This is a genomic window from Nocardioides acrostichi (assembly GCF_015319165.1).
GTDB lineage: Bacteria > Actinomycetota > Actinomycetes > Propionibacteriales > Nocardioidaceae > Nocardioides > Nocardioides acrostichi.
In genome coordinates, this window is sequence record NZ_JADIVZ010000001.1 from 454,266 (window position 1) to 681,844 (window position 227,579).

The window sequence follows — 227,579 nt, forward strand, 5'->3', positions numbered from 1 at the left end:
CTCGGCGTGCCCACGGTCGCGATCTACCAGACCGACATGGTCGGGTTCGCCGAGCGGTATCGCATCGCCGGCGGCGCCCGGGCGATGACCCGACTCACCCAGCGCATCCACGGGCACTGCGACCTCACGCTGGCGCCGTCGTCGGCCAGCCTGCGCCAGCTCGAGTCGCTCGACGTGCCGCGGCTGGGCCTATGGCCCCGAGGCGTCGACCTCGAGGCGTTCCACCCCGCCCGGCGCGACGACGACCTGCGAGCGCGCCTCGCCCCCGACGGCCGCCTCCTGATCGGGTACGTCGGGCGCCTCGCGGCCGAGAAGGAGCTCGACCTGCTCACCCACCTGCACGGCGACCCGCGCTTCCGGCTCGTGGTCGTCGGCGGCGGGCCCGAGGAGCAGCGACTGCGCACCCTCCTGCCCGACGCCGCATTCCTCGGTCTCCTGCACGGTGAGGAGCTCGGCGCGGCCTATGCCTCACTCGACGTGTTCGTGCACACCGGCCGCTACGAGACCTACTGCCAGTCCGCCCAGGAGGCGCTCGCCTCCGGTGTGCCGGTGGTCGCGCCGCGCAGCGGAGGACCGCTCGACGTCGTGGACGACGGCCGCTCCGGCCTGCTCTACCGCGCGGGCGACCCCGAGGATCTCGTGAGGCACATCGATGCCCTGGTGGGTGACCCGGTCCTCCGGAGCCGGATGGCGCACCAGGCCCGGGCCAGCGTGCGCGACCGCTCGTGGGTGCGCGTCAACGAGATGCTGGTCGAGCACTACCGCGCCGTGATCGGCGAGTCGTTGGCGCTCCCGCTGGCTAGCTGAGGACCACCTCGGCGGCCTCCTCGAGGGAGTCGACGAGGTGCACGTGCTGTTCCATCGAACGGCCACGCGCCAGGGCCGAGAGCAGCGGCCAGGCCGGGAGCTGCGTCGTCCAGTGCTCGCGACCGACCAGCACCATGGGGGCGACCGCGCCGTCGTCGGCGTAGTAGTTCTCGCAGGCGTCCTGGAAGATCTCCTGCACGGTGCCGCCCGCACCGGGCAGGAACACGATGCCGGCGTCGCAGACCTCGAGCAGGATCGCCTCGCGGGTCGCGTTGCGGAAGTACTTCGCGATGGCGGTGGCGAACACGTTGGGCGGCTCGTGCCCGTAGTGCCAGGTGGGGATGCCGAGACTGTCGCGCGCGGCCTCGGGATGGGCGGCGCACACGTCGAGGGCGCTCATGGCCCAGGCGTCGATGGAGGGCCGGTACGAGGGCACGTGCGCCAGTCGGTCGAGTGCGGCGTCGAGGGCGTCGTCATGACCGGAGAGGCGGCCGCCCAGGTTGGCGGCCTCCATCGCACCGGGGCCTCCGCCCGTCGCGACCACGAGGTCGCGTCCGAGCAGGGCGCCGAGGCGGGCGGCGTCCGCGTAGCGGGGTTCGCCTCGCTGCAGCTGGTGCCCGCCCATGACGCCGACCAGGTGCCGGCCCTCCCGCCAGCGGGCGAGTGCCTCGTCGATGGCGTGGTCGTGCAGCGCCATCCCCAGTGACGCCTCGCTGCGGCGGGTTGGATCGTCCTCCTGCGACCAGGCGTAGGTGCGGCCGTCGAGCGAGTCGCCCCAGCGGGGGGCGTCGAAGAGTTCGGGGGCGGTGTACAGCTCGTGTCGGTAGATGTCCACCGGCGTGTCGGTCAGCCTCGGCAGCACGATGCCGCCCGCGCCGACCACGCGGTCGGCGTCCCCCTCGGCGAAGGTGCAGCCCAGGAACGTCGCACCCGACACGTCGGCTCGCTCGAGGGTGGCGCTGTGCTCGCTCAGGTCGAGGCCGCGCAGGTGCCAGCCGGAAAGGTTGCGCGCGCCCGACTCGACGCGCGCCCGGAGGTCGTCGGCGTCGGTGACGTCGACGATCCGGCCTCGTGTGCGTCGCACGGGGCCGGACCCTAGCCCACGTCCCGGCCCGTGCTCAGAACGCGTGGGCCAGTAGATCCCCGAACAGCGCGTGCTCGTCGACCTCCAGCCCACGGGCCCGGAACCAGGTGCACATGTTCGTGCAGTCGCGCAGGAGGAAGTCCATGCCGTTCACGTTGCCGACGAGGTCGACCACCTGCGGCAGATCGATGATCACGAGACGCTCGCCCGCGGCGAGCACGTTATAGGGCGAGAGGTCGCCGTGCACGAGACCGTCGGCCACCATCGCCGCGAGGGCCTCGCGCAGCTGCTCGAAGTACGACGCCAACAGCCTCGGTTCGGGACGGGTCTGTGCCAGCCTGGGTGCGGTGTCGGTGCCGTGGTCGGTCTCGACGGTGATCCACTCCATGAGCAGCTCGGTGCCGTCGATCTGTACCGGGTAGGGCACGGGCAAGCCGAGCAGCCAGCACCGCTTGAGGGCGTCCCACTCCGAGATCGCCCACTCGCCGGCGGCGACCTGCCGCCCCCAGGTGCTGTTGCGCTTGAGCGCTCGCTCGTCGCGGGACCGCTTCACACTGCGACCTTCTGTGTAGGTGGCGGCGCGATGGAACGTGCGGTGGTCGCTGCTGCGGTAGCGCTTGGCGACCAGCACCACCGACTCGCCCACGGCATCGGAGCCGGGCACCGCGCGCTCGAGCAGGAACGCGTCGGCCTCCTTGCCGGTCTTGAGGATGCCGAGCTCGGTGTCGAGCGCGGCCTGCGAGGTCACGACCCACTCGGGTCGTGGTTCCGGGCCGCGGCACAGCGGCTCGACGCTGCGCCAGGTGCTCCAGCGCTGTGCATCGTCGGGATCGTCGGAGGCGCGGAAGTCGGTGATGAACGCCGGGTCGATGCCGGCGAGCCGATCCTCCGGCGGCGCCTCGGGCAGGCGGACGAGGTGCTCGGAGGTGTACTGCTCAGGCTGGTCGTGCGGGTGGTGCTGGTGGTGTGCCAACGGAGGTGCTCCATCGAAGAGTGCGGGTGTGGTCTGCGAGCAGGCCGATGACAGTCATGGACATGTCAGCTCCCTTCGGGTGAGCCCGTGCCGGGACGGGGACGTCGCCACGCGGCGACCGCGCCAGGGTCGCCGACCGCGAGGGTCGGCGTCCAGCCATTTACCGCGGCTCAGCCGCGCAGGCGGACCGACAGACAGGTGACGCAGCCCTCGAGCTTCTCCAGCTCACCGATGTCGACGCGGACCACGCGCAGCCCGCGCCGCTCGAACAGCTCGGCGGTGCGGGGTGCGGCGCTCGACATGAGCACGGTGTCGGCGTCGAGGACCACCACGTGGCAGCCCGGCTCCTCGGGCACCTCGAGGTAGTGCGGCCACACCGAGGGGTCGTCGACCACGGGTGGCCAGCCGATCACGGTGCCGTCGGGCAGCGCGGTGACGGCCGACTTCAGGTGCAGCACCTTCGCCAGCGGCACTCCGACCACACGGGCGCCGAGCGGCGCCAGCAACCCGGCCAACTGCTCCACCGCGCCGGGCGTCGTCCGGCCGCCGAGGCCGACCCACACGGTGCCGTCGTGCTTGAGCACGTCGCCGCCGTCGAGGGTGTCGGGGGCCTCGATGTGGGCGATGCGGTAGCCGGCTTCGCGCAGGGCAGCCTCCGCGCCGGACGTCTCCGGACGCCGCGAGAGCGCGCCGGGCCGCGCGATGACGGCGAGGTCGCCGTAGGCGACGGCGGTGTCCTCGACGAACACGGCATCGGGGCAGTCGTCTGCGGGCGCGACCTCGATGGTCGTCCATCCGTGCGCGTGCAACGCGTCGACATAGCCCTCCCACTGCCGTAGCGCGAGGACGGCATCGACGGGGGAGCGCTCGACGTGGGTGACGATCCCCTCGGCGACCCGCGGGCCTGGACGTCGCACGAGGGCGAGCCGTCGGCTCATCGCACGCCCCAGGCGTAGGTCTGCTTGCGCAGGTGCAGGTAGGTGAAGGTCTCGGTGCCGACCACCCCGGGCACGGAGCGGATGCGCCCGAGCAGGGCGAGCAGGTGCTCGTCGCTCTCCGCGACGACCTCGACGAGCACGTCGAAGGAGCCGGCCGTGACCACGACGTAGTCGATCTCGTCGAGGTCGGCGAGCGCGTCGGCAACGGGCTCGAGCGGCCCGGTGCACCGCAGGCCGACCATGGCCTGGCGGGCGAAGCCCAGCTCGCGGGGGTCGGTGACGCCGACGATCTGCATGACGCCGGCGTCGAGCAGGCGCTGCACCCGCTGGCGGACGGCGGCCTCGGAGAGTCCGACCACCTTGCCGATGGCGGCGTACGAGCGGCGTCCGTCTTGTTGGAGCTGCTCGATGATGGCCTTCGAGACATCGTCGAGGTGGGTCGTGCCGCGATCGTGCTTCGTCATGGGCGCAAACTACCCGCCGCCCCGCCCGACATCAGGAATGTCGCGTTGAGTGACAACGGATTTCGTTGCAATCATGTTGCGCGGCAACGGTATCCCTTGCCGTACTCCGGTCTCCATGGCACGATCCGAGGAATCCCACATCCCCACGCCCACGGCGAGGAGCGCATGGCAGACCTCTCGGCAGCACCCCAGCCAGAACCGCCGGCGCGCCGCTCCACGCTCTCGCGGCGCGGTCTGCTCAAGGGCGGTGGAGCGCTCGCCGTCGGAGGGCTGAGCGTGGCCGCACTCAGGCTCCCGTTCTTCGAGGTCGCCGGCGCACAGCAGAACCCGGCCACGTGCAAGGCGACCGACCTCTCGGCGTCGGCGAAGCAGATGATCATCTCCAACTGGACCGGCTACATCGACCCGCGCCGCAACCCGAAGGGCACGTTTGCGGAGTTCCAGGAGAAGACCGGCATCCAGGTCACCTACAACGACGACGTCAACGACAACGCGGAGTTCTACGCCAAGGTCAAGAACCAGCTCGGCACCTGCGAGCCGATCGACCGTGACCTCATCGTCATGACCGACTGGATGGCCCAGCGGATGATCGATCTGGGATGGATCCAGCCGCTCAGCAAGGCGGCGGTGCCGAACCTGCACGCCAACCTCATCGACTCGCTGCGCGACAAGCCGTGGGATCCCGATCTGGAGTATCACGCCCCGTGGCAGTCGGGGCTGACCGGCATCGCCTACAACGCCGAGTACGTCAAGGAGGTCGGCTCGTTCGCCGACCTGATCACCCGTTCCGACCTCAAGGGCAAGATCTCGCTGCTCACCGAGATGCGCGACACCATGGGCTTCTTCCTGCTCGACGTCGGCGCCGACCCCGACGACTTCACCGAGGCGCAGTGGTACGACGCGCTGGATCTGCTGAAGAAGACCGTCGCCGACGGCCAATTGCTGAAGTTCGCGGGCAACAACTACCTCCAGCAGCTCACCAACGGCAACGTCGTGGCGTGCGAGGCGTGGTCGGGCGACGTCATCCAGGCGCAGTACGACAACCCGAAGATCAAGTTCGTGATCCCCGAGGAGGGGCCGTCGCTGTGGAGCGACAACATGCTCGTGCCCAACCTGGCCACGCACGAGTCCAACGCCGAGAAGTGGATCGACTACTACTACGAGCCCGAGGTCGCGGCCCGGCTGGCGGCCTGGGTGAACTACATCTGCCCCGTCCAGGGGGCGCAGGAGGCGATGGAGAAGATCGACCCCTCCCTCGTCGACAACCAGCTGATCTTCCCCGACCCTGCGAGCCTCAAGGACACCTGGGACTTCATGCCGCTCGACGACCGGCAGACGCAGCAGTACGAAGGAGACTGGACCGATGTCACTGTTGGCTGAGAACGGGCCTCAGAACGGGCCAGACAACGCGGCCGGAACGGACGCCGGCGGCGCGGCGTCCGCCGACGGGCTGAGGCTCGCGGGGCTCACCAAGCGCTACCCCAACGGCTTCACCGCGGTCCAGGGCCTCGACCTCGAGGTGCCGCGGGGCTCGTTCATCGCCCTGCTCGGCCCCTCGGGCTGCGGCAAGACCACGACCCTGCGCATGGTCGCCGGCCTCGAGCGCCCCACGGCCGGCACGATCACACTGGCCGGGAGCGACATCACGCACGCCAAGCCCCACCAGCGGCCGGTGAACACGGTGTTCCAGAACTACGCGCTCTTCCCGCACCTCGACATCTTCGAGAACGTCGCGTTCGGCCTGCGCCGCCGCAAGGTCAAGGACGTCGAGGCCCAGGTGCGCGACATGCTCGACCTCGTCGAGCTCGACACCCAGGCGCGCAAGCGTCCCGCTCAGCTCTCGGGTGGCCAGCAGCAGCGGGTCGCGCTGGCGCGGGCGCTGATCAACCAGCCCGAGGTGCTGCTCCTCGACGAGCCGCTGGGCGCGCTGGACCTGAAGCTGCGCCGCTCGATGCAGCTGGAGATCAAGCGCATCCAGATGGAGGTCGGCCTCACCTTCATGCACGTCACGCACGATCAGGAGGAGGCCATGACCATGGCCGACACCGTGGCCGTGATGAACGCCGGCGTGATCGAGCAGATGGGCGCGCCGAGCGAGCTGTACGAGAACCCGCGCTCGACGTTCGTGGCCAACTTCCTCGGCCAGTCGAACCTCATCGAGGGCACCGTGCTCTCCCGTGCGGCCGACGTCGTGACCGTCGACATGCACGGGGTGCAGGTCTCGGTGCCCACCGCCCGGGTGCACACCGACGGCGACCGCGGCTGGGTCGGCATCCGGCCCGAGAAGGTACTCATCGGCGGTGAGGGGGAGGCCCTCGACGCGCCCGGCAACACCATCCCCGGCGGTGTCGTCACCGACGTGTCGTTCGTCGGCGTCTCCACGCTCTACCAGGTGCGCATGCCGTGGGGCCAAGAGCTCGCGGTGTTCAGCCAGAACACCGGCCGCACCCGCATGTTCCGCACCGGCGAGCGGGTCGAGCTGTCGTGGCGCCCGGAGTACGCCTTCCTGCTCGACATCCACCAGAGCGCCGCGGCCGGCGTCGAGCAGGGGGACGACGACTGATGGCGGCAGGCGTCCGTCGTCGCGGCAAGGTCGGCTACCTGCTGATGGTGCCGGCCACGCTGTGGCTGCTCGTCTTCTTCGTGGTGCCGTTCTACTCGCTGGTCGCGACCAGCCTCTTCGACCCCTCGGGTTCGGACTTCCGCGGCTACGACATGACCTACCACTGGCAGAACTACGCCGACGTCCTCCAGGCCTACTGGCGGCCCTTCCTGCGCTCGATCTGGTACGCCGCGCTGGCGACGCTGATCTGTCTGGTGCTCGGCTACGTGCTCGCCTACGCGATCGCCTTCAAGGCCGGACGCTGGAAGAACCTGCTGCTGGTGCTGGTCATCGCGCCGTTCTTCACCAGCTTCTTGGTCCGCACGCTCTCGTGGCAGCTGATCCTCTCCGACCACGGCTGGGTGGTGCGCTCGTTGCAGTTCGTGCACCTGCTCGGCCCCGAGGACCGGCTGCTCGCCACGCCGGCGGCGATCGTCGCCGGCCTGGCCTACAACTTCCTGCCGTTCATGGTGCTGCCGCTGTTCGCCAGCATCGACAAGATCGACCCACGCCTGGTGGAGGCGTCCTCCGACCTCTACGCGAACCCCTTCGTCGGGTTCTTCAAGGTCACCTGGCCACTCTCGCTGCCGGGTGTCGTGTCGGGCACGCTGCTCACGTTCATCCCGGCCGCGGGCGACTACATCAACGCCGAGTTCCTCGGCTCCACCAACCAGAGGGTCATCGGCAACGTGATCCAGGGCCAGTTCGTCGACGCCAACAACGCGCCCGTCGCGGCGTCCCTCTCGGTGCTGCTGATGCTCATCATCGTGGCGATGGTGCTGGTCTACGTGCGCCGCGCCGGCACCGAGGAGCTGCTCTGATGCCGGCGGCGAGGTGGGTGCGCGAGCACCTGGTGCTGCTGCTCGGGCTGGCGGTGCTGGCCTACACGTTCGTGCCGATCGCCGTCGTGGTCTTGATGAGCTTCAACGACCCGGCCGCGCGCAACGTGTACTCCTTCGACGGGTTCACGCTGCACAACTGGGCCGACATCTGCGAGGACCCCTCGATGTGCAAGGCGCTCGGGCTGAGCTTCCGCATCGGGCTGCTCTCCACCTTGGTGGCCACCACCCTGGGCACGCTGGCCGCCTTCGCGCTGGTGCGGCACGACTTCATCGGGCGCTCGTCGGCGAACCTGCTGATCTTCTTGCCGATGGCCGCCCCCGAGATCGTCATGGGCTCCTCACTGCTCACGCTCTTCGTGGCCAGCGGCGCCTCGGGTCACCTGGGGTTCTGGACGATCTTCATCGCCCACGTCATGTTCTGCCTCTCCTTCGTCGTCGTCACGGTGAGATCCCGGCTCGCGGGCATGGACGACACCCTCGAGCAGGCTGCCGCCGACCTCTACGCCACGCCGTCCCAGACCTTCTGGCGGGTCACGTTCCCGCTGGTGTTCCCGGGCATCCTGGGGGCGGCACTGCTCAGCTTCTCGCTGTCGTTCGACGACTTCATCGTCACGAACCTGAACTCCGGCAACTCCACGACCTTCCCGATGTACGTGTGGGGTGCCTACCGGGTCGGTGTGCCGATGCAGGTCAACGTGATCGGCACGATCATGTTCGTGGTCTCGATCGCGATCGTGGTGATCGGCGAGCTGAACAGCCGGCGCCGCAGCCGCGCGCTCGCGTGAGGCCCACACACCCGGCGCTCGCCGACGCCGCGCAGCGCACGTACTGGCTCGACGACCCCGACCGGCCGGGCCCGCTGCCCTCGCTGGTGGGCGGGGTCGAGGCAGACCTCGTCGTCGTCGGCGGTGGCTACACGGGGCTCTGGACGGCGCTGCTGGCCCGCGAGCGACACCCCGGGCGGTCGGTGGTCCTCGTCGAGGCGGGGGAGTGCGGCGGCCAGGCGTCGGGGCGCAACGGCGGCTTCGCCGCGGCGTCCCTCACCCACGGGTTCGGCAACGGGCTGGAGCGCTGGCCCGACGAGCTCGACGTGCTCGAACGGCTGGGCGCCGCGAACCTCACCGGGTTGGGCGCCGATATCGAGCGGCTCGGTATCGACTGCGACTGGCAGATGTCGGGCGAGCTCACCGTCGCGACCGCACCGCACCACCTCGACGAGCTGCGCGAGCTGGCCGGGGTCATGGCCGAGCACGGTGCCGAGGTGGCGCTTCTGGGCGCCGACGAGACCCGCGCCTTGGTCGACTCGCCGACCTATCTGGGCGCACTGCACTCGCCGGGCGACACCGCGCTGGTCGAGCCGGCTCGGCTGGCCTGGGGCCTGCGAGCCGTGTGCCTCGCCGCGGGCGTCGTGATCCACGAGCGCACCCGGGCCACCGGTCTGCGGCGGTCGGGTGGCGGCGTCCGGCTCTCGACCGCGGGGCCGGAGGGCGCGGGGGCGGTGCGGGCGGGGCAGGTCGTGCTCGCGACCAACGCGTTCCCCTCCCTGCTGCGCAGGCTGCGGCTGATGACCGTACCCGTCTACGACCACGTGCTGATGACCGAGCCGCTGTCGGCGTCCCAACTCGCGTCGATCGGCTGGGGTGGCCGGCAGGGTGTGGGCGATGCCTCGAACCTCTTCCACTACTACCGGCTGACCCGCGACGACCGGATCCTCTGGGGTGGCTACGACGCCGTCTACCACTACGGCTCGCGCATCGACGCCTCGCTCGAGCAGCGCGACACCACCCACACGTTGCTCGCGCAGCACTTCTTCGAGACCTTCCCGCAGCTCGCGGGTCTGCGGTTCACGCACCGCTGGGGCGGCGTGATCGACACCTGCACCCGCTTCAACGCCTTCTACGGCACAGCGCTCTCCGGGCGGGTCGGCTACGCGCTGGGCTACACCGGGCTCGGCGTCGCCGCCACCCGCTTCGGCGCCCACGTCGTGCTCGACCTCCTCGAGGGAGCAGACAACGAGCGCACCCGGTTGCGCATGGTCCGGGAGCGACCGCTGCCCTTCCCGCCCGAGCCGTTGCGCGCGGCGGGCATCAACCTGACCCGCTGGAGCCTGGCCCGCTCGGACTCCCACATGGGCAGGCGCAACGCCTGGCTGCGCACCCTCGACGCGGCCGGCCTCGGGTTCGACTCCTGACGGTGACCCGTCACCAGTTTTCACGTGACCCGTCACGAGTTTTCACGTGACCTGCCACGAGTTTTCAGGTGAACCGAGTTATCCACAAGACGGCGCGAGGCCGGTGTCGCATTCGCCTGAAACGTCCCAGACTCCTCAGGCATGGCGATGATCTTCGACCTCGGACACTCGGTGCCCCGCGACCGACCCTTCACCCGGGCAGAGGCCCGTGACTGCGGACTGAAGGACCTCACGCTGCATCGCATGGTCGAGCACGGCTGGCTGCGACGTCCGTTGAAGGGTGTCTACGTCGTCGGCACGATGGCCGACACCCTCGACCTGCGGTGCGCGATGTTGCGGCTCGTCGTGCCCGACGACGCCTACGTGTGCGATCACACGGCCGCCTGGCTGCACCGAGGCGACGATGCGTTGCCGCCCAACGATCACCTCAAGACGCCCGATGTCTCCTGCTTCCGGCCGTCCGGCAAGCGCGTACGTCGAGGTGGTGTGCTGAGCGGGGAGCGAAAGATGACGACCGAGGACGTGATGGAGGTGGGCGGACTACGCGTCACGACACCGCTACGCACCGCGTGCGACGTCGGTCGGCTGGGCTTCAACAATGACATTCGCCTGCACGCCCTCGACATGATGCTGGCCACCGACACGTTCACCCGCGAGCGCCTGGCGCGTGAGACCTCGCGATTCAAGGGCATGCGCGGCGTCGTGGCGCTGCGAGCGCTCGCTGCTCTGGCGGACGGCGGGTCGGCGTCCTTCGGTGAGAGCGCGCTGCGCCTGCGGTGGCATCAGGCCGGACTGCCTCGCGCCACCACGCAGATCGAGGTCGAGCGATCCGGTGGTGGCGTCTATTACCTCGATCTCGGGCTTGCGCGTGAGCGGTTCGCTGCGGAGTACGACGGTCGGCAGTGGCACCGCGACCAGGAACAGCGAGAACATGACGCCGCGCGTCGTCGCGAACTACGTGAACTGGGATGGCGAGTCCAGGTGTTCGCCCGCGAGCACGTCTTCGGTCGCCAGCAGGATGCCGAGACGCGGCTGCGCACCGCCTGGAGCGATCACGGCGGCGGCCGGACTCCCGCGACGACCTGGCGCGGCGTCACGTAGGTGTCCCGTCCGAAAACTCGTGACGGGTCACGTGAAAACTCGTGACGGGTCACGTGAAAACTCGTGACGGGTCACGTGAAAACTCGTGGCAGGTCGGCCTCAGAGGAGGGAGCCGGCCTCGTCGAGAACCTTGCGCAGCACCTGCTCCATCTCGTCGAACTGCGTCTGGTCGCAGATCAGCGGGGGAGCCAGCTGCACGACCGGGTCGCCGCGGTCGTCGGCGCGGCAGTAGAGGCCCTCGGCGTAGAGCTTCTTGGAGACGAAGCCGTAGAGGATGCGCTCGCACTCCTCGGCGCTGAACGACTCCTTCGTGGTCTTGTCCTTGACCAGCTCGATGCCGTAGAAGAAGCCCTCGCCGCGCACGTCGCCGACGATGGGCAGGTCGAGCAGCCGTTCGAGCGTGGCGCGGAAGGCGCCCTCGTTGTCGCGCACGTGCTCGAGGATCTTCTCCTCCTCGAAGATCTGGAGGTTGCGCAGGCCGACCGCGGTGGAGACCGGGTGGCCGCCGAAGGTGTAGCCGTGGGCGAAGGAGTTGGCGCCGGAGAGGAACGGCTCCATGAGCCGGTCGCTGGCGATCATCGCGCCCAGGGGCGAGTAGCCCGAGGTGATGCCCTTGGCGCAGGTGATGATGTCGGGCTGGTAGTCGAAGCGCTCGGCGCCGAACATGTGACCCAGCCGCCCGAAGGCGCAGATGACCTCGTCGCTGACCAGCAAGACGTCGTAGGTGTCGCAGATCTCGCGCACCCGCTGCCAGTAGCTCGGCGGAGGCGGGAAGCAGCCACCGGCGTTCTGCACCGGCTCGAGGAAGACGGCGGCGACGGTCTCGGGGCCTTCGTTCTCGATGGCGACCGCGATCTGGTCGGCCGCCCAGCGGCCGAACTCCTCGAGGCTGCCGCCACCGAAGCCGGGGTGCTCCTCGGCACGGTAGTAGTTGGTGTTGGGCACCCGGAAGGTGGAGGGCACCAGCGGCTCGAACTGCTGCTTGAGCAGCGGCAGGCCGGTGATGGAGAGCGCACCCTGCGTGGTGCCGTGGTAGGCGATGGCCCGGCTGATGACCTTGTGCTTCATGGGCTTGCCGGTGAGCTTGAAGTAGTTCTTGGCCAGCTTCCAGGCCGACTCGACCGCCTCGCCGCCGCCGCTGGTGAAGAAGACCCGGTTGAGGTCTCCGGGCGCGTAGGAGGCCACCTTCTCGGCGAGCTCGATCGCGGTGGGGTGGGCGTAGGACCACAGCGGCATGAAGGCCAGCTCCTTGGCCTGCGCCGCCGCGGTCTCCGCGAGTTCGGTGCGCCCGTGGCCCAGCTGGCTCACGAACAGCCCGGCCAGGCCGTCGAGGTAGCGCTTGCCCTGGGCGTCGAAGAGATAGGCACCCTCACCTCGCACGATCACCGGTACGTCGGAGGTGGCGTACTGGCCGTGGCGCGTGAAGTGCATCCACAGGTGATCCTTGGCAGCCTGCTGCAGGTGGTCGTAGTCCGGGTGCATGTGCTCATGCTCCCCGCCACCGGAGCAGAACGCAAGCGAATCCGTCGCCCAGAGCCAAGATGTGTACGGATTTCGTTGAGCACGACGAGATAGTCGGACCTGATAGGAACCTCCCGTGACCTCTCCAGCCCCCGCCACCGTGTTCCGCAACGGCGCCCTCTTCGACGGGCACCGCCACCACGCGAACGCCGAGGTGTTGGTCGTCGAGGGGAGGGTGGCCCTGGTGGCGCTCGACGGCGCGCGTCTCGAGGCGGACGGCGCGAGCGAGGTCGACCTCGCCGGAGGCCTGCTCGCTCCCGGGTTCACCGACGCTCACGTGCACGTCGTGCAGGGTGGGGTCGAGCGCATCCGCTGCGACCTCACGGCGGCCGACACGCGAGAGGAGTACCTGGCGACGGTGGCTGCCTATGCCGAGCGGCACCGGGGTGCCTGGATCCTCGGTGGCGGCTGGTCGATGTCGGCCTTCCCCGGCGGCACGCCAGTGGCCACCGACCTCGATGACGTCGTGCCCGATCGACCGGTGTTCCTGCCCAATCGCGACCACCACGGCGCCTGGGTCAACTCCCGTGCCCTCGAGCTGGCCGGCATCACCCGCGAGACCCCCGACCCGCCCGACGGGCGCATCGAGCGCGACACCGCTGGACACCCCAGCGGCACCCTGCACGAGGGTGCGATGCACCTGGTCAGTCGATTGCTCCCGGCCACCACCGACGCCGAGCTCGACGCCGGCCTGCTCGCGGGGCAGGCCTACCTGCACTCGGTCGGCGTCACGAGTTGGCAGGACGCGATCATCGGCGACTACGCGGGCATGGACGACGCGGGGCCGGCGTACCTGCGGGCCGCGCGTGCGGGCACGCTGCGCAGCCACGTGGTCGGCGCCTTGTGGTGGCAGCGCGACCGGGGGCTGGAGCAGATCGCCGACCTGGTGGCCCGTCGAGCCGAGCTGACCCACGGTCGGTTCCGGGCCAGCACGGTCAAGGTGATGCAGGACGGCGTCGCCGAGAACTACACCGCAGCCCTGGGGGAGCCCTACCTCGACCGCTGCGGGCACGCCACAGCCAACGCCGGTCACTCCTTCGTCGACCCTTCCGTGCTGCGCGCTGCCGTGCCGGCGCTGGCGCGCGAGGGCTTCCAGGTGCACGTGCACGCCATCGGCGACCGCGGGGTGAGCGAGGCGTTGGATGCGTTCGCGGGTCTCGACGCCGCCGGCCGCGACTTGCGTCACCACATCGCGCACCTCCAGCTGGTGCGCCCCGACGACCTGCCCCGCTTCGCCGAGCTCGGTGTGACGGCGAACATCCAGGCGCTCTGGGCCTGCTACGACGAGCAGATGGTCGAGCTCACCTTGCCCTTCATCGGCGCGGATCGCGCCCGCTGGCAGTACCCCTTCGGTGGGCTCCACCGCGCCGGTGCCCGACTGGTCGCGGGCAGCGACTGGCCGGTGAGCAGCCCGGACCCGATGCTGGCGCTGCACACGGCCGTCACGCGGCGCGCTTGCGACGTGAGGGCGCCGGCGCGCGACGAGCCGTTCCTGCCCGAGCAGGCGCTCGACCTGGGCACGGCCTTCGCGGCGTACACCTCGGGCAGTGCGTGGGTGAACGGGCGAGACGACGCGGGCGTCGTCCGCGTCGGGGCCACCGCCGACCTGGTCGTCCTCGACCGGAACCCGTTCGTGGGCCACGAGCGCGAGATCGCCGACACGATGGTGCGCAGCACGTGGATCGACGGGCACTGCGTCTACGAACGATGAATCACCGCTGAAATTCGAACTTGGACAACTGAAATCGTAGATACAACGCACTTGAGCCTACCGAATCCGCAGCTGGGTCACTAGGCTCCCGGCATGGCCGACACCACCTTCAGCAACGTGATCAACGGCGAGCTCGTGCCCGCGGCGTCCGGGGCGACGTACGACGTCATCGACCCCACGACCGGCGAGGTCTACGCGCAGGCGCCCGCCTCGAGCAGCGAGGACGTCGACCGCGCCTACGCCGCAGCCGACGCCGCTTTCGAGGGCTGGGGCTGGCAGACGACCCCCCAGGATCGCGCTCGCGCCCTGCTCAAGCTGGCCGATGCCATCGAGAGCCGGGTCGAGGAGATCAACGCCGTCGAGTGCCGCGACACCGGCAAGCCGCTGGGGCTGACCCTGGAGGAGGAGATGCCCTACGCCAGCGACCACTTCCGGTTCTTCGCCGGTGCGGCGCGCGTGCTCGAGGGTCGCGCGGCGGGGGAGTACATGGCCGACCACACCTCCTGGGTGCGGCGCGAGCCGATCGGCGTCGTGGGCCAGGTGACGCCGTGGAACTACCCCTTGCTCATGATGATCTGGAAGATCGCCCCGGCGCTGGCCGCCGGCAACACCGTGGTGCTCAAGCCGAGCGACACCACGCCGGCGTCCTCGAGCCTGCTCGCCGAGATCGCACAGGAGTTCCTGCCGCCCGGGGTGCTCAACGTCGTGTGCGGCGACCGCGACACCGGTCGTGCGCTGGTCAGCCACCCGACGCCCCAGATGGTCGCCATCACCGGTTCGGTACGAGCCGGCATGGAGGTTGCCGGCTCCGCGGCCACGGATCTGAAGAAGGTGCACCTCGAGCTCGGCGGCAAGGCGCCGGTCATCGTGTTCGACGACGCCGACGTCGAGAAGGCCGCCGAGGGCATCGCCGGGGCCGGCCTCTTCAACGCCGGCCAGGACTGCACGGCTGCCACGCGCATCCTCGCCTCGCCCGGCATCCACGACGACCTCGTCGCCGCGCTCGCCGAGGCCGCGCAGGGCATGCCCACCGGGATGCCCGACGTCGAGGGGGTCTACTACGGGCCGCTCAACAACGCCAACCAGCTCGCGCACGTGACCGGCATGGTCGACCGCCTGCCCGACCACGCCCGGGTCGTGACCGGCGGCACCCGCCAGGGCAGCGCCGGCTACTTCTACGAGCCCACCGTGCTCTCGGGTCTGCAGCAGACCGACGAGCAGATCCAGACCGAGATCTTCGGGCCGGTCATGACCGTGCAGAAGTTCGACGACGAGGCGCAGGCGCTGGCCTGGGCCAACGACGTGAAGTACGGCCTGGCCTCCAGCGTGTGGACCGCCGACCATGGCCGAGCCATGCGGGTCTCGCGCCGCCTGGACTTCGGTGCGGTGTGGATCAACACCCACATCCCGTTCGTCTCGGAGATGCCGCACGGCGGCTTCAAGCACTCCGGCTACGGCAAGGATCTCTCGATGTACGGCCTCGAGGACTACACCCGGATCAAGCACGTCATGAGCTTCATCGGTGAGTGACATGAGGATCCTGCTGGTCGGCGCCGGCGGTGTCGGCGCGGCGTTCTGCGCCATCGCCGCGCGGCGCGACTTCTGCGAGACCATCGTGGTCACCGACTACTCCCTGGAGCGCGCCCAGAGGGCGGCCGCCCAGGACGAGCGCTTCGTCGCCGCGCAGGTCGACGCCTCGAGCGCCGAGGCGGTCGCAGCGTTGTGTCGCGAGCACGCCGTCACCCACGTGATGAACGCGGTCGATCCGGTCTTCGACATGCCGGTCTTCTCTGGTGCGTTCGAGGCAGGGGCCCACTACGTCGACATGGCGATGTCGCTCTCGCAGCCACACCCCGAGCGGCCCTACGAGACGCCGGGCGTGAAGCTCGGTGACGAGCAGTTCGCGGCGGCGTCCGACTGGGAGGACGCCGGACGGTTGGCGCTGGTGGGGATGGGTGTCGAGCCCGGGCTCTCGGACGTCTTCGCGCGCTATGCCGCTGACCACCTCTTCAGTGAGATCGACGAGCTGGGCACGCGCGACGGCGCCAACCTGGTGGTCACCGACGAGGCCGGCAACGAGGTCTTCGCGCCGTCGTTCTCGATGTGGACCACGATCGAGGAGTGCCTCAATCCACCGGTGGTCTGGCAGGACGGCGACTGGCACACCACCGCGCCGTTCAGTGAGCCGGAGGTGTTCGATTTCCCCGAAGGCATCGGGCCGGTCGAGTGCGTCAACGTCGAGCACGAGGAGGTGCTCCTCATGCCGCGGTGGGTCGACTGCCGCCGCGCGACGTTCAAGTACGGCCTCGGCGAGGAGATGATCGGCATCCTCAAGGTGCTGCACACCCTCGGACTGGACTCCACCGAGAAGGTCGGCGTCAAGGGCGTCGAGGTCAGCCCGCGCGACGTCGTGGCGGCGGTGCTGCCCGACCCGGCCACGATCGGTCCCCGGATGACCGGCAAGACGTGCGCCGGGCTGTGGGTGACGGGCACGGGTAAGGACGGCGCCCCGCGGTCGACGTACCTCTACCACGTGGTCGACAACGCCGAGACGATGGCAGAGTACGGACACCAGTGCGTGGTCTGGCAGACCGCGATCAACCCGGTGGTGGCCCTCGAGCTCCTGGCGACCGGGGTCTGGCAGGGGACTGGCGTGCTCGGACCGGAGGCCTTCGACGCCGTGCCGTTCCTCGACCTGCTCACGGCCTACGGCAGCCCGTGGGGTGTGCGAGAGTTGGACGCATGATCGAGCAGATTCGTCGTCTGGTGACCGATATCCCCGGACCTCGTTCGGTACAGATGGCCGAACGCAAGAAGTCTTGCGTTGCCAACGGCGTGGCGACGACCCTGCCGGTGTACGTCGAGCGGGCCGGCGGGGGAGTGCTCGTCGACGTCGACGGCAACCACCTCATCGACCTCGGGTCGGGCATCGCGGTCACCACCGTGGGCAACTCGGCACCGGCCGTCGCGCGGCGGGTGCACGAGCAGGTCGACGCCTTCACCCACACCTGCTTCATGGTCACGCCCTACGAGGGCTACGTGGAGGTCTGCGAGGCGCTGGCCGAGCTCACGCCCGGCGACCACGCCAAGAAGTCGGCCCTCTTCAACTCCGGCGCCGAGGCGGTCGAGAACGCGGTGAAGATCGCGCGCGTCGCCACCGGCAAGGACGCCGTCGCGGTGTTCGACCACGCCTACCACGGCCGCACGAACCTCACGATGGCCATGACGGCCAAGAACATGCCCTACAAGAACGGTTTCGGCCCCTTCGCCGGTGAGGTCTACCGGGCGCCCATGAGCTACCCGCTGCGCGACGGGCTCGACGGCGCCACGGCGGCAGCGCGCGCGATCGACGTGCTCGACAAGCAGGTCGGCGCCGCCAATCTCGCGTGCGTGGTGATCGAGCCGATCCAGGGCGAGGGCGGCTTCGTGGCGCCCGCGCCCGGGTTCCTGCCGGCGCTGGCACAGTGGTGCAGCGCGAACGACGTGGTCTTCGTCGCCGACGAGATCCAGACCGGCTTCTGCCGCACCGGCGACTGGTTCGCGTGCGATCACGAGGGCGTGGTGCCCGACCTGGTCACCACGGCCAAGGGCATCGCCGGCGGCCTGCCGCTGGCGGCCGTCACCGGGCGCGCCGAGCTGATGGACGCCGTCCACGCCGGAGGTCTGGGCGGCACCTACGGTGGCAACCCGATCGCGTGCGCCGCGGCGCTCGGCGCGATCGAGGAGATGCGCTCGGCCGACCTCGTCGGCCGGGCGCGCGAGGTCGGCGAGCTGATGCGGACGCGGCTGGAGAAGATCGCCGCCGAGCACCCGGTGGTCGCCGAGGTGCGCGGTCGTGGGGCGATGACGGCGATCGAGCTCTGCGAGCCCGGCACCACCACGCCGGACCCCGCCCGCGCGGCCGCCGTCTCCGCGCACTGCCACGCTCAGGGCGTCGTCACCTTGACCTGCGGCACCTGGGGCAACGTCTTCCGCTTCCTGCCGCCGCTGGCGATCTCCGACACCCTGCTCGAGGAGGCCTTCGACGTGGTCGCGGAGGCCTTCGCCGTCACCGCGTAACCCGCGAGGGGTCGCGAATTGCTGCCCCAGGGGTCGCAGATTGTGCCTCGAGTGGTCGCAGATTGTGCCTTGAGGGGTCAGCGGCGTCGGCCTCCCCACCAGGCCGATCCCGCCGCGAAGACGGTGAGGAGGGCCAGCTGCACGAAGCCCGTGAGGCCCTCCTCGGTCACCGCCGTGCTCGGTGTCGGCCAGCCGGCGAAGACGACCGTGAGAGCGATCAGCGGCGCCGGCAGAGCCAGCGCGAGACGCTGCTGCCACGGCGCCGAGCGCCACAGGGAGATCCACCACGACCAGGATCGGTCGGGTAGGTGGTCGGCGAGGGTGCGCCACAGGATCGCGGAACCGAGGACGAGCGCTGTCGCCGCGCCGACGCGTGGCAGCAGCGGGACGCGGGAGACGAGGAGCGCCGCCGAGACGAGGGCGGTCACCATGAGGAGCGACGACAGCCGAAGCGACGTGCGCGTGGCCACCAGCGCGAGCGTGCCTCGCAGCGCCTCCTCGCCCGGGTGGTTCGCGAGGGCGGAACGCACACGGTCGCTACTGCTCCGCAGTCGTCCGGACTCAGTGTCCAGACGCGCGAGATTCGCACTGGCCAGGGGATGCTGAGGGTCGAGCCTGAGCGCCTCCTCGTAGGCAGACCGCGCGTCGTCGAACCTGCGCAGGGCCTCGAGGCACGCGCCGGCCAGGTTGTGGCAGTGAGCGTTGTGCGGATCGAGGCGCAGACCGTTGTTGATGTCGGCCAGGGCGGCGGAGAGGTGTGGTCGAGGGCCGGTCATGAGTGCCCGGGCCCGGGTGTAGTAGGTGACCCAGGAATGCGGCGCGAGCCGCGCGACGGCTTCCGCCGCGTCGATGGCGCCCGCGGCGTCCTTCGCGTCGGCGCGCAGAGCGCTGAGGTGAGCCCAGGCCTCGGGATCGTCGGGGTCGCTGCGCAGCACGAGTCGGAGGGTGTGCTCAGCGTCGCGGGGCCGGTCCTGCTCCGCTTGGGCTCGGGCCAGCAGGCGCAGCAGGGCGGCGTCCTCCGGAGCAGCGGCGAGCAACGGCCCGATCAGCTGCTCGGCCTCCGCGGCGCGACCGAGGTCGAGGAGGATGGCGGCGCGTCGGACGCCCTCAGTGGCCGTCACGATGCGGCACGGCGCGCACGCCACAAGGAGTAGAGAGCTCCGAGACCCCACCACAACGCGACTCTGCCGAGCAGCTGGCGTAGTTCGGCACCGGGGACGGGGACGAGCCCTAGAACGAGGGCGCATCCGGCCAGAGGGCCTGCCGGGACGAGCAGCGCCAGTCGCCCTCGGAGGTCGAGGGCTCGCCATACGACGGTCATCAGTCGGCCTCGCGCTCGTGGGAGGCCGCGCATGCGTCGGTACCAGACCACGCTGACGAGCGCGAGCAGAGCCGCGGCGACCGGCGCGCGCACGGCGACCGACTGACCGAGGGCCACGAGCGCCAGCATCACGAGATCCGCTGCGAAGACCCAGGGCAGGGTCGTCAAGCCGGCCCGGACCACCAACGATCCGGCCAGCAACTGCAGGTCGTGATCGCCCGGGCTAGAGGCGAGCAGGGCCGTGGCCTCGCGTGCGCTGTCGCCGAGCCTCCCCTCGTCGGCGTCGAGTTCGATCAACGTCGCGCGGGCCGCCGTGTGTCCCGGGTCCAGCTGAAGGGTGCGCTCGTGCGCGCGGCGCGCTTGCGCGGAGTCGTCGAGGTCTCCGAGGGCAAGACCGGCGAGCTGGTGGGCACTCGCCGCGTGCGGATTCAGCTCGAGCGCCCGGTTGGCGCAGCGCAGGGATGCGCGAGGGTCGGGCGGAGGGCCGGTGCGGTGGGCGAGCCCGAGTGCGTAGTGCGCCGACCACGCCTGCGGGTGGCATGCCACGGCCTGGCTCGCGACCCCCACCGCGTCGGCACCGTCGTCCGCGGCTCGACGCAGGTCGACGAGTTGCAAGAGGGCCTGCAGATGAGTCGGATCGGTCCGCAACGCCGCGCGGACGGCGAGCTCGGCCTCGGCGAACTGGTGCAGATCCGCTCGGGCCTCGGCCAGCAGGACGAGGGCCTCGGTGTCGTCCGGATCGGAGACCAGGTGTGGCCCGAGCAACTCCGCGGCGCCGGCCGGTCGAGCGAGGTCGATGAAGTGGCGGGCGCGCTCGTGTACCTCCCAGCGCTGCACGTGGATACCTATCGACGGCCGCGCTTGCGGATGAACGTCGCGAGCTCGTCGTACTCGCCGTCGGTGTTGGCGAAGAGCGCGACGTTGCGCGCGGTCTCGATCCAGGGCCCGATGCTCGGCCGGATGTCCTTCAGGGCCCGCTCGAAGTCGTCGGTCCGGATCAAGCGAGCCTCGCCGCTGCGTACTGAGTCCATGAGCGCCACCTCGGCGGCGGACTCGCACACGTGGGCGAGGTCGGCGCCGCTGAAGCCGTCGGTGCGCTTGGCGATGGCTGCGACGTCGACTCGTTCCAGCGGCCTCCCGCGCAGGTGGGTGCGCAGGATCGCCTCGCGGGCTGCCCGATCGGGCGGCAACACCAGCACCGTGCGGTCCAGGCGCCCCGGGCGACGCAGGGCGGGGTCGACGTCCCAGGGATGGTTCGTGGCCGCGAGGACGAACACGCCCTCGTTGTCCGAGCCCACGCCGTCGAGCTCGGTGAGCAACTGGTTGACCGTGGTGCGCATGCCGCTGTTGCGCGTCAGCGAGCGCTTCTGACCGATCGCGTCGAGCTCGTCGAGGAAGAGCACGCAGGGTGCGGAGTCGCGAGCCGTGCGGAACAGCTCGGCCACGTTGCGCTCGCTGGAGCCGATGTACATGTCCAGCACGTCGGCCAAGGAGACGTGCAGGAAGCCGGCGCCGAGCTCGCCGGCCACGGCACGGGCCAAGAAGGTCTTGCCGCACCCCGGCGGGCCGTAGAGCAGCAGACCGCCGCGCAGCGACTTGCCGTACAGCGCGCGGAGCTCGGGGTTGCGCAGCGGGGCGAGGAAGCTGGCCTGCAGGCGCTCCTTGACGTCGTCGAGCCCGCCCACGTCGGCCAGAGTGAGCTGCTCGCGCTCGACGTCGAAGGCCCCGGCATCGGGCTCGCCCGGGCCGGTCGAGCCATCGGAGTACATCGGCGGCACGACGTCGCCGAGGTCGGCCTCGGCGGATTCCCAGTCGAACCCCGGCCGGCCCGATGCGGCGGGCTCCACGGGCTCCACGGGCTCCACGGGCTCCACGGGCTCGGCCGGGCCGCCCAGAGCACGTCCCATCAGCGCGCGTGCGTCGCGGGACGTGGGGTCGATGCCGAGGGCGGCGGCTGCCTGCGCGACCGCCTCCTCGGACCGGCCGGAGCGGAGCAGGAGGTCTCCCAGGTGCACGCGCAAGACGACGTCCGCCGGGTTGGCCTCGACGGCTCCGAGCAGGCTGTCGATCAGCGGGTCGCTCACAGCACGCGAGTGTAGGCGTGCTGGGTGGGTCTGCGGTCGGGATCGCGGATCGCGACGTCCTGTGCGTTCGCGACCCCTCGAGGGACGATTCACGACCTCTCGAGGGACGATTCACGACCCCTCGCGGGTGATGGGACACTGCGCCGGTGCAGCGACGTGACGTGGTGATCCTCGGCTCGACGGGATCGATCGGCACCCAGGCGCTCGACCTGGTGCGGGCCAACCCCGACCGGTTCCGGGTCGTGGGCCTGACGGCCGGGGGGGCCGACCCCGACCTGTTCGCCGAGCAGGTGGCCGAGTTCGCGCCCGCCGTGAGCGGGTTGGGGGAGGAGGCCTCGGTCGAGGCGGCCGCCCACCCCTGCGACGTGGTGCTCAACGGCATCACCGGCGCGGTCGGACTGCGACCGACCCTGGCCGCGCTCGAGGCCGGGACGACGCTCGCGCTCGCCAATAAGGAGTCGCTCATCATCGGCGGCCCGCTCGTGCGTGACGCCGCCGCTCCCGGCCAGATCGTGCCCGTGGACAGCGAGCACAGCGCCATCGCGCAGTCGCTGCGTGCCGGTTCGGCGGGGGAGGTGCGAAGACTCGTGCTCACCGCGAGCGGGGGTCCGTTCCGGGGCCGCATCCGTGCCGAGCTCGACGACGTGACGCCGGCCGAGGCGCTGGCCCACCCCAACTTCGCGATGGGCAGCGTCATCACCACCAACTCCGCGACCCTGGTCAACAAGGGACTGGAGGTGATCGAGGCGCACCTGCTCTTCGACGTGCCGTTCGAGCGTATCGATGTCGTGGTGCACCCGCAGCAGTACATCCACTCCATGGTCGAGTTCAGCGACGGCGCGGTCGTCGCGCAGCTCGGCCTGCCGACGATGCTCGTGCCGATCTCGCTCGGCTTGGGCTGGCCCGACCGGGTGCCCGACGCGGAGACCCCGATCGACTGGACCAAGGCGGCCGACTGGCGCTTCGAACCGCTGGACGACGACGCGTTCCCCGCCGTCCGGCTCGCACGGCGGGCGGGTGAGGCGGGGGGCACGGCACCTGCCGTCTACAACGCCGCGAACGAGGTGTGCGTGGCGGCCTTCCATGAGGGCAGGCTGAGGTTCCCCCAGATCGTCGACGTGATCGCGGACGTGCTCGCCGGGCACGACGTACGCTCGGGAGGTCACCTCACCGTCGACGACGTCCTCGCGGCCGACACCTGGGCGCGGGAGGCGGCCGTCCGCCTCATCGAAGGAACCCGATGACCGTCCTGCTGTACGTGCTCGGAGTCCTGGCCTTCGCGCTGGCACTCGTGATCTCGATCGGCCTGCACGAGCTCGGCCACATGATCCCGGCGAAGAAGTTCGGCGGCAAGGTCACGCAATACTTCGTGGGCTTCGGGCCGACGGTGTGGAGCACGCAACGCGGCGAGACCGAGTACGGCATCAAGGCGATCCCGCTCGGCGGCTACGTGAAGATCGTCGGCATGTTGCCGCCCGGCGGCGACGACCTCGCCGACGAGGTCACCACCGACGCCGACGGCAACACCGTCACGAAGGTGCGCAAGTCGAACACCGGCATGTTCGCCCAGCTGATCTCCGATGCGCGGGCGGCCGAGTGGGAGACCATCACCGCCGCCGACTCCGATCGGCTCTTCTACAAGATGCCGTGGTGGAAGAAGGTCATCGTGATGGCGGGCGGGCCGACGGTGAACCTCGTCATCGCCTTCGTGCTGTTCCTCCTCATCTTCGGCCTCTACGGGGTACGCAGCCAGGAGGTCGACGCCGGCCGACCGGTCGTCGACGAGGTCTCCACGTGTCTGTTGCCGTACGCCGAGAGCGGTCGGGCGTGCACCACGAGCGACAACAAGACCCCGGCGTACCTGGCCGGGCTCAAGCCGGGCGACACGATCACGGCGTTCGGCGGCCAGGAGATCACCAGTTGGAGCCAGTTGCGACGTCTCATCCGCAGCAACGGTGACGAGAAGACCGCCCTCACCTACGAGCGCGACGGCCAGAGCATCACCAAGCAGATCACCACGACCGTGCAGGCGCGGCCCACGTCGGCCAACGACGAGACCCTGACCCAGGTCGGGTTCCTCGGTATCTCGCCGGCCACCCACACCGTCGTCACCCACGGAGGACCGCTGTTCACCCTGGAGCAGATGGGCTACATGACCAAGGACTCCGTGGTCGCCCTGGCGCAGCTGCCCGTGAAGGTCTGGGGGGTGGGCAAGGCCATCGTGGGCGTCGAGCCGCGCGCGGCCGACAGCCCGATCTCGATCGTCGGCGGAGGCCGCATCGCCGGCGAGGTGTCGTCGCAGTCCGACTTCCCGGTGGCCGAGAAGCTCGCCTTCCTCGCCTCGCTGGCAGCGGGCTTCAACCTCTTCATCGGGCTCTTCAACTTCGTGCCGCTGCTGCCGCTCGACGGCGGCCACATCGCCTCGGCCCTCTGGGAGGCGCTGCGCCGCGGCTTCGCCCGCCTCTTCGGACGCCCCGATCCCGGTCACGTCGACGCTGCCAAGCTGCTGCCGGTCGCCTACGTCGTGGCATCCGCGCTGCTCGTGATGGGCGTCGTCCTCATCGTGGGCGACCTCGTGGTGCCGGTGCAGATGCCGGCTGGCTGAGCCACCTTCCGCAACGTCATACGGGCGGGACGTCCGTTGATCTCGTCTGGATGACATGGCGGCGCGGGCGCCCCGCGCGTCCACACGCCGACTTCGTGCGTGTGCTGTCCACAGCTGAGCGGTGATGGCCGACCTGGCGTGACGCCCCGGCTGACACTCAGCAACATGAGTGCTCGACTACCGCTCGACAGCCACGCGATCCGCCGGGCGCAGGCCGCCGCCGCGGAGCAGGGCGGCGTGTTGTCGAGGCCCCAGATCTACGCGTGCGGCGTTCCGCGATGGCTGGTGCGTCGCGAGGTGGTCATGGGGCGATGGGTAGCCCTGGACCGTCAGTCCATCGCGGTGCACAACGGGCCACTCGAGCCGCGAGGCTGGTGGTGGGCTGCCGTGTTCGCCGGTGGTCCTCGCGCCGTGCTGGACGGCGCCTCGGCACTGGTCGCTCACGGGCTGCAGCGCTACGACGTCGCGCGGGTCCGGGTGTCGATACCCCGTGGCGCCCGAGTGCGCCGCAGTTCGCGGTTCGACATCCGCCACACGCGACGGTTGGTGGCCGATGACCGCTGGCCCGGTGGGGGAGTACCCCGCACCAAGCCCGAGATCGCAGCCCTTCGAGGAGCATGGTGGGCCCGTACCGACAAAGAGGCGACCTACCTCGTGACGGTCGCCGTCCAGCAGGGGCTGACGCGGCCCGAAGACCTCGGCCGCGCGCTCTTGCGGGTTCGTCGCGACAAGCGGCGATCGCTTCTGCACGAACTGGTCAACGACCTCCTCGGCGGGGCAGGGTCGATGGGAGAACTCGATGTCCTTCGCCTGCTGCGGAGGCGGGGCCTACCCGAGCCGGTGCGTCAACAACTCCGCCGCGATTCGAGCGGGAGGTACTACCTCGATCTGTACTGGCCGGACTACCGGCTCGTGGTCGAGGTCGACGGCATCCACCACGCCTGGGCGGAGAACATCGTGGGCGACGCGCTGCGACAGAACACACTCACCCTGCACGGCGACGCTGTCCTACGGATCCCTCTCCTCGGACTCCGTCTCCAACCCGAGCGATTCCTCGATCAGGTCGAGGCGGGACTGCGCGCGGGCGGATACCGTCACGCCGCCTGACCGGCATCCCGGACGTCATACGGGCAGGACGTCCTTCGGTTCCAGCCGTATGACGTCCCCGGAGCCGAGTCAGCGCCCCGGCCAGTAGCCTGGCCACATGACCGAGATCAACCTGGGCATGCCCTCGGCACCGCCGCCGACGCTCGCCCCGCGCCGCCACACCCGTCAGATCCAGGTGGGCAAGGTGGGAGTGGGGTCCGATCACCCGATCTCGGTGCAGTCGATGACCACCACGCTCACCTCCGACGTCAACAGCACGCTCCAGCAGATCGCCGAGCTGACGGCCGCAGGCTGCGACATCGTGCGCATCGCGTGCCCGAGTCAGGACGACGCCGACGCGCTGCCGGCGATCGCGACCAAGGCGCAGATCCCGGTCATCGCCGACATCCACTTCCAGCCCAAGTACGTCTACGCCGCCATCGAGGCCGGCTGTGCCGCGGTGCGGGTGAACCCGGGCAACATCAGGGCGTTCGACGACCAGGTGAAGCAGATCGCGAAGGAGGCCGCCGACCACGGCACCTCGATCCGCATCGGCGTCAACGCGGGCAGCCTCGACAAGCGGCTGCTGGAGAAGTACGGCAAGGCCACCCCCGAGGCGCTGGTCGAGAGCGCGAAGTGGGAGGCCGGCTTGTTCGAGGAGCACGGCTTCCGTGACTTCAAGATCTCGGTGAAGCACAACGACCCCGTGGTCATGGTGCGTGCCTACGAGATGCTCGCCGCCGAGGGTGACTGGCCGCTGCACCTCGGCGTCACCGAGGCGGGGCCGGCCTTCCAGGGCACGATCAAGTCCGCCACCGCGTTCGGCGCGCTGCTGAGCCAAGGCATCGGCGACACCATCCGGGTCAGCCTCTCCGCACCGCCGGTCGAGGAGGTCAAGGTCGGAATCTCGATCCTGGAGAGCCTCAACCTCAAGCCGCGCCGCCTCGAGATCGTGAGCTGCCCCTCGTGCGGGCGCGCCCAGGTCGATGTGTACAAGCTCGCCGAGGAGGTCACCACCGGCCTCGACGGTCTGGAGGTGCCGCTGCGGGTGGCCGTCATGGGCTGCGTCGTGAACGGGCCGGGCGAGGCGCGCGAGGCCGACCTCGGCGTGGCCTCGGGCAACGGGAAGGGTCAGATCTTCGTCAAGGGCGAGGTCATCAAGACGGTGCCTGAGAGCCAGATCGTCGAGACCCTCATCGAGGAGGCCATGCGCATCGCCGAAGGCATGGACGTCGTCGACGGCGCGGGCGTCGAGGTCACGGCGGGCTGACGCCGGAGCTCCATCGGGTGAACCCTCGGCGCAGGTGCTGACGCCGGGATCGGTGCGCCGCATGACGCCTGGGTGGGCCCGGCCGCAGCGTGCCTGGCGTGACCACCAACAGGCCCGGCAACCACTACTCCCCGCTGGCGAGCAGCGAGGACACCTTCGGGCTCGACCGGATCGGGTACGCCGCAGAGCCCCGCGCCGGTCACGTTCGAGCGTGACGTCTTCGGAGCCGCCCGGCGCTAGGCTTCGCGGGTGCTGACCCTGCGCCACGGCGTCCGTGTGCTCGGTGCTGCGGACCTTCCCGCCTTCTTGGAGCTGACCGCCCAGGATCCGGTCGCGAACGTCTTCGCCGAGTACCGGGCCCGCACGACCAATCTCGAGCCGCGCTGGCTGGGGGGCGAGGTGTGGGGTCGCTTCGACGGCGGCGACTTGGTCGCGGCCGCTCATGTGGGCGCGAACCTGGTGCCGGTGCAGGCCGGTCCCGGCGACGTCGAGGCGTTCGCCGACCGCGCGCTGGGCCGTTCCCGCTCGGTCTCGACCATCGTCGGCCCGCACACGGCGGTGGAACCGCTCTGGGAACTGTTGCGCGAACGCTGGGCTCCGCCGCGCGAGATCCGCTGGCACCAGCCGCACCTCGTGCTCACCGGCGACGTGCAGGTCGAGCCCGATCCACTCGTGCGGCGTACCACGCGTGCCGACCTCGACCTGCTCTACCCGGCCTGCGTGGCGATGTACACCGAGGAGGTCGGCGTCTCGCCCGAGGCGGGCGGCGGGGGAGCGCTCTACCGCGCCCGCGTCATGCAGCTCGTGAGTCGCGGGTGGTCCTTCGCGCGGTTCGACTCCGGGCGTCTCGTCTTCAAGGCCGAGGTTGCGTGCACCTCTCCCCACGCGGCGCAGATCCAAGGCGTCTGGGTGCCGCCGGATCTGCGCGGGCGTGGCCTGGCCACGGCAGGCATGGCGGCGGTCGCGGCCGCGGTGCGCGCCGACATCGCGCCGGCGGTGTCGCTCTACGTCAACGACTGGAACACCGCGGCCCGGCGCAGCTACGAGCGGGTCGGTTTCGAGCAGACCTGCCTGTTCTCGACCGTCATGTTCTAGAACCCGCCCGGCCTCAGAGGTTCCGAACGCCCGGTGCCCGCGTCGAGGCGAGGCGAGGCGTGTCATCTCGTCGACCAGGGAGGGCGCCGACGTCGAGGAGAGGTCCGCGCCACTACAGTCGCGACATGTCACTGAGGTCGTCGAGCCCCGCGCGGCTCTCGCGCACCGCCAAGATCCTGGTGGGCGCCTACACGGTCAACGGCGTGCTGCACATCGTGAAGCCAGAGATGTTCGAGCCGCTCATGCCCGACTGGGTGCCGGCGCACCGCGAGGTCAACATCGCCGTCGGCGTGGTCGAGCTCGCCACCGCCGCCGGGCTGAGCCTCCCGGCCACCCGCAGGGCGGCGGGCCTGCTCAGCACGGCGGTCGTGGCGGGGGTGTTCCCGGGCAACGTGCAGATGGCGATCGGAGCCATGGCGGGCGACAACCGGGCCTATCAGGCTGCTGCTCTGGCCCGGCTGCCGCTGCAGTGGCCGATGCTCACCGCGTCGTGGCGGGCCTTCCGAGCGCGGTGAGACCTGGTCGCCCCTCGGGGGCGATCGCCTTCGGCGAGTAGGGGTCGCCCTTGCCGAGGTCGGAGGCGAGCTCGCACTGCTTGTGGGCGCATCGCACGATGCCCGAGGCCTTCTGGGTCCGCGCGTCGAACATCACGGTCGAGGCGTCCTCCCAGAACACGCTGCGGAAGTAGCCGTCACCGAGCTGGTAGCGCCCGGTCTGCTCGCCGCTCACCGTGCGCACGCGGAGGTTGGAAGGTCCGGGGCCATCGGCCAGGATGTAGTCGGTCGTCATGTGCGAGGCATCGGGGGAGAAGCCCGTCACGGCCTCGTCGGTCGAGACCCACAGCGCGGTGGCCGGATCGCTGATGCTCGTGACCCGCGTCTTGCCGCCGTCGTAGGGATCCTTGGTGAAGGCGGCCATCCGGTCGTGGGTGAGGTCGGCCTGGTAGCCGATCGTGCGCGTGAGCGTCGAGCGCGCACCGCTGGAGACGTCCCAGGAGACGGTGCGCTCCTTCTCGTACTTGGAGAAGAGCACGGTGCCCGCGGCGGCGTCCAACGGTTGGGCATAGCCCGGCACGCGGGTCCGCCCGAGCTTGTCGCCGGTGGTCACGTCGAAGGCCGTGAGGATCGAGACGCCGCGGTGGTAGCGGTACTTCTGCCGCACCAGCGTGGAGCCGTCGGAGCCGAGCACGGCGTAGTCGTTGTCGAGGGAGAGGAACTTCTCGTTGCCGCCGCCGGGGGTGACCAGGCGCACGCTGCTGCCGTCCTGGCCCCAGGTCGCGACGACGTAGTCGCCGTTGGTCGCCGTGCCCAGCAGCCAGGGGTGCTGCCCCCCGATGCGGGTGGCGTGGCCGTCGTCGATGACGCGGCGTCCCTTCAGATACGGCGCGGCGGAGTCGTCGCCGCGGTCGAGGTTCGAGAGATCGATCTTCGTGATGGCGGCGCGAGCATCGGGCTCGGTGGCGTTCGCGGGCGCCATCACGCCGAGGGCCAGGGCGGAGACGGCGCCGGCGGTGAGCGAGCGAGTGAGCAGGCGGGCCAGCGAGCGGGGGGTGGTGCGGGGGTGGGTGCTGGTCATGGTGGTGCCTTCCGTGGTGGGCGTTGCGCCTTGCGCGGCCGTCGAGGGGTTGGTCGAAGGAGAGACGCCGTCCGCGCGGGAATGGTTGCGGGCTGCTGCGTCGCCACCATGGAAGGAGCCGCCCGGGCGGCTTGCCCAGGCGGCTCCGAGGGCGGCTCCGAGAGATCTGGCGGCCCCACCACGTGTCGAGGTCGGCCCCGGTCCGGGGCCTGCGGCTAGCGACCTCTGACGAGCGCCAGCGGGTCGCCCCAGGGCCGAGCCGTGGCGCGGCGTCCGGCTGTGTCGTAGGAACCCGCGTACCCGTCGCCGAGGTCGGAGGCCAGCTCGCAGGCCTTCGCGGCGCATCGGACCACGCCCGAGGCGCGCTTGGTCCACGTGTCGAGCAGCAGGGTCGAGGCGTCCTCGAAGAGAGCATTGTCGAACAGCCCGCTGCGCAGCACGTAGCGACCGGTCTGGGTGCCGTCGAGGGCGCGCACTCGCACGTCCTGGGGGCCAGGACCATCCGTCGTGAACGGCACGGTCGCGAGGTGGGAACCATCGGTCGAGAAGGCCCCGACCAGTTCGTCGGGAGACGACCAGAGGGCCGAGCCGGGGTCTCCCACGGTGGACACGACGGAGGTGCCCTGGGAGGACGGGTCGCCCTTGAACGTGGCCAGGCGGTCCACGGCGAGGTTCGCGAGGTAGCCGATGCCGCGGGCCACCGTGCGGGTGGCTCCCTCGGCGGTGTCCCAGGCGAGGGTGCGCCGGGTCTGCCACTTGGAGTAGAGGACCGTCCCGTCGGCCGCGTCGAGGGGCTGCGCGAAGCCCGAGAGGGTCAGGCGAGCGGTCTTCTCGCCGGTGGTCACGTCGAACGTGGTCAGGGCCGAGGTGTTCTTGCGGTAGCGATACTTCTGACGCACCAGGGTGGTGTGGTCGGAGCCGAGGACGGCCCAGTCGTGGCCCAGCGAGAGCAGCTTCTCGCTGTCCCCGCCCGGGGTGACGACCCGGATCTCGTTGCCCCGCCTGGCGTACGTCATCACGACGTACTCACCCTCGGGGGTGGTACCGAGGAGCCAGGGGAAGCGACCACCTGCAGGCGTGGACTCCTCGCCCTCGACGATGCGGTTGCCCCGCACGTACGGGACGGCGGTGTCGGCGCCTCGGGTCAGCTGGCCGAGCTGGATGCGGGTGATGGCGGCTCGGGCGTCGGGCTCGCCGCCACGGGCATCGGCGCCGTGGGCGGGAGACACCATGCCCAGCGCGAGAGCAGGTGCAGCGCACAGGGCCAGGAAGCGGATGACCGCGGAGCGGCGTCCTCGCAGAGTAGTCGTCGTCATGGGTTCCCCTTCGGTGTGGTGGTGGTTCCGTGATCATCACTCCGCGCCTGGTGCCGCGGTTGTCCAGCACGGACGACCTGGCTCGGCGGTCTAGTCCAGGTCGCCACGCGAGGCGGTCCCGGCGGGCCCGCGGAACCCGATAACGGGTTGGTGGGCCGCGGAACGCGGGCCGTACCCTTGCGCGCATGAGTGGCCACGACGCCGGGGTAGCCCGGATCTCTCGCATGTCCAGCCTCTTCCTGCGCACCCTGCGCGAGGATCCGGCTGACGCGGAGGTGCCCAGCCACAAGCTGCTCGTGCGGGCCGGCTACATCCGCCGCGCCGCCCCCGGCATCTACACCTGGCTGCCGCTGGGGCTGAAGGTGCTGCGCCGTGTCGAGGCGATCGTCCGCGAGGAGATGGACGCCATCGGCGCCCAAGAGCTCTCCTTCCCCGCGCTGCTGCCTCGGGAGCCCTACGAGGCCTCCAACCGCTGGACCGAGTACGGCGACGGCATCTTCCGGCTCCACGACCGCAAGGGCGCCGACTACCTGCTCGGGCCTACGCACGAGGAGATGTTCACCCTCGCGGTGAAGGATCTCTACTCCTCCTACAAGGACCTGCCCCTCGCGATCTACCAGATCCAGAACAAGTACCGCGACGAGGCGAGGCCGCGCGCCGGGCTGCTGCGCGGGCGCGAGTTCATCATGAAGGACTCCTACTCCTTCGACATCGACGACGCCGGCCTCGACGCCAGCTACCAGAGGCATCGCGACGCCTACATCCGCATCTTCGACCGGCTCGGCTTCTCCTACGTCATCGTCTATGCGCACTCCGGTGCCATGGGCGGTTCGCGCTCCGAGGAGTTCCTCGCGCGGGTCGCCGTCGGCGAGGACACCTTCGTGCAGTGCACGGTCTGCGACTACGCCGCGAACGTGGAGGCCGTCGAGATCCCCGCCCCCGCTGCCGTCTCGTGGGACGACGCACCCGCCGCCCACGCCGAGCAGACGCCCGACACCCCCACCATCGACTCGCTGGTGGCCCACCTCGAGCAGGCGTTCCCCCGCGACGACCGGTCCTGGACCGGTGCCGACACCCTGAAGAACGTGCTGCTGGTGCTCGAGCACCCCGACGGCACCAGCGAGCCCCTGGCCATCGGGCTGCCCGGCGACCGCGAGGTCGACGAGAAGCGGCTCGAGGCCCACGTGTACCCGGCCGAGTTCCGGCCCTTCGGAGAGGCGGACTTCGCGGCCTACCCCGACCTCGCCAAGGGCTACATCGGCCCCGGCGCTCTCGGTGAGGAGAGCAAGACCGGCATCCGCTACCTCGTCGACCCCCGGGTCGTCGACGGCACCCGGTGGGTCACCGGCGCCGACATCGAGGGCTCCCACGTGCTCGACCTCGTCGCGGGCCGCGATTTCACCGCCGACGGCACGATCGAGGCGGCCGAGGTTCGCGCGGGCGACCCCTGCCCCCGGCTCGACGGGGGCGTCTTGGAGGCCGAGCGCGGCCTGGAGATGGGCCACGTGTTCCAGCTCGGCCGCAAGTTCGCCGAGGCGCTCGACCTCAAGGTGCTCGACGAGAACGGCAAGCTCGTGACGGTCACGATGGGCTCCTACGGGGTCGGTGTCACCCGCGCGGTGGCCGCGATCGCCGAGGGCACCCTCGACGACCTCGGCCTGTGCTGGCCGCGCAACGTCGCACCCGCCGACGTGCACCTCGTCGCCGCCGGCAAGGACGACGCGATCTTCGCCGCGGCCGATCGCATCGCCACCGAGCTCGCCCAGGCCGGCGTCGAGGTGCTCTACGACGACCGCACCGGCAAGGTCAGCCCCGGCGTGAAGTTCAAGGACGCCGAGCTCATCGGGGTGCCCACGATCGTCGTCGTCGGCCGCAACCTGGCCGAGTCCGGCACCGTCGAGGTGAAGGACCGTGCCTCGGGGGAGAAGACCGAGGTCGCCGCCGAGGCCGTCGTCGCCCACCTGCTCGACCTCGTGCGCCCGTGAAGGCCGCATCTCCCGCCGGGAGAAGTGGCATCGAGGCAGTCATCTTCGACTGGGGCGGCACACTGACGCCCTGGCACGACATCGACTTCGCCGCCGAGGCCCGAGCCTTGGCCGCGGCGGTGGCCCGAGTCGACGGCGCCGAGCACACCGAGGAGCAGACGGCCGCACACGCCGAGCGACTGGGCGCGGCGGGAAACACCGTCTGGGGCCGCAGCCGCGACGAGCAGGTGTCGGCCATGATCGCCGACCTCTTCACCGAGGCCGGTCTCGACCACGACGAGGAGCACCTGCACCATTACCGCGGCTTCTGGGAGCCGCACACGTTCACCGACCCGCAGGTCGAGCCGCTGTGGCGATGGCTACGCGAGCAGGGCATCGCGGTCGGCGTGCTGTCGAACACGATCTGGCCGCGAGAGTGGCACCGCGACTTCTTCGAGCGCGACGGCGTGCTGCACCTCATCGACGGCGACGTGTACTCCTCCGAGATCGCCTGGACCAAGCCGTCTCCGCATGCGTTCCGAGCCGCGATGGACGCCGTCGGCGCAGGCGACCCTGCCCGGTGCGTCTACGTCGGAGATCGGCTCTACGACGACGTCTGGGGCGCCCAGCAGGCCGGGCTGCGAGCCGTGCACATCCCGCACAGCGCCATCCCCGACGTGCAGCGCGGGCACACCGAGGGAACCCCCGACGCGGTGGCTCACGAGCTGGCCGATCTGCGCGACATCGTGGCTCGCTGGATGTGACGTCGCCTCGTCCGAGCGGGCGCTGGGCCGCGAGCAAGGCCGAGGTTCTTCGATGGCTGCGTGACCGGCTGCGACAGCCCCGACGCGGCTCAGCGGATGCGGCAGAGGTTCGCCCCACCGCGCGAAGGAGTCGGTGCCCCCGGGGGCACGTCTCTTTTGCACATTTCTGCATTGCACACAGATGAGGATGGACAGCTCTTCCGGCTGGGATCGCTCGATTGCATGATCGTGCATGTCGAACCGGAGCCGTCCCCATGTGCGGCACCGACCAACGACACGTGCGGGGTCTCCGTCCAGACCTCACGACTCCGGCCCTCGGGGAAGATCTCGGGACTTCCTTCGGGGGTCGGAGTCGTATCGCACCCTCTCCCGGTGGTCTCACTCAGTCGAGGTGGGGCAGGCCCGGCAGCGGCTCGGCGTCCTCGCCGGCGTCCAGCGCCGCCAGGGCGCACGCGGTGAGCGTCTCCCCGGCCCAGCGCCTCACGGTCGAGATGCTGGCCGAGACCAGGGCCGCGTAGGCCGCGCAGAGACGGGTCTCGAGGTCACCCAGGGCCGTCTCGACCCCTGCGGCGGACCCGAGGCCGCCGGGCAGGACGTAGGCGGCCTCGGCGCCCACCGGGTCGACGCCGAGCCGCTCGAGCTCGGCCACGAGGCGGTCACGCTGGTCACGATGCCGGTCGTAGGCGCTGGTGAGACGGGTGAAGAGCACGGGTGCGGCCGACTGCGAGGTACGACCCCCCAGCACGCCGACGACGTAGAGCGCGGCGTGCTCGGCGGCAAGCGCATCCTGCAGCGCCTCGGGCAGGGCGTCGGATCCGGCCATCAGCGCACCGCCAGTCGGCCCAGGAGGGCTTGCTGCTGCGCGGTGCCTGCCGCCGCGCTCGCGAGCAGGGCCGCCAACCGTCCACTCTGGGCCTGCACGGCCGCCCCGGTGAGCCGGCGACGCAGCGCGTCCTCGCGCTGGATCAGGTCTGCCACCGCGGCTTGGGTGCGGGCCGCAGCGGCAGCGGCCCCCGTCGGGTCGATCGACGGCAGCTCGCCGGTGAGCACGCGCAACTGCGTGGCATGCGCGCGCTGGACGCCGACCAACGGGCCGCGAAGCGGTGCGTGCCGGCGCCGGGTCCGGCGTACCACGACGAGGAGCCCGGCCAGCTCGGCGCGAGCCGCGTCGAGCAGGGCCAGATCGGGGTCGTCGGTGGAATCGCCCGCGCCGGCGGCCGGCCGCCCCACGGCGTCGTCCGGTCGTTCGCCGCAGCCTGCGAGACCGGCCATGACGAGCAGCCCCGGCCCCGCGAAGCCCCCGAGCACCACCCGACGACTCAGCGACGGCCGTGCGGCGGCGGTGGGGCGCGGAGCAGGCACGCGACGACGATAGGGCACCGTGCCGTGGCGAGCCGCTATGGTGGCGACACGGCGCGGCCTACTGGTTCCGCGGCGTGATGCAGGGTCGTCGCGGGGTCTCCCCGGTGGCGGCGGACAAGAGAACACGGAGGTCAGGTCGCCCATGAGCCATCAGTCCCAGGATCCCGGCCCGGACCGGGCGCGGGGCCGCGACCAGATCGACCGGCTGACGCAGGCTCTCACCGAACCGCTGACGACCCTCGGCCTCGACCTCGAGGCCGTCGAGCTCTCCTCCGCGGGCAAGCGATCCGTGCTGCGCGTCGCCGTCGACTCCGATGGCGGCCTGACGCTCGACGACATCGCCGACGCCACGCGAGTGGTGTCGAGCGTGCTCGACGACAGCGACGCGATGGGGGAGCGGCCCTACACCCTCGAGGTCACCTCGCGCGGTGTCGACCGACCGCTCACGCTGCCCCGCCATTGGCGGCGCAACGCCGATCGGCTGGTCAAGGTCACGACCGCGGAGGGCGAGACGCTGACCGGCAGGATCCTCGACTCCGACGACGAGCGTGCCACCCTCGACGTCTCCGGGCGCCGACGCCGGCTGTCGTTCGCCGACGTGCGCAAGGCGCTCGTGCAGGTCGAGTTCAACCGCCGACCCGGCAGCGAGTCGACTGCCGATTCGACGGCCGATCAGACTGCCGACGAAACCGACCAGGGAGGAGACGCCTGATGGACATCGACATGAGTGCGCTGCGGATGCTGGAGCGCGAGAAGGAGATCTCCTTCGACGTGCTCGTGCAGGCCATCGAGCAGGCCCTGCTCACCGCCTACCAGAAGACGCCGGGCGCCTACGAGCAGGCGCGTGTCGAGCTCGATCGCAAGAGCGGACACGTCACCGTGCTCGCCGCCGAGCTCGACGACGACGGCGAGCAGGTGGGGGAGTTCGAGGACACGCCGGAGGGCTTCGGCCGGATCGCCGCGATGACGGCCAAGCAGGTCATGCTGCAGCGACTGCGCGACGCCGAGGACGAGATCACGTTCGGCGAGTTCTCCGGCAAGGAGGGCGACATCGTCTCGGGCGTCATCCAACAGGGACGCAACCCCGACGACGTGATGGTCGACCTGGGTCGGCTGGAGGCCATGCTGCCGCCCGCCGAGCGAGTGCCGGGCGAGGACTACAGCCACGGCACCCGCATCAAGTGCCTCGTGGTGTCGGTGCGCAAGGGCGTCCGCGGACCGCAGGTCACCCTCTCGCGCTCTCACCCGAGCCTGGTCAAGCGGCTCTTCGCGCTCGAGGTGCCCGAGATCGCCGACGGCTCCGTGGTGATCGAGGCGATCGCCCGCGAGGCCGGTCACCGGAGCAAGATCGCCGTCGCCTCGACCGTCTCCGGGCTCAACGCCAAGGGCGCCTGCATCGGCCCCGTGGGGCAGCGCGTGCGCAACGTCATGGCCGAGCTCGGCGGCGAGAAGATCGACATCGTCGACTGGTCGGAGGATCCCGCCAAGCTGGTCGCCAGTGCGCTCTCACCGGCCAAGGTCACCTCGGTGAAGGTGATCGACGCAGCGGCGAAGGCCGCGCGCGTCGTCGTCCCCGACTTCCAGCTCTCGCTGGCCATCGGCAAGGAGGGTCAGAACGTGCGCCTGGCAGCCCGGCTGACCGGCTGGCGCATCGACATCCGCTCCGACGAGGAGCCCCAGGCCCCCGCCGCCGTGGCCGAGTCCCCCGACCACTGACGCCGATCATGGGCACGCGTCGCCGGTTCGCACCGCTGAGGGCCGACGCGCTAGGGTGAGTGCAGTGGCCTCACCCCCGGTTGTGCCTGCACACGTGCCGATACGCACGTGCGTCGGCTGCCGGACACGGGCCGCGAAACCTGAGTTGCTGCGGGTGACCGCGGGCATCGACGACCAGGGCCTCCCGGTCCTGGTGGCCGACCTCCGCGGTGGAGCACCCGGCCGGGGGGCGCACATCCACCCCACTGCCGAGTGCTACGAACTCGCGGTGCGACGCCGGGCCTTCGCCCGGGCACTCCGGATCACCCGGGTGCCAGCCGGAGGACTCCCCGCCGACACCGTGATCGAGCACCTGCGGCATCTCGACGAGACCAGCACGACGACCAGGAACTGGAGCAGCAGCTCATGAGCACTCGATGAGTACCTCCCGATGAGTTTGCACCACCACTAGCGGTCTCGGACCCAGGCGACGCCGGGTCGAGGCCCCAGAAGGAGAATTGTGGCCAAGACCCGCGTACACGAACTCGCCAAGGAGTTCGGAGTCGAGAGCAAGTTCGTTCTCGAGAAGTTCAAGGAGATGGGGGAGTTCGTCAAGTCGGCGAGTTCCACCGTCGAGCTCCCTGCCGAACACCGGTTCCGCAAGGAGTACGGCGAGAAGCTGAAGGCCCAGGGGCCGCCTGCGTCGGGTGGCGAGAGCGGTTCTGCCGCCCCGGCGCCGGCCAAGAAGGCTGCACCCAAGCCCGGTCCCAAGCCCGGTCCCAAGCCCGCTGCGGCGCCCGAGGCGCCTGCTGCCGAGGCTCCCGCCGCGCCCCAGGCGCCCGAGCAGCCGACGACCCCCGAGGCCGCCGAGCAGCCCGCGGCTGCCCAGGCCGAGCAGGCCGAGGCTCCGGCCGCCAAGACCGAGCAGCCCGGTCAGCCGGGCCCGTCCGGCCCGTCCGGCCCAGCCGGTGGTGCCCCGACTCCGCGTGCTCCCAAGCCGGCGCCGCGGCCCTCGGGCCGCGGTGGCGCGCCGCGTCCTGGCAACAACCCCTTCGCCTCCAGCCAGGGCATGGGGCAGCGTCCCGCACCCCGTCCCGGCGGCTCAAGCGACCGCCCGGCGCCTGCTGGCGACCAGCGGATGCCGCGTCCCCCCGCCGCCCGTGACGGCGGCAGCGGCGGACGCCCCGGCATGCCGCGTCCCAACCCGGCGATGATGCCCAAGTCCCCGGCCGCCTTCGGGTCCGGCCCGGGTGGGCGTCCGAGCCGCGGCGGTCCCGGCGGCGCGCCGGGCCGGGGTGGCGCTCCGGGTCGCGGTGGTGCTCCGGCCCGCGGCGGCGCGCCCGGTGGTCCCCCCGGAGGCGGCGGCGGTCGCCCCGGCTTCGGTGGTCGTGGTCGCCCCGGCGGTCGCGGTCAGACTCAGGGTGCCTTCGGTCGCCCCGGTGGTCCGTCGCGACGCGGTCGCAAGTCCAAGCGGGCGCGTCGCCAGGAGTTCGAGGCCATGGAGGCCCCGACCCTGGGCGGCATGCGGGTCCGCAAGGGCAACGGTGAGACCGTGCGTCTGGCCCGTGGCGCCTCGTTGACCGACTTCGCCGAGAAGGTCGGCGTCGACGCCGCCCAGTTGGTGCAGATGCTGTTCCACCTCGGCGAGATGGTCACCGCCACCGAGTCGGTCAACGACGCCACGCTCGAGCTGCTCGGCGAGGAGCTCAACTACGTGGTCGAGGTCGTCTCGCCCGAAGACGAGGACCGCGAGCTGCTGGAGTCCTTCGACCTCGAGTTCGGTGAGGACGAGGGCGACGAGTCCGACCTGGTCGTGCGACCCCCGGTCGTCACCGTCATGGGTCACGTCGACCACGGAAAGACCAAGCTCCTCGACGCGCTGCGCAGCGCGAACGTCGTCGACAAGGAGGCCGGTGGCATCACCCAGCACATCGGCGCCTACCAGGTCACGACCGACGTCGACGACGACGAGCGTCGGATCACCTTCATCGACACTCCCGGTCACGAGGCGTTCACCGCCATGCGGGCCCGCGGAGCCCAGGCGACCGACATCGCGGTCCTGGTGGTCGCGGCCAACGACGGCGTCATGCCGCAGACGGTCGAGGCGCTGAACCACGCGAAGGCCGCCGAAGTGCCGATCGTCGTGGCGGTCAACAAGATCGACCTGCCCGACGCCGACGCGACGAAGGTCCGTGGCCAGATGGCCGAGTACGGCCTGGTCCCCGAGGAGTACGGCGGCGACACCATGTTCGTCGACGTCTCCGCCAAGTCCGAGCTCAACCTCGACAAGCTCCTCGAGGCCATCGTGCTCACCGCCGACGCCTCTCTCGACCTGCGCGCCAACCCCACGCAGGACGCGCAGGGACTCGTCGTCGAGGCCCACCTCGACCGTGGTCGCGGCCCCGTCGCCACCGTGCTCGTGCAGCGCGGCACGCTGCGGGTCGGCGACAGCCTCGTCGCCGGACCGGCCTACGGTCGCGTCCGCGCCATGCTCGACGAGCACGGCGACAACATCGAGGAGGCCGACCCGTCGCGGCCGGCCATGGTGCTCGGTCTGAACGCCGCCCCCGGTGCCGGTCAGAACTTCATCGTGGTCGACGACGACCGGATGGCCCGACAGATCGCGGAGAAGCGCGAGGCTCGCGAGCGGGCGGCCATGCAGGCCAAGCGCCGCGTGCGTCGCAGCCTCGAGGACTTCATGGCCTCCATGGAGAAGGGCGAGAGCCAGGAGCTCAACCTCATCCTCAAGGGCGACGTGTCCGGTTCGGTCGAGGCCCTCGAGGACGCCCTGTCCAAGATCGACGTCGGCGAGGAGGTCGGCATCCGGGTCATCGACCGCGGTGTCGGCGCCATCACCGAGACCAACGTCGACCTCGCCGCGGCGTCCGACGCCATCATCATCGGCTTCAACGTCCGGCCCCAGGGCAAGGCGACCGAGATGGCCGACCGCGAGGGCGTGGAGATCCGCTACTACAGCGTCATCTACCAGGCCATCGACGAGATCGAGGCCGCCCTCAAGGGCATGCTCAAGCCGGAGTACGAGGAGGTCTCTCTCGGCAAGGCCGAGATCCGGGCCATCTTCCGTTCCAGCAAGGTCGGAAACATCGCCGGCTGCATGGTCACCGAGGGCCTCATCCGGCGCAACGCCAAGGTCAGGGTCGTGCGCGACGGTTCCGTCGTCGCCGACAATCTCGACCTCGCCTCCCTGCGCCGCGAGAAGGACGACGCCTCCGAGGTCCGAGAAGGGTTCGAGTGCGGTCTCGTGCTCAGGAACTTCCAGGACATCAAGGAAGGCGACATCGTCGAGGGCTTCGAGATGCGGGAGATCCCCCGGGGCTGACGCCCCGTCGGCTCCGCCGACCAGCACCTCGCGGCTCAGCGCCTCTGGCGCTGAGCCGCGAGGCGGCGAACGCGTGGAGCTCGCTTCGCTCGACGGTCTGTCCAGCTGCCGACGCAGCCCTGCCTGGTCGCGGTGCGCGGGTGGGGTGGTCTGTCCAGAACCCTGATGAAAGAGAATGACTGACATGGCTAGCCCCCGGGTGCGCAAGATCGCCGACCGGATCCAGGTCGTCGTGGCCGAGATGCTCGAGCGCCGGATCAAGGATCCGCGGCTCGGGTTCGTCACCGTGACCGACGTGCGCGTGAGCGGCGACAGTCAGCACGCGACGATTTTCTACACCGTGCTCGGTTCGCCGGCCGACCAGGAGGCGCAGATGGCCAGCACGGCCGTCGCGCTGGAGTCGGCCAAGGGGCTCATCCGCTCCGAGGTCGGCAAGCAGCTCGGCACCCGGCACGTACCGACGCTGGACTTCGTCGCCGATGCGCTGCCGGAGTCGGCCCGTCACCTCGACGAGGTGCTCGCGCGGGCCAAGCAGCACGACGACGCCGTCGCGGCCACCCGCGGTAGCCAGTACGCCGGCGAGGCCGACCCGTACAAGAAGCCCCGCGACCTCGAGGGCGACGACGCGGAGGGCCTCGCGGACGACTGGGACGAGGAGTGACCGAACCCGGCACGCCGGGACTGGTCATCGTCGACAAGCCTGCCGGGATCACGTCGCACGACGTCGTCTCCCGCGTGCGCCGCCTCGCCGGCACCCGGAAAGTGGGGCACGCCGGCACGCTCGACCCCATGGCCACCGGGGTGCTCGTGCTCGGAGTCGAGCGCGCCACCCGGCTGCTCGGCCACCTCATGCTCACCGAGAAGTCCTACGACGCGACGATCCGTCTCGGGCTCGGCACCACGACGGACGACGCGGAGGGCGAGCCGCTCGACGGCGCGACCGCCGCACACCTCGGCGGGGCGGTCGTGCGCTCGACCCTGGCCACCTTCGTCGGTGACATCGAGCAGGTGCCGACGTCCGTCTCGGCGATCAAGGTCGACGGCAAGCGCGCCTACCAGCGCGTGCGCGACGGCGAGCAGGTCGAGCTGAAGGCCCGCCCGGTCACCGTGCACGACCTGGTCGTCCACGACGTGCGGCGTGCGGGGGAGCAGGGCCAGTACGTCGACGCCGACGTCTCGTTGCGATGCTCCTCGGGCACCTACGTGCGTGCGATCGCCCGTGACGCGGGGGCCGTGCTCGGGGTGGGCGGCCACCTCACCGCGCTGCGGCGCACCGCGGTCGGCCCCTACGGCCTCGACGTCGCTCGCACCCTCGAGCACCTCACCGAGGAGTTCGCGGTGCTCTCGCTCGACGCCGCCGCCCGAGCGGCCTTCCCGGCGCTGGAACTCGACGACACCGGTGCCGCCGCCGTGCGCGTCGGACGCCGCCTCGACGTCTCGCTCAACGGCCTGACCGCTCTCTTCGCGCCGGGCGGACAGTTCCTCGCGCTCTACGAGCCTCGAGGGGACCACGCGGCTGCCGTCGCCGTCTTCTGCTGACCGGGCTGGGTCTCCACCCGACCGGTCGCCGTAAGGTTCACGGTGTGGACCTGCTGCACGATCCGGCCGACCTGCCGTCGCGCTGGCGCCGCACGGTGGTCGTCATCGGCAACTTCGACGGCGTCCACCTCGGGCACCAGCACGTGCTGCGCCGGGGGCGCGCCGTGGCCGACGCGCGGGGGCTCCCGCTCGTGGCGGTCACATTCGACCCGCACCCGATGTCGGTGCTGCGCCCGGAGCACGCGCCGTCCACGCTGACGCCCGTGCCGCTGCGTGCCGCGCTGCTGGGGGAGGCCGGGGCCGACGCCGTGCTCGCACTGCCCTTCGACCGCGACGTCGCGGCCTGGTCGCCCGAGGAGTTCGTGCAGCACGTGCTCGTCGACGCGCTGCGCGCCGCGGCGGTCGTGGTGGGCACCAACTTCCGTTTCGGTCACCGGGCGGCCGGCGATGTCGCCACCCTCGTCGAGCTGGGGAAGGTGCACGACTTCACCGCCGAGGGCATCCCGCTCGATGGTGGTCCCCAGGTCTGGTCCTCGACCTACGTGCGGACCTGCCTCATCGAGGGCGACGTCGCGGGGGCGGCCGAGGCCCTCGGCCGGGCCTTCGCGGTGTACGGCGTGGTGGCGCGGGGCGACCGTCGGGGGCGCGAGCTCGGGTTCCCTACCGCGAACGTGCCCGTCACCGAGGGCGTGGCCGCTCCGGCCGACGGCGTCTACGCCGGGTGGCTCACCACGCGCGACGACGGGCGGCGGTACCCGGCCGCCATCTCGGTCGGCACCAACCCCACCTTCGCCGGCCACCGCGAGCGGCGGGTGGAGTCCTACGTGATCGACCACGATCCGGCCGCTGACGGCGCACTCGACCTCTACGACCGCCAGGTCGAGGTCTCGTTCGTCGAGCGACTGCGCGGCATGGTGGCCTTCGACTCGGTCGAGGCCCTCGTCGAACAGATGCACGCCGACGTCGACCAGGCTCGCACGCTCTTGGCGGGCTGACGTGCCCTCGCTCCCCAGCCGACCGAGACGCCGACGTGACGACGACCCGCTGGCACGCACCGACGCCTGGTTCCTCGCCAACGGGCTCTCCTACTTCGTGCCCGAGAAGCGCCGCGAGGCGAAGGCAGCCCTCTCGCCGCGCCGCACCGTGCCCCGCCTGCTCGCCGTGGCGCTGCTCGCGGCGGCAGGGGGTACCGCGCTGGCCTACCTCACCAAGCAGGTCAGCGCCGCCCCTGCGGTCGTCCTCACCATCGTGCTGCTGAGCATGGCCTGGTACGCGCTCACGGTGCTTCACGCCCGGCCGATCCTCACGTGGTCGCTCAAGCGCACCGTCGCCAGCCTGCCGTTGCTGCTGCCCTTGATGACCCGGGTGCTGCCGCTGCTGCTGGTGTTCGTGACCTTTCTTTTCATCAACGCCGAGGTCTGGCAGCTCTCCGCTTCGCTCGACACCGGCACGCTGTGGTTGGTCGCGATGCTGTTCGCGGGGCTGGCCGGTGCGTTCCTCGTGAGCCGGCTCCCCGAGGAGGTCGACCGCATCGACGACGCCGTCGACGCCCGCTTCCTGCGCCGCGCCTGTCGCGGCACCCCGTTGGAGCAGTCGTGCGCCGACCTGCTGGCCGACGACGACCCCGCCGCCGACCCCACCTCGCGGGCCACGGTGGGCGGGTTCGAGCGGGCCAACCTCATCGGGTTCCTCGCGATCGTGCAGTTCGTGCAGGTGTTCTTGATGGCGGCAGGCGTGTTCGTCTTCTTCCTGCTCTTCGGAGCCCTCACGATGCGACTTCAGGTGCAGGAGGCGTGGACCGGTATCGACCGCTCCGACATCCACGCCGTGCCGCACCTCTCCCAGATCTCCGTGCCGCTGTTCCAGGTCTCGCTCTTCCTCGGTGCCTTCTCGATGCTCTACCTGACCGTCTCGACCATCACCGACGAGACCTATCGCGAGCAGTTCTTCGGTCTGGTGCACCGCGAACTCGAGCGCGCGGTCGGCGTCCGCGCCGTCTACCTGACCCTCCGGGAGCGACGGGGCAAGGCCGCCGACCCAGAGTCGAGCCCGCCCTCCGCCTGAACCTGCTGAGCGGGCTCTCACCCGGGCGGGTGGACTGAGGTGAGGCATCGTGGGAAACCGAGCCGTCACACTTCGGTGTCATCGGGGGGCGCCGACGAGCGCGACGAGAACCGGATCGTCGCCGACGAAAGGAGCACCACATGGGCTACGGAGCTGGAGCCTTCCTCATCGCGGTAGGCCTGATCCTGGCGCTGGCCGTCAACGAGGCCGTGTCAGGCGTCGACCTGCAGATGATCGGCTGGATCCTCACGATCGTCGGCGTGATCGTCCTCGCGCTGACCGCCTTCACCCTCAACAAGTCCCGCGGCACCGTGCAGACCACGCAGCACTCCGACGGGACCGTCACCGAGCGTCGCACCCGCATGGACTGACGCCTCATCCGACGATCACGCGACCGCGGTCAGCCTTCTGGTTGGCCGCGGTCGCGTGCGTCGAGGGGTCAGGCGGGGGAGAGGGTGACCGGGACGCCGTTGAGCGCGGCGTTACCGGAGACGTCCAGCAGTGCCGGGTCGGTCAGGTCGTTGACCGACGCGCCGGGCATGGCGGCGGCGTTCGTCACCCGTGAGCCGTGCGTCGCGTGGCCGTAGCCGTGCGGCAGGCTCACCACGCCGGGCATCATCTCCTCGCTCGAGCGCACCTCGACCTCGACGGCGCCCACCCTGGAGCGCACCTGCACGCACGCCCCGTCGAGGATGTTGCGTGCGGCGAGGTCGTCGGGATGCACCAGCAGGTGGTGTCGGGGTTTGCCGCGGGTCAGGCGCTGCGCGGTGTGCAGCCAGGAGTTGTTGTCACGCTGGTGGCGTCGACCGATCAACAGCAGGTCGTCGGCACCCGACTTGCGGTCGGCGGCCTCGAGCAGCCGCGGGAGGTCGGCGAGCACCAGGTCCGGCGCCAGGTGGACGCGCTTGTCGCGGGTCTGGAGCCGTCGTGGGAACGACGGCTCGAGACCGCCGAGATCCACGCCGTCGCCGGACTCCCGCAGCTTCTTCAGACTCACGCCGGCGCGGTGGGTACGCAGGAGCAGCGCGATCGTGCGGGCCGGCGAGAGCGCCATCCGCGCTTTCAGCGTCAGCCGCTCCTTGCGCGGCAGCGGCTTGCGCACCCGCGCCTGCACCCGGTTCGCCAGCTCGCGGTAGATCTCCCAGTCGGCCATCGTGCCCTCGGGTGCGGGCAGGACGGCGGGGGTGAAGCGGGCGGTGTTGCGCACGGCCAGCGCGTGGAAGACCAGGTCGTACTGATCGCGCTCGAGCGCCGAGGTCGGCGGCAGCACGACGTCCGCGTGCCGGGTGGTCTCGTTGAGGTAGACGTCGACCGACACCATGCCGTCGAGGCTCTCCAGGGCTCGCCCGAGCGCGGCGCCGTCCGGGGTCGAGAGCACGGGGTTGCCGGCCAGGGTGAGCAGTGCCCGTACCTGCCCCTCGCCGGGGGTCTCGATCTCCTCGCGCAGCGCGGAGACCGGCAGCTCGCCCCCGAATTCGGGGAGCCCGCGCACGCGGCTGCGCCAGAGGTCGTAGTGGCCGCGACCGACCAGGCCCTTGCCGACCACGTCGACGAGCGGCGTCGTGACCAGCGCACCACCCTCGCGGTCGACGTTGCCGGTGAGCAGGTTCAGCACCTGGATCGCCCACTGGCAGACCGTGCCGAACTCCTGGGTCGAGGTGCCCATGCGGCCGTAGACGACGGCCCCGTCGGCGGCCGCGAGCTCGCGCGCGAGCCGACGGATCTCCCGGGCCGGCACGCCCGAGACCCCCTCGGCCAGCTCGGGGGTGAACGGTTCGACGGCCAGACGCACCGACTCGACCTCCTGCACCCACGCCGGGGGTGTGGCGAGCTCGTCGGCCAGCAGCTCCCGCGCCATGGCCAGCAACACGTAGGCGTCGGTGCCGGGTCGCACGAAGTGGTGCTCGTCGGCGACCTTGGCGGTCTCGGTGCGGCGCGGGTCCAGCACCACCATCCGGCCGCCGCGCGCCTTGAGCTCACGCAGTCGACCCGGGAAGTCGGGCACGGTCATCAGCGACCCGTTGCTGGCCATCGGATTGCCGCCGACGACCAGGAACAGCGAGGTGCGGTCGATGTCGGGGACCGGGATCATCAGCTGATGGCCGTAGAGCAGGTGGGCCACCAGCTGCGCCGGCAACTGGTCGACCGAGGTCGCGGAGAACTTGTTGCGGGTCTTCAGTGACTTCACCAGGGCGGTGCCGTGCGTGAGCGAGCCCAGCGCGTGCGCGTTCGGGTTGCCCAGGTACACCGCGAGAGCGTTCGTGCCGGCGTCGAGCCCCCGGGCCACGATGTCGGCGGCGAGGTCGAGCGCGTCGTCCCACTCCATCGGCTCGAAACGCGCGTCGGCGCCGGTGCCGACGCGCCGCATCGGACGACGCAGTCGCTCGGGATCCTCGTGCAGGTCCGGCAGCGCGACGCCCTTGGGGCAGATGTGCCCGCGCGAGAGCGGGTCGTCGGGGTTGCCCCGCACAGCCGTCACGCGGTCGCCGTCCGGGCCGCTCTCGACCGTCAGCAGCAGGCCGCAGATGGCCTCGCAGAGGTGGCAGACGCCGTGGACGGTGCGGGTGCCAGACGACGTGGTGGCGTCGGTCGGCCGGGTCGTGTCGGTGCGCATGTCGCGATCCTCGCACCCCTGCCCACGCCAGGGGAGGGAGCGGACGCGCAGAGCCGCTGTCGCCGCGGCCGGACGCGGATTTCGGCTCCGGGACCGGACCGGGCTAGTCTGCATCGGTTGCCGTGCAACGGCCGCGGATCGTAGTGCCCGGGTGAACAGGCCCCGGCGCGCCGCGCAGCGAGAGGGCCGAAGGCCCAGGAGGAGTACGACCATGTCTGTCGGTACCGACAAGGACACCAAGAAGAAGATCATCGCCGAGTACGGAACCTCCGAGGGCGACACCGGCAGCCCCGAGGTGCAGATCGCGCTGCTCAGCCACCGCATCAGCCACCTCACCGAGCACCTCAAGCAGCACAAGCACGACCACCACAGCCGTCGTGGTCTGCTGCTTCTCGTCGGCCAGCGCCGTCGCCTGCTCAACTACCTGCAGAAGACCGAGATCGACCGTTACCGCTCGATCATCGAGCGTCTCGGCCTGCGTCGCTGATCTCTCCCGAAACCGGGACGCGAGCGGTGAGTCCCTGCGTGGGGCTCACCGCTCTGCTCGTTTCGCGGGTCTAGACTCGGCGATGCGAGTCTCACCCTCAACTGAATACACAACCACCAGGAGCGACCCGCCCCGTACGGCCCGGTCCTCGGTAGTGGCTCTCAGGAGTGCGCGACACGCCTGCTGCGGGCCTCGATCGAAGACCGGCCCCTCACGCAGAAGATCGTGAGGTTCCCCGGCAGGTACGTCTCGTCCTTGCCGCGCATGGGCGTCGGCATGGGTCGCTCCGCGACCACGATGGGATTTTCGTGACCGACACCAACGCGGCTGAGCCCGTGATCTCTGCCGTCGAGACCGTTCTCGACAACGGCTCCTTCGGCCAGCGCACCGTCAAGTTCGAGACCGGGCTGCTCGCCCGCCAGGCCGCCGGCTCGGTGACCGCCTACCTCGACGACGACACCATGCTGCTCTCGGCCACCACGGCCGGCAAGCACCCCAAGGACCAATTCGACTTCTTCCCCCTGACGATCGACGTCGAGGAGCGGATGTACGCCGCGGGCAAGATCCCCGGCTCGTTCTTCCGCTCCGAGGGTCGCCCGGGCGAGGACGCCATCCTCACCTGCCGGCTCATCGACCGCCCGCTGCGCCCGACCTTCAAGAAGGGTCTGCGCAACGAGGTGCAGGTCGTCATCACCGTGCTGGCGCTCAACCCCGACCAGCCCTACGACGTGCTCGCGATCAACGCGGCGTCCATGTCGACTCAGCTCTCCGGCCTGCCGTTCAGCGGTCCGGTCGGCGGCGTGCGCATGGCGCTGATCGGCAGCCAGTGGGTCTGCTTCCCGACGCACTCCCAGCTCGAGGACGCCGTCTTCGACATGGTCGTCGCCGGGCGCGTCACCGAGACCGGCGACGTCGCGATCATGATGGTCGAGGCCGAGGCCACCGAGACGACCTTCCAGAAGGTCGCCGGCGGCGCGCAGGCCCCCACCGAGGAGATCGTCGCCAGCGGCCTCGACGCCGCCAAGCCGTTCATCAAGCAGCTGGTCGAGGCGCAGGTCGAGCTGGCCGGCGTCGCCGCCAAGCCGGTGCAGGACTTCCCGATCTTCCTCGACTACGAGGACGACGTGTACGCCGCCGTCGAGGCCGCCGTGAAGGCCGACCTCACGAGCGCGATGAGCATCGCCGACAAGCAGGAGCGCGAGGAGCGCACCGACGAGCTCAAGGCCGGCGTGCTCGATCAGCTCGGCGGTCAGTTCGAGGGTCGCGAGAAGGAGATCGGCGCGGCGTTCCGCTCGGTCAACAAGCAGGTCGTGCGCGAGCGCATCCTGCGCGACAAGATCCGCATCGACGGCCGTGGCCTGGCCGACATCCGACCGCTGCACGCCGAGGTCGGCGTGATCCCGCGGGTGCACGGCTCGGCGCTGTTCGAGCGCGGCGAGACCCAGATCCTCGGTGTCACCACCCTCGACATGCTCAAGATGGAGCAGCAGCTCGACACCCTGAGCCCCGAGAAGCACCGTCGCTACATGCACAAGTACGTCTTCCCGCCGTTCTCGACCGGCGAGACCGGCCGCGTCGGTTCACCGAAGCGTCGCGAGGTCGGCCACGGTGCGCTGGCCCGCCGCGCGCTGCTGCCGGTGTTGCCCGACCGCGAGGAGTTCCCGTACGCGATCCGTCAGCTCTCCGAGGCCATGGGCTCCAACGGCTCCACCTCGATGGGCTCGGTCTGTGCCTCGACCCTGGCCCTGCTCCACGCCGGAGTGCCGCTGAAGGCCGCTGTCGCGGGTATCGCGATGGGTCTGGTCTCCGGTGAGATCGACGGTCAGACCAGCTACGTCGCGCTCACCGACATCCTCGGTGCCGAGGACGCCTTCGGCGACATGGACTTCAAGGTCGCCGGAACCGCGCAGTTCGTCACCGCGCTCCAGCTCGACACCAAGCTCGACGGCATCCCTGCCGAGGTGCTCGCGGCCGCGCTGACCCAGGCCAAGGACGCTCGCATGGCGATCCTCGACGTCATGGCCGAGGCCATCGACACCCCGGCCGAGATGTCGGAGACCGCGCCGCGGATCATCACCATCAAGATCCCGGTCGACAAGATCGGCGAGGTCATCGGCCCCAAGGGCAAGGTGATCAACCAGATCCAGGACGACACCGAGGCCTCGATCTCCATCGAGGACGACGGCACCATCTACATCGGCGCCACCAACGGCACCGCTGCGGAGGCCGCCCGGTCGGCGATCAACGCCATCGCCAACCCGACCATGCCCGAGGTCGGCGAGCGCTACCTCGGCACGGTCGTGAAGACGACCAACTTCGGTGCCTTCGTGTCGCTCATGCCCGGCAAGGACGGCCTGCTGCACATCAGCAAGCTGCGCGCCCTGGCCGGCGGCAAGCGCGTCGAGGCCGTCGAGGACGTCGTCAGCGTGGGCCAGAAGGTCCAGGTGCAGATCGCCGAGATCGACGACCGCGGCAAGCTCTCGCTGGTGCCCGTGGTCGACGAGGCCGAGGGGGCTGCGTCCGACGAGGCCTCGGAGTCCGACGAGGCCTGAGCTCGACCCCGTACGTCGCTGACCCGCCCGAGACTCTCTCGGGCGGGTCAGCGCCATTCCACCCAGAACACGCATGCCACCGGAGACTCCCCTGAGCACCAGCACGCTGCACACCGAGACCGCCCCCGACGGCACGGTCACCGCGCAGTTGCGCCAGACGACGCTGCCGTCGGGCCTGCGCATCGTGACCGAGCAACTGGCCGGTGCCCGGTCGGCGAGCATCGGCGTGTGGGTGGGTGTCGGGTCCGCCGACGAGAGCGACGTGCTGCACGGCTGCTCGCACTTCCTCGAGCACCTGCTCTTCAAGGGCACGTCGTCGCGCAGCGCCATGGACATCTCCGTCGAGCTCGACGCGGTGGGCGGTGAGTTCAACGCCTTCACTGCCAAGGAGTACACCTGCTTCCACGCGCGTGTGCTCGGTGAGGATCTGCCGCTCGCGATCGACGTGCTCGGCGACATGCTCACCGACTCCCTCCTCGAAGACGTCGACGTCGAGGCCGAGCGCGCCGTCATCCTCGACGAGATAGCGATGCACGACGACGACCCCGACGACGTCGTGCACAACCTGTTCGCCGAGCTCGCCTACGGGGCCGATACGCCGCTCGGGCGGCCGATCGCGGGTACGGTCGACTCGATCGAGGCTCTGAGCCGCACTCAGGTGCACGACTTCTACACCCGGCACTACCGACCCGAGTCGATGGTCGTCTCGGCCGCCGGCCGACTCGATCACGAGCAGGTGGTCGACCTGGTCCAGCGGGCCTTCGGTCGCAACGACTACCTCGCGGGCGACGCCACGCCGCTACGACGCGTCGGTCAGGGCGAGATCGTTCCGGTGCACGCGGGTCGTCGTTTGGTCGTGCGGCCCTTCGAGCAGGCCAACCTCGTCGTCGGCGCCGAGGGCATCGCCCGCGAGGATCCGCGGCGTTTCGCTCTCGGTGTGTTGAACACGGCCCTCGGGGGAGGCACGTCGTCGCGCCTCTTCCAGGAGGTTCGCGAGCGCCGCGGCCTGGCGTACTCGGTGTACTCCTTCGCCGGTCACCACGCGGACACCGGGCTGGTGGGCGTCTCGGTCGGCTGCCTGCCCGCCAAAGCCGAGGACGTGCTCGATGTCGTGCGCCACGAGCTCGCCGTGGTCGCGCGTGACGGTCTCACCGACGCCGAGGTACGCCGCGGTCAGGGTCAGCTGCGCGGCGGGCTCGTGCTGGGACTCGAGGACTCCGGCGCCCGCATGGCGCGGTGGGGCAAGTCGGCGCTGGTGCATCGCGAGTCTCTCGGCGTCGAGCAGGCCCTCACCCGCATCGAGACCGTCACGGTCGACGACGTCCGCGAGGTCGCCCGCGCCGTCCTGGCCGGACCAGAGATCCTCGCCGTCGTCGCCCCGGAGTGACCCGCGAGGGGTCGTGAATCGTCCCTCGAGGGGTCGTGAATTGTCCCGCGAGGGGTCGTGAATCGTGCCCCGACGGGTCGTGAATCGTGAAGCGGAGCGCAATATGCGACCCCTCGGACGACGATTTGCGACCCCTCGTGAGTCAGCGACGACCGATGATGCCGACGCAGGCAGGCACCTTGCGCTGCACCACCTGCACGCGGAAACCGCCCTGGCTCAGCGCGGCCGACGCCTTCTCCACGATCTCCGGGGTCTGCTCGGGGCGAGTGGCCTCGTAGAAGAGGTAGACCGCGCCGCCTGGCAGCACCCGCTCGTGCAGCAGGGCGATCTCATCGGCGCAGTCGCGGACCCAGAAGAGGTTCACGTTGAACGCGTACACCTTGTGCAACCGCTTGACCGGCACGCGCAGGGTCGCGAGATCGATCTGCCGCACCGTGATGCGACCGGACTCCGCGAAGCGCGCGCAGCGCCGCTTCGTGCGGTCGACGCCGGACTCCGAACGGTCGATCGCGAACAACTTGCCGGTCTCGAGCTTCATGCAGATGAGCTCGGCGCCATAGCCCGGACCGCACCCGATCTCGAGCACGTGATCGCCCGGCTGGACATCCATGAGGTCGACCGACCAACGGATCCGTGCCGGGATCGTCTGCAGCACCATGGGTCCAGCCTGCCAGATGCCCGTGTCGGCGGTGCGGCACTCCCCGATGCTGCGCACGCTCACGGCAGCGGGTATGGAACGCTGGAGCGGTGGCGGAGACGAGCGGTCAGGTCGGCGAACCGGTGAGCAGGGTGGGCGTACTGGGGGCGCGCGGCAAGGTCGGCAGCGCCGTCTGCGCTGCTGTGGACGAGGCCGACGGCCTCACGTTGGCGGCCGAGGTCGACGTCGACGACTCCCTCGACCTGCTCGTCGAGCACCGCGCCCAGGCGGTCGTCGACTTCACCCACCCCGACGTGGTCATGGCCAACCTGGAGTTCTGTATCGCGCACGGCATCCATGCCGTCGTGGGCACCACGGGCTTCGACGACGACCGGCTGGCCACGCTCACCGGGTGGCTCGACGACGCTCCTGGCGTCGGCGTGCTCATCGCCCCCAACTTCTCCATCGGGGCGGTGCTCATGATGCGGTTCGCCGCCCAGGCGGCGCCACTGTTCGAGTCCGTGGAGATCGTCGAGCTGCACCACCCGACCAAGGCCGATGCGCCGTCCGGCACCGCCGCGCGCACCGCACGGCTCGTCGCCGAAGCACGCCGGACCGCAGGATCCGCGCCGATGCCGGACGCGACGTCCACGGGTCTAGACGCCGCCCGCGGCGCCGACGTCGAGGGCGTGCGGGTGCACTCGGTGCGGGCGCGCGGACTCGTGGCGCACCAGGAGGTCGTGTTCGGCGGCCTCGGAGAGACCCTCACCGTCCGGCACGACTCGCTCGACCGCTCGTCGTTCACCCCCGGGGTTCTGGCCGCGCTGCGCAGCGTGCACGGGCGACCCGGTCTCACGGTCGGGTTGGAGAACCTGCTCGACCTCTGATCGAGGCGACCTGAGATCCACCCGGTCGATTCTCAGTAAAGGTGCATGTTCCTGCATCGCACAAACCTGCACGCACCGATCCGTGTAGGGGTGTCTGGACCTGTGGAAGCCTCCCGGACACGGTCGCCGGAGCACCCGGCGGGCCGCGACGACCGAGAGGAACACATGTTGAAGAGCACCGGACTGGCCACCGCCGCCGTCCTCGCCGCCGGAAGTGCGATGTCGATCGTGGGAGTGGCCACCGCCACCGCCACCGCGCAGAGCCCCGTCGCCACGTCGGAGACCGCGACGACCGCCACCCGGCTCGGGGACGAGGTCGTCGCCCGTCTGGCCGACCGCGCGCTCGCCGCGCTGGACTCCCACCCCCGCGCGGCCCGTGCCACCGCGGGCCAGGACTTCTCCGTGACCCACACGGCCCGCGACGCCAGCGGTGTCTCGCACGCGCACGTCGACCGCACCTACCGCGGCCTGGCCGTGCTCGGTGGTGACATGGTGGTGCACACCGACGCCTCTGGAACCCTGGAGGGCATCTCCCAGACGTTGGCCAAGCCGCTCTCTCTCGGCACCACCCCGGCCGTCGCGGCGACGACCGCCCGCGCCAAGGCCCTGGCCGCCGTCGAGGATGTGCGCGGCCTGCGTGCCGGGGGCAAGCCGACGCTCGTCGTCGACGCCTTCGACACCCCGCGGCTGGCCTGGCAGGTGCAGACGGCCGGCACCCGCACCGACGGCACGCCCAGCCAGCTCACCGTGCTCGTCGACGCCCGCAACGGCAAGGTGCTGCGCCAGTCCGAGCACGTCCAGAACGTCGACGGCGACGGCCAGACGCTCTACAGCGGCGACGTGCCGCTCAACCTCACGCAGTCGGGCTCCAGCTACCAGCTCAAGGACGCCAGCCGCGGCGGCACCTACACCACCGACATGAACAACAAGACCGACGGCTACGCCTGCCAGCTGCTCGGCATGAACTGCTCCAACGGCACCCTGGTCACCGGCTCGTCCACCACCTTCGGAAACGGGTCGAACTCCAACCGCGCGACGGCGGCAGCCGACGCGCAGTACGGCACCGACGTCACCTGGGACTACTACCAGAACGTGCACGGTCGCGCCGGCATCTTCGGCGACGGCTCGGGCTCCTTCAACCGCGTCCACTACGGCAACGGCTACGTCAACGCCTTCTGGGACGGCACCAAGATGACCTACGGCGACGGCGACGGCACCAACTACGGTCCGCTCGTCTCGCTCGACGTCGCCGGTCACGAGATGTCGCACGGCGTCACCGAGCACACCGCCGGCCTCGACTACTCCGGCGAGTCGGGCGGCCTCAACGAGGCCACCAGCGACATCTTCGGCACCATGGTCGAGTTCTACGCGAACAACGCCAGCGACCCGGGCGACTACCTCATCGGCGAGCAGTTCGACCTCAAGAACCACCTCGGTTTCCGCCGGATGGACGACCCGGCCTCCGACGGCTCCTCGGCCAACTGCTGGTCCTCGGGCGTCGGCAACCTCGACGTGCACTACTCCTCGGGCGTGGGCAACCACTTCTTCTACCTGCTCGCCGAGGGCTCGGGTGCTAAGACCATCGGCGGCGTGGCGCACAACAGCCCCACCTGCAACGGCTCCTCCGTCGCCGGCATCGGCCGCGATGCCGCCGACAAGATCTGGTTCCGCGCCCTCACGACGTACATGACCTCGGGCACCGACTACCACGGCGCGCGCACGGCCACGCTGGACGCCGCGACCGACCTCTACGGCGCCGGCAGCACGGAGTACAACGCCGTCGACGCCGCCTGGGCGGCGGTCAACGTCAGCTGACGCCGAGGTCACACCCTCGCCCGGGCGTCGGCCCGGGATCGTCGCGCTGGTCGTTCCGTGGGGGAGAGGCCAGTCGGCGTACGGGGTCCGCACCGCAAGGTGCGGGCCCCGTCTGCGTCTTCGAACGTTCCGGGGAGCCCAGCGGTAGCGGGGTGCGTGCCGCGAAGGGGTCAGGAGCGTCCGGGTGCCCGGCGAAGGGGGTCGCCCACGGCTGCCATGAAGAGCAGCGAGCCCAGGCAGGCACCGCCGACGGCTCCCCACCCGACCGACAGCCCAGGAGCCCCGAGCCCGCTCGCGGCCCCGAGCAGGGCGCCGAGAGCGACGAGGCAGCAGAACATCACGGTGCGGTGTAGGCGGGGCAGTGGACCCATCATGGTGACGGCGGGCCTTTCGGGGGTCACGCGGGCAAGGACGGGCTGTCGATACCCCCTCGAGCCGCACGCCAATCCACCCCCAGCGGGTGGGGTCTCAGGCCAGGGCCGTGTGCAGGCGGACCTGCTTGACGGTGACCGCACCGGAGCCGTCGAGGTCGAGTTCGCGATGCGCTCCGTCAGCGGCCCAGCCCGCGTCGGCGAGGAAGCCCCGCGTGGTGTCGTCGGCGGCCACGACCCAGAACACGGCGCGCGCGAAGCCGTCGGCCACGAGGGTGTCGGCGGCGGCCTGAAGCAGGCGCGAGCCGTGGCCTCGCCCGCGCTCGCCGGGATCCAACACCAGCTCCACCACCTCTCCGACGGCGACGGGGTCGCAGTCGGGATCGGAGGCGGGTGCGGTCACGATGAACCCGGTGACGCGATGGCGCTCCAGCGCGACCAGGGCTCGCTGCCGGGCGTCGCGCGGACGCGCCAACGACTCCGCCCACGCCTGCGTGGCGGCGTCCACCGCCTCGGGCCCCTGCGGGAACGCCTCGGTCGGGACGACGTCGCCGTAGGTCGCGGGCCACGAGCGCAGCTGGAGCGCGGCGATGGCCCGGGCGTCGTCGGCCCAGGCCAGTCTCACGGAGACGTCTGCGGCGGTCATGGTCACAGCGTGTCAGCCGCCCGACGGCGCGGTGTCACCGGGCGTGAGTAGGGTCGTGGGCATGGAGTTCCGCAACCTCGGTGCGAGCGGGTGCAAGGTCTCGGCCATCTCGTACGGCAACTGGCTCACCCACGGTTCGCAGGTCGAGGAGGACGCCGCCCTCGCGTGCGTCCATCAGGCGATCGAGGAGGGCATCACCACCTTCGACACTGCCGACGTCTACGCCAATACCGCGGCCGAGACGGTGCTCGGCAAGGCCCTGGCCGGCCATCGTCGCGAGTCGCTCGAGATCTTCACCAAGGTCTACTGGCCCACGGGGCCAGGCGGCCCGAACGACCACGGTCTCTCCCGCAAACACATCCTGGAGTCGATCAACGGTTCCCTGAGTCGGCTCGGCACCGACCACGTCGACCTCTACCAGGCGCACCGGTACGACTACGAGACGCCGCTGGAGGAGACGATGCTCGCCTTCTCCGACGTCGTGCGCGCCGGCAAGGCGCTCTACATCGGGGTCTCCGAGTGGCGCGCCGAGGAGATCCGCGCCGCCCATGCGCTGGCCCAGGATCTGCACGTGCCGCTGGTCTCGAACCAGCCGCAGTACTCCATGCTCTGGCGGGTCATCGAGCCCGAGGTCGTGCCCACGTGCGAGGAACTCGGTCTCGGTCAGGTCGTGTGGTCGCCGATCGCCCAGGGCGTGCTCACGGGCAAGTACGAGCCAGGGCAGGCCCCGCCCGCCGGCTCACGGGCCACCGACACCAAGGGTGGCGATCAGATGATCAGCCGCTGGCTGCGCGACGACGTGCTCGGCGCCGTCCAGCAGCTCAAGCCGCTGGCTGCAGACGCTGGACTCTCGATGGCCCAACTGGCCGTGGCGTGGGTGCTGCAGAACCCGAACGTCTCTTCGGCGATCATCGGCGCGAGCCGACCCGAGCAGGTCACCGACAACGTCGCGGCCGCCGGAGTCTCCCTCGACGACGACCTGATGGCGAGCATCGACGGCGTCCTCGAGGGCCTGGTCGAGCGCGACCCGGAGAAGACGCAGTCGCCAGCCCGCCGCGACTTCGGCTGAAGCCGCCGCGCCCGGCTGCGGCCGGACTTAGCGGTAGCGCTCGGGCAGCTGCTGACCGATCTTGACCTGCGCCTTGGGCAACCGCATGAACTTCATCTGCATCGCGCGGCTCACGGCGTACCACGTGGTGCCCCGCGTTTCGGCGTCGGGGAAGCGCGTGCTCAGGGCGCGCCGCAGGCGCATCCGGATCGTGAACATGTCGATGACCACGAGCAGCACCGTGATCAGCAGCACCGTGCTGCCGATGCCGGCGAGCTGCGAGTTGCCCGAGTAGCTGAGCACCATCGTGACCAGCAGCACCGGCATGATCACGTCGATGAACGAGAACCGGGAGTCGACGAAGTCGCGCACGAACCGCCGCACCGGGCCCTTGTCGCGGGTCGGCAGGTAGCGCTCGTCGCCGTCGCGCAGGGCCTGGCGGACCTTCTCGCGGTTGGAGGCCCGGCCGGCGCCCTGCGCGGCCATCCGTTCCTTACGAGTCGTCGGCGCCTTGGCCCGGGCGCGTGCGGCCGCCTCGGCCTCCTTGCGACTGGGGGTGGGGCGTCCTTTGCCACCCGCCTTGCCCTCGACGGCAGACGACGCCGCGGACGACGCGGACTCCTCGGACTTGCGGCGACCAAACAACGGAACGGACCTCGAGCGTGCGGCGGCAGGACGTCGCACAGCCTACTGGCGGTGCGCGCCCGCTCGCGGTGACCTACCGGCGTAGCGGGCGGTTGCCGCCCGGCCGTAGGGTGAGCAACGCGAGGCGCCCCGCGCCCGCGACCAGCCCGGACCTCTCAGGAGATGGACGCAAGCGATGAGCCTCTGGAAGCGGATGACCCTGATCTTCCGGTCGAAGGCCAACAAGGCCCTGGACCGCGCCGAGGATCCGCGCGAGACCCTCGACTACAGCTACCAGCGCCAGCTCGACCTGCTCTCCAAGGTGCGCCGCGGCGTCGCCGATGTCGCGACCAGCCGCAAGCGCGTGGAACTCCAGATGAACCAGCTCCAGCAGCAGGCCGACAAGCTCTCGGAGCAGGCGCAGAAGGCCATCGACATGGGCCGGGAGGATCTCGCGCGCGAGGCCCTGACCCGCAAGTCCGGTCTGTCGGGCCAGATCGGCGATCTCCAGAGCCAGTACGCCAACCTCCAGGCCGAGGAGGAGAAGCTCACGCTGGCCCAGCAGCGGCTCCAGGCGAAGGTGGAGTCCTTCCGCACCCGCAAGGAGACCATCAAGGCCACCTACACCGCGGCCGAGGCGCAGACCCGCATCAACGAGGCGATGTCCGGCATCGGCGACGAGATGGGCGACGTCGGTCAGGCGATCCAGCGCGCCGAGGACAAGACCGCTCAGATGCAGGCGCGTGCGGGCGCGATCGACGAGCTCATCGCCAGCGGCGCGCTCGACGACGCCAGCTCGCTCAACCGCGGCGACGACATCAGCCGCGAGCTGGAGGCGATGAGCAGCCAGGCCGACGTCGAGGCCGAGCTCGCCCGCATGAAGGGTCTCTCGGGCGGCTCGCAGCCCGAGGCGATCGAAGGCAAGGACACCGGCCCGATCCTCAGCGAGGAGCCCGCCACGGCCGAGAAGCCCGCCGACCCCTCCTGACCCCGACCACTGGCCCGCCCCGACTCCTTGCGCAAAGGGGGAGGATGAGCCCATGGCGCGCACCCGCTTCGTCGGCGACACCGGACTGACGGTCCGGATGACCTCGGTCATGTTCTTGCTGGGCCTGCTCTTCGTCGGCTTGATCGCCGTGCTGATGGGTCTCTTCGCCCAGAACCACTTCGGGATGGCGCTGCTGATCGGCCTGGCCGGTCTCGGTGTGGTCTGGTGGCAGTGGTACTCCTCCGACACCGTCGCCATGAAGGCGATGCGGGCGCGCGAGGTGAGCCCCGAGCAGGCGCCGGAGCTGCACGCCATGGTCGAGCGGCTGTGCGCGCTGGCCGACATGCCCAAGCCCCGGGTCGGGGTGGCCGACACCTCGGTGCCCAACGCGTTCGCCACGGGTCGCTCGCCGAGCCGCTCGGTGGTCGTGGTCACCACCGGGATCCTCCAGCGTCTCGACGTCGAGGAACTCGAAGGCGTCCTCGCCCACGAGCTCTCCCACGTGGCGCACCGCGACGTGCTGGTGATGACCGTGGCGTCGTCCGCCGGCGTCGTCGCGGGAATGCTCACCCAGGGAGCGCGCTACGGCGCCTTCTTCGGCGGCAACCGGCGCGGCAACAACAACGGGCTGCCGATCTGGCTGGTGGTCCTCGTCGTCTCGTTGGTGACCTACGCGATCAGCTTCCTGCTGCTCAAGTTGCTCTCGCGCTACCGCGAGCTGTCGGCCGACCGGGCCGGCGCCTACCTCACGATGAGGCCGCAGGCGCTCGCGTCGGCGCTCCAGAAGATCACGGGCGAGATGAACGCCATCCCCGAGGCGGATCTGCGCGCCCAGCAGCCGATGAACGCCTTCTTCATCGCCCCCGCCGTCAAGGGCATCTCGATGAAGTCCCTGACCTCCACCCACCCCAGCCTCGAGCAGCGGCTCGAGCAGCTCGCGCGCATCGAGGCCGAGCTGAGCCGGCCAGGGGACTGAGGCGCACGTGCGGTTCTTCGACGCGATCCTGGGGCGCTCCCGCCCCACGCAGGCCAACCTAGACTCGCTGTTCCTCGTGCCGAGCGCGGCCATCACGCTGGAGACATCCGTGGGCTTGCGGCCCACCGGCCTCGGGTCGGTCTGCTATCGGGCGGCCGCGGGCGCGGCGTTCGCCGAGACGCAGCAGGAGATCCTGACGCTGCTGCGTGAGGCCCCCGACGCACCCGACGTGCGCACCAGCACCGACGAGTTCGAGTTCACCTGGTTGGTCGTCGATGACGACCCCGCCGACATCGGTGGGCTCTGCACCGATCTGCACGCGGTCAACTCCACCCTGGAGTCCGCGGGCTTCGGCCCGGGCCTGCTCTGCTCGATGGTGCCCTTCGAGGACGCCGCCGGCCGCCGCGTCGGCTTGGTCTACCTCTACAAGCAGGGCACCTTCTACGCCTTCGCGCCGCAACCCGGCGCACGGTCGCGCGACAATCTGCTCGAGATCCAGGTGCGGGATCTCCTGGCCGGCGAGCTGCCCGTGGAGCGGGATCTGTCACGGTGGCTCGCCATCTGGGGGGCTCCCGGTTTGGCGGAGTGACCTCCCGCTCGGGTGGTCGTTGTCTAGGATCTCTGCGTGGATTCTCCCGTCTTTCACCGTGTCGCGGCGGTGTCTACGCAGGAGCGGGCGCGTGAGCTCGCGCGCTACGGGGTGATCGGCTCGGCGCCTCGCCCCGACCTGGTCGCGCTGGTCGAGCTCGCGGCGTCCGTGGCCGACGTGCCGATGGCCACGATCAATCTGCTCACCGACGCCGAGCAGTACCAGGTCGCCACCGTCGGCTTCGAGGCCTCCGTGTGCTCCCTCGACGACTCGATGTGCTCGGTCTCCGTCGAGGAGTCCGAACCGGTGGTGGTGCCGGACGCCACCCGAGATCCACGTTTCGCCCAGAATCCGTTCGTCGACGGACGGATCGGCGACGTCCGCTTCTACGGCGGTCACCAGCTGCGCACCCCGAGCGGCGTCGTGGTCGGCACCTTGTGCGTCTTCGACAGCGAGCCGCGCGAGCTCGACGAGCACGCGCGTCGACACCTGCGGGTGCTGGCGGACCGCGTCGTCGACGTCCTCGAACTGGAGCTGCGCAGCCGACAGCTCACCCGCACCATCGACGAACTCGAGGGCGTGGCCACCGAGCTGCGCCGTTCCAACGACGAGCTTGCCGCCTTCGCGGGCCAGGTCAGCCACGACGTGCGCAACCCGCTCGCCGCCATCCGGATGTCGCTCGACCTCATCCTCGAGGACGCCGAGGACGCCGAGGACAGGTCGCTCGATCCGGGGTCGATGCTCGTGGGCGTTCGACGCGCCAGCCGTGCGACCGACCGACTCCAGCGCATCGTCGTCGATCTGCTCGACTTCGCGCGCGCCGGCGGTCAGCAGGATCCGGTGCCGGTCGACCTCGCCGTGCTCGTCGCCGATGTGCGATCCGATCTCGAGGTGGCCCTGAAGGAGGCCAGCGTCGACGTAGGTGAACTGCCCGTCGTCGTGGGGGAGCCCGCGCGGCTGTGGGCCATCGTGCAGAACCTGCTCACGAACGCCGCCAAGTTCACCCGCGACGGTGAGCCGGCGCGCATCGAGGTGCGGGCCGAGCACCAGTCCGAGGTCGGCCGGTGGCGGATCTCGGTCATCGACCACGGCCGCGGGATCCCGGCAGAGGCCCGCGAGCGCGTGTTCCTCCCCCTCACCCGGCTTTCCTCCGACGTCGAGGGCAGCGGCATCGGGCTGGCCACCGTGCGCCGCATCGTCGAGGGTGCGGGCGGCCGGGTGGGCATCGAGGAGACGCCCGGCGGCGGCACGACCCTCTGGTTCGAGATGCCCGCGGTCCCGCCGTCCCCCTGACCCGTCGCGAGGTCTCGGGTGACCTGCCGTCAGTCCTTGGCAGTCTTGCCCGGAAGGTCGAGCATCCGCTGGAGAGCCACGAGCGCCTCGGCCTGGGTCTGCTCGTCGACCTCGATCCGGTTGACCACAGTGCCCTCGACGAGCGACTCCATCGCCCACACGAAGTGCGGCAGGTCGATGCGGTTCATGGTCGAGCAGTAGCAGACGGTGCGATCGAGGAAGCTGATGTGCTTGTCGGGGTGCTGGTCGGCCAGGCGCTTGACCAGGTTGAGCTCGGTGCCGATCGCCCACGAGGAACCGGCAGGTGCTGCCTCGATGGTCTTGATGATGAACTCCGTCGAGCCCACGAGGTCGGCCTTGAGCACCACCTCGTGCTGGCACTCGGGGTGCACGAGGATCTGGACGCCGGGGATGGTCGCCCGCAGTTCGTCGACGACGTCGGGGGAGAAGCGGCCGTGAACCGAGCAGTGGCCCTTCCAGAGGATCATCCGCGCGTCGTTGAGTTGCTCGGCGGTGAGTCCACCGTTGGGGCGGTGCGGATCCCAGACCACGCACTCGTCGAGGGAGTACCCCATCTGCAGCACCGCGGTGTTGCGGCCCAGGTGCTGATCCGGCAGGAACAGCACCTTCGTGTCGGGGCCGCGCTGCTCGAAAGCCCAGCTCAGAGCGGTCTCGGCGTTGCTCGACGTGCACACCACGCCGCCGTTGCGACCACAGAAGGCCTTGATGTCGGCGCTGGAGTTCATGTACGTGACCGGCACGACCTGCGCCTGCACCCCGGCGTCTGCGAGGGCCTCCCATGCGGTCTCGACCTGACTCAGCGCCGCCATGTCGGCCATCGAGCAGCCCGCTGCGAGATCGGGCAGGACGACCTGCTGGGAGTCGCCGGTGAGGATGTCGGCAGACTCGGCCATGAAGTGCACACCGCAGAACACGATGTACTCCGCGTCGGGTCGTGCAGCCGCCTCACGGGCCAACTTGAAGGAGTCGCCGGTGACGTCGGCGAACTGGATGACCTCGTCGCGCTGGTAGTGGTGGCCCAGCACGAACACGCGGCCGCCGAGAGCATCCTTCGCGGCCTGCGCCCGCGCCACCAGGTCGGGGTCGGACGCCGGCGGCAGGTCGCCGGGACAGTCGACCCCGCGCTCGGAGTTCGAGTCGTTGCCTCGACCCAGTGGCAGCAGCGGAAGATCCACGATGCTCATGGGGCGATCGTATGCCGAGCCCCGTGTTGCCTGAAAAGTCGCGGCGGGTCACATGAAAACTGGCGACGGGTCACGTGAAAACTGGCGACGGGTCACGTGAAAACTGGCGACGGGTCACGTGAAAACTGGCGACGGGTCACGTGAAAACTGGCGACGGGTCACGTGAAAACTGGCGACGGGTCACGTGAAAACTGGCGACGGGTCAGCCTCAGAGGAGCGCTCCGTTGTGCAGGTAGGGGGTCGGCGGACGCATGCCACGCACGCCCAGGAAGCCACCGGTGCCCACGGTCAGTCCGGCCGCGGTGCCGACGCGGAGGGCCCACTGGTTGGCCCCGGTGACGTGGGCGACCTTCGCGGTCTCGCCGTCCGGGGTCAGCAGGAGGGCGGCCCACAAGAGGCGCTCCGCGGTGCGGCGGTCGGTCGCGGCGAGCGCCTGCACGGAGCCCTGGTCGGCGTAGACGTAGCCCGCCGAGGTGCGCGTCTCGAGCACGAGCGGCGGAGCCATCCGTGCCAAGAGGCGGTGGTCGCCGCCGCGTCCGGCACCGCGCACTCGCCGGTCCAGGGAGTCCATCAGATCGTGGTCGCGGCCGGTCGCCTCGCGCACATGGCCCAGTGCGGGAGCCGCGGTGGGGTCCACCGAGCCGGTGAGCACCATCTGCGGATGGAGGTCGAAGCCGGCGGCCACGTAGCGGCGAACGGCCCGTGGATCCGAGGACGACGCGAGCATGCCGCGCAGGCACCCCTGCGAGTGCTGGGAGGCCGCGTCGAGGAGCGATCGCCCGACGCCTCGAGCCTGGAGGTCGGGGCGCACGGCGAACGTGGCGAGGATCCACAGGGTCTCGCGACGCAACGAGGTGGCGAACCCGACGACGTGTCCGGGGCGATCGGAGAACTCCGCCACCCAGCACCCTGGTCCGTCGGTCGCCACGAGCGAGAGGGTGCGGTCGATCCACCGCTGCGAGCGCTCGGCGGGACGACGCGACGGCTCGGGGTCGCCGGCACGCTGCTGGGCCACGTCGACGAGGTGGAAGGACTCGTCGCTGATCTGCTCGCACGCCGCCACGTCGTCGGCCCTCATCGGCCGGATCACCAGGTCGCCCACGCGACCCACCGTAGGCATCGGTCAGGATGGAGCGCATGCGAGTTCTCATCGCGCCCGACAAGTTCGCCGGCACTCTCACCGCCGTCCAGGCAGCCGAGGCGATCGCGCGCGGCTGGGGTCGCCGCAGCCCTGACGACGAGCTCGACCTCGCACCCATGTCCGACGGCGGGCCCGGGTTCGTCGACGTGCTGCACGCGGCGCTCGGCGGTGACCTGCATGCGGTGACCGTCGCCGGTCCGCACGGGTCACCCACGCCGGCGACGCTGCTCGTGGTCGACGACGTGGCCTACGTCGAGAGCGCTCAGGCCTGCGGGCTGCACCTCACGCACGGCGAGGGTGTCGAGACGGCGACGTCGCTCGGCGTCGGCGAACTGGTCGCCGCCGCCGTCGACGCCGGCGCGCGCCGGATCGTGGTGGGGCTCGGCGGCTCCGGCACCAACGACGCGGGCGCCGGGCTGCTCGCGGCGTTGGGTGCGACGTCCGACGTCGCTCTGGACGCCGGCCCGCTGGCGCTCGCGGAGCTGACGACGCTCGACCTGGCACCCGCACGTGCGCTCGTCGCCGGAACGAGGATCGTGGTCGCCAGCGACGTCGACAGTCCGCTGGCCGGGCTGTTCGGCGCGACCAAGACCTTCGGGCCGCAGAAGGGGCTGCCCGAGGACCGCCTCGCGGCGGTCGACGGGTTGCTGGAGGACTTCGCGGCTGTCGCCGACCGCAGGCTCGCGCTGGCCAAGGGCGCCGGAGCCGCAGGTGGGCTGGGGTACGCCCTCATGCTGCTGGGTGGAGAGCGGCGTCCCGGCATCGGCCTGGTGTCGGACGCCGTGGGGTTGGCCGAGCGAGCCCGTGCGGCCGACGTCGTGCTCACCGGCGAGGGGGCCTTCGACTTCTCCAGCCGCTCCGGCAAGGTGCCCTACGGGGTGGCCGAGACGGCAGCCGAAGCGCTGCGACCGTGCGTCGCCCTGGCCGGGCGGGTGCTCGTGGGGTCGCGCGAGATGCGCGCGCTGGGCGTCGAGGCGGCCTACTCGATGGTCGAGCTGGTGGGCGAGGAACGCGCCCTCGGCCAGCCCGCCGAGGCGCTCGCCGACCTCGCGGAGCGGGTGGCTCGCACGTGGTCTCGGGAATAGCCACGCCTCGCGTAGTCTTGGGGGAGTAGAGCGGCCCCGACCGACGGGCCGTCACCCACAATCTCGACGTTGGGAGCACGACATCATGACCGAGCAGGTCGAGACCGAGCGCCGCACCGACAGCATCAACCTCAGCCCCGTGGCCGCCGCCAAGGTGAAGAGCCTGCTGGAGCAGGAGGGCCGTGACGACCTCGCACTGCGCATCTCGGTGCAGCCCGGTGGCTGCTCGGGTCTGCGCTACCAGTTGTTCTTCGACGAGCGCAGCCTCGACGGCGACATCGTCACCGACTTCGACGGCGTGTCCGTCGTCGTCGATCGCATGAGCGTGCCCTACCTCAACGGCGCCCTCATCGACTTCGTCGACTCCATCGAGAAGCAGGGTTTCACCATCGACAACCCCAACGCGACCGGCTCGTGCGCCTGCGGTGACTCGTTCCACTGAGCCGCGACGGTCACCGACGCACGACACCGCAGAAGCCCCCGCAACCGGTCCGGTTGCGGGGGCTTCTGCGCTGAGGCTCCCCGAGAGGAGGGCCAGAGGCTCGTGGTCTCGACGGGCGGGTCACGGCCGTGGCACGTTCAGTCGTGCCGCTCGCTCGACCACCACAGGTCGAATCCGCTGGGGGCGCCTTCGTCAGTCGAGGTGCAGCGAGAGCGCGTTGGCGATTCGCTGGGCGGCCTCGTCGACGCGGATGTCGCGCTTGCGCACCTCGCGTGGGTAGTCGTCGAAGTGGATCGAGGGGGCCGGTCGGCCGACTCGGGCGGCGGCGCGCTCGAGACGGGCTCCGATGGCACGGTGCGTGGCCTCGCAGTCGGCGTGCATCTGCTGCAGCGAGGAGAGGTCGTCGTAGGTGCTGCGCGGTGAGGACATGGTCCGACGGTAGGGATTACCGATTAGTACTCCTAGGCCTACGCATGAGTAGTGTCGTACGACGTGTCCCACACTGAGCATGAGTCCACGCCCGCCGCTGGCCCCCTGCTGGTCGCCGGATCGATCGCGACCGATCACCTGATGCACTTCCCGGGTCGCTTCGCCGACTCGCTCGTGGTGGAGCAGTTGGACAAGATCTCGCTGTCCTTCTTGGTCGACGATCTGGAGATCCGCCGCGGCGGCGTGGCGCCGAACATCTGCTTCGGCCTGGCCCAGCTCGGCGTGCCCAGCGTGCTCGTGGGGGCCGCCGGCGAGGACTTCGCGGGCTACCGCTCGTGGTTGGAGCGCCACGGCGTCGAGTGTGCCCACGTGCGCATCTCCGACTCCCAGCACACCGCGCGTTTCGTGTGCACGACCGACCCCACCGGTGCGCAGATCGCCTCCTTCTACCCCGGGGCGATGAGTGAGGCGCGGCTCATCGAGCTCTCGCCGATCGTGGCGACGGCGGGCCACCCCGCCTACGTACTCATCGGCGCCGACGACCCCGACGGCATGCTCCGGCACACCGAGGAGTGTCGACAGCGTGGCTACCGCTTCATCGCCGACCCCAGTCAGCAGCTCGCGTTCAGCGACGGCGCGCTCATCCGTCAGCTCATCGACGGCGCCGCCATCGTCATGACCAACGAGTACGAGTCGCACATGATCGAGCAGAAGACCGGCTGGAGTGCCGACGAGGTGCTCTCCCGGGTCGGTATGCAGGTCACGACCCTCGGCAAGGACGGCGTCCGCATCCGCCGGGTCGGGGAGCCGGACGTCGTCGTGTCGGCGGCCGCGAACGTGACCCCCCTCGAGCCGACCGGCGTGGGCGACGCCTTCCGGGCCGGGTTCCTCGCCGCCGCCACCTGGGGCCTCGACCTCGAGCGCCAGGCGCAGGTCGGGTGCGTGCTGGCCGCCTACGTCGTCGAGACGGTCGGCACCCAGGAGTACGGGTTCACCTCGGCGGACTTCTTGGCGCGGGTCGAGGCCTCCTACGGGCCTGCGGCTGCCGCGGACGTCGCTTCGCACCTAGGCTGAGCGGGAACCCCTCGCCACGCCAGCGCGTCGGAGGGGCATGAGACTGCTCCACCCCCTCGTCATCCTCGCGGCGCTGCCGCTGACCGGCTGTGGCTCGGACGTCGGCGTGAGCGCCGGTGGCGACTGCCTCAGCACCTACGACGGCGTGGTGAGTGCGGAGTCGTGGCCGGCCCTGAAGCAGTCGCTGCTGGACTCCGATCACTTCGGTCGCGTGGCGGGCGTGCGCACGCAGGCGCGCGGCGACGACGTTGAGAGCCGGGGTGACCAAGACGCCGTCCGCGTCGTCGATCTGCTGAACCGGCGTGACCGGCGGCTGGCCCAACTCGAGGTGTGGCGCACCGACGACGGCGGGTGGAGCGCCGGACAGTGGGGCCAGTGCACCGACTGATCCGAGGCTGAGCACTCAGGTGCGGCGCACCCAGTAGCGGGGCACGCCATCGGGGGCGGCGTCCTCGCCCAGGAAGACCTGGCCGCGCATCCGGCACCAGGCGGGCACGTCGACACGCGCCGCGACGTCGTCGGCGACGACCGCGACGGTGCCGCCGACGTCGACGTCGGTGTGGCGTCGTCCGAGCTCGATGATCGGCAACGGGCACGGGCGGCCGCGGCAGTCGAGCTCGAGGTCGGGGCCTGACCCGCGGCCGTCGGGGTTGCTCACAGCCCGATCTCCGCCCGAAGATCCTGGACGACGCCCGGCAGCACGGCGCAGAAGCGCTCCACCTGCGCCTCGGTGACCTGGCGTCCCAGTGAGACGCGGACGTTGCCGTGCGTGAGGGCCCCCATCGCGGCGAGCACGTGGCTCGGCTCAAGGGTCGATGCGGTGCACGCCGAGCCGCTGGCCACGCCGAAGCCGTGGCGGTCCAGGGCTCGCACGAGCGCCTCGCCCGGCACGTAGAGGCACGAGAACGTCACCAGGTGGGGCAGGCGGTCGCGCGGGTCACCGACGACATCGGTGTCGGGCACCGCGGCCGCCGCCTCACGGATCCGATCGACCAGGCGGCGCTGGCGTGCGGCCACCTCGTCGTGCTCGGCGAGCGTGGCGCGCAGGGCTGCAGCGGCCGCGAGCGCCCCTGGTACGTCGGGCAGGCCGCCCCCGGCGTCCGTCGGTGCCGGGTCGCCTGGAAACGGGTTGGTCCAGCGCGCTCCGCGACGCACGATCATGACGCCGACTCCCGGCGGCCCGCCCCACGCGGTGGCGTGACCCGCGGCCGCCGACCAGTGCTCGGCGGGCAGGTCGAGGTGGCCCAGGGCGGGGGAGGCGTCGACGAACATCGGCACGCCGTCAGGAAGCGGGAAGGCGCCGACGGGCTGCACCGTGCCGACTTCGTGGTTGGCCAGTTGCACGGCCGCGACGGCAACGCCGGCGCCGGCGCAGTGCGAGATCACGTCGGCCTCGGCGACAGCCCCGCGCAGGTCGACCGGCACCTCACGGGTTTCGCCGCCGTGCGAGCCGGCCCACCACAGCGCCGCGTGCCGCACGTGAGCGTGCTCGACCGCACTGTGCACGACGTGGCCGCCCACGCGCACTCGCGCGGCGGCGAGCCCGAGCATGCCGCGCTGCACGGCGTCGACCGGGGAGGTGAAGAAGACCTCCTCGCGACGCAGCCCCAGGCACTCGGCCACGACCTCGCGGGCGTTGTCGAGCAGTAGCCGCGCGTCGCGTCCGGCCCCGTGCAGGGCGCGCGGATCGGCGAAGCCGCGCTCTTGGGCGGCGGTCATCACCTCGCGTGCGGCCGGATGCAACGGCGCCCCCGCCCCGGCGTCCAGGTGCACGCGCTCGGCGCCAGGTTGCGACTGCGTCACAGGTGCCACGGTAGGACACCCCGATGCCGACCGTCGCGCCTGCGTCGCGGTAGTCTGCGGCGTACTCCTGACGGCTTGAGAGGAAGGCTCCTGCGTTGAGTCTTAAGCACCCGATGAGAGCGTCGGGCACCCGGCGCAACCCGGCTGCTCGCCTGGGCCGCGCGGCGGTCCTGGCCGCCGGTGTCCTGTTGCTCGCCGGCTGCTCGTCGCAGTCGAAGGGCGAGTGGGAGCGGCTGGCGATGCCCGAGCCCGCCACGAAGCAGGGTGAGAGCACGCTCGCGCTGTGGCAGGGCGCCTGGATCGCGGCCCTGGTCACCGGCGTCATCGTCTGGGGCCTGATCGCCTACGCCGTCATCCGCTTCCGGCGTCGCAGCGACGACGAGATCCCGGTGCAGACGCGCTACAACATGCCGCTGGAGATCTTCTACACGATCGCGCCGATCATGATGGTCGTGGTGTTCTTCGTGCACACCGTCCGCGTGCAGAACATCGCGCTCGACGAGGAGCCGACGCCCGACAACATCATCGAGGTCACCGGCCAGCAGTGGGCATGGACCTTCAACTACGGCCTCGGCACCATGGACGCCTCGGCCGACGACGACAAGACCGACGACAACTTCGCCTACCAGCACTACACCTACGAGGTGGGCACCGCCGGGTACATCCCGACGCTGGTGCTGCCGGTCGGCGAGACGACCCGGTTCAACCTGCACAGCCCCGACGTCATCCACGACTTCGGTGTGCCGGCCTTCCTCATGAAGATGGACGTCGTGCCCGGGCGGGTGAACTCCTACCAGCTCACCCCCACCAAGGAGGGCGACTACGAGGGCAAGTGCTACGAGCTCTGCGGGCTCTACCACTCGCGCATGCTCTTCCACGTCAAGGTCGTCTCGCCGCAGGAGTACGAGGACTACGTCCAGAGCCTGGTGACCCGCGACGGTGACTCGGGCGATGAGCGCGAGAGCGACAAGCCGCTGCTCGGCAGCAGTGAGGCCAGCAGCCAGTACGGGCTCGAGACCAGCACCGAGGGAGAGAGCGAATGACCGCGACCGCTGCGCGTCCGACGGGGTCGGTGGCGCGCAAGCCACTGGGCCAGCTCGTGGTGCGGATGCTCACCACGACCGATCACAAGCTGATCGGCAAGATGTACCTGGTCACCGCGTTCGCCTGGTTCCTCATTGCCGGCGTGATGGCCCTGCTGATCCGCTCCGAGCTCGCGTTCCCGGGCCAGCAGGTCGTCAACGACGAGGTCTACAACCAGCTGTTCACGATGCACGGCACGATCATGCTGCTGCTGTTCGCGACCCCGCTGTTCTTCGGGTTCGCGAACGTGATCATGCCGCTGCAGATCGGCTCGCCCGACGTCGCGTTCCCACGGCTGAACATGTTCAGCTACTGGCTGTTCCTCTTCGGCGGCCTCATCGCCGGCAGTGGCTTCTTGACCCCCACCGGCGCAGCCGACTTCGGCTGGTTCGCCTACACGCCGCTCTCGGACGCCGTCCGCTCGCCCGGCGTGGGTGGAGACCTGTGGATCATGGGTCTGTGGATGGCGGGTCTCGGCTCGATCCTCGGTGCGGTCAACTTCATCACCACGATCATCTGCATGCGCGCCCCGGGTATGACCATGTTCCGGCTGCCCATCTTCGTGTGGAACACCCTGGTCACGAGCCTGCTCGTGCTCGTCGCGTTCCCCGTGCTGGCCGGTGCGCTGCTCTCGCTCGAGGCCGACCGCCTCTTCGGTGCGCACGTCTTCGACACCGCCCATGGCGGGGCGATCCTCTGGCAGCACCTGTTCTGGTTCTTCGGCCACCCCGAGGTCTACATCATCGCGCTGCCGTTCTTCGGCATCGTCACCGAGATCCTGCCGGTCTTCAGCCGCAAGCCGGTCTTCGGCTACGTCGGTCTGGTCGCGGCGACGCTGGGTATCGCGATCCTCTCGGTGGCGGTGTGGGCGCACCACATGTTCGTCACCGGTGCGGTCGACCTGCCGTTCTTCTCGGGCATGACGTTCCTCATCGCGGTGCCGACGGGGGTGAAGTTCTTCAACTGGATCGGCACGATGTGGGGCGGTTCGTTGAGTTTCGACACGCCCATGCTGTGGTCGATCGGGTTCTTGACGACGTTCCTCTTCGGTGGCCTGACCGGCATCATCTTGGCCAGCCCTCCGTTGGACTTCCACGTGTCCGACTCCTACTTCGTGGTCGCGCACTTCCACTACGTCGTGTTCGGCACCGTGGTGTTCGCCATGTTCGCCGGCTTCTACTTCTGGTGGCCGAAGATGACCGGCCGGATGCTGGACGAGCGGCTGGGCAAACTGCACTTCTGGCTGCTGTTCATCGGCTTCCACACCACGTTCCTGGTGCAGCACTGGCTCGGAGTGGAGGGCATGCCCCGGCGGTACGCCGACTACCTGCCCTCCGACGGCTTCACCACGCTGAACCAGGTCTCGACGATCGGCGCGTTCATCCTCTCGCTGTCGATGCTGCCGTTCTTCTACAACGTGTGGGTCTCGCGCAACGCTCCCGAGGTCGGCGTCGACGACCCGTGGGGCTGGGGCCGCTCGCTTGAGTGGGCCACCTCGTGCCCGCCGCCACGGCACAACTTCCACACGATCCCGCGGATCCGTTCGGAGTCGCCGGCCTTCGACCTGCACCACCCCGAGATCGCGGCGATCGAGCTCGACCACAACGCCGCGGCCGAGGAAGGCGTCATGGCCGACGCTCCGAACATGCAAGGACGCCGCGAGACCGTCGAGGGCACGACTGACGAGGAGAACCGCTGATGAAGGCCGAGGCTTGGATCTTCGGTGGCTGCACCATCTTCCTGATCTTCGTGACGCCCGTCTACTGGCTGATCACCTCGGCCAGCGATCACGGCGGCGATTGGACCGGCACCTCCGCGCTGACCATGACGACGTTGCTGACGCTGATGGTGTTCATCTACCTCTACTTCCACGCGAACAAGATGGATCCTCGACCCGAGGACCGTCTCGACGCCGAGATCGCGGACGGCGCCGGTGAGCTCGGCTTCTTCCCGCCGTACTCGTGGTGGCCGCTGTGGGCGGCCCTGACCCTGGGGCTCATCGTGTTCGGCACCGCCCACCAGGCCTGGTGGCTCGCCGTCATCGGGGGAGTGCTCGGCGCCGTCTCGCTGTGTGGGTTGGTCTTCGAGTACTACCGGGGCGAGCACGCTCACTGATCCATCGTCGGCCGTGGCCTCACTCCGATGGGTGAGGCCACGGCCGATGAGGATCACGATGTGATCAAGACGCGGCCCCGGCACGCCGTCCGCGACTCGGACTGAGCGCCTCCAGCCTTTACGCTGGGGGGTGCCCGTGCATCGTCGATGCGCCGGCTGCGTTCGCCGACACCCTTGGGGGATCCTCCGTCATGTCACGCCGCTCCTGCCCCGCGCTCGCGCACCGGTACCGTCCGGTGCTGCTGATCGGGGCCGCCGCCTTGGCGCTCGCGGCCCTCAGCGGCTGCGAGACGTCGTCGCAGTCCGGTGCGCAGGAGCGTGCCGCGGCCACGTCTGGAGACGACTCCGCGACCGAGCCGGCGGTCCAAGTGCCCGAGCCCGCGTTCACCAGCAACGTCGACGGCGCCAAGAACGTAGCGGTCGACACGCGCGTGGCCGTCACCGTCGAGAACGCCACGTTGAAGTCGGTCACCGTGAAGTCGCCCGAGGGCGCGGTCGCGGGTGACCTGGCCGGCAACAAGTACAGCTGGCGCGCCTCCGACCTGCTCGAGCCGGGCACCACCTACCAGGTGATCGCCAAGGGCACCGACGAGGCCGGAGATCCGGTGCGCAACGCCAGCCGGTTCACCACCCAGGCGTTGACCCTCGACCAGCAGACCTACCCCTCGATCGCGCCGTTGGACGGCGAGACCGTCGGCGTCGGCATGCCCGTCATCGTCCACTTCGACGTGCCCGTGACCGACCGCGCTGCCATCGAGAAGCACCTCACCGTCACCTCGACGCCGAAGCAGGCCGGCAGCTGGCACTGGATCAGCGACAACGAGGTGCACTGGCGCCCCCAGAGCTACTGGAAGCCCGGCACCAGCGTGCACGTCGCGGCCGACATCAACAGCATTCCGGCCGGCAACGGTATCTACGGGCAGATGGACCGCGATGCCGACTTCACGGTCGGTGACGCGCACATCTACAAGGTCAACGCCCAGACCCACCAGATGCAGGTGTTCCGCAACGGCAAGCTGCTGCGCACCATCCCGATCACCACGGGCAAGCCGGGCTTCGACACCCGGAACGGCACCAAGGTCATCATCGAGAAGTTCGCCTCCAAGCGGATGAACTCCGAGACCGTCGGCATCGGCGGCTCCGAGGCCTACGACCTCGACAACGTGCAATGGGCGATGCGCCTGACGTACTCGGGTGAGTTCATCCACGCCGCACCGTGGTCGGTGGGCAGCCAGGGCTACGCCAACGTCTCGCACGGTTGCACCGGCATGTCCACGGAGAACGCCGCCTGGCTGTACGCCATGAGCCGCCGCGGCGACGTCGTCGTGACCACCGGCACCAACGGCAGCCAGATGGACCTCACCAACGGTTACGGGGACTGGAACGAGTCCTACGCCCAGTACCGGCAGGGGTCGGCCCTCTAAGCCGCTGCGCGGCCCCCTGGCTGCTGCCCGCGGCCTCGGGGTCGTCGCTTCGCCCGCCCCCCGAGAGGCCAGGATCTCGCTGCGCTCGCCGCTCGTTGTCTTCCGAGCAACCAGGCTCGCTGCGCTCGCGGTGGCTCGAGCTGCTGACGCGGCCGTGCCCGCTCACCGTTGGCGCCACGCCTTCACTCGTGACCGTCGGGTGACTCTGAGGGTCTGCCCGCCCCTCCGGTTGCCCGCCTGTCCGGTTGCCCGCCTGTCCGGTTGCCCGCCTGTCCGGTTGCCCGCCTGTCCGGTTGCCCGCCTGTCCGGTTGCCCGCCTGTCCGGTTGCCCGCCTGTCCGGTGGTTCGGGTGGCTGGTGGCTCCTCTGGCTGCCGGGTTGTGTGACTCCGAACGCCGAACGGCCCCGGGTGGTGGGGGAGTGCCCACCGGCCCGGGGCCGTCGTCGTCTTGGTCGTGCTGTGGCTCAGTGGCCGCCGCGCAGGGGCTGCTCGCTGGTCTCGTGCGTGCCGCCGAAGTCGTCGAACTGGTGCCCGTCGGCGGGGTAGCCCTCGCCGGCCGCTTGGAGGGCGTGCTCGTGCTCGGCGTGGTGGTGCGCCTCCTCGAGCTCCGCCGCGGTCGGCTTCTGGATGTTGTCGGCGTACCAGAGCGTCGAGAGCTTGGCTCGCAGGCCGGCCAGACGACCACCCGGGGTCGGGATGCCGTTCTGGTCGGTCTCCTCGCCCGGCACGTACACCTCGTCGCGGTCGCGGGCGGTGAGCGTGTAGGCGCGGGACTCACTGATCGGCAGGTGCTTCTCGCTGTAGCCACCCTCGGGGGAGCGCATGATGATGCCGGTCTCGTAGCCGTGCAGCAGGGTCTCCTCGTCGTGACGCTGAAGCGAGATGCACCACCGTCGCGCGATGAAGAACGCGATGGCCGGCCCCACGAACACTGCCACGCGCATGAAGTGCGTGATGGCGTTGATGCTCATGCCGAACTTGATGGCGATGATGTCGTTGCCGCCCGCTGCCCAGAGCAGGCCGTAGAAGGTCATGAGGGAGACCATGAGGGCGGTGCGAGTCGGGGCGTTGCGTGGGCGCTCGAGCAAGTGGTGCTCTCGTTTGTCGCCGGTGATCCACGATTCGAGGAAGGGCAGCAGCATGAGGATCGTGAACATCAGGCCGGGCAGCACGATGATCGGCAAGAACACGTTGAACGCGAACGTGTGGCCCCAGAAGTGGAACTCCCAGCCCGGCATGATGCGCAGTGCGCCGTCGGGCCACCCCATGTACCAGTCGGGCTGGGATCCTGCGGTGACCTTGGTCGGGTCGTAGGGGCCGTACTTCCAGATGGGGTTGATGCCGAGCAGGCCGCCCATGAGCGCGGTCACGCCGAAGACGATGAAGAAGAAACCGCCGGCCTTGGCCATGTAGACCGGCATCAGCGGGAAGCCGACGACGTTCTCCTCGGTCCGGCCGGGGCCGGGCCACTGCGTGTGCTTGTGGAAGACCAGCAGCAGCATGTGGGCGCCGATGAGAGCCAGCAAGATGCCCGGGATCAGCAGCACGTGCACCGTGTAGAGGCGGGGGATGATCGAGTCACCGGGGAACTCGCCACCGAAGAGCAGGAAGCTCATGTAGGTGCCCACCAGCGGCATCGACTTCATGAAGCCGTCGGCGGCACGGATCCCGGTGCCGGAGAGCAGGTCGTCGGGCAGGGAGTAGCCGGTGAAGCCCTCCAGCGTGCCCAGGAGCAGCAGCAGCGAGCCGATGACCCAGTTGAGCTCACGCGGCTTGCGGAACGCGCCGGTGAAGTAGACGCGCAGCAGGTGGATCATCATCGCGGCGATGAAGATCATGGCGGCCCAGTGGTGCATCTGCCGCATGAGCAGGCCACCGCGGACGTCGAAGGAGATGTGCAGCGTCGAGGCCATGGCGTCCGACATCTCCACACCGCGCAGGCGCGAGTAGGAGCCGTCGTAGGTGACCTCGGCCATGCTGGGGTGGAACCAGAGCGTGAGGAAGACGCCGGTCAGCAGGAGCACGATGAAGCTCCACAGCGCGACCTCGCCCAGCATGAAGGACCAGTGGTCGGGGAAGACCTTGCGGATCTGCTTCTTCATGGCGGTGCCGAGGCCGAGGCGCTCGTCGGCCCAGCTGGCCACCGCTCCGACCTTGTTCGGCTTGTCGGGGGTGGCTGCGCCCTTGTTGCTGGTCGCCACCTTGCTCGTGTCGATGCTCACAGGTCAGCCTCTCCCTGGTCGCCGATGTCTTTGGTGTCGCGCTCCCAGAAACTGGGGCCCACCGGCTCGGTGAAGTCGGAGCGGGCGATGAGGTAGCCCTCGTCGTCCACGTCGAGTGGGAGCTGCGGCAGGTGCCGTCCGGCCGGGCCGAAGACCACTCGACCGGAGTCGGAGAGGTCGAAGGTCGACTGGTGGCACGGGCACAGCAGGTGGTGCGTGGTGCGCTCGTAGAGCGAGATCGGGCACCCGACGTGGGTGCAGATCTTGGAGTAGCAGACGATGCCGTCGACCGACCAGTTCTCCCGGCCCTCGCCGGGGGTGATGTCGCCCGGGTCCATGCGCACGACCACCACGGCGGCCTTGGACTTCGCGACCTGGAGGGCGACGCCGTGCAGCGCCGGCTGACCGTTCTCCTGGGTCGGGAAGATCGCCTCGGGCTCGCCGTTGACGAGGTCGCCGATCTCGAGGTCGGAGACCCGCACCGGCGTGCCGACGACGTCGCGCACGACCTTCATGCCCTTCGACCACACCGTGTGCTCGAGGCCGGCGCCCGGATACGGCTGCTCGGCGGTGACCTTGGCGTTGGTGGGGCCGAGATCCCAGAGCATGACCAGGGCCGGGGCGCCGAGCAGGCCGACGGAGCCGAGCAGGGTGTTGCGGATGAGCGGACGGCGACCGATACCGGAGTCCTCACCGCCGGCGGCGAGCTTCTCCAGCACCTCCGCGCGATCCTCGTCGGAGGAGCGGGCCGGGTGGCGCAGCTCGGAGATCTCGTGGTCGCTCATCAGCTTGCGGGCCCACTGGATGGTCCCGGCGCCGATGAGCAGGAGCGCGGCTGCCAGCGTGACGCCGAGACCGACGGTGGAGGCGCCGAGGCCGAGGAAGGTGGTCCAGTTGTCGCCGATGTCAGCGGTGAAGTAGACGACGACGAAGAGCACCACGCACACCATCGAGGCGAGGTACATGGCCGCGACCTGACGCTCCGCGCGCTTCTCGGAGTGCTCGTCGACGTCGGTGGGGCGCCAGGTGTGCTCGGGGAGACCCGGGTTGGCGATCGGCTCCTCCGGCACGGCCGGGACGTGCCCGGTGGGGTCGCCTGCGGGGGTGTCGTGGTCGCTCACGCCTGCACCTTCTTCTTGTTCGTGCGGGTGGTGTGTGCCGCGATCCAGATCGCGAAGCCAACCAGGATGCCGATGCCGCCGACCCAGGCGATGAGGCCCTCGGCCACCGGGCCGAGGCCGCCCATCCCGAAGCCGCCGTAGTCGGCGGAGTCGTTGAGGCTGCCGAGGTAGGCGATGACGTCGCGCTTCTCCTCGGGGGTCAGGTTGCCGTTGCTGAACGAGGGCATGTTCGAGGGGCCGGTGAGCAGCGCCTCGTAGATGTACTTCGGCTCGACGCCGCGGATCTTCGGGGCGGAGCCGCCCTCGGGCATGGCGCCGCCGGAACCCTCGAAGTTGTGGCACGCCGTGCAGTTGGTGAGGAAGATCTGGCCACCGCGCACGATCGCGGCCTCCTGCGCCTCGTCCGTCATGTTGTCGAGGCTGTAGTCGGAGGAGTTCGGGACCGCCGGGCCTGGGCCGAGCGAGGCGACGTAGGCGGCCAGGGCGTCGATCTCGTCCTGGTCGTAGGCCTCGGGCTTGCTGGGCGCCTGGGCGCCGGCCTGGGCCATCGGCATGCGGCCGGTGCCGACCTGGAAGTCGACCGCGGCGGCGCCGACGCCGACCAGGGAGGGGCCGAGTTGGTTGCCGCGCAGGGTCGTGACGCCCTCGCCGTTGGTGCCGTGGCACGTCGAGCAGCCGACGAGGAACAGCTTGCGACCCTGCTCGGCGAGCTCGGTGTCGCTCTGGGTCTTCGCGGCGTTCGCGGGCGACAACACGGCGGTGTAGAGGGCGCCGGCGGTGAGCAGGCCCAGCAGCAGGAGAAGCGCACCCGCGATCGGCCGCCGGCGGTGGCGGGAGATGCGTCCTGCGGTTCGGTTCAGCAAGTGCACGTCAAAGTCCTCTTAGGCATCGATGCTAGCGCGGGCGGCGGGGCGAGTCACTTGATGAGGTAGATCGTCGCGAACAGACCGATCCACACCACGTCGACGAAGTGCCAGTAGTAGGAGACGACGATCGCGCTGACCGCCTGCTCGTGGGTGAAACGCTTGGCCAGGTAGGTGCGGCCGAGCACCAGCAAGAAGGCGATGAGTCCGCCGGTGACGTGCAGGCCGTGGAACCCGGTGGTCAGGTAGAACATCGAGCCGTAGGCGGACGAGGGGATGGTCACGCCCTCCTGGATGAGCGTGGCGTACTCGACGGCCTGGCCGCCGATGAACACGGCGCCCATGAGGTAGGTCAGGATGAACCACTCGCGCAGGCCCCAGGCGAGGAAGTTGAACACCGAGCCGGAGCGGCCCACCTGCCCGCGCTCGGCCGCGAACACGCCGGCCTGGCAGGTGAGGGAGGACAGCACCAGGATCGTGGTGTTGGCCGCCGCGAAGGGCACATCGAGGTGTGCGGTGTTCTGAGACCACAGCTCGGGGCTGACCGCACGGATCGTGAAGTACGCCGCGAACAGGGCGGCGAAGAACATCAGCTCGCTGGAGAGCCAGATGATCGTGCCGACGCTGACCATGCTCGGTCGGTCGTGATGCCCGTGGAGCCGGGATGCTGGGATGGTTGCCGCTGTCGCCACCCCAGCATTATGGACCGTGGTCCACCCGAAGGGTGACATCGCCCCCCGGTCGGCGCCGCGGTGCCGGAGTGGCGTCTTCGGCCGCCTATCGTGGCGGCGTGTTCATCGGTTCCGCGCCAGCGCTCGCGACGGGCTCCCCGCTCGATCAGCCCGTGCTGCCGCAGTTCCATCTCTCGACCGTGTGGACGTCGTGGTCCTTCGAGCCGGTGCCGCTGGTCATCACCGTGTGGGCGGTGGGCCTCTACCTGCTCGGGGTGCTCTCGCTGCACCGGCGAGGCGACCGATGGCCGATCGGTCGCACCTGCGCGTTCGTCGTGCTCGGGATGGGTGCGTTCGTCGTCGCCAGCATGTCGGGCCTGGCCACCTACGACACCACGCTGCTCAGCGTGCACATGGTGCAGCACATGGTGCTCTCCATGGTGGTGCCGCTCGCCCTGGCCCTCGGTGCACCCGTGACGCTCGCCCTGCGGACGCTGCCCCCTCGCCCTCGGCGCTGGCTGCTCGGCGTCCTGCACTGGCGCGTCGTCCGGGTGCTGTCGTTCCCACCGCTCACGTTCGCGCTGTACGTGGTGTCGCCGTGGGCGCTGTACTTCTCGGGCTGGTACCGGCTGACGCTGGAGTCGGCGTACTGGCACGAGGCGATGCACCTGCATCTCGTGGCGGTGGGAGCGCTCTTCTTCTGGCCACTGGTCGGCATCGACCCGTTGCCCGGCCGCGTCGGCTACCCGGCGCGGATGATGATGACGGTGCTCACGCTGCCGTTCCACGCCTTCCTGGGCGTCACGATCATGGGTCAGACCCAGCTCATCGGTGGCGACTGGTACCCACGGCTGCACGACACCGCGATGGGTTCGTGGCTGCCCGACCCGCTCGCCGACCAGCACCTGGCCGGCGGACTGCTGTGGGGCAGTGGGGATCTGGTGGGGCTGGCGTTCTTCGCGGTGCTGTTCACCCAGTGGGTGCGGGCCTCGATGCGGGAGGCGGCGCGCGAGGACAGGCGGCTCGATCTGCTCGAGGCGCGGGAGGCCCGGCAACGCGCTGCGGCCGCGGGGGCCTACGATGAGTGACGTGAGCGACACGCAGGCCGAGAAGACGCCCCTGAAGGTGCTCGTCTACTCCGACGACGTCAACACGCGGCAGCAGGTCATCCTCGCCCTCGGACGCCGCCCGCACCCCGAGTTGCCCGAGCTGACCTACATCGAGGTCGCCACCGAGCCGGTCGTGATCTCGAACATGGACGCCGGGCACGTCGATCTCGCGATCCTCGACGGCGAGGCCGTGCCCGCCGGCGGCCTCGGCATCGCCAAGCAGCTCAAGGACGAGATCTACGGTTGCCCGCCGATCCTCGTGCTCACCGGGCGACCCCAGGACGCCTGGCTCGCCACGTGGTCGCGGGCCGAGGCAGCCGTGCCGCACCCGCTCGACCCGATCCAACTCGCCGAGACCGTCGTGGGGCTGCTGCGCTCTCGCGTCCCGGCCACGCGCTGACCCGGATCTTCCTCGTAGTCCGTTCCGCAGGCCTTCTCGAAGGAGGGGAGCCCCGTGGCCACCTGGCCCGACGTGCTCGGCGACCTCGTCGCCGGACGTGACCTCAGCGCCGTCCAGACCGCGTGGGCGATGGGCGAGATCCTGGAGGGCAACGCCACTGCGGCACAGGTCGCCGGCTTCGCCGTGGCGCTGCGCGCGAAGGGTGAGACCAGCGCCGAGCTGAGCGGCCTGGTCGAGGCCATGTACGCCCGCGCGACCCCTATCTCGGTACCGGGCCGGTTGCTCGACGTGGTCGGCACCGGCGGCGACCGCTCGATGTCGGTGAACATCTCGACCATGTCGGCGATCGTGGCCGCGGGCGCGGGCGCTCGCGTGGTCAAGCACGGCAACCGCTCGGCGTCCTCGCAGTCGGGCTCGGCCGACGTGCTGGAGGCACTCGGCGTCCGGCTCGACCTACCTGCTGATCGGGTGGCCGAGCTGGCCGAGGAGGTCGGCATCACGTTCTGCTTCGCGGCGGCCTTCCACCCGGCCATGCGGCACGCGGCGGTGCCTCGTCGAGAGCTGGGCATCGCCACGGCCTTCAACCTGCTCGGCCCGCTCTCGAACCCGGCCCGGCCCCAGGCCATGGCCATCGGCTGCGCCGACGCCTCCCGCGCGCCCGTGATGGCCCAGGTCTACGCCGAGCGCGGCGTCGACGCCTGGGTGATGCGCGGTGACGACGGCCTCGACGAGCTCACCACGACCACCACGAGTTCGGTGTGGGCTGTGCACGACGGTGCGGTGGTGGCCCGCACCGTCGACCCGGCGGCTCACGGCATCGCGCCAGCGACCGCGGCCGACCTGCGCGGTGGCGATCCCGCCTTCAACGCCGAGGTGGTGCGGCGGCTGGTCGCCGGCGGCCCCGGCCCGGTGCGCGACGCCGTGGTGCTCAACGCCGGTGCCGCGCTCGCCGTGCACGACGCCCCCGGGGCCGAGGTCGACGACGCCCTGGACGCCGGCATCGCCCGCGCCCGCGACGCCATCGACTCCGGCGCCGCAGCCGACCTGCTGGCCCGCTGGGTGGCCGTCAGCGCGTGAGGCCGACGGCCCGCCGAGGTCTCAGCCGGTGCCGGCCGAGGCTCCCGGTGTGCGGCTGAAGCCTCATCCGCACACGGGGAGTTCATCACGCGACGGCGGGTGCCGGCCGGGTTCAGTCCAGCCCGAGGGAGAACGCGCTCTCGAGATCGTGCCGAGAGTAGGCGCGGAAGGCGATGTGGGTCTCGGTCGAGGTGACGCCAGGCACCTTGTTGAGCCGGTCGGCGACGACGCTCGAGACCTCGTCGTGGTGCCGTACCCGCACGAGCGCGATGAGATCGATGGCGCCGGTGACCGAATACACCTCGGAGACCCCGTCGATGGCGGCGATCGACTCGGCGACCTCGGGGATGCGGGCCACGTCGGCGTTGACGAACACGATGGCGGTGATCACGACTGCCAAACTACCGTCGTCAACCCACCTTCGTCGTCGCCCGGCGGGTGTCGCGCAGATGGGAGCTCACCGCTTCGTGTCGCGGCAGCTCGCGCGCGGCACCGGCGACCGGGCAGACCCATTCGCCGTCGACATCGACGAGGCGGATGCCGGGGGACTCCAGCCAGCGCAGGATCTTCTCCGACTCCTCGGCCGAGGCGGCCGGCACCGGGCCGGGGCCATCGGCACGCACGGTCTCGGCGGTCACGCGCAGGCTTTCGACGAACGCATGGGCGTCGGCACCTGAGGGGATCACTCCGGCAGCGGCGAGCCGGCCGTGCCGGACGACGTGCACCGCCCAGCGGGCGTCGTCCTCACGGCGGGCGGCGATCAGCTCGCGGCAACCGGTGAGGGAGGAGAGGCGCTGGGTCCGTGCGGCGGCCCGCACGAAGGCGGCCAGGCGATCGCGGTGCAGGCCGGCCTCCTCGAAGCGCTCGCTCTCGCTGAGTCGGGTCATGCGGTCGTTGATCGTGTCGACGACGGCGTCGGGCCGCTCTCGCATGGCATCGCGCAACTGCCGGACGACGGCGGCGTAGGTCGCGGCGTCGGTGCTGCCGTCGCAGGGGGAGAGGCAGCGCCCGAGCTCGGCCAGCACGCAGGGTGCACGCTGGGGGGTGCGCCCGAAGCGGTCGCTGCACTGGCGCACCGGGAACGCCTCGTGCAGCGCCTCGAGGCAGGACCGGGCAGTGCGTTTGCTGGAGAACGGCCCCAGGTAGTCGGCGTCGTCGTCGAGCACGCGCGGCACGAGCGAGAGGCGCGGCCACGGTTCGTGAGTGAGCTTGACGAAGTGCATCTTCTCCGGAAATCGCGAACGCCGGTTGTAGCGCGGCTTGTGCTCGGCGATGAGCCGCAGCTCGCGGACCGCCGCCTCCAGCGGGGTGGCGCACTCGATGGCGTCGACGCGCTCGGCCAGGCCGACCATCTCGCCCATGCGGGAGCGGGTCTCGCTGGCGGTGAAGTAGCTGCGCACCCGGGCGCGCAGGTCGCGCGACGTGCCGACGTAGAGCACGCGTGAGGAGGAGTCGCGGAAGAGGTAGACCCCCGGGGCGTGCGGCACCTGCTCGGCGAGATGACGCTTGCGGCGCTGCGTGGCGGTCACCCGGGAGGTGTAGGTCTGGAGCTCCTCGAGCGTGTGCACGCCGAGGTTGCCCAGGCGGCCGATCATGCCGTGCAGCACGTCGACCGTGGCCCGGGCGTCGGCCAGTGCCCGGTGGTTGGGTGTGGTCGATGCCCCGAAGAGTCGTGCGAGCGAGGAGAGCTTGTGGTTGGGCGACTCATCGCGCGTGACCAGCCGTCGCGCCAGGCGTGCGGTGTCGAGTACCTCGAAGCGGGGCCATGGGCGCTGCTGCTGCGCTGCGAAGTGCTGGAGGAAGCCGACGTCGAACGGGGCGTTGTGCGCGACCAGCACGCAGCCCGAGGCGAACTCCAGGAATGCCGGCAGCGCCGACTCGATGCTGGGCGCACCGGCCACCGTGGCGTCCGTGATGCCGGTGAGCACCGCGATGAAGGGAGGGATGGCGCTCTGCGGGTCGACCAGGGTCTGGAACTCGCCGAGCACCTCGCCTCCGCGCACCTTCACCGCACCGATCTCGGTGATCATCGCGCCCTGGGCGGCGGAGCCTCCGGTGGTCTCGAGGTCGACCACGCAGAAGGTGAGGTCGCGCAGGGGCCGCCCGAGTTCGTCGAAGGAGCGCTGCTCCTCCCATCGGGCCTCGTCGGCGACGTCGTGCTGCATGTCGCTGACGCTAGGCGTACCCACCGACAGATACCGCTCCGGCGCGCCTGAGCGCGCCATTACGCTGGAGTGATGGACGACGCGCCCGGCCTCGAGGATCTCCCCGAGCCCGTGCGCGCCCGGGTGGTGGCGTTGTCCGCGGGCGTGCTGCCCGAGGTCGTGTCGTTGCCACCGGGCTTGAAGCGCATCGCCTCGTTCGCCCCCGCCCGCCGAGCCAAGCTCGGCGGTGGCGCACTGATCGAGGCGCTCGCGGACTCCGACCTGCGCGAGCGGGTCGCGCACCAGCTCCACGGGGTCGACCCGGGGCAGGGCGACGACGCCGTCGGGGCGGCCGCGCGCGCCTGGCTGCTGCGGCCCGAGGGGTGGAGGACGCGGCTCGAGGCCGGGGCCGAGACCGTCGCCGAGCGCGAGCAGGGGCTCGAGGAGCAGCGGGAGTCCCAGCTGCGCGACCGCGTCGCGACGTTGGAGCAGCAGCTCCGCGACGTGAGGGCAGCTCACCGAGACGAGATCCAGGATCTGCGCGCCGAGGTCACCAAACTGCGCAGGCGGCTGGGGGAGAGCCGGTCGGGTGAGCGTGAGGCGACACGCGCGGTCGAGGCCGCCTCGCGGGAGGCTCAACGGGCCCGAGCGAGCGCGGAGGCCGAGTTGGAGGCCCAGCGCCGCGAGGTGCGCCAGATGCGCGCGGAGGTCGAGCGGCGGGACGCCGAGGCTCGCGCCGGACGTCGCCACGAGCGGGCCGAGCGCGACGAGGCCACCTTGCGCGCCCGGTTGCTGCTCGACACGGTGCTCGACGCCACGGCGGGGCTGCGGCGGGAGTTGGGCTTGCCGACGTCCGAGACGACCCCGGGGGAGCGGATCGAGGCCGAGGTCGCGGCCGCCTCCGGCTCGGGCGGCACCTCGCGGGCCGTCGACACTCCCGCGATGTTGGAGCAGTACCTGGCACTCCCACGGGCTCGCCTCGTGGTCGACGGCTACAACGTGACGAAGTCGGCGTGGCCCGCGTCGTCGCTGGAGGCCCAGCGCACGCGCCTGCTGCTGGGCATCGCGCCCCTGGTCGTGCGCACGCGTGCCGAGACCACCGTCGTTTTCGACGCCGCGGACGCCACCGCGCGCCCACCCGTGGCGCCACCGCGAGGTGTGCGCGTGCTCTTCAGTCCGCCCGGCGTCATCGCCGACGAGGTGATCGGCGACCTGGTCGAGGCCGAGCCCGCGGGCAGAGTGGTGCTCGTGGTCAGCGACGACGGTGAGGTGCGTGCGCGGGCCGCTGCCGCGGGCGCCCGGCCGGTCGCCGCCGCAGCGCTCGCGGGGCTGCTCACGCGGTGAGCTCGGGCTCCTTGGCAGGTGAGTCGAACGACAGCTTCCGTTCGCAACGCCACGTACGGATCATCCGAGGGACGACCCAACCCAGAGCTGCGAAAGCGGCGCCCAGGATGAGCAGTAGCGGTGCGCGCTGGGGCGGCGCCACGGCCCACAGGTAGGACCATGCTTGGTCGTTGTAGACGCTCCCCAACGTGAACACCGAGCCCAGGCCGATGATCCCGGCCTGGAGTCCCAGGGTCGGCGGGATCCACGCGCGCGCTGTGCGACCAGCCTCGGGCAGCGACAAGGCGTAGGCAGGAAAGAGGCAGGCCAGCAGTTCCAAGGTGAGTCGGTACCCGTGGAAGTTCATGCCGCCGCCGAACTCGTTCATCAGGCCCTGAGCAGTCGCGTAGGCGACTCCGCTGAGGGCCAGGACTCGCGTCCAGTCCGGCAGCGTGCGCCATGAGCGCAGGACGGCCGGGAACAGCACGATGAGCAACGGCGTCCACACCAGGATCCCGCGACCGGGGGAGACCCACAGGCCGGCTTCGTTGGCGAGTACTCCCAGCAGGTCCGTGCTGCTGTTGGTCGCAGCCTTGTCGGCGTAGTCGGCCACCGTGCCGTACCCGCCGGCCGGATCCCATTCGCCGTACACCCATCGGCTCCAGAGCGTGGCGCCGGCGAGGAAGGCCGCGCTGACGGTCCCGGCTTTGAGCACGATGTCGGGGCGGCGCTGCCACACGCCCACGCCGAGTCCGAGGATCGCCACGACGAGCACGGCGTGGAGCCTGCCCCAGAGGGCGACGCCCCCGAAGAGACCCACCAGCCACCAGCGGTCTCGAGAGGCCGCCCACGCCATGCCGGCGATGCCGAACACGGTGACGGTGTGCGGCCAGAGGCTGTCGGCGTTGACCGACCACAGCGGCGTCGTGAAGCCGAGCACGGTCACCGCGGCCATCGTGCGCGCATGCCCGAGCCGTGGCTGAAGGGCGAGAGCGAAGAACAGCAGGGCGACGAGGGTGAGGAGGCTAGCCTCGAGTGCGGCCGGAGCGAGCGAGAAGTCCGACGGCGCGGTGGCGCCTCCGCCCAGGAGACGCGCGATCAGGTAGGCCGGGATGCCGGCGGCGACAGCGCCGGGTGAGCGGAAGACCACGGTGTGGCCATTCTGTGCAGTGTTGATCCAGAGATGCTGTCCCTCCCTCGTGTGGTCCGCGGCGAACTGGGTGAGGGGGTAGTGGTCGAGCCACGGCGTGCCGGTGGTGGCGATCCGCCAGGCCCCGAGATCGGCGGAGAGCACGTCGTTGACGGCGTGCACCGTCGATGTGGTCGCCAGGTAGACGCTGAGGACCACGATCGCCCAGGCGGTCCAACGGCCGCGCCATGACGCTGCGAAGGCTCGCACAGCCACTCCTCGCTCGTAGGGATCACCTTCACCATCGGCGGCTGGGGAGCGCGTGTGAGGAGTCGGCGTGTCGCGATGGGCCGTGGTTGTCGGTGCCCGCTGCCACAGTGCTGCGCATGACCTTTCCCCACGACGCGCACGGCGTCACCCACATCGACTGCGACACGTGTGTCGTGCGCGGGCTGGCCTGCCACGACTGCGTGGTCACGGTGTTGCTCGGTCCTCCACCGGAGCTGACCATCGACGACGAGGAGCGCGCCGCGCTCGACGCCTTGGCGGCTGGCGGGCTGGTGCCGCCGCTGCGGCTGGTGACCCCGTGCGACACGCCGGTGCAGGAGCCGCCGGCCGCTACAGGCTAGCCGGGTGTGCCTCGTTGCGAGCCAGGAGGGACGTGTGTGACGCACGTGACAGGATACGCCGAGCCACGAGCACGTCCAGGCAAAATATCCTCCACAGGTTGTGTGAACAGGGGCACTTGGGTTTGGTGTGCCTCGCTCGCAGCGACTACGGTCACGGCGGGTGTCTGCGCCCCCTGGCGAACCTGGCGGGGCTCTCTCACGCCCCAGCCCGCAGCAGAAACCTCCAGACCCACAAGGGAGACCGCTCCTCGTGCTGAACCGTCGCTCACGGCTCGTCCCCGCTCTCGCGAGCGCTGCCCTGATCGGAGCCGCGGCCCTCGTGCCGTCGTCCCCGGCCCAGGCCGAGCCGAACATCGATGACGTCAAGTCCCAGGTCGACTCCCTCTACCACCAGGCCGAGCAGGCCTCGGAGCGCCTCAACGACGCCAAGCTCCAGCTGAAGTCGCTGCGACGCGACCTCGGCGTCGTGCAGGGCGACCAGGACACCCAGGCCAAGCAGATGCGCCAGGCGCGCAACCGCGTGCGCGACAGCATCGTGCGCACCTACGAGGGCGACTCGCTCTCGGCCTTCGGCCAGGTCGTGCTCTCCGACGACCCGCAGTCCTTCCTCGATCAGATGTCGGCGATGGACACCTACGACTCCGTCAACGACGAGCTCTTCGACTCCTACTCGACCGCCGTCAAGGCGCTCGACATCCGGCGCCAGGCCACCGAGCAGCGCGCCGAGCAGATCGCGAAGCTCCGTGACCAGCTGGCTTCGGACAAGAAGACCGTCGACGACAAGTACGGCGAGGCCAAGGCCCTGCTCGACCGGCTCGAGGCGAAGCAGCGTGCAGAGATCGTCAGCCGCTCCAGCGACCGCACGGAGATGCCGGTCGTCCCCGCGTCGGGTCGTGCCGCAGCCGCCGTCGCCTACGCCCGCGCCCAGGTCGGCAAGGCCTACGTGTACGGCGCCGCCGGACCGAGCGCCTTCGACTGCTCCGGGCTGACGATGATGGCCTGGGCCCAGGCCGGCGTCAGCCTGCCGCACAGCTCCAGCGCCCAGTACAGCTCGGGTCCGCACATCCCCGAGAGCGAGCTCCAGCCGGGCGACCTGGTCTTCTACTACAGCCCGATCAGTCACGTGGGCATGTACATCGGCGGCGGCATGATCGTGCACGCGGCCAACCCGAGCACCGGCGTGGCCATCGCCTCGCTGCACTCGATGCCGTACGTCGGAGCGGTCCGACCGGGCTGATCCGTGGCCCATCGATGAGGGTGCATCCGCGGCTGGTCGTGGCTGCGGCCGCCTGCCTCGCACTGCTCGGTGTGGGTGTCGTGACCTGGCGGGTCACCACACCCGACACCTACGTGGCACCGACCACCGGCGCCGCCGACGCGCCGTCCGACCGTGCCCGACCGGCCGCTGCCGTCGTAGCCCTGGCCGACCTCCAGCGGGCCATCACGCGTCGCGACGTCACGGCCGTCGAGCGGCTCGCCCCACCGGACGACGCGACAGCCAGCAGCCTGCTGGCCTCGGTCGTCCAGAACGCCCAGGCGCTCGACCTCCGAGATGTCGTGATCCGTTTCATCGACAGCACCGGCGGCGGCGTCGACGCCGAGGGGCGGTGGAGCGGTACCGCCGACGTGAGCTGGCGCATCGCCGGCTTCGACCGGGGTACGGCGCGGATGGAGGTGCCGTTCACGTTCCGCAACGTGGGCGATCGCGGGGTGGCCGTCGAGTCGGCCGACCCCGACCAAGGCACAGTGCCGCTGTGGCTCCAGGGTCCGCTCCAGGTGCGGAAGGCGCCGGACGTGCTGGTGATGGTGTCGGGTACCTCGCAGGAGGCCCGGACGTACGACCGGCTCGCCCAGCGCGCCGTGCCGGTGGTCGAGAAGGTGCTGCCGAGCAGCCGCGTGAGCCTGGTGGTGGAGGTGCCGTCTTCCGCGGCCGCGCTCGACGCCATGCTCGGGGCCGACCCGGGTACCTACGAGAACGTCGCGGCCGTCACGACCAGCCCCGACGGGGTCGTCTCGGTGGGGAGCCCGGTGCACGTGTTCGTGAACCCGGACGAGATGAACCGGCTCAAGCCGACCGGCGCGCAGGTCGTGATGAGTCACGAGGCGACGCACGCGGTGACCGACGCGCCGTTGAGCCAGGCGCCGCAGTGGCTGGTCGAGGGGTTCGCCGACTACGTCGCGCTGCGCGACGTGAAGCTGCCGCTCTCGACGACGGCGGCTCAGATCATCGCCCAGGTGAAGGCGGACGGCGTGCCGGCGGCACTGCCGGGGACGGCGGAGTTCGACACCGCCTCCACCCACCTGGGGGCGGCCTACGAGGCCGCGTGGTTGGCGTGCCGCCTCATCGCGCGGGTGGCGGGCCAGGATGCGTTGGTGCGGTTGTACGACAAATTGGCCAGCGGTGGGGATGTCGATGCGACGTTGCGCCGGGTGACTGGCTTGAGCCTGGCAGAGGTCACCGGACGCTGGCGGACCCAGCTAGATCGGCTAGCACGTTGAGCTGCTGCCAGCAGACTGGCATGCGTCGGTCAGGTCGAACAGGCCGCGAACGTCGCCACCCAGGGCGACGATCACGAGGACGAGAACGGCAGCGATTCCAGCGATGAGAAGTGCGTACTCAGCCGCCGAAGCACCCCTCTCGGGCGAGTGCTCGGCGCGTACGCGCGAATGGGTGGTCATGCCGTGCACGACCTCCTCCCGACAAATGACTGATGGCCACCCGGTACTCACCGGGTGGCCATCTCGTGGGTGTGAACGTCAGCCCGTGGGCATCGAGTTGCTGGTGGTCTCGAAGGCACCCTTGATCTTGCCGCCGAGGGTGACCACGATGGCCACGATGACCGCGGCGATGCCGGCGACCAGCAGGCCGTACTCGACAGCCGAGGCGCCGCGCTCGTCCATCTTGGCCTTGTGCGCGTTGAGCATGATGATCATGAACTCGATCATTGGATTCTCCCAGGGTTGAGATCGTTGGTGGTGAGGCTCGGGGGAACCTCGATGTCTCAACTATCGGCGCCGGGAGGAGCCACTGAATCAGATTCCCGGTCGAACTCGGATAGTCCGTTCGGGCTATGCGTGGGTGGTTCGGTTCACCCGTCGCTGCCAGAGGGCTGGACCGTCGACAGGAGCCCGACGCGCATGGCCGTGACGAGTGCTTGTGCACGGTTGGCCGCGCCGAGCTTCTGGTAGATCTTGGCGATGTGCGACTTGGCCGTCGATTCCGAGAGGTAGAGCTTGTTGCCGATGGCTCCGGCCCCGAGGCCGTCGGCCAGGAGAACCAGCACCTCGTGCTCACGGTCGGTGAGGCGGGTCGACTCCGACGCACCGCGCCGCATCATGGCGCCCAGCAGGCCGGTGCAGATGAACGACCGGGGCGAGGCGGCGGCGTGGCGGGCCGCCTTGACGACTTCGGAGGACGGCGCGTCCTTGCCGACGAACCCCGAGGCGCCGGCCTCCATGGCGGCGAAGATCTGGTCGTCGCCGGAGTGCATCGTCAACACGATGATGCCGACGTCCTTGAGCGGAGTGTGCAGACCGCGGACCGCGCGCACCACGTCGAGCCCGGTACCGTCGGGCAACTGGAGATCGGTGACCACCACGTCGGGTGAGGAGTCCTGGATCATGCGGAGTCCCTCGCTCACGCTCCCGGCCGTGCCGACCACGGTGAGATCGTGCTGGAGGTCCATCACTCCGGCCAGACCGGCGCGGACCAGCTCGTGGTCGTCGATCAGCACCACGCGGAGGGCGCCGCCGCCCGACCGTCCCGGGTCAGTCATCGGACCGCTCTCGTCGCACGAGCCACCTTCTGCGCACTCGACTCATGCGGCCACGCTAGCGTCTGATCGTCTGGGACGGCTCGCCCCAGACGCACCTGGACGGCCAGGCCGCCCTCGGCCGGCTCGAGCACCTGGAGCTCCGCGCCGACCAGGCGGGCGCGCTCGGCCATGATCCGCATGCCGTAGGAGTCGTCGCGGGCCGAGCCCAGGCCGCGGCCGTCGTCTTGCACCGTGATGACGGCGTCGGGCGCGTGCACCTGGCAGTGCACCCGGATACCGGTGCAGCCCGAGTGCTTCACCGCGTTGTTCACCGCCTCTTGGGTGATGCGGAACAGCTCGGCCTCGATCTCGGGCCGCAGCCGCTGGGCGTGCTCGTCGAGCGTCACCTCGATCGCCACACCGGATACCTGGGCGAGGTTGCGCGTCAGCGCGGTGATCGCGCTACCGAGGCTCTCGCTCTCGCCGACGCTCGTGCGCAACGTCATCACGGTGCGGCGCACGTCGGCCACGATGCCGGTCACGCGCTGCCTCAACAGATCCAACTGCTGGGCCTGGGCTTCGCTCACGGGGGCAGCCGCCAGGGCGTCGACGAGATATCCCAGCGCGGCGATGTCCTGCGCCACGCCGTCGTGCATCTCGCGGCTGAGCCGCTGCCGCTCGTCGGCGGTGGCCGCGCCGCGGAACGCGTCGAAGAGCAGCGCCGTCTCCAGCCGGGTGGCGTGGTCGCCGAGTCGGGTGCGCAGCCGGCCCTCCACCCGTGCCAGGTCGAGTGTCTGAGGGTCGAACCGCTCGGAGAAGACGCCCGACACCACGGCCACCGCACGCGACCCGGAGGTGAGGCAGAAGGCGAAGCGACCTTCGGCGGCGACCATCTGGCCCGTGCTCCAGGCGCGCTCTGCGGCCAGGGCGCAGGCGTCGGCGTGGTCGTCTCCGAACGACTTGACGGCCAGCGGGATGAGCCCGTCGTCGTGCGGTACGTAGACGGCTCCGCACACGGTGGGCAACTCGTCACGGACCTCGCTGAGGATCTGGCCACCCAGATTGCGCTGGTCGAGCCCGGAGGACAGTGAGTCGGTGATACCGACCAGCTCGCGCAGGAGAGCGGCGGCGTGGCGATAGGGTGCGACTGCGTCGTCCGCGTGAAGGGTGTGTCGAATCGAGGCTGACACGAGTCCGAGACCCAGCCCCAAGAGCGTCCAGGTGAGCAGCGCCTGGCCACTCTCTTGACTCAGTGTTCCCAGCACGACGACGGCCGAGAGGACAGAGGTAGACAGGCCCGCGGCGAGGGCCAAGAAGACGCCGCGCGTCCCTCGTCGCAATCCGCCGACGAACGGGGCCGTGACCGTGGCGCCGAAGATTGCTGGAAAGGCTGCGACCGAACCGCAGACCAGGCCCACCGACGCGGCCTCGATCAGGACAAGGCGTCGCGCGGATTCGGGCTTGCGCAGTTCCAGGCTCGTTGCCATCGCCGCTACCAGTGTCAGGGCGACAAGCGCCGAGAGCGCGTCGGTGCTGCGAAGCCACAGGATCGGAGCACCCACCGCCAAGAGGACGAAGAGTCGGGCGAGGACGACGAGTCGAAGCTCAGGCGTGATGGACCGGCGCACGATCGGTCACATGTTGTCCATGATCGTGAGGGCCGCGGGTCCCATCACGGCGATGAACAGGCATGGCAGGATACAGAAGATCAGGGGGACCGTGATCTTGACCGGAACCTGCTGCGCCTTGGTCTCGGCTCGCTGGCGGCGCTTCACCCGCATCTCGCCCGACTGGACGCGCAGCACCTGCCCGACCGGCACGCCGAAAGCGTCCGCCTGCACCATGGCGCCGACGAAGGTGTGTAGATCTTCGAGGTCGGAGCGTTCCGAGAGGGAGCGAAGAGCCTCGGCCCGCCCCTTGCCCAGTTGCATCTCCCGCAGCATGCGGGAGAACTCCTCGGAGAGCGGACCCTCGGTGTTGCGTGCCACCTGTTGGACGGCGGCGTCGAACCCGAGGCCGGACTCCACAGAGATCGTCATGAGGTCGATGGCGTCCGGAAGCTCGCGCTGCATACGCTGGGTGCGGTCGTAGGCCCGCTGATAGAGCCACAGGTTGGGGCTCATGAAACCCAAGGCGAGTCCTCCGACGGCGAGTACGAGGCGCATGCCGATTCCGCTGCCGAAGAGCAGGCTGAACACGAAGCCGACGACGAGGCCGACCACTGCCGCGATGACTTTCGTCGACACCACGCGGTCGACCGTCCAGCCGGCTGGGTTTCCGGCCAGATCCAGCTTCCGTCGAAGACGATCGGAGGTATCGGCGCCGGAGAGCCGACGTCCGATGGACAGGGCCCGAGCCTTCAGCGGTTCGAGCACGCGCTGGTCGAACGGCCGGTCGACGTCGGATACCAACTCCTTGGGTGCGTTGGTCATCGCTTGGAGCACGGCGATGGACCTGCCGATGCCCGAGGCCTGGGCGTCGGACGCCGTGGCCATGGCCACCAGCAAGAGAGCAACTGCCACCAACAGCACCGCGAGCACGAGCAGCATCTCAGACCTCCACCTTGACGAGCTTGCTCATCCAGAACGCTCCCACACCGAGCCATAGCCCGCCCCCGAACAACATGATCAGACCCCTCGGATCGGTGAACAGGGGATTCACGTACGAGCCGTTCGTCAGGACGAGGTAGAGCAAGAAGATGGGTGGCAAGCCACCCAGCACGTAGGCGGACAACTTGCCCTCGGCCGCCAGGGCGGCCACCTGACGCCGCAGATAGGCGCGCTCGCGCATGGTCTCGGCCACGGTGTCCAGCAGCTCGGCGAGGTTGCCGCCGACCTGCCGCTGGATCTTGATGGCCATGACGACCCAGGCGAAGTCCTTGCTGTCGAACCGGACTGCCAGGTCGCCCAGCGCGGTCTCGAGATCGACGCCGAGGCGGGTCTCGACCAGCACCCGCTTGAACTCCGTGGCCACGGGCTCCGGGCCCTCCCGGTGCACCGTGTCGGCCGCCTGCGAGAGCGACAGGCCGGCGGTGAGGGCTCCCGACATCAGTCCGAGCACGTCGGGCAGGGAGTCGTTGAACTTCCTGCGCCGCCGCGAGCGCTTGAGACCGAGGAACACCCACGGCCCGACCACTCCGAGCGCGAGGAACACGAGGCCCAGCACGATGCTCCCACCGCCGATCAGCAGCCCCAGCAGACCGGCGACGATGACGATGCCGAGGTGCACCAGCAGCCACTCGTTGGGCTTCAGCTCGCTGCCCGCACCCTCGAGACGATGCGAGATCCGCTGCTCCAGGCCGCGGTTGCGCCGCAGCATCTGTGCGGCGACGTCCTTGGCCTGGCCGAGCGCCTCGGTGGCATCGAGCTTCGGCTTCTCGGGCTCGGCAGCGCCGAAGGTCGTCGAGGTGTAGGTGGTGATCCGTTCCTCGACGCTGGGCGCAGCGGCCTTCGCGGGCACCAGCAAGATCGCGACGCTCACGAGGCCCGCGCCGAGCAGTGCGACACCGACGAACATCGCCCAGGCGGGCACCGCGAAGCCGCCGCTGGTCACCGGAGGCGCCAGCGAGGGCGCGTTGGCGACGTCTGCGACCGTGGCGAGCACCGATGTCTTCACCGGCCCCTGGTCGGTGTCGAGGCTGACCGCGACGGTCTGCTCGTTCGAGGTGAGGGACGCCGGCACCTGGGCCGTCACGAGCACCTGACGGTCGAGTGCGTCGGCCTCGGCGGCGAAGGTGCTCTCCAAGGCCTGGCTGGTGGCCGGGATGACCTGGCCGCTGCCGGCCCCGGCGAGATCCTTCAGCGCGGCCGTCGGGGCGCCGTCCAAGGACACGACGTCGACGATGACGCCGGAGTCCTCGATCGCTCCGGTGACGTCCGAGAGCGAGCTCTTCGTGGTGTCCGCGCCGTCGGAGAGAACGAGCAGCGTGCGCTGGCCCTCGGCGCCGGCCATCTGCGCGGCGGCCTGGATGCCGTCGTACAGCGCCGTGCCTCGTGCGAGCGAGAGGCCGTCGATCACGGACGTCGCGGCGGCGTGGTCGTCGGTGAGCGCGAGCGGCTCCGCGACGTCCTTGGCGAAGGTGACGATGCCGATCGAGACGTCGGAGGGCAGCCCGTCGACGAAGGCTTGGGCCGCCTGCTTGGCGGCGTCGAACGTGGCCCCCGACATGGAGTCGGAGGTGTCGATGACCAGTACGGCCGACCGCTTGACGGCCTGGGAGGTCTTGGCCGGCACCGCGGTGGCGTCGACGGGCGAGCCGCCGATCGTGACACCGACCGACTTCAGATCGGCGGTGGCATCGGCCGGGACGGAGACAAGGATGCTCACGGTGCCGTTCTCGCCGGGCTGCACGTACTGGATCGAACCGTCGGCGGCCAGCGCCGGCCCGCCGACGACCACGAGGCCGACCAGGGCGGCGAACAGCGCCCCGAGGAGACGCAGGATCTTCAACATCACGCGCCTCAGATCCGGTCTGCGGCGAACATGAGCGGGTCGACGGTCACGTTGGCGTGCGCCATCTTCTCGAGGAACTTCGGCCGCAGCCCGGTCGGCCGCAGGCGACCCAGGGAGTTGCCGTCGGCGTCGTGGCCGAGGGAGTTGTCGTAGACGAAGATGTCCTGGAGCGTGATGACGTCGCCCTCCATGCGCTCCACCTCGGTGATGTGGGTGATCCGGCGCGAGCCGTCCTTGAGGCGGGCCTGGTGCACGATCAGGTCGACGGCGGAGGCGACCTGCTCGCGGATGGCGCGCATCGGCAGGTCCATACCGGCCATCAGCACCATGGTCTCCATGCGCGAGAGCGTGTCGCGCGGGCCGTTGGAGTGCAGGGTGCAGATGGAGCCGTCGTGGCCGGTGTTCATGGCCTGGAGCATGTCGAGCGCGGAGGCGTCGCGGACCTCACCGACGATGATGCGGTCGGGCCGCATGCGCAGGCTGTTCTTCACCAGGTCGCGGATCGTCACGGCGCCCTTGCCCTCGATGTTCGCCGGCCGCGACTCCAGACGCACCACGTGGTCCTGCTTGAGTTGCAGCTCGGCGGCGTCCTCGATGGTGACGATGCGCTCGTCGCCGGGGATGAACGAGCTCAGCACGTTGAGCGTCGTCGTCTTGCCGGCACCGGTACCACCCGACACGATGATGTTGAGCCGGCCACGCACGGCGGCCTCGATGAAGTCGCACGACTGCGGAGTCAACGAGCCGAACGAGATCAGGTTCAGCGCCGTGAGCGGGTCGGCGGCGAACTTGCGGATCGTGAGCGCCGAGCCGTCGACCGCCAGGGGCGGCACCACGGCGTTGACGCGGCTGCCGTCGGGCAGGCGGGCGTCGACCATGGGGGAGGACTCGTCGACGCGGCGTCCGATGCGCGACACGATCTTGTCGATCACCCGGCGCAGGTGCGCCTCGTCGGTGAAGTGCGCGTCGGCGGCGACCAGCTTGCCCTTGCGCTCGAGCCAGATGTTGTCGTGGCCGTTGACCATGACCTCGGAGACGTCCTCGTCTCGCAGGTACGGCTCGATCGGCCCGTAGCCGAGGATGTCGTCGGTGATCTCGACGGTCACCTGCTGACGGTCGCTGGCCGAGAGCGGCTTGTCCTGGGTGCTCAGCACGTCGGCGAGCACGGTGCGCACCCGTTGGTCGAGCTCGTCGCCGCTCATGTCGGCGTCGTAGAGCTGCGGCCCCAGCTGCTGGAGCAGCTGGGTGTGCACGGTGCTCTTGATCTGCTCCAGACGCTCGTCGTGGCGAGTGGGCACCCGACGCGTGAGAGGGGCCTCGTCGGACGCCGCTGCGCGCGCGGCGCTGCTGGAGCCGGTGTAGATACCGGGCACCGGGGGCACCGGTGCGGACGTCGGCTGCTCAGCCACGGCAGGGGCCGCGGGGCGAGGCGCACCGCTGGCGGCCCCGAGCGCCGTGGCCGCGGCGGCAGGGGACGTGGCGTCGGCGCCCGGCAGATCGGTCGGATCCTGGGGCACGGCTTCCTCTGCCTGCTCGCGTCGAGCAGCGGCGAGGCGGTCGGCCAGGCTCATGGGTTTCTCCTGAGTCGGAAGCGGGCACGGGCGCGCCCGGCCTCGGCGTCGAGGCTCGTGGCCTCATCGGTGGGCGTGGCGGGGGCGCCGGCGGTGTAGCCGTCGCCAGCCACGGTGGAGGCCAGCGCACGAAGCGCGCGGGCGGCCTGGTGGTCGGGTGCGCAGAGGCCGATGGGGGTGCCGGAGTTGGTGGCGGCGGCGATGTCGATCGAGGTCTGGATGCGACTGGTCGCCTCCATGCCCAAGATCGCCTCGACCTTCTCGGGGCCGATGCCGACGGCGTCGTCGGCGTGGTTGAGGAGCAGGTGCCGATGGCCCTCGGCGACGCCGAGCGTGTCGAGGGTCTCCAGCGCGACCTTGACGTTCTTCAACGTCGGTACGTCGAGCGACGCGACGAGCACGAGCTCGTCGGTCTCGTCGAGCGCCGCGAGCACCGGGTCGTCGAATGCGGGCGCGGTGTCGATCACGATCGCGTCGAAGTGCTGGCGCAACAGGCCGATGATGCGGGTGACGAGCAGCGGCGAGATGCGCTCACGGACGTCGGGGTTGCCCGGCGCGGCGAGCACCATGAGGGAATCCGCGTGCCGGGTGAGCAGCGGCTCGAGGGCCTCGAGGTCGAGGGAGTGCTCCGCACCCACCGCGTGCTCGATGCTGTGGGTCGGGAAGAGCTGCATCGTGATCGCGACGTCGCCGAACGCCAGGTCGAGGTCGATCAGGCAGACCCGGCGCACGCCGTGGTCGGCGAGCATGAGGGCGAGGTTGACCGCCACGGTCGTCTTGCCCACGCCGCCCTTGGGGGAGAAGACGGAGACGACCGTGCCGCTGCGCTGGGCGCCGTCCGGGCCCCGCAGAGCGCGATAGACCTCCAGGGCCCGCTCCAGGGCGTGCGTGAGCGCCTGCGGATCCTCGACCGCGACGACGTCACGGGCGCCCGCGCGGATGGCGCGGGCCAGCACCGCGGTGTCGAAGTCGGCACGCACCAGCACGACGCTCACGGTGGGGTGGTTGGTGCGCAGTTGCTCGCACAGCTTGAGGGCGTCGTCCAGGTCGATGCCGGGCCCGAGCACAGCTGCGTATTCGTCGCGGTGCAGCTCCAGCCACGCCTTGGCGCGCTCGACCGTGTCCACGCCCTGCGTGCCGCTGGGCAGCAGGTCGAGGAGCGCGGCGAGGGAGTCTGCCTCGGGTTCGGCGACGACGGGCATGGGGTTGACCTCGCTTCTCGGGAGCGGTGTCCAGACCAGCAGTGGGTGCTAGTTCTGGAACAGGTTGTCGAGGGTCGTGGCGGGGAGCAGGTTCACCTTGGACTTGTCGGTCAGCAGCGCGAACGACAGCTCGCCCTGCTGCTGGCCCAGGAGCACCCGCTGCATCTGCTGCTGACTGACCGAGAGCGTGATGAGGGTGCGGGGCAGCTGCTCGACCACCTGACCGCTCTGGTCCGTGGTTCCCGTGCCTCCCGTGCTGGTCGTGGTCACCGGGGTCGTCGAACCGACGGCGAGCACCTTGACGCCGGTGAGCAGGATGCGCGAGAACGGCTGGCCGGTGCGCGGGTCGGTGCCGGTCACGTAGACCGAGACCTCCGAGCCCGGGTTCACGAAACCCGCGACGCGCGCCGGGTCGGTGAGGTTGATCGACATCGCCATGTCGCCCTTGTCGGGGATGACCAGTCGCGACTCCTCCGAGGCGGTGTCACCGAACTTCTCCGCGATGATCTGCTCGCCGGGATAGACCGTGGTCAGCGCCACGTCGCTCGCGATGGAGTCCGCGGAGGAGAGGGCGCCGGGTAGCAGCTGACCTGCCGGCACCTGCTGCTCGGCGATCTTGGCCGCCGCGAGGGCGTTGGAGACGCTCTCGCCACGGTCGATCTGCTTGATGGCGACGAGGGCAGTAGCGGTGTCGAACTTCTCCTCGGCCCGCTTGTCGGCACCCTTCGCGTACAGGAGCACCAGCACCGTGCCCAGCGCCGCGACCAGCGCGGCGGCGATGAGGAGGATCCTGCGACGGTCCATCGGGGGGCCTTTCACGACAAAGGAGAATCGGTGGTCAGAGGCCCGATCCTCCGGCGGCGGCAGGTGCCCCTGGCGTGGATCGGTCTGCCCTCCCATCGGCACCGAGCCCCTGCTCCCCAAGGGACAATGCCCGAAAGATTGGCTCGCGGGTGCAGAAAACGGGAAGGTCGCAGGTCAAACCTGGCGCCGAGGGCCCGCTCGTGCTCGGCGAGCCGCTCACCTCAGACGTACAGCGCCTCGATCTCGTCGTGGCTCTCGCGCAGCACCACGCGGCGCTTGAGCTTCAGGCTGGGCGTCAGCTGGCCGTCGTCCTCGGTCCACCGGCGAGGCAGCACGACGAACCGGCGCACGGCCTCCGCCTTCGAGACCGCCTGGTTCGCGGCGTCCACCCCGGTCTGGACGGCGGCACGCACGGCCGTGTCGCGGGAGGCGAGAGCGAGCAGCTCGTCGTCGTCGAGATCCTTCACGCGCGTACCACCACCGAGGGCGTCGTGCTCGCCTGCCCACAGCCGGAGAGCCTCGACGTCGAGGGTGATCAGGGCGGCCACGTAGGGCTGCCCGTCGCCGACGACGACGCACTGGTCGATGAGCGGATGCGTGCGCAGTCGCTCTTCGAGCACACCGGGCGCGACGTTCTTGCCGCCGGCGGTCACGATGATCTCCTTCTTGCGGCCGGTGATGCGCACGAAGCCCTCGTCGTCGACCTCGCCGATGTCGCCGCTGTGCAGCCAGCCGTCGCGCTCGAGCACCTCGGCGGTGGCCTCGGGATCCTGCCAGTACCCCGAGAACACCTGTGGACCGCGGAACAGCAGCTCGCCGTCGTCGGCGACGCGCACCGCCGCACCGGGCAGCGGGCGACCGACCGTGCCGATCTTGAGCGCGTCGGGCACGTTGGAGCAGATGCTCGCCGTGGTCTCGGTGAGCCCGTACCCCTCGAGCACCGTCAGGCCGAGTCCGCGGTAGAAGTGCGTGAGCCGCTCACCGAGCGGCGCCCCGCCGGACACCGCCCACCGGCACCGCCCGCCCAGGGCGCCGTGCATCCGCTGCTCGAGCACTCGACCGAGCGCCGCGCGCTGTGCGCGCACTCGCACGGGCACCCGGCCTGCGTCGAGCCCGCGCGAGTAGGCGATGGCGACCTCGGCGGCCCGGTCGAAGAGCCGGCCGCGGCCGTCGGCGGTGGCCTGCTGGGAGGCGGCGTTGAACAGCCGCTCGAAGACCCTGGGCACGCCGAGCACGAAGGTCGGCTCGAAGCTGCGCAGATCCTCACCGATGCGCGCGAAGCCCGCGCTGTGCGCCAGCGGCGTGCCGGTGCGCACGCATCCGATCTGCACGATGCGCGCGAGCACGTGCGCGAGCGGCAGGAAGAGCAGGGTCCGCGCGTCGTCGGGCTCGAACAGCTCCGCGAGCTCGCGGGTCGTGACGTCGACCTCGGCCAGGAAGGCCCCGTGCGTGAGCATGCAGCCCTTCGGACGCCCGGTGGTGCCGGAGGTGTAGATGAGGCTGGCGACGTCGTCGGGGCCGATCGAGGCGCGGCGTTCGTCGACGACCGGGTCGTCCACCTCGGCACCGAGGATGCACAGCTCGCGGACGACGCCCCCGGAGTCGCCGGGAACCTCGGTGTCGGTGTCGATGGACCACACGTGTCGCAGCTGGGCGAGACCCTCGCGCTGCTCGGCGACCCGCCCAGCGTGCAGCGCGTGCTCGACGATGATCGCGACGGCGCCGGAGTCGGTTAGGATCGTGTGCACCTGCTCGGCCGACGACGACTCGTAGACCGGCACGGTCACGGCGCCGCAGCACCAGATGGCGTAGTCGAGCAGTGTCCACTCGTAGCGCGTGCGCGACATCAGCGCCACGCGGTCGCCGACCTCGACCCCGGCGGCGATCAGGCCGCGCGCGACCGCGCGCACCTCGGCCCAGAGCTCGGCGGCCGTGACGTCGCGCCAGCCGGGCGTGCCGTCGTCCGGCTCGTGCCAGCGGCAGACGAGCACTGTGTCGGGGGCCTGCTCGGCCTGGCGGGCGAGGTCGTCGGTGAGGTTCCCGGTGACGGGGGCGAGGTCGGTGCCCGGCGTCGAGAACTCGCGCATGCGCGGGACGTTACCCAACGGGTCGCCGACGCGGGAGTCGGCGGTGGTCGCCGGGGGCCGGCGGCGACTGATCGGGTACGCTCGCACGCCGGGCGCGTCGGTGCGCCCCAGACCGGGTGAGCACCGTGCAGGAGGGGTGGACGATGGCCGAGCAGACGACATCCTCGATCACGATCGACGCGACCCCCGCGGAGGTCATGGCCGTCATCGCCGACTTCGAGTCCTACCCGGCCTGGGCCAAGGGTGTCACCCGGGCCGAGGTGGTGGAGGCCGGCTCCGGCGACCGTGCCGAGCAGGTGTTCTTCGCCCTCGACGTCTCGCCCATCAAGGACGAGTACACCTTGGCCTACACGTGGCACGACGACCGCGAGGTCACCTGGACGCTGGTCGACGGCAAGATGCTGCGTGCTCTCGACGGCGCCTACGTGCTGCGTGCGGTCGGCGGCTCCACCGAGGTCACGTACCGTCTCGCCCTCGACGTGTCGATCCCGCTGATCGGCATGCTCAAGCGCAAGGGCGAGAAGATCCTGATCGACACCGCGCTGAAGGGATTGAAGAAGCGCGTCGAGTCGCTGGCCTGAGCGGGGCACCTGCGTTGCGCATCCTCCTCTTCACCGGCAAGGGCGGCGTCGGCAAGTCGACCATCGCGGCCGGTACGGCTGCGCTCGCAGCGGCCGACGGACTCCGCACCCTGGTGCTCTCGACCGATGCGGCGCATTCCCTCGCCGACGCCTTCGCCACCCCGGTGGGCTCCGAGCCCACCGAGGTCGCGCCGCGGCTGTTCGTGCAGCAGGTGGACGCCCAGCTGCGGTTCCAGCAGTCGTGGGCCGACATCCAGCACTATCTGCTCTCGGTGCTCGACGTGGCCGGAGTCGACCCGGTGGCGGCCGAGGAGCTCACCGTCATCCCCGGGGCGGAGGAGGTGCTGGCGCTGCTCGAGCTCCGGTTGCACGTGCTCTCGGGGCACTGGGACGTCGTGGTCGTCGACTGCGCCCCGACCGCCGAGACGCTGCGGCTCTTGGCGCTGCCCGAGGCGCTGGGCTGGTACATGCAGCGCGTGTTCCCCGCCGAGCGCCGCATCGTCAAGGCCCTCAAACCGGTGCTCACCCGTGCGGCGGGTGTGCCGATGCCCGGTGACGACGTGTTCGACGCCGTCGAGCGATTGCACACCGAGCTCGACGAGGTGCACCGCCTGCTGACCGGCCCTGACGCGAGTGTGCGGCTCGTGCTCACGCCCGAGTCGGTCGTGTTGGCCGAGGCACGCCGCAGCTACACCAACCTCTCGCTGTTCGGCTACCGCGTCGACGGAGTCGTGGCGAACCGGATCTTCCCCGACGGCGGAGACGATGCCTGGCGCGCCGGCTGGGTCGAGGCGCAGCGCCGGGTGCTCGACCAGGTGACCGAGTCGTTCGCGGGGCTGCCCGTCTGGCGCTCGGAGTACCGGCCCGTCGAACCGGTCGGCACCGAGCCGCTGCTCGCCCTGGCCACCGAGGTCTACGACGGTGGCGATGCGTTGGCACCGCCGCAGGGCACCGGACCCTTCCGGGTGCGCCGTACCGAGCGAGGCGCGGTGCTGAGCCTGGCTCTGCCCTTCGTCACGAGCGCGGAGGTCGACCTCGCGCGCAACGGCGACGAGCTGGTGCTCACGGTGGGCTCCTACCGCCGCCTGCTCACACTCCCCGCGGGTCTCAACCGGTTCAAGGTCGCCGGCGCGCGGGTCGAGCAGGGGCAACTGCGGGTGCGCTTCTTGGACCCCGACGCCGCAGCCTCTGGACCTCCGCGCGAGAGGGCGGGCCGATGAGCAGCGAGCGACGGCACGACGGTCAGGGTGACCCCGACGACGTCGGCAGCGTCGCCGAAGAGGCCGCGAAGCTGCTCGGTGCGCTCTCGGACTGGGCCGGCGACAGTGCTCGCGAGCAGGTCGCGGGCGCGAGCGCAGGGCTGGGGGCGGCCTGGGCCGAGGGGCTCGCCGACCTCGCCGGCGCCGCCGCCGGTGCTGCCCGCGGGCTCTCCGAGCATGTCGGCCACGTCGGCGAGGGTGTGGCCGAGGGGCTCGCCGAGGGGATCGCGACGGGCTCGCCCGAGTGCCGCTACTGCCCCGTGTGCCGCACGGTGCACGCCGTCCGGCAGCTCAACCCGGAGGTGCGCGACCATCTGCAGACGGCACTTGCCTCGCTCCTCCAGGCCGGTGCTGCGCTGATGGCGGCTCCCGCCGGGGCGCGGCGACACGACGCTGCCGGTGTGGAGCGGATCGACCTCGACGCCGAGGGCGATCCGGCCGACGACCTCGAGCGGGATCTGGGGGAGGATCTGGCCGCGGACTGGGACGGACTCGACGACGACCCCGACGACAGCCCCGACGACAGCCCCGACGACGACCGGAGGAGCAGCAGCCATGAGTGAGCCGGAGGCGGACTCGACCGGGTCCGTACCCGCCGACGCCCTCACGGTCGGGGTCGACATCGGCGGAACCAAGATCCTCGGCGGTGTGGTCGATGCCGACGGCGCGATCCTGGCCGAGCACCGCGTCGAGTCACCGGCCACCGACGAGCGGGCCATCGAGCAGGCCGTGTGCGACCTGGTGCGTCAGCTCACCCGTGACCACGAGGTCGCCGGTGTCGGTGTCGGTGCGGCCGGGTACGTGGACAAGTCCCGCTCGAACGTGATGTTCGCGCCGAACATCGCTTGGCGCGACGTCACGTTGCGCCAGGATCTCGAGTCCGAGCTCGGGCTGCCGGTGGTCATCGAGAACGACGCCAACGTCGCGGCGTGGGGCGAGTTCCGCTTCGGCGCCGGCCACGACGTCGACGACCTCCTGCTCGTCACCGTCGGCACCGGGGTGGGCGGCGGCCTGGTGCTCGACGGCGAGCTCTACCGCGGTGCCTTCGGCGTCGGCGCCGAGATCGGCCACATGCGCGTCGTGCCCGGCGGACAACTGTGCGGTTGCGGCAACTACGGCTGCTTCGAGCAGTACGCGAGCGGGTCGGCGCTGGTGCGCGAGGCCCGCACCGCTGCTCGCGGCGGCTCGCTCCTCGCCCGGCACGTGCTCGATCGGGCCGACGGCGACGCCGAGGCCATCACCGGGCCCCTCATCACCGAGGCGGCACGCGACGGCGACCCGTTCGCCGTCGAGCAACTGGCCACGCTCGGTCGGTGGCTCGGTGAGGGCATCGCCTCGCTCACCGCCGTGCTCGACCCCGCGGTGGCGGTCATCGGGGGTGGGGTGAGCGAGGCCGGCGACCTGCTGCTGGAGCCGGCGCGGCAGGCCTTCCTGGGCCAGCTCACCGGGCGTGGACATCGACCGGCCCTGGAGATCCGCAAGGCACGCCTGGGCAACCGCGCCGGTCTCATCGGCGCGGCCGACCTGGCGCGCCGGTGACCTCCGGCACGCGCTCGGCCGACCGCCCGTCGCTGGTGATGGCGGCTGCCTCGGTCGTGCGACCGGTCGTGATCGGCGTCGATGTCGGCGGCACGAAGGTCATGGCGGCCGAGGTCGCCCCCGACGGTGAGGTACTCCGGGTGGCGCACCGGGCCACGCCCGGACGCCGGGTCGAGGTCGCTCTCGTGGAGCAGGCGCTCACCGAGGCGGTCGAGGAGATCGCCGCCGGACGCCGTGTGGCCGGCGTCGGTCTCGCCGCGGCCGGATTCGTCGACGCTGCGGGGGAGCGGGTCATGTTCGCGCCACACCTCCCGTGGCAAGGGGAGCAGGTACGCGCCAGGCTCACCGAGCGGTGGCGCACCCCCGTCTTCCTCGACAACGACGCCAACTGCGCGGCCCGCGCCGAGACCGCCTACGGCTCGGCCGTGGGCGCCGACGACGCCCTGGTCATCACGCTGGGCACGGGCATCGGGGGCGCCGTCGTGCTCGACGGCGAGCTGCACCGCGGGCGCAACGGCATGGCCGGCGAGTTCGGCCACATGCAGGTCGTGCCCGACGGCCGCGAATGCGAGTGCGGGGGGCACGGGTGCTGGGAGCAGTACTGCTCGGGCAGCGCGCTGGTGCGCCTGGCTCGTGCCCGGTCGACGACAGCGCCCGACGACTGGGGCGGCCCCGCTGTCACCGAGGCGGCCCTCGCCGGGGATCCCGCCGCGCTGGAGGCGTTCGCCGAGATCGGGGACTGGCTCGGCGTGGGCACCGCGAACCTCGTCGCCGCCTTCGACCCCGAGGTCGTGGTCGTCGGAGGGGGCGTCTCCGCGGCCGGGGATCTACTGCTCGCCCCCGCGCGCGCGGCACTCGCCCGCTCGCTGGTCGGTCACGGGCACCGCGTCGTCCCGCCCGTCATCGAGGCCAGCTTCGGCCCCGAGGCGGGGGCAGTGGGAGCCGCCTCCCTGGTGCGCGAGGGCCTGGGCCGGGGTGTGCGTCCTCGGCGCCGCCGTCCGCGTCGCCGTCGCTGACCCGCGAGGGGTCGCGTATTGACCCACGAGGGGTCGCGAATCGTCCCGCGAGGGGTCGCGAATCGTCCCGCGAGGGGTCGCAAATCGTCGTCCGAGGGGTCGACGCCTGGAAAGTCGTGACGGGTCGCGTGAAAACTGGTGGCAGGTCACGTGAAAACTGGTGACGGGTCACGTGAAAACTGGTGACGGGTCACGTGAAAACTGGTGACGGGTCACGTGAAAACTGGTGACGGGTCACGTGAAAACTGGTGACGGGTCGGCGTCAGAGGCGGGAGCCGTCGTCCCAGGGGTCGCGGGGCTCGCGAGACATCTGGGCGACCAGGTAGCCGAAGCCGCCGACGAACCAGGCGATACCGCCGTAGGCGACCCAGGTGGGCACGTGGATGCGCCCGATGAGCAGGACGATGAGCAGGGTGGGGGCGCCGAACACGCCTGCCCAGGCCAGCCCGCGGTCGAACGGGGGTCGCGGCACCGGCGGCGGCTCGGGGGGCACGAAGCGCTCGTCGTCGTCGACCGGCGGCGGGGCGGACGACGGGAGCAGGCCGAGCGGGTCGGCGTCTTGGATGCTCCACGTGGTCGAGGTGGCCGCGGGCTCCGACTGCTCGATGCGATCGTGGAGGTCGTCGGGACCGAGATCGGCGCGCTCGCCGAAGTTCTCCACGATGGCCCGCCAGGCGGCGTCCTGGTCACTCTCGGCACCGGAGTGCGGATCGCGCTCGTTGTCCCGCTCCACGGGACGAGCCTAGGTGGTCGATGGTGGAACGTCAGCCCCTCGGGGCGGTGACCTTCTCGACGAACGCGAGGGTCTGCTCGATGACGACCGGCAGGTCGTGGTCGAGCGTCGCCACGTGGAAGCTGTCGCGCAGGGCCACCCGGGTCACCTCGCCCGTGACTCCTGACGTGATGAGGGGCTCGGAGGAAGCGTCGACGACGTGGTCCTCGTCGGAGCGCAGGTACAGCAGCGGCGCGGTCACTCGCGGCAGATCGGCGACGAGCGGCGGCCACGCCTGCATCATCGAGTGCGCCGCCTTGAGCGGGGTGCGGGTGTAGCCGTGCTCGTCGCCGCCCGACTTGATGTCGTTGGCGATCCCGGGAAACGAGGGCACGAGGTGCTTCAGCACGGGCAGCAGCTTCACGTCCAAGCGCTGGGTGGCCACCGCGGGATTGATGACGACGACCCCGGCCAGCGCGTCGCCGAGGTCGGCGGCCAGCCGCAGCACGAGTGCCCCGCCCATCGACAACCCACCCGCCACGACGACGTCGCAACGGTCCGCCAGCCGGGTGTGCGCCGTCCGGATCTCGCCGTACCAGTCGGCCCACGTGGTGGTGTTGAGATCCTGCCACGAGGTGCCGTGGCCGGGCAGCCGTGGCACCTCGACGGCGTAGCCGTGCTCGGCGAGCGCCTCGCCCAGGGGCTTCATCGAGGCGGGCTGGCCGGTGAACCCGTGACTCAGCAGGACGCCGACCCGTCGGCCGCCGGTCTTCTCCGGCACCGCGTCGGTGGCGACGGGAGAGGCGAGCGGGTGGACCGGGGGCGGGGTGTGGGCCATGGCGGCATCCTGCCGCACCGGGCCGTGTGGAGTGAGACGGTGCCCGCGAGGTTGGACTAGGCTCCTGCCGGGCAGGTCTCGGACGAGGCCATCCACGGGGGAGAAAGGGGAGTGCTGGGGTGTTCTACTGGTTCCTCAAGTGGATCGCGCTGGGTCCGCTGCTGCGCGTCGTCTTCCGGCCCCAGGCGAGCGGAATCGAGCACGTGCCGGCCGAAGGCCCCGCCATCTTGGCGAGCAACCACCTCTCCTACGCCGACTGGCTGTTCATGCCGCTGACGCTGCCGCGCCGGGTCACGTTCGTGGCCAAGGCGGAGTACTTCACGGGTCCGGGGCTGAAGGGCTGGCTCCAGAAGACGTTCTTCTCCGGAGCCGGCCAGGTGCCGATCGACCGGGGCGGCGCCGACGCGGCGGCGGGTGCGCTGCTGTCGGCCAAGCGGGTGCTCGGCGAGGGCGACCTGTTCGGCATCTACCCCGAAGGCACCCGCTCCCACGACGGCAAGCTCTACCGCGGCAAGACCGGTGTGGCGCGGCTGGCCCTCGAGACCGGGGTGCCGGTGATCCCCGTCGCGGTCGTCGGCACCGACGTCGTGGCTCCGCCGGGCAAGACGTTCGGCTCGTTCACCCGGCCGGTGGTGCGCTTCGGTGAGCCCCTCGACTTCTCCCGCTACGAGGGTCTCGCGAACGACCGCTACATCCTGCGCTCGGTCACCGACGAGATCATGTACGCGATCATGACGCTGTCGGGTCAGGAGTACGTCGACGTGTACGCCTCCCGCGCGAAGGAGCTGTCGAAGGAGAAGGACGCCGCCGCGAAGGACGCACAGAAGGCGCAGGGCGGCTCCGACGTGCCCGACCAACGGGCTTCTTGATCCTCGCCCTCGGCATGCGCCACCAGCCCCTGCCGGCCGTCCGAGCCGTCGAGGACCGGCTCTTCCGCGCGCTCGCGGTGCTGCGCCTGGTGGTGCTGCTCAACGCCGTGCTGCTCAACGCCTACCGGGCCGGCAACTTCCAGCACCCGACGGCGGGTGCCGTCACGATCACGGCGATGTGTGCGTGGTCCCTGCTGGTGACCTGGATCTACTCCGACGCCTCTCGCCGTACCCTGCCCGTGCTGGTGGTCGACCTCGCGCTCGCGGTGGTCTCGATCGCGGTCTCGCCGCTGCTGAAGGGAGAGGGGTTCAACGCCACCGTCCCGGGCTTTTGGGTGATGGCAGCGCTGCTCGCGTGGGCCGCCCGGCTGCGTTGGCAGGGCGGTCTCGTCGCTGGTGTGCTGCTCGCCGCGACCGATCTGGCCAGTCGTGACCACGTCACGCAGAACAACGTGGGCAACGTCTTCTTGCTGGTCATCGGCGGGCCGATCGTCGGGTACCTCGCCGCCTCGCTCCAGGACATGGCCGTGGAGAGGGACGCCGCGCAGCACGCGGCGGCGGCCGCCGCCGAGCGTGCTCGCCTGGCCCGGGCCGTCCACGACGGGGTGTTGCAGGTGCTGGCGCTCGTGCAGCGGCGCGGCGCCGAGCTGGGCGGGTCGGGCGCCGAGTTGGGGCAGCTGGCCGGTGAGCAGGAGGTCGCCCTGCGTGGCCTGATCCGAGCCCAGGACTCCGTGGTCGACGAGCCGACGGCTCCGGCCGAGCGCGATCTGGCGGCTGCCCTGGCGCCCTTCGACGGGCGGGCGCGGACGACGGTCGTGCTGCCGGGCGGGCAGGTGCCGCTGCCGTCGGCGGTCGTCGACGAGGTGGTGGGCGCGGTCGGCGCCTGCCTCGACAACGTGGCTCGGCACGCCGGTGAGGCAGCCTCGGCCTGGGTGCTGGTCGAGGCCCTGCCCGAGCGCATCGTGATCTCGGTGCGCGACGACGGTCCGGGCATCCCCGACGGACGCCTCGATGCGGCACACGCGCAGGGGCGGCTGGGTGTGTCCGGCTCGATCCGAGGACGGCTGTCCGACCTCGGCGGCGAGGCACGCCTCTCCACGGGGCCGTGGGGCACCGAGTGGGAGCTGGCGGTGCCGCGAGAGGCCACCACGTGACGATCCACGACACCCACCCCTTCGCCGACTCCGACCCCGACCCGGCGCGCCGGTTCCGCGCCCGTGTCGGCGGCGCCGTCTGTCTCTGGACGTCGGGCGAGGGGCGGAACCGAGCGGGCCTCACCGTCACCTCGCTCATGATCGCGCTGGGAGAGCCGGCTCAGGTGCTGGCGCTGCTCGATCCGGACTCCGACCTCACCGACGCGCTGCGCGAGACCGGCCGCGCCGTCGTCTCACCGCTGGCGTGGACCGACCGAGACCTCGCGGAGGCCTTCGCGGGCACCGCGCCCGCACCCGGTGGCCCGTTCCGGGTCGCTGCGTTCACCGACACCGAGTGGGGGCCCAGGCTGGCTCCGGCCGCCACCTGGGCCGGCGTCGAGCTGGTCGAGGAGCGCGAGGTCGGGTGGTCTGCCCTGGTCGCGTGTCGCTTGGTCGAAGTCGAGGTCGGCGACGACCCGTCCTCCGGCGTGCTCGGTCACCGGCGCGGCCGGTTCGTCCGATGGGCCGAGCCGTCGGGCGGGTGAGACCACGACCCGGGACCACGACCGCGTTGATCTAGGGTCGAGGCGTGAACGAGCCGGCGCTGCGGGTGATGGTGGTCGACGACCACCCCATGTGGCGCGACGCGGTCGAGCGCGACCTCATCGATGCCGGCTTCGACGTGGTGGGGGTGGCCTCGACCGGCGACCAGGCGATCGCGCGGTTCCCGGCGGCCCGGCCGCAGGTGGTGGTGCTCGACCTCCAGATCCCGGGGCCGTCCGGCGTCGAGGTGACCGAGACGGTGCTGCGTCACGATCCCGCGGCGCGCGTGCTGATCCTCTCGGCCTCCGGTGAGCAGGACGACGTGCTCGCGGCGGTGAAGGCGGGCGCCACCGGCTACCTGGTGAAGTCGGCCTCGAAGGCTGAGCTGATCGACGCCGTGCGCCGTACCGCCGCCGGCGACACCGTCTTCACCCCCGGTCTGGCCGGGTTGGTGTTGGGGGAGTTCCGGCGCATCGCCGACCCGCGGAAGGCCGACGACGACCCGCTCGAGCCGCAGCTGACCGAGCGCGAGACCGAGGTGCTCAAGATGGTGGCCACGGGCATGTCGTACAAGCAGATCGCCGAGCGACTCGTGCTCTCGCACCGCACCGTGCAGAACCACGTGCAGAACACCTTGCGCAAACTCCAGCTGCACAACCGCGTCGAACTGACCCGCTGGGCCATCGACCAGGGGCTCGACCGGGAGCAGGACGCCGAGTGAGCGACGACGCCGCGGCGTTGCTCGAGCTGGCCGAGCCGCTCTACGCCTTGCCGCTGGCCGACTTCACTCCCGCCCGTGACGCGAGCGTCAAGGAGCACAAGGGCACGCCCCTCGCCACCGCCCTCAAAGCACTGCGCAAGCCCTCGAACCCGGCGTGGGTGGTGAACCTGCTGGTGCGTCACGAGACCGAGCAGGTCGAGCAGGTGCTGGCCGTGGGCGCCGCGCTGCGCGAGGCCCAGGACAGCATGTCCGCCGACGACCTGCGCTCGCTCACCAAGCAGCGGCGCCAGCTCACCGCGGCCGTCACGACCACGGCTCGTGGCCTCGCGCGAGAGCACGGGCTCAAGGTCACCCAGGCCGTGGCCGACCAGGTGGAGGCCACGCTCACCGCCGCCATGCTGGACGCCGACTGTGCCGCCGCCGTGCGCAGTGGCCTGCTGGTGACAGCGCTGCGCTCGACAGGGGTCGATGCGGTCGACGTCCACGCCGCCGTAGCGCTGCCGGAGGCCCTCGGGTTCGCCGCCAGCGCGGCCGCCGCCGAGGCGCCTCGCCCCGAGCTGCGCCTCGTGCCCGATCCGGACGCCGACGCGAAGGCGCGCCGTGCCGCCGAGCGGGCCTTGGCCGAGGCGGCCGACGAGCTGGAGCAGGCGCAGGCGGCCCACGACGAGGCCCAGGCCGAGGTCTCCGAGCTCGAGGCGCGCGCCCTGCAGCTCCAGGGCGAGATCGACGAGGTCAGACGACGCCTCGCCGAGCACGAGTCCGACGCCGAGGAGGTCGACGACGCCCTGGAGGACGCCGAGCAGTCGCGCGACGAGGCCGATGCCGCGCTGAGCGAGGCACGACGGGTGCACGCCGACGCCGAGGCTGCGCTCAGGCGGATCGCGGCGCGGTGAGGATCGGCAGCCTCAGTCCGAGGAAGGTCGCGGGGTCGGTGGTGCCGAGCTCGCGACCGCTCGGCACGATCTCGGGCAGGGCGTCGAGCGGCACCCCGGCGGCGGCGCAGTGCTCCGAGGACCAGGTGCCGTCGTCGAGCAGCCCCGTCGCCATCGCCTGCGGCAGGTCCGTGACATGCTCGAGACCGCGGGTCATGCGGGCGATCAGGTAGGAGTCGACCGTGCCGAGCGCATAGGTGCCGTCGAGCACGAGATCCCAGGTGCGCGGCTCGCGCTCGCTCACCGACCGAGGGCTCGCGGCGCAGGAGGTCGGCGACCCGAGGGTGTCGCGGTCCCAGAGCATCCACGCGAGGTCGGCAGCGAGGGTGGCGACGGTCGCGTCGGCCGTGCCGGCCCGCTCGACGGCACCCAGCACGGCCTGCCAGAGGTCGGCCGGAGAGCAACCGACGAGCGCGCCCCCGGGCAGATCCTCCGTGGCCGAACGGCTCCCCCGGGCAGTGACGGCATGGAACCCGACCTCGATCTCGAGCCGGCTCACGGGGCGTCGGCGCGCACGATGTCGAGGATGCGCCGATCGATCCACGACTGGTCGCTCGCCACGCGCATCTCGTAGTTCTCGGTGCCGACCCAGGCGGCGATGTCGCGGTGCCCACGAGCCGTGACGTACGCCGTCAGCTCCGCCTCGAGCTCGGGCGTCACCGGCACCTTCTCCTCCTCGGTCGAGGCGGTGAGGTAGAGATCGTTGAGGTCGAGCAGGCGGCGCAACTCGTCGACGGGTGCAGCGTGGTCGTCGACGCGCAGGTCGACCTCGAGGTCGTCGTGGCCGCCGTATCCGGCTCCCTCCCGGACGACGAGCAGCGCGGCCGACTGGCGGCCGCGGCGGTCGCCTCCCGCGGCGTCCCCGGCGGCGAGGGCGGCCAGCAGCCGTTCGCCCAGGGGAGCGTCGGCGGGGGAGTCGAGGAACGCCTGCTCCATCGCCAGCACGACCTCCTCGCCGGCGAGGATGTTGCCCTGGATCGCGTACCCCTCGCCGGTCCGGCCGCCCGCCCAGTCGAGGCAGGCGGAGCCGGTGTGCGAGGCGGCGTGGCCCTCGACGTCGACGATGCCGACCTGACGGTGGTCGCGGCCGTCGTCCTCCTCCAGCAGCCGCTGGAGCGCGACCTCGGCGGTGGCGCCGTCGTCGAGGTGGGCGAGCGCGAGCCCCTTGTAGGCGACGTTGGCCTCGGCCTGAGTGGCGATGGCGCCGACCTGGGCGACCGCCGCGGGTACGGCGCTGCCCACGGCCAGGAACTTGGAGGCCACGGCCACGCCCCACGAGGCGGTCTCGGGGTCGGGGCCGGCGGATCGGGCGACGATCGAGAAGGTCATGACACGACCCTAGGGCTTGGTTGCGGGGGACTAGGGTCGTGACCATGCGCGTCGGAGTCCTGACAGGAGGCGGGGACTGCCCCGGCCTCAACGCCGTCATCCGTGCCGTCGTCCGCCGAGGGATGCACGATCACGGCTTCGAGTTCCTCGGCTACCGCGATGGGTGGCGTGGTCCGCTCGAGGGCGTCACGATGCCGTTGGACGTGGAGACCTGCCGTGGCATCCTGCCGCGCGGCGGCACGATCCTCGGCTCCTCGCGCACCAATCCGTTCTCGGTCGAGCGCGGCGTCGAACGGATCAAACAGACCCTGGCAGACGACGGCGTCGACGCCCTCGTCGCGATCGGTGGCGAGGACACCCTGGGCGTCGCGACCAAGCTGGCCGAGCTCGGCGTCGACGTCGTCGGCGTGCCGAAGACGATCGACAACGACCTCTCCGGCACCGACTTCACCTTCGGCTTCGACACGGCCGTCAACATCGCCACCGAGGCGATCGACCGACTGCACACCACCGCCGAGTCGCACCATCGGGTACTGGTGGTCGAGGTCATGGGCCGGCACGCGGGTTGGATCGCCCTGCACGCGGGCATGGCGGGAGGGGCGAGCGCCATCCTCATCCCCGAGCAGCCGTTCGACATCGAGCGCGTGTGTGCGTTCGTGGAGACCCGGTTCGAGTCGGAGTACGCCCCGATCATCGTCGTCTCCGAGGGTGCTGTGCCGGTCGAGGGCGGTGAGATGACGCTGACGTCGGGGGAGAAGGACGCCTTCGGCCACGTGCGACTCGGCGGCATCGGGGACCGGCTGGCCTCCGAGATCGAGGAGCGCACCGGCAAGGAGGCCCGCGCCGTGGTGCTCGGGCACATCCAGCGCGGTGGAACCCCCACCGCGTTCGACCGCTGGCTCGCGACCCGCTTCGGACTGCACGCCGCCGACGCGGTCGCCGACGGCGAGTTCGGCACCATGATGGCGCTGCGTGGCACCGACATCGTGCGGGTGCCGCTCGCCGAGGGCACCGGCGAGCTGAAGACCGTCAGCCCCGAGGAGTACGCCGAGGCGCAGGTGTTCTTCGGCTGAGTCCGGGGCGGGCGGGTACCGCGGGCGGACTACGACCTCGCTGCGCCCCGAACGTAGACTCGTGCGGTGAGCATCCCGACCCTGGAGAGCCTGCGCGAACTCGGCCCCCAACAGCAGCCGACCTACCCCGACAAGGGTGCGGTGACGAGCACGGTGGCCCGTCTGGAGGCGTTGCCGCCGCTGGTGTTCGCGAGCGAGTGCGACGACCTGCGCGAGAAGCTGGCGGCCGTCACGCGGGGTGAGGCGTTCCTGCTCCAGGGCGGTGACTGCGCCGAGACGCTCTCGGGGGTCACGGCCGAGAACACGCGCAACAAGGTCCGCGTGATGCTCCAGATGGCGGTGGTGCTCACCTACGCCGCCTCCGTGCCGGTGGTGAAGCTGGGCCGGCTGGCCGGGCAGTACGCCAAGCCGCGCTCCTCCGACACCGAGACCCGCACGGTCGACGGCGAGAAGGTCACGCTGCCGGCCTACCGTGGCGACGCCGTCAACGGTTTCGAGTTCACCGAGGCCGCCCGGGTGCCCGACCCGCAGCGTCTGGTCGACGTCTACCACGCCTCGGCCGCCACCTTGCAGCTCGTGCGGGCGCTGGTCAGTGGCGGGTACGCCGACCTGCGGCAGGTGCACACGTGGAACACCGACTTCGTCAAGGGCTCGCCGGTCGGGCAGCGCTACGAGGTGCTCGCCGGCGAGATCGAGCGGGCGCTGCAGTTCATGAAGGCCATCGGTGCCGACCCCGACGAGTTCCACAAGGTCGACTTCCACCTCAGCCACGAGGCGCTCATCCTCGAGTACGAGCACGCGCTGGCCCGCCTCGACTCCCGCACCGACCGCGCCTACGGCCTCTCCGGGCATTTCTTGTGGATCGGTGAGCGCACCCGTCAGCTCGCAGGTGCGCACGTCGAACTGCTCAGCCGCCTGCGCAACCCCATCGGCGTCAAGCTCGGCCCCACGACCAGCCCGGACGACGCCCTCGCGCTCGCCGCGAAGCTGAACCCGGCCAACGAGCCGGGCCGCCTCACGTTCATCACCCGCTTCGGCGCCGGCAAGATCCGGGACGGTCTGCCGCACATCGTCGAGAAGGTCACCGCCGAGGGGGTGCAGGCCGCGTGGGTCTGCGACCCCATGCACGGCAACACCTTCGAGGCCTCCTCGGGCTACAAGACCCGCAAGTTCGAGGACGTGCTCGAGGAGGTGCAGGGCTTCTTCGACGTGCACCGGCGCATCGGCACCTGGCCCGGAGGCCTGCACGTCGAGCTCACCGGCGACGACGTCACCGAGTGCGTCGGCGGCGGCGAGGAGCTCACCGACCTCGACCTCGCCGACCGTTACGAGTCCGTGTGCGACCCGCGCCTGAACCGCGTGCAGTCGCTGGAACTGGCGTTCCTCGTCGCCGAGATGCTGCGTCAGGCATGAGCGACGGCATCGCTCCCGTCGACCTTCGCTCCGACACCCTCACCCGCCCCACCGAGGCGATGCGCGCCGCGATGGCGGGCGCCGAGGTCGGCGACGACGTGTACGGCGAGGATCCCACCGTCCGGCTCCTCGAGGAGCGGGTCGCCGGGCTGCTCGGCCACGAGGCCGCGTTGTTCACGCCGACCGGCTCGATGGCCAACGTGCTCGCCGTCGCCGCGCTCGTCGCTCCCGGGCAGGAGGTGCTGTGCGAGGCCAGCGCCCACATCGCCCGCGCCGAGCTCGGCGCCCACGGCGCGGTCATGGGCGTCACCATGCGCACCTGGATCCACGAGCGCGGCGGCGTCGACCTGCCCGTGCTCGAGCGACTGATCGCCCCCGACATGGGGCCCTTCTTCGTGCGCACCGCCGCGATCTCGCTCGAGAACACCCACAACTTCGCCGGCGGCACCGTGTTGCCGCTCGCCACCATGCGCGACGTCCGCGAGCTGGCCACCGGCCGCGGCGTCGCCGTCCACCTCGACGGCGCGCGGCTGTGGAACGCCCACGTCGCCACCGGCACCCCACTGCACGAGTACGGCGCGTGCGCAGACACGATCGGCATCTGCCTCTCCAAGGGCCTCGGTGCGCCGGTGGGCTCACTGGTGGTGGGCAGCGCCGACGTGATCGAGGAGGCGCGGGTGCGCCGCAAGCGGCTCGGAGGCGGCATGCGCCAGATCGGCATCCTGGCCGCAGCCGGGTTGCACGCGATCGACCACCACGTCGAGCGGCTCGCCGACGACCACGAGCACGCCCGCCTGCTCGCCGAGGCGATGGGCACCGACCCCGCGTCGGTCGACACCAACATCGTCGTCGCCCACCACGCCGACGCCCCCGGCTACGTCGCCCGCGCACGCGAGGCGGGTGTGCTCGTCAGCGCCGTCGGCCCGACCGCCGTCCGAGCCGTCACCCATCTCGACGTCACGCGCGCGGACGCCGAGCGCGCGGCGCGGGTGCTCACCGCCTGCTGAGTCCGGGCCCAGGGGTGCGCGCTACTCGGAGTAGCCCAGCAACGAGACGTCGCTGATCGCGGTGTCGTCGCGGGCGGACCGGCCACCACCGGGGGAGGAGACCGACTCCAGCTTCAGCCGGACGGTGCTGGTGGTCACCGCGCCGACATCGAGGCTCTGCACCTGCCGCGAACGTTTGAACACCTGCGTGACGCGCTCGCCACCGTCGAAGATCCACACGACCCGCTTGATCCGGCGGGTGCCGGAGTAGAGATCGAAGCGGCGTCCGGAGCCGTCGACGGAGGTCTTCGCATAGCCGTTGACCAAGCCCACGCTGGTCAGCGTCACGGGCTGGGCGAACCGGAAGGTGAGCACGAGCCCGGTGCCGTCGCCCGCGGTGCGCCAGCACGTGGCCGGGTTGCCGTCGAGCATGTTGGCGGCGTCGTAGGTGGTGCGCTGCCCGGTGGCGAGGTCGGTGCTGTCGGGGGACTGCTCGGGCGCGGACGCCGAGGCCGTGCCGTCCAACGACCCGGGGTCGCCGCTGAAGGTCGGCGCTGCATCCTCGGGGCTGGCCGGAGGCGTGGACGCCGGCGCACTGGTCGTCGGCACCTGGCTGGAGACCGCGGACGAGGTGGGTGTGGTGAGTGCCGTCCCCTCGTCCGACCCGCGCTCGCGGGTGACCACGAACACGAGCACCGCCACGAGCAGCAGCGCCATCAGGCCAGCGAGGATGCCCGCCAGCCAGGCGGGCGTGCGACGTCGCTCGGGGGCGCCGGCCCGGGAGGCGGTGGCCGTCGCGACCTCGGACGATGTGACGGGGGTCAGCGATGCGGTGGGGAACTCAGTGTGCTCGGCGCCTCGAGGCAGGCCGCAGTTGATGCAGAACCGCCCGGTGCCGTCCCCCGTGTCGGGGACGGCACCGCAGCGCGGGCAACTGGTGGTCACCGGCGGCTCAGGCGATGTGCGCCCGGGTCGAGGCGTCGACACGGCCCACCGCCGGGGGCAGCTGACGCACCGCTTGGGCGAGCTCGCGCAGCTCGGTGCCGAGCAGGGCCTGCGGACCGTCGCACAGCGCGGCTTCGGGTCGCGGGTGCACGTCGACGATGACGCCGTCGGCGCCCACCGCGATCGCGGCCCGGGAGAGCGGTACCACGAGATCCTTGCGGCCCGCCGCGTGCGAGGGGTCGACGATGATCGGCAGGTGGCTGGTGGCCTGCACCACCGGCACCGCGGAGATGTCGAGGGTGTTGCGCGTCGCCGGCTCGAAGGTGCGGATGCCGCGCTCGCAGAGCACGACGTCGAGGTTGCCACGCTGGGCGATGTACTCCGCTGCCATCAGCCACTCCTCGATGGTGGCGGTCATGCCACGCTTGAGCAGCACCGGCTTGCCGGACTCGCCGGCCGCCTGGAGCAGCCCGAAGTTGGCCATGTTGCGGGTGCCGATCTGGAGCATGTCGGCGTGTTCGGCCACGACGGGCACGTCGCGGGCGTCGACGACCTCGGTGACGATCGGCAGCCCCGTCGCCTCGCGCACGTCTGTGAGGATCTCCAGCCCCTTCACGCCCAGCCCCTGGAAGGCGTACGGCGAGGTGCGCGGCTTGTACGCCCCACCCCGCAGCAGCGTGGCGCCGGCCGATTGCGCCATCTGCGCGGCCTCGAGGGTCTGCTGCGGCGTCTCGACGGCGCACGGCCCGGCGATGAACGTGAACGTGTCGGGGCCGATCGGCACCCGGCGTGCGGCGTCGCCGACCCACACGGTCGACCGCTCGGGGTGGTGCTGCCGGCTGACCAGCTTGTAGGGGTCGGAGATACGGTGCACGTCGGCGACCCCGCGCAGCGTGCGCAGGTTCAGGTGGTGGAAGGACTCGATGTCTCCGACCAGGCCGATGATGGTGCGCACGACCCCCTTGGACACGAACGCCTCCCCACCGACCCCTTCGACGCGGGCGACGACGGCGGCGACGTCCTCGTCGGTGGCTTCGGGCGACATGACGACGACCATGGTTGTTCCTCTTCTCGGTGCAGGCCCCCGCACACGGCCCCGGACATGAAGAACGCCCCGGGCGCGTGGCCGGGGCGTCGGATGTGCGGTGGACCTATGAGCAGTCCGCCCGCACGGGCGAACCCGGCAGGTGGAGAAACTCATAGAAGGTGGTCACGCCCCGACCATACCCCGACTGCGCGGGGAGCGGGATCGGCGTCTCACGACGGGGGCTCAGACGAGGTACAGCACGATGGTGCTGCCCGGGGCAGCCATGTCGCCGCCGCCGGGGCTCTGGCGCAGCACGTAGCCGAGCCCGACGTACACCTCGGAGTTCTCGATCTCGACGTTGAAGCCGGCGGCCTTCAGGGTCTGCGTGGCGGCGTCGACGCCCTGACGCACGACGGAGGGCACCTCGACGAGCTCTGGCCCCTTGGACGGCGTCAGGGTCACGGTGTCGCCGGCGAACAGCGTGCCGCCGGGGGGATCCTGGGAGACCACACGGCCCTCAGGCACGCTGTCGCTGAACACGGCGTCGTTCACGGTGACCGTCAGCCCCTTGCGCTCGAGCACGGCCTGAGCGCGCTCGAGCGGCTTGCCGACCCATGCCCCGACGTTGATCGGCTTGGGGCCCTTGCTGACGACCAGATCGACGGCGCTGTCGGGGCGCAGCTTCTGGCCGGGCTTGGGATCGGTGTGCAGCACGCGGCCTTCGGGCATGTCGGCGTCGTAGCGCCCGGGGGTGTCGCCGACGGCGAGGTTGTTCTGCTCCAGCGCGGCCGTGGCCTCGTCGACCGTCATGCCCTTGACCTTCGGCACGGGGTACTTCTCGACGCCCCGTGACATCACGAGGTGCACCTCGGCGCCCGAGAGCACGCGCTCGCCGGCGCCCGGAGAGCTGGTCACCACGTGGTTGCGCTTGACCGTGTCGCTGTAGGCCGGGTCGTCGAAGGTCACCGTGTAGCCGGCCGCCTCGAGTTCCTTGACCGCCGAGGCACGGGTCTGGTCGAGCACGCTCGGCAGCGTGTCGTAGCGGGCCCACCCGTACCACCATGCGCCCAGGCCGATCCCAGCCGCGAGCAGGACGGCGAGCACGGCGGCCAGCGGTCCGCGCCAACGCCGCCGACCGGAGGGGCGGGGCGAGGTACCCGGAGGGGGAGTGGCCGCGGCGGCCGCTGCCCGGGGCCTGGTCGGCGCTGCCGGCGGCACCTGCCGGACGCGGCTCGTGGGTTCGCCGGGGCCGATCAGCGCGGCGGCCTCGTCGGTGTCCCAGATCTCGGGTGCGGTGTCGACCCGCTCCACGGGGCCGGTGTCGAGCCGGTCGGCGGCGGGTGTGGTGGTGGCCATGGCGGCCACTGCCGACACGAAGGGCGTGAGATCGGCGGTCAGCTCCTCGTCGTCGACGCCCTCGGTCAGCGCCTGGGCGACGCGGTGCATCTGGTGCAGCAGCACACCGGCGTCCGCGGGTCGCTGGGAGCGGTCGCGGGCCGTGGCCCGGGCGACCAGCGCGTCGACGTACGGCGGCAGACCGGAGACCCGCTCGGACGGCGCGGGGACGTCCTCGTGCACGTGCTTGTAGGCGACTTGGATGGGCGATTCGCCCTCGTGGGGCTTGGCTCCGGTGAGGAGCTCGTAGAGCAGAACCCCCACGGCGTAGACGTCGTTGCGTGCGTCGCAGAGCCCCTCGGCGACGAGCTCGGGGGCGAGGTAGGACACCGTGCCGATGACGATGCCGCCGGTGGCCGTGTGCTGCGTGTCGGTCGAGACCGCCTTGGCCAGGCCGAAGTCGGCGACCTTGATGCGCCCGTCGTCGGCCACCAGCACGTTCTCGGGCTTGACGTCGCGGTGCACGAGGCCGGCGCGGTGAGCGGAGGCGAGCGCGGAGACCACCGGGTCGAGCAGCGCCAACGCCCGAGCGGGCGACATCGGCGCCTCCTTGGTCACGGTGTCGCGCAGCGTGTGGCCGTGCACCAGCTCCATGGCCAGGAAGACGGTGCCGTCGTCCTCGCCCTGGTCGTAGACGGCCACGACGTTCGGGTGGGAGAGCCGTGCCGCCGCGCGGGCCTCGCGCACGAAGCGGGCGGCGAACTCCTCGTCGTCGCCGAGGCCGACGTGCATGATCTTGATCGCGACGGTGCGCTGGAGACGCAGGTCGTGGGCCTCGTAGACCGAAGCCATGCCGCCGCGGGCGATGCGCGGGCCGATGCGGTAGCGACCGTCGAGGATGCGCCCGGTCTGCGGATCGCTACGGGGCGCCCGGGTCGAGGGGTCGGCGGAACGGCCGGTCGTGCCCCCGCGCGCACGGTGCGCGCTCTGGGGGGCAGGCCGGCCGTCGTACGGCTGCCGGTCTGTCACCGCGACCCTCCTGCTGACCGGGCGGGGAAGTGCCCGGGGCACCCATGGTACGGGCGCTCGGGCGCGGCAGTCCGGTGTGCGGGCGCTCCGGCGTGGCGTGGTGGGTGCGACGATGGCCCCATGAGTGACATCCCGCTGGCCGACCACGATCTCGCGGCTCTGGTGCCCGAGTGGATCGACTGGGCCGAGACCGCGCGCCAGCTCGGCGTCACGGTGGCCAAGGTGCGCACGATGATCCGCGAGCACCAACTGGCCGCCGCCGTCCCCAGTCCGGGTGCAGGCCAGCAGGTGCCGGCCGGCTTCGTCGTGGACGGCGAGCCGGTCAAGGGGCTGCCCGGCCTGCTCACCGTGCTGCACGACGCGGGCTTCGACGATCGCGAGTGCATCGCCTGGATCCACCTCGACGCCGACCTGCCCGGCCGCCCCATCGACGCGCTGCGCGAGAACCGCGGCTCGGAGGTCAAGCGGCGCGCCCAGGCGCTCGGCTTCTAGGCCGCACCGCAGCCATGGTCTACCGGGTCTCGCGGGACGACGCCCGCCGTCCGCGCGGGGGACCGACCGGCGCGCTCGCGCTGTTGCTGGTCCTCGCCGTCGTGCTGGGCGTGTGGTTCTTCGCCGGTCGTGAACCCGGCTCGCCCACGGGCGCCCTCGTGCAGTCGGAGCCGCTGACCGCCGGAACCCTCGACGGCCTGCCGCGCCTCGACGTCAGCGCCCTACCCGACGATGCGCGCGACCTGTTCGGGCTGGTGCGCTCCCAGCGGCCCCAGGCTCCTGCGGGCGCTCCGTTCGTGCCCACCGACGACGACGTCGCGGCAGGTTTCCCGCAGCGGTACTCGGACGACGGCACCGTCTATGTCGTGACGGGTGAGGGCCGGCTCGTGGCGGCCCTCGATGGCCAGTGGTTCTGGCTGCCCGTCGGCTCGCCGACCTGGTACCACCTCGACGGCTTCTGACGGGCCGGCGATGGGCTGGCTCAGAGGGTGCGCTGGGTCGCCTGGATGGCCAGGTCGCGGAGCACGCTGACGGCCGGAGCCTCGAGGGCGGCGTGGTCGAGAGCGCTCAGGGCGCGGTCGGTCAACTCGCCGATGACGGCCTCCACCTGCTCACGGGCGCCGGAGCCGGCGATGATCTCGCGCAAGCGATCCACCTGCTGGTCGTCGAGCGGCTGACCGAGAGAGGAGTCCAGCAGCGCCGCCTCGTCCGAGGGCGCCCCGTCGAGCGCGAGGGCCACGAGCACCGTGCGCTTGCCCTCGAGCAGGTCGTCGCCGGCCGGCTTGCCCGTCACCTCGGGGTCGCCGAAGACCCCCAACAGGTCGTCGCGTAGCTGGAACGCCTCGCCCAGCGGCAGGCCGAAGCCGCTCAGCGCGCGCATCGTGGCGTCGTCCGCGCCGGCCAGCGCGGCACCGATGTGCAGCGGGCGCTCGATGGAGTACTTGGCCGACTTGTAGCGCAGCACGGTCATCGCCGCGTCGACGTCGGCTGCCCCGCGTGCCTGCACCGACACGTCGAGGAACTGGCCGGCGATCACCTCGCTGCGGCAGTGGTCGAGCACGTCGAGCGCGGGCGCGACGCGAGCCATCGGCAGCCCGCAGCGGCGCAGCAGCTCATCGCTCCACGACAGCAGCAGGTCACCCAGCAGGATCGCTGCGGCGGCGCCGTACTGCCGCGGATCACCTCGCCACCGGTCGCCGCGGTGCTCTCCCTCGAACCTGCGGTGCGTGGCGGGCTGGCCGCGCCGGGTGTCGGAGCCGTCCATCAGGTCGTCGTGCACCAGCGCGCTCGCGTGGAGCAGCTCCAGCGACGCGCAGGCCCGCAGCAACGCCGCCTCGTCGTCCGCGCCGGCGGCGGGGGAGACCGCCTGGTGCCCCCACCAGCAGAACGCGGCCCGCAACCGCTTGCCGCCCGCCACCGTGCGACGGGCCTGGTCGAGCAGGCGCCTTGCGTCGGGGCCGAGCGGGGCCAGTCGCTCCGCGTGCTCGTCGAGTGCGGCGTCGAGGGCACCTTGCACGCCCGTGCGGAAGTCGGAGGCGTCCCAGGTCACGGCCACGAGCGTAGAGGCAGCGTGTGCACACCTAGACTCGCGGTCATGACCATCGGACGCGGACGATCCATGCGCGAGCTGATCGCGTCGGGGGAGCGCAGCTTCTCCTTCGAGTTCCTGCCGCCCAAGACCGACGCGGGCGAGGAACAGCTGTGGTCGGCGGTCCAGGCTCTGGAGCCCTTCGCGCCCACGTTCGTCTCCGTCACCTACGGGGCCGGCGGCTCCAGCCGCGACACCACGGTGCGCATCACGAGCAGGATCGCGCGCGAGACCTCCCTGACGCCGGTGGCACACCTGACCTGCGTCGGCCACACGCGCGCTGAGCTCGACGGCATCCTCGATGAGTATGCCGCTGCCGGGGTGCGCCACCTGATGCTCCTTCGTGGTGACCCGCCGGAGGGTCCGCGGGCGGAGTGGACGCCCACGCCCGGCGGGCCCGAGTACGCCCTCGAGCTCGTCGAGATGGCCGCGGCGCGGGGCGACTTCCGCATCGGTGTCGCCGCGTTCCCGGAGAGGCACCCGCGCTCGCCGTCCCTGGACCACGACGCCGACGTGCTGGCCGCGAAGGCGCGGGCGGGTGCCGAGTTCGCCGTCACGCAGATGTTCTTCCGCGCCGACGACTACGTCTCGCTCGTCGAGCGGGTCCGCGAGCGCGGTGTCGAGATGCCGATCCTGCCCGGCATCATGCCGATCCTGAACCTCGATGCCATCCGCCGTCAGGGCGAGCTCATCGGCACCGACGTACCCCCTGAGATCGTCGCCCGCATCGGTGCCCACGAGGGCGACCCGGTCTCCATGCGTGCCGAGGGCATCGCCTTGGCCGCCGAGTTGTGCACCGAACTGCTCGACCGCGGCGCACCGGGCCTGCACTTCTACACGCTCAACCGGTCGAAGGCCACGCTGGAGATCTTCGAGAAGCTCTCCGTCACTCCGTGACGCGAGGCTTCGGTCCGGGTGTCCGCTTGGGCCCGTCCCGCTAGGAATACATCGGGCGTCGACACGCACCTCCGTGACGTACCGCCGCTCCCTCAGGGCACTGCGGACACCGCGCGAGCGGTCACGGAACAAGCCCCAGGGACACGTGACCGCTGATGTCGTCTTGTCCGAGCGTCCAGCTTCCGTGATCGTGATGAGCGATCAGGCCAGTCAGATCCTTGCCGTCGCGGCTGCGGGTCCAGACCGCCTGCCCGACCGCAGCAGTGGGCGTCCGTCGCGCTGGCGGTTCTGCGTAGCCGCCACCGCGATGAACAGACGCTTCCACTTCGTGTTGCGCGCCTCGCTCGCATCCTCGCTGACCTTCAGCACCGCGATGAGGTTGGTGATCTGGTGCCCGCGCACGGCTTCCCCCAGCGCGCGACAGAGCATCTCGACGGTCGAAGCGTCAAATGACGGAGGCGAATCTGGGCCGGCCACCCGCTGATTATCGCGGTTGCCCGGAGAAGCAGTCCGGCGCTCACCGGACATCGCCGCACTGGTGACAAGCCCGTTCTGGTCACGCGCCGCGAGCCGATCGTCTTGCGGTGGTGGCGCCTGACGTGCCTACGGACAGGTTCGAGACCTATGCGACCTTGCCGCCATACCGCTGCCTAGCGGCCTCGCCGCTCGTTCCGACGAAGGCGCCAATTACTGACCAGGACATCCCAGCCTCGCGGGCGTGCCGGATGGCCTCGAGGACGTGGCGTTCGGCGTCGGACCGCTCCTGCACCGCCCCACGCAGTGCCGCGACCGCGTCGGGGTCCATCTCCTGGTCGGGATCGGGCTCGTAGTTCTCGAAGCGCGCCGCGAGCTCGTCGGCGTGCTTGAGGATGTCATCGACAGAACGGGGCATGGTCATCACCTGAGGAACTTCTTGCGGGCGAGCATTGCGTGGACGATCACGACTGCTTCGACGCCCTCGACGTAACCGACTTCTAGGATGATCGCTGCCTGGTTCGGGCCGATCATCATGGTGAAACCCTCGCCCAGATCCCAGACACGGAATGGGTTCCGATAGGCGTGCAGGATCTCCTCCTCGCCGAGGCCGTGCTTGAGCGCGGACTGGGCGATGATCGGATCAGCCGACACTTCTCCAAGATAACTTGCTGCTGCTCCGCTCGCTACTGCTCACGTCCCAGTTGCCGATCGGCTCGCAGAACCGCACGGATCGCGGCATGAGCGTGCGTTGTCTGGAGCGACTAAACCGCTGGATTCCGGGCGACGTCGTATGGATCCCATTCGAGTTTCCAGAAGGCTTCTAGCCTCTTCTCCGCGATGTACTCCCGCTCGATCGCGTAGGTCGGGTTGAACCGCCCCGGCATGTCCGGAGACTCCATCTGTTGGGAAGGTTGGAGTCATGCCAGGTTCGTCGACGAGGTACCCGGTCGAGCTGCGTGAGCGGGCGGTCCGGATGGTCAGCGAGATCCGGGCCGATCACGACTCGGAGTGGGCGGCGATGAGCCAGGTCGCGCAGCTGCTCGGGGTCGGCACGCCAGAGACGGTGCGGAAGTGGTGCCGCCAGGCCGAGGTTGATGCCGGCCAGCGGCCTGGGGTGACGACCGAGGAGTCGGCCGAGCTGAAGCGGTTGAAGCGGGAGAATGCCGAGCTGAAGCGTGCCAACGCGATCCTCAAATCCGCGTCGGTTTTCTTCGCAGCCGAACTCGACCGGCCCCACTTCCAACAGCGTTGATCGTGGCCTGCATCGACGAGCACGTCGGTGGCCGCGACGGCGATGCCGACAATCCGGGTCTGCGTTGGGGTGTCGAGTCGATTTGTGCTGCGCTCACTGAGCTCGGCGCGAAGATCGCCCCTGCGGCCTACTACGAGCACCGGGCCCGCAAGCCCAGTCCCCGCGAGCTGCGGGACGAGGAGCTGAAGCCGATGATCGCTGCCGCGCACGCCTCGAACTACGGCGTCTACGGTGCCTGGAAGATCTGGTTGACGCTGAACCGGGAACGCCCGGCCGGCGCGCCACCGATCGTGCGGTGCACCGTGGAGCGGCTCATAGGCGAGCTGGGCCTGGCCGGGGCGGTGCGTGGGAAGGTCAAGCGGACCACGATCAGCGACCCGCGCATCGCCAAGCCGCTGGACCTGGTGGACCGGAAACTTCGCGCCGCTTGCCCCGGACCGGCTCTGGGTGGCCGACTTCACCTACGTCTCGACGTGGTCGGGCTGGTGCTACACCGCGTTCGTCATCGATGCCTACGCCCGGCGGATCCTGGGCTGGTCGACTGCGACCACGATGACCAGCCAGTTCGTCGTCGACGCGGTCGGGCAGGCGATCTGGACCCGGCAGCGCGAGGGCAAGGGCCTGATCGGGCTGATCGCGCACCACGACCACGGCGTGCAGTACCTGTCCGTGGCCTACTCCGAGCACCTCGCGACCGCGGGGATCAAGCCCTCGACCGGTGCCGTGGGCTCCTCCTATGACAACGCCCTGGCCGAGTCAGTGATCGGGCTCTACAAGACCGAGCTGATCAAGCCCCGGCGGCCGTGGAAGGGCCTCGACGACCTCGAGATCGCCACCGCCGAGTGGGTCGACTGGTTCAACCACCGTCGTCCGTTCGAGTACTGCGACGACCTCCCGCCCGTCGAGGTCGAGCACGCTCACTACGCTCACCACCAGGACCCAGCACCCGCTGGATCCTCAAACTAGAAAGTCTCCGGACACGCCGGGGCGGTTCAGCTTGTAGGTGAGCTTCTTCCAAGTGTGGTTGACGTCATCCACGCTGAAGTAGATGGTGTTGGTGAGCGTGTGGCCGCCGTCGTTGCACGTCCAAGTGCCGGAGTTGGCCGAAGCCGACGCCGCAGGAAGCGCGATTGCGAGTGCCGCTGACAGGGCAGGAACTGCCAGCAGCGAGACGAGCTTCTTGTTCATGTGGTTCCTCTTTCTGTTGATTCCCAGTCGTCTGGGAAACCAGTGGGTCTGTCAGCCGGCGGACAGGAAGGCGGTCACCGGGCGAGACACGACGCGCTGGGCTCTGGTCGAGAGCCGGTCAGCGGATGCCCGTGGCGTAGGCGACCGGGATGGCGATGGCTGCGAATCTGGCCGTGCGGCCCAGGAGGCACAGGCCGGCGAACGTGCGGCGAGGTTGACCTGATGCGCCGGCTGCGACGCTGACCAGGGCGAGAGGCGGGAGCCCGAGGCCGGCGGAGGCGAGCATCAGGGGCAGCGCTGTGCGGCGGTGTACGAGGGCGGAGCGGATGCGGATCGCCCATCGGCTCTCGGCGAGCGCTGCGACCTTCGAGCCAGTGTGGAAGCGGGTGGAGCCTCGGCGAGCGGCTTCGAAGAGCAGGAGCTTGCCGACCGTCTGCCCGGCGGCGAGCGCGATGACGACCGGGACCAGGACCCAGGCGCGGGTGCTGGCGCAGACTACTGCGTAGGCCTCGGCGTTGACGATAGGGAGGAGCGCGGAGCCGAGACCGTACCCGACTCCGGCGAGGATGCCGAGGGCCCAGCTCATCGCCCGGCACCGTCGATGAGCCGCAGCACGCGGACGAGCGACCAGATCTTGATGCCGACCAGGACCAGGGTGAGGCCCAGTGCGGACCAGATCGCTCCGAGGAGCGCGAGGATGATGACTCCGGCTGTGTTCAGGGCCTTCGCGGGCGGCGACCAGTTCAGTTTGTACACGCGACGGTCGACCTGCGCGAAGTAGTTCGGACTGATGACGTCGAAGCAGAGGAACGACAGCGACAGCATCGTGTCGAGCACCATGAAGGAGACGAAGAACGGCACCGCGACCGGCGCGAGCCCCGGCAGGTGGGCGAGCAGGCCGATGCACAGGATCGAGGTGCAGGCCCGGTCGCTGATGATGTCGAAGACGGCGCCCAGGCGGCTCTCCTCGCCGAGGCGACGGGCAGCGAACCCGTCGAGGATGTCTCCGACCCAGTAGATGGCATAGGCGGCTGCCAGGAGCCCGGGCCGGTCGGCGCTGATCGCGACACCCGCGACGACCACGGCCGCGATCGTCCGCACCAGGGTGATGGCGTTTGCGACCGTGCCGACCGCTCCCACCGCGGCACCCGCGGCGATCACCGACGTCTGCGCGCCGGCGACACCCCCGGCCGTGGGGGTTCGGATGGCGGTGGCCGGATGGTCGGCCGGGGTGACGAGCTCGCTGATCGACATGACCCGTACATTCGCCGCGAACCCCGCCGGGAAGAACCGACCCAGATCCGAACTCGGGACCGTCTCCGGTCCCCTGCGGGGAGGGCGCCTGGTACCCAGGTACCAGATCGGAGCGCCAAGACGTCTCAGGTCACCGCCGGGACAGCCATGTCGGGCACACTGCGGAGGTGACGACGAGGTGGTGGCCGGGTGCGCTGCGGCCCGCCCGAGTTGCGTGGGGAGTCGACGCCGTGATCCGCGGGGTTCCCGTCGGCGCCGTCGTCGCATCCCTCGTCTACACCGCACAACAGGCCCCTGGCCCGAACGAGGCCGCAGCCGCGCTGGTGATCGCCGCAGCGTTCGTCCTCGGGATGGCCGGCGGCTGGGTGCTGCCCGCTGCGCAGCCGTGGCTGTTCGCGGTCGGCGGCGGTGCCGCAGTTGCCTTCACCAGCCGCGACTACTTCTCCTTCTGGCCCGCAGCCACCGCCCTGCTGTTCATGTCGTCCTCGGGCAGCCGGCGAGGCCGCCTCTACCCCGCCGCCCTCTGCGCTAGCGGCGGGCTCGCGACCGCAGCCACCCGAGACCTCGCTCCCGCCTTGGTACCTGTCGGCGCCGCTGTCCTGGCGCTGTGGCTGCTGCGACCCGTGGAGACTCTGAGGAGGCGCGCGATGGCGCTCGAGGTCGAAGCCGACAACCTGCGCGAGCGCGCCCGCGACAGCGACGAGCAGGCCAGGGATCTCGAGCGTCGTACAGCGCTTGCCCGCGAGCTGCACGATGCGATCGGCCACCACGTGACCGCGATGGTCGTGCAAGCCGAGGCAGGGCAGGTCGGGTCACCGGACACGGCTTTGGCCCACATCAGCGAGATGGGCAGGGAGGCGCTCGCAGAGCTCGACACCGTCCTGTTCGACCTGCGCAACCCGGCCGCGAACACGCCGGCGACCGACCTGGGATGGATCGACGCCAAGCTCGCCAGACCGCTCCGCGAGCAAGGCATCCAGGTGACGGTCCATGTCACGACCGACATCGACGACGACGAGGTCTGCAAGACGCTCTACCGTGCAGCGCAGGAAGCCCTGACGAACGTGATGCGCCACGCCGATGCCAGCGACGTGAGCGTCGACATTCACGACGAAGGAGCCGAGGTGGTGATTCGGGTGAGCGACAACGGCAACGGCATGCCCAGAGAACTGACACGCGGCAACGGCCTGCGCGGCATCGACGAACGCGCACAGCGCCTCGGCGGCAGCCTCACCGTCGTGGGAAGAACGCCCCGCGGGACCGTGGTCGAAGTACGTCTACCGAACGAACCGACGTGATCGGGCTCGCGGTCGTCGACGACCAGCAACTGGTCCGCGACGGCCTCACGATGATGCTGGACAACGAGCCGGACATGCAGGTCCGGCTCGAGGCATCCAACGGCCGAGAGCTGCTCGACGCCCTCGAGGCCGGAGCACCGATCGACGCCGTGCTCCTCGACCTGCGGATGCCGGTTCTCGACGGCATCCAGACGCTGCACGAACTCAACCGCCAACCGCGGCGCCCGGCTGTCCTCGTGGTGACGACCTTCGACCGCGATGAGCTCGTCCTCGACGCGATCGCAGCCGGCGCAGACGGGTACATCCTGAAACGAACCAGCCGTCCAGATCTGATCGACGCCGTCCGGACCGTGGCGCAGGGCCGATCAGTCCTGGCACCAGACATCACCCGCGCTGTGCTGTCGAGGGTCCGGCAGCACACGCCCACCACACTCTCCACAGACATCCGCGAGTACCGCCTCACTCCACGCGAGACCGACATACTCTCGCTCGTCGGCCACGGCCTGAACAACCACGAGATCGCCGTCCGACTCACACTCTCGACCCACACAGTCAAGACGCACCTCACGAGTGTCCTGGCGAAAACCGGCAGCCGCGACCGCGTCCAAGCCGCGCTGCTTGCGATCCGAGCGGGCCTGACCGTCGACCACCGGCATTGAGCACCGCACGAGCCGGATCCTAGGAAGGTGCTGCGCCAACTGGTGGTGGATGGCCCCGCTACCGCCAGGGCGGAGTTGGTGGCCGAGTCCAAACATGCGGTCCTGTTCGATCACAACGTACGCAAGGTGCCGATGGAGGAGATGGAGGCGCAGCCTTCGGCTTAGGGTCTCCCGTCGTGCGCCGCGACGGCACCCGCATCGCCAACGACCTCATCGCCGACAACGGCGTCAAGCGCAACCCGCAGTACTTCGACGATCTCCTCCGCCTCGAGCTGGACATATGTGATCGGGAGCCGTTCGTGGGGATAGGCGGGCTCTACCAACTGATTGGGTAGAAGACCGCTAAGCGAGTTGACCGTGGTCGCAAGCCGATCGGCAACGGTCAACCGGGCTGCTCGAGCGGCATGGCGGCCAGGGCGCCGGGATGGTCGGGCCACTGGACCGCGTACCCGTCGAAACCGCCGTCGTTGAGTCGGGCGTACCGGAGCAGCTCGCGAACGATGCCCGCATTGCCCATGGCCCATCCGGCTAGTGGTTCAAGCTCCGACGGACTTGCTCGATATTCGTAGTTTGACCAGCGCGCGCCGGCCTCATCGATGGTTGCCCGCGCCCTGAGGTCGTCGACGAGGACGTCTGCGAAGTGGAAGTCGTCGCCGCGCTCCACGATCCGGTCGCAGGCCAGCGCGAGCACCCCTGCTGTTCCACAGCATCGGCCGTTGTTGTCCCAGAATCCCGGCCGGGTCCGGGTCGGCAGCCCGGATCTTGTGATCGTGCGCCAGCAGCGGTCGGCAAGGTCGACCCAGATCGAGTCTCCCGTGACCCATGCGAGCTGGCGGAAAACCTGCGCGTCCCCAGCTGGGCCGTTGCACCAGCCGAGGCTGTACCGCTCGATCAGCTCAGGCCGGTGCGGCGGATCGGAGTGCGCAACGAGGAAGCCCTCGGGATCCGCCTCGTTACGCCTCACCACGTCTGCTGCTCCAGCGAGAGCTAGCTCGATCAGGTCCTCCCTTGCGGCAGCTTGTCCGACCGCGGCCAGCGAATAGACGATGCCCAAGGTGCCATGCGCAATGTGGTGCGATCGTGGCGGCGATGGCTGAACCGGCCAGTTCACGCCATGTGCTGTTCTGTCCGCCTTCGCGAGGTACGGCGTCACAGCCATCACGGCCAGATTCACCTCACCCGACCACAATGCGCCGAGCCCGATCCCAGCATTGCCGACCAACAGCTCGAACATCTCGTTCCAGCGTTCACCATCGAATCGATCCTGGATCCGACTCAGTGCACGGTCGGCTGCTTCGTCCCGGCCGAGTGATCGCAGCGAACCCGCGACGCCGGCCAAGCCGAAGTACAGAGAGCAGTCCTCGAGACTTTCGACCCGTGCCGCCAGCGCATCCCCAACAGCGGCAGCAGCGTGGGCATAGCGCGCATCACCGAAGTGCTCGGCGGCATCGTGCAGCGCGAGAGCCACGCCCGCCTGCCCGTGGTAAAGGGAAGGGTCCTCCGAATCAGCGGCATGCCCATTGAGGAGCCAGTCGACCGCCGACCGCGCGAGGCGGTTGGCCCCTTCGGCGCGGGCGGCGCGGGCGGCGCGGTCGGCGATCACCATGTCCCGACCCTATGGCGAATCACCCCGCCATCGGCCCAGCGCACATTCGACGGCTCATGTCATCGCCGCTACGGGAATCACCTGCGGCAACGCCGCAGGTCACGGGGCGCGAGCGCCACTCGGCATCCCGCAAGCCCCCGCCCGGACGTCTTTTCGATGACGGCGCCCTCTGCGGCGAGGCTGGGGCGCAACCGACGGCGGCGGTTCGAGCCGACCTCATCGCGGGGGAGCGTCGCTGCAGATCAGGCGGGGCCGATGGCTTCGGCCACCAGCGCTGCCGAGAGGCCGACATAGGGGACGCCGGCACCGGGGGTGGCGTGGGCGCCAGCGGCGAAGACGCCGGGGATGGGGGTGTCGGGGCCGAGGCGCTGACGGACGGTTCCGCGGCCCTGCCACAACACGCCCATCGGGCTCTGGCCCCACTGCTCGACCAGGGTGAGGGGAGTGCGGTCGATGCGATGCACCACCCGCCCCCGCACGTCGAGGTGCTCGCGGGCCAGAGCGCGCAGGACGTCCTCGGCGATCCGGCCACGACCCAGCACGGTCCAGGCGACGGTGCCTGGAGGCGCCTCGCCGCCGGGCCGCACCACGAGCAGCGGGTCGCCGTGCAGTACCACCTCGTGCGTGAGCTCGGGCACCGGCTCCTCGAGGCCGACGTGGGTCACCACCGGGGGGATCGCCGGCATCGTGCGGTGCACGTGCCTGGCCAGGGCGGGCAGTTGGCGCGGGTCGATCGCGCAGACCACGACCTCGGCTGGCACCTCGTCGGGCAGGTCGTCCTGGGAGACGGCAACGGCCGAGACCCGGCCGCCGCCGAGCACGAGATCCCGGGCGCGGACGCCGAGCCGCACGGCGACACCGCGCGTGTCGAGCCGCTCCACCAGGAGATCGGTGATGCGCGCCAGGCCGCCGGCCGGTGCCCAGAGGCCGAACGTCTGCTCCAGGTAGGCCACGAGTCCGGCCCACGCGGGCACGTTGCGCAGGTCGTGCCCCTCCATCACGAACGGGTGGCTGGCCACCAGGCGCGGCCGCTCGTCGCGGAAGGTGCGGCGTAGCCGTTTGTGCAGCATCTCGCGGGAGTCCAGGCGAGCGGTCACCTCCGGGGGGAGGGCGTCGCGCTGCCACGGCCGCTCGAACACGTGCTGGCGCAGCACCTCCCAGTCCTCGGCGTAGCCCTCGACGTACTTTGTCCACTGCTCGCCGAGCCCGTCGCGCACGGCGTCCCAAGCCCGGGCCTGCGCGCCGCGCGACCCGCCGGGCAGCGTCAGCACGGTGTCGTCGTCGAAGCGGTGCTCGCGCACGATCTCGCGCGGCTCGAGGTCCAGCTCGCGTTCGAGCGGACGACCGGTCTTGCGGAAGAGGTCGCGCAGCACCGCGGGGAGCAGTGTGGCGCTGGCGCCGGCGTCCCACGAGAACCCCTCGGCCTCGACGCGTCCGGCCGCACCTCCGAGCTGGTGCGAGCGCTCGAGCAGTGTGACCTCGTGGCCGTTCTTGGCCAGCCGGAGGGCCGAGGCCAGGCCGCCGAGACCCCCGCCGATCACCACCACGTTCGCCACGGCGCCGACCCTAGGCCATGCCCTCGGGCTCGACGTCGACCTCGATCGCGCCCGTGAGGCGTGCCAGCTCCTCGTAGGTCGTCGAGAAGACGGCGGCCGGATGCCCAGCCGCAGCCCAGACCACGGGGTGACGGCGCAGCCACGGGTCGAGCCAGGTGGGCACGGGGGCGGGGTGCCCCAACGGAGAGACCCCGCCGATCACCTGCCCGGTGTGTCGTCGTACGAAGTCGGGCGAGGCTCGCGTGAGGGCGGCTCGGCCGATGCGGGCCGCCGTCGCACGCACGTCGACACGGTGCGCACCCGAGGTGAGCACCAGGACCGGCTCGCCCTCGGCATCGAAGAGCAGGCTGTTGGCGATGGCTCCGACCTCGCACCCCAGCGCTTCGGCGGCCAGCGCCGCGGTGTGCACCCCTGCGGGCAGGACGACGATCTCGCCGGTGCCGCCGAGCGCATGGTGGGCGGCGCGGAACCGGGCGACGCCGGGGTGCTCGTCGTCGGGGCGCGGAGCGGCAGGAGACATGCTGCGCAGGCTACGTGCCTGCACCGAGGTCGCGGGCGAGGCGACGCGTCGTGACCCCAGGGTGCCGTATTGAGAGTTGTATAACGCAACCTTGACGGTTGCACGATACAACTCTAGAGTCGTGTCGACGTCCGGATCTTGGACGTCGGAGAGGTGAGAGACCATGTCGACAGCACCGACCACGCCGGGGCGGATCGCGCCGGGCGCCCTGTCCGATGAGCGCTACGCCACGATCGACGAGCAGTTGGACGCGCCGACCTACAACCGCACCAGCCCCTACGACGTCCCGGGGTACCGGCCCGTGCGTTGGGAGCTCGGGCACACCGAGGTCGAGGTCTCCGGAGCCCTGCCGGCCGACCTGGAGGGGGTCTACCTACGCAACGGCACCAACGTGCAGTTCGACGCCGAACGGGTGCGGCTGCACGCGTTCAACGGCGCCGGGATGATCCATCAGATCCAGATCCTCGACGGCACGGCGACCTACGCCAATGCCTACGTCCGCACGCCGCGGTTCGAGGCCGAGCAGGAGGCGGGTCGTGAGATCTACGTCGAGTTCTCCGACCTCTCGACCGCGGGGCCCCTCGCGCTCAGCAAGATCGGCCTGGTCGAGGAACAGGCACGGAGGGGACTGATCCCGCTGGTCGACCCGTTCGAGCGGACGCCCGGCTCGACATCGATCCGCTACCACCACGGCCGGCTGTACTGCCTGCAGGAGACCGGCTACGCCTTCGTGCTCGACGCTCGTTTCGAGGATGGACGGCTCGTGCTCGACGGCACCGGTCGCCTCGAGACCTGGGACGGGGAGTGGGAGGGGCCGTTCTCCGCACACCCGCGGATCGAGCCCGGCAGTGGCGACGTCTACAACCTCTCCGTCACACCCGAGGGCCGGATCGTGGCCGGACAGCTCAGCGAGGGGGAGCTGGTCCGGCAGGCTCCGGTCCACCAGCAGGGCAGCGCCGGCGAGGGACAGATGGGCTGGCTGCACGACTTCTTCCTGACCGAGAACTACCTGGTCTTCCCCGATATCTCGTTGCGCAGGGATCCGCAGGGCTTGCAGCGAACCGACGGCAGCGTGTTCGTCTTCGACGAGGCCGCGCCGCTGCGGTGGGGCGTGCTGCCGCGGGCCTTCGACGCCGAGACGCAGGTGCGGTGGTTCACCACCGATCAGGCCGCCACCGTCTGGCACGTCATCAACGCCTGGGAGCGACCCAGTGCCTCGGGGGGCGCCGAGATCGTGCTGTTCTCGCCCTCCTTCTCGACCTATCCCTCGACCGTCCCGATCCACACGCCCGAGGAGCCTCCGGCCCAGGTCCGCACCTGGACGCTCGACCTCGACACCGGCGAGGTCAGCGACCAGCGGCTGCTGCTCGACCACGGCTACGAGCGGCCGAGCCTCAACCTGGACTACGTCGGGAGGCCCAGCCGCTACTCCTACCTGCTCGACGAGCACGGCGACGGCTACATGGGCGTCGGCGTGGCCAAGTTCGACATGGTCGAGGAGGAGGTGGTCGGCTACCTCGACTACGGCGGCATGTACGGCGGCGAGGCGCTCTTCGTGCCCCGTCCGGAGGCGCAGGCCGAGGACGACGGCTACCTGCTCGACCTGCTGATGAGCGAGGACCGCGCCGACCTGATCGTGATCGACGCCGCCACCATGACCGAGCTGGCCCGGCTGCACCTGCCTCGTCGGGTTCCCTTCGGCGTCCATGCCTGCTGGCTGACCCCAGACGAGCTGGGTGCCGTCGAGAGGTTCACGCCCGCGCCATGAGAGTTGCGTGATGCAACGCTAGGTTGGCGACATGGACGCCCCCGATCCGATCGACGTGATCCACGACCAGATCATCCGGTTCTCTCGCAACGCCCGGATGTGGCAGCACGAGATGTACGGCGAACTCTCCTTCGTGGCCTACGCGGTGCTGACCTTCGTCGCTGCCAGCGAGTGTGCCCACGCCGCCGACCTCGCCGCCGCCTACGGACTCGACAAGTCGACGGTGAGCCGCCAGATCGGCGAGTTGGTGGGTCGAGAGCTGCTGGAGCGCAGCCCCGATCCACGCCACGCCCGGATGCAGCGGCTCGAGGTGACGACGCAGGGCAAGCGCGTGCTCCGCGCCATCCGCCGCAGGCAGCGGCGCGGCCTCGCCGAGAGCCTCGCCGGCTGGCCGCCCGAGGACATAGAGACCTTCAGCACCCTGTTCGCGCGGTTCGTGTACCACCTCGACGCGGCCACGCACGAAGCGACCACCAACCCGACTCACTAGGAGGACGATCATGGACGAAGTAGCTCTCGGCACGCAGGGCCTGCGGGTCTCGCCACTGGGCCTGGGATGCATGGGGATGAGCGCCTTCTACGGCGACCGGGACGACGAAGCGGAGTCGGTGGCGACGATCCGCCGAGCCGTGGAGCTCGGGGTGACCCTGTTCGACACCGCCGAGATCTACGGGCCCTTCGCGAACGAGAAGCTGCTGGGAAAGGCCCTCGAGGGCCTGCGCGACCAGGTCGTCGTCGCCACCAAGTTCGCGACCGAGATCGACGACGACGGCACCATCGGTGCCATCAACGGCACACCGGCGTACGCCAAGCGCGCCCTGGAGCGCTCGCTGCGCCACCTCGGCACGGACCACGTCGATCTGTACTACCTGCACCGAGTCGACCCGAGTGTGCCCATCGAGGAGACCGTCGGTGCGATGGGGGAGATGGTGACCGACGGCAAGGTGCGTTACATCGGACTCTCCGAGACCTCCGCCGAGACGCTCCGGGCGGCACACGCCACCTTCCCGATCACGGCCCTGCAAAGCGAGTACTCCCTCTTCGAGCGCGACGCCGAGCACAACGGCGTCCTCGACACGGCGCGCGAACTCGGCATCGGATTCGTCCCGTTCTCGCCACTGGGCCGCGGATTCCTCAGCGGCCGCTACCAGCGCGCCGGCGACCTGCCCGAAGGCGACGCGCGCCGCGCACTGCCTCGCTTCTCCGAGGAGGCGATCGCCGCCAACCTGCGCATCGTCGACGCCCTGGGCGTGATCGCAGAGTCGAAGGGATGCAGCACCGCCCAGCTCGCGCTCGCCTGGACCATGGCCGCCGGCACCGTGCCCATCCCCGGCACGACTCGCCGTTCGCGACTGGAAGAGAACGTCGCGTCGGCCGACATCGTTCTCGACGACGACGATCTCCGACGCATCGACGCCGCCTCGCCCCACGGCGGTGCGACGGGCCACCGGAACACCGAAGCCGCCATGGCGCGCGATCGGCTCTAGCCAGCGGCGCGCTCCCGAGGTCTGTGAACCGTTGGCGCCGCCAGGCCGGACTCGCGAAGAGATCACGGCATCCCTAGAGTCGGACTCCATGAACGACGCTCCCACTCCTCCCGTGACGCTGCGACTCTCGCTGCGCCTGTTGGGCGGCCTGGTTCTGCTCGGGCTCGTGACCGTGGTGCTGACCCGGGTGTTGCGCAACGACCTGGTGCTCAACTGGGCGATGGGGCACGAGAGCGCGGCCGAGGTGGTGCAGCGGCAGGGGCTGGCCTACCTGATCCGGGAGCAGCCGATCGCCGTGCCGCAGTTCTTTCCGGTCGCGGCCACCCTGTTCGTCGTGATGGCCTGCCTCATCGGGGTGCTCGGCGTCTTCTTCGCGCACGGGCACCACTGGGCCCGCGTGTGCCTCACCGCGTTGCTCCTGGCGGCCGCCGTCGCGACGGGCAGCGGACTGGCCGTGCACCCGCCCGCGACCTTCGAGGCTCTGAGCTATCTGGCGCTCGCCGTCGTCCTGGGCATCCTCGTCACGATGTGGCACCCCCTCACCAGCCGGTTCCTCAAGGCCATGCGAGCGCGCGTCAGCTCCGGCGCCATCGCCTGACTTCTCGCCTGGCTTCTCGCTGGCTTCTCGCCTGGCTTCTCGCTGGGCCTGCCGGTCCGTCGTCGGCTCGCTCTTGACGGGTTGTCGGTGGCCGCGGTTACCGTAGTCTCATGATCGAACGCATGTTCGATCATGAGACTGAGGAGGTCGGCCGATGCGACGGTACGCCGAACCCGTGCGGGTACGCCGGGGAGAGGTCCGAGGGTGGCTCACCGAGCGGTGCCCGCAGCAGTTCCTCTGGCGGGAGCGGCTCTGGGTGGTCCGGTCGGTGCTGGCGCACTGGGTCGAGACCGACCCTTGGTGGGAGCGACGCGAGACCCGCGCCGTCCTCGGGTCCGAGGAGCCGGGGGGAGCAGGCGCCCCGGCGGCGGTCCTGACCATCGACCGGCTCCTGGGCGAACAGGAGTGTTGGCGCGTCGAGGCGAGGCGGGCCGGCGAGTCCGGGGTCTTCGACCTCACCTGCGAGGCCGAAGGCGAGTGCTGGTCGCTCGTCGCGTGTGCGGACTGACGAGAGGGCGGAGACGGACATGACCCAGGGCACGATCCAGAGCGCGACCCAAGGCGCGATTCGGGGCACGGGCAGGTCTGCGGGCCAGGCCGGCGTCGACCGCGAACTGGCGCCGCCACACTTGCTGCCGGCGACCACGCACTCCTATCTCGGGCGCGCTGCCGAGTCGCTGGCCGAGGCGATGGCGAGCCCCGACGTCCCGTCGCGCTACGCCTGCGCCCATGTCGCGGCGCTGCGGGCCGCAGCCGCCCTGCTGGCCGCGCAAGCGCGTCCGCATGCGAGCAAGCGACGCCAGAAGAACGCCTGGGTGCTCCTCGCCGAAGTGGCACCCGAGCTGGCGGAATGGGCCGCGTTCTTCGCGGGAGGCGCCCGCAAGCGGGCGGCTGCCGAGGCGGGCTCGACCCGCGCCGTCAGCGAGCGAGAGGCCGACGACCTGGTGCGCGACGCCGACCGGTTCCTCGCCGTGGTCGAGCAGCGGCTCGGGCTCATCGCCCACGCGCCGGTCGCCGGTACCTACCTGGCTGTCGAGCACCCGGGCGCCGCGCACCGGGCCGGGTGATCGGGGCCGGGTGATCGGGGCCGGGTGATCGGGGCCGGGTGATCGGGGCCGGGTGGGGGTTGACGCTTCGTCGCAGGAGCGCGTTACAGTTGCCATGATCGAACACATGTTCGATACATGTCGTTGTCCGGGGTCGAGTCGTGACGCGAGAGATGAGGCTCGGTGCCCGACCCGTATCCCCACCTGCACGTGGCCTCCGGCCACTCGCTCCAGTACGGCGCGTCCCTGCCGCACGTGCTGGTCGAGCAGGCTGCCGAGCACGGCATGGACCTGCTGGCCCTCACCGACCGCGACGGCACCTACGGTGCGGTGAAGTTCGCCGGCGCCTGCCGGGCCGCCGGCCTCAGTCCGGTCCTCGGCGTCGACCTCGCCTACCGGCGCCTCGCGCCGTCCGGGCTCTCGGGGGGATCGTCTCGCACCCCGGTGCGCGGCGGTGCGTTCCGCGATCCCCGGCTGCCCCGGGTCACCCTGCTCGCCCAGGCAGCCGGACCGGGTGGGGGAGCAGGGGGCTGGGCCGCGGTGTGCCGCCTGGTCTCGGCCACCCACCTGGCCGGTGAGCGCGGCCGTCCCGTGCTCGACCCCGAAGCCCCCGAGATCGCGGGGCTGCTCGCCTCGGGCGACCTCGTCGTACTGCTCGGCCCCGGCTCGCTGCTGGGCGAGGCCATCACGCGGCGCGATGAGTCGGCGGCGCGTGCCGAGCTGGCCTGGTGGCGCGACCGGGTGCCGGCCGAGTGCCTCCAGGTCGAGCTGGTCTCGCACCGGCTGCCCGGCGGTCGTCGTGCTGAGACCGGGCAGTGGGGGCCGGCCACCACGCCCCACGCGGCCCGCACGGCTCTGCTGGCTGCCGAGGTCGGCGTCCCGACCGTGCTCACGAACGCAGTCCGGCACGCCCGGCGTGAGGACGCCGCCGTGGCCGACGTCCTCGACGCAGCCCGGCGCCTGGTGGCGCTCGACCGGCGACACGTCGACCGCGGCAACGCCGAGGGCCACCTGAAGCCCGGGCCGGCGATGCGCGAGATCGCCCAGGAGATCGCCCACGCGGCCGGGCTCGCGCGCGGCACCCGACCCGGCACCGGCGTCAGCGAGGCCGCGATGCGGCTGTTGGCCCGCACCCGCACCCTGGCCGAGCGGTGCGCTCTCGACCCACGGACCGACCTGGGCATCGGCGAGGTGCACTTCCCGGAGTTCGAGCTCGCGCGGGGTCCGTCTCGAGGCTCGGCAGCAGATGCGGACCAGCTGCTCCGGGTCCGCTGCGAGGCCGCCATCGGCGACCGCTACGGCTCTGCCGGCCTGGCCGTCGTGTGGAAGCGCCTCGACGACGAGCTCACGCTGATCCGCGATCTCGGCTACGCCTCCTACTTCCTCACCGTCGGTGACGTCACCGACCTCATCAAGGCCCTCGACGTGCGGGTCGCCGCACGTGGCTCGGGCGCGGGCAGCCTGGTCACCTACCTGCTCGGGATCTCCGGGGTCGACCCGGTCCGTTACCAGCTGCTCATGGAGCGCTTCCTCTCCCCGCTGCGCCGAGCCCTGCCCGACATCGACGTCGACGTCGAGTCCGCCCGGCGCACCGAGGTCTACGAGGCGATTCTCGACCGGTTCGGCGGCGAGCGGTGCGTGTGCGTCTCGATGATGGACACCTACCGGGTGCGGCACGCCGTCCGCGATGTCGGCGCCGCACTCGGTATGCCACCGGTCGAGACCGACGCCATCGCCAAGGCCTTCCCGCACATCCGCGCCCGCGACGCCCGCGCGGCGCTGCGCGATCTGCCCGAGCTGCGCGCCAGCGGCCTCGGCGAGGACCGCCTTGCCCTCCTCTTCGGGCTCGTCGAGCGGCTCGACGGACTGCCGCGCCACATCGCCGTCCACCCGTGCGGGGTGCTGCTCTCCGACCTCACACTGCTCGATCGCACTCCGGTCGAGGCGTCCTACGCCGGGTTCCCGATGAGTCAGTTCGACAAGGACGACGTCGAGGAGCTCGGCCTGCTCAAGCTCGATGTGCTCGGCATCCGCATGCAGTCCTCGATGGCACACGCGGTGGCCGAGATCCGCCGCGTCGAGGAGGTCGAGATCGATCTCGACGACCAGGCCCAGGTACCGCTCGACGACCCCGCCACCTACGCGATGATCTCGGCCGCGCAGACCCTCGGCGTGTTCCAGATCGAGTCGCCGGGTCAGCGCGAGCTGGTCGGCAAGTCCGGCATCGACACCTTCGAGGAGATCATCGCCGACATCTCGCTGTTCCGGCCCGGGCCGGTCAAGAGCGACATGATCACGCCCTACCTCGAGGTCAAGCACCAGTGGAAGGCGCCGGAGTACCTGCACGACGACCTGCGCCCGATCCTGGCCGGCACCCGCGGCGTGGTGGTCTTCCACGAGCAGGTCATCGAGATCATCAGCAGGTTCGCGCGGGTCACCTACGCCGAGGCCGACGAGATGCGGCGTGCGCTCGGCACCCCCGACGGCATGGCGGCGGTGAAGGCCTGGTTCTTCCCACGTGCACTGAAGCACGACTACTCGCTGCGCGTCGTCGAGCGGGTCTGGGCGGTGCTCGAGGCGTTCGCCTCGTTCGGGTTCTGCAAGGCGCATGCGGCGGCGTTCGCCCTGCCCACCTACCAGTCCGCCTGGCTCAAGGCGCACTGGCCGGCCCACTTCCTCGCCGGTGTGCTCACCCACGACCCCGGCATGTACCCCAAGCGGCTCATCCTCGAGGATGCCCGGCACTGCGGCATCGCCGTCCTGCCCCTCGACGTGAATGCCTCCGGGCCGGCCTACACCGTCGAGCGACTGCCCGAGAGGTCGCACGATGCGCTCCCGAGCGAGTGGCCGTCCGGCCGCCCCGACGGCCGCGCGTGGGGCATCCGGCTCGCGCTCGCTGAGGTCAAGGGCATCGCTGCGGCCGAGGTCGCCCGGGTGGTGGCGGCGCGGCCCTACCACTCGCTCACCGACTTCTGGCGCCGCGCGCAGGTCTCCCGCCCGGTGGTCGAGCGGCTCGTGCTGGCCGGCGCGTTCGACGGCGTCTACGATCTCGCGCTGCCGACAGGCGGCCTCCACGAGGGCGCCCGAGGCGGGGTGCGTCGTCGCGGGGCGATCACCCGCCGCGACCTGCTGCTCCAGGTGGCCGAGCTCGACCGGCACGGCCGCGCGGTCGAGAAGGCGGCCCGGGGCCGTGGCTTGGGCGGGCGAGGCCTGGCCGCGCGCCGGGCTCCGGCGCCCTCGAGCCAGGTCGCGACCGCGGCCGTGGCGCGCAACTCCACCGACGCCCACGTGCGGGAGCGGCAGCGTGAGGGTGAGCCGGACGCCACACGCGATGCCCGCCGCGACACCCGCCCGGCCGACCTGGGTGCCGACTACCGCGACGACACCGGGGCGCCGAGCCGCGACGGCATCTGGGGCAGATCCTCGGCGCAGGCACGCACGGCGCCACCGCCCGCACCGGTCGACTCGGTGCAGCTGGCACTCGACCTCGGTGACGCGCCGTCCGAGGGAGAGATCTCGGGGCTGCCCGAGATGAGCGCCGAGGAGCGGATGCGCGCCGAGCTGGAGATCCTCGGCCTCGACGCCAGCCGGCACGTCGTCGATACCTACGAGCCGTTCCTCGACGCCCTCGGCGTGGTGCGCTCGCGCGACCTGCTCGCCCAGCGCAGCCGCTCCGGGCTGCTGGTGGCCGGGGTGAAGGTGGCCACCCAGACGCCGCCGATCCGGTCCGGGCGCCGGGTGGTGTTCTTGACCCTCGACGATGGCACCGGGCCGGTCGACGCCACCTTCTTCGAAGACGCGCAGGGTCCGTATGCCGCCACCGTCTTCGGCTCCTGGCTGCTGGTGGTGCGCGGTGAGCTGCGGCGTACCGGTCACCGCGGCGTCTCGCTGCGCGCCACCGGCGCCTGGGAGCTGCCGGCGCTGCACCAGGCCTGGCGCGTGGGCGGGCTCGAGGCCGTGCACACGGTGCTCGAGACACCGCCGCCGGGTTTCACCGAGCCCGAGGAGCCGCGTGGACGCCGGGTGCTGGTGCACTCCAGCGGCTTCAAGCTCTCGCCGTACGCCGACATCAAGCCAGCCGGCGAGAGCACGGCGGGTGTGCCGCGCTCGCTGTGGCACCGCAGCCCCGGGAGCCCGGGGTGAAGGGTCTGTTCAGGCCACTAGGGTGGGCGTCATGTCTGCCAGCGAACGGCCCAGCGAGCGTCGCAGTGCGGCCCGTACCGCCGTGGTGTGGAACGACCTCGGGCCGCTGCTCGACGCCGGCACGGCGCTCGACGTGCTCGACATCGGCGGCGGCACCGGCGTCTCCGCCGTGCGCGTGGCAGCCGGCGGGCATCGCGTCACCGTGGTCGACCCCAGCCCCGACGCGCTCGCCTCGCTGGCCCGGCGGGCCCGTGAACAGGGAGTCGAGGTGGTGGCGCACCAAGGTGAGCTCTCCTCGCTGCTCGACATCGTGGGCGAGGCCAGCGCCGATCTGGTGCTGTGCCACGGGGTGCTGGAGTTCGTGGCCGACCCCGCTGCTGCCCTGGCCACGTTGCGCCGGGCGCTGCGCCCCGGCGCCAGCCTCTCGCTGCTCGTCGCGCAGCGGCACGCCGCCGTGGTCGCGCGGGCGATGGCCGGCCACTTCGGGCAGGCCCGCGAGTTGCTCGACGCCGCCCCCGAGCACCAGCAGATCGGCCGAGCCGGACGCCGCTACACCGCCGACGAGGCCACGGCCCTGCTCGCCGAGGCCGGCTTCGCGGTGGCCAGCGTGCACGGCGTGCGCGTCTTCGCCGACCTCGTGCCCGGCTCGCTGCTCGATCTCGAGCCGGGGGCCACGGCGTCCCTCGTCGACCTCGAACAGACCGTCGCCACCCGCCCCGAGTTCCTGCCCTTGGCCACCCAGCTGCACCTGCTCGCCCGCTGAATCGCCGACCCGTCGCCAGTTTTCAGCTGACCCGCCGCTAGTTTTCACGCGACCCGTCGCTAGTTTTCAGGCGACCTGCCACGTTTTTCCATCGGCAGTGGGTGTCCGGCTGTGACCACCACGCCGATCCTGCACGTCGACATGGACGCCTTCTACGCCTCCGTGGCGACCCGCGACCGCCCCGAGCTGGCCGACGTGCCGGTGATCGTGGGTGGGGGCACGCGCGGCGTGGTGCTGTCGGCGAACTATCCGGCCCGCGAGTACGGCGTGCGCTCGGGCATGCCAGCGACCCGCGCCCGGCGACTGTGCCCGCAGGCGGTGGTGGTGAGCCCCGAGCACGAGGTGTTCGGCACTGTCTCGGCGGCGGTGGCCGAGACGTTCCGACAGGTCACCCCGGTGGTCGAGATGCTGTCGATCGACGAGGCGTTCCTCGACGTCTCAGGTTCGGTGCGACGCCTCGGGGCGCCGTCCGACATCGCCGAGCAGCTGCGCTCGAGGATCCACGACGAGCAAGGCATCACCTGCTCGGTGGGCGTGGCTGCGTCGGTGTCGGTGGCCAAGCTGGCCAGCAAGCGAGCCAAGCCGGACGGCGTGCTCGTGGTGCCGCCTGGCTCCGTCACGACCTTCCTGCACCCCCTCGACGTCGGCGAGCTGTACGGGGTGGGGGAGAAGACTCGCGCGATGCTGCATCGGTTGGGGCTGATCACGGTGGGCGATGTCGCGCACACCCCGCTGCGCACGCTCCAGCGTGCGCTGGGCCACGGGCTCGGCACGCACCTCCACGAGCTGGCCTGGGGTCAGGACCGCCGCGAGGTGCTCGCCCGCAACGCTCCGGCGTTCGGCGCGATCACGGGCGATGCCGGTGCCGACCCCGACAAGTCGATGGGGGCACAGGAGACCTTCGGCCGCGACGTCGACGACCGCGAGGTGGTACTGCGCGAGCTGCTCAAGCTCACTGCGGGCGTCACCGGCCGCATGCGCACCGCCGGGGTCGCCGGTCGCACCGTCACCCTGACGGTCCGGTTCGCCGACTTCACCACCCTGACCCGCTCACGCACGATGCCCGAGGCCACCGACGTCACAGTCGACCTCTACCGCACCGCCGTCGGCCTCTACGACGCCCTCGGTCTCCAGCGCGCCCGGCTGCGTCTGGTCGGGGTGCGGGTCGAGGGGCTTGCGCCGCGCGGCACGGTGCACCACCAACATCTACTCGGCGAGCGCGAGCACGGCTGGTCGGACGCCGACCGCGCGGTCGACCGTGCCACCCGACGGTTCGGCAGCGGGGTCGTGCGCCCGGCCAGTCTCTTCGGGTGAGGCGACTCGAGCGGCCGTGCTGCGAATATTCCCGATGTCCCTACCGTGCGGCCTGCTCGCTGCCTACACTTGAGCCCGTCCTGGGCGATGGCGAGAAGGTCGCAGCCCGATAACGCTGGGAGGCGACGGTGGCACTCTCGGAGGAGGAGCTTCGAACGCTCGAGCAGATGGAGCGTGCCCTCACCGAGGAGGATCCCAAGTTCGTCTCCACCCTGCGCGGTACCTCGCTGCGCCGCGCCGCTCGACGCCGCGCCATCGTGGCCGGTGTCGTCTTCACGCTCGGCATCGTCGTGCTCATGGTGGGCGCCGTCTCGAAGTTCTGGGTGCTCGGGATCGTCGGCTTCGTCGTGATGCTGGGCTCGGCCACTGTCGGCCTCAACGCGCTGCGTGGCCAGAGCGCCGCCGGTCGCGAGCCCGTCGTCCCGCACGGTGAGCAGCCCCACGGCGGCTTCACCCTGATCCAAGGCGGCCGCCGCGGACGCGCCGGCCGCAACCGGGCCCGCTCCTCGGGTGGGTTCATGGAGCGTCTCGAGGAGCGCTGGCGTCGTCGCCGTGAGGAGAACGGCGGCTTCTGAACCCCGCCTTTCCATCGAGCCCCGAGGTGCACACGTCGGGGCCTGTCTGTGTGCTCGCCGCATCACCGCTCGCCGTCACCTGAAAACTCGTGGCGGGTCACCTGAAAACTCGTGGCGGGTCACCTGAAAACTCGTGGCGGGTCAGCTCACGCGGTCGACGGCCCGAGCCGCGGAGGACGAGGTGCTGACCTCGGTGGTGGCTGGGGTTCGGCGCAGCAGTGAGGCCGGCAGCCAGGTGGCCCGGCGACGGGCGCGCGGGGTCGCCCCGGCTTCGAGAGCGCGGACGACGAGAGCGGCGTCGTCGGTGAGTCCAGGCACGTCGACCACCCCTTCGCGGGAGAAGAAGGCTCGCTCGACGGCGTCGACCACGCGCCGCAGGGCGGCAGACACGGTGGGGGAGTGGGCCGGTGTGCCGGACGTCGAGTCCGGGTCGCCGAGGTGCTCGCCGAGGAAGGCGCCGGTCTGGCGGGGCGAGCGTCCGACCGGCCAGGAGATACGGAGGTCGACGACGGTGTCGCGGACCTCCGCCCAGGCGTCCAGCGTGTCACCCGCGAGTCGGCGCACGCGTCGGCGCCGTCGCAGTTCCCTCGGAGTGAGACCAGCGCCCACGGCGAGCACCAGGAGCGCTGCCAGGCCGATCGGAAGCGTCGGGGTGTTGCCCCGGCTGCGGTCCGCTTCGGCGTCGGCACCGCTGGTGGGCTGGTCGAGCTTCGGCTTCTGGGTCTGCGAGGCGCTCGGACCGCTGCTGGCCTGCGCACCGGGATCTCGCGTGCTCGGGCTGGAGACGCTGGGATCGCTCGGTGCCCCGGCCGTCAGCGTGTAGGCCGGGCGGTCGGCGCGGGGGTCGTCGGGCGTCGGCTCGAACTTCACCCAGCCCGACCCCTGGAGGAAGATCTCGGGCCAGGCGTGCAGGTCGTCGGAGGAGAACTCATAGGTGTGCAGCCCCACCGTGCGGGGTGAGAGGAATCCGACCGCGACCCGAGCAGGCAGGCCGATCTCGCGCGCCATCACGGCCATCGCAGAGGCGAACTGCTCGCAGTAGCCGATCCGCCCCTGCGGTCCCGGGCGCAGGAACCGCTCGAGGGCGTCGACGCCGTTGCCGATCGGCGATGATTGCTCCAGCGAATAGGTGAAGTTGGCCCAGAACCAGTTCTGGAGCGCCACGGCCTTCGCGAACGGCGTGGTGGCGTCCTGCGTGACCTTGCGGGCGAGCTCGGAGACGATCGGCGGCAGGTCGGAGGGCAACTGCGTGTACGCGGCCGGCACCTCGTCGCTGGTGAGCGGTGCCGCCTCGAGCCGGCGGGGTGTGAGGTCGAGGTCGACAGCGTCCATCGTGTACGAGAGGCCCGCGGTGTCGAGATCGTCGTCGGAGGCGATGAAGTCCGTGGTGGTGGGGTCGAAGCGCCAGTCGCCCTGGGCGTCGATCGCGTCGATGGGCGCCTTGGTCGGCAGCCAGGTGGAGCTGAAGGTGTCGAGCACGTCGACGTCGTAGGTGTAGGTCGAGCGCTTCACGTCCGGTGAGACGCCCACCAGCGGTGGCATCGGTCCGTCGGCCCGGTTCGAGGTCGGGATGTCGCGGTCGCCCGAGCTCCACTCGTTGTCGCTGAACCGGGTGAGCACGGAGATCCGGAGGTAGGAGGGGTCGGGGTCGTCGGTCACCACGCGCAGCAGCGGCACGTCGTCGGGACGCTTGAGGTCGCGCCGGAGGTCGGTCATCGGGTTCTTGATGCTGATCTCGCCGTTGCCGCCCGCGCCGTTGCCGACATCGAGCAGGTGCACGTCGAGGGTGGGGATGATCGCGGGCAGCATGATCGCGAACGCCGTCGCCGTGCCGCCGATGAGCCCGGCGCTGCGCAGCACGGACGACGACGTACTGGGGGAGGCGACCTCGCGCTCGCTGCCGACCAGCGGCCGCCCCCAGTGGGCCAGCCGTTGGGCCTCCTGGAGGAACAGCATCGTGACGAAGCCGACCGCGGTCAGGGTGAACACCCACCACGACAGCGGCTCCGCGATGAGGCCGGTCGGCACGCTGAAGACGGTGAGCAGCGGCAGGCCGGCCAGGGAGGCGCGCCGCAGCGAGCCGACCAGCAGGTCGACGACCAGGAAGCAGCCGAGGCCGCCGGCCAGCATGAGCGGACCGACGTCGGCCTGGTCGCTCGGCACGGGAGCGGCGTAGGTGCGCGCCCCCACCCAGGCGTCGGAGAAGGCCAGCCGCAGCTCGGTCCACGCGCCGCCGACCGGCACTGGAGCGCCGCAGATCAGGTAGCTGGTGATCATCGCCCCACCGAGCACCTGGAGCAGGAGCGTGCCGAGCACGCCGAACCGGGCCCAGCGCCCCGCGACGCCCAGCCCGCCGACGACGACGCCGATGGCCAGCAGTGGGTAGAGCACCTGGCCCTGGTCGTCGGTGAATCCGCGCCACGAGAGCATGGCGCACCAGGTGGTCACCACCCCGGCGGAGGTCAGTGCGATGGTGTGGCCCAGAGGGGGCCGCCGCACGCTCACGAGACCACCGCCTCGGACGCCGTCTCGGAGCCCGTCCCACCGGGGGGGTCACTCGCCGAGCCCGCCACGGCTGCGGCGTGGACGACGCCGGCACGGGCCAGCGAGCGCCATGCCGAGTCGAGCCGGTCCCGCGGCCCGAGGTCGATGCTGCGCCATCCCTGGTGTCGCAGGGCGGGACTGCGGGCAGCGCCCCCGGCGCCGACCCACGCGTCGACGTCGAGGGCGAGGGCCAGGGCCGAGGACGACTGCGAGCGGATCCGGCGCAGGGTGGCGGTGTCGGCGTCGCCGAGATCGCCCAGCACGGCCACCACGAGTCCGTGGTGCTCGCCGTCACCGAGCCATCGCGAGTCGAGGGCCCGGGAGCGCGAGGGCTCGAGCACGGCGAGGGACTCGAGTACGGCCTGCACGCCCGCCTCGGGGGAGGCTGGTCCGTACCCCTGGCCTCCCGAGGTGCGCACGAGCTCACCGTCGGCGGTGGCCAGCCGCACCCAGAACCCGCGCTGGGTCAGATGGGCCACCACGGAGGCCGCGGCCGAGACGGCGGTCTCGAGGGACGACGCCACGCCCTGCCCGCGGTGCGCGGCGGCGCGGTGGTCGAGCAGCACGGTCGCGCGGGCCTGCCAGGGCTGCTCCTCGCGACGGACCATGAGGTCACCCGTGCGCGCCGAGCTGCGCCAGTGCACGCGACGCAGATCGTCGCCGCGCCGATACTCGCGCACGGTGACGTCCTCGGCGCTGCCCGTGGCGAAGGATCGGGGGCGCACCTCGCCCGAGCCGCCCGCGCCGGCCCCCAGTGGGACGACGGGTAGCACGGTGATGGCGGGCGTCACGACCAGCGACGCCTTGCTCGTGAAGGTGCGACCGAGTTCGATGAGACCGAACGGGTCGGTGATACGCACGGTCATCGGGCCGATCTCGAATCGACCGCGCACGTCGGAGCGGACCTGGTAGGTGACCCGTCGCTGCCAACCGGCGCGGACTCCCTCGAGCACGAAGCGCGGCCGGGTGCCCAGAACGTAGGGCACCTTGTCCTCGAGGAGGAGTACCCCGCTGGGGGCGCGGCCGTCGTTGCTGAGGGAGAGCGTGACCCGTGCGGGCTGCCCGGCTGCGACGAGAGCCGGGCCGACCGAGCGTACGAGCCCGAGCCGGTACCGGGTGCGGCTGAGCACGAGGGCGGTGACGAGCGGTAGCGCGATCGCGAGTACGCCCACCCGGCTCAGGGCGGGCTGGCCGAGCAGCACGGCGCACACGATCGCCGCGACGCCTCCGGCGCAGAACGCCCGGCCTCGTAGCGTCAGCCCGCGGAGTGCCTCGCGCATGTCAGGCCCGTCGCGCCTCGGGCGAGGGCACGGCCTGGACGATGCGGCGCACGATGTCGGAGGCGGTGCGGCCGGCCATCGCGGCCTCGACGCCCGGCACGAGCCGGTGGGCGAGGACCGGCTCGGCGAGGTCGGCGAGGTCGTCGGAGCTCACGTAGTCACGCCCGTTCATCGCGGCCCAGGCCTTCGCGGCACGCACGAGGTGCAGCGTGGCTCGCGGCGAGGCGCCCAGCACCAGATCGGCCGAGCGACGAGTGGCGTCGGCGATGCCGATGGCGTAGCCGAGGACCGAGTCGGCGACATGGACGGTCTCGACGATGTCGGCGAGCTTGCGCAGTTCGGCCGCGTCGGTGACGGGCTCGAGGTCGTCGAGCGGACTGGCCGAGGCGTGGCTGCGCAGCATGGCCAGTTCGGCGTTCTCGACGGGGTAGCCGACGGAGACGCGGGCCATGAAGCGGTCGCGCTGGGCCTCCGGCAAGGGGTAGGTGCCCTCCATCTCCACCGGGTTCTGGGTGGCGATGACCATGAAGGGCGTGTCGAGGACGTAGGTGGCGTTGTCGACGGTGACCTGCCGCTCCTCCATGCACTCCAGCAGCGCCGACTGGGTCTTGGGGGAGGCGCGGTTGATCTCGTCGCCGACGACGATGTTGGCGAAGACGCCCCCTGGGCGGAACTCGAACTGGCGGGTGTCCTGGTTGAATACCGAGACCCCGGTGACGTCGGACGGCAGCAGGTCGGGTGTGAACTGGATGCGTCGCACGGAACAGTCGATGCTCCGGGCCAGGGCCTTGCTGAGCATCGTCTTCCCGACCCCGGGCACGTCCTCGATGAGGAGGTGCCCGCCGGCCAGCAGGACCACCAGCGTCGAGGTGACGACCTCGGGCTTGCCCTCGATCACGGTGCCGATATTGGTGCGGATGCGGTCGACCACCCGGGTGAGTGACTCGAGTTCGGCTGCTCCCACGGTCTTCCGATCCCTTCCCCGCGCCGTGCGCGGCGTCCGCCTCTCCCGCTGCGCGGTTGGCACCCACCGTAGGTGGTCGCCGCAAGGGTTGTCCTCTGCTCACCCGCTGGGACGCGTGCCGCGGCGTTCTGGTTGCCGAAGCGTCGCCTCGGATCGAGGCGGTGCGAGGCAGCAGCCAGGCGGATCGTGAGGCGCCCCGCGGAAAGAGGAGCAGCCCCGCGGGAGGCGCGGCGGCGCCGGTGGAGGAATCGGGGGGTGAAGTGGGTGAAAGTGGTTGACGGTGGAGGGAAGTGGAGTAGGGTGGAGGAAAGTGGAGGACTTGACCACCAGTTCGGCCTCATCGCACCGCCCCGCGGCGCCTGAGACAGATCTGGTGCAGCACCCGGCAGTCAGCGCCGGAGGTGGAGGTGGCCCGTGTTCTTCCTGGGCACCCACACCCCGAAGCTCGACGAGAAGGGGCGACTGGTCCTCCCGGCCAAGTTCAGGGACGCACTGGCGGAGGGGCTCGTGATCAGCACCGGACAGGAGTACTGCCTCACGGTGTGGCCCGAGCCCGTCTTCATGGCCGAGGTCAAGCGGGCGCAGGCCATGCCGATGACCCACAAGCCCACGCGTGACTACCTGCGCGTGCTCCTGCCGGGGGCCGAGACGGCCACGCCCGACAAGCAGGGCCGCATCAGCATCCCTGCGCACCTGCGTGCCGTCGCCGGCATCGAACGCGACGTCGTCGTCACCGGGGTCGGTGACCGCGTCGAGATCTGGGATCCGCAGCGCTGGGCCGACTACTCCACCGGAGCCGTCGCCGCCTTCGCCTCCATCGACGAGGCCCCCGAGGCCTGACCCCACCCGCGCCACCACATCCCGGCACGTCCCGGCACAGCCAGCACAACTCCACAACGGATCCGCAGGGCCTGGTCTCGGCCCGCTCTTTCGCCCATGCGCCGCTGAGGCACCTTCCCCGGCAGCAGCCGCGCCCCGCTCTGGAGCACCTTCCCCGGCACCAGATCGCCCCGGCCAGAGCGGGCAGGGACCAGACCCTGCGGATCCATCCACACCCATTCCCACCCACCCACATCCCCCCACTTCCCCCCACAGCCGCACCACCAGACGGGTCGACCTCCATGAGCACCACGCCGCAGCCGCACCACCTCCCGGTGCTGCTCGACCGCGTCGTCGCGCTGCTCGCCCCCGCTCTGGAGCGCGCCGGACGCCCCGGCGTCCTCGTCGACTGCACCCTCGGCCTCGGTGGGCACACCGAGGCCGTGCTGCGCCGCTGCGACCCCGTGCGGGTCATCGGCATCGACCGAGACCCGCAGGCCCTCGAGCTCGCGCGCGAACGACTGGCGCCCTTCGGTGACCGCTTCACCGGTGTGCACGCCGTGTACGACGAGATCCCCGAGGTGATGGCCGACCTGGCCCTCCCCGAGGTCGACGCCGTGCTGTTCGACCTCGGTGTCTCCTCGTTGCAGCTGGACCTGCGCGAGCGGGGGTTCGCCTACGCCGACGACGCCCCGCTCGACATGCGCATGGACTCCACGACCGGCCCCACCGCGGCCGACGTGCTCAACACCTACGCGGAGGCCGACCTCGCCCGCGTGCTGCACGAGTACGGCGAGGAGAAGTTCGCCCGCAAGATCGCGCGCGCCGTCGTCCGGCAGCGCGAGCGCGCACCCTTCACCACCTCGGCCCGCCTCGTCGAGCTGCTGTACGCCGAGATCCCCGCGCCCGCGCGACGCACCGGCGGGCACCCCGCCAAGCGCACCTTCCAGGCCCTGCGGATGGAGGTCAACGACGAACTCGGAGCTCTGCGTCGCGCGATCCCCGCCGCCATCGACGCCGTCAGCGTCGGCGGGCGCGTCGTCGTCGAGAGCTACCACTCGCTGGAGGACCGGTTGGTCAAGCGCGCCTTCACCGCCGTCACCCGCTCCGACTTGCCCGACGACCTCCCGTTCGTGCCCGAGGGCAGCGAGCCGCCGTTTCGCACCGTCACCCGCGGCGCCGAGAAGGCCGACGACGAGGAGAACGCCAGCAACCCCCGCGCGGCCTCCGTGCGGCTGCGCGCCGTGGAGCGCCTGCGCACCTCCGCACCCCACCGACCCGAGAAGAACCGCACCAGCAGGGGAGCAGCCTGATGAGCCGCCAGTCCGCCGTCCGCACGTCCGTGGTCCGCCAGTCCACCGCTCTGGCCGGCGCCGCCGTCGAACGGGCGCGGCTCACCGTCGTCCCGCGACGTCGCACCCAGGCCACCAAGATCCCCTTCGTCGCGCTCATCACCGTGCTGCTCCTCGGCGGAGTCGTGGGCCTGCTGATGTTCAACACCTCGATGCAGCAGTCGTCGTTCACAGCAACCGACCTCGAGCAGCGCGCCACCGTGCTCTCGGCCCGTCAGGAGGCCCTGGAGTCGCGCCTGGAGCAGTTGCGCGACCCCCAGGAGATCGCTGCGCGCGCCCAGAAGCTCGGCATGCGCGTGCCGTCGGCTCCGCTGTTCCTGGATCTCTCCGACGGCAAGGTCGAGGGCGACGTGGCCGCCGCCCAGGTCGGCGCCCAGGTGCGGCTGAACCCGCTGCCGCCACGTCGGCCCACCGCCACCACGAAGGTCAGCACGACCCGCCCGCCCGAGGGCGTGCTGGCCGGCACCGGAGGCCGTGAAGGCGGCCGCCCGACCGGCGACCAGGTCGCCCGCCAGAACCGGGGCAAGCACAAGAACCAGAAGAACGACCAGAAGACCGACCCGAAGAACGGGCAGGACAGCCAGCAGAAGAGCGACACGAAGAAGCAGAAGAGCAAGGTCCGCGGCTCCAGCGACTGACCGGCGCAGGATTCAGGCTCACAGCACCCTCGATCGCCAGCACCGCGACACCGACCCCCGAACAGTGGAGCGCACCATGCCCCGAGCGAGAGCACCCCGACGCGGCGCACCGCAGATGCGTCTGCGCATCGGCTTCGTGCTGATCGCCTTCGCCCTGTCGGTCTTCGGCGCGCGTCTGGTCCAACTCCAAGGACTCGACCCCGACTCCTACGCCGCGATGGCGGCGGCCGAGGGCAGCGTCGATGTCGTGCTCCCCGCGCAGCGCGGTGAGATCCTCGACCGCAACGGTGAGCCGCTGGCCGAGTCGGCCGACGGGCTGATGGTCATCGCCGACCCGGCACTGGTGAACACCGACAAGGACGGCAACGAGGTCGACCGGGCGCCGGACCTGGCGAAGTTCCTCTCGACCAAGCTCGGCGTCGACTACTTCACGACGCTGACGCGGCTGCGTCGCACCGACACCCAGTTCCAATACATCGCCCGTGAGGTGCCCGCCGCCAAGGCGACGGCCGTGGTGGCACGCGCCGACCAGCTCGGCTACGACGGACTCACCACGCAACGCGACCCCATCCGCGAGTACCCCGCGGGCGACGTCGCGGCCAACCTCATCGGCTACCTCGGCACCCCGCTGCCCGATGGCACGCCCAACCCGGCGGCCGGCGGCGGCTTCGAGCTCTCGTTCAACCAGCTGCTCTCCGGCACCGACGGCTCGGCGCGCTACTCCGTGGCCGGCGGTCAGAAGCTGCCCCTGGGTGACAACACGATCGTCGAGCCGACCGACGGCTCGGACCTGCACACCACCATCGACCGCCAGCTCCAGTGGTACACCCAGCGGGTGCTGCGGCAGACGGTGGACGCCGCGGGAGGTGACTCGGGCACGGCGATCGTGCTGGACAGTCGCACGGGCGAGGTGCTCGCCCTGGCCGACGACCCCACCTTCGACTCCAACGCACCCACCGAGTCCTCGCCAGACGACCTCGGCACGCGGTCGATGCAGGAGCCCTACGAGCCGGGCTCGGTCGAGAAGGTGCTCACCTTCGCCAGCCTGCTCGACGCCGGCAAGGTCACGCCACGCACCAAGCTCACCGTGCCCAGCGAACTCGACAGCAACGACGGCCACACCATCGGCGACTGGTTCGATCACGGGACGATCCACCTGACCGTGGCGGGCGCCCTGGCGAAGTCCTCCAACATCGGCACGGTGCTCGCCGGCAACCGGATGGGCCCCGACCAGTTGCACCGCTACCTCACGTCGTTCGGCCTGGGGCAGACGACGAACGTCGGTGTGCGCGGTGAGTCGCGCGGCATCCTGCCGCCGGCCAGCCAGTGGACGCAGGGGCTCGAGGACCGCATCGACTTCGGCCAGTCGGTGTCGGTGAACGCGCTCCAGATGGCAGCGGCCATCAACACCATCGCCAACGGCGGCGAGCGCATCGATCCGAGCCTGATCGAGGGCCGCGCGACGACGACCGACGGCCAGGTGGTGGGTACCGACGTCGCGCAGCGCACGAGGGTGGTGAGCCCGAAGGCGGCGCACCAGACCGCGATGATGATGGAGCGGGTGGTCGACCCGGAGGCGGGCGTGGCTCCCTCGGCCCAGGTGCCCGGCTACCGCGTGGCCGGCAAGACCGGCACCGCCCAGCGCGCCAACAGCGACTGCGGCTGCTACGACGGCACGTTCACGGTGTCGTTCGCCGGATTCGCCCCCACCGACGACCCCCGTTTCACCGTGTACGTCGTGGTGCAGAACCCGCGCAACGGTGGTGGCGGTGGCTCCGTCGGAGGTCCGGCGTTCTCGAAGATCATGTCCTACGCGCTGCGTCGCTACGGCGTCCCGCCGACCGACACGAAGCCCTCCACGCTGCCCGTCGAGTGGTGATCGCCGCCCGAGCGAGCGGCGCACTAGGGTGACGGCCACCGTGAACTCGACACGCCGCATCGACACCCGTCCCGAACACCCGTCCGTGACCCCCCTGGGGAGGTTCGCCGGGTGGCTGCTGGAACGCGATCGCACCGCGCAGGCGGTCGGGTTCGAGCCCTCCGACGACGCCGGACCCCGCGTCACGGGAGTCACGCTGAGCACCCGGCGGGTGCGCCCCGGCGACCTGTACGCGGCGCTGCCGGGGGCGCGGGCGCACGGCGCCGACTTCGCCGACCAGGCGCTGGCGTCGGGGGCGGTGGCGGTGTTCACGGATCCGGCGGGCGCGGCCCGGCTGCCCAGCGGCGTGCCGGCCTTGGTGGTGGAGGGTCCACGGCGCCTGCTCGGTGCCCTGAGCGCCGAGGTCTACGGCCACCCCGCGACGCGGCTGACCACCATCGGCGTCACCGGAACCCAGGGCAAGACGACCACGACCAGGCTGCTCGAGGGCGGGCTCGCGGCGGCGGGTATCGCCAGCGCCGTGGTGGGCACCGTCGGCACCCGCATCGCCGGAGTCGACGTCGAGACGGCCCTCACGACGCCCGAGGCCCCGGACCTCCAGGCGCTGTTCGCCGTCATGGTCGAGCAAGGTGTGCAGGCCTGCGCCATGGAGGTCTCCAGCCACGCCCTGGTGCTCGGCCGCGTCGACGGGGTCGTGTTCGACCTCGCCTGCTTCCTCAACCTGGGCCGCGACCACCTCGACTTCCACGAGACCGTCGAGGAGTACTACGCCGCCAAGGCCTCCCTGTTCACCTCGCGTCGGGCGAGGCGGGCGCTGGTCAACCTCGACGACGAGCACGGACGCCGACTGGCGCGTGAGACCGACCTGCCGCTGACCACGTTCTCCCTTGCCGGCGCCCTCGCCGACCACGACGCCGACTGGTGGGTCGAGCAGGTACGCCCCGCACCCAGTCGCACCGACTTCACGCTGCACGGACCGGACGCACTGACGGCCGAGGCGGGGGTGCCCCTGGCCGGGTCGTTCAACGTCTCCAACGCGCTGGCCGCCGCGGCCTCGGCGGGGGAGGCGGGGCTCGATGCCGCCGCGGTGGCCGCCGGCATCGCCACGATGCCCGGTGTGCCCGGGCGCCTCGAGAGCGTGCACGAGGGCCAGGACTTCGAGGTGGTCGTCGACTACGCCCACAAGCCCGACGCGGTCGAGGCCGCGATCGGCGCCCTGCGCCCGCTCACCGAGGGTCGCCTGATCGTGGTGCTCGGAGCCGGCGGCGACCGCGACAAGGGCAAGCGCCCGGTCATGGGCGAGATCGCCGGTCGGCTGGCCGACGTGCTCGTCGTGACCGACGACAACCCCCGCACCGAGGATCCCGCCGGCATCCGAGCCGCCGTGCTCGCCGGCGCCCGCGGCGTCGACGACAGCCAGCGCGCCGACGTGCGCGAGGTGGGTGACCGGCGCCAGGCGATCGCCCTGGCCCTGGCCCTGGCCGCCACTGGCGACATCGTGCTCATCGCGGGCAAGGGCCACGAGACCGGGCAGCAGGTGGGCGAGGTGGTGCACCCGTTCGACGACCGCGAGGTTGCCCGGGTCGAGCTGCGCAGGCGGGCGAGCAGGAGCGACGGGTGAGGCGCGCCACGCCCCGGGGAGGGGAGCACGCTCCGCGGCCCGCCGTGGGCCACAATCAGAACGCACCACTCGTGATCTCGACACCTCGGAAGGCGGACCGGTGAGGGCCATCTTGCTGGCAGGCGGCTTCGCGCTGCTCATCTCGCTGATCGGCACCCGCTACGCCATCCGCCAGTTCACCAAGATGGGGTACGGCCAGGAGGTCCGCGACGACGGCCCGACCAGCCACCACGTCAAGCGCGGCACCCCCACCATGGGCGGCACGGTCATCATCGTCGCGGCTGTCGTGGGCTACTTCGCGGCCAAGGCGATCACGGTCTCTCCGCCGAGTGCGTCGGCGTGGCTGCTCCTGCTGCTCTTCGTCGGCACCGGCATGGTCGGGTTCCTCGATGACTTCATCAAGATCTACAAGCAACGCAGCCTGGGCCTGCGCAGCAAGGCCAAGATCGTCGGGCAGACCATCGTCGGTCTCGCGTTCGGGGTACTCGCGCTCAGCGGCGCGCTCGAAGACGACCGCGGCCAGCGGCCGGCGTCCCAGGCGATCTCGTTCATCCGCGACCTGCGCATCTCGCTGCCGGTCCTGCTGGCGCTGGGCCTGATCCTGCTCATGGTCATCGCCACCAGCAACGCCACCAACCTCAACGACGGGGCCGACGGTCTGCTCGTCGGCTCGAGCGTGATGGTCTTCGGCGCCTACACGATCGTGAACATCTGGCAGAACAACCAGTGGTGCGGGCAGGCCGACATCTCCTACGGCAAGTGCTACGAGGTGCGCGACCCGCTCGACCTGGCCGTGCTCGCGGCCGCCATCACCGGAGCCTGCTTCGGCTTCTTGTGGTGGAACGCCTCGCCGGCCCAGATCTTCATGGGCGACACCGGCTCGCTGGCCCTCGGCGCTGCGCTGGCCGGGTTCGCGATTCTCACCCGCACCGAGCTGCTGCTCATCATCCTCGGCGGCGTCTTCGTCATGGAGACGGTCTCGGTGATGCTCCAGGTGAGCTGGTTCAAGATCTCGCGGCGGGTCTTCGGCAGCCCCAGGCGGCTGTTCCGGATGACCCCGATCCACCACACCTTCGACATGGCCTGGGGCGAGGTCACCATGGTGATCCGGTTCTGGATCCTCTGCGGCCTCTGCGTCGCCGGCGGTCTCGGCATCTTCTACGCCGAGTGGGTCGCGGGCACATGAGTCGCGATCCGAGCGCCCTGGGCCAGACCGACTCCTGGGACGGTGTGCGCGCCGTCGTGGCCGGGTTCGGCGTCTCCGGCTTCGCGGCCGCCGACAACCTGACCCACCTCGGCGCGCAGGTCACCGCGCTCGATGAGTCGTCGGCCGACGCCGGGCCGGTCGAGCGCAGCGAGAAGGCGCAACTGCTGGAGATCCTCGGCGCCACGGTGCGTCTGGGGGAGGGCGCCACCGCGACGCTGCCCGACGACGTCGACGTCGTCATCACCTCGCCCGGGTGGCGCCCCGAGGCGCCCCTGCTCGCGCAGGCCGCCGCTCGGGGCATCCCGGTGTGGGGCGAGGTCGAGCTGGCCTGGCGCCTGCGACACCCCGAGCAGGCCGCTCCGTGGCTCGCGGTCACGGGCACCAACGGCAAGACCACGACGGTGCAGATGCTCGAGCACATCGCCCGCACCGCCGGCCTGCGCGCCGTGGCGGCCGGCAACGTGGGTCTTCCGCTGGTCGAGGCCGTGATGGACCCCCTGCCCTACGACGTGATCGCGGTCGAGCTCTCCAGCTTCCAACTGCACTACACGCACTCGATGTCGGCGGAGTCGGCGGCCGTGCTCAACCTCGCCGAGGATCACCTCGACTGGTACGGGTCGGGGCCGGCCGCGATGGGCGCCTACGCCGCCGACAAGGGCCGCATCTACGAGCGCGCGCAGCGCGCCTGCATCTACAACGTGGCCGACCCCGAGACCGAACGGCTGGTGCGCGAGGCCGACGTGATCGAGGGCGCGCGGGCCGTCGGGTTCACCCTCGGCATGCCCGACGTCGGCATGCTCGGCCTGGTCGAGGAGATCCTGGTCGACCGGGCCTTCATCGAGGAGCGCAAGACCAGCGCGGCGGAGCTGTGCACGCTCGAGGATCTGCCCAGCCAGGCGCCGCACGTGGTGGCGAACGCGCTGGCGGCCGCCGCGCTGGCCCGTTCGCACGGCGTCTCGCAGGCGGCCGTGCGCGACGGTCTGCGCACCTTCACCCTCGGCGGCCACCGCATCAGCGTCGTCGCCGAGCACCAGGGCATCACCTGGGTCGACGACTCCAAGGCCACCAACCCGCATGCGGCGATGTCGTCGCTGCGCGCCTACGACCCGGTGGTGTGGGTGGCCGGGGGGCTGGCCAAGGGCGCCCGGTTCGAGGAACTCGTCGCAGCCGTCCGCGGGCGGCTGCGTGCCGTCGTCCTCATCGGGCGCGACGCCGACGTGATCGCCGAGGCGTTGGCCCGACACGCGCCGGATGTGCCGGTGATCCGGCCTGTGACCGATGAGACTGGTGTGACTGGAGAGCATGGCCCGATGGGTCGTGTGGTCGAGGCGGCAGCCTCGGTCGCCCAGCCGGGCGACACGGTGCTGCTGGCCCCGGGTTGCGCGTCCATGGACATGTTCACCGACTACGGCGCTCGCGGCGACGCGTTCGCCGCAGCAGTCCGGACCCACACCGGAGGCTGACTTCCCCGGCCAGCAGGAGGCAGGTAGCAGGTGACCTCGACCATCGACGAGACCCAGGCGCTGCCACTGCCCGATCGGGTCCGCGGTGCGTTGCACCGGCGCCTCGGCGACCCGGTCGGCCGGTACCGCACGACCACGGCCTCCTGGCGGGCTGCTCTCGACCGGCCGCTCACGTCGTACTACCTGCTGCTGGGCGCCTCGGCGCTGCTGCTCACCATCGGCCTGATCATGGTGCTCAGTGCCTCGAGCGTGTACTCCTACCGCGTCAACGACGGCGACTCCTATGCGGTGGTCAAGCGCCAGCTGATGTGGATGTGCCTCGGCCTGCCGGTGGCCTACCTCGCCAGCCGGGTCTCGATCACGTTCGTACGCCGGCTGACGCTGCCCGCCTACGGCATCAGCCTCGTGCTCCTCACGGCCACGATCTTCCTGGGCCACGAGGTGGGCGGCAACAAGAACTGGCTCGGCGTCGGCGGCTTCTCGATCCAGCCCGCGGAGGTTGCCAAGCTCGCCCTGGTGCTCTGGGCGGCGCACGTCTACGCCAACAAGGAACGCCGGCTCGACAGCCTCCACCAGATCATCGTGCCGGTGGTGCCGGGCATGCTGCTGGCCACCGGGCTCGTGCTGGCCGGGCGCGACCTGGGCACGGCGCTCGTCTTCGGCGGCATCCTCATGGGCATGCTGTGGGTCGTCGGCGCGCCCTGGCGGTTCTTCGCCGCCAGCCTGATCGCGGTCTCGGCCGTCGCCGGTGCGCTCGCACTCATCAGCCCGACCCGCATGGCCCGCCTGACCACCTTCACCGACCCCTTCAGCGACTTCCACAACGCCGGCTGGCAGCCCGCACACGGCCTCTACGCGCTCTCGACCGGAGGCTGGTTCGGCCAGGGCATCGGCGCCTCGCAGCAGAAGTGGGGCGACCTGCCCGAGGCCCACACCGACTTCATCTTCGCCGTGCTCGGCGAGGAGCTCGGCCTCGTCGGCACGCTGCTGGTCATCGGGCTCTTCCTCACCATCGCCTACGCGGCATTGCGGGTGGCGCGTCAGACCGAGTCGCCGTTCGTGCGCTACGCGACCTTCGGCATCGTGGTCTGGCTGCTGGGCCAGATGATCATCAACGTCGGCATGGTGCTGGCGCTGCTGCCCGTCATCGGCATCCCGCTGCCGCTCGTCTCCTACGGCGGCTCCTCGCTGCTGCCCTCCCTGGTCGCCCTGGGCCTGCTCATCGGGTTCGCCCGCCGTGAGCCGGAGGCCGCCCGCGCGCTGGCGGCGCGCCGTCGCCCCGTGGCCGGGGTGTCGGCGGGTCGACGCCGCTGAGCGGGTGCGCTCAGCACTAGATTCGGATCCGATGCGCATCCTCCTCGCCGGCGGTGGCACCGCCGGGCACACCTCGCCGCTGCTGGCGACCGCCGACGCGCTGCGTCGCCTCGATCCCGACGTCGAGATCACCTGCTTGGGCACGCCCCGCGGCCTCGAGAACACCGTGGTGCCCGCGGCCGGCTACCCCCTCGAACTGGTGCCGCCGGTGCCTTTGCCGCGCAAGCCCGGCGCCGACCTGCTGCGCGTGCCCGGGCGCTTGCGCGGCGCCGTGCGCGCCACCAACGACGTGCTCGACAAGGTGCGCCCCGACGTGGTGGTGGGCTACGGCGGGTACGTCTCGGTACCGGCCTACCTCGCTGCGCGGCGACGCAGACTGCCCATCGTCGTGCACGAGCAGAACGCGCTGCCCGGCGTGGCCAACAAGCTCGGCGCGCGGGTGGCCACGCGGGTCTGCACGAGCATCCCCCAGACCCCACTGCCGCGAGCCGAGTACGTCGGCCTGCCGCTGCGCCCGATGATCTCCGGCCTCGACCGGGCGGCCCGTCGCGCCGAGGCGCGCAGCTTCTTCGGCCTCGATCCCGACCTGCCGACCGTGATGGTCACGGGGGGCTCGCAGGGCGCGGCCAGCCTCAACCGCGCCGTGAGCGGGGCTGCCACGATGCTCTCGGACGCCGGGGTGCAGGTGCTGCACATCCAGGGCAAGCACGGCGGCGCCCAGCCCGGCCCGACGACCGTGCCGTACGTCGTCCTCGACTTCTGTGACCGGATGGACCTCGCGCTCGCAGCCGCCGATCTCACCGTGTGCCGCTCGGGCGCCAACAGCGTCACCGAGGCGGCCGCCACCGGCCTGCCCGCGGTGTTCGTCCCACTGCCCATCGGAAACGGCGAACAGGCGCTCAACGCCAAGCCCGTGGTCGACGCCGGGGGAGCGCTCCTGGTCGACGACGCCGCCCTCACGCCCCGATGGGTTGCCGAGCACGTCGTCTCGTTGGTCACCGACGCCCCACGGCTGGCCGCCATGAGCGCCGCAGCGCAGGCGATGGTGCCGCGCGACGGCGACGAGAAGCTCGCGCGCATCGTGCTCGAGTGCGTGGGAGCCGGCCGATGAGGCTGCCCGTGCCCGACGAGATCCTGCCCGCCGACCGTCTCGGCCGGGTGCACTTCGTCGGCGTCGGGGGAGCCGGGCTGTCGGCGATCGCCCGCATCATGGCTGCTCGCGGGCTGAGTGTCAGCGGCAGCGACGACGCCGACACCCCGTTCCTGCCCGCTCTGCGCGAGGCGGGGGTGCGGCTCTTCCACGGCTACGCCGCCGAGCACGTGGCCGGGCTCGGCCCTGACGACACCCTGGTCGTGACCACCGCGGCACGCGAGGACAACCCCGAGGTGCTCGCCGCCCGGGCGCGGGGAGTGCGGCTCTACCCGCGCTCCGCGGGGTTGGCCTCGGTGATGGCCGGACGCCGCGTGGTCGCCGTCGCGGGCACCCATGGCAAGACCACCACGACCTCGATGCTCACCTGCGCCCTGCTCGCCTGTGGCGCCGACCCGACCTACGCCGTGGGCGGCCTGCTCGGCGCGACCGGCCGCAACGCCGACGCCGGTGCCGGGCCACTGTTCGTGGCGGAGGCAGACGAATCCGACGGCGCCTTCCTGCACTACCGACCCGATGTCGCGATCGTCACCAACGTGGGCGCCGACCACCTCGACCAGTGGGGCAGCGTCGAGGCCTACCGCGCCGCCTTCGTCGACTTCGTCGACACCATGCCCGCGGGCAGCGAGGGCGGGCTGCTCGTCGTCGGAACCGACGACGAGGGCGGCGCCGCGCTGGCCGACCATGCCGAGGCGAGCGGACGAGAGGTGGTCCGGGTCGGGCTCGGCGAGGGGTGCGACCTGCTCGCGGCCGACGTGCTGCTCGAGGGGTCGACGTCGACCTTCACGGTGCATCAGGCGACGCCCGAGGGAGTCGTCGAGCTCGGGCGGGTGCGGCTGGCGGTGCCCGGCCGGCACTACGTTCTCGATGCCCTCGCCGCGCTGGGTGCCGGACTGCGGTTGGGCCACCCGTTCGGCGACCTCGTGGCCGGCCTGGAGTCCTTCACCGGCACCGGACGCCGCATGGAGCGCAAGGGCGAGGCGGCCGGCGTCGGCGTCTACGACTCCTACGCCCACCAGCCCGCCGAGATCGCCGGCGACCTCGAGGCTGCTCGCTCCCTGGCCGGCGAAGGTCGAGTGCTGGTCGCCTTCCAGCCGCACCTGGTCTCACGCACGCGGTTGTTCGGCGCGCAAATGGGTGCCGCGCTCGGCGCGGCCGACGAGGTCGTCGTGCTCGACGTCTACGTCGCCCGCGAGGATCCCGACCCCGCTGTCACCGGTGCCCTGGTGGCCGACGCCGTGCCCCTTCCGGACGGCGCGGTGGCGTTCGTGGCCGGTCTCGACGACGCGGCCTCCGAGCTGGTGCGACGTGCCCGCCCCGGCGACCTCGTGCTGACCCTCGGGGCCGGAGACGTCACCACCCTCGGCCCCCGACTGCTCGACCTGCTGGAGGACTGATCGTCATGAGCTCGAGCACCGCCACCCGCGAGCGCCCCCGCGCGACCCCGGAGGAGCGCACCCGCCGCGCCTTCGCCCGCCGCCGATGGGCCCGTCGCTGGCTGGGCTGGCGCAAGGTGCTCGTCGCGCTGCTGGTGGCCGGGCTGCTCGTGCTCGGCGCCTACGCGTTGTGGTTCTCGCCGTGGCTCGCCGCCGACGAGGTCGAGGTCGACGGCCTCTCCCAGTTGACCGAGCAGCAGGTGCTCGCCTCCGCCGACGTGCCGTTGGGCACCCCGCTGGCCCGCCTCGACGTCGACGCGATCGCCACCCGGGTGCGTTCGCTGGTGGGGGTGGAGTCCGCCGATGTGACCCGCTCGTGGCCGCACGGCGTCAGCATCGACGTCACCGAGCGGCAGGCCGTGGCGATCATTGCCATGGACGGTCGCCTGCGCGGCATCGACGCCGACGGCGTCGTGTACCGCGACTACAAGACCGCGCCACCAGAGCTGCCCACGCTGCTCGCGCCGTCCGGCATCACGAGCGATGCGCTGCGTGAGGGCGCGGGAGTGGTCGCGGCGCTGCCCGATGACCTGCTCGCCCGCGTCGACCACGTGTCGGTGAGGTCCGTCGACGAGATCTCCCTGGCTCTGCGCGACGGGCGGACCGTGGAGTGGGGGAGCGATGAGAACTCGGCTCAGAAGGCCGAGGTCCTCAGCGTGCTGCTCGACCAGCAGGCCCAGGTCTACGACGTCTCCGTCCCCTCCCGCCCCACCACCCGCTGACCCGCGAGGGGTCGCGAATCGTCCCGCGAGGGGTCGCGAATCGTCCCGCGAGGGGTCGCGAATCGTCCCGCGAAGGGTCGCTGCCCCGAAACTCGTGGCAGGTCATTCGAAAACTGGCGACGGGTCACCTGCAAACACGGGGCGGGTCGGCGTGTCTGCGCGATCCGGGGGTGGCTGCTCCCTACTGTCGTGACCACGACGAGGTTGACATAACTATAACCCTCAGGCTGAGGGTCAGGGTTGAGACTCGGCGAACCAGCGCAGAGGCAAGAGCAGCACACCAGCACGGGGTCCACAGCGGGCCACATCGGGCACAGTCGAGGAAGCAAGGGGCGAGAGCCGTGGGAGCAGCGCAGAACTACCTGGCCATCATCAAGGTGGTCGGCATCGGCGGAGGCGGCGTCAACGCCGTCAACCGGATGATCGAGGTCGGACTCAAGGGCGTCGAGTTCATCGCCATCAACACCGACGCCCAGGCGCTGCTCATGAGCGACGCCGACGTCAAGCTCGACATCGGTCGCGAGCTGACCCGCGGTCTCGGCGCCGGCGCGAACCCCGATGTGGGTGGTCAGGCGGCCGAGGACCACGCCGATGAGATCGAGGAGGTGCTCAAGGGCGCCGACATGGTCTTCGTCACCGCAGGCGAGGGTGGCGGCACGGGCACCGGCGGTGCGCCGGTCGTGGCCCGCATCGCCCGTTCGCTCGGTGCGCTGACCATCGGTGTCGTCACCCGTCCCTTCGCCTTCGAGGGACGCCGCCGCGCGAACTCCGCCGAGGAGGGCATCGCGGCGCTGCGCGAGGAGGTCGACACCCTCATCGTCATCCCGAACGACCGGCTCCTCTCGATCAGCGACCGCAACGTCTCGGTGCTCGACGCGTTCAAGCAGGCCGACCAGGTGCTGCTCCAGGGCGTCTCCGGCATCACCGACCTCATCACCACGCCCGGGCTGATCAACCTCGACTTCGCCGACGTCAAGTCGGTCATGGCCAACGCCGGCTCGGCGCTCATGGGCATCGGCTCGGCCCGCGGCGAGGACCGCGCCGTCGCCGCGTCCGAGATGGCGGTCTCCTCGCCGCTGCTCGAGGCGAGCATCGAGGGTGCCCACGGCGTGCTGCTCTCCATCGCCGGCGGCTCCGATCTCGGCCTCTTCGAGATCAACGAGGCGGCCGCGCTGGTGGCCGACGCGGTGCACCCCGATGCCAACATCATCTTCGGTGCCACCATCGACGACGCCCTGGGCGACGAGGTGCGCGTCACGGTCATCGCCGCGGGCTTCGACGGTGGCACGCCCAAGCGCCGCGACGAGGGCACCGTGCTGCGCCGCGAGCCGCAGCAGACGCAGGCCGAGACCCGCGCCGCCGTGGCCGCCGCCTCGGCCCGCCGCACCGACCAGCCCGCGCCGTCCGGCTCGGCCGCCGGTGCCCCGGCCCAGCAGCCTGCCACTCCGGCCCCCGCCCGGGCGGGTCAGCCGACCGAGCGCACCAACCCCCTGGTGCCCCGCCAGGAGAAGCCGGCCCCGCGCCAGGTCGAGTTCGACGACGACGACCTCGACGTGCCCGACTTCTTGAAGTAGTCGCTTGTTCTGCTTCCGCGACCATCGTGAAGGCGGCGTCGACCCCGGTGTGCGGGTCGACGTCGCCTTCACCGATTCCTCCATCGACCTCCAGGGCCTGCGGCCGGCCTTCGCCGACGAGCTGCCGCGCCTGGAGCAGGTGTGCGGGGTGCGCTTCGCGCGGGTCAACCAGGTGCACGGCGACGACGTGCTGCTCGCGACCGAGCCCGGCCCGGCGCCTACCGACGTCGTCGAGACCGCCGACGGCATCGTCACGACCACGCCGGGGCTGGGGCTCATGGTGCGCGTCGCCGACTGCGTGCCGGTGCTCCTCGCCGACGTCGACCGCCTCGTGCTCGGCGTCGCCCACGCCGGACGTCACGGCGTCACGCTGGGTGTGGTGACCCGGGTGGTGCGGCAGATGCGCGACCAGGGCGCCGAGCGCATCGCGGCCTGGGTCGGCCCGCACGTGTGCGGCCGGTGTTACGAGGTGCCCGAGCAGATGCGCGCCGAGGTCGCCGCCGTCGTCCCCGAGACGTGGGCCGAGACCAGCTGGGGCACGCCGGCGCTCGATCTCGGTGCCGGGGTGCGTGCGCAGCTGGCCGCCGAGGGCATCGCGCCGACGGAGGTCGGGCTGTGCACCCTCGAGCACGACACCTTGCACTCCTACCGCCGCGACGGCGCCGACGCCGGCCGCCTCGCAGGTCTGGTGTGGACGACGTGAGCGCGACGTCTGCGCCGGGGCGCGAGCAGGAGCTGCGGTCGGGGCTTGAGACCGTGCGGGCGCGCATCGAACGCGCCTGTGCCGAGTCCGCTCGTGAGCCCAGCGAGGTGGGGCTCGTGGTCGTCACCAAGTACTTCCCGGCCAGCGACGTGCGGTTGCTGGCCGGCCTCGGGGTCACCGACGTCGCCGAGAACCGGCACCAGGAGGCCGAGGCCAAGGCGGCCGAGTGCGCCGACCTCGGTCTGCGCTGGCACTTCGTGGGCGGTCTCCAGTCGAACAAGGCCACCGCCGTGGCCGGCTACGCCGACGTGGTGGAGTCGGTCGATCGCGCCAAGCTGGTGCCCCGACTCGACCGCGCCGCCGCCGAGCGGGGTCACGCGCTGGAGATCCTGGTGCAGGTCAGTCTCGACGGCCCCGACGCCGAGCACCGCTCCGGGGTCGACCCGGCCGAGCTGCTGGGCCTGGCCGACCGCGTGGCGCAGGCCGAGCACCTCGAGCTGGCCGGCATCATGGCCGTCGCGCCGCTGGGGGAGAACCCCGCCGATGCGTTCGCCCGGCTCCGCGAGCACCGTGAGCTGCTCGTGTCACGACACCCTGCGGCCACCCGGCTCTCGGCCGGGATGAGCGGCGATCTCGAGGAGGCCGTGGCGGCCGGGACGACACACGTGCGTGTCGGCTCGGCAATCCTCGGTCCGAGGCCGCCTGTCCACTAACGTCACCATCAACGCCCGCCCGCGGGCGCAACTTTTTCGGAGGTCATGGTCATGAGCACGCTGCGCAGGTTCGGGGAGTACCTCGGCCTCGTCGAGGACACCGGCCGCTACGACGACCCCTACGACGAGTACGCCGGCGACAGCGCCGACACCACCCGCACCGGGCAGACCCGCGCCGTGGCGGCGCGTTCGCCCCACGCCGCGACCGCTGGCGCCTCCGTGTCCGATCTCGCCGAGCGACGCCGTCCGGCCGCCGGCCCGACCCCGGTGGTGGCCACCATGTCGCGCATCACGACCCTGCACCCACGCACCTACAACGAGGCCCGCATCGTCGGTGAGGAGTTTCGAGACGGCACGCCCGTCATCATGAACCTCTCCGACATGGACGACTCCGACGCCAAGCGTCTGGTCGACTTCGCCGCGGGTCTGGTGTTCGCGACGCGCGGCAGCATCGAGCGGGTCACCCAGAAGGTGTTCTTGCTCTCGCCCGCCGATGTCGTCGTCGAGGCGGAGGAGAAGGAGCGCCTCATCGAGGGCGGCTTCTTCAACCAGAGCTGACCTCCTGCTCGATTTCCGGCGCTAGGGGAGACTGAGACCGTGCACATCGTCGGCCTCGTGATCCACTACGTCCTGTTCGTCTTCATCGCCTTCATGTTCGTGCGTTTCGTCGTCGACTGGGTGATGGTCTTCGCACGTGACTGGCGGCCCACGGGCGTGGTGCTGGTGCTGCTGGAGGTCGTGTACTCCGTCACCGATCCGCCGATCAAGGCGCTGCGACGGTTCATTCCGCCGCTACGCCTGGGCAGCATCGCTCTCGACATCAGCTTCATCTTGGTGTTCGTCATCGCCTACCTCCTCCAGGCGCTCAACGACAGACTGCTGCTGTGAGGGTGCTCCGGGACAGCACGCCAGGCACGTGAGTCCCACCTGCCCCAGCCGGGGCGCTATTGTTCGACCGAGACCAGGCGGCGAGGTTTCTTCGCCGTGCACATGAACAGTCCAGATGAAAGCGATTGGGTGAGGTCATGCCGCTGACGCCCGAGGACGTGAGCAACAAGCGTTTCACTCCCGTCCGGCTCCGTGAGGGATACGACATGGGGGAGGTCGACCAGTTCCTCGATGAGGTGGAGGCCGAGCTCGCCCGTCTCACGAAGGAGAACGAGGAGCTCCGCTCCCGGGTGTCGTCGGCCCAGGGGGACGACCCTGCGGCCACCCAGGCCGTGGCCGTGACGCCGGAGCCCGCTCCTGCCCCGGAGCCGGAACCCGAGCCAGAGCCGGCACCCGCGCCGGCCACCTTCGAGAAGCCGGCGGCCAGCGGTGGGGTCGAGACGATCCGCGTCGAGACCGTGCCCGAGGCGTCCAACGCGGCCGCCCGTCTGCTCGAGATCGCGACGCGCAACGCCGACGAGCTCGTCGAGGAGGCCAAGAACGACGCCGACAAGATCATCGGCGAGGCCCGCACGAAGGCCGAGCGCCTCGGTACCGAGTCCCAGCAGAAGGCCGACAAGCTCGAGTCCGACGCGCGGACCCGGGCCCAGATGCTCGACAGTGAGACCGCTGAGCGCCGTCAGCAGATGTTCGGCGACCTCGAGCGCGATCGCGACAAGTTGGCCGGTGAGGTCGAGAACCTCCGCTCGTTCGAGCGCGAGTACCGCTCGCGTCTGAAGAGCTACTTCGCCCAGCAGCTGCAGTCCCTCGACAATGGCGAGGAGTCCACCGAGAGTGGCGACGCGCCCGGCCCGAAGCGATTGCGTTCGGTTCTGGGCGACGAAGAGGGCTGAGCCCTCCCAGCAGCTCGCGCGAGTCAGAACTCTCGACGACGAACGGTCGGTCCCGCCGCGTGCGGGGCCGACCGTTCGCTGTGTGAGCGAACCGCTCACCCCTCTGGGCCACGCCGTTGTGGACGACGGGGTTGGCCGGTCCGGGTGGCGGGTACTAGCCTCCCGCCTTGAGTCTGAGGGGCCAGGGAGCGGCTCCACGAGGGAGAACACCATGGTGCTGGGGACGGGTCGAGCGCTGGCGGTCTCGGCGGCACGCCGCGTGCTCGGAACCCGGTCGAGCGATGACCGGGTCGAGCAGGCGGCGAAGAAGGCCCCGGCCAAGAAGGTGACCAAGAAGGCCCCCGCCAAGAAGGCCCCCGCCAAGAAGACGGCCGCGAAGAAGGCCCCGGCCAAGAAGACGGCCGCGAAGAAGGCCCCGGCCAAGAAGGCGGCCGCGAAGAAGGCCCCGGCCAAGAAAACGGCCGCGAAGAAGACCCCGGCCACGAAGGCGGCCGCGACGAAGGCTGCCGCGACGAAGCAACCTGAGCCCATCACGCAGCACACCAGTGCGGCGTCCCCCCACGAGGCGACAGCCTCCGCACAGAGAGTCCCCCAGGCCGTGAAGAAGGCGACAGCGCCGTCCACCCCCGCCCCCGTCGAGGATCTCGTCGTCAAGGAAGGTGAGGACGCGTGGACCCCCGCCGAGCTCGACGAGGTGCTCGACGAGCTCAACGAGCAGCGTTCCCACAGCGTAGCCATCTTGGCCGAGCACGAGAACGAGCTCTCCGGGCTGATGCGGGACTCGGGTGACGGCGCCGGTCAGGACCAGGCCGACCTGGGGGCCAGCAGCTTCGAGCGCGACCACGAGATGAGCGTGCTCAACAACGAGCGCGACAAGCTCGCGCAGATCGACCGAGCTCTCGCGCGCATCGCCGACGGCACCTACGGTCAGTGCGAGAACTGCGGTCAGCCGATCGGCAAGCTGCGGCTGATGGCCTTCCCACGTGCCACACTGTGCATGACATGCAAGCAGCACGAGGAGAGGCGATAGCCGCCCACCACGAACCCACCCAGCCCCGGCCGGCGCGCACCGGCCTCCTGCTGGCCCTCGTGGCCGTCGTGGGTTACGCGATCGACCAGGGCACCAAGCAAGGGGCCTTGGAGCGGTTGGCCGATGGCGACGTCCCGCTGGTCGGCGACATCTTGGTGCTCCACCTCACGACCAACCCGGGTGCGGCGTTCAGCACCGGCACGGGTCATACCTGGATCTTCACGGTGCTGGCCGCGGTCGCGGCCGTCGTGGTGGTGGGCTTGGCGCTGCGTGTGCGCAGCCGGTGGTGGGCCGTGGCCCTGGGCTTCTTGCTGGCCGGGGTGGCGGGCAACCTCACCGATCGGCTGGTCCGGGAGCCCGCCTTCGGGCGCGGTCATGTCATCGACTTCCTCATGCTGCCGAACTGGCCCGTCTTCAACGTCGCCGACGTGTGCATCAACGTCGCGGCCGGCATGATCCTCGTGGCCGCGTTCCGGGGTCTGCGGATGGACGGCTCGCGGGTCCGCGACGACGTCGAGCACCCGGGCGAGCAGGCATGACCGTCTCCGAAGAGCGCAGCCTCTTCGTACCCGATGGGCTGGCCGGCGAGCGCGTCGACGCCGCGATGGCCCGCATGTTCGGCCTCTCTCGCACGCGGGCGGCAGACCTGATCGCCCAGGGGCTCGTGTCGGTCGACGGCGGCAGCGTCGGCAAGTCCGACCGGGTGCTGCCAGGCGTGCTCGTCGAGGTCTCGATTCCACGCGAGGTCGACGCCCTCGCGGTGGTTCCCGAGGTCGTCGAGGGCATCAAGGTCATCCACGACGACGAGTCGATCGTGGTGATCGACAAGCCCGTCGGCGTCGCCGTGCACCCCTCGCCGGGCTGGTCCGGGCCGACGGTCGTCGGGCACCTGGCCGGCGCGGGGTTCCGCATCGCCACCAGCGGCGCGCCGGAGCGCCAGGGCATCGTGCAGCGTCTCGACGTCGGCACCTCGGGCGTCATGGTGATCGCCAAGTCCGAGCGCGCCTACTCGGTGCTCAAGGACGCCTTCCGGCACCGCACGGTCGAGAAGACCTACCACGCCCTCGTGCAGGGCCACCCCGACCCGCTCGAGGGCACGGTCGACGCGCCGATCGGTCGGCACCCGAAGGCCGACTACAAGTTCGCCGTGATGGCCGACGGTCGGGCCTCGGTCACCCACTACGAGACGCTGGAGGCCCACCGCTTCGCCAGTCTGCTCGAGATCCACCTCGAAACCGGGCGCACGCATCAGATCCGGGTGCACATGAGCGCGCTCAAGCACCCCTGCGTCGGCGACCTCACCTACGGCGCCGACCCGGCGCTCGCCCGGCGGGTCGGCCTCGAGCGGCAGTGGCTGCACGCGGTGCAACTGGGCTTCGAGCACCCCGCCAGCGGGGAGCAGGTCAGCTACGAGTCGACCTATCCCGACGACCTGGCCGAGGCGCTCGAGACCATCCGTGACGCCGTCTGAGATCCGGGCAGCGAAGAATCTCGATCCGGAGGCCGGGCTACTGCTCGCGCCAGCGACGGCCGAGGATCTGCCCGCGGTCGCCGAGCTGTTCCTGCGGGCCCGTGCCGCCGCCTCGCAGATGCCGCCGCTGGTGCACTCCGAAGAGGACGTGCGCGCTCACGTGTGCGGCTGGGATCTCGACGTCTCCGGACGCGAACTCTGGCTCGCGCGTGACGCCGACGGCGCACTGCGGGGCTTCGTGCGAGTCGAGGGCGATTGGCTCGACGACCTCTACGTCGACCCCGCCCGCCAGCGCCACGGGGTCGGCTCGGCGCTCCTGACGCTGGTCATGGGGCTGCGCCCACGGGGGTTCGGCCTCTGGGTCTTCGAGTCCAACGCCGTGGCGCGTGCCTTCTACGCGTGGCACGGCCTGCTCGAACGCGAGACCACCGACGGCTCCGACAACGAGGAGGGGGCTCCAGACGTCCGGATGGAGTGGTGCCCCGGCGGCCTCCCGACGCACTGAGTTGTCGGTGCGCCATGGCAGGCTCGACCTCATCGGTCGCGTAGTCTTACTCGCCTTCCCCATGATCGCCGGGAGGGCCCATTCGGCCCACCCGTCCGATGCCTCCTCGTCCGTCTCGAACCCGAAGGGATGCGTCCGCGCTCATGGCCTCGCAGGACTCGTTCGCGCACCTGCACGTACACACCGAGTACTCCATGCTCGACGGAGCCTCGCTCCTCGACGGGCTCTTCACCCGGGTGCGCGATCTCGGCATGTCCTCGATCGCGATGACCGACCACGGCAACCTGCACGGCGCCTACGACTTCTACTCCAAGGCCCACAAGCACGGCGTCAAGCCGATCATCGGCATCGAGGCCTACCTGACGCCCGGCACCCACCGCAGCGAGAAGCGCCGCGTGCGATGGGGCAAGGGCGACGTGGCCGAGGAGGGCGGCAAGGACGTCGCCGGCGGCGGTGCCTACACCCACATGACCATGTGGGCCGAGAGCACCGCCGGCATGCACAACCTCTTCCGGCTCGCCAGCATGGCCAGCCTCGAGGGCTACTACTACAAGCCGCGCATGGACCGCGAGCTGCTCTCCCAGTACGCCGACGGCATCATCGCCAGCACGGGCTGCCTCTCCGGTGAGATCCAGACCCGGCTGCGCCTGGGCCAGTACGACGAGGCGCTGCGCGCGGCGGGGGAGTTCCAAGACATCTTCGGCAAGGAGAACTTCTTCCTCGAGCTGATGGACCACGGCATCCCGGCCGAGCGCGAGACCCGCGCCGATCTCGCCCGCATCGGCAAGGCTCTGGGCCTGCCGGTGGTGGTCACCAACGACACGCACTACAACGGGCCGGAGGACGCCGCCGCGCAGGACGCCCTCATCTGCGTCGCCTCCGGCAAGCGGCTCGCCGACACCAACCGTCTCAAGTTCGACGGCGGCGGCTACTACATCAAGTCCGCGGCCGAGATGCGCGAGCTGTGGTCGGATGAGCAGGAGGCCTGCGACAACACCCTGGCCATCGCCGAGCGGTGCACGGTCGACTTCACCGAGTCCACCGGTGGCTACATGGCGCGCGCCGACATCCCGGCCGGCGAGACCGAGGAGAGCTGGTTCCGCAAGGAGGTCTGGCGAGGTATCGAGCACCGCTACCCCGGCGACCGACTGACCCAGCAGGTCAAGGACCGCGTCGAGATGGAGCTCGGGATCATCTCCCACAAGGGGTACTGCGGGTACTACCTGGTGGTCGCCGACTTCATCCAGTGGTCCAAGGACAACGGCATCCGCGTCGGTCCCGGTCGCGGCTCCGGTGCCGGCTCGATCGCGGCCTATGCGCTGCGCATCACCGACCTCTGCCCGCTCGAGCACGGCCTCTTCTTCGAGCGGTTCCTCAACCCAGAGCGGCCGTCGATGCCGGACTTCGACATCGACTTCGACGACGCCCGCCGTGGCGAGGTCATCAGCTACGTCACGAGCAAGTACGGCTCCGACCGCGTCGCCCAGATCGCGACGTTCGGCCGGCTGAAGTCCAAGGCCGCCATCAAGGACGCCGCCCGCGTGCTCGACCACGGCTTCGCGATCTCCGATCGCATCACCAAAGCCCTGCCGCCCGACGTCATGGGCAAGGGCGTGCCGCTGAAGGAGATCTTCAACCCCGAGCACAAGCGCTACGCCGAGGGTGGCGAGTTCCGGGCGCTGCACGAGCAGGACGCCGACGTCCGCACCATCTACGAGACCGCGCTCGGTCTCGAGGGGCAGATCCGCAACTGGGGCGTGCACGCCGCGGGCGTCATCATGTCGAGCGAGCCGATCATCGACGTCGTCCCGATCATGGCGCGGCCGCAGGACGGCGCCGTCATCACCCAGTTCGACTACCCGATGTGCGAGTCGCTGGGCCTGGTCAAGATGGACTTCCTGGGCCTTTCCAACCTGCGCATCCTCGAAGACGCCCTGAGCAACATCGAGGCCAACCGCGACGAGAAGGTCGTGCTCGAGGAGCTGCCCTTCGACGACCGGGCGACCTACGAGCTGATGGGCCGTGGCGACACGCTCGGCGTGTTCCAGCTCGACGGTGGCGGCATGCGCGCGCTCCTGCGGTTGATGCAGCCTGACGTGTTCGCCGACATCACCGCGGTCTCGGCGCTCTACCGTCCCGGGCCGATGGGCGCCGACTCGCACACCAACTACGCGCTGCGCAAGAACGGCCGCCAGGCCATCGACTACATCCATCCGGCGCTGACCGAAGCCCTCGAGCCCGTGCTGGGGGAGACCTACGGCCTGATCGTGTACCAGGAGCAGGTGATGGCGATCGCTCAGGTGCTCGCGGGCTTCTCCCTGGGTGCCGCCGACAACATGCGCCGCGCGATGGGCAAGAAGAAGAAGGAGGAGCTCGACAAGCAGTACGCCGGCTTCGAGTCCGGCATGCTCGAACGGGGGTTCCCCAAGGACGCGATCGAGACGCTCTGGAAGATCCTGGTGCCCTTCGCCGACTACGCCTTCAACAAGTCGCACTCGGCCGCCTACGGCGTCATCACCTACTGGACCGCCTATCTCAAGGCGAACTACCCGGCCGAGTACATGGCGGCCTTGTTGACCTCGGTGAAGGACGACAAGGACAAGATGGCCATCTACCTCAACGAGTGCCGCCGCATGAAGATCCAGGTGCTCCCGCCCGACGTCAACGAATCGGCCGCCACCTTCACCCCTGTCGGCCGCGACATCCGCTTCGGCCTCACCGCGATCCGCAACGTCGGCGGCAACGTGGTCGACGCGATCGTCCGGGCCCGCGAGGAGCAGTCCCGCTACGCGGACTTCAACGACTTCCTCGCCAAGGTGCCGGCGCAGGCGTGCAACAAGCGGGTCATCGAGTCCCTCATCAAGGCCGGCGCCTTCGACGACATGAAGCACCGGCGCAAGGCGCTCGTGGCGGTGCACGAGCGGGCCGTCGACCAGTACGTCGACATCAAGCGCAACGAGGCCATCGGCCAGGACTCCCTCTTCGGTGGTCTCGACGACGAGGACTCCGGCTCCTTCGGCACCACCGTCGACATCCCCGACATCGACGAGTGGGACAAGATGACGTTGCTGGGCCATGAGCGCGACATGCTCGGCCTCTATGTCTCCGACCACCCCCTGCTGGGTCTGGAGCACGTGCTCTCCCAAGGCACCGACTGCACCATCGGCCAGCTGCTGCTCGACGAGTCCCGCCCCGACAACGCGACCGTCACGGTGTCGGGTCTGGTCACCAGCGTGCAGCGCAAGATCACCAAGCGCGGTGACCCGTGGGCCATGGTCAGCCTGGAGGATCTCGAGGGCGCCATCGAGGTGTTGCTCTTCCCGAGCGCCTACCAGCTCGCCAGCCCGCTGCTCGTCGAAGACGCCATCCTCACGGTCAAGGGGCGGCTCTCGCGGCAGAAGGACACCCCCGAGCTGCACGGCCAGGAGATCAGTGCTCCCGACATCACCGACGGGCCCAGCGGACCGGTCGTGATCTCCATGCCGTCGACCCGGTGCACCGGCCCCGTCGTCGAGCAGCTGCGCGACGTGCTCGGCACCCATCCGGGAATGACCGAAGTACGGTTGCGCCTGATGACACGCGAGAACACCAAGGTCATGCGGCTCGATGACCGGCTGCGGGTCACCCCGACGCCGGCTCTCTTCGCCGATCTCAAGCAGTTGCTGGGGCCCGGGTGCCTGACGAACTGACTTCCGGCCGGCGCCGTGGGTCGCTGGGCCGCTCCCTGCTCTGGGGGTTGTTGCTGCTGGTGCTGGCGCTTGCAGCGGGTGCTGCCTTGGGTGTCGGTTGGGAGCACTGGTGGAGCCCGACGTCGGGCACGGTGGTGCAGCACCACTGGTACGTCGTCGACAAGGATCTCAACTACGACCTCGACGGCCTGCGCAACCAGTTCCGCGGCACGGCGCGATTCGTCGAGATCGGTCTCGCGACCGGCGCGGTGCTGGGCCTTCTCGCCGCCTTCTCGCCGGCCCGTGACGCACTGGTCACGCTGTTCTTCCTCGTGCTCGGCTCGGCCGGCGCCAGCGTGCTGATGTGGCAGGTCGGCACCAGGCTCGGCCCACCCGACCCGCAGATCGCGGCAAGCACCGCCAAGGACGGAACCGTGCTCGCCGGCAATCTGGCGCTCGGTTCACCCGTAGCGCTGGTGGTGTTGCCGGTCGCGGCCCTGCTGGTCTACGCCACGGTCACGATTCTCACGCTGGGGCGTGTGGAGACCAGCGGGGTGGGTACTCTCCCTGCGCCGTCACCGACCCACGGCCCGCCGGGCCACCACCTCAGGGAGACCACTCCGTCATGACCGACGCCGAGCACCCCGACCAGCCCCCAGCGGGCGACTCCACTCCCGAGTACCTGGAGTCCGGCGGCGGTGCGCCTGCCGCAGCCGAACCCGAGCCGCGCCCGCGCCGCAAGCGTGGGCTCCTGCTGGCCGGCGGCGGCGCCCTCGCCCTGGCGTTGGCCGGCGGGGCCACGGCGGCGGCGCTGTGGTACACCTCCGACGGCAGCCAGGCCGCCGAGGCGTTCCCGAGCACGTCGGTGGCCTACATCGGCGTGACGCTCGACCCCAGCGGACAGCAGAAGCTCGAGGCCCTCGAGACCCTCAAGAAGTTCCCGGCCATCTCGGACAAGCTCGGTCTCGACGGCTCGGTGTCCGACATCGACGTCAAGGAGAAGATCGCCGACGCGATCCTCGACTCCGCCCCCGAGGGCTGCGACCTCACCTACGCCGACGACATCGAGCCGTGGCTGGGTGACCGGTTCGGCGTCGCGGTCGTTCCGGTCGACGACAAGCCGCAGCCGGTCGGTGCCATCGAGATCACCGACGCCGACAAGGCCGAGGCCGGCGTGAAGGCACTCACCGAGTGCGGCGGCGACGCGTCCGGCGACGCCGGTGCGACGAAGGTCGAGGGCGACTGGCTGCTCGTCGGCGAGAGCTCCGACATCCTCGACTCGGTCGCCTCGCAGGTCGACGACGGCACCCTGGCCGACGACTCCGACTTCGCGAGCATCACCGGTGAAGCCGGCGACCAGGGCATCGTGACCGGCTACGCGGCCCCCGCCGCGGGTCGATACCTCACCGACCTGGTGCAGGGCGAGCTGGGCTCGAGCAGCCCGCTGGGCGGCGACGCGTCGTCCCAGCTCAGCGACCAGCTCGAGGACTTCGAGGGTGCGGCCCTCCAGGCGCGCTTCTCCGACGGCGGTCTCGAGGTCGAGGCGGCCGGCACCATCCCGCAGTCCGCGCTCTCGGGCCTCTCCGGCGCGGAGAAGATCGGCGACAAGGTCACCGCGCTACCCGACGACACCGCCCTGGTCTACGGCATCGGGTTCGGTGACGACTGGTTGACCACGATGCTCGACCAGCTCGGCACCATGACGGGCATGAGCGGCGACGAGCTCGACTCCCAGCTCCAGAGCAGTGCCGGCGTGAGCGTCGACCAGATCCAGAGCGCGATCGGCAACGGCATCGTGCTGGCGGTCGGCCCCGACGTCGACACCGACGCCCTCACCTCCGGCGACCTCACGGCTCTGCCGATCGCCCTGGGCGTCGAAGGCGACCAGGACGACGTGGAGCAGTTGCTCTACGACCTGCGCCCGGTCCTCGGCCCGTTCGCCACGCCGCTGACCTCCACCGACGAGGGCGACGGCCTGACGGTCATCGGCCCCGACGACACCTGGCGCAAGGCGGTCGCCGAGGGCGGCGACCTCGGCGGTAACGACACGTTCTCGGGCGTTGTCAACGACGCGGGCGACGCGAGCGGAGTGCTCTACCTGAACTTCGACGCCCTCACCCAAATGCTCCAGGGCAGCCCGCTGGGCGACATGTCGGAGAGCCAGCAGGTGTTCGACAACCTCGAGCCGCTCTCCGCGATCGGCATGAGCGCCACCCGCGACGGCGACACCTCGCACGTCATGGTGCGCGTCAGCACCGACGACTGACTCGGGGAGTCGCAGGGGCAGGGTTCAGGTACGGCTGATCGGGGCGAGCACCGCCTCGGTCAGCCGCGCCAGGTCGTGCGGCGAGAGCTCGACGTCGAGCCCGCGTCGTCCGCCCGAGACCAGCACGGTCTCGTGCTGCGCGGCGCTCTGGTCGATCGCCGTGCGGTGCGCGCGCTTCTGGCCCAGCGGCGAGATTCCGCCCACGACGTACCCGGTGGCACGCTCGGCGTCGGCGGGCTCGGCCATCTGCGCCTTGCTGCCGCCGAGGGCTCGGGCGAGCGCCTTGAGGTCGAGGTGGCCGGTCACGGGCACGATGCCCACGACGAGTTCTCCGTCGAGGCTGGCGAAGAGGGTCTTGAACACCCGGGCGGGGTCGACTCCCAGCGCCTGCGCCGCTTCGAGCCCGTAGGACTCCGCCCGCGGGTCGTGCTCGTAGGGGTGCACGACGTGCTCGACCGCGGCGGTGGTGAGCACGCGGAGCGCGGGAGTCCCCGCCGGCGCCTTCTTGGCCACGTCCGCCTCCCTGCCTCAGTTGGGGGACCAGCGGGTGCGGCCCACCTCGCTGGCCGGTAGCGACGGGATCACGTTCATCGCGCGCAGTTCGCCGCGCAGCAGGTCGATGCCGCGGCCGAGTCGCTCGGCGGTGTCCGTGCACTCCAGGAGCATCTGCCGGTCGGGCATCGGCAGTGGTGCGGCGGCGGCCAGCACCCAGGACAGCCAGTACGGGTCGCCGGGAGCCGAGCCGAGGTCGGTCGGCCGCAGCTGGGCCAGCGCGGCCGCGTAGGCGACGAGGGTCGCCCGCGCCCGCTCGACGAGTTCAGGCGAGGCGTCGACGTCGTCGTCGCTCACGAGGTCGACGTGCCCGACGGGATAGGCATCACGTGGGTCGAGATGCTCGAGGTTGATGCGGTCGTGTGCCACCGCCTCGATGGAGAACGTGCCGTCGTCGTGGCGCTCGCACTCGGTGAGCTGGAGCCTGACCCCGCACCGGTACAGCGACTGCGCTCCGTGGTCTCCGACCTCGTAGCCCTCGCGGATGCCCACCGACCCGAACAGTCGGTCGGCGGGATCCTCGATGCGCAGCAGATGGTGCACCAGTGCGCGGTACCTGTCCTCGAAGACCCGCAGCGGCACGGTCATGCCCGGGAACAGCACGCTGTTCAGCGGGAACATCGGCAGGGTCAGTTCGGCCACGCGGCCAACGTAGCCCCCTCGGCTCCCTCCGCCCCCACTCCTGCGGTGACCCGTCGCCAACTTCTCAGTGACCTGCCACGAGTTTTCCGGTGACCTGCCACGAGTTTTCCGGTGACCTGCCACGAGTTTTCCGGTGACCTGCCGCGAGTTTGCAGGTTCCCCTCCGTCTGGCAGGCGATACGCGGTGGGAGCGACCCTGGGTGCGCTCGTAGAATCGGGCGCATGATCCGTCGCATCGACCTGCGCAGCGCCACCACCGGGCGCCCGGCGGGGGAGCCGTTCGACTACCGAACGGTCCTGCCGCGCGCCGACTTCGACGTCGAGGCGGCGGTGCCGGCCACGCATGCGATCTGCGAGGAGGTCCGCACCCGCGGCCTCGAGGCGCTATACGAGTACTCCGCCCGCTTCGACGGCGTGCAGCAGACCGACATCCGCGTGCCCGCAGAGGCGATCAACAGCGCGCTGGCGCAGCTCGACCCCGAGATCCGCGCCGGTCTCGAGGAATCGATCCGCCGCCTGCGCGTGGCCGGCGAGGCCGAGCTCGAGCACGACGTCGTCACCGACCTCGGGCCCGGCGCTCGCGTCACCCACCGCAAGGTGCCCGTCGGCCGCGTCGGCCTCTACGTACCCGGTGGCCTCGCGCCCCTGGTCTCCACCGTGCTGATGAACGTCGTACCCGCTCAGGTGGCCGGTGTGCCGTCGCTGGCGCTCGCCAGCCCGCCGCAGGCCGAGTTCGGTGGGCTCCCGCACCCCACGATCCTGGCCGCGTGCGCGCTGCTCGGCGTCGACGAGGTGTACGCCGTGGGCGGCGCCCAGGCGATCGCGATGTTCGCCTACGGCACCGGTCCGTGCGCCCGCGTCGACCTGGTCACCGGACCCGGCAACATCTGGGTCGTCACCGCCAAGCGCATCCTCAAGGGTCTGGTCGGCATCGACTCCGAGGCCGGCCCCACCGAGGTCGCGATCCTCGCCGACGACTCCGCGGACGCCGCGTACGTGGCCGCCGACCTCGTCGCCGAGGCCGAGCACGACCCGCTCGCGGCGGCCGTGCTCATCACCGACTCGCTCACCCTGGCCGACGACGTCGAGGCCCAGCTCGACAAGCAGGTGCCGAGCACCGGCCACGAGGCGCGGGTCCGCGAGGCGCTGGGCGGCAACCAGTCGGGCATCGTGCTGGTCGACGACCTCGACCAGGGCGTCGCGGTCAGTGACGCCTACGCCTCCGAGCACCTCGAGATCCACACCCGTGACGCCGCAGCCGTGGCCGCACGCATCACCAACGCCGGTGCGATCTTCGTCGGCGCCCACGCGCCCACCGCGCTGGGCGACTACTGTGCCGGCTCCAACCACGTGCTGCCCACCGGCGGCTGCGCCTGCCACTCCTCGGGCCTCTCGGTGCGGGCGTTCACGAAGTCGATCCACGTGGTCGACTACTCGCGCCAGGGTCTCGAGGCGGTGGCCGACCACGTGATCACGCTCGCCGAGGCCGAGGATCTACCCGGCCACGGTGACTCCGTGCGCGTGCGCTTCCAGAGCTGAGGACGCCGTGACCTTCCCGCCGCTCCGTGAGGAGCTGCGCGGCATCGCGCCCTACGGTGCCCCGCAGCTCGACGTCCCGTACGCCCTGAACACCAACGAGAACCCCTACGGCCCCTCGGCCGCCTGCGTCGCCGACATCGCGGCGGCCGTCGCCGAGGCGGCCGCCGGACTGAACCGCTACCCCGACCGCGAGCACCTGGCCCTGCGCGAGGGCCTGGCCACCTACCTCAGCCGAGACGTCGCGCCCGGGCAGGCGCCGATCGAGGCGGCCCAGGTGTGGGCGGCCAACGGCTCCAACGAGGTCATGCTCCAGCTGCTGCAGGCCTTCGGCGGGCCCGGGCGCACCGTGGTGAGCTTCGCGCCGACCTACTCGATGTACCCCGAATACGCCCGCGACACCCACTCGCGATTCGTCGCCGGACGCCGCGCCGACGACTTCACGCTCGACCTCGACGCCGCCGTGACGCTGGTCGAGGCCGAGCGACCGAGCGTCGTCTTGCTGCCCAGCCCGAACAACCCCACGGGCACGGCGTTGGCGCCCGAGGCGATCGGTGCGCTGTGCGAGGCGATCGGCGACGACGGTCTGCTCGTGGTCGACGAGGCCTACGGCGAGTTCCGCCGCGCCGGCACCCCGAGCGCGCTGGAGCTGCTGCTGACCTACCGCAACCTCGTGGTCACCCGCACGATGAGCAAGGCCTTCGCCGGCGCCGGCCTGCGACTGGGGTATCTCGCCGCCGACCCGGCCATCTGCGACGCGATCCGCGTCGTCCGGCTGCCCTACCACCTCTCCGCGGTCACCCAGGCCGTGGCGCTGGCGGCGCTGGCGCACACCGACGAGCTGCTCGGGGCGGTCGACGCGCTGCGCGCCGAGCGCGACGCCTGCGTGGCCTGGCTGCGCGAGCAGGGCCTGCACGTGGCCGACAGCGACGCCAACTTCTGCCTCTTCGGCACCTTCGCCGACCGGCACGCGGTGTGGCAGCGTCTGCTCGACGAGGGCGTGCTGGTGCGCGAGGTCGGCCCGGAGGGCTGGCTGCGCGTCTCGATCGGCACACCGGCGGAGATGGCGGCCTTCCGTGCCGCCATGATGGTGGTGCTGGAGCACCCAGGAGTCGCAGGAGGAGAGTCATGAGCCGCACCGGACGCGTCGAGCGCACCACCTCGGAGTCGAAGGTGCTCGTCGAGGTCGACCTCGACGGCACCGGCCGTCACGAGATCTCGACGGGAGTCGGCTTCTACGACCACATGCTCACCGCCTTCGCGCGGCACTCGCTGTGCGATCTCGTGGTGCGCACGACAGGTGACGTGCACATCGACGCCCACCACACCGTCGAGGACACCGCCATCGCGCTGGGCCAGGCGCTGCGCGAGGCACTGGGCGACAAGCGCGGCATCCGCCGCTTCGGCGACGCGTGCGTGCCGCTCGACGAGGCGCTCGTGCAGGCCGTCGTCGACGTCTCGGGGCGCCCGTACTGCGTGCACACCGGCGAGCCCGAGGGCCAGCAGTACGTGCAGCTCGGCGGCTCCGGGGTCTCCTACCTCGGCTCGCTGACCCAGCACGTCTTCGAGACTCTCGCCTTCCACGCCCACCTCGCGCTGCACGTGCGCGTGCTGGCCGGCCGCGAGCCGCACCACCTCGTCGAGACCCAGTTCAAGGCATTCGCCCGCGCGTTTCGCGACGCCGTCGCGATCGACCCGCGCGAGACCGGCGTGCCCAGCACCAAGGGCACCCTCTAGATGGCGGCGCCGAGCGTCGTCGTCCTCGACTACGGCTCGGGAAACCTGCGCTCGGCGGTGCGCGCCGTCGAGCGGGCGGGGGCGGACGTCGAACTCACCGGTGACCTCGACGCCGCGATGGCCGCCGACGGGCTGCTCGTGCCCGGCGTCGGTGCCTACGCCGCGTGCATGGAGGGGCTGCGGGCGATCCGCGGCGAGCGCATCATCGGACGCCGCCTCTCCGGCGGTCGCCCGGTGCTCGGCATCTGCGTGGGTATGCAGATCCTCTTCAGTCGCGGCATCGAGCACGGCGTCGAGACGCCAGGCTGCGACGAGTGGCCCGGAGTCGTCGAGCGGCTCCGGGCGCCGGTGGTGCCGCACATGGGCTGGAACACCGTGCAGGCGCCCGAGGGCAGCGCGATGTTCGCCGGTGTCGAGACCGAGCGGTTCTACTTCGTGCACTCCTACGGCGTGCGGGAGTGGACGCTGCAGACCAACGACCGCACCGTCGCTCCGCTGGTGTCCTGGACCGACACCGGCCCCGCCCCGGACGGCGACCGCTTCGTCGCTGCCGTCGAGAACGGTCCGCTGTGGGCCACGCAGTTCCACCCCGAGAAGTCCGGCGACGCCGGGGCGGAGCTGCTGCGCAACTGGGTGGCCACCCTGTGAGCGCGCCGGCATGAGCAAGGAACGGCAGCGTCGCCGAGCAGCGCGGGAGCACGAGGCCGCCCTGCTGGTCGCGGCACGTGCTGCTGAAGCCGAGCGCGCCGAGAGGGCCGCCGCACGCAAGGCCGCGCTGACGGGCTGGATCCCGAAGCCCGTTCGCACCGCGCGACCGACCGGCGCCCTGGCCGAGAGGCGGCGCCGTCAGGTCAACGGCGTGATCGCCGCACTGCTGGCGGTCAACGTGCTGCTGGCCGTGGTCTTCACCAGCCTCGCACTGTCCGCCTTCACCGCGGTCATCTCGCTGCTCGCCGCACCCGTGCTCTACACGCTGCTGTTCCGCTGACGATCCGAAGGATGATCCGCTGATGAGTGACTACCTCGAGCTGCTACCCGCCGTCGACATCACCGAAGGCCGCGCCGTGCAGTTGGCGCAGGGCGTCGCGGGCTCCGAGCGCGTCTACGGCGACCCGATCGCGGCCGCGCGCCGCTGGCAGGACGCCGGCGCGGAGTGGTTGCACCTGGTCGACCTCGACGCGGCGTTCGGCCGCGGCAGCAACCGCGCGCTCCAGGCCGAGATCGTGGCTGCGCTCGACATCAAGGTCGAGATGAGCGGCGGCATCCGCGACGACGAGTCGCTCGCCTCCGCGCTGGCCACGGGCTGCACCCGGGTGAACATCGGCACCGCGGCGCTCGAGCGGCCCGAGTGGTGTGCGCGCATCGTCGCCGAGCACGGCGACCGCATCGCCATCGGCCTCGACGTCCGCGGTACCACTCTGGCCGCCCGCGGCTGGACCCGCGAGGGCGGCGACCTCTACGAGACCCTCGCCCGCCTCGACTCCGAGGGCTGCGCCCGTTACGTCGTCACCGACGTCAACAAGGACGGCATGCTCGCCGGGCCCAACCTCCAGCTGCTGCGCGAGGTGTGCGCCGCCACGCAGGCCCCGGTCGTGGCCTCCGGCGGCGTCACGACGCTCGAGGACATCGCCGCGTTGATGCAGCTCGTGCCCGAGGGAGTGGAGGGCGCCATCGCCGGCACGGCTCTCTACGAGGGCCGGTTCACCCTCGAGGACGCCCTCGCCCTGACCCGTGGCCAGAGCAGCGGCCAGAGCAGCGGCCAGAGCGGCGGCCGGGGCAGCGGAGCGAACGCATGAGTGTCGCCGTGCGCGTGATCCCGTGCCTGGACGTCGACGGCGGACGCGTGGTGAAGGGCATCAACTTCCGCGAGCTGCGCGACGCCGGCGACCCAGTCGAGCTGGCACGCACCTACGACGCCGAGGGCGCTGACGAGCTCACGTTCCTCGACATCTCCGCCTCCCACGAGGGCCGGGCGACCACGATGGAGGTCGTCTCGCGCTGCGCCGAGGAGGTCTTCATCCCGCTCACGGTCGGTGGGGGAGTCTCCTCCTGCGCCGACGTCGACCGGTTGCTGCGCGCGGGCGCCGACAAGGTCGCTGTCAACACCGCGGCCATCAAGCGCCCCGAACTGGTGGCCGAGATCGCCGATCGGTTCGGCAACCAGGTGCTGGTGCTCTCGGTCGACGCCCGTCGAGTCTCGAGGGGCTCGACCACCGATTGCCCGAGCGGTTTCGAGGTCACCACGCACGGTGGCCGCACGTCCGCGGGGCTCGATGCCCTGGAGTGGGCGGCGCGAGCGTGCGAGCTGGGTGCGGGCGAGATCCTGCTCAACGCCATGGACGCCGACGGCACCGAGGGCGGCTTCGACCTCGAGCTCATCGAGCAGGTGCGCCGCGAGGTGAGCGTGCCGGTCATCGCCTCCGGCGGAGCCGGACACCCTCGCCACTTCGCGCCCGCCGTGGCCGCCGGTGCCGACGCGGTGTTGGCGGCGACCGTGTTCCACTTCGGCACCTGCCGCATCGGCGAGGTGAAGCAGGCGATGGCGGCGGCCGGCCACCCGGTGCGCTGAGGGGGAGCAGCCGGGCTGACCGGCTCGCGTCGACCGGCAGGGATCGTCGCGAGCTCAGAAGCCGAGGGCGTCGGGGCGCAGGGCGGCCAGCGCAGCCTCGGAACCCTCGAGGTCGACCCGCGCCACGCCGGTGCGGCCGAAGCAGTACAGCGCCAGCTCCACGGGTTCGCCGACCAGCGTGACGGCGTCGTCTCCGCGGGTGAGCGCCCGCTCCTCACCGGTGTCGGTGCGTCGGGCGCGCAGCGGCACGCCGCACCCGTGCGCGATGAGGCGTCCGCCGCGAACGAGCGCCGTCCACACGGCATCGAGGTCGTCCGGGGCCATCTCTCGCGGCGACCAGTCGGGCCGGGCGCGGCGCAGATCCTCGTGGTGCACGAGGTACTCCAGGGTGTTGACGAGCGGCTCGACCCCGGGCAGCGTGAACGGCGTCAGGCGGGTCCGACAGACGCGACCGACCAGCCGCTCGTAGGGGCCGGACGCCGCGCGCCGCATCGCCTTCTCGGTGAGGCCGGCCAGAGGCGTCAGGAGCACGCCCAGGCCCGCGACGGGTGAGTGCTCGCGCACGTAGAGATGTGCCAGCAGGTCCCGCGCCGTCCAGTCGCCGCACAGGGTGGGCGCGTACGGCCCGACGGCGAGGGCGGTATCGCAGAGGTCGTCCCGCTCACGTCGCACGAAGCTCGTCACTGGTCAGACGCTACCCGGAGCGGTCTCGCTCCTCCGGGGCTGTCGGTGGTCGGGAATAGCGTCGACGGTGCGGGGGGTTGGCCCCCGGGCAGATCCACGACGGCAGCGAGGAGCACGGGTGACGACGCACGCAGCGCAGCACGCGTCACTCGACCCCACCGAGGCCAGCGCCGAGCCAAACGGTCGGCCCGCCACCACGATCGACGGCCTCCAAGTGCTGGGCGTGGCCATCCGGCGCGAGCCCTGGGTGTTCACGCTCTCCACGTTGGGCAGCGTGCTGTTCGGCGCCCTCACCGTCGCCGACGCCTGGGTGCTCGGCTGGGCCACCGACCACGTCATCACGCCCGCCTTCGCCGCGCGCGACGCCCGCGAGGCCGTGGGTGCCGGCCTGCTATGGGCGGTGCTGGCGCTCTTCCTCGGTGTGGCCCTGCTGCGGGCGGTGGGCATCGTCGCGCGGCGCCTGGGCGCGGGCATCATGCAGTACCGCATGCAGGCGCACAGCCGGCGCGCCGTCACTCGCCAGTACCTCGCGTTGCCCATGAGCTGGCACCAGCGGCACCCGACGGGGCAGCTGCTGTCGAACGCCAACGCCGACGTCGAGGCCACCTGGGGGCCGATCGCACCGCTCCCGATGGCCGTGGGCACCATCGCGATGATGGTCATCGCGGTCGCGCAGATGCTGCTCACCGATGTCGTGCTGGCCGTCATCGGGCTGTTCGTCTTCCCGGCCGTCATCGTCACCAACGTCGTCTACCAGCGCTGGTCGGCCCCCTGGGCCACGCGTGCCCAGCAGTTACGGGCCGAGGTCTCCGAGATCGCCCACGAGTCCTTCGACGGCGCACTGGTCGTCAAGACCCTGGGCCGCGAGGGCGAGGAGACCGAGCGCTTCGCCGAGCGGGCGCACGCGCTGCGCGACGCCAACATCAAGGTCGGGCTCTACCGTGCGGCCTTCGACCCGGCCCTGGCCGCCCTGCCGAACATCGGCGTGCTGGTCGTGCTCGCCGTCGGCGTGCACCGGGTGCTCACCGGATCCTCCGACGCCGGCGATGTGGTCACGGTCGCCTACCTGCTCACGATCGTGTCGTTCCCGATCCGCTCCATCGGCTGGCTGCTGGGCAATTTCCCCGCCAGCGTCGTGGGGTACCGGCGGGTGCGCTCGGTGCTCGACGCGACCGGATCGATGCCCTTCGGTGCCGTCGCCGCACCGAGCACGGGCCGGGGCGCGCGACTGGAGATCGACGGTCTCGGCTACGACTACCCGAGTGGCTCGGGCAAGGGTGCGGCGTCTCTCCTCGACGACGTCAGCTTCGCCGTCGAGCCCGGCCGCACGGTCGCGCTGGTCGGAGCCACCGCCTCGGGCAAGAGCACCCTGGTCAATCTCGTCTCGCGCCTGGTCGACCCCGACGCCGGCACGCTGCGGCTCGACGGCGTCGACCTGCGCGACCTCGCCCGCGGCGAGCTGGCCGGCGCCGTGGCCGTGGTGCCCCAGCAGGCGTTCCTCTTCGACGACACCGTGCGCGGCAACGTCACCCTCGGCGCCGACGTCTGCGACGACGATGTCTGGACGGCGTTGCGCGCGGCGCAGGCCGACGGCTTCGTCGCCGCTCTCCCGCACGGCCTCGACAGCCGCCTGGGGGAGCGGGGCACCTCGCTCTCCGGCGGGCAGCGGCAGCGCATCTCGCTCGCCCGCGCGCTGGTGCGTCGTCCGCGACTGCTCGTGCTCGACGACGCCACTTCGGCGGTCGACCCCGAGGTCGAGGCGCGCATCCTGGCGGCCCTGCGCGACGGGTCGACGGGGGAGTCCAGGCCCAGCCTGCTCGTCGTCGCCTACCGCAAGGCCACGATCGGGCTGGCCGACGAGGTGGTGCACCTGGCCGAGGGGCGCATCGCCGACCGCGGCACGCATGCCGAACTCCTCGGGCGCAGTCCGGCCTACGCACACCTGGTCAACGCCTACGAGGAGGAGCGGTGAGCACCCCGCCCACGACTGCGCCATCCACGACTGGGCTCTCGACCGGTGATGACCTCGGCGCCTTCGCCACGATCCGCCGCGGCGTGGGCTACTCACCCGAGCTCGCCGAGGGCCTCTGGGGCACGTTGCTGCTCGCGGTGGTCGCCTCGGTCGGCCAGGTCGTCGTCCCGGTAGCCGTGCAGCAGACCATCGACCGCGGCCTCGGTGCCGACGGTGGCCCCGATGTCGGCTACACGACGTTGATGGGTGTGCTGGCCGGGGTAGCGGTGGTGCTCACCAGCGTCTCCTCCTACCTCATGACGCGGCGGCTGTTCATCACCTCCGAGCGTGGCCTGGCAACGCTGCGCATCAAGGCGTTCCGGCACGTGCACGACCTCCCGCTCCTCACCCAGAACACCGAGCGCCGCGGAGCCCTGGTCAGCCGGGTCACCAGCGACGTCGACCAGGTCAGCCAGTTCCTGGTATTCGGCGGCCTGCTGTTCGTCGTGAGCCTCGGACAGATCGTCGTCGCCACGATCGTCATGGTCGTCTACTCCTGGCAGCTCGCGCTGGTCGTGTGGGTCTGCTTCGCGCCCTTGTTCGCCTCGCTGCGCTACTTCCAGCGCAAGCTCACGCTGGCCTACGGCGTGGTGCGCCGCCAGGTGGGCCAGATGCTCTCCGCCGTCTCCGAGCCGGTGGTCGGCGCGGCCGTCGTGCGTGCCTACGCCGTCGAGGAGCGCACCCAGACCCGCATCGACGACGCCATCGACGAGTTCAAGGCGGCGAGCACCCGGGCTCAGGGCTTCACCGCGTTCTCGTTCTCCCTGGGCGGCGTCTCGGCCGGGCTGGCCAATGCCGGCGTCATCGTCATCGGGGTCTGGCTGGCTCCCGGCCACCTCTTCGGCGGCGACTCCGGGCGCATCAGCGCCGGCACGATCGTCGCCTTCGCGTTCCTCGTCACCCTGTTCGTGGGGCCGGTGCAGATGGGCACCCAGATCCTCACCGACGCCCAGAACGCCCTGGCGGGCTGGCGTCGGGTCATCGGCATCCTCGAGACACCCGCCGACCTCGTCGACCCGGGTGAGGACGGGCAGAGGTTGCCGCGCGGCCCGATCGAGGTGCGCTTCGACGACGTCACCTTCGCCTATCCCGCGGGGCCGCCGGTGCTGCACGGCATCAGCCTCGACATCGCCGCCGGCACCCGCGTGGCGGTGGTCGGCGAGACCGGCTCCGGCAAGTCGACCGTGGCCAAGCTGCTCACCCGGCTGATGGACCCCACCGAGGGCCGGGTGCTGCTCGACGGCATCGACCTGCGTGACGTGCGCACTCGAGCACTGCGCCGCAGCGTGGTGCTGGTGCCGCAGGAGGGCTTCCTCTTCGACGACACCCTCGCCGCCAACGTGCGCTACGGCCGCACCGACGCCTCGGACGCCGACATCGCGGCCGCGGCGGTCGAGATCGGCCTCGGCGACTGGCTCGACGCCCTGCCGCGCGGCGTCCACACGCTCGTGGGGCAGCGCGGCGAGTCGCTGTCGGCGGGTGAGCGGCAACTGGTGGCGCTGCTGCGCGCACAACTGGCCGACCCCGACCTGCTCGTGCTCGACGAGGCGACCTCGGCGGTCGACCCAGCGCTGGAGATGCGCATCGGGCGGGCGCTGGAGCGGCTGATGTCCGGGCGCACCTCCGTCACGATCGCCCACCGGCTCAGCACGGCCGAGGCGGCCGACGAGGTCGTGGTCGTCGATCGCGGGCGCATCGTCCAGCGCGGGCCGCACGACGTGCTGGTGGGGCAGGAGGGCTCGGTCTATGCCGGCCTGCATGCCTCCTGGGTGGCCCAGCAGGGCACGGTCGCCGCCGGGCGGGGATGATGGTCCGGTGACTGGACTCGACCCGGGCGTGGCCGCGCGCCTCAAGCGCAACGAAGCCGGCCTCGTGCCCGCCGTCGTGCAGCAGCACGACACCGGCGAGGTGCTCATGCTCGGCTGGATGGACGACGAGGCGCTGCACCGCACCCTCACCACGGGTCGAGCCACCTACTGGTCGCGCTCGCGTGGCGAGTACTGGGTGAAGGGGGAGACCTCCGGTCACGTACAGCACGTCAAGGAGGTGCGCCTGGACTGCGACGGCGACACCCTGCTGGTCAAAGTCGACCAGACCGACGTTGCCTGCCACACCGGCGACCGCACCTGCTTCGACGCCGACCTGCTGCTCGCGACGTGACCGGAACCAGCACGGGCACCGGTACCGCAGCATGGCCGAGCCGGGCCCGCCGCGCCTTCGTTCCGTGCGCGCTCGCCGGGCTCGGTGGCGCCGCGATCGCCGCCGTCGCGGGTTCCAAGCCCGTGGTCGAGGTCGGTGGCGACGCCGATGCCGCCGCCACCGTGCGGGCGACCCTCGGCGCGGGAGACGCGCTCTCGATGCCCCTGGTCACCTCGCTGGCCCTGGTGGTGCTGGCCGCCTGGGGCGTGCTGCTGGTTGCCCGGGGGCGGGTCCGCCGTCTCGTCGCGACACTCGCGGCTTCGGCCGCCCTCGGTGCGGGTGTCGCGGTGGTCACCGGTTGGCTGGCGGCGCGGCGCACCGTCGACGAGGCGTTCGCCTCGGTGTCGGCCTCGGGTGGCTCACACCCCACGCCGTGGCTCTTCGTGGCAGCCGTGGGGGCCGTGCTGAGCCTGGCGGCGAGCGCGGCGGCGGTGCGGGCCACCCCAGCCTGGCCCGAGATGGGACGCCGCTACGACGCGCCCACCGGGGGGTCCGTCAGCACCGCCCGGCTCCCCGCCGACGACCCCACGAATCTCGACCTGTGGAAGGCGCTCGACGACGGCCACGACCCCACGGCGTGACGCTCCTCAGGTCTGGCTGACCGCGAGGGCGAAGACGACCGCGTAGAGCGCGAGGGTGCCGACGAAGATGACCGTGCCGATGATGCCCATCACCTGCCCGGCCTTCACGAGGCCGCGGTTGGTGTGCTGGGCCTTGCTCGAGTCGATCTCGCGCAGCACTCGGTTGCCCTTGACCCACGCCGGGATCGCCGTGAACGGGCCGCACAGCACCAGCCCGAGGATGCCGAGCACCAAGATGGTGGTGCCCTCGGGGTGCTCGCGGACATAGGGCTGCTGCGGATAGGACACGGGGGGCTCCTGGTCGATCGGCTCAGAACGCGGGACTTTACCCTCTCGCACGCGACCCGGCGTCGCGACGCAGCGCCGACCTCCTAGACTCGTGCGCGCAAGCACCCTCGCTCGACCGACCTCCCCGAGGAGCACCGAACATGGCTGACAACCACGGCAACACCCCCGCAGCGTGGAGCGCGGTCGTGATCGGCCTGGTCGGCTTCGTCGTGGGCAGCGTCGGCCTGATGTTCTCGCCGGTCAGCTACCCGGTCTTCTGGATCGGCGTGGCCATCGTGCTCGCCGCCGGCGTGGTCTTCGCGGTCATGGCCAAGATGGGTCTGCACGAGAGTCACTGAGCCAGGCATCTCGCTGTCGTGGTCGCCCCGTACCCTGCCTCTCGGGAACACGCGTCGGTCGCCTCACGCCGCCGCCGCATGCTGGGGCCGACCACGACGATCGGCGGTCTCGCCGCCCTGACCCTGGCCCTGCGGTTGCGCGACCCGCACGTCGGTGGCTCGTGGGGCTGGTGCCCCTTCAACCTGCTCGGACTCTCGTGCCCGGGGTGTGGCGGCCTGCGGGCGGTGAACGACCTCACCCGTGGCGACATCGGCGGGGCCGCGTCGAGCAATCTCGCGTTGGTCGTAGTGGTCGTCCCGCTCTCGGTGATGCTGCTCGTCTGGGCGGGGCGCCGTTGGCAGGGCATCGACCGGTCGGTCGTCCGCGATGTGCCGGTGGCGGTCTACGTGGCAGCAGCCGTGGGCCTGGTGGCGTTCACGGTGCTGCGCAACGGTCTCGTGCCCTGGCTCGCCCCCTGACGTACCGCCGGCCGCGGTCAGTCCGGGGAGAGGAACGTCCAGCCGGGCACGTTGCGCAGCACCCAGAAGGCGAGCACGGTGCCGAGCAGCACCCACACGGCCCGTGCGGGGATCAGGGTCGGTGACCAGGAGGTCTTGCCGGTGAGGCGCAGCACCCACATGACGTAGGTGAAGCCGAGGAAGGGCAGGGCCAGGGGGACGAGCGGGTTGCGCTCGAACGCTCCGGCCACGTGCCCGTGAAGCAGCGAGTTGATGGCGCGCAGGCTGCCGCAGCCGGGACACCACTCGCCGGTCACCGCGAGGAAAGGGCAGGTCGGGTAGTGGCCCGGTTCGTGCGGATCGACCGACGCGATGACCACGGCTGCCGCCGCAGCGGCAGCCGTGGTCATCACGAGAGGCGCCCAGACCCTCACCCGCGAGGGTGTGAGGGATCCGGGCGCCTGCTCGGTGACAGCGGTAGCCACGTAGGCCACTCAGTAGTTGGTGCTGGAGTTCGAGCCGACGCCGATGGCGACGACCAAGATGATGTACAGGACGATCCCGACGACGCCGACGATGGCCGACCACATGGCGAAGTTCTTCGCCTTCTTCGCCGAGTCCTGGGCGCCCGTGTAGTCACCAGAGGCCCACTTGCCGTTGACCTGCGCGGCGAACACGATCGAGACGACGCCCAGCGGGAGGCAGCAGAACAGGGTGGTGAGAATGGCCCACACCAGGTTGTTGGCGGGGGGCTGGCCGGGTGGCTTCTGGCCACCGGCGTCGCCGTACTGCGGCGGGGGAGGAGGCTCGGAGTAGCTCATGGGGGTCTCCTGACGAGATGACAAGGGGCGCTGTGCCCCGGTGGTGGCGTGACGGTACCCATGGCGAGGCTCTTTACACACCCCGTGACACACTCGGGTGTCGGATTTTCTTGCAGTTGTCGCCAACGAGAGCGGGTGCCCCGTGTCGGTCCTTGACGAGATCGTCGCGGGGGTGCGGGAGGATCTGGCGGCCCGCGAAGACCGTGCCCCGCTGGCCGATGTGCGCGCCGCCCTGGCCGACGTCGACGCGCCCCGTGATCCCATGCCCGACCTGCGGCTGCCCGGCTCCAGCGTGATCGCCGAGGTCAAGCGCCGCAGCCCCTCCAAGGGGGATCTGGCCGACATCCCCGACCCCACGGCTCTGGCAGCGCAGTACGCCGCGGGGGGCGCTGCCGCCATCAGCGTGCTCACCGAGCAGCGCCGCTTCGGCGGCAGCCTGGCCGACCTGCGCGCCGTCCGCGCTGCCGTCGACGCCCCTCTGCTGCGCAAGGACTTCATGGTCACCGAGTACCAGATCGTCGAGGCCCGGGCCGCGGGCGCCGACCTGGTGCTGCTCATCGTGGCGGCCCTCGACGACGACACCCTGCGCCGGCTGCACGACCTCGCCGGCGAGCTGGGTCTGACCGCCCTGGTCGAGGTGCACGACGAGGCCGAGGCCGAGCGTGCCGTGGCCCTGGGCGCCGAGCTGATCGGCGTCAACGCCCGCAACCTCAAGACCCTCGCCGTCGACGACGACACCTTCGGTCGCCTCGCTCCGCTCATCCCCGACGAGTGTGTGAAGGTCGCGGAGTCCGGCATCACCGGCGTGGTCGACGTCAAGCGTTTCGTCGGCGAAGGGGCCAGGGCCGTGCTGGTGGGCGAGGCCTTGGTGAAGGACGGCGACCCGCGCGCGGCGGTCGCGAGCATGACAGGAGTCCAGGCATGACCACGCTCGACCCGGCCCCAGGGGCCAGTCGCTTCGACGCCGACGAGCACGGCTGGTTCGGCGAGCCCGGCCTCTTCGGCGGCCGGTTCATCCCCGAGGCACTGGTCTCGGCGCTCGAGGAGCTCACCGACGCCTGGCACGAGGCCATGGCCGACCCCGCCTTCATCGCCGACTTCGAGCAGGTGCAGCGCGAGTACGCCGGCCTGCCGAGCCCGCTGTTCCACGCCCGCCGGCTCTCCGACCGGGTCGGCTGCCGGGTGCTGCTCAAGCGCGAGGATCTCAACCACACCGGCGCCCACAAGATCCGCAACGTGATCGGTCAGGCGCTGCTGACCCGGCGCATGGGTAAGCAACGGGTCATCGCCGAGACCGGCGCCGGCCAGCACGGCGTCGCCACGGCCACGGCGGCGGCCTACTTCGGCCTCGACTGCACCGTCTACATGGGTGCCGTCGACACTCGGCGACAGGCGCTCAACGTCGCCCGGATGCAGCTGCTGGGCGCGAAGGTCGTGCCGGTCGACTCCGGCAGTGCCACGCTCAAGGACGCCATCAACGAGGCCATGCGCGACTGGGTTGCCAGCGTCGACCACACCGCCTACCTCTTCGGCACCGCAGCCGGCCCGCACCCGTTCCCGAGCCTGGTGCGCGACTTCGTGCGCGGCACCGGCGACGAGGCGCGCGCACAGTGCCTGGAGCAGTACGGAGTGCTGCCCGACGCGATCGCGGCCTGCGTGGGCGGCGGCTCCAACGCGATCGGTCTCTTCACCGCCTTCCTTGACGACGCCGAGGTCGAGATCTACGGCTTCGAGGCCGCCGGCGACGGCGTCGACACGCCTCGGCACGCCGCCACCATCCACTCCGGCGCCTCCGGTGTGCTGCACGGGGCTCGCACCTACGTGCTCCAAGACGACGAGGGCCAGACCATCGAGAGTCACTCGATCTCCGCGGGGCTGGACTATCCGGGCGTCGGCCCGCAGCACGCGCAGCTCGCGCACTCCGGCCGCGCCACCTACCTGCCCGTCACCGACGCCGAGGCGATGGAGGCGTTCGCGCTGCTGGCCCGCACCGAGGGCATCATCCCGGCCATCGAGTCCTCCCACGCTGTGGCCGGTGGCCTGAGGGTGGCCGAGCGGATCGCCACAGAGAAGGGGCCCGAGGCGACCGTGCTGATCAACCTCTCCGGGCGCGGCGACAAGGACATGGGCACCGCCATCGAGTACTTCGGCCTCGGCGAGGCCGAGACCGCGGGGGAGCCGGCATGAGTTGCGCCCGCGTCTTCGAGACCACGCGCGCCGAGGGTCGGGCCGCCCTCGTCGGCTACCTGCCCGCCGGGTTCCCCGACAAGCGGGGGAGTCTCGACGCCGTCCGCGCGATGGTCGACGCCGGCTGCGACGCCATCGAGGTCGGACTGCCCTACACCGACCCCGTCATCGACGGCCCCACCGTGCAGGCGGCCGCCCAGCAGGCGCTCGACGCCGGCACCCGCATCGACGACGTCATGCGCACCGTCGAGGCGGTCGCTTCGACCGGCGCCACCGCCGTCGTCATGACCTACTGGAACCCGGTCGAGCGCTACGGTGTCGAACGCTTCGCCCAAGAGCTCCTCGACGCAGGTGGGGCCGGGCTCATCACCCCCGACCTCACTCCGGACTTCGCTCCGGAGTGGATCGCTGCCGCCGACGCTCGCGACCTCGACAAGATCTTCTTGGTCGCGCCGTCCTCGACCGACGAGCGCATCGCGATGACGACCGCGGCCAGTCGCGGGTTCGTCTACGCCACGGCCGTCATGGGCGTCACCGGCACCCGCACCACCACCAGTGATCTCGCCGAGCCGCTGGTCGCGCGTGCCCGGGCCACCACCGACCTGCCGATCGGGGTCGGCCTCGGTGTCAGCAACGGCGACCAGGCAGCCGAGATCGCCGGCTTCGCCGACGCCGTGATCGTCGGCTCCGCGTTCTGTCGAGCCGTACTCGACGCCCCCGACCTGCCGAGTGCCCTGCGCGGCCTCTCGACGCTGGCGGAGGACCTTGCCGCGGGAGTCCGGCGTGGCTGACCGGCTCGGTCCGACGCGAGCCCTCGTCGCCGTCCTCGCCCTGGTGCTCGCGGCCCTGGCGGGGTGCAGCTCGGACGCCGCCCCGGCCGGCACCTTCACCGGCAGCCGCGTCGACCCGCCCTTCGACGTGGCCGACGTGACCCTCACCGACACCGAGGGCCAACCGTTCAGCCTCACCGACCCGGGTCAGCGGCTGAGCCTCGTGTTCTTCGGCTACACCCACTGCCCCGACGTGTGCCCGCTGGTGATGTCGACCATCAGCAGTGCGCTGACCCGCCTCGACGACGCCGACCGAGCCCAGGTGCAGCTCGTGTTCGTCTCCACCGACCCCACCCGTGACGACGCCGACACCCTGCGCAACTACCTGCGCGGCTACGACCCCACCGGCGTCGGCCTGCGTGGCAGCCTGGGCGACGTCGCGACGCTGGCCAAGAGCGTCGGCATCTTCGTCGCCGACGCCCAGCAGCTCGCCAGCGGGGGCTACGACCTCGGGTCGCACGGCTCGCAGATCATCGGGGTCGACGGCGACGGCCGGGCCCCGGTGTTCTGGGACGGCCAGGTCTCCTCGGCCGAGCTCGCGGCCGACGTGCACACCCTGCTCGCGGCGTCCTGACCACCGACTCACCGACCCCGCCCACCGATCCCGCCCCCCGATCCCGCCCCCCCGATCCAGAACGAGGTACGCCGTGCTCGACCTGCTGCCGCTGTCGATCCCGAGCCCGAGCCAGGGTGTCTGGCACCTGGGACCGGTGCCGGTGCGTGCCTACGCGCTGTGCATCATCGCCGGCATCGTCGCGGCGATCTGGATCGGCGAGCGCCGCTGGGTGGCACGGGGCGGCACCTACGGCGAGGTCCAGGATCTCGCGGTGTGGGCCGTGCCCTTCGGGCTCGTCGGCGCTCGCCTCTACCACGTGGCCACCGACCACGACCTCTACTTCGGCGAGGGCAAGAACCCGTGGGCCGCGCTCTACCTCTGGCGCGGCGGCCTCGGCATCTGGGGCGCGGTGGCGCTCGGGGCCGTGGGCGTGCTCATCGGGGCGCGTCGCCGCGGCATCCGGCTGATGCCGATGCTCGACGCCCTCGCGCCCGGCGTCCTCGTCGCCCAGGCGTTGGGGCGGTGGGGCAACTACTTCAACCAGGAGCTCTACGGGAGGCCGACCGATCTGCCCTGGGGACTCGAGATCGACCCCCGCAACTGGCCCGAGGGTGAGGTCTTCTCGCCCGGGACGACCTTCCACCCGACCTTCCTCTACGAGTCGGTCTGGGATCTCTCGGTCTTCGCGCTGCTCATCTGGGCCGACCGCCGCTGGCGCATCGGCCACGGGCGCATCCTCGCGCTCTACGTGATGCTCTACACGCTCGGCCGCGGCTGGATCGAGACCCTGCGCATCGACACCGTGGAGCTCTCCGACGTGGGGGGCCTGCGGTTCAACGTGTGGACCTCGATCGTGATGTTCGCCGCGGCGGCCGCCTTCTTCGTGTGGTCGCTGCGCCGTCGTCCGGGGCGCGAGGAGGCCGTGTACACGCCGGCGCGACTGGCCGAGAACGCAGCAGGAGTCGAACAGCCCCCGGAGTCCGGCGCCGAGCCCGACGAAACGCAGCGGGATCGGACCGACCACGCCGAGGAAGGCGATCACGAAACCCGGTGGTAATCTCAACGCTCAGCGCGTGGGCCAACGTCGTCCCTGCCACGAGCACAGTCACACTCGGGTTCGCTGACCGTCCCTCGACCGATGTCGAGCCGGTCTCGAAGCCACCACCGTATGCCTGGAACCGATGCCCGGATCCGTCCTGAGGACGCTCCTGGAACGGTCCAGGTCACGACGACGGGAGATCCTCCAGTGCCCTACTCGCACGCATTCCCGCCGCCCCAAGGGCTCTACGACCCCCGCCACGAGCACGACGCGTGCGGTGTGGCCTTCGTCGCGACCCTGACCGGCGAGGCCAGTCACGACATCGTCGCCAAGGCGCTCACCGCGCTGCGCAACCTCGACCACCGAGGGGCCGCGGGCGCCGAGCCGAACTCCGGCGACGGCGCGGGCATCCTCATGCAGGTGCCCGACGCGTTCCTGCGTGAGGTCACCTCCGGGCTCGGCTTCGAGCTGCCGGCGCCGCACTCCTACGCCGTCGGGACGGCGTTCCTGCCCGGCGACGATGACCAGGTCGCCGAGCAGGTCGCGCGCATCGAGCAGATCGCCGCCGACGAGGGTCTGGCCGTGCTCGGCTGGCGCGAGGTGCCGATCGACTCCTCGATCCTGGGTGCCACCGCGCTGGGCGTCATGCCCACCTTCCGGCAGCTCTTCGTCGCCGGTGCGAGCCAGCGGGTGACCGGCATGCAGCTCGAGCGCATGAGTTTCTGCCTGCGCAAGCGCGCCGAGCGCGAGACCGACGTCTACTTTCCTTCGCTCTCCTCGCGCACCCTGGCCTACAAGGGCATGCTCACCACCGAGCAGCTCGACGGGTTCTACCCCGATCTGCTCGACGAGCGCGTCGCCTCCGCGCTGGCCGTGGTGCACTCCCGCTTCTCGACGAACACCTTCCCGAGCTGGCCGCTCTCGCACCCGTTCCGGTTCATCGCCCACAACGGCGAGATCAACACCGTCATGGGCAACCGCAACTGGATGCGCGCCCGCGAGGCCCTGCTCTCCTCAGACCTCATCCCCGGCGACCTCGAGCGGCTGTTCCCGATCTGCACCACCGGCGCCTCGGACTCCGCGTCGTTCGACGAGGTGCTCGAGCTGCTGCACATGGGCGGCCGCTCGCTCCCGCACGCGGTCTTGATGATGATCCCCGAGGCGTGGGAGAACCACACCGAGATGGACGCCAAGCGGCGCTCCTTCTACGAGTTCCACGCCAGCGTCATGGAGCCGTGGGACGGCCCCGCCTGCGTCGTGTTCACCGACGGCGACCAGATCGGCGCGGTCCTCGACCGCAACGGTCTGCGCCCCTCGCGCTACTGGGTCACCGACGACGGTCTCGTCGTCTTGGCCTCCGAGGTCGGCGTCCTCGACCTCGACCCGGCCTCCATCGTGCGCAAGGGCCGCCTGCAGCCGGGTCGCATGTTCCTGGTCGACACCGAGCAGCACCGCATCATCGAGGACGAGGAGGTGAAGTCCGGCCTCGCCGCGGAGCATCCCTACGACGAGTGGCTGCATGCCGGGCGCGTGCACCTCGCCGACATCCCCGACCGCGAGCACATCGTGCACACCCACGCGTCGGTGACGCGGCGCCAGCAGGTGTTCGGCTACACCGAGGAGGAGCTGCGCGTGCTCCTCACGCCGATGGCCAACACCGGCGCCGAGCCGATCGGCTCGATGGGCACCGACACCCCCATCGCGGCGCTGTCGGACAAGCCGCGGCTTCTCTTCGACTACTTCGCGCAGCTGTTCGCCCAGGTCACCAACCCGCCGCTCGACGCCATCAGAGAGGAGCTCGTCACCTCGCTGTACGGCTCCATCGGGCCGGAGTCGAACCTGCTCGAGGCCACCCCGGCGTCGTGCCGGCAGGTCGTCCTGCCGTTCCCGGTCATCTCCAATGACGACCTCGCCAAGATCCGCCACATCAACCGCGACGGCGACATGCCGGGCTTCGTCACGCACGTCTCGCGCGGGCTGTACGACGTCGAGGGCGGCGGCGAGGCGATGGCGGCCAAGATCGACGAGATCTGTGGCGAGGTCAGTGCCGCAATCGCCGAGGGTGCGCGCATCATCGTGCTCTCCGACCGGCACTCGACCGCCGAGCTCGCGCCGATCCCCTCCCTGCTGCTCACCGCGGCCGTGCACCACCACCTGGTCCGTGAGAAGACCCGTACCCAGGTCGGTCTGCTCGTCGAGGCCGGCGACGTGCGCGAGGTGCACCACGTGGCGCTGCTGGTCGGCTACGGCGCGGCCGCGGTCAACCCGTACCTGGCCATGGAGTCGGTCGAGGATCTCGCCCGCGAGCGCTACTACGTCAAGGCCGAGGCCGACGCCGCGGTGGCGAACCTGATCAAGGCGCTGGGCAAGGGCGTGCTGAAGGTGATGAGCAAGATCGGCGTCTCCACGGTCGCCTCCTACACCGGCGCGCAGATCTTCGAGGCGGTCGGCCTCTCCTCCGAGGTCGTCGACCAGTACTTCACCGGCACCACCTCCAAGCTCGGCGGCGTCGGGCTCGACGTCATCGCCGAGGAGGTCGCCCGCCGACACCGCACCGCCTACCCGCGCGGGGGCATCAGCCCCTCGCATCGCGAGCTCGAGATCGGCGGCGAGTACCAGTGGCGCCGCGAGGGCGAGCCGCACCTCTTCGACCCCGAGACCGTCTTCCGGCTCCAGCACTCCACCCGTGCCGGCAAGTACGACATCTTCAAGCAGTACACCTCGCGGGTCGACGAGCAGTCCGAGCGGCTGATGACCCTGCGCGGCCTGTTCCGCTTCAAGGACGCCGAGGGCAGCGGCCGGGCACCGATCGACATCGACGAGGTCGAGCCGGTCTCCGAGATCGTCAAGCGCTTCTCCACCGGTGCCATGAGCTACGGCTCGATCAGCCGGGAGGCACACGAGACGCTGGCCATCGCCATGAACCGGCTGGGCGCGAAGTCCAACACCGGCGAGGGTGGCGAGGATCCCGACCGCCTCTACGACCCCGAGCGGCGCAGCGCGATCAAGCAGGTCGCCAGCGGCCGGTTCGGCGTCACCTCGGAGTACCTCACGAACTCCGACGACATCCAGATCAAGATGGCGCAGGGCGCCAAGCCCGGCGAGGGTGGTCAGCTGCCGGGTCACAAGGTGTATCCGTGGGTGGCCAAGACCCGGCACTCCACGCCCGGCGTGGGCCTCATCTCTCCGCCGCCGCACCACGACATCTACTCGATCGAGGATCTCGCCCAGCTCATCCACGACCTGAAGAACGCCAACCCGCAGGCGCGGGTGCACGTGAAGCTGGTCTCCGAGGTGGGTGTGGGAACCGTCGCCACCGGAGTGTCGAAGGCGCACGCCGACGTCGTGTTGATCTCCGGCCACGACGGCGGCACCGGCGCCTCGCCGCTGACCTCGCTCAAGCACGCGGGCGGCCCGTGGGAGCTCGGCCTGGCCGAGACCCAGCAGACGCTGCTGCTCAACGGCCTGCGCGACCGCATCGTGGTGCAGACCGACGGTCAGCTCAAGACCGGGCGCGACGTCGTCATCGCCGCCCTGCTGGGCGCCGAGGAGTTCGGCTTCGCCACCGCGCCGCTGGTGGTGTCCGGGTGCATCATGATGCGGGTCTGCCACCTCGACACCTGCCCCGTGGGCGTGGCCACGCAGAACCCGGTGCTGCGCGAGCGGTACTCCGGCAAGGCCGAGTACGTCGTCAACTTCTTCACCTACATCGCCGAGGAGGTGCGCGAGTACCTGGCCGAGCTCGGGTTCCGCAGCATCGAGGAGGCGATCGGTCAGGTCGGCAGTCTCGACGTCGAGCCGGCGGTGGACCACTGGAAGGCGCACGGCCTCGACCTCACGCCGATCCTCCACCAGCCCGACGTCTCGGCCTTCCCGGGTCAGGACGTCTACTGCACGAAGAGCCAGGACCACGGCCTGGAGAAGTCGCTCGACGTCACCGAGCTCGTGCCGCTGGCCGAGCCGGCCCTGGAGCGGGGGGAGCCGGTGCGGGCGCAGCTGTCGATCCGCAACGTCAACCGCACGGTCGGCACGATCCTCGGCCACGAGGTCACCAAGCGCTACCGCGGCGAGGGCCTGCCCGAAGGCACCATCGACCTGACCTTCCTGGGCTCGGCGGGCCAGTCGTTCGGCGCCTTCGTGCCCAGCGGCATCACGCTGCGGCTCGAGGGCGACGCCAACGACTACGTCGGCAAGGGGCTCTCGGGTGGGCGCATCGTGGTGCGGCCCGACCGCTCGGCGCCGTTCAAGAGCAACGAGCAGATCATCGCCGGCAACACGCTCGCCTACGGCGCCACCTCGGGCAACGTCTTCATCCGCGGCGGCGTGGGGGAGCGGTGCTGCGTGCGCAACTCCGGGGCCTGGGTCGTCACCGAGGGTGTGGGTGACCACGCGGCCGAGTACATGACCGGCGGACGCCTCGCGGTGCTCGGCAAGACCGGCCGCAACTTCGGTGCCGGCATGTCGGGAGGCATCGCCTGGGTGCTCGACCTCAAGAGCTTCCGGGTCAACTCCGAGCTCGTCGAGCTCGGTGCGGTCAAGGACGACGCCGCGGTCGAGCTCGAATCCATGGTGCGCGCGCACTTCGAGGAGACCGGCTCCGAGGTCGCCGAGCAGCTGCTCGCCAATTGGCCGGCCGCACTCGAACGCTTCACCGAGGTCATGCCGCGCGACTTCCGGATCGTGCTCGAGGCCAAGGCCAAGGCCGAGGCCGCCGGCCTCGACGAGAACGAGACCGCCCACGCGATGATGGAGGCCCTCCATGGCTGAGCTCATCTGTTCGGTGCAGAGGAACGACGTGACGCAGGAGGCACGACATGGCTGACCCCAAGGGATTCTTGAAGGAGGGGCGCGAGGTCGCGGTCCGTCGTCCGGTCGAGGAGCGCATCCAGGACTGGAACGAGGTCTACCCCGACGGCATCGGCCACGCGCTGCTGCCGATCATCACGCCGCAGGCCGGGCGTTGCATGGACTGCGGCATCCCGTTCTGCCACCAAGGCTGCCCACTGGGCAACATCATCCCGGAGTGGAACGACCTGGTCTGGCGCGACGACTGGGAGGGCGCGATCGAGCGCCTGCACGCCACCAACAACTTTCCGGAGTTCACCGGGCGCCTGTGTCCGGCTCCGTGCGAGACCGCGTGCGTGCTGGGCATCAACCAGGATCCGGTGACGATCAAGAACGTCGAGGTCTCGATCATCGACAAGGCGTGGGAGTCCGGCTTCGTGCGGCCCCAGCCGCCGGAGTGGCTCTCGGGTCGTACCGTCGCCGTGATCGGGTCCGGCCCGGCCGGCCTCGCGGTCGCCCAGCAGCTCACCCGCGCCGGCCACACGGTCGCCGTCTACGAACGTGCCGACAAGATCGGTGGCCTGCTGCGCTACGGCATCCCCGAGTTCAAGATGGAGAAGAAGCACCTCGACCGGCGTCTGGACCAGATGCGCCGCGAGGGCACCGTCTTCCGCCCCGGGGTGAACGTGGGCGAGGAGCTGACCGGTGAGAAGCTCACCGAGCGCTACGACGCCGTCGTCCTGGCCATGGGTGCCACCGAGCCGCGCGACCTACCCGCGACCGGGCGCGAGCTGGGGGGCATCCACCAGGCCATGGACTTCCTGCCGCAGGCCAACCGCACCTCGCTCGGCGAGGAGGTCGAGGGTCAGATCCTGGCCACCGACAAGGACGTCGTGATCATCGGCGGCGGCGACACCGGTGCCGACTGCCTGGGCACCTCGACCCGTCAGGGCGCTCGTTCGGTGACGCAGCTGGAGATCATGCCGCTGCCCCCTGAGGCGCGACCCGACGCGCAGCCGTGGCCGACCTACCCCATGACCTACCGGGTCTCCTCGGCGCACGAGGAGAACGGCGAGCGGGTCTACTCCGTCTCGACCAAGGAGTTCCTGGGCGACGACGACGGCAACGTGCGGGCCCTGGCGCTCGTCGAGGTCGAGTTCGTCGACGGCAAGCTCACCGAGATCCAGGGCACCGAGCGCGAGATCCCCGCCCAGCTGGTGCTCTTCGCCATGGGCTTCCTCGGCCCGGAGAAGCCGGGGCCGGTGGAGCAGCTGGGTGTCGACCTCGACGAGCGCGGCAACATCAAGCGCGACGGCAGCTACATGACCTCCACGCCCGGCGTGTTCGTGGCCGGCGACGCCGGTCGCGGCCAGTCGCTCATCGTGTGGGCGATCGCCGAGGGGCGCGCCGCCGCGGCGTCCGTCGACGCCTACCTCACCGGTGAGACCGCCCTGCCGTCCCCGATCAGGCCGACGGACCGTCCGCTCGTCGTCTGACGCCACATCTCGGTGGTTGAGCCGTGAGGAGCGCCAGCCGGTGGATTGAGCCGCCGGATGCCGAAGGCGAAGGCGTGTCGAAATCGACGAGCGCCCCCGCCGGTGGTTGAGCCGCGAGGAGCGCCAGCGACGAGCGCGTCGAAACCCAGCAACTGTGAAGGCAGCGCTGCCGATCGCCTCGCCGGGTTTCGACACGGGACTCGGCTAGCGCCTCGCCCGGCTCAACCACCGGACGGTGCGGAGCCTCGCCCGGCACCCCTGAGAGCAAGGCTGCTTGGCACCTCGCCGGGTTTCGACACGGGACTCGGCTAGCGCCTCGCCCGGCTCAACCACCGGACGGTGCGTGGCACCTCGCCGGGTTTCGACACGGGACTCGGCTAGCGCCTCGCCCGGCTCAACCACCGGAGCGTGCGTGGCACCTCGCGGGGTTTCGACACGGGACTCGGCTAGCGCCTCGCCCGGCTCAACCACCGGAGGGTGCGGAGCCTCGCCCGGCTCAACCACCGGAGGGTGCGGAGCCTCGCCCGGCTCAACCACCAACTGTTCGCTTGTAACGATCCAACCGCTCGCTAGGGTAGGCCCGTGCGGAGAGCGAAGATCGTGTGCACCCTGGGCCCGGCCACCTCCTCGGCGAGGCGGATCCGCGAGCTCGTCTACGCCGGCATGGACGTCGCGCGGCTCAACATGAGCCACGGCAGCCACGAGGTGCACGCCGAGACCTACCGGTTGGTGCGCGAGGCCGCCGACGCGAGCGGCCACGGCGTCGGCATCTTCGCCGACCTCCAGGGCCCCAAGATCCGGCTCGGCAGCTTCGCCGAAGGCTCTGCCCAGTTGCGCCGCGGCCAGCGCTGGACCATCACCACCCGCGACGTGCCCGGCGACGCCGAGTGCGCCAGCACGACCTACTCCGGACTGCCGGGTGACGTCGGTGTCGGTGACCCGATCCTCATCGACGACGGCAAGGTGCGTCTGCGGGTCGAGCAGGTCTCCGACGACGACGTCGTCTGCGAGGTGCTGGTCGGCGGCCGGGTCAGCGACCACAAGGGCATCAACCTTCCCGGAGTGGCCGTCTCGGTGCCGGCGCTCTCGGAGAAGGACGAGGCCGACCTGCGCTTCGCTCTCTCCCTCTCGGTCGACTTCATCGCGTTGTCCTTCGTGCGCGACGCGCGCGACGCCGAGGACGTGCGCCGCATCATGCGCGAGGTCGGTGTGCTGGTGCCGGTCATCGCGAAGATCGAGAAACCGCAGGCCATCGAGAACCTCGACGAGGTGATCGCCGCCTTCGACGGCTTCATGGTCGCGCGCGGGGATCTCGGCGTGGAGTGTCCGCTCGAGGAGGTGCCCTTCTTGCAGAAGCAGGTGATCCGCAAGGCCCGGCTCAACGCCAAGCCGGTGATCGTGGCGACGCAGATGCTCGAGTCGATGATCGGCAACCCCCAGCCGACCCGCGCGGAGACCTCGGACGTCGCGAACGCCGTCCTCGACGGGGCCGACGCGGTGATGCTCTCGGGCGAGACCAGCGTAGGGGAGTACCCCGTGCACTGCGTCGAGACGATGGCCCGGATCATCGACTCCACCGAGGAGCACGCGCTCGCGGAGCCGAGCAACGCCGGGCTGGCGGAGATCGACTGGGATCCCCACACCAAGTCCGGCGTGATCGCCAAGGCCGCGGGCGAGGTGGCCGAGCGGGTGGAGGCGAAGTACGTCGTCGCCTTCACCCAGTCCGGTGACTCGGCGCGCCGGATGTCGCGCCTGCGCGGCGCCATCCCCGTGCTCGCGTTCACCCCTGAGGACAAGGTGCGCTCGCAGCTCTCGTTGAGCTGGGGAGTGGAGACCTTCAAGACCGACGAGGTCGAGCACACCGACGAGATGGTGCGCCAGGTCGACGAGCAGCTGCTGCGTATCGGACGCGTGAGCGAGGGCGATCTGGTCGTCATCATCGCCGGGTCGCCGCCCGGCATCCCCGGCTCCACCAACGCCCTGCGCATCCACCGGCTCGGCGACGCCATCAACGAGGTCGCTCCCGCCTATCGACGCCGCTGAGCTCGTGGGTGCCTCGGGTGGGATTCGAACCCACACTGGCGGTGGTTTGAGCACCGTGTCTCTGCCGTTGGACTACCGAGGCGCAGCCGCCGGAGAAACTACCCGATGAGCCCACCGCGGCGTCGCCCCGGTCCACTCGTTGGCCTACGCTTCGGATCGTGAACGAGGCAGCACCGAGGACAGCGCCGTCCTCCGCGAGTCCCCAGGCCGGCACCGAGCCCCGTACGGTGGTGATCGCCGAGGACGAGGTTCTGATCCGGATGGATCTCGCCGAGATGCTCGCCGACGAGGGCTACGAGGTGGTCGGTCAGGCCGGTGACGGCCAGCAGGCCATCGCCCTGGCCGAGCAGCACCGGCCCGATCTGGTCATCGTCGACGTGAAGATGCCCGTGCTCGACGGCATCGCCGCGGCCGAGGCGATCGCCAAGCAGCGCATCGCGCCGGTCATCGTCCTCACTGCGTTCTCACAGCGCGAGCTCGTCGACCGGGCCGCCGAGGCCGGTGCGATGGCCTACCTGGTCAAGCCGTTCACCCAGTCCGATCTGGTGCCGACCATCGAGCTCGCCGTCCGGCGCTTCGCCGACCAGAGCCGAGTCGAGAAGGAGCTCGAGGGGCTCCTCGACAAGCTCGAGACGCGCAAGGTGCTCGACCGCGCGAAGGGGGTGCTCCAAGAGCAGCTCACGCTGAGCGAGCCCGAGGCCTTCCGCTGGATCCAGAAGACCGCCATGGATCTGCGGCTGTCGATGAAGCAGGTCGCGGAGGGCGTCATCGAGCACGGCGCCGGCCTCCGCGGCTGAGCGTCTGCCGGGAGTAACGTCCGCTGACCTCGTCGACAACGGTCTCGTAACCAGGGCGTTAAGGTCCGCCGCGGCGCGCGACACGTCGGCGTCGGTTGTGGTTGGGTGAGGCGATTCCGGTTCTACACTCACGACGGCCACGGCCCCGAGAACCTCGCGGGCCCGCCCGTGGAAGGAGACCCAGCGTGATCCCACTTGCCCGGTCGGCGACGTCGTGGAGGCCCACGACCTACGCCGGGCTGTTGGCCGCACTGCTGGCGATGGTGGGTCTCGTGCTCGCCTCACTGGTGTCGATCCTCAGCGTCACCACGACGCGAGCCGACGCTGTCGCCACGCTCTGCCTGCCGCAGCCGAACGTCTCGGGTTGTATCAGCGGCACCGTCGGCAACCGAACCACTCCCGTCGAGGGGGCCGACGTCAGCCTGCTCGACAAGGACGGCACGGAGATCGACAAGATCACCACCGAGGCCGACGGCAAGTTCAGCTTCGAGGTCAAGGAGGCCGGCGCCTACTACCTGCGGGTCGACCCCGAGTCGCTGCCCGATGATCTCGAGATCATCCCGCCGGCCGCGAAGTTCCAGGGGCCCGACGGATCCATCAAGGTCAACGCCAAACTCGGCAAGCTGACCTCGCCGGCCCTCGAGGTCCGCAACAAGGACTACCAGTCCGGCGGCAAGGGTTTCGGCAGCGAGATCGTGCAGAGCATCGCGCAGGGCCTGCGACTCGGGCTCCTCCTCGCGCTCGCCTCCATCGGCCTCTCGCTGATCTACGGCACCACCGGGCTCTCCAACTTCGCCCACGCCGAGCAGGTCACCCTCGGCGGCATGATGGGCTACCTCTTCTGCAACGTGCTCGGCCTGAATCTCTGGTTGGGCGTCGTCATCGTCACCCTGGTCTGTGCCGGCAGCGGCTTCCTCCAGGACATGGTGATCTGGAAGCCGCTGCGTCGTCGCGGACTCGGCCTGACCCAGATGATGATCGTGACCATCGGCCTCTCCCTGGCGGCGCAGTACTGCTTCCAGATGTTCGTCGGAGCCTCCCAGCAGAAGGTCGTCGTCGAGAACCTCGACGTGTTCACGCTCGGCCCGATCACTTTGACGAAGCTCTCGCTGGTCGCCATGGCGATCTCGCTGGTCGCGGTCGGCCTCGTCGGCTACGTGCTGATCTACACGCGCGTCGGCCAGGCGACGCGGGCCGTCTCGGACAACCCCGCGCTCGCGGCGGCGTCCGGCATCGACGTCGACCGCATCGTGCGCGGGGTCTGGACCGTCGCCGCCGGCCTGGCCGGCCTCGGCGGCATCCTCTACGCACTCGTGGTCTCCAACGGCATCCGCTGGGACACCGGCATGCAGATCCTGCTCCTGCTCTTCGCCGCAGTGACCCTCGGCGGGCTCGGCACCGCCTTCGGCGCCTTCGTCGGAGCGATCATCATCGGGCTCGTCGTCGAGCTCGCCGGGCCACTGGGTGCGCCGGGCGACCTCAAGTACGCCGTGGCGCTGGCCATCCTCATCCTGCTGCTGCTGGTCAGGCCCCAGGGCCTGCTCGGCCGCGCGGTGCGGGTCGGTTAGAGGGAGGACACAGACATGGACCAGATCTTCGCCATCCTCAACGCCACCGTGAGCGAGGCCATCGCGCCTGCCACGGCAGGCGTCGCCATCGCCGTCATCGGCTTGAACCTGCACTTCGGATTCACGGGTCTGCTCAACATCGGCCAGGCCGGCTTCATGCTGCTCGGGGCCTACGGCATGGCCATCTCGGTCGTGCAGGGCGTGCCCATGTTCTTCGCCGTCCTGATCGGGCTGGGCCTGGCGATCCTGTTCGCGACGATCCTGGGTGCACCCACCCTGAAGCTACGAGGCGACTACCTCGCCATCGTCACGATCTCGGCCGCAGAGATCATCAGGTACGTCGGGCGGCTGGCCCAGTTCGAGAAGTGTGAGTGGAGCTGGTGCAAGAAGGGCACCGACTTCACCGGCGGTTCCCAGGGCATCACCAGCAGCACCTTCACCACACCGTTCAAGAGCATCTCGTTCTTCGGCGACGGCGCGTGGACACTGTCTCCGTTCAACTACACCAGCCTGGGCGGCTCGACGGCCGTACGCGTACTGGGCCTGCTGGTCTTCCTCGCCCTGGTCGTCGGCACCGTGTTCTTCGTGCGTGCGCGCCGTGCAGCGGCGGCGCGCTCGTGGACCGACCGGCTGGTCGTCGCCGTGCTGGTGGTGCTCAGCGTCGCCACGCTGCTGTTCGTGTTCCCCCAGACGATGAGCCGCACCCAGACCGACGGTTGGTGGGTGCGGGCCGTGGCCTGGACCCTCGTCGCCGTGTCGACCATCGTGGTGCTGCTGCTGGTCCGCAGCCCGTGGGGTCGTCTGCTGCGCGGCATCCGCGAAGACGAGGAGGCCATGCGCAGCCTGGGCAAGAACGTGTTCGCCGTGAAGATGCAGGCGCTCATCATCGGCGGTCTCTTCGGGGCGCTGGGCGGCATGGTCTACGTCCTCGCCAGTTCGGTGCAGGCCGACTCGCTCGGTCGTCAGATCACGTTCTTCGCCTACACCGCGTTGCTCATCGGAGGCGCCGCCTCGATCTTCGGGCCAGTGCTCGGCACCGTGATCTTCTACAGCGCCCGCATCCTGATTCGTGAGGCCGCGCGCACCTACGTGCCGAACAGCATCCTGAGCGACAACCAGGCGCAGGCGTTCAGCTTCGTCGTGGTCGGCGTGATCCTCATGTTGATCGTGATCTTCAGACCGCAAGGCATCCTGGGCAACAAGAGGGAGCTGAGATTCCATGTCTGAGTCCGCCACGATCACCTCGGGGGGCGGCCTGGCCGACCCCGCCGCCCGGCGCAGTCTGATGGCCGACGTCGACCGCACGCCCGGCTCCGCCAAGCCCGACGCCATCCTCTCCGTCGACACCATCACCCGTCAGTTCGGCGGCGTGACGGCCGTGAACGTGGAGCACCTCGAGGTGCAGCGCGGCATCATCACCGCGCTCATCGGGCCCAACGGCGCCGGCAAGACAACCTTCTTCAACCTCATCACCGGCTTCGACAAGCCCACCTCCGCCGGCAAGGGCGCTCGGTGGTCGTTCAACGGCAAGGAACTCGGCCGCACCTCGGCCTCGAGCGTCGCGAAGTCGGGCATGGTCCGCACCTTCCAGCTCACCAAGTCGCTGAACCGCATGACGGTGATGGACAACATGATGCTCGGCGCCCAGGGCCAGTCCGGTGAGCGACTGACCGCCTCGATGTTCCGGCCGCTGTGGCGCGGCCAGGAGGGTCAGGTCTCCGAGAAGGCGCTCGGCCTGCTCGAGCGGTTCAAGCTGCTGGAGAAGAAGGACGACTACGCCGGATCGCTCTCAGGCGGTCAGCGCAAGCTGCTCGAGATGGCGCGGGCGCTGATGACCGACCCGACCATGATCATGCTCGACGAGCCGATGGCCGGCGTGAACCCGGCGCTGACGCAATCGCTGCTCGGGCACGTGCAGTCGCTGCGCGACGACGGCATGACCGTGCTCTTCGTCGAGCACGACATGCACGTGGTGCGGCACATCTCCGACTGGGTCGTCGTCATGGCCGAGGGCCGCGTGGTCGCCGAGGGGCCGGCCGACACCGTGATGTCGGACCCGGCCGTCGTCGACGCCTATCTCGGCGCCCACCACGACACCGACCTGGGCGACGATGCCCTGCTCGAGGACGACAGTCTCGAGCGGGAGGCGGCGGCCGAGGAGCACCAGCGCGAGGAGGAGGGCCAGTGAGCGGCTCGAAGACCGAGGGCACACCCCTGATCCACGTCGACAACGTGGTCGCGGGCTACCTGCCCGGCGTGAACATCCTCAACGGGTGCAGCCTCACCGCCCACGAGGGCGAGATCGTCGGCATCATCGGCCCCAACGGTGCCGGCAAGTCCACGCTGCTCAAGGCCATGTTCGGCCTGGTCACCATCCACGAGGGCACCGTGAGCCTCGGGGGCTCCGACATCACGAACATGCGCACCAACAAGCTGGTCGAGATGGGCGTCGGGTTCGTCCCGCAGACCAACAACGTCTTCCCGTCGCTCTCGGTCGAGGAGAACCTGCGGATGGGTCTCTTCCTGCGGCCCAAGAAGCTGCGCCAGCGGCTCGACGCGATGTACGACCTGTTCGGCAACCTGCACGAGCGCAAGGACCGCTCGGCGGGGGCGCTCTCGGGCGGTGAGCGGCAATCCCTCGCCATGGCTAGGGCACTGATGATGGAGCCGTCGGTCCTGCTGCTCGACGAGCCGTCGGCCGGCCTCTCGCCAGTGCGTCAGGACGAGACCTTCATCCGCACTCGCAAGATCAACAAGACCGGCGTCAGCGTCGTGATGGTCGAGCAGAACGCCCGTCGCTGCCTCCAGATCTGCGACCGCGGCTACGTCCTCGACCAGGGCAAGGACGCCTACACCGGCGCTGGCCGCGAGCTGGCCGACGACCCGCGCGTCATCGAGCTCTACCTCGGCACCCTCGCCGAGGACGTCGACTCCCAGCGCACCGACCTCACGAAGTAGCCCGCAGCCGACTCCAGGCCGCGCCGGCGCCGTCCATCCTCGGACGGCACGCCTGCGCGGCCTTCGTCGTCCGTGCTGGCGTCACGGGCCGGCTCGCCTCGACACGCACGAGGGCCCCGGACCGTACGGTCCGGGGCCCTCGCGCTGGTGACGCTGCTGCGCCGTCAGGGGTGTCGGATCACTCCGACTTCGAGCCCTCGACGGTGGAGGTCAGCACCGGCTTGTTGTTCTCGTCGAAGGTGTAGATGCCCACGAACGCCGAGGACGGGTCGTTCTCGTCGTCGATCGGGCCGATGCCCGACGGGCCCTTGTAGTGGATGTCCTGGCCGTCGTCGAGGAGCTTCACGCAGTCGGCGTAGCTCGTGCACTCCTCGCCGTCGGTCGCGCCCGAGACGGCGGCGAAGTTCTTCTGCACCGTCTCGGAGTCGGTCGAGCCACCCTTGTAGGCCGCCAGGGCCGCGAGGATGGTCGCGTCGTAGGACTCAGCACCGTAGGCGTAGTCGGTCAGGGCCTTGTTGTTGGCGAACTCGTTCCAGCCGTTGAGGCGGTCCTTGAACTCCTTCGAGGCGTCGGCTCCGGGGATGGTGCCCTGGGCGCCGTCGAGCGTGCCCTTCGGGAAGTCCTTGGAGTAGTCGGCCGTGTTGCCGTCGGAGTAGTAGGTGGCCTTCATGTCCCAGCCGGCGGAGACCAGCTCGGGCACGATCGCCTTGGTCTCGTCGAAGGCGAGGATGACGATGGCGTCGGGGTTGGTGTTCACCGCGGCGGTGACCTCCGAGGAGAAGGTCGTGTTGCCCGCGGGGAACTCGTCGCCGTCGCCCTTGCAGCCGTAGGTGCAGGAGCCGCCGGCGGCCTCGACCGTCTTCTGGACGACGTCACGCAGACCCGTGCCGTAGGTGTCGGAGAACACCAGGAAGGCGATCTTCTTGTACCCGTCGCTGCTGATCAGCGAGCCGAGCGCGTTGCCCTGGATGGTGTCCGGCGGAGCGGTGCGGAAGTAGTAGGGCGAGTAGCCCGACAGCGACACCGCGGTGTTCGCGGGGGAGACCTGGGTGATCTTCGCGTCGGTCAGCGCGTCGACGAAGTTCAGCGAGACGCTCGAGGACGCCGCACCGATGACGACCGACGCACCGGACTTGACCAGGCCGCGGGCCGAAGCCGTGCTCACCGACATGTCGGTGGAGTCGCCGGAGTCCCGGATGTCGGTGCACGCGTCGGCGCCGTCCACGCCGCCGGCGGCGTTGATGTCGGAGACGGCCAGCCCGACGCCCGCGACCTCGGGCGGGCCGAGGAACGCCAGGTTTCCGGTGAGCGGCAAGACGCCGCCGGCGATGAAGGTGTCGCTGACATCCGCGCCGGTCTTGCACTCGTCGTTGGTGTAGTCGGTGGCCGAGGTCGAGCCGGACTCCGAGGTGGACGGGCTGGTGTCGTCGGACGCCGAGTTGGAGTCGTCAGAACCGCAGGCGGTGAGCGCGAGGCCGAGTGCGGCGGTGCCGGCGAGCACCCGCATCCAGCTGGCAGTGGTGGATCGATTCACGTCGTGAACCTTTCTCTCGTGTGATGAGCACCGTCGTTCCCCGAATCCGCCCGGCCGACCCCGAGTCTCACGGGCGGCGTCGAGGCACAGCACCGTCACCGTAGGCCGCAGAGGGGGCCCCGAACCGGACGGCACCTCGTCGTGATCGAAAAGTTACGCGGCTGCCGCGCACCCGCCACCGGTCGACGCTGCCGGACAGCCCCCTGACGACGTGAGCGGCGAGGGCGTAGCCTTCTGCTTCCGGGCCCGCGCCGCGACGGTCCGCGGCCTCACCGGGTGGGAAGGAGGCGTCGCATGGCACGACCGCACGTGACGTTGCGTACAGCTCGCCCCGACGACCTCGACTTCCTGCTCGGTCTCTGGAGCGAGATGCTGCGCCGCTGCGACGGCCAGGACCAGCGCATCGACCTCGAACTCGTGCTCAAGGACAGCGCCGAATCGACCGACCAGCGAGTCGTCGTCGCCGATGTCGACGGCGTGCCTGCCGGTGCGGTGCTGCTGCGCATCGCCCCGCTCAGCCCGCTGAACCCCGAGTTGTCGGTGCAGGCGTGGGCGCCGCACGTGCTGCCCGCCCACCGTCGCCACGGTGTGGGTCGCCACCTCGTCGAGGCGGCGGCCGACTTCGCCGAGGAGAGCGGCGTCGGGGTGGTGCTCTCCGGTGCCACGGCGGGCGCGCGGGAGGCCAACCGCTTCCTCGCCCGGCTGGGGCTCTCGCCCTACATCATGCTGCGTGGTGCGAGCACCCACAGTGTGCGCCAGAAGGCGGCCTCGCAGCTGCCGACGTCCGAGCGCGGTCAGCACCGACGCGGCGCCCAGCTGGCGGCTCGCCGTACGCTGCGTCAGCGCCGGACCCGCGCCGACGGCTGACCGCCGGGCGGTGGCTCAACCGCCCCCGAGGCGCTCCCGGGGGATCAGCGCGCACGTGATGCGCGCGGTGCACAGCCGCTTGCCACGCTCGTCGCTCACCACCACCTCCCAGGTGGCGCTGGTGCGACCCAGGTGGGCCGGGGTCGCGACCCCGGTGACGATGCCCGAGGTGGCGGAGCGGTGGTGTGTGGCGTTGACGTCGATGCCGACCGCGAGCCGGTCTGGTGCGGCGTGCAGGGCCGACCCGACCGATCCCAGGGTCTCGGCCAGCGCGATCGAGGCGCCGCCGTGCAGCAGGCCGTAGGGCTGGGTGTTGCCGTCGACCGGCATGGTCGCCACGACGCGCTCGGTGCTCACCTCGATCAGGTCGACGCCGAGCCGCTCGTTGAGGCCACCCATGTTCGCGCGCATCGCGGCCAACACCTTCTCCGGCGCCGGGTCGGATGACGGGCCGGACGACGGGTCGGACGACGGGTCGGACGACGGGTCGGTCGAGGAGACGTCACTCATGGGGCCGACAGTAGCCAGGCGCCCCGGGCGGGTGTCAGTGGGCGCGGCTAGAGTCCGCAGGGTGCCTGCGAACGCTGCTCCGGACCGGCCACGACTGCTCCTGCTCGACGGCCACTCGTTGGCCTATCGTGCCTTCTTCGCGCTTCCGGTCGAGAACTTCTCCACCACCACCGGGCAACCCACCAACGCGGTCTACGGCTTCACCTCGATGCTCATCAACGTGCTGCGCGACGAGCAGCCCACTCACGTCGGGGTGGCCTTCGACATCTCCCGCCAGACCTTCCGGTCCGAGGAGTACAGCGAGTACAAGGCCAAGCGCAACAAGACCCCGGGTGAGTTCTCGAGCCAGCTGCCGCTGATCGAGGAGGTGCTCGACGCCCTCGCCATCCCGTATCTGAAGAAGCCGAACTTCGAGGCCGACGACATCATCGCCACGCTGGTCACCCAGGCGCTCGCCGAGACCGGCGACCTGGGCGACATGGAGGTGCTGATCCTCACCGGCGACCGCGACTCGCTCCAGTTGGTCACCGACCGCTCCACGGTGCTCTACCCCATGAGGGGCGTCTCCGACCTGGCCCGCATGACGCCCGCGGCGGTGGAGGAGAAGTACGGCGTGCCCCCGCACCAGTACCCCGAGCTCGCCGCGATCGTGGGCGAGACCTCCGACAACCTGCCCGGTGTGCCCGGGGTGGGGCAGGGGTTCGCCGCGAAGTGGCTCAAGACCTACGACGATCTCGAGGGCGTCATCACCCACGCCGACAAGATCACCGGCAAGAAGGGCGAGTCGCTGCGCGAACACCTCGGCGACGTCATGCGCAACCGCCGGCTCAATGCTCTCGTACGCGACCTCGACCTCGAGCTGGGCCCTCGAGACCTCGCGCTGCGGCCCTGGGACCGTCAGGCCGTGCACACCCTCTTCGACGGCCTGGAGTTCCGGGTGCTGCGCGACCGGCTCTTCGAGAGCCTCTCCTCGGAGGAGGAGATCGACGACTCCGGGTTCGAGATGTCCGGACGCCGCCTGGCGCCGGGCGATGTCGAGGCCTGGCTCGCCGAGCACGCGGCGCCCGGCACCCGCACCGGAGTCATGGTGCAGGGCACCTGGCGCGGCGGCTCCGCCGAGGCGTGGTCGATCGCCCTGGCGGCCGCCGACGGCACGGCCGCCTTCCTCGACACCACCACGGTCAGCCCCGACGACGACCAGGCCCTGGCCGCCTGGTTCGCCGACGCCGGCCCGACCAAGGTCATGCACGACGCCAAGGGGCAGTCCCACGCGTTGGCCGCCCGCGGCTGGTCCCTCGCCGGGCTCGTGAGCGACACCGCGCTGGCTGCGTACCTCGTCCGACCCGACCAGCGCTCCTACGACTTGGCCGACCTGACCGTGCGCTACCTCAAGCGAGAGTTGAGGCAGGGTGGCGACGACCAGGGTCAGCTCAGTCTCGACGGCCTGGACGGCGACGCCGGCGACGAGGCTGCCGACACGGCGATGCTGCACGCCCGGGCCGTGCTCGACCTGGCCGAGGCACTCGACGAGGCGGTCGCCGAGCACGGCGGCACCGAGCTGCTCGCCGAGGTCGAGCTGCCGTTGGTGCACCTGCTCGGACGGCTCGAGCACACCGGCATCGCGGTCGACGCCGCTCACCTGGAGGCGTTGGAGGGCGAGTTCGCCACCGAGGTACGCCAGGCGGCCGACGACGCGTACGCCGTCATCGGCAAGGAGATCAATCTCGGCTCGCCCAAGCAGCTCCAGGTGGTGCTCTTCGACGAGCTGGACATGCCGAAGACCAAGCGCACCAAGACCGGCTACACCACCGACGCCGACGCGCTCCAGAGTCTCTACGTCAAGACAGAGCACCCGTTCCTGCTGCACCTGCTGCGGCACCGCGACGTGATCCGGCTGCGGCAGACCATCGAGGGGCTCCTCAAGACCGTGGCCCCCGACGGTCGCATCCACACCACGTTCAACCAGACGATCGCCGCCACCGGGCGCCTCTCGAGCACCGAGCCGAATCTCCAGAACATCCCCATCCGCACCGCCGCCGGGCGTCGCATCCGCGAGGGCTTCGTCGTCGGCGCCGGCTACGAGTCGCTGATGACCGCCGACTACAGCCAGATCGAGATGCGCATCATGGCGCACCTCTCCGACGACACCGGCCTCATCGAGGCCTTCCGCTCCGGCCAGGACTTCCACTCCATCACCGCGGCTCGGGTCTTCGACCTGCCGGCCGATCAGATCGGCACCGAGGAGCGCGCGAAGATCAAGGCGATGAACTACGGACTGGCCTACGGGCTCTCGGCCTACGGTCTCTCCCAGCAGCTGGGCATCGAGCCGGCCGAGGCGCGCGACCTGATGGACGAGTACTTCGAGACTTTCGGTGGCGTGCGCGACTACCTGGGCGGCATCGTCGACGAGGCGCGTCGCTCCGGCTACACCGAGACCATCCGCGGACGCCGCCGCTACCTGCCCGATCTCACCAGCGACAACCGGCAGCGGCGTGAGATGGCCGAACGGATGGCCCTCAACGCGCCCATCCAGGGTTCGGCCGCCGATCTCATCAAGATCGCGATGCTGCACGTGCAGGCCGAGATCGAGGCGCAGGGCCTCGCCTCACGGATGCTGCTGCAGGTGCACGACGAACTGGTGCTCGAGGTGGCTCCGGGGGAGCGGGACTCCCTCGAAGCCCTCGTGCGTGAGCAGATGGCCGGCGCGGCCGAGTTGACCGTGCCTCTCGACGTGTCCGTCGGCACCGGTCATTCCTGGCACGACGCGGCCCACTGACCTGCCATCAGTTTCCAGGTGACCTGCCACGAGTTTTCAGGTGACCTGCCACGAGTTTTCAGGTGACCTGCCACGAGTTTTCGGGTGACCTGCCACGAGTTTTCGGGTGACCTGCCACGTCTTCGTTACCCGGTGAAAGTTCGTGGCAGGTCAATTGAAAACTGGCGCCGGGTCAGCCCTCCTGCGGCTGGCTCTGCGTGGTGGAGGAACCCGAGGAACCCTGGCCGCTGCGGGAGCGGCGGCGACGCCGGTTGCGACCGTTGGCAGCGCCCGACGACGAGCCGGAGGCTCGCTCGTCGCTGTCGGCGACCACCTTCTGGCCCTCGCTGTCGGTGATGGAGGTGGCCACGACCTCGCCGCTGCGGCTGCGGGTACGCGTCCGGTTCCGGTTGCGCTTGCGGGGAGGCCGGTTGGAGCCCGCCGAGTCAGCGCTGCGCTCGCCGCCCCTCTCGCCACCCCCGTCGCTGCGCTCACGGGGCGCCGGATCCTTGATCCGCCCCTTGGTGCCCGTCGGGATGCCGAGATCGTGGTAGAGCTCCGGTGAGGTCGAGTAGGTCTCGGCCGGCTCGTCGAAGGGCAGGTCGAGCGCCTTGTTGATGAGCTTCCACCGGTGCAGATCCTGCCAGTCGACCAGGGTGATGGCCGTGCCCGTGGCGCCGGCTCGACCGGTGCGGCCGATGCGGTGCACGTAGGTCTTGTCGTCCTCGGGGCAGGTGTAGTTGATGACGTGCGAGACGCCGCGCACGTCGATGCCGCGCGCCGCGACGTCGGTAGCGACCAGCACGCGCAGCTTGTCGTCGCGGAACTTCGTCAGTGCCTTCTCGCGCGCCACCTGGGCCATGTCGCCGTGCAGCGGGCTGGCGGCGAAGCCGCGCTCGGCCAGGTCGTCGGCCACGCGCTGCGCCTGACGCTTCGTGCGGGTGAAGACGATGATCTTCTCGGCGTCGTCGGCCTGCAGCACGCGACCGATGATCTCGGGCTTGTCGAGGTCGTGGGCCTGGTAGATGAACTGCGACGTCGCGGGCACGGTGGCGTTCTCGTACGACGCCTCGGCCCGGATGTTCATCGGGTGACGCATGTACATGCGCGCCAGCGAGACGATGGCCGAGGGCATCGTGGCCGAGAACAGCATGGTCTGGCGGGTCTCGGGCGTCATCCGCATGATCTTCTCGACATCGGGGAGGAAGCCGAGGTCGAGCATCTCGTCGGCCTCGTCGAGCACGACGGCGTGCACGTGGGAGAGGTCGAGGGCCTTGCGGTTGGCGAGGTCGATGAGGCGGCCGGGCGTGCCGACGACGACGTCGACACCCGCAGTGAGAGCGTCGAGCTGCGGCTCGTAGCCGACGCCGCCGTAGACGGTGAGAACGCGCAGGCCGCGGTCGGCGCCCGCGAGAGCGAGGTCGCCGGAGACCTGGAGGGCCAGCTCGCGGGTCGGCGCGACGATGAGCGCCTGCGGCTTGCCCTGCGGCAGCTCGGCGTAGTCGGCGTCGCCGGGGGCGACGCTGCGCTGCAGGACGGGGATGCCGAAGGCGAGGGTCTTGCCGGTGCCCGTGCGGGCCTGGCCGATGAGGTCGGTACCCATCAGGGCGACCGAGAGGGTCATCTCCTGGATGGCGAAGGGGGTCGTGATGCCGGCGCGCTCGAGCGCGTCGCAGATCTCGGGGAGCACCCCGAGCTCTCGGAACGTGGTCACGTGATGTCTGCTCTCTTGGATTGGCGCGAGCCGGCCTGGCGCGGCCGGCCTGGAACGTGTCGTAGGTCTGCGGCCGACCGGCGGCTCCGACTCGCGGGGATCCAGAACTCGCACACGCGTCTGCCGCGCACATACCGACGGGCGTTCGGTGCTCCGCTGGTGGCCGACGGGAGTCGGCCACGCGGGTCGCGGGCGGCCCGTCTCGCCAGCCATGCTACCCACTAGGGTGCCGACATGAACGATTCCGGCGAGCAGACACCCTCGAGCGAGTCGGAGGCCGGGCTCGACGACCCCGTCTACCGCGACGCCGTGATCGACCTGCTGGGTGCCATCGCGTACGGCGAGATCTCGGCGTTCGAGCGGCTGGCCGACGACGCCAAGCTGGCGCCCTCCCTCGCCGACCAGGTGGCCATCGCCGGCATGGCAGCGGCGGAGTTCGGCAAGGTGGCGGCGCTGTTCGAGAGGCTCACCAGCCTGGGCGCCGAGCCGTTCGAGGCGATGGCGCCGTTCCGCACGCCGGTCGACCAGTTCCATGCGAACACCGCGCCCGCCGACTGGTACGAGGGGCTGGTGAAAGCGTTCGTGGGCGACGGCCTCGCCAACGACTTTTACCGTGAGATCGCGGGCTTTCTCGACGCCGAGACGCGCAGTCTGGTCGTCGGCACGCTCGAAGACACCGGTCACGCCGCCTTCACGGTCGAGCGCGTTCGCGCGGGCATCGCCTCCGAGCCCCGCCTGGGCGGCCGCCTCGCGTTGTGGGGCCGGCGCCTCATGGGCGAGGCGCTGATCCAGGCGCAACGGGTGGTGGCCGACCGCGACGAGCTCTCGGGACTCCTGGCCGGCGGCGTCGACCGCCCAGGCCTGGACCTCGCCGAGATCGGGCGGATGTTCACCCGCATCACCAAGCGTCACACCGGCCGGATGGCCGAACTCGGGCTCGACTCGTGACGCGCGCGATCACGCGAACCGCGGCTCGGGCTCACTGACCCGTACCGAGCGCCAGGCGCCGGCGAACTGCCGGCGTCAGTCCGGCGAGACCCCCGACGGAGCGGGGGTCCGGCAGCCGGGAGAGGGCGCCATCAGCTCCGGAAGCCGACCGTTCCGACCGCGGTCGAGCCGACCTCGATGTAGGCGATCTTCCCGCCCGGCACGACGATGGTGCGGCCCTTGGTGTCGGTCAGGCTGAGCAGGCCGCCCGAGGACACAGCCTCGGCGATCTGCTGGTGGAGGTCGTCGGTCGCGATGTCGGCGTCGACGCTCAGCTCGCGGGGTGCCTGCTGGATGCCGATCTTGATCTCCATGCGTGGGCGCTCCTTCGTGGTCGGGTTCGTCAGGGACGGCGGACGTGCGGCGGCCGGCGCGGCTCAGTGGTCGTCGGGCCGGGCGTCGTCGGTGCGGGGGTACCCACCGATGCCACGCCAGGCCAGTCCGGCCACCAGGCTGCCGGCGTCATCGCGAGAGATGCCGCCCGCCTCGGTGAGCCAGAACCGCGCACTCACCTGCGCCATTCCTACCAGCGACACCGCGAGCAGCCGCGACGCCTCTGCCGGGAGGCCGGTGTCGTCCTCGATGACGCCGGCGATCAGGCTCGCGCACTCGCGGGTGACGCGGTCGACCTGTTCGCGGACCGCCGGCTCGCTGGTGAGGTCGGACTCGAAGACCAGCCGGAAGGCGCCGGTGTCCTGGGCGACGTAGGAGTAGAAGACGTCCATCGTGGCCTCGACACGGCGCTTGTTGTCGTCGGTCGACTCCAGGGCCTCGCGGCAGTTGTCGATGATCGTGTCGCACGAGGTGTCGAGCAGCGCCAGGTAGAGGTCGAGCTTGCCGGGGAAGTGCTGGTAGAGCACGGGCTTGGAGACGCCGGCTCGTTCGGCGATGTCGTCCATCGCGGCAGCGTGGTAGCCCTGGGCGACGAACACCTGCAGGGCCGACTCCAGCAACTGCGCGCGCCGCTCGCGGCGGGGCATACGACCGCCGCGCGGTCGTTCGACGTCGATCTGTCCAGCGGACACCCTTGCTCCTCCACGTTGTCGGGCTTGGCCGGTGGCCGCACACCACCCGCTCCCCGGCGCAGCCGTCGTGACCGCGCAGGTCGCGAAGCCTACTCCTGAGTCACCTACGCGACGCACGTCCGTGCGGATGTCGGGTCCGCATGCCGGGACGTGGTGGGGAACAGCGGCGGTGCGTGCGATGTTGGACGAGATCGACCATCCAGCACGCATCAGAACCGAGGAGCCAGCCGTGACGACCCCTGGGACCATCGAGGCTCTCGTGGAGCCCGCCGCCGAGCTCACCACCGACGAGGTGCGGCGCTACAGCCGGCACCTGATCATCCCCGACGTCGGGATGACCGGGCAGAAGCGGCTCAAGAACGCGAAGGTGCTGGTCATCGGAGCCGGCGGTCTGGGCAGCCCGGCCCTGATGTACCTGGCTGCCGCCGGTGTGGGCACGCTGGGCATCGCGGAGTTCGACGAGGTCGACGAGTCGAACCTCCAGCGCCAGATCATCCACGGGCAGTCCGACATCGGGAAGTCGAAGGCGGTCTCGGCCAAGGAGTCGATCGCGGAGACCAACCCGCTGGTCGACGTCATCGTGCACGAGGGCCGCCTCGACAACGACAACGTCATGGAGGTGTTCGAGGGCTACGACCTGATCGTCGACGGCACCGACAACTTCGCGACCCGCTACATGGTCAACGACGCCGCGTACTTCCTCGGCATCCCCTACGTGTGGGGCTCGATCTACCGCTTCGACGGACAGGCGTCGGTCTTCGCGCCGACGCTCGTGGACGACGCGCCGTGCTACCGCTGCCTCTACCCCGAGCCCCCGCCGCCCGGCATGGTCCCGAGCTGCGCGGAGGGCGGCGTCCTGGGCGTGCTGTGCGCCTCGATCGGCTCGATCCAGGTGAACGAGGCCATCAAGCTCATCACCGGAGCCGGCGACCCCGCGATCGGCAAGCTCGTCATCTACGACGCCCTCGAACTGACCTGGCGCACGCTGAAGGTGCGCAAGGACCCGAACTGCCGCCTCTGCGGCGAGAACGCCGATGTCACCGGCCTCATCGACTACGACTCCTTCTGCGGCGCGATCTCCGAGGACGCCGCCGACGCCGCTGCGGGTTCGACCATCTCGGTGACCGAGCTCGAGCACATGCTCAAGGAGCGCGACGAGGGGAGCCGCAGCTTCACCCTCGTCGACGTTCGCGAGCCCAACGAGTACGAGATCAACAAGATCCCGGGCTCCGTGCTCATCCCCAAGGGCGAGTTCCTCAACGGCAACGCGTTCGAGCAGCTGCCGCAGGACACGCCCGTGGTGCTGCACTGCAAGTCGGGCGTGCGCTCGGCGGAGGCGCTGGCGGTGCTCAAGGGCGCCGGCTACTCCGACGCCGTGCACGTCGGCGGCGGGGTGGTCGCCTGGGTGAACCAGATCGACCCGAGTCAGCCGTCCTACTGAGGCGGGCAGGGGCGCCGGCGTAGTCCCGGCATAGCCCAAGTGGGCTACGCGGACGTAACTCCGGGTGATCGTCGTCGTTGGTCAGGCGACGACGTCCAGATCACCCGGAGGTTCACCCGCTCATGAGCGCCCGTACCCGCACCACCCGCATTCTCGCCGCGACCGCCCTGGCCGGAGCCGCCCTCGTGGGCGCGACGGCAGCCACCTCGGCACCGACACAAGCGGCGTCGCGCTGGGCCCCAGCCGACCAGGCGACGATCACGCCCGGCACGATGATGTACACCGACGGTGCCCAGTGCACGGCGAACTTCGTCTACACCGACGGCGCCGGCAACACCTACGTGGGCTACGCCGCGCACTGCGCCGGCCAGGGCTCCTCGACCGATACCAACGGCTGCGACACCGACTCGCTGCCGCTCGGCACCAAGGTGACCTTCAACGAGGGTGGCAGCCTGATCAGCAACGGCACCGTCCTCGGTCGGGGCACGCTGGCGTACTCCTCGTGGTTGACGATGCAGAAGAACGGCGAGAAGGACGCGAATGCGTGCGCCTACAACGACCTCGCGCTGGTGAAGGTCGACGCCGCCGACGTGTCCAAGGTGAACCCGAGCGTGCCGTTCTGGGGCGGACCGACCGGGATCGACACCGACGGCACCGCTGCAGGCGACCAGGTCTACACCTACGGCAACTCCTCGCTGCGGGCCGGTCTCTCCGCGCTCTCGCCACACACGGGCATCAGCCTCGGCGACGACCCGGCCGACGACGGCTGGTCGCACCCGCTGTACACCGTGACCCCGGGCATCCCCGGTGACTCGGGCTCGGGCTTCCTCTCCGCCGACGGCAAGGCCATCGGCGTCCTCTCGACCCTGGGCCTGGCACCGCTCCCGGCGTCCAACAACATCGGTGATCTGGCCCGTGAGCTCGCCTATGCCCAGCAGAACAGCGGCATCAGCGGCCTCGACCTGGTCGAGGGCACCGAGGCCTTCTCGGGCTCGCCGATCGGCTGAGCCCGAGCTCTCACCTACCGACGCACCCGATGACCGCGCATCGGGTGCGTCGGTCTGCGTGTGAGACGACTTCGGTCTAGGCGCGCGCGATGGGCACTTGCTGAGAGGATCACCACGTGCGACACCCCGAGGACTGGCTCGAGGACGTGCTCGGCCTGGTCGAGCACGTCCCCGCCGGTCATGTCACGACCTACGGCGCGATCGCGGCCGCCGTGGGTCGGTACGGCCCGCGGCGGGTCGGGGCAGTGATGGCCGAGCACGGGGCCGGCGTTCCGTGGTGGCGGGTCGTGCGCGCCGACGGCAGCTTGCCGCCCAGTCACGACCACCGTGCCGACGAGCAGTACCGACGCGAGCACACGCCGCGACGGGCCAACGGCCGGATCGACATGCCGCGGGCGTTCTGGGATCCGCTCGACGCGGGGGCACCACGGTGACGGGACACGGCCGGCAGACACGATGCGGCCGGGGGGCTGGCCTGAGCAACGCCCACACCGACCGTGTCCCTGGAAGGAACACGGCTCACGCGGCGCACGGACACCACATCGGCCTCGTATCGACGGCGTCCCCTCGACACGTTTCCCCCCGACTTTCAATGTACGCCCTCACGGACGGCCTGAACAGTCCGCGCCGTCTGCGCCGCCGGGAGCGCCGGTGAGCGCGCGGCCCTGGGTGCCTGCGGGTGGCTGGGCGGCTGGCACCTACCCGTTGGTCGAGTGGGAGCGTACCCCGTTGGGACGCCCCGACACCTGGCCGGCTGAGCTGACGGCGGCCCTCGATCTGGTGCTCTCGACGCGATTCGTGGCGGCCCTGATCTGGGGCGAGGAGCACACCGTGCTCTACAACCAGGCGTTCGCGCAGCTGCTCGAGCCCGGGCAGGGCCAGGTGGCGCTGGGCAACCCGGGACCGGAGATCCTCGGCGAGGCGTGGGGCGTCATCCGACCTGCGGTCGAGGAGGCCCTCACCACGTGCGAGGGCACCTGGACCGAGGACGAGCACATTCGACTGCGGCGCTCGGAGATCATCGAGAACTGCTGGTTCACCTTCTCCTGCTCGCCGGTGTGCTCCGAGAGCCGGGAGGGCGCCCCCCGCGGCGTGGCGCTCATCGCCAGTGAGACGACCCGGCAGGTGCTCCGACGCAGCCGCGACCACGATCTCGCACGGATCTCGGCCAGCCTGAGCGACTTCACGGCGCGAGACGACCTCACCGAGCTGGTGCCGCAGGTCGTGATGGAGGGAGGCCACCTTCTCAAGGTCGCCCTCGCGCCCGGTCTGACCGACGACTCCCGCAGCCCCGAGGCCGGGGAGGGTGTCGCCCTGGCCATCGCGGTGCCGCTCAAGCACCCCGAGGCGGGTCGTTGGCACCTGGTCGCGCGCACCGACCCCCACACGCGCCTCGACGCCGACTACCACGCCTACGCCGACGCCGTGGGTGCGGCGGTGGGTGTGGCCCTCGACAGCCAGGCGGCGCACGCATCCGAACGGCAGCTCTCCGAGGCGCTCCAGCGCAGCCTGCTCAGCCGGCCCGCCGCCGGCCTGGGGCTCGAAGTCGCCGTCCGCTACCACCCTGCCTCGAATGTGGCGCGCGTCGGCGGCGACTGGTACGACGCCTACCCGATGCCAGACGGCGCCATCGCAGTGATGGTGGGTGACGTGGCCGGTCACGACCAGGACGCCGCCGCCGCGATGGCCCAGCTGCGCAACCTCGCCCGGGGGGTGGCCTTCGCGGGCCGGCTCTCCCTGCCCTCGGAGGTGCTGCGCGACCTCGACCACGCGATGGACTCCCTCGGCGTCGACGAGATGGCGACGGCCGTCATGGCCGTACTGGAGGAGGCCGGCCCCGACGGACATCTGGTGCACTGGGCCAACGCGGGACATCCACCACCGGTACTGCTGCGCCGCGACGGTAGGACCGAGTTGCTCGAGGACACTCCCGACGTCCTGCTCGGTGTCGATCCGGCGATGCGTCGGCGCGACCACCGGGTCGAGCTCGCACCCGGCGACCTCGTGCTGCTCTACACCGACGGACTCGTGGAACGACGCGATCAGGACATCGACGTCGGTCTGCGCTGGTTGACCGGGATCGTCTCCTCCTTGGCCGGAATCGGCCCCGACGAGCTCTGCGACCGCGTGCTGGCGGCGGCCTCGGCGCAGGCCTACGCCCACGACGACGACATCGTGCTGCTCGCGGTGCGCGGGTCGACGGGTTGACGTGAGACACCTCTCGCGGGCAACGGATCGGCTGACCCGCGGGTAACCGACAGACTGGTCGCGTGCCCGAACCCGACCGGCTCTACCGCGCCCTGCACGCCGTCGTGCCCCCGCTGGCGCGCGCGCTCTGGCGGCCGGAGATCTCCGGGCTCGAGCACGTACCGGCGACCGGTGGGGTGTTGCTGGCCAGTAACCACCTCTCGTTCGTCGACTCCGTGGTCATCCCCGTGGTGGTGCCCCGCAAGGTCGTCTTCCTCGCGAAGTCGGACTACTTCACCGGTACCGGTGCCTCCGGGGCACTCCAGCGTGCCTGGTTCCAGGGTCTGGGCATGCTGCCGGTCGATCGCGACGACCCGCGGGCGGCTCTGGGGAGCCTCGACACCGCGCTCGCGGTACTGGCGCGCGGCGAGGCGTTCGGGCTGTACCCCGAGGGCACCCGCTCGCGCGACGGTCGCCTCTACCGCGGACGCACAGGCGTAGCGCACCTCGCACTCACGGCAGGGGTACCGGTGGTGCCCGTGGGCCTGACGGGAACCCAGCACATCCAGCCCGTGGGCTCCCGCCTCCCGCGCCTCGCCGACGTGAGCGTCCGCTTCGGTGCCCCCATCGAGGTGGACGACCGCTTCGCGGGCCTGGCGCTGGGCAAGGCCCGCAGAATGCTCACCGACGAGATCATGACTGCCATCGCCGGACTCAGCGGTCAGGAGCTCGCGGGCGTCTACAACGAGCGGTCCGCCTCGTGAGCGTGCCGGCCCTCGCCACAGCGCTCGGCATGCGACCGCATCCCGAAGGCGGGTGGTACCGCGAGACGTGGCGCGCCCCGGTGCCCGCCGACCTCGACGACGGACGCCGCCGGGCCTGCGCTACCGCCATCCTCTTCCTGCTGCCCGCCGGGGAGTCCTCGGCGTGGCACCGCGTGGCGTCCGACGAGCTGTGGATGGCCCACGTGGGCACCGTGCTGCTCGAGCTCGCAGGCGCGGGGGACGCGCCGTCCGGGCCCGGGGGAGAGCCGGTCGAGCAGGTCAGGCTCGGTGTCGATACCGCCCGTGGCCAGCAACCGCAGGCCCTGGTGCCGGCAGGTGTGTGGCAGCGCACGGTGCCGGTGGCGCACGACGCGCTCGTGAGCTGTGTCGTGGCACCCGGCTTCGACTTCGAGGACTTCGAGCTGGCCGCTCCCTGAACCTGCCCGCCGGGCCGACCGCTGTCGGTGCCTGGTGATGAGATGGGCACATGCCCACCCACTACCGTCTGCGGCGCCCCGTGGCCGCCGGCGAGACGCCGGTGCTCGACGACGACCAGCGGGCGGTGGTCGACCACTCCGGCGGGCCGCTGCTCGTGCTGGCGGGGCCCGGCACCGGCAAGACCACCACCCTGGTCGAGGCGATCGTGGCCCGCATCGAGGCGGGCGTTGGGCCCGAGCAGGTGTTGGCCCTGACGTTCTCGCGCAAGGCCGCCGAACAGCTACGCGACCGGGTGACCGCACGGCTGGGTCGAACTCTGGGCACCACCCTGAGCAGCACCTTCCACTCCTTCGCCTACGGCCTGATCCGCGAGTTCGCGCCCGCGGAGCTCTACGCGGCACCCCTGCGCCTGCTCAGCGCTCCGGAGGCCGACGTGGTGCTCCGCGAGCTGCTCACCGACGCACCCGAGTCGGTGCGTTGGCCGGAGGCTCTAGGCCGTGCCCTCGGCACCCGGGGTTTCGCCCGTGAGGTCGCGGCGGTGCTCTCGAGGGCGCGCGAGAAGGGGCTCGACGGGCCAGAGCTGGCTGACCTCGGGCGCGAGCACGGGGCGCCGGAACTGGTCGCCGCCGGGCTCTTCCTGGACTCCTACCTGACCAATCTCGACTCCCAGGGCGCCACCGACTACCCCGACCTGATCCGGCGGGCCGTCATCGAGGCGCAGACCCACCGCGACGAGCTGCGCGCGCGACTCACGCACGTGTTCGTCGACGAGTACCAAGACACCGATCCGGGTCAGGTCGCTCTGCTGGCGGCCCTGGCCGGCGACGGCCGCGACCTCGTCGCCGTGGGCGATCCACACCAGTCGATCTACGCCTTCCGCGGGGCCGAGGTGCGGGGCATCCTCGAGTTCCCCACGGTCTTCCCGCGCAGCGACGGCGCGCCGGCTCCGGTCGTGGCGTTGCGCACGACCCGGCGCTTCGGCCCGCGGCTGCTCGTCGCCTCGCAGCGGGTGGCCGGGCGCATCGGCCTGCCCGGCAGCATCGACGCCTCGGCCCGCGCCGCCTTCCTCGCGCCGGTGGCCGCCGGCGGAGCCCACGGCGAGGGGCGCGTCGAGGTGCTCACCTTCGACACCGAGCGTGCCGAGGCCGAGCACCTGGCCGACCTGCTGCGCCGCGCCCACCTCGAGCGCGGCGTCGCGTGGCACGAGATGGCGGTACTGGTGCGCTCGGGGCGAGCCAGCATCCCGCCGCTGCGGCGCGCGCTGGGAGCCGCGGGCGTGCCCGTCGAGGTGGCGAGCGATGAGGTGCCGCTGGTACGCGACCCGGCCGTGTTGCCGCTGCTCGAGGCGCTGCGAGCGGTGGTCAACCTCGACAACGACGATCCCGAGCACGTCGACCACGTGGGCGGTGCCCGGGCCGAGGCGCTGCTGACGGGTCCGCTCGGTGGGCTCGATGCCGGCGACGTCCGGCGTCTGGCGCGACGGCTGCGCACCCGGGAGAAGGAGCGGGCTCACGTCGAGGCCCGCACGCCGCGCACCTCGCGGGATCTCGTGCGGGCCGCAGTCACCGACGTCGAGGTGCTGCGGGAGCTCCGGGCCGAGGTCGACGACGCCGATGCGCCCGAGGTGGTGCGCGCCGCCGACCTCGCCGCGCTGCTGCACGAGGCCCGCCGGGCGTTGGAGCATGGGGCCAGCGCCGAGCAGGTGCTGTGGTCACTGTGGTCCGGTACCGGCTGGCCGGCCCGGTTGCGCCGCGGCATCGACCAGGGCGGGGGAGCCGCGCGGCGGGCACACCGCGACCTCGACGCTGTCTGCGCGCTGTTCGAGGTCGCCGCTCGGGCCCAGGAGAACGCCGATCACCTGGGGGCGCGCCCGTTCCTGGAGTCGCTGGCGGCGCAGCAGATCCCGGCCGACACCTTGGCCGAGCGCGGCGCCCGAGGATCCGCCGTTCGGCTGCTCACGGCGCATCGGTCGAAGGGGCTGGAGTGGCGCCTGGTCGTGGTCGCCCACGTTCAGCAGGAGGCGTGGCCCGACCTTCGGCGGCGTGCCACCTTGCTGGGTGCCGACCGGATCGGCACCGACGGTCTGGTGCCGCCGGTCTCGGCGCGCGAGCTGCTCGCCGAGGAGAGGCGGCTGTTCTACGTGGCCTGCACCCGCGCCCGCGAGCAGTTGTTCGTCACCGCCGTGGCGGCGGCCGACGACGAGGGCGAGCAGCCCTCGCGCTTCCTCTCCGAGCTCGGCGTCGCGGTCGCGCACCACATCGGACGCCCGAAGCGTCCGCTCTCCATGTCGGGGCTCGTGGCCGAACTGCGGCGCACGGTCGCCGATCCCGCGGTCGCCCCGGCCTTGCGCGAGGCCGCGGCGCGTCGACTGGCCCGGCTGGCGGGTGAGCACGTGGGCCAGGCCGGTGCCAGCCGTCAGCTGGTACCGCAGGCCGACCCCGCGAGCTGGTGGGGCACCCGCGGGGCGTCGCTGTCGGCCGAACCGGTGCGCGATCCCGCGCAGCCGGTACCGGTCTCGGCGAGCGCTCTCGAGGCGCTCGGCGTCTGTCCGACCCGGTGGTTCCTCGGGTCGGAGGCGGGCGGCATCGTGCGGTCGCACCAATCCGCCAACCTCGGCCAGCTCGTGCATGCCCTGGCCGAGCGGGTCTCGAGCGGCGACCTCCCCGCCGGCCCCGACGATGTCGCGCTGCTGATGGAGCAGGTCGACGCGGTCTGGGGTCGGCTGGAGTTCCGCACGCCGTGGTCGAGGGCGCGTGAGCACACGCGCATCGAGGCGGCCCTGGCGAGGTTCTTGGTGTGGCACCACGACAACAAGCGCAGCCTCATCGGCACGGAGTCTCGGTTCGACACCGTTGTCGGGCTACCCGACGGCGAGCGTGTGCGGCTGATCGGCTACGCCGATCGCCTCGAGCTCGACCGCGACGGCCGGGTGATCGTCGTCGACCTCAAGACCGGGCGCAGCGCGCCGAGCGGCAAGGCCGTGCAGCAGCACCTCCAGCTCGGCCTCTACCAGCTCGCGGTCGATCGCGGCGCCGTGGAGCCGCTGGTGGCCGACCTCGGCGACGCGGTCGTACCGGCCGAGGCCGGCGGCGCCGAGCTCGTGCAACTCGGTCTCGAGGACGCCGGGGAGTACCCCGTGGTCCAGCACCAAGACGTCCAGCCCGACGACGGGCTCGCGCGCATCGAACTGCACACCCGCCTCCAGCGGGCCGCGGTGATGCTGCGCCAGGAGAGCTTCCCCGCCCTGGCCGGGCAGCACTGCCGCGACTGCCCCTTCGTGCCCGTGTGTCCCATCAAGTCGGCCGGATCGGTGGTCGACCAGTGACTCGCATCGACTCCCCGGCCGACCTCCAGCGGGCGATGGGAACCGACTACGCACCCAGCGAGCAGCAGTGGGCGGCGATCTCGGCACCGTTGGCGCCCGGCGTCGTCATCGCCGGTGCCGGCTCGGGCAAGACGACTCTGATGGCCGCACGGGTGGTGTACCTGGTGCTGACCGGGCAGGTGCGGCCCGAGCAGGTGCTGGGTCTGACGTTCACCACGAAGGCGGCCAGCGAGCTGCGCCATCGCATCCGCGATGCCCTGAGCGAGGCCGGCGCCCTCTCGGACTCCGCCGACCTGCCCGCCGACGGCGAGGAGCACGAGGAGGCGCTGGAGCCCACGGTGCTGACGTACAACGCCTACGCCTCCGACCTGCTCTCCGAGCACGGGCTGCTCATCGGGCACGAGCCCGACACCCGGGTCGTCACGGACGCCGCTCGGTACCAGTTGGGTGCCCGTGTGGTCGACGCGTGGACCGGCGCGGTCCAAGCGCTCTCCGACCATCCGCCGACCGTCATCCAGAACCTGCTGGCTCTCGACGGCGCGATGAGCGAGCATCTCGCCGCCGCCGACGACGTCCGGCGCGTGGACGCGGAGGCGCGGCGCGGGTTCGCGGCCGCGCTGGAGGCCGAGCGCGCCGGCAAGGCGCGCAAGACCTACTGCGAGGCGATCGAGAAGGCGCTCCACGCGATCGATCGGCGAGGCGAGCTGCTCGGCCTGGTCTTGGGGTACCGGCGGCTCAAGGCCGACCTCGGGCTCATGGACTTCTCCGACCAGATCGAGCTGGGGGCGCGGCTGGCCGCCGAACGAATCGAGGTCGGCGCCGCCGAGCGCGCGAAGTACCGGGTGGTGCTCCTCGACGAGTACCAGGACACGTCGGTGGCGCAGGCCCTGATGCTGGGCCGGCTGTTCTCCGGATCCGACGTGGCCGGTGGTCGCGGTCACGCCGTCACGGCGGTGGGTGACCCCAACCAGGCGATCTACGGTTGGCGCGGCGCCTCGGTGTCGAACATCCTCGGCGTCGCCGACACCTTCCCGGCGGCACCCGGGGAGCAGGTGGCGACCTACCCGCTCACGGTCAACCGGCGTTCCGACCACCGCATCCTCACGCTGGCCAACCGCCTCGCCGAGCCGCTGCTCGCGAAGTACCCACAGGTGCGGCCTCTCGACGCCGCACCCGGCGCGGAGCCCGGTCAGGTGACCGCGGGCGTGTACGAGCGCCAAGCCGACGAGCTGGCCTGGCTCGCCGACGAGGTGCAGGCCACCTACCGCTCCGGCACGCCTTGGTCGGGCATCGGGGTGCTGACGCGCGACAACGCCCATGCCGAAGACGTCTTCGACGCGCTCACCGATGCCGGCATCCCCGTCGAGATCGTGGGTCTCTCCGGGCTGCTCCGGCTGCCCGAGGTGGCCGAGGTCGTCGCCGTGCTCACCTTGCTGCACGACCTCACCGCGAACGACGCACTCCTGACCCTGCTCACCGGGCCGCGCTGGGCCGTGGGCGTGCGCGACCTGCGGCTGTTGGCGCGACGTGCCCAGCAGATCGCCGGCGTCCAGGGTCGGGTCGATTCCGCCTCGGTGCTCGACCAGCTCGTCGGCATCGCCGACGGCGTCGACCCCGCCGAGGTGCCCTCGCTGGACGACGCGCTCGCCGACCCCGGTGAGTTGCCCTACTCCGAGGAGGCGCGGGTCCGGTTCGGCCTGCTGGCCGGGGAGCTGCGCATGCTCCGTGGCGTGGTGGGCGAGCCGTTGCTCGACATCGTCCGTCGCATCATCGACACCACCGGTATCGACGTCGAGCTGGCCTCGGCGGTCAGCCCGGCGGCGGAGGCTCGGCGCGACAACCTCGATCTCTTCGTCAAGGCC

213 protein-coding genes, 1 tRNA gene and 1 pseudogene (2 of these 215 cut by a window edge) are annotated in these 227,579 nt (G+C 70.9%); 145 read left to right on the top strand and 70 right to left on the bottom strand.

The window, feature by feature from the left end:
• On the top strand, nt 1-807 hold the 3' portion of the coding sequence (locus ISG29_RS02165; protein WP_235958414.1) for a glycosyltransferase family 4 protein. It extends 369 nt beyond the left edge of the window; the window shows 807 of its 1,176 coding nt (coding positions 370-1,176); its start codon lies beyond the left edge, outside the window; its stop codon occupies nt 805-807.
• On the opposite strand, the gene ISG29_RS02170 is transcribed toward ISG29_RS02165, so the two are convergent.
• The 4 genes from ISG29_RS02170 to ISG29_RS02185 all read right to left on the bottom strand — a co-directional run bounded on the left by ISG29_RS02170 (nt 800) and on the right by ISG29_RS02185 (nt 4,266).
• Entirely contained in the window at nt 800-1,891 is a 1,092-nt protein-coding gene (locus ISG29_RS02170; RefSeq protein WP_194501701.1) for an LOG family protein, read from the bottom strand. The two genes, ISG29_RS02165 and ISG29_RS02170, sit on opposite strands and share 8 nt — an antisense overlap.
• Before the next feature lie 34 nt (nt 1,892-1,925).
• Complete coding sequence (locus tag ISG29_RS02175) at nt 1,926-2,864, bottom strand: serine protein kinase RIO (protein WP_235958415.1); 939 nt, start codon at nt 2,862-2,864, stop codon at nt 1,926-1,928.
• A gap of 170 nt (nt 2,865-3,034) precedes the next feature.
• Nucleotides 3,035-3,802: a dimethylargininase gene (gene ddaH / locus ISG29_RS02180; protein ID WP_194501702.1), complete on the bottom strand. Its 768-nt coding sequence runs from the start codon at nt 3,800-3,802 to the stop codon at nt 3,035-3,037.
• Entirely contained in the window at nt 3,799-4,266 is a 468-nt protein-coding gene (locus ISG29_RS02185; protein WP_194501703.1) for an Lrp/AsnC family transcriptional regulator, read from the bottom strand. The genes ddaH and ISG29_RS02185 overlap by 4 nt, the downstream gene beginning before the upstream one ends.
• Nucleotides 4,267-4,431: 165 nt before the next feature.
• Here ISG29_RS02185 and ISG29_RS02190 point away from each other — a divergent pair, with 165 nt between their 5' ends.
• The 6 genes from ISG29_RS02190 (at nt 4,432) to ISG29_RS02215 (ending at nt 11,002) form a co-directional block, all read left to right on the top strand.
• Entirely contained in the window at nt 4,432-5,646 is a 1,215-nt protein-coding gene (locus tag ISG29_RS02190; protein WP_194501704.1) for a polyamine ABC transporter substrate-binding protein, read from the top strand.
• On the top strand, nt 5,630-6,829 hold the full coding sequence (locus ISG29_RS02195; RefSeq protein ID WP_194501705.1) for an ABC transporter ATP-binding protein: 1,200 nt from the start codon (nt 5,630-5,632) through the stop codon (nt 6,827-6,829). The genes ISG29_RS02190 and ISG29_RS02195 overlap by 17 nt, the downstream gene beginning before the upstream one ends.
• The gene (locus ISG29_RS02200) at nt 6,829-7,689 is read left to right on the top strand and encodes an ABC transporter permease (RefSeq protein WP_194501706.1); all 861 of its coding nucleotides are present in this window, start codon (nt 6,829-6,831) and stop codon (nt 7,687-7,689) included. The genes ISG29_RS02195 and ISG29_RS02200 overlap by 1 nt, the downstream gene beginning before the upstream one ends.
• Complete coding sequence (locus ISG29_RS02205) at nt 7,689-8,495, top strand: ABC transporter permease (RefSeq protein ID WP_194501707.1); 807 nt, start codon at nt 7,689-7,691, stop codon at nt 8,493-8,495. Before ISG29_RS02200 ends, ISG29_RS02205 begins: the two co-directional genes overlap by 1 nt.
• On the top strand, nt 8,492-9,901 hold the full coding sequence (locus ISG29_RS02210) for an NAD(P)/FAD-dependent oxidoreductase (RefSeq protein WP_194501708.1): 1,410 nt from the start codon (nt 8,492-8,494) through the stop codon (nt 9,899-9,901). Before ISG29_RS02205 ends, ISG29_RS02210 begins: the two co-directional genes overlap by 4 nt.
• A 141-nt stretch (nt 9,902-10,042) precedes the next feature.
• Nucleotides 10,043-11,002: a type IV toxin-antitoxin system AbiEi family antitoxin domain-containing protein gene (locus ISG29_RS02215; RefSeq protein ID WP_194501709.1), complete on the top strand. Its 960-nt coding sequence runs from the start codon at nt 10,043-10,045 to the stop codon at nt 11,000-11,002.
• 99 nt (nt 11,003-11,101) lie between these two features.
• Here the strand turns inward: ISG29_RS02215 and ISG29_RS02220 are convergent, their stop codons facing one another.
• On the bottom strand, nt 11,102-12,484 hold the full coding sequence (locus ISG29_RS02220; protein ID WP_194501710.1) for an aspartate aminotransferase family protein: 1,383 nt from the start codon (nt 12,482-12,484) through the stop codon (nt 11,102-11,104).
• A gap of 115 nt (nt 12,485-12,599) precedes the next feature.
• Here ISG29_RS02220 and ISG29_RS02225 point away from each other — a divergent pair, with 115 nt between their 5' ends.
• The 4 genes from ISG29_RS02225 (at nt 12,600) to gabT (ending at nt 18,293) form a co-directional block, all read left to right on the top strand.
• Nucleotides 12,600-14,234: an amidohydrolase gene (locus tag ISG29_RS02225; protein ID WP_328827621.1), complete on the top strand. Its 1,635-nt coding sequence runs from the start codon at nt 12,600-12,602 to the stop codon at nt 14,232-14,234.
• A gap of 93 nt (nt 14,235-14,327) precedes the next feature.
• Nucleotides 14,328-15,764: a gamma-aminobutyraldehyde dehydrogenase gene (locus tag ISG29_RS02230; RefSeq protein ID WP_194501711.1), complete on the top strand. Its 1,437-nt coding sequence runs from the start codon at nt 14,328-14,330 to the stop codon at nt 15,762-15,764.
• 1 nt (nt 15,765) lies between these two features.
• Complete coding sequence (locus ISG29_RS02235) at nt 15,766-16,980, top strand: saccharopine dehydrogenase family protein (RefSeq protein ID WP_194501712.1); 1,215 nt, start codon at nt 15,766-15,768, stop codon at nt 16,978-16,980.
• Nucleotides 16,977-18,293, top strand: a complete 1,317-nt coding sequence (gene gabT / locus ISG29_RS02240; protein ID WP_194501713.1) for a 4-aminobutyrate--2-oxoglutarate transaminase — start codon at nt 16,977-16,979, stop codon at nt 18,291-18,293. Before ISG29_RS02235 ends, gabT begins: the two co-directional genes overlap by 4 nt.
• Before the next feature lie 77 nt (nt 18,294-18,370).
• On the opposite strand, the gene ISG29_RS02245 is transcribed toward gabT, so the two are convergent.
• From ISG29_RS02245 to ISG29_RS02255, 3 genes are read right to left on the bottom strand one after another with little or no spacing between them, the layout of a single operon-like run.
• Nucleotides 18,371-19,414, bottom strand: a complete 1,044-nt coding sequence (locus ISG29_RS02245; protein ID WP_194501714.1) for a tetratricopeptide repeat protein — start codon at nt 19,412-19,414, stop codon at nt 18,371-18,373.
• On the bottom strand, nt 19,411-20,451 hold the full coding sequence (locus tag ISG29_RS21485) for a tetratricopeptide repeat protein (protein ID WP_194501715.1): 1,041 nt from the start codon (nt 20,449-20,451) through the stop codon (nt 19,411-19,413). The genes ISG29_RS02245 and ISG29_RS21485 overlap by 4 nt, the downstream gene beginning before the upstream one ends.
• Nucleotides 20,452-20,459: 8 nt before the next feature.
• Nucleotides 20,460-21,698 carry an ATP-binding protein gene (locus tag ISG29_RS02255; RefSeq protein WP_194501716.1) on the bottom strand — a complete coding sequence of 413 codons (1,239 nt, stop codon included), beginning with the start codon at nt 21,696-21,698 and terminating at the stop codon, nt 20,460-20,462.
• Between the two features lie 146 nt (nt 21,699-21,844).
• On the opposite strand from ISG29_RS02255, the gene dxr reads away from it, so the two are divergent.
• The 6 genes from dxr to ISG29_RS02285 all read left to right on the top strand — a co-directional run bounded on the left by dxr (nt 21,845) and on the right by ISG29_RS02285 (nt 28,269).
• A complete protein-coding gene (gene dxr, locus ISG29_RS02260) occupies nt 21,845-22,942 on the top strand; it encodes a 1-deoxy-D-xylulose-5-phosphate reductoisomerase (RefSeq protein WP_328827628.1) in 1,098 nt (365 codons plus the stop codon).
• Nucleotides 22,939-24,303 (top strand): M50 family metallopeptidase, encoded by a 1,365-nt coding sequence (locus ISG29_RS02265; protein WP_328827630.1) that lies wholly within the window; start codon nt 22,939-22,941, stop codon nt 24,301-24,303. The genes dxr and ISG29_RS02265 overlap by 4 nt, the downstream gene beginning before the upstream one ends.
• Nucleotides 24,304-24,468: 165 nt before the next feature.
• Nucleotides 24,469-25,410 (top strand): endonuclease domain-containing protein, encoded by a 942-nt coding sequence (locus ISG29_RS02270; protein ID WP_194501717.1) that lies wholly within the window; start codon nt 24,469-24,471, stop codon nt 25,408-25,410.
• Nucleotides 25,411-25,507: 97 nt separating this feature from the next.
• Complete coding sequence (gene ispG, locus ISG29_RS02275; RefSeq protein ID WP_194501718.1) at nt 25,508-26,659, top strand: flavodoxin-dependent (E)-4-hydroxy-3-methylbut-2-enyl-diphosphate synthase; 1,152 nt, start codon at nt 25,508-25,510, stop codon at nt 26,657-26,659.
• Between the two features lie 249 nt (nt 26,660-26,908).
• On the top strand, nt 26,909-27,754 hold the full coding sequence (locus ISG29_RS02280) for a GNAT family N-acetyltransferase (RefSeq protein WP_194501719.1): 846 nt from the start codon (nt 26,909-26,911) through the stop codon (nt 27,752-27,754).
• A 125-nt stretch (nt 27,755-27,879) separates the two neighbouring features.
• Nucleotides 27,880-28,269 (top strand): DoxX family protein, encoded by a 390-nt coding sequence (locus ISG29_RS02285; RefSeq protein ID WP_194501720.1) that lies wholly within the window; start codon nt 27,880-27,882, stop codon nt 28,267-28,269.
• On the opposite strand, the gene ISG29_RS02290 is transcribed toward ISG29_RS02285, so the two are convergent.
• A complete protein-coding gene (locus ISG29_RS02290; RefSeq protein ID WP_194501721.1) occupies nt 28,235-29,329 on the bottom strand; it encodes a hypothetical protein in 1,095 nt (364 codons plus the stop codon). The genes ISG29_RS02285 and ISG29_RS02290 overlap by 35 nt on opposite strands.
• A 215-nt stretch (nt 29,330-29,544) precedes the next feature.
• A complete protein-coding gene (locus tag ISG29_RS02295) occupies nt 29,545-30,645 on the bottom strand; it encodes a hypothetical protein (RefSeq protein ID WP_194501722.1) in 1,101 nt (366 codons plus the stop codon).
• A 185-nt stretch (nt 30,646-30,830) separates the two neighbouring features.
• Between ISG29_RS02295 and ISG29_RS02300 the strand changes: the two genes are divergently transcribed.
• Together ISG29_RS02300 and ISG29_RS02305 are read left to right on the top strand one after the other, a co-directional pair.
• Complete coding sequence (locus tag ISG29_RS02300) at nt 30,831-32,630, top strand: proline--tRNA ligase (protein WP_235958417.1); 1,800 nt, start codon at nt 30,831-30,833, stop codon at nt 32,628-32,630.
• On the top strand, nt 32,627-33,373 hold the full coding sequence (locus ISG29_RS02305; RefSeq protein ID WP_328827634.1) for an HAD family hydrolase: 747 nt from the start codon (nt 32,627-32,629) through the stop codon (nt 33,371-33,373). Before ISG29_RS02300 ends, ISG29_RS02305 begins: the two co-directional genes overlap by 4 nt.
• A gap of 382 nt (nt 33,374-33,755) precedes the next feature.
• Here the strand turns inward: ISG29_RS02305 and ISG29_RS02310 are convergent, their stop codons facing one another.
• Nucleotides 33,756-34,196 carry a ferritin-like domain-containing protein gene (locus ISG29_RS02310; protein ID WP_194501723.1) on the bottom strand — a complete coding sequence of 147 codons (441 nt, stop codon included), beginning with the start codon at nt 34,194-34,196 and terminating at the stop codon, nt 33,756-33,758.
• Nucleotides 34,196-34,735 (bottom strand): hypothetical protein, encoded by a 540-nt coding sequence (locus ISG29_RS02315; protein ID WP_194501724.1) that lies wholly within the window; start codon nt 34,733-34,735, stop codon nt 34,196-34,198. The genes ISG29_RS02310 and ISG29_RS02315 overlap by 1 nt, the downstream gene beginning before the upstream one ends.
• A 142-nt stretch (nt 34,736-34,877) precedes the next feature.
• On the opposite strand from ISG29_RS02315, the gene rimP reads away from it, so the two are divergent.
• From rimP to ISG29_RS02360, 9 genes are all read left to right on the top strand, one after another.
• Nucleotides 34,878-35,447: a ribosome maturation factor RimP gene (gene rimP / locus ISG29_RS02320; protein ID WP_194501725.1), complete on the top strand. Its 570-nt coding sequence runs from the start codon at nt 34,878-34,880 to the stop codon at nt 35,445-35,447.
• Complete coding sequence (gene nusA / locus ISG29_RS02325; protein ID WP_194501726.1) at nt 35,447-36,451, top strand: transcription termination factor NusA; 1,005 nt, start codon at nt 35,447-35,449, stop codon at nt 36,449-36,451. Before rimP ends, nusA begins: the two co-directional genes overlap by 1 nt.
• Before the next feature lie 94 nt (nt 36,452-36,545).
• The gene (locus tag ISG29_RS02330; protein ID WP_328827639.1) at nt 36,546-36,860 is read left to right on the top strand and encodes a YlxR family protein; all 315 of its coding nucleotides are present in this window, start codon (nt 36,546-36,548) and stop codon (nt 36,858-36,860) included.
• Nucleotides 36,861-36,950: 90 nt separating this feature from the next.
• Nucleotides 36,951-39,770, top strand: a complete 2,820-nt coding sequence (infB, locus tag ISG29_RS02335; RefSeq protein WP_194501727.1) for a translation initiation factor IF-2 — start codon at nt 36,951-36,953, stop codon at nt 39,768-39,770.
• Nucleotides 39,771-39,954: 184 nt separating this feature from the next.
• Nucleotides 39,955-40,431 (top strand): 30S ribosome-binding factor RbfA, encoded by a 477-nt coding sequence (rbfA, locus tag ISG29_RS02340; RefSeq protein ID WP_194501728.1) that lies wholly within the window; start codon nt 39,955-39,957, stop codon nt 40,429-40,431.
• A complete protein-coding gene (gene truB / locus ISG29_RS02345) occupies nt 40,428-41,309 on the top strand; it encodes a tRNA pseudouridine(55) synthase TruB (RefSeq protein WP_194501729.1) in 882 nt (293 codons plus the stop codon). Before rbfA ends, truB begins: the two co-directional genes overlap by 4 nt.
• Before the next feature lie 44 nt (nt 41,310-41,353).
• Nucleotides 41,354-42,304: a bifunctional riboflavin kinase/FAD synthetase gene (locus ISG29_RS02350; protein ID WP_194501730.1), complete on the top strand. Its 951-nt coding sequence runs from the start codon at nt 41,354-41,356 to the stop codon at nt 42,302-42,304.
• 1 nt (nt 42,305) lies between these two features.
• Nucleotides 42,306-43,373, top strand: a complete 1,068-nt coding sequence (locus tag ISG29_RS02355; RefSeq protein WP_194501731.1) for a hypothetical protein — start codon at nt 42,306-42,308, stop codon at nt 43,371-43,373.
• Between the two features lie 140 nt (nt 43,374-43,513).
• Nucleotides 43,514-43,744 (top strand): DUF6458 family protein, encoded by a 231-nt coding sequence (locus ISG29_RS02360; RefSeq protein WP_194501732.1) that lies wholly within the window; start codon nt 43,514-43,516, stop codon nt 43,742-43,744.
• A 68-nt stretch (nt 43,745-43,812) separates the two neighbouring features.
• Here the strand turns inward: ISG29_RS02360 and ISG29_RS02365 are convergent, their stop codons facing one another.
• Nucleotides 43,813-45,987 carry a molybdopterin-dependent oxidoreductase gene (locus tag ISG29_RS02365; protein WP_194501733.1) on the bottom strand — a complete coding sequence of 725 codons (2,175 nt, stop codon included), beginning with the start codon at nt 45,985-45,987 and terminating at the stop codon, nt 43,813-43,815.
• A gap of 211 nt (nt 45,988-46,198) precedes the next feature.
• Between ISG29_RS02365 and rpsO the strand changes: the two genes are divergently transcribed.
• The 3 genes from rpsO (at nt 46,199) to ISG29_RS02380 (ending at nt 50,413) form a co-directional block, all read left to right on the top strand.
• Nucleotides 46,199-46,474, top strand: a complete 276-nt coding sequence (gene rpsO / locus ISG29_RS02370; RefSeq protein ID WP_194501734.1) for a 30S ribosomal protein S15 — start codon at nt 46,199-46,201, stop codon at nt 46,472-46,474.
• 335 nt (nt 46,475-46,809) lie between these two features.
• A complete protein-coding gene (locus ISG29_RS02375; protein ID WP_194502237.1) occupies nt 46,810-49,026 on the top strand; it encodes a polyribonucleotide nucleotidyltransferase in 2,217 nt (738 codons plus the stop codon).
• Nucleotides 49,027-49,099: 73 nt separating this feature from the next.
• Nucleotides 49,100-50,413, top strand: a complete 1,314-nt coding sequence (locus tag ISG29_RS02380; protein ID WP_194501735.1) for a M16 family metallopeptidase — start codon at nt 49,100-49,102, stop codon at nt 50,411-50,413.
• A gap of 142 nt (nt 50,414-50,555) precedes the next feature.
• On the opposite strand, the gene ISG29_RS02385 is transcribed toward ISG29_RS02380, so the two are convergent.
• Nucleotides 50,556-51,134, bottom strand: a complete 579-nt coding sequence (locus tag ISG29_RS02385) for a class I SAM-dependent methyltransferase (protein ID WP_328827645.1) — start codon at nt 51,132-51,134, stop codon at nt 50,556-50,558.
• Between the two features lie 59 nt (nt 51,135-51,193).
• Here ISG29_RS02385 and dapB point away from each other — a divergent pair, with 59 nt between their 5' ends.
• Nucleotides 51,194-51,937, top strand: a complete 744-nt coding sequence (gene dapB / locus ISG29_RS02390) for a 4-hydroxy-tetrahydrodipicolinate reductase (protein ID WP_194502239.1) — start codon at nt 51,194-51,196, stop codon at nt 51,935-51,937.
• Nucleotides 51,938-52,102: 165 nt separating this feature from the next.
• Nucleotides 52,103-53,752 (top strand): M4 family metallopeptidase, encoded by a 1,650-nt coding sequence (locus ISG29_RS02395; protein WP_194501736.1) that lies wholly within the window; start codon nt 52,103-52,105, stop codon nt 53,750-53,752.
• A gap of 170 nt (nt 53,753-53,922) precedes the next feature.
• Here the strand turns inward: ISG29_RS02395 and ISG29_RS02400 are convergent, their stop codons facing one another.
• Nucleotides 53,923-54,153, bottom strand: a complete 231-nt coding sequence (locus ISG29_RS02400) for a hypothetical protein (RefSeq protein ID WP_194501737.1) — start codon at nt 54,151-54,153, stop codon at nt 53,923-53,925.
• A 67-nt stretch (nt 54,154-54,220) separates the two neighbouring features.
• Nucleotides 54,221-54,769, bottom strand: a complete 549-nt coding sequence (locus tag ISG29_RS02405) for a GNAT family N-acetyltransferase (RefSeq protein WP_194501738.1) — start codon at nt 54,767-54,769, stop codon at nt 54,221-54,223.
• Between the two features lie 61 nt (nt 54,770-54,830).
• Between ISG29_RS02405 and ISG29_RS02410 the strand changes: the two genes are divergently transcribed.
• Nucleotides 54,831-55,838, top strand: a complete 1,008-nt coding sequence (locus ISG29_RS02410; protein ID WP_194501739.1) for an aldo/keto reductase family protein — start codon at nt 54,831-54,833, stop codon at nt 55,836-55,838.
• A 27-nt stretch (nt 55,839-55,865) separates the two neighbouring features.
• Here ISG29_RS02410 and ISG29_RS02415 read toward each other — a convergent pair whose 3' ends face one another.
• The gene (locus ISG29_RS02415; protein ID WP_194501740.1) at nt 55,866-56,462 is read right to left on the bottom strand and encodes a DUF3043 domain-containing protein; all 597 of its coding nucleotides are present in this window, start codon (nt 56,460-56,462) and stop codon (nt 55,866-55,868) included.
• 175 nt (nt 56,463-56,637) lie between these two features.
• Here ISG29_RS02415 and ISG29_RS02420 point away from each other — a divergent pair, with 175 nt between their 5' ends.
• The 4 genes from ISG29_RS02420 to ISG29_RS02435 are packed head-to-tail and all read left to right on the top strand — an operon-like array spanning nt 56,638 to nt 60,287.
• Nucleotides 56,638-57,429 (top strand): PspA/IM30 family protein, encoded by a 792-nt coding sequence (locus ISG29_RS02420; RefSeq protein WP_194501741.1) that lies wholly within the window; start codon nt 56,638-56,640, stop codon nt 57,427-57,429.
• 52 nt (nt 57,430-57,481) lie between these two features.
• The gene (gene htpX / locus ISG29_RS02425; protein WP_194501742.1) at nt 57,482-58,405 is read left to right on the top strand and encodes a zinc metalloprotease HtpX; all 924 of its coding nucleotides are present in this window, start codon (nt 57,482-57,484) and stop codon (nt 58,403-58,405) included.
• A 7-nt stretch (nt 58,406-58,412) separates the two neighbouring features.
• Nucleotides 58,413-58,994, top strand: coding sequence for a PspA-associated protein PspAB (pspAB, locus tag ISG29_RS02430; RefSeq protein ID WP_194501743.1), 582 nt, complete (start codon nt 58,413-58,415; stop codon nt 58,992-58,994).
• A gap of 36 nt (nt 58,995-59,030) precedes the next feature.
• Complete coding sequence (locus ISG29_RS02435; RefSeq protein WP_194501744.1) at nt 59,031-60,287, top strand: sensor histidine kinase; 1,257 nt, start codon at nt 59,031-59,033, stop codon at nt 60,285-60,287.
• Between the two features lie 29 nt (nt 60,288-60,316).
• Here ISG29_RS02435 and nadA read toward each other — a convergent pair whose 3' ends face one another.
• Entirely contained in the window at nt 60,317-61,492 is a 1,176-nt protein-coding gene (gene nadA, locus ISG29_RS02440) for a quinolinate synthase NadA (protein ID WP_194501745.1), read from the bottom strand.
• A 208-nt stretch (nt 61,493-61,700) separates the two neighbouring features.
• On the bottom strand, nt 61,701-62,594 hold the full coding sequence (locus ISG29_RS02445) for a GNAT family N-acetyltransferase (RefSeq protein WP_194501746.1): 894 nt from the start codon (nt 62,592-62,594) through the stop codon (nt 61,701-61,703).
• A 35-nt stretch (nt 62,595-62,629) separates the two neighbouring features.
• Here ISG29_RS02445 and ISG29_RS02450 point away from each other — a divergent pair, with 35 nt between their 5' ends.
• A complete protein-coding gene (locus ISG29_RS02450) occupies nt 62,630-63,718 on the top strand; it encodes a glycerate kinase family protein (protein WP_194501747.1) in 1,089 nt (362 codons plus the stop codon).
• Between the two features lie 85 nt (nt 63,719-63,803).
• On the top strand, nt 63,804-64,160 hold the full coding sequence (erpA, locus tag ISG29_RS02455; RefSeq protein ID WP_194501748.1) for an iron-sulfur cluster insertion protein ErpA: 357 nt from the start codon (nt 63,804-63,806) through the stop codon (nt 64,158-64,160).
• Nucleotides 64,161-64,352: 192 nt separating this feature from the next.
• Here the strand turns inward: erpA and ISG29_RS02460 are convergent, their stop codons facing one another.
• A complete protein-coding gene (locus tag ISG29_RS02460) occupies nt 64,353-64,589 on the bottom strand; it encodes a hypothetical protein (protein WP_194501749.1) in 237 nt (78 codons plus the stop codon).
• 141 nt (nt 64,590-64,730) lie between these two features.
• Here ISG29_RS02460 and ISG29_RS02465 point away from each other — a divergent pair, with 141 nt between their 5' ends.
• Together ISG29_RS02465 and ISG29_RS02470 are read left to right on the top strand one after the other, a co-directional pair.
• Nucleotides 64,731-65,663 (top strand): carbohydrate kinase family protein, encoded by a 933-nt coding sequence (locus ISG29_RS02465; RefSeq protein ID WP_194502240.1) that lies wholly within the window; start codon nt 64,731-64,733, stop codon nt 65,661-65,663.
• 37 nt (nt 65,664-65,700) lie between these two features.
• Nucleotides 65,701-66,051 (top strand): hypothetical protein, encoded by a 351-nt coding sequence (locus ISG29_RS02470; RefSeq protein ID WP_194501750.1) that lies wholly within the window; start codon nt 65,701-65,703, stop codon nt 66,049-66,051.
• Nucleotides 66,052-66,066: 15 nt separating this feature from the next.
• On the opposite strand, the gene ISG29_RS21230 is transcribed toward ISG29_RS02470, so the two are convergent.
• Both ISG29_RS21230 and ISG29_RS02480 read right to left on the bottom strand, forming a co-directional pair.
• On the bottom strand, nt 66,067-66,321 hold the full coding sequence (locus ISG29_RS21230; protein ID WP_194501751.1) for a sulfurtransferase TusA family protein: 255 nt from the start codon (nt 66,319-66,321) through the stop codon (nt 66,067-66,069).
• The gene (locus ISG29_RS02480) at nt 66,318-67,466 is read right to left on the bottom strand and encodes a cysteine desulfurase family protein (protein WP_328827659.1); all 1,149 of its coding nucleotides are present in this window, start codon (nt 67,464-67,466) and stop codon (nt 66,318-66,320) included. Before ISG29_RS02480 ends, ISG29_RS21230 begins: the two co-directional genes overlap by 4 nt.
• A gap of 113 nt (nt 67,467-67,579) precedes the next feature.
• Between ISG29_RS02480 and ctaC the strand changes: the two genes are divergently transcribed.
• The 4 genes from ctaC (at nt 67,580) to ISG29_RS02500 (ending at nt 72,088) form a co-directional block, all read left to right on the top strand.
• Entirely contained in the window at nt 67,580-68,509 is a 930-nt protein-coding gene (ctaC, locus tag ISG29_RS02485; protein ID WP_194501752.1) for an aa3-type cytochrome oxidase subunit II, read from the top strand.
• The gene (ctaD, locus tag ISG29_RS02490) at nt 68,506-70,248 is read left to right on the top strand and encodes an aa3-type cytochrome oxidase subunit I (RefSeq protein ID WP_194501753.1); all 1,743 of its coding nucleotides are present in this window, start codon (nt 68,506-68,508) and stop codon (nt 70,246-70,248) included. Before ctaC ends, ctaD begins: the two co-directional genes overlap by 4 nt.
• Nucleotides 70,248-70,664: a cytochrome c oxidase subunit 4 gene (locus ISG29_RS02495; RefSeq protein ID WP_194501754.1), complete on the top strand. Its 417-nt coding sequence runs from the start codon at nt 70,248-70,250 to the stop codon at nt 70,662-70,664. The genes ctaD and ISG29_RS02495 overlap by 1 nt, the downstream gene beginning before the upstream one ends.
• A gap of 191 nt (nt 70,665-70,855) precedes the next feature.
• A complete protein-coding gene (locus ISG29_RS02500; protein WP_194501755.1) occupies nt 70,856-72,088 on the top strand; it encodes a L,D-transpeptidase in 1,233 nt (410 codons plus the stop codon).
• 464 nt (nt 72,089-72,552) lie between these two features.
• Here the strand turns inward: ISG29_RS02500 and qcrB are convergent, their stop codons facing one another.
• Genes qcrB through ctaE form a run of 4 tightly spaced genes read right to left on the bottom strand, consistent with a single transcriptional unit; the run spans nt 72,553 to nt 77,025 of the window.
• Nucleotides 72,553-74,310 (bottom strand): cytochrome bc1 complex cytochrome b subunit, encoded by a 1,758-nt coding sequence (gene qcrB / locus ISG29_RS02505; protein WP_194501756.1) that lies wholly within the window; start codon nt 74,308-74,310, stop codon nt 72,553-72,555.
• Nucleotides 74,307-75,431: a cytochrome bc1 complex Rieske iron-sulfur subunit gene (gene qcrA, locus ISG29_RS02510; RefSeq protein WP_194501757.1), complete on the bottom strand. Its 1,125-nt coding sequence runs from the start codon at nt 75,429-75,431 to the stop codon at nt 74,307-74,309. The genes qcrB and qcrA overlap by 4 nt, the downstream gene beginning before the upstream one ends.
• A complete protein-coding gene (gene qcrC, locus ISG29_RS02515) occupies nt 75,428-76,300 on the bottom strand; it encodes a cytochrome bc1 complex diheme cytochrome c subunit (protein WP_194501758.1) in 873 nt (290 codons plus the stop codon). The genes qcrA and qcrC overlap by 4 nt, the downstream gene beginning before the upstream one ends.
• A 47-nt stretch (nt 76,301-76,347) precedes the next feature.
• A complete protein-coding gene (gene ctaE, locus ISG29_RS02520; RefSeq protein WP_194501759.1) occupies nt 76,348-77,025 on the bottom strand; it encodes an aa3-type cytochrome oxidase subunit III in 678 nt (225 codons plus the stop codon).
• 59 nt (nt 77,026-77,084) lie between these two features.
• Here ctaE and ISG29_RS02525 point away from each other — a divergent pair, with 59 nt between their 5' ends.
• The 3 genes from ISG29_RS02525 to trpD are packed head-to-tail and all read left to right on the top strand — an operon-like array spanning nt 77,085 to nt 79,551.
• Complete coding sequence (locus tag ISG29_RS02525; RefSeq protein WP_328827665.1) at nt 77,085-78,053, top strand: cytochrome c oxidase assembly protein; 969 nt, start codon at nt 77,085-77,087, stop codon at nt 78,051-78,053.
• Nucleotides 78,046-78,474, top strand: coding sequence for an Rv3143 family two-component system response regulator (locus ISG29_RS02530; protein WP_194501761.1), 429 nt, complete (start codon nt 78,046-78,048; stop codon nt 78,472-78,474). The genes ISG29_RS02525 and ISG29_RS02530 overlap by 8 nt, the downstream gene beginning before the upstream one ends.
• A gap of 54 nt (nt 78,475-78,528) precedes the next feature.
• Nucleotides 78,529-79,551 (top strand): anthranilate phosphoribosyltransferase, encoded by a 1,023-nt coding sequence (gene trpD / locus ISG29_RS02535; protein ID WP_194501762.1) that lies wholly within the window; start codon nt 78,529-78,531, stop codon nt 79,549-79,551.
• Nucleotides 79,552-79,663: 112 nt separating this feature from the next.
• On the opposite strand, the gene ISG29_RS02540 is transcribed toward trpD, so the two are convergent.
• Together ISG29_RS02540 and ISG29_RS02545 are read right to left on the bottom strand one after the other, a co-directional pair.
• Nucleotides 79,664-79,942 (bottom strand): Lrp/AsnC family transcriptional regulator, encoded by a 279-nt coding sequence (locus tag ISG29_RS02540; RefSeq protein WP_194501763.1) that lies wholly within the window; start codon nt 79,940-79,942, stop codon nt 79,664-79,666.
• Between the two features lie 19 nt (nt 79,943-79,961).
• Nucleotides 79,962-81,716: a DEDD exonuclease domain-containing protein gene (locus ISG29_RS02545; protein ID WP_194501764.1), complete on the bottom strand. Its 1,755-nt coding sequence runs from the start codon at nt 81,714-81,716 to the stop codon at nt 79,962-79,964.
• 72 nt (nt 81,717-81,788) lie between these two features.
• On the opposite strand from ISG29_RS02545, the gene ISG29_RS02550 reads away from it, so the two are divergent.
• Nucleotides 81,789-83,039, top strand: a complete 1,251-nt coding sequence (locus tag ISG29_RS02550) for an NYN domain-containing protein (protein ID WP_194501765.1) — start codon at nt 81,789-81,791, stop codon at nt 83,037-83,039.
• On the opposite strand, the gene ISG29_RS02555 is transcribed toward ISG29_RS02550, so the two are convergent.
• Nucleotides 83,029-84,417 carry a hypothetical protein gene (locus tag ISG29_RS02555; RefSeq protein WP_194501766.1) on the bottom strand — a complete coding sequence of 463 codons (1,389 nt, stop codon included), beginning with the start codon at nt 84,415-84,417 and terminating at the stop codon, nt 83,029-83,031. The genes ISG29_RS02550 and ISG29_RS02555 overlap by 11 nt on opposite strands.
• A gap of 116 nt (nt 84,418-84,533) precedes the next feature.
• Between ISG29_RS02555 and ISG29_RS02560 the strand changes: the two genes are divergently transcribed.
• The 3 genes from ISG29_RS02560 (at nt 84,534) to ISG29_RS02570 (ending at nt 87,275) form a co-directional block, all read left to right on the top strand.
• A complete protein-coding gene (locus ISG29_RS02560; protein WP_194501767.1) occupies nt 84,534-84,776 on the top strand; it encodes a hypothetical protein in 243 nt (80 codons plus the stop codon).
• A gap of 250 nt (nt 84,777-85,026) precedes the next feature.
• Nucleotides 85,027-86,013 carry a C40 family peptidase gene (locus tag ISG29_RS02565; protein WP_194501768.1) on the top strand — a complete coding sequence of 329 codons (987 nt, stop codon included), beginning with the start codon at nt 85,027-85,029 and terminating at the stop codon, nt 86,011-86,013.
• Nucleotides 86,014-86,027: 14 nt separating this feature from the next.
• Entirely contained in the window at nt 86,028-87,275 is a 1,248-nt protein-coding gene (locus ISG29_RS02570; protein ID WP_194501769.1) for a hypothetical protein, read from the top strand.
• Between the two features lie 258 nt (nt 87,276-87,533).
• Here ISG29_RS02570 and ISG29_RS02580 read toward each other — a convergent pair whose 3' ends face one another.
• The 9 genes from ISG29_RS02580 to ISG29_RS02620 all read right to left on the bottom strand — a co-directional run bounded on the left by ISG29_RS02580 (nt 87,534) and on the right by ISG29_RS02620 (nt 98,647).
• Nucleotides 87,534-87,722: a Flp family type IVb pilin gene (locus tag ISG29_RS02580; RefSeq protein ID WP_194501771.1), complete on the bottom strand. Its 189-nt coding sequence runs from the start codon at nt 87,720-87,722 to the stop codon at nt 87,534-87,536.
• Nucleotides 87,723-87,865: 143 nt separating this feature from the next.
• Nucleotides 87,866-88,552, bottom strand: a complete 687-nt coding sequence (locus ISG29_RS02585) for a response regulator transcription factor (protein WP_194501772.1) — start codon at nt 88,550-88,552, stop codon at nt 87,866-87,868.
• Entirely contained in the window at nt 88,549-90,018 is a 1,470-nt protein-coding gene (locus ISG29_RS02590) for a sensor histidine kinase (protein ID WP_194501773.1), read from the bottom strand. Before ISG29_RS02590 ends, ISG29_RS02585 begins: the two co-directional genes overlap by 4 nt.
• A gap of 147 nt (nt 90,019-90,165) precedes the next feature.
• Complete coding sequence (locus ISG29_RS02595; protein WP_194501774.1) at nt 90,166-91,080, bottom strand: type II secretion system F family protein; 915 nt, start codon at nt 91,078-91,080, stop codon at nt 90,166-90,168.
• A 1-nt stretch (nt 91,081) separates the two neighbouring features.
• Nucleotides 91,082-92,983 carry a type II secretion system F family protein gene (locus ISG29_RS02600; protein ID WP_194501775.1) on the bottom strand — a complete coding sequence of 634 codons (1,902 nt, stop codon included), beginning with the start codon at nt 92,981-92,983 and terminating at the stop codon, nt 91,082-91,084.
• Nucleotides 92,984-92,991: 8 nt separating this feature from the next.
• Nucleotides 92,992-94,554, bottom strand: a complete 1,563-nt coding sequence (locus tag ISG29_RS02605) for a CpaF family protein (protein WP_194501776.1) — start codon at nt 94,552-94,554, stop codon at nt 92,992-92,994.
• A complete protein-coding gene (locus ISG29_RS02610; protein WP_194501777.1) occupies nt 94,551-95,756 on the bottom strand; it encodes an AAA family ATPase in 1,206 nt (401 codons plus the stop codon). The genes ISG29_RS02605 and ISG29_RS02610 overlap by 4 nt, the downstream gene beginning before the upstream one ends.
• A gap of 48 nt (nt 95,757-95,804) precedes the next feature.
• The gene (gene cpaB / locus ISG29_RS02615; RefSeq protein WP_194501778.1) at nt 95,805-96,560 is read right to left on the bottom strand and encodes a Flp pilus assembly protein CpaB; all 756 of its coding nucleotides are present in this window, start codon (nt 96,558-96,560) and stop codon (nt 95,805-95,807) included.
• A gap of 221 nt (nt 96,561-96,781) precedes the next feature.
• Nucleotides 96,782-98,647, bottom strand: a complete 1,866-nt coding sequence (locus tag ISG29_RS02620; RefSeq protein ID WP_194501779.1) for an AMP-dependent synthetase/ligase — start codon at nt 98,645-98,647, stop codon at nt 96,782-96,784.
• A gap of 143 nt (nt 98,648-98,790) precedes the next feature.
• Between ISG29_RS02620 and ISG29_RS02625 the strand changes: the two genes are divergently transcribed.
• From ISG29_RS02625 to ISG29_RS02645, 5 genes are read left to right on the top strand one after another with little or no spacing between them, the layout of a single operon-like run.
• Complete coding sequence (locus ISG29_RS02625; RefSeq protein WP_194501780.1) at nt 98,791-99,228, top strand: SRPBCC family protein; 438 nt, start codon at nt 98,791-98,793, stop codon at nt 99,226-99,228.
• 14 nt (nt 99,229-99,242) lie between these two features.
• Nucleotides 99,243-100,448, top strand: coding sequence for an ArsA family ATPase (locus ISG29_RS02630; RefSeq protein WP_194501781.1), 1,206 nt, complete (start codon nt 99,243-99,245; stop codon nt 100,446-100,448).
• Nucleotides 100,445-101,050 carry a hypothetical protein gene (locus tag ISG29_RS02635; RefSeq protein ID WP_194501782.1) on the top strand — a complete coding sequence of 202 codons (606 nt, stop codon included), beginning with the start codon at nt 100,445-100,447 and terminating at the stop codon, nt 101,048-101,050. Before ISG29_RS02630 ends, ISG29_RS02635 begins: the two co-directional genes overlap by 4 nt.
• Entirely contained in the window at nt 101,043-102,026 is a 984-nt protein-coding gene (locus ISG29_RS02640) for an ROK family glucokinase (protein ID WP_194501783.1), read from the top strand. The genes ISG29_RS02635 and ISG29_RS02640 overlap by 8 nt, the downstream gene beginning before the upstream one ends.
• A gap of 38 nt (nt 102,027-102,064) precedes the next feature.
• On the top strand, nt 102,065-103,042 hold the full coding sequence (locus tag ISG29_RS02645; RefSeq protein ID WP_194502242.1) for an ROK family protein: 978 nt from the start codon (nt 102,065-102,067) through the stop codon (nt 103,040-103,042).
• Nucleotides 103,043-103,304: 262 nt separating this feature from the next.
• Here the strand turns inward: ISG29_RS02645 and ISG29_RS02650 are convergent, their stop codons facing one another.
• Complete coding sequence (locus tag ISG29_RS02650) at nt 103,305-103,775, bottom strand: hypothetical protein (protein ID WP_194501784.1); 471 nt, start codon at nt 103,773-103,775, stop codon at nt 103,305-103,307.
• 31 nt (nt 103,776-103,806) lie between these two features.
• Entirely contained in the window at nt 103,807-104,592 is a 786-nt protein-coding gene (locus ISG29_RS02655; protein WP_194501785.1) for an alpha/beta hydrolase, read from the bottom strand.
• 119 nt (nt 104,593-104,711) lie between these two features.
• Between ISG29_RS02655 and ISG29_RS02660 the strand changes: the two genes are divergently transcribed.
• From ISG29_RS02660 to ISG29_RS02680, 5 genes are all read left to right on the top strand, one after another.
• On the top strand, nt 104,712-105,461 hold the full coding sequence (locus ISG29_RS02660; protein ID WP_194501786.1) for a lysophospholipid acyltransferase family protein: 750 nt from the start codon (nt 104,712-104,714) through the stop codon (nt 105,459-105,461).
• A 14-nt stretch (nt 105,462-105,475) separates the two neighbouring features.
• Nucleotides 105,476-106,615 (top strand): MacS family sensor histidine kinase, encoded by a 1,140-nt coding sequence (gene macS, locus ISG29_RS02665; RefSeq protein ID WP_194501787.1) that lies wholly within the window; start codon nt 105,476-105,478, stop codon nt 106,613-106,615.
• The gene (locus ISG29_RS02670) at nt 106,612-107,139 is read left to right on the top strand and encodes a flavin reductase family protein (protein ID WP_194501788.1); all 528 of its coding nucleotides are present in this window, start codon (nt 106,612-106,614) and stop codon (nt 107,137-107,139) included. The genes macS and ISG29_RS02670 overlap by 4 nt, the downstream gene beginning before the upstream one ends.
• Before the next feature lie 68 nt (nt 107,140-107,207).
• The gene (locus ISG29_RS02675) at nt 107,208-107,858 is read left to right on the top strand and encodes a response regulator transcription factor (protein ID WP_194502243.1); all 651 of its coding nucleotides are present in this window, start codon (nt 107,208-107,210) and stop codon (nt 107,856-107,858) included.
• Complete coding sequence (locus tag ISG29_RS02680; RefSeq protein ID WP_194501789.1) at nt 107,855-108,751, top strand: hypothetical protein; 897 nt, start codon at nt 107,855-107,857, stop codon at nt 108,749-108,751. The genes ISG29_RS02675 and ISG29_RS02680 overlap by 4 nt, the downstream gene beginning before the upstream one ends.
• Here the strand turns inward: ISG29_RS02680 and ISG29_RS21235 are convergent.
• Both ISG29_RS21235 and ISG29_RS02690 read right to left on the bottom strand, forming a co-directional pair.
• Nucleotides 108,729-109,289, bottom strand: coding sequence for an FGGY family carbohydrate kinase (locus tag ISG29_RS21235; protein ID WP_328827683.1), 561 nt, complete (start codon nt 109,287-109,289; stop codon nt 108,729-108,731). The two genes, ISG29_RS02680 and ISG29_RS21235, sit on opposite strands and share 23 nt — an antisense overlap.
• Complete coding sequence (locus ISG29_RS02690) at nt 109,286-110,119, bottom strand: DUF1028 domain-containing protein (RefSeq protein WP_194501790.1); 834 nt, start codon at nt 110,117-110,119, stop codon at nt 109,286-109,288. The genes ISG29_RS21235 and ISG29_RS02690 overlap by 4 nt, the downstream gene beginning before the upstream one ends.
• 44 nt (nt 110,120-110,163) lie before the next feature.
• Between ISG29_RS02690 and ISG29_RS02695 the strand changes: the two genes are divergently transcribed.
• The 3 genes from ISG29_RS02695 (at nt 110,164) to ISG29_RS02705 (ending at nt 113,612) form a co-directional block, all read left to right on the top strand.
• Nucleotides 110,164-111,192, top strand: coding sequence for a 6-phosphofructokinase (locus ISG29_RS02695; protein WP_194501791.1), 1,029 nt, complete (start codon nt 110,164-110,166; stop codon nt 111,190-111,192).
• Nucleotides 111,193-111,258: 66 nt separating this feature from the next.
• On the top strand, nt 111,259-112,605 hold the full coding sequence (locus ISG29_RS02700; protein ID WP_194501792.1) for a class II 3-deoxy-7-phosphoheptulonate synthase: 1,347 nt from the start codon (nt 111,259-111,261) through the stop codon (nt 112,603-112,605).
• Nucleotides 112,602-113,612, top strand: coding sequence for a threonine aldolase family protein (locus ISG29_RS02705; RefSeq protein ID WP_194501793.1), 1,011 nt, complete (start codon nt 112,602-112,604; stop codon nt 113,610-113,612). Before ISG29_RS02700 ends, ISG29_RS02705 begins: the two co-directional genes overlap by 4 nt.
• A gap of 21 nt (nt 113,613-113,633) precedes the next feature.
• Here ISG29_RS02705 and ISG29_RS02710 read toward each other — a convergent pair whose 3' ends face one another.
• The 3 genes from ISG29_RS02710 to pknB all read right to left on the bottom strand — a co-directional run bounded on the left by ISG29_RS02710 (nt 113,634) and on the right by pknB (nt 117,927).
• Nucleotides 113,634-114,536, bottom strand: a complete 903-nt coding sequence (locus ISG29_RS02710; protein WP_194501794.1) for a zinc ribbon domain-containing protein — start codon at nt 114,534-114,536, stop codon at nt 113,634-113,636.
• A 7-nt stretch (nt 114,537-114,543) separates the two neighbouring features.
• Nucleotides 114,544-115,581, bottom strand: a complete 1,038-nt coding sequence (aroF, locus tag ISG29_RS02715) for a 3-deoxy-7-phosphoheptulonate synthase (RefSeq protein WP_235958419.1) — start codon at nt 115,579-115,581, stop codon at nt 114,544-114,546.
• Between the two features lie 225 nt (nt 115,582-115,806).
• A complete protein-coding gene (pknB, locus tag ISG29_RS02720; protein WP_328827690.1) occupies nt 115,807-117,927 on the bottom strand; it encodes a Stk1 family PASTA domain-containing Ser/Thr kinase in 2,121 nt (706 codons plus the stop codon).
• Between the two features lie 120 nt (nt 117,928-118,047).
• Between pknB and ISG29_RS02725 the strand changes: the two genes are divergently transcribed.
• Together ISG29_RS02725 and ISG29_RS02730 are read left to right on the top strand one after the other, a co-directional pair.
• Nucleotides 118,048-118,419, top strand: coding sequence for an Rv2175c family DNA-binding protein (locus ISG29_RS02725; protein ID WP_194501796.1), 372 nt, complete (start codon nt 118,048-118,050; stop codon nt 118,417-118,419).
• A gap of 14 nt (nt 118,420-118,433) precedes the next feature.
• Complete coding sequence (locus ISG29_RS02730; protein WP_194501797.1) at nt 118,434-118,880, top strand: hypothetical protein; 447 nt, start codon at nt 118,434-118,436, stop codon at nt 118,878-118,880.
• 20 nt (nt 118,881-118,900) lie between these two features.
• Here the strand turns inward: ISG29_RS02730 and ISG29_RS02735 are convergent, their stop codons facing one another.
• Nucleotides 118,901-119,974: a polyprenyl synthetase family protein gene (locus ISG29_RS02735; RefSeq protein ID WP_194501798.1), complete on the bottom strand. Its 1,074-nt coding sequence runs from the start codon at nt 119,972-119,974 to the stop codon at nt 118,901-118,903.
• A gap of 39 nt (nt 119,975-120,013) precedes the next feature.
• On the opposite strand from ISG29_RS02735, the gene metF reads away from it, so the two are divergent.
• Nucleotides 120,014-120,904 (top strand): methylenetetrahydrofolate reductase [NAD(P)H], encoded by an 891-nt coding sequence (metF, locus tag ISG29_RS02740; protein WP_194501799.1) that lies wholly within the window; start codon nt 120,014-120,016, stop codon nt 120,902-120,904.
• A 210-nt stretch (nt 120,905-121,114) separates the two neighbouring features.
• On the opposite strand, the gene ISG29_RS02745 is transcribed toward metF, so the two are convergent.
• The 3 genes from ISG29_RS02745 to ISG29_RS02755 all read right to left on the bottom strand — a co-directional run bounded on the left by ISG29_RS02745 (nt 121,115) and on the right by ISG29_RS02755 (nt 122,032).
• Nucleotides 121,115-121,432, bottom strand: a complete 318-nt coding sequence (locus ISG29_RS02745) for a hypothetical protein (RefSeq protein WP_194502295.1) — start codon at nt 121,430-121,432, stop codon at nt 121,115-121,117.
• 94 nt (nt 121,433-121,526) lie between these two features.
• The gene (locus ISG29_RS02750) at nt 121,527-121,796 is read right to left on the bottom strand and encodes a hypothetical protein (RefSeq protein WP_235958420.1); all 270 of its coding nucleotides are present in this window, start codon (nt 121,794-121,796) and stop codon (nt 121,527-121,529) included.
• A gap of 5 nt (nt 121,797-121,801) precedes the next feature.
• Nucleotides 121,802-122,032, bottom strand: coding sequence for a hypothetical protein (locus tag ISG29_RS02755; protein WP_194501801.1), 231 nt, complete (start codon nt 122,030-122,032; stop codon nt 121,802-121,804).
• 268 nt (nt 122,033-122,300) lie between these two features.
• Between ISG29_RS02755 and ISG29_RS02760 the strand changes: the two are divergent.
• Nucleotides 122,301-123,599: pseudogene (locus ISG29_RS02760) on the top strand (IS3 family transposase).
• Here the strand turns inward: ISG29_RS02760 and ISG29_RS02765 are convergent.
• The 3 genes from ISG29_RS02765 to ISG29_RS02775 form a co-directional block, all read right to left on the bottom strand.
• Nucleotides 123,591-123,821, bottom strand: a complete 231-nt coding sequence (locus ISG29_RS02765; RefSeq protein WP_194501802.1) for a hypothetical protein — start codon at nt 123,819-123,821, stop codon at nt 123,591-123,593. The pseudogene ISG29_RS02760 and the gene ISG29_RS02765 overlap by 9 nt on opposite strands.
• Nucleotides 123,822-123,939: 118 nt before the next feature.
• Nucleotides 123,940-124,407: a hypothetical protein gene (locus ISG29_RS02770; protein WP_194501803.1), complete on the bottom strand. Its 468-nt coding sequence runs from the start codon at nt 124,405-124,407 to the stop codon at nt 123,940-123,942.
• A complete protein-coding gene (locus ISG29_RS02775) occupies nt 124,404-125,075 on the bottom strand; it encodes a CDP-alcohol phosphatidyltransferase family protein (protein ID WP_194501804.1) in 672 nt (223 codons plus the stop codon). The genes ISG29_RS02770 and ISG29_RS02775 overlap by 4 nt, the downstream gene beginning before the upstream one ends.
• 230 nt (nt 125,076-125,305) lie before the next feature.
• Here ISG29_RS02775 and ISG29_RS21490 point away from each other — a divergent pair, with 230 nt between their 5' ends.
• Genes ISG29_RS21490 through ISG29_RS02790 form a run of 4 tightly spaced genes read left to right on the top strand, consistent with a single transcriptional unit; the run spans nt 125,306 to nt 127,367 of the window.
• Complete coding sequence (locus ISG29_RS21490) at nt 125,306-126,373, top strand: sensor histidine kinase (protein ID WP_207792644.1); 1,068 nt, start codon at nt 125,306-125,308, stop codon at nt 126,371-126,373.
• Nucleotides 126,370-127,032, top strand: coding sequence for a response regulator (locus ISG29_RS21495; protein WP_207792645.1), 663 nt, complete (start codon nt 126,370-126,372; stop codon nt 127,030-127,032). Before ISG29_RS21490 ends, ISG29_RS21495 begins: the two co-directional genes overlap by 4 nt.
• Nucleotides 127,033-127,059: 27 nt before the next feature.
• On the top strand, nt 127,060-127,197 hold the full coding sequence (locus tag ISG29_RS02785; RefSeq protein WP_194501805.1) for a hypothetical protein: 138 nt from the start codon (nt 127,060-127,062) through the stop codon (nt 127,195-127,197).
• Nucleotides 127,198-127,208: 11 nt separating this feature from the next.
• Nucleotides 127,209-127,367, top strand: coding sequence for a hypothetical protein (locus ISG29_RS02790; protein ID WP_194501806.1), 159 nt, complete (start codon nt 127,209-127,211; stop codon nt 127,365-127,367).
• Nucleotides 127,368-127,414: 47 nt separating this feature from the next.
• Here ISG29_RS02790 and ISG29_RS02795 read toward each other — a convergent pair whose 3' ends face one another.
• The 3 genes from ISG29_RS02795 to ISG29_RS02805 all read right to left on the bottom strand — a co-directional run bounded on the left by ISG29_RS02795 (nt 127,415) and on the right by ISG29_RS02805 (nt 130,714).
• Nucleotides 127,415-128,638, bottom strand: coding sequence for a lanthionine synthetase LanC family protein (locus ISG29_RS02795; protein ID WP_194501807.1), 1,224 nt, complete (start codon nt 128,636-128,638; stop codon nt 127,415-127,417).
• 242 nt (nt 128,639-128,880) lie between these two features.
• Nucleotides 128,881-130,194 carry a phytoene desaturase family protein gene (locus ISG29_RS02800; protein ID WP_194501808.1) on the bottom strand — a complete coding sequence of 438 codons (1,314 nt, stop codon included), beginning with the start codon at nt 130,192-130,194 and terminating at the stop codon, nt 128,881-128,883.
• A 10-nt stretch (nt 130,195-130,204) separates the two neighbouring features.
• Nucleotides 130,205-130,714 (bottom strand): YbaK/EbsC family protein, encoded by a 510-nt coding sequence (locus tag ISG29_RS02805; RefSeq protein ID WP_194501809.1) that lies wholly within the window; start codon nt 130,712-130,714, stop codon nt 130,205-130,207.
• 163 nt (nt 130,715-130,877) lie between these two features.
• Here ISG29_RS02805 and ISG29_RS02810 point away from each other — a divergent pair, with 163 nt between their 5' ends.
• The 10 genes from ISG29_RS02810 to ISG29_RS02855 all read left to right on the top strand — a co-directional run bounded on the left by ISG29_RS02810 (nt 130,878) and on the right by ISG29_RS02855 (nt 142,408).
• A complete protein-coding gene (locus ISG29_RS02810) occupies nt 130,878-132,482 on the top strand; it encodes a carotenoid oxygenase family protein (protein ID WP_194501810.1) in 1,605 nt (534 codons plus the stop codon).
• 31 nt (nt 132,483-132,513) lie between these two features.
• Entirely contained in the window at nt 132,514-132,972 is a 459-nt protein-coding gene (locus ISG29_RS02815; RefSeq protein WP_194501811.1) for a MarR family winged helix-turn-helix transcriptional regulator, read from the top strand.
• 10 nt (nt 132,973-132,982) lie between these two features.
• Complete coding sequence (locus ISG29_RS02820) at nt 132,983-133,969, top strand: aldo/keto reductase (RefSeq protein WP_194501812.1); 987 nt, start codon at nt 132,983-132,985, stop codon at nt 133,967-133,969.
• An 88-nt stretch (nt 133,970-134,057) separates the two neighbouring features.
• On the top strand, nt 134,058-134,567 hold the full coding sequence (locus ISG29_RS02825) for a hypothetical protein (protein ID WP_194501813.1): 510 nt from the start codon (nt 134,058-134,060) through the stop codon (nt 134,565-134,567).
• Between the two features lie 154 nt (nt 134,568-134,721).
• Nucleotides 134,722-135,075 carry a DUF6504 family protein gene (locus ISG29_RS02830; RefSeq protein WP_194501814.1) on the top strand — a complete coding sequence of 118 codons (354 nt, stop codon included), beginning with the start codon at nt 134,722-134,724 and terminating at the stop codon, nt 135,073-135,075.
• Nucleotides 135,076-135,094: 19 nt separating this feature from the next.
• A complete protein-coding gene (locus ISG29_RS02835; protein ID WP_207792646.1) occupies nt 135,095-135,634 on the top strand; it encodes an SAV_6107 family HEPN domain-containing protein in 540 nt (179 codons plus the stop codon).
• Nucleotides 135,635-135,796: 162 nt separating this feature from the next.
• Complete coding sequence (locus ISG29_RS02840; protein WP_194501815.1) at nt 135,797-139,756, top strand: DNA polymerase III subunit alpha; 3,960 nt, start codon at nt 135,797-135,799, stop codon at nt 139,754-139,756.
• A 31-nt stretch (nt 139,757-139,787) separates the two neighbouring features.
• On the top strand, nt 139,788-140,519 hold the full coding sequence (locus tag ISG29_RS02845) for a methyltransferase domain-containing protein (RefSeq protein WP_194501816.1): 732 nt from the start codon (nt 139,788-139,790) through the stop codon (nt 140,517-140,519).
• A 111-nt stretch (nt 140,520-140,630) separates the two neighbouring features.
• Nucleotides 140,631-141,833, top strand: coding sequence for a DNA polymerase IV (dinB, locus tag ISG29_RS02850; RefSeq protein ID WP_328827712.1), 1,203 nt, complete (start codon nt 140,631-140,633; stop codon nt 141,831-141,833).
• Between the two features lie 128 nt (nt 141,834-141,961).
• Nucleotides 141,962-142,408 carry a DUF3040 domain-containing protein gene (locus tag ISG29_RS02855; RefSeq protein ID WP_194501817.1) on the top strand — a complete coding sequence of 149 codons (447 nt, stop codon included), beginning with the start codon at nt 141,962-141,964 and terminating at the stop codon, nt 142,406-142,408.
• 141 nt (nt 142,409-142,549) lie between these two features.
• On the opposite strand, the gene ISG29_RS02860 is transcribed toward ISG29_RS02855, so the two are convergent.
• The 3 genes from ISG29_RS02860 to ISG29_RS02870 are packed head-to-tail and all read right to left on the bottom strand — an operon-like array spanning nt 142,550 to nt 147,196.
• Nucleotides 142,550-144,913, bottom strand: coding sequence for a transglutaminase family protein (locus ISG29_RS02860; RefSeq protein WP_207792647.1), 2,364 nt, complete (start codon nt 144,911-144,913; stop codon nt 142,550-142,552).
• Nucleotides 144,910-146,232, bottom strand: coding sequence for a DUF58 domain-containing protein (locus ISG29_RS02865; protein ID WP_194501819.1), 1,323 nt, complete (start codon nt 146,230-146,232; stop codon nt 144,910-144,912). The genes ISG29_RS02860 and ISG29_RS02865 overlap by 4 nt, the downstream gene beginning before the upstream one ends.
• Nucleotide 146,233: 1 nt before the next feature.
• Nucleotides 146,234-147,196 carry an AAA family ATPase gene (locus ISG29_RS02870; protein WP_194501820.1) on the bottom strand — a complete coding sequence of 321 codons (963 nt, stop codon included), beginning with the start codon at nt 147,194-147,196 and terminating at the stop codon, nt 146,234-146,236.
• A 414-nt stretch (nt 147,197-147,610) separates the two neighbouring features.
• Between ISG29_RS02870 and mraZ the strand changes: the two genes are divergently transcribed.
• The 24 genes from mraZ to ISG29_RS02990 all read left to right on the top strand — a co-directional run bounded on the left by mraZ (nt 147,611) and on the right by ISG29_RS02990 (nt 174,508).
• Nucleotides 147,611-148,036: a division/cell wall cluster transcriptional repressor MraZ gene (mraZ, locus tag ISG29_RS02875; protein ID WP_194501821.1), complete on the top strand. Its 426-nt coding sequence runs from the start codon at nt 147,611-147,613 to the stop codon at nt 148,034-148,036.
• Nucleotides 148,037-148,317: 281 nt separating this feature from the next.
• Nucleotides 148,318-149,328 (top strand): 16S rRNA (cytosine(1402)-N(4))-methyltransferase RsmH, encoded by a 1,011-nt coding sequence (gene rsmH, locus ISG29_RS02880; RefSeq protein ID WP_194501822.1) that lies wholly within the window; start codon nt 148,318-148,320, stop codon nt 149,326-149,328.
• Nucleotides 149,328-150,005, top strand: a complete 678-nt coding sequence (locus tag ISG29_RS02885; RefSeq protein WP_194501823.1) for a hypothetical protein — start codon at nt 149,328-149,330, stop codon at nt 150,003-150,005. Before rsmH ends, ISG29_RS02885 begins: the two co-directional genes overlap by 1 nt.
• 76 nt (nt 150,006-150,081) lie before the next feature.
• Complete coding sequence (locus ISG29_RS02890; RefSeq protein ID WP_194501824.1) at nt 150,082-151,884, top strand: peptidoglycan D,D-transpeptidase FtsI family protein; 1,803 nt, start codon at nt 150,082-150,084, stop codon at nt 151,882-151,884.
• 40 nt (nt 151,885-151,924) lie between these two features.
• Complete coding sequence (locus ISG29_RS02895; RefSeq protein ID WP_328827718.1) at nt 151,925-153,505, top strand: UDP-N-acetylmuramoyl-L-alanyl-D-glutamate--2,6-diaminopimelate ligase; 1,581 nt, start codon at nt 151,925-151,927, stop codon at nt 153,503-153,505.
• Between the two features lie 100 nt (nt 153,506-153,605).
• Entirely contained in the window at nt 153,606-154,691 is a 1,086-nt protein-coding gene (gene mraY / locus ISG29_RS02900) for a phospho-N-acetylmuramoyl-pentapeptide-transferase (protein WP_194501825.1), read from the top strand.
• Complete coding sequence (murD, locus tag ISG29_RS02905; RefSeq protein WP_194501826.1) at nt 154,688-156,175, top strand: UDP-N-acetylmuramoyl-L-alanine--D-glutamate ligase; 1,488 nt, start codon at nt 154,688-154,690, stop codon at nt 156,173-156,175. The genes mraY and murD overlap by 4 nt, the downstream gene beginning before the upstream one ends.
• A gap of 30 nt (nt 156,176-156,205) precedes the next feature.
• Nucleotides 156,206-157,489, top strand: coding sequence for a putative lipid II flippase FtsW (gene ftsW / locus ISG29_RS02910; protein WP_328827721.1), 1,284 nt, complete (start codon nt 156,206-156,208; stop codon nt 157,487-157,489).
• Nucleotides 157,490-157,520: 31 nt separating this feature from the next.
• Nucleotides 157,521-158,600 (top strand): undecaprenyldiphospho-muramoylpentapeptide beta-N-acetylglucosaminyltransferase, encoded by a 1,080-nt coding sequence (gene murG, locus ISG29_RS02915; protein WP_194501827.1) that lies wholly within the window; start codon nt 157,521-157,523, stop codon nt 158,598-158,600.
• Complete coding sequence (gene murC, locus ISG29_RS02920) at nt 158,597-160,036, top strand: UDP-N-acetylmuramate--L-alanine ligase (protein WP_194501828.1); 1,440 nt, start codon at nt 158,597-158,599, stop codon at nt 160,034-160,036. Before murG ends, murC begins: the two co-directional genes overlap by 4 nt.
• A gap of 5 nt (nt 160,037-160,041) precedes the next feature.
• A complete protein-coding gene (locus ISG29_RS02925) occupies nt 160,042-160,797 on the top strand; it encodes a cell division protein FtsQ/DivIB (protein ID WP_194501829.1) in 756 nt (251 codons plus the stop codon).
• 341 nt (nt 160,798-161,138) lie between these two features.
• Nucleotides 161,139-162,371 carry a cell division protein FtsZ gene (gene ftsZ / locus ISG29_RS02930; RefSeq protein ID WP_194501830.1) on the top strand — a complete coding sequence of 411 codons (1,233 nt, stop codon included), beginning with the start codon at nt 161,139-161,141 and terminating at the stop codon, nt 162,369-162,371.
• Nucleotides 162,372-162,375: 4 nt separating this feature from the next.
• Nucleotides 162,376-163,074 (top strand): polyphenol oxidase family protein, encoded by a 699-nt coding sequence (locus tag ISG29_RS02935; protein WP_194501831.1) that lies wholly within the window; start codon nt 162,376-162,378, stop codon nt 163,072-163,074.
• The gene (locus ISG29_RS02940) at nt 163,071-163,787 is read left to right on the top strand and encodes a YggS family pyridoxal phosphate-dependent enzyme (protein ID WP_328827725.1); all 717 of its coding nucleotides are present in this window, start codon (nt 163,071-163,073) and stop codon (nt 163,785-163,787) included. The genes ISG29_RS02935 and ISG29_RS02940 overlap by 4 nt, the downstream gene beginning before the upstream one ends.
• Before the next feature lie 51 nt (nt 163,788-163,838).
• Entirely contained in the window at nt 163,839-164,345 is a 507-nt protein-coding gene (locus ISG29_RS02945; RefSeq protein ID WP_407940137.1) for a cell division protein SepF, read from the top strand.
• Between the two features lie 39 nt (nt 164,346-164,384).
• The gene (locus ISG29_RS02950) at nt 164,385-164,675 is read left to right on the top strand and encodes a YggT family protein (RefSeq protein WP_194501834.1); all 291 of its coding nucleotides are present in this window, start codon (nt 164,385-164,387) and stop codon (nt 164,673-164,675) included.
• A 137-nt stretch (nt 164,676-164,812) separates the two neighbouring features.
• Entirely contained in the window at nt 164,813-165,568 is a 756-nt protein-coding gene (locus ISG29_RS02955; protein WP_194501835.1) for a DivIVA domain-containing protein, read from the top strand.
• A 211-nt stretch (nt 165,569-165,779) separates the two neighbouring features.
• Nucleotides 165,780-166,598, top strand: a complete 819-nt coding sequence (locus ISG29_RS02960; protein WP_194501836.1) for a TraR/DksA family transcriptional regulator — start codon at nt 165,780-165,782, stop codon at nt 166,596-166,598.
• Nucleotides 166,571-167,137 (top strand): signal peptidase II, encoded by a 567-nt coding sequence (lspA, locus tag ISG29_RS02965; protein ID WP_194501837.1) that lies wholly within the window; start codon nt 166,571-166,573, stop codon nt 167,135-167,137. Before ISG29_RS02960 ends, lspA begins: the two co-directional genes overlap by 28 nt.
• Nucleotides 167,134-168,069 carry an RluA family pseudouridine synthase gene (locus tag ISG29_RS02970; RefSeq protein WP_194501838.1) on the top strand — a complete coding sequence of 312 codons (936 nt, stop codon included), beginning with the start codon at nt 167,134-167,136 and terminating at the stop codon, nt 168,067-168,069. Before lspA ends, ISG29_RS02970 begins: the two co-directional genes overlap by 4 nt.
• Nucleotides 168,056-168,574 carry a GNAT family N-acetyltransferase gene (locus ISG29_RS02975; RefSeq protein ID WP_194501839.1) on the top strand — a complete coding sequence of 173 codons (519 nt, stop codon included), beginning with the start codon at nt 168,056-168,058 and terminating at the stop codon, nt 168,572-168,574. Before ISG29_RS02970 ends, ISG29_RS02975 begins: the two co-directional genes overlap by 14 nt.
• A gap of 143 nt (nt 168,575-168,717) precedes the next feature.
• Nucleotides 168,718-172,263 (top strand): DNA polymerase III subunit alpha, encoded by a 3,546-nt coding sequence (gene dnaE / locus ISG29_RS02980; RefSeq protein WP_194501840.1) that lies wholly within the window; start codon nt 168,718-168,720, stop codon nt 172,261-172,263.
• The gene (locus ISG29_RS02985) at nt 172,248-172,871 is read left to right on the top strand and encodes a hypothetical protein (protein ID WP_194501841.1); all 624 of its coding nucleotides are present in this window, start codon (nt 172,248-172,250) and stop codon (nt 172,869-172,871) included. Before dnaE ends, ISG29_RS02985 begins: the two co-directional genes overlap by 16 nt.
• Complete coding sequence (locus ISG29_RS02990) at nt 172,868-174,508, top strand: DUF3352 domain-containing protein (protein ID WP_194501842.1); 1,641 nt, start codon at nt 172,868-172,870, stop codon at nt 174,506-174,508. Before ISG29_RS02985 ends, ISG29_RS02990 begins: the two co-directional genes overlap by 4 nt.
• A gap of 24 nt (nt 174,509-174,532) precedes the next feature.
• On the opposite strand, the gene ybaK is transcribed toward ISG29_RS02990, so the two are convergent.
• Both ybaK and ISG29_RS03000 read right to left on the bottom strand, forming a co-directional pair.
• Nucleotides 174,533-175,021: a Cys-tRNA(Pro) deacylase gene (ybaK, locus tag ISG29_RS02995; RefSeq protein WP_194501843.1), complete on the bottom strand. Its 489-nt coding sequence runs from the start codon at nt 175,019-175,021 to the stop codon at nt 174,533-174,535.
• Between the two features lie 15 nt (nt 175,022-175,036).
• Complete coding sequence (locus tag ISG29_RS03000; RefSeq protein ID WP_328827734.1) at nt 175,037-175,702, bottom strand: LON peptidase substrate-binding domain-containing protein; 666 nt, start codon at nt 175,700-175,702, stop codon at nt 175,037-175,039.
• A gap of 222 nt (nt 175,703-175,924) precedes the next feature.
• On the opposite strand from ISG29_RS03000, the gene hisD reads away from it, so the two are divergent.
• From hisD to hisF, 7 genes are read left to right on the top strand one after another with little or no spacing between them, the layout of a single operon-like run.
• Nucleotides 175,925-177,241, top strand: a complete 1,317-nt coding sequence (gene hisD, locus ISG29_RS03005) for a histidinol dehydrogenase (protein ID WP_194501844.1) — start codon at nt 175,925-175,927, stop codon at nt 177,239-177,241.
• A 7-nt stretch (nt 177,242-177,248) separates the two neighbouring features.
• Entirely contained in the window at nt 177,249-178,370 is a 1,122-nt protein-coding gene (locus ISG29_RS03010; protein ID WP_194501845.1) for a histidinol-phosphate transaminase, read from the top strand.
• Complete coding sequence (hisB, locus tag ISG29_RS03015; RefSeq protein ID WP_194501846.1) at nt 178,367-178,975, top strand: imidazoleglycerol-phosphate dehydratase HisB; 609 nt, start codon at nt 178,367-178,369, stop codon at nt 178,973-178,975. The genes ISG29_RS03010 and hisB overlap by 4 nt, the downstream gene beginning before the upstream one ends.
• Nucleotides 178,976-179,623: an imidazole glycerol phosphate synthase subunit HisH gene (hisH, locus tag ISG29_RS03020; RefSeq protein WP_194501847.1), complete on the top strand. Its 648-nt coding sequence runs from the start codon at nt 178,976-178,978 to the stop codon at nt 179,621-179,623.
• A 10-nt stretch (nt 179,624-179,633) separates the two neighbouring features.
• On the top strand, nt 179,634-179,963 hold the full coding sequence (locus ISG29_RS03025) for a hypothetical protein (protein ID WP_194501848.1): 330 nt from the start codon (nt 179,634-179,636) through the stop codon (nt 179,961-179,963).
• A gap of 22 nt (nt 179,964-179,985) precedes the next feature.
• Nucleotides 179,986-180,771, top strand: coding sequence for a bifunctional 1-(5-phosphoribosyl)-5-((5-phosphoribosylamino)methylideneamino)imidazole-4-carboxamide isomerase/phosphoribosylanthranilate isomerase PriA (gene priA / locus ISG29_RS03030; RefSeq protein WP_194501849.1), 786 nt, complete (start codon nt 179,986-179,988; stop codon nt 180,769-180,771).
• On the top strand, nt 180,768-181,544 hold the full coding sequence (gene hisF, locus ISG29_RS03035; RefSeq protein WP_194501850.1) for an imidazole glycerol phosphate synthase subunit HisF: 777 nt from the start codon (nt 180,768-180,770) through the stop codon (nt 181,542-181,544). The genes priA and hisF overlap by 4 nt, the downstream gene beginning before the upstream one ends.
• Before the next feature lie 54 nt (nt 181,545-181,598).
• Here hisF and ISG29_RS03040 read toward each other — a convergent pair whose 3' ends face one another.
• Nucleotides 181,599-182,228, bottom strand: coding sequence for a TIGR03085 family metal-binding protein (locus ISG29_RS03040; RefSeq protein WP_194501851.1), 630 nt, complete (start codon nt 182,226-182,228; stop codon nt 181,599-181,601).
• Between the two features lie 214 nt (nt 182,229-182,442).
• Here ISG29_RS03040 and ISG29_RS03045 point away from each other — a divergent pair, with 214 nt between their 5' ends.
• The 4 genes from ISG29_RS03045 to ISG29_RS03060 are packed head-to-tail and all read left to right on the top strand — an operon-like array spanning nt 182,443 to nt 187,019.
• Nucleotides 182,443-184,200 (top strand): ABC transporter ATP-binding protein, encoded by a 1,758-nt coding sequence (locus ISG29_RS03045; RefSeq protein WP_407940152.1) that lies wholly within the window; start codon nt 182,443-182,445, stop codon nt 184,198-184,200.
• On the top strand, nt 184,197-186,047 hold the full coding sequence (locus tag ISG29_RS03050) for an ABC transporter ATP-binding protein (RefSeq protein ID WP_194501852.1): 1,851 nt from the start codon (nt 184,197-184,199) through the stop codon (nt 186,045-186,047). The genes ISG29_RS03045 and ISG29_RS03050 overlap by 4 nt, the downstream gene beginning before the upstream one ends.
• Nucleotides 186,048-186,054: 7 nt before the next feature.
• Entirely contained in the window at nt 186,055-186,399 is a 345-nt protein-coding gene (gene hisI / locus ISG29_RS03055) for a phosphoribosyl-AMP cyclohydrolase (protein ID WP_328827743.1), read from the top strand.
• Nucleotides 186,396-187,019: a Trp biosynthesis-associated membrane protein gene (locus ISG29_RS03060; RefSeq protein ID WP_194501854.1), complete on the top strand. Its 624-nt coding sequence runs from the start codon at nt 186,396-186,398 to the stop codon at nt 187,017-187,019. The genes hisI and ISG29_RS03060 overlap by 4 nt, the downstream gene beginning before the upstream one ends.
• 6 nt (nt 187,020-187,025) lie before the next feature.
• On the opposite strand, the gene ISG29_RS03065 is transcribed toward ISG29_RS03060, so the two are convergent.
• Nucleotides 187,026-187,307: a hypothetical protein gene (locus tag ISG29_RS03065; protein ID WP_207792648.1), complete on the bottom strand. Its 282-nt coding sequence runs from the start codon at nt 187,305-187,307 to the stop codon at nt 187,026-187,028.
• A gap of 140 nt (nt 187,308-187,447) precedes the next feature.
• Between ISG29_RS03065 and ISG29_RS03070 the strand changes: the two genes are divergently transcribed.
• A complete protein-coding gene (locus ISG29_RS03070; RefSeq protein ID WP_194501855.1) occupies nt 187,448-187,645 on the top strand; it encodes an HGxxPAAW family protein in 198 nt (65 codons plus the stop codon).
• 78 nt (nt 187,646-187,723) lie between these two features.
• Nucleotides 187,724-188,104 (top strand): DUF2752 domain-containing protein, encoded by a 381-nt coding sequence (locus ISG29_RS03075; RefSeq protein WP_194501856.1) that lies wholly within the window; start codon nt 187,724-187,726, stop codon nt 188,102-188,104.
• Nucleotides 188,105-188,121: 17 nt separating this feature from the next.
• Here the strand turns inward: ISG29_RS03075 and ISG29_RS03080 are convergent, their stop codons facing one another.
• Entirely contained in the window at nt 188,122-188,568 is a 447-nt protein-coding gene (locus ISG29_RS03080; RefSeq protein ID WP_207792649.1) for a DUF2752 domain-containing protein, read from the bottom strand.
• A 9-nt stretch (nt 188,569-188,577) separates the two neighbouring features.
• Nucleotides 188,578-188,904 carry a CD225/dispanin family protein gene (locus ISG29_RS03085; RefSeq protein ID WP_194501857.1) on the bottom strand — a complete coding sequence of 109 codons (327 nt, stop codon included), beginning with the start codon at nt 188,902-188,904 and terminating at the stop codon, nt 188,578-188,580.
• Between the two features lie 142 nt (nt 188,905-189,046).
• Here ISG29_RS03085 and trpC point away from each other — a divergent pair, with 142 nt between their 5' ends.
• The 8 genes from trpC to pyk all read left to right on the top strand — a co-directional run bounded on the left by trpC (nt 189,047) and on the right by pyk (nt 201,840).
• Nucleotides 189,047-189,829 (top strand): indole-3-glycerol phosphate synthase TrpC, encoded by a 783-nt coding sequence (trpC, locus tag ISG29_RS03090; RefSeq protein ID WP_194501858.1) that lies wholly within the window; start codon nt 189,047-189,049, stop codon nt 189,827-189,829.
• Entirely contained in the window at nt 189,826-191,091 is a 1,266-nt protein-coding gene (gene trpB / locus ISG29_RS03095) for a tryptophan synthase subunit beta (protein ID WP_194501859.1), read from the top strand. Before trpC ends, trpB begins: the two co-directional genes overlap by 4 nt.
• A complete protein-coding gene (gene trpA, locus ISG29_RS03100) occupies nt 191,088-191,882 on the top strand; it encodes a tryptophan synthase subunit alpha (protein ID WP_194501860.1) in 795 nt (264 codons plus the stop codon). The genes trpB and trpA overlap by 4 nt, the downstream gene beginning before the upstream one ends.
• Nucleotides 191,875-192,495 (top strand): SCO family protein, encoded by a 621-nt coding sequence (locus ISG29_RS03105; protein WP_194501861.1) that lies wholly within the window; start codon nt 191,875-191,877, stop codon nt 192,493-192,495. Before trpA ends, ISG29_RS03105 begins: the two co-directional genes overlap by 8 nt.
• A gap of 73 nt (nt 192,496-192,568) precedes the next feature.
• Entirely contained in the window at nt 192,569-193,534 is a 966-nt protein-coding gene (lgt, locus tag ISG29_RS03110) for a prolipoprotein diacylglyceryl transferase (protein WP_328827751.1), read from the top strand.
• A gap of 189 nt (nt 193,535-193,723) precedes the next feature.
• Nucleotides 193,724-198,283 carry a glutamate synthase large subunit gene (gene gltB / locus ISG29_RS03115; protein WP_328827754.1) on the top strand — a complete coding sequence of 1,520 codons (4,560 nt, stop codon included), beginning with the start codon at nt 193,724-193,726 and terminating at the stop codon, nt 198,281-198,283.
• A gap of 47 nt (nt 198,284-198,330) precedes the next feature.
• On the top strand, nt 198,331-199,797 hold the full coding sequence (locus ISG29_RS03120) for a glutamate synthase subunit beta (protein ID WP_194501863.1): 1,467 nt from the start codon (nt 198,331-198,333) through the stop codon (nt 199,795-199,797).
• Between the two features lie 582 nt (nt 199,798-200,379).
• On the top strand, nt 200,380-201,840 hold the full coding sequence (pyk, locus tag ISG29_RS03125) for a pyruvate kinase (protein ID WP_194501864.1): 1,461 nt from the start codon (nt 200,380-200,382) through the stop codon (nt 201,838-201,840).
• A 9-nt stretch (nt 201,841-201,849) separates the two neighbouring features.
• Here pyk and ISG29_RS03130 read toward each other — a convergent pair.
• A tRNA-Leu gene (locus ISG29_RS03130) sits at nt 201,850-201,922 on the bottom strand.
• A gap of 76 nt (nt 201,923-201,998) precedes the next feature.
• Between ISG29_RS03130 and ISG29_RS03135 the strand changes: the two genes are divergently transcribed.
• The 5 genes from ISG29_RS03135 (at nt 201,999) to ISG29_RS03155 (ending at nt 207,163) form a co-directional block, all read left to right on the top strand.
• Complete coding sequence (locus ISG29_RS03135) at nt 201,999-202,637, top strand: ANTAR domain-containing response regulator (protein ID WP_407940138.1); 639 nt, start codon at nt 201,999-202,001, stop codon at nt 202,635-202,637.
• 185 nt (nt 202,638-202,822) lie between these two features.
• Nucleotides 202,823-204,205: an ABC transporter permease subunit gene (locus ISG29_RS03140; protein WP_207792650.1), complete on the top strand. Its 1,383-nt coding sequence runs from the start codon at nt 202,823-202,825 to the stop codon at nt 204,203-204,205.
• A 15-nt stretch (nt 204,206-204,220) separates the two neighbouring features.
• Nucleotides 204,221-205,432 carry a branched-chain amino acid ABC transporter permease gene (locus ISG29_RS03145; RefSeq protein ID WP_194501865.1) on the top strand — a complete coding sequence of 404 codons (1,212 nt, stop codon included), beginning with the start codon at nt 204,221-204,223 and terminating at the stop codon, nt 205,430-205,432.
• Nucleotides 205,425-206,393 carry an ABC transporter ATP-binding protein gene (locus tag ISG29_RS03150; protein WP_194501866.1) on the top strand — a complete coding sequence of 323 codons (969 nt, stop codon included), beginning with the start codon at nt 205,425-205,427 and terminating at the stop codon, nt 206,391-206,393. Before ISG29_RS03145 ends, ISG29_RS03150 begins: the two co-directional genes overlap by 8 nt.
• Nucleotides 206,390-207,163, top strand: coding sequence for an ABC transporter ATP-binding protein (locus tag ISG29_RS03155; RefSeq protein ID WP_194501867.1), 774 nt, complete (start codon nt 206,390-206,392; stop codon nt 207,161-207,163). The genes ISG29_RS03150 and ISG29_RS03155 overlap by 4 nt, the downstream gene beginning before the upstream one ends.
• A gap of 178 nt (nt 207,164-207,341) precedes the next feature.
• On the opposite strand, the gene ISG29_RS03160 is transcribed toward ISG29_RS03155, so the two are convergent.
• Entirely contained in the window at nt 207,342-208,697 is a 1,356-nt protein-coding gene (locus tag ISG29_RS03160; protein ID WP_207792651.1) for an ABC transporter substrate-binding protein, read from the bottom strand.
• A gap of 294 nt (nt 208,698-208,991) precedes the next feature.
• On the opposite strand from ISG29_RS03160, the gene ISG29_RS03165 reads away from it, so the two are divergent.
• Nucleotides 208,992-209,564, top strand: coding sequence for a GNAT family N-acetyltransferase (locus tag ISG29_RS03165; RefSeq protein WP_194501868.1), 573 nt, complete (start codon nt 208,992-208,994; stop codon nt 209,562-209,564).
• 15 nt (nt 209,565-209,579) lie between these two features.
• Here ISG29_RS03165 and ISG29_RS03170 read toward each other — a convergent pair whose 3' ends face one another.
• Complete coding sequence (locus ISG29_RS03170) at nt 209,580-210,074, bottom strand: hotdog fold thioesterase (protein WP_194501869.1); 495 nt, start codon at nt 210,072-210,074, stop codon at nt 209,580-209,582.
• 61 nt (nt 210,075-210,135) lie between these two features.
• Between ISG29_RS03170 and polA the strand changes: the two genes are divergently transcribed.
• On the top strand, nt 210,136-212,850 hold the full coding sequence (gene polA, locus ISG29_RS03175; RefSeq protein WP_328827761.1) for a DNA polymerase I: 2,715 nt from the start codon (nt 210,136-210,138) through the stop codon (nt 212,848-212,850).
• A gap of 172 nt (nt 212,851-213,022) precedes the next feature.
• On the opposite strand, the gene ISG29_RS03180 is transcribed toward polA, so the two are convergent.
• Nucleotides 213,023-214,543, bottom strand: coding sequence for a DEAD/DEAH box helicase (locus ISG29_RS03180; RefSeq protein ID WP_328827765.1), 1,521 nt, complete (start codon nt 214,541-214,543; stop codon nt 213,023-213,025).
• A gap of 234 nt (nt 214,544-214,777) precedes the next feature.
• Here ISG29_RS03180 and ISG29_RS03185 point away from each other — a divergent pair, with 234 nt between their 5' ends.
• The gene (locus tag ISG29_RS03185) at nt 214,778-215,491 is read left to right on the top strand and encodes a ferritin-like fold-containing protein (protein WP_194501871.1); all 714 of its coding nucleotides are present in this window, start codon (nt 214,778-214,780) and stop codon (nt 215,489-215,491) included.
• 131 nt (nt 215,492-215,622) lie between these two features.
• Here ISG29_RS03185 and ISG29_RS03190 read toward each other — a convergent pair whose 3' ends face one another.
• Both ISG29_RS03190 and ISG29_RS03195 read right to left on the bottom strand, forming a co-directional pair.
• Entirely contained in the window at nt 215,623-215,844 is a 222-nt protein-coding gene (locus ISG29_RS03190; protein ID WP_194501872.1) for a DUF3107 domain-containing protein, read from the bottom strand.
• A 63-nt stretch (nt 215,845-215,907) separates the two neighbouring features.
• Nucleotides 215,908-216,510: a TetR/AcrR family transcriptional regulator gene (locus ISG29_RS03195; protein ID WP_194502259.1), complete on the bottom strand. Its 603-nt coding sequence runs from the start codon at nt 216,508-216,510 to the stop codon at nt 215,908-215,910.
• Between the two features lie 274 nt (nt 216,511-216,784).
• On the opposite strand from ISG29_RS03195, the gene moeZ reads away from it, so the two are divergent.
• From moeZ to ISG29_RS03235, 8 genes are all read left to right on the top strand, one after another.
• The gene (gene moeZ, locus ISG29_RS03200; RefSeq protein WP_328827768.1) at nt 216,785-217,996 is read left to right on the top strand and encodes an adenylyltransferase/sulfurtransferase MoeZ; all 1,212 of its coding nucleotides are present in this window, start codon (nt 216,785-216,787) and stop codon (nt 217,994-217,996) included.
• Between the two features lie 122 nt (nt 217,997-218,118).
• Nucleotides 218,119-219,003 carry a serine protease family protein gene (locus ISG29_RS03205; RefSeq protein WP_194501874.1) on the top strand — a complete coding sequence of 295 codons (885 nt, stop codon included), beginning with the start codon at nt 218,119-218,121 and terminating at the stop codon, nt 219,001-219,003.
• A gap of 116 nt (nt 219,004-219,119) precedes the next feature.
• On the top strand, nt 219,120-219,437 hold the full coding sequence (locus ISG29_RS03210; protein WP_194501875.1) for an MGMT family protein: 318 nt from the start codon (nt 219,120-219,122) through the stop codon (nt 219,435-219,437).
• Between the two features lie 217 nt (nt 219,438-219,654).
• A complete protein-coding gene (locus ISG29_RS21500; RefSeq protein ID WP_194501876.1) occupies nt 219,655-221,211 on the top strand; it encodes a PP2C family protein-serine/threonine phosphatase in 1,557 nt (518 codons plus the stop codon).
• A 62-nt stretch (nt 221,212-221,273) separates the two neighbouring features.
• Nucleotides 221,274-221,954 carry a lysophospholipid acyltransferase family protein gene (locus ISG29_RS03220; protein ID WP_194501877.1) on the top strand — a complete coding sequence of 227 codons (681 nt, stop codon included), beginning with the start codon at nt 221,274-221,276 and terminating at the stop codon, nt 221,952-221,954.
• A complete protein-coding gene (locus tag ISG29_RS03225) occupies nt 221,951-222,391 on the top strand; it encodes a cupin domain-containing protein (RefSeq protein WP_328827771.1) in 441 nt (146 codons plus the stop codon). Before ISG29_RS03220 ends, ISG29_RS03225 begins: the two co-directional genes overlap by 4 nt.
• Nucleotides 222,392-222,441: 50 nt before the next feature.
• A complete protein-coding gene (locus tag ISG29_RS03230) occupies nt 222,442-225,717 on the top strand; it encodes an ATP-dependent helicase (RefSeq protein WP_194501878.1) in 3,276 nt (1,091 codons plus the stop codon).
• Nucleotides 225,714-227,579, top strand: the 5' portion of a protein-coding gene (locus ISG29_RS03235) for an ATP-dependent DNA helicase (protein WP_328827774.1). The gene runs 1,353 nt beyond the window's last position; only the first 1,866 of its 3,219 coding nucleotides appear in the window; it begins with the start codon at nt 225,714-225,716; the stop codon falls past the right edge of the window. Before ISG29_RS03230 ends, ISG29_RS03235 begins: the two co-directional genes overlap by 4 nt.

Excerpts from the sequence above, each read along its gene's own strand:
- ddaH (WP_194501702.1), bottom strand. The coding sequence starts at position 3,802 with ATGAGCCGACGGCTCGCCCTCGTGCGACGTCCAGGCCCGCGGGTCGCC.
- ISG29_RS02185 (WP_194501703.1), bottom strand. The coding sequence starts at position 4,266 with ATGACGAAGCACGATCGCGGCACGACCCACCTCGACGATGTCTCGAAG.
- ISG29_RS02190 (WP_194501704.1), top strand. The coding sequence starts at position 4,432 with ATGGCAGACCTCTCGGCAGCACCCCAGCCAGAACCGCCGGCGCGCCGC.
- ISG29_RS02195 (WP_194501705.1), top strand. The coding sequence starts at position 5,630 with ATGTCACTGTTGGCTGAGAACGGGCCTCAGAACGGGCCAGACAACGCG.
- ISG29_RS02200 (WP_194501706.1), top strand. The coding sequence starts at position 6,829 with ATGGCGGCAGGCGTCCGTCGTCGCGGCAAGGTCGGCTACCTGCTGATG.
- ISG29_RS02205 (WP_194501707.1), top strand. The coding sequence starts at position 7,689 with ATGCCGGCGGCGAGGTGGGTGCGCGAGCACCTGGTGCTGCTGCTCGGG.
- ISG29_RS02215 (WP_194501709.1), top strand. The coding sequence starts at position 10,043 with ATGGCGATGATCTTCGACCTCGGACACTCGGTGCCCCGCGACCGACCC.
- ISG29_RS02220 (WP_194501710.1), bottom strand. The coding sequence starts at position 12,484 with ATGCACCCGGACTACGACCACCTGCAGCAGGCTGCCAAGGATCACCTG.
- ISG29_RS02230 (WP_194501711.1), top strand. The coding sequence starts at position 14,328 with ATGGCCGACACCACCTTCAGCAACGTGATCAACGGCGAGCTCGTGCCC.
- ISG29_RS02235 (WP_194501712.1), top strand. The coding sequence starts at position 15,766 with ATGAGGATCCTGCTGGTCGGCGCCGGCGGTGTCGGCGCGGCGTTCTGC.
- gabT (WP_194501713.1), top strand. The coding sequence starts at position 16,977 with ATGATCGAGCAGATTCGTCGTCTGGTGACCGATATCCCCGGACCTCGT.
- ISG29_RS02265 (WP_328827630.1), top strand. The coding sequence starts at position 22,939 with ATGACCGTCCTGCTGTACGTGCTCGGAGTCCTGGCCTTCGCGCTGGCA.
- ISG29_RS02270 (WP_194501717.1), top strand. The coding sequence starts at position 24,469 with ATGAGTGCTCGACTACCGCTCGACAGCCACGCGATCCGCCGGGCGCAG.
- ispG (WP_194501718.1), top strand. The coding sequence starts at position 25,508 with ATGACCGAGATCAACCTGGGCATGCCCTCGGCACCGCCGCCGACGCTC.
- ISG29_RS02285 (WP_194501720.1), top strand. The coding sequence starts at position 27,880 with ATGTCACTGAGGTCGTCGAGCCCCGCGCGGCTCTCGCGCACCGCCAAG.
- ISG29_RS02290 (WP_194501721.1), bottom strand. The coding sequence starts at position 29,329 with ATGACCAGCACCCACCCCCGCACCACCCCCCGCTCGCTGGCCCGCCTG.
- ISG29_RS02295 (WP_194501722.1), bottom strand. The coding sequence starts at position 30,645 with ATGACGACGACTACTCTGCGAGGACGCCGCTCCGCGGTCATCCGCTTC.
- ISG29_RS02300 (WP_235958417.1), top strand. The coding sequence starts at position 30,831 with ATGAGTGGCCACGACGCCGGGGTAGCCCGGATCTCTCGCATGTCCAGC.
- ISG29_RS02310 (WP_194501723.1), bottom strand. The coding sequence starts at position 34,196 with ATGGCCGGATCCGACGCCCTGCCCGAGGCGCTGCAGGATGCGCTTGCC.
- rimP (WP_194501725.1), top strand. The coding sequence starts at position 34,878 with ATGAGCCATCAGTCCCAGGATCCCGGCCCGGACCGGGCGCGGGGCCGC.
- nusA (WP_194501726.1), top strand. The coding sequence starts at position 35,447 with ATGGACATCGACATGAGTGCGCTGCGGATGCTGGAGCGCGAGAAGGAG.
- rbfA (WP_194501728.1), top strand. The coding sequence starts at position 39,955 with ATGGCTAGCCCCCGGGTGCGCAAGATCGCCGACCGGATCCAGGTCGTC.
- ISG29_RS02360 (WP_194501732.1), top strand. The coding sequence starts at position 43,514 with ATGGGCTACGGAGCTGGAGCCTTCCTCATCGCGGTAGGCCTGATCCTG.
- ISG29_RS02365 (WP_194501733.1), bottom strand. The coding sequence starts at position 45,987 with ATGCGCACCGACACGACCCGGCCGACCGACGCCACCACGTCGTCTGGC.
- rpsO (WP_194501734.1), top strand. The coding sequence starts at position 46,199 with ATGTCTGTCGGTACCGACAAGGACACCAAGAAGAAGATCATCGCCGAG.
- ISG29_RS02380 (WP_194501735.1), top strand. The coding sequence starts at position 49,100 with ATGCCACCGGAGACTCCCCTGAGCACCAGCACGCTGCACACCGAGACC.
- ISG29_RS02395 (WP_194501736.1), top strand. The coding sequence starts at position 52,103 with ATGTTGAAGAGCACCGGACTGGCCACCGCCGCCGTCCTCGCCGCCGGA.
- ISG29_RS02405 (WP_194501738.1), bottom strand. The coding sequence starts at position 54,769 with ATGACCGCCGCAGACGTCTCCGTGAGACTGGCCTGGGCCGACGACGCC.
- ISG29_RS02410 (WP_194501739.1), top strand. The coding sequence starts at position 54,831 with ATGGAGTTCCGCAACCTCGGTGCGAGCGGGTGCAAGGTCTCGGCCATC.
- ISG29_RS02420 (WP_194501741.1), top strand. The coding sequence starts at position 56,638 with ATGAGCCTCTGGAAGCGGATGACCCTGATCTTCCGGTCGAAGGCCAAC.
- htpX (WP_194501742.1), top strand. The coding sequence starts at position 57,482 with ATGGCGCGCACCCGCTTCGTCGGCGACACCGGACTGACGGTCCGGATG.
- nadA (WP_194501745.1), bottom strand. The coding sequence starts at position 61,492 with ATGAGCATCGTGGATCTTCCGCTGCTGCCACTGGGTCGAGGCAACGAC.
- ISG29_RS02450 (WP_194501747.1), top strand. The coding sequence starts at position 62,630 with ATGCGAGTTCTCATCGCGCCCGACAAGTTCGCCGGCACTCTCACCGCC.
- erpA (WP_194501748.1), top strand. The coding sequence starts at position 63,804 with ATGACCGAGCAGGTCGAGACCGAGCGCCGCACCGACAGCATCAACCTC.
- ISG29_RS02460 (WP_194501749.1), bottom strand. The coding sequence starts at position 64,589 with ATGTCCTCACCGCGCAGCACCTACGACGACCTCTCCTCGCTGCAGCAG.
- ISG29_RS02465 (WP_194502240.1), top strand. The coding sequence starts at position 64,731 with ATGCACTTCCCGGGTCGCTTCGCCGACTCGCTCGTGGTGGAGCAGTTG.
- ISG29_RS02470 (WP_194501750.1), top strand. The coding sequence starts at position 65,701 with ATGAGACTGCTCCACCCCCTCGTCATCCTCGCGGCGCTGCCGCTGACC.
- ctaC (WP_194501752.1), top strand. The coding sequence starts at position 67,580 with ATGAGAGCGTCGGGCACCCGGCGCAACCCGGCTGCTCGCCTGGGCCGC.
- ctaD (WP_194501753.1), top strand. The coding sequence starts at position 68,506 with ATGACCGCGACCGCTGCGCGTCCGACGGGGTCGGTGGCGCGCAAGCCA.
- ISG29_RS02495 (WP_194501754.1), top strand. The coding sequence starts at position 70,248 with ATGAAGGCCGAGGCTTGGATCTTCGGTGGCTGCACCATCTTCCTGATC.
- ISG29_RS02500 (WP_194501755.1), top strand. The coding sequence starts at position 70,856 with ATGTCACGCCGCTCCTGCCCCGCGCTCGCGCACCGGTACCGTCCGGTG.
- ctaE (WP_194501759.1), bottom strand. The coding sequence starts at position 77,025 with ATGTCACCCTTCGGGTGGACCACGGTCCATAATGCTGGGGTGGCGACA.
- ISG29_RS02530 (WP_194501761.1), top strand. The coding sequence starts at position 78,046 with ATGAGTGACGTGAGCGACACGCAGGCCGAGAAGACGCCCCTGAAGGTG.
- ISG29_RS02545 (WP_194501764.1), bottom strand. The coding sequence starts at position 81,716 with ATGCAGCACGACGTCGCCGACGAGGCCCGATGGGAGGAGCAGCGCTCC.
- ISG29_RS02550 (WP_194501765.1), top strand. The coding sequence starts at position 81,789 with ATGGACGACGCGCCCGGCCTCGAGGATCTCCCCGAGCCCGTGCGCGCC.
- ISG29_RS02560 (WP_194501767.1), top strand. The coding sequence starts at position 84,534 with ATGACCTTTCCCCACGACGCGCACGGCGTCACCCACATCGACTGCGAC.
- ISG29_RS02570 (WP_194501769.1), top strand. The coding sequence starts at position 86,028 with ATGAGGGTGCATCCGCGGCTGGTCGTGGCTGCGGCCGCCTGCCTCGCA.
- ISG29_RS02580 (WP_194501771.1), bottom strand. The coding sequence starts at position 87,722 with ATGATCGAGTTCATGATCATCATGCTCAACGCGCACAAGGCCAAGATG.
- ISG29_RS02585 (WP_194501772.1), bottom strand. The coding sequence starts at position 88,552 with ATGACTGACCCGGGACGGTCGGGCGGCGGCGCCCTCCGCGTGGTGCTG.
- ISG29_RS02590 (WP_194501773.1), bottom strand. The coding sequence starts at position 90,018 with ATGGCAACGAGCCTGGAACTGCGCAAGCCCGAATCCGCGCGACGCCTT.
- ISG29_RS02595 (WP_194501774.1), bottom strand. The coding sequence starts at position 91,080 with ATGCTGCTCGTGCTCGCGGTGCTGTTGGTGGCAGTTGCTCTCTTGCTG.
- ISG29_RS02600 (WP_194501775.1), bottom strand. The coding sequence starts at position 92,983 with ATGTTGAAGATCCTGCGTCTCCTCGGGGCGCTGTTCGCCGCCCTGGTC.
- ISG29_RS02605 (WP_194501776.1), bottom strand. The coding sequence starts at position 94,554 with ATGAGCCTGGCCGACCGCCTCGCCGCTGCTCGACGCGAGCAGGCAGAG.
- ISG29_RS02610 (WP_194501777.1), bottom strand. The coding sequence starts at position 95,756 with ATGCCCGTCGTCGCCGAACCCGAGGCAGACTCCCTCGCCGCGCTCCTC.
- cpaB (WP_194501778.1), bottom strand. The coding sequence starts at position 96,560 with ATGGACCGTCGCAGGATCCTCCTCATCGCCGCCGCGCTGGTCGCGGCG.
- ISG29_RS02620 (WP_194501779.1), bottom strand. The coding sequence starts at position 98,647 with ATGCGCGAGTTCTCGACGCCGGGCACCGACCTCGCCCCCGTCACCGGG.
- ISG29_RS02625 (WP_194501780.1), top strand. The coding sequence starts at position 98,791 with ATGGCCGAGCAGACGACATCCTCGATCACGATCGACGCGACCCCCGCG.
- ISG29_RS02635 (WP_194501782.1), top strand. The coding sequence starts at position 100,445 with ATGAGCAGCGAGCGACGGCACGACGGTCAGGGTGACCCCGACGACGTC.
- ISG29_RS02640 (WP_194501783.1), top strand. The coding sequence starts at position 101,043 with ATGAGTGAGCCGGAGGCGGACTCGACCGGGTCCGTACCCGCCGACGCC.
- ISG29_RS02645 (WP_194502242.1), top strand. The coding sequence starts at position 102,065 with ATGGCGGCTGCCTCGGTCGTGCGACCGGTCGTGATCGGCGTCGATGTC.
- ISG29_RS02655 (WP_194501785.1), bottom strand. The coding sequence starts at position 104,592 with ATGGCCCACACCCCGCCCCCGGTCCACCCGCTCGCCTCTCCCGTCGCC.
- macS (WP_194501787.1), top strand. The coding sequence starts at position 105,476 with ATGCGCCACCAGCCCCTGCCGGCCGTCCGAGCCGTCGAGGACCGGCTC.
- ISG29_RS02675 (WP_194502243.1), top strand. The coding sequence starts at position 107,208 with ATGGTGGTCGACGACCACCCCATGTGGCGCGACGCGGTCGAGCGCGAC.
- ISG29_RS02690 (WP_194501790.1), bottom strand. The coding sequence starts at position 110,119 with ATGACCTTCTCGATCGTCGCCCGATCCGCCGGCCCCGACCCCGAGACC.
- ISG29_RS02695 (WP_194501791.1), top strand. The coding sequence starts at position 110,164 with ATGCGCGTCGGAGTCCTGACAGGAGGCGGGGACTGCCCCGGCCTCAAC.
- ISG29_RS02705 (WP_194501793.1), top strand. The coding sequence starts at position 112,602 with ATGAGCGACGGCATCGCTCCCGTCGACCTTCGCTCCGACACCCTCACC.
- aroF (WP_235958419.1), bottom strand. The coding sequence starts at position 115,581 with ATGTCGCCCGAAGCCACCGACGAGGACGTCGCCGCCGTCGTCGCCCGC.
- ISG29_RS02725 (WP_194501796.1), top strand. The coding sequence starts at position 118,048 with ATGAGTGACATCCCGCTGGCCGACCACGATCTCGCGGCTCTGGTGCCC.
- ISG29_RS02730 (WP_194501797.1), top strand. The coding sequence starts at position 118,434 with ATGGTCTACCGGGTCTCGCGGGACGACGCCCGCCGTCCGCGCGGGGGA.
- metF (WP_194501799.1), top strand. The coding sequence starts at position 120,014 with ATGACCATCGGACGCGGACGATCCATGCGCGAGCTGATCGCGTCGGGG.
- ISG29_RS02745 (WP_194502295.1), bottom strand. The coding sequence starts at position 121,432 with ATGTCCGGTGAGCGCCGGACTGCTTCTCCGGGCAACCGCGATAATCAG.
- ISG29_RS02750 (WP_235958420.1), bottom strand. The coding sequence starts at position 121,796 with ATGCCCCGTTCTGTCGATGACATCCTCAAGCACGCCGACGAGCTCGCG.
- ISG29_RS02765 (WP_194501802.1), bottom strand. The coding sequence starts at position 123,821 with ATGAACAAGAAGCTCGTCTCGCTGCTGGCAGTTCCTGCCCTGTCAGCG.
- ISG29_RS02770 (WP_194501803.1), bottom strand. The coding sequence starts at position 124,407 with ATGAGCTGGGCCCTCGGCATCCTCGCCGGAGTCGGGTACGGTCTCGGC.
- ISG29_RS02775 (WP_194501804.1), bottom strand. The coding sequence starts at position 125,075 with ATGTCGATCAGCGAGCTCGTCACCCCGGCCGACCATCCGGCCACCGCC.
- ISG29_RS02795 (WP_194501807.1), bottom strand. The coding sequence starts at position 128,638 with ATGGTGATCGCCGACCGCGCCGCCCGCGCCGCCCGCGCCGAAGGGGCC.
- ISG29_RS02805 (WP_194501809.1), bottom strand. The coding sequence starts at position 130,714 with ATGTCTCCTGCCGCTCCGCGCCCCGACGACGAGCACCCCGGCGTCGCC.
- ISG29_RS02810 (WP_194501810.1), top strand. The coding sequence starts at position 130,878 with ATGTCGACAGCACCGACCACGCCGGGGCGGATCGCGCCGGGCGCCCTG.
- ISG29_RS02815 (WP_194501811.1), top strand. The coding sequence starts at position 132,514 with ATGGACGCCCCCGATCCGATCGACGTGATCCACGACCAGATCATCCGG.
- ISG29_RS02820 (WP_194501812.1), top strand. The coding sequence starts at position 132,983 with ATGGACGAAGTAGCTCTCGGCACGCAGGGCCTGCGGGTCTCGCCACTG.
- ISG29_RS02825 (WP_194501813.1), top strand. The coding sequence starts at position 134,058 with ATGAACGACGCTCCCACTCCTCCCGTGACGCTGCGACTCTCGCTGCGC.
- ISG29_RS02830 (WP_194501814.1), top strand. The coding sequence starts at position 134,722 with ATGCGACGGTACGCCGAACCCGTGCGGGTACGCCGGGGAGAGGTCCGA.
- ISG29_RS02835 (WP_207792646.1), top strand. The coding sequence starts at position 135,095 with ATGACCCAGGGCACGATCCAGAGCGCGACCCAAGGCGCGATTCGGGGC.
- ISG29_RS02845 (WP_194501816.1), top strand. The coding sequence starts at position 139,788 with ATGTCTGCCAGCGAACGGCCCAGCGAGCGTCGCAGTGCGGCCCGTACC.
- ISG29_RS02865 (WP_194501819.1), bottom strand. The coding sequence starts at position 146,232 with ATGCGCGAGGCACTCCGCGGGCTGACGCTACGAGGCCGGGCGTTCTGC.
- rsmH (WP_194501822.1), top strand. The coding sequence starts at position 148,318 with ATGAGCACCACGCCGCAGCCGCACCACCTCCCGGTGCTGCTCGACCGC.
- ISG29_RS02885 (WP_194501823.1), top strand. The coding sequence starts at position 149,328 with ATGAGCCGCCAGTCCGCCGTCCGCACGTCCGTGGTCCGCCAGTCCACC.
- ISG29_RS02890 (WP_194501824.1), top strand. The coding sequence starts at position 150,082 with ATGCCCCGAGCGAGAGCACCCCGACGCGGCGCACCGCAGATGCGTCTG.
- murD (WP_194501826.1), top strand. The coding sequence starts at position 154,688 with ATGAGTCGCGATCCGAGCGCCCTGGGCCAGACCGACTCCTGGGACGGT.
- murG (WP_194501827.1), top strand. The coding sequence starts at position 157,521 with ATGCGCATCCTCCTCGCCGGCGGTGGCACCGCCGGGCACACCTCGCCG.
- murC (WP_194501828.1), top strand. The coding sequence starts at position 158,597 with ATGAGGCTGCCCGTGCCCGACGAGATCCTGCCCGCCGACCGTCTCGGC.
- ISG29_RS02925 (WP_194501829.1), top strand. The coding sequence starts at position 160,042 with ATGAGCTCGAGCACCGCCACCCGCGAGCGCCCCCGCGCGACCCCGGAG.
- ISG29_RS02945 (WP_407940137.1), top strand. The coding sequence starts at position 163,839 with ATGAGCACGCTGCGCAGGTTCGGGGAGTACCTCGGCCTCGTCGAGGAC.
- ISG29_RS02955 (WP_194501835.1), top strand. The coding sequence starts at position 164,813 with ATGCCGCTGACGCCCGAGGACGTGAGCAACAAGCGTTTCACTCCCGTC.
- ISG29_RS02960 (WP_194501836.1), top strand. The coding sequence starts at position 165,780 with ATGGTGCTGGGGACGGGTCGAGCGCTGGCGGTCTCGGCGGCACGCCGC.
- lspA (WP_194501837.1), top strand. The coding sequence starts at position 166,571 with ATGCAAGCAGCACGAGGAGAGGCGATAGCCGCCCACCACGAACCCACC.
- ISG29_RS02970 (WP_194501838.1), top strand. The coding sequence starts at position 167,134 with ATGACCGTCTCCGAAGAGCGCAGCCTCTTCGTACCCGATGGGCTGGCC.
- dnaE (WP_194501840.1), top strand. The coding sequence starts at position 168,718 with ATGGCCTCGCAGGACTCGTTCGCGCACCTGCACGTACACACCGAGTAC.
- ISG29_RS02990 (WP_194501842.1), top strand. The coding sequence starts at position 172,868 with ATGACCGACGCCGAGCACCCCGACCAGCCCCCAGCGGGCGACTCCACT.
- hisD (WP_194501844.1), top strand. The coding sequence starts at position 175,925 with ATGATCCGTCGCATCGACCTGCGCAGCGCCACCACCGGGCGCCCGGCG.
- hisB (WP_194501846.1), top strand. The coding sequence starts at position 178,367 with ATGAGCCGCACCGGACGCGTCGAGCGCACCACCTCGGAGTCGAAGGTG.
- hisH (WP_194501847.1), top strand. The coding sequence starts at position 178,976 with ATGGCGGCGCCGAGCGTCGTCGTCCTCGACTACGGCTCGGGAAACCTG.
- ISG29_RS03025 (WP_194501848.1), top strand. The coding sequence starts at position 179,634 with ATGAGCAAGGAACGGCAGCGTCGCCGAGCAGCGCGGGAGCACGAGGCC.
- priA (WP_194501849.1), top strand. The coding sequence starts at position 179,986 with ATGAGTGACTACCTCGAGCTGCTACCCGCCGTCGACATCACCGAAGGC.
- hisF (WP_194501850.1), top strand. The coding sequence starts at position 180,768 with ATGAGTGTCGCCGTGCGCGTGATCCCGTGCCTGGACGTCGACGGCGGA.
- ISG29_RS03070 (WP_194501855.1), top strand. The coding sequence starts at position 187,448 with ATGGCTGACAACCACGGCAACACCCCCGCAGCGTGGAGCGCGGTCGTG.
- ISG29_RS03075 (WP_194501856.1), top strand. The coding sequence starts at position 187,724 with ATGCTGGGGCCGACCACGACGATCGGCGGTCTCGCCGCCCTGACCCTG.
- ISG29_RS03085 (WP_194501857.1), bottom strand. The coding sequence starts at position 188,904 with ATGAGCTACTCCGAGCCTCCTCCCCCGCCGCAGTACGGCGACGCCGGT.
- trpB (WP_194501859.1), top strand. The coding sequence starts at position 189,826 with ATGACCACGCTCGACCCGGCCCCAGGGGCCAGTCGCTTCGACGCCGAC.
- trpA (WP_194501860.1), top strand. The coding sequence starts at position 191,088 with ATGAGTTGCGCCCGCGTCTTCGAGACCACGCGCGCCGAGGGTCGGGCC.
- ISG29_RS03120 (WP_194501863.1), top strand. The coding sequence starts at position 198,331 with ATGGCTGACCCCAAGGGATTCTTGAAGGAGGGGCGCGAGGTCGCGGTC.
- ISG29_RS03145 (WP_194501865.1), top strand. The coding sequence starts at position 204,221 with ATGGACCAGATCTTCGCCATCCTCAACGCCACCGTGAGCGAGGCCATC.
- ISG29_RS03150 (WP_194501866.1), top strand. The coding sequence starts at position 205,425 with ATGTCTGAGTCCGCCACGATCACCTCGGGGGGCGGCCTGGCCGACCCC.
- ISG29_RS03165 (WP_194501868.1), top strand. The coding sequence starts at position 208,992 with ATGGCACGACCGCACGTGACGTTGCGTACAGCTCGCCCCGACGACCTC.
- ISG29_RS03170 (WP_194501869.1), bottom strand. The coding sequence starts at position 210,074 with ATGAGTGACGTCTCCTCGACCGACCCGTCGTCCGACCCGTCGTCCGAC.
- ISG29_RS03185 (WP_194501871.1), top strand. The coding sequence starts at position 214,778 with ATGAACGATTCCGGCGAGCAGACACCCTCGAGCGAGTCGGAGGCCGGG.
- ISG29_RS03190 (WP_194501872.1), bottom strand. The coding sequence starts at position 215,844 with ATGGAGATCAAGATCGGCATCCAGCAGGCACCCCGCGAGCTGAGCGTC.
- ISG29_RS03195 (WP_194502259.1), bottom strand. The coding sequence starts at position 216,510 with ATGCCCCGCCGCGAGCGGCGCGCGCAGTTGCTGGAGTCGGCCCTGCAG.
- ISG29_RS03205 (WP_194501874.1), top strand. The coding sequence starts at position 218,119 with ATGAGCGCCCGTACCCGCACCACCCGCATTCTCGCCGCGACCGCCCTG.
- ISG29_RS03230 (WP_194501878.1), top strand. The coding sequence starts at position 222,442 with ATGCCCACCCACTACCGTCTGCGGCGCCCCGTGGCCGCCGGCGAGACG.